The organism is Janthinobacterium sp. PAMC25594, from assembly GCF_019443505.1.
Classification (GTDB): domain Bacteria; phylum Pseudomonadota; class Gammaproteobacteria; order Burkholderiales; family Burkholderiaceae_D; genus Janthinobacterium.
In genome coordinates this window covers 2,066,833-2,292,588 of sequence record NZ_CP080377.1, presented here as the reverse complement: position 1 = coordinate 2,292,588, position 225,756 = coordinate 2,066,833, and the positions used below count along the sequence as shown (strand labels likewise).

218 protein-coding genes, 5 tRNA genes, 1 other RNA gene, 9 pseudogenes and 1 riboswitch (1 of these 234 only partly in view) are annotated in these 225,756 nt (G+C 60.1%); of the genes and pseudogenes, 99 read left to right on the top strand and 134 right to left on the bottom strand.

The features are described 5' to 3' along the window. The 3 genes in view from KY494_RS10315 to KY494_RS10305 are tightly spaced (at most 57 nt apart) and all read left to right on the top strand, a layout consistent with a single transcriptional unit that may run on beyond the window. Positions 1-1,497, top strand: the 3' portion of a protein-coding gene (locus KY494_RS10315) for an efflux transporter outer membrane subunit (RefSeq protein ID WP_219890869.1). 9 nt of this gene lie to the left of the window's left edge; the window shows 1,497 of its 1,506 coding nt (coding positions 10-1,506); its start codon lies beyond the left edge, outside the window; its stop codon occupies positions 1,495-1,497. A 57-nt stretch (positions 1,498-1,554) separates the two neighbouring features. Then, the gene (locus tag KY494_RS10310; protein ID WP_258194792.1) at positions 1,555-2,730 is read left to right on the top strand and encodes an efflux RND transporter periplasmic adaptor subunit; all 1,176 of its coding nucleotides are present in this window, start codon (positions 1,555-1,557) and stop codon (positions 2,728-2,730) included. Between the two features lie 14 nt (positions 2,731-2,744). Continuing rightward, entirely contained in the window at positions 2,745-5,804 is a 3,060-nt protein-coding gene (locus tag KY494_RS10305) for an efflux RND transporter permease subunit (RefSeq protein ID WP_219890867.1), read from the top strand. A 136-nt stretch (positions 5,805-5,940) separates the two neighbouring features. Here KY494_RS10305 and KY494_RS10300 read toward each other — a convergent pair whose 3' ends face one another. The 6 genes from KY494_RS10300 to KY494_RS10275 form a co-directional block, all read right to left on the bottom strand. After that, complete coding sequence (locus tag KY494_RS10300; RefSeq protein WP_219890866.1) at positions 5,941-6,276, bottom strand: hypothetical protein; 336 nt, start codon at positions 6,274-6,276, stop codon at positions 5,941-5,943. A 258-nt stretch (positions 6,277-6,534) separates the two neighbouring features. Continuing rightward, positions 6,535-7,458 carry an S-adenosyl-l-methionine hydroxide adenosyltransferase family protein gene (locus KY494_RS10295; protein ID WP_219890865.1) on the bottom strand — a complete coding sequence of 308 codons (924 nt, stop codon included), beginning with the start codon at positions 7,456-7,458 and terminating at the stop codon, positions 6,535-6,537. A gap of 18 nt (positions 7,459-7,476) precedes the next feature. Beyond that, a complete protein-coding gene (locus KY494_RS10290) occupies positions 7,477-9,984 on the bottom strand; it encodes a TonB-dependent siderophore receptor (RefSeq protein ID WP_258194791.1) in 2,508 nt (835 codons plus the stop codon). A gap of 147 nt (positions 9,985-10,131) precedes the next feature. Further along, positions 10,132-11,010 carry an NAD(P)H-hydrate dehydratase gene (locus KY494_RS10285; protein ID WP_219890864.1) on the bottom strand — a complete coding sequence of 293 codons (879 nt, stop codon included), beginning with the start codon at positions 11,008-11,010 and terminating at the stop codon, positions 10,132-10,134. A 17-nt stretch (positions 11,011-11,027) separates the two neighbouring features. Next, the gene (locus KY494_RS10280) at positions 11,028-11,792 is read right to left on the bottom strand and encodes a histidine phosphatase family protein (RefSeq protein WP_219890863.1); all 765 of its coding nucleotides are present in this window, start codon (positions 11,790-11,792) and stop codon (positions 11,028-11,030) included. A gap of 80 nt (positions 11,793-11,872) precedes the next feature. Next, positions 11,873-13,273, bottom strand: a complete 1,401-nt coding sequence (locus KY494_RS10275; protein WP_219890862.1) for an L-cystine transporter — start codon at positions 13,271-13,273, stop codon at positions 11,873-11,875. 262 nt (positions 13,274-13,535) lie between these two features. Here KY494_RS10275 and KY494_RS10270 point away from each other — a divergent pair, with 262 nt between their 5' ends. Continuing rightward, complete coding sequence (locus KY494_RS10270; RefSeq protein ID WP_219136436.1) at positions 13,536-13,913, top strand: nuclear transport factor 2 family protein; 378 nt, start codon at positions 13,536-13,538, stop codon at positions 13,911-13,913. A 10-nt stretch (positions 13,914-13,923) separates the two neighbouring features. Next, positions 13,924-14,313, top strand: a complete 390-nt coding sequence (locus KY494_RS10265) for a hypothetical protein (RefSeq protein ID WP_219890861.1) — start codon at positions 13,924-13,926, stop codon at positions 14,311-14,313. 3 nt (positions 14,314-14,316) lie between these two features. Here KY494_RS10265 and KY494_RS10260 read toward each other — a convergent pair whose 3' ends face one another. Both KY494_RS10260 and KY494_RS10255 read right to left on the bottom strand, forming a co-directional pair. Beyond that, positions 14,317-14,922: a YigZ family protein gene (locus tag KY494_RS10260; RefSeq protein WP_219890860.1), complete on the bottom strand. Its 606-nt coding sequence runs from the start codon at positions 14,920-14,922 to the stop codon at positions 14,317-14,319. 57 nt (positions 14,923-14,979) lie between these two features. Next, complete coding sequence (locus KY494_RS10255; protein ID WP_219890859.1) at positions 14,980-15,246, bottom strand: hypothetical protein; 267 nt, start codon at positions 15,244-15,246, stop codon at positions 14,980-14,982. Between the two features lie 66 nt (positions 15,247-15,312). Between KY494_RS10255 and KY494_RS10250 the strand changes: the two genes are divergently transcribed. Beyond that, positions 15,313-16,083 carry a helix-turn-helix domain-containing protein gene (locus KY494_RS10250; protein ID WP_219890858.1) on the top strand — a complete coding sequence of 257 codons (771 nt, stop codon included), beginning with the start codon at positions 15,313-15,315 and terminating at the stop codon, positions 16,081-16,083. A 63-nt stretch (positions 16,084-16,146) separates the two neighbouring features. On the opposite strand, the gene KY494_RS10245 is transcribed toward KY494_RS10250, so the two are convergent. Continuing rightward, positions 16,147-16,222 (bottom strand) — tRNA-Lys (locus tag KY494_RS10245). A gap of 303 nt (positions 16,223-16,525) precedes the next feature. Here KY494_RS10245 and KY494_RS10240 point away from each other — a divergent pair. Continuing rightward, the gene (locus tag KY494_RS10240; RefSeq protein WP_219890857.1) at positions 16,526-17,116 is read left to right on the top strand and encodes a hypothetical protein; all 591 of its coding nucleotides are present in this window, start codon (positions 16,526-16,528) and stop codon (positions 17,114-17,116) included. A 96-nt stretch (positions 17,117-17,212) separates the two neighbouring features. On the opposite strand, the gene KY494_RS10235 is transcribed toward KY494_RS10240, so the two are convergent. Next, positions 17,213-17,288, bottom strand: a tRNA-Lys gene (locus KY494_RS10235). A gap of 119 nt (positions 17,289-17,407) precedes the next feature. Between KY494_RS10235 and KY494_RS10230 the strand changes: the two genes are divergently transcribed. Together KY494_RS10230 and KY494_RS10225 are read left to right on the top strand one after the other, a co-directional pair. After that, positions 17,408-17,866, top strand: coding sequence for a MarR family winged helix-turn-helix transcriptional regulator (locus KY494_RS10230; protein ID WP_219890856.1), 459 nt, complete (start codon positions 17,408-17,410; stop codon positions 17,864-17,866). Then, entirely contained in the window at positions 17,863-19,362 is a 1,500-nt protein-coding gene (locus KY494_RS10225; RefSeq protein ID WP_258194788.1) for an MDR family MFS transporter, read from the top strand. Before KY494_RS10230 ends, KY494_RS10225 begins: the two co-directional genes overlap by 4 nt. On the opposite strand, the gene KY494_RS10220 is transcribed toward KY494_RS10225, so the two are convergent. Next, positions 19,356-20,444, bottom strand: coding sequence for an NADH:flavin oxidoreductase/NADH oxidase (locus tag KY494_RS10220; protein WP_219890855.1), 1,089 nt, complete (start codon positions 20,442-20,444; stop codon positions 19,356-19,358). The genes KY494_RS10225 and KY494_RS10220 overlap by 7 nt on opposite strands. A 106-nt stretch (positions 20,445-20,550) precedes the next feature. Here KY494_RS10220 and KY494_RS10215 point away from each other — a divergent pair, with 106 nt between their 5' ends. Together KY494_RS10215 and KY494_RS10210 are read left to right on the top strand one after the other, a co-directional pair. Further along, on the top strand, positions 20,551-20,892 hold the full coding sequence (locus KY494_RS10215) for a helix-turn-helix transcriptional regulator (RefSeq protein WP_219136427.1): 342 nt from the start codon (positions 20,551-20,553) through the stop codon (positions 20,890-20,892). A 122-nt stretch (positions 20,893-21,014) separates the two neighbouring features. Continuing rightward, on the top strand, positions 21,015-22,145 hold the full coding sequence (locus KY494_RS10210) for an acyltransferase (protein ID WP_219890854.1): 1,131 nt from the start codon (positions 21,015-21,017) through the stop codon (positions 22,143-22,145). Between the two features lie 29 nt (positions 22,146-22,174). On the opposite strand, the gene KY494_RS10205 is transcribed toward KY494_RS10210, so the two are convergent. The 11 genes from KY494_RS10205 to ybgC all read right to left on the bottom strand — a co-directional run bounded on the left by KY494_RS10205 (position 22,175) and on the right by ybgC (position 28,459). Further along, entirely contained in the window at positions 22,175-22,447 is a 273-nt protein-coding gene (locus KY494_RS10205; RefSeq protein WP_308836430.1) for a type II toxin-antitoxin system RelE/ParE family toxin, read from the bottom strand. Next, positions 22,416-22,619 carry a stability determinant gene (locus KY494_RS10200; RefSeq protein WP_219890853.1) on the bottom strand — a complete coding sequence of 68 codons (204 nt, stop codon included), beginning with the start codon at positions 22,617-22,619 and terminating at the stop codon, positions 22,416-22,418. The genes KY494_RS10205 and KY494_RS10200 overlap by 32 nt, the downstream gene beginning before the upstream one ends. 142 nt (positions 22,620-22,761) lie before the next feature. Further along, positions 22,762-22,837, bottom strand: a tRNA-Lys gene (locus KY494_RS10195). 89 nt (positions 22,838-22,926) lie between these two features. Beyond that, a tRNA-Lys gene (locus KY494_RS10190) sits at positions 22,927-23,002 on the bottom strand. Positions 23,003-23,069: 67 nt separating this feature from the next. Beyond that, complete coding sequence (gene ybgF, locus KY494_RS10185) at positions 23,070-23,828, bottom strand: tol-pal system protein YbgF (RefSeq protein WP_219136425.1); 759 nt, start codon at positions 23,826-23,828, stop codon at positions 23,070-23,072. 135 nt (positions 23,829-23,963) lie between these two features. Beyond that, the gene (pal, locus tag KY494_RS10180) at positions 23,964-24,485 is read right to left on the bottom strand and encodes a peptidoglycan-associated lipoprotein Pal (protein ID WP_071078728.1); all 522 of its coding nucleotides are present in this window, start codon (positions 24,483-24,485) and stop codon (positions 23,964-23,966) included. A 43-nt stretch (positions 24,486-24,528) separates the two neighbouring features. Then, complete coding sequence (gene tolB / locus KY494_RS10175) at positions 24,529-25,797, bottom strand: Tol-Pal system beta propeller repeat protein TolB (RefSeq protein ID WP_375143481.1); 1,269 nt, start codon at positions 25,795-25,797, stop codon at positions 24,529-24,531. A 5-nt stretch (positions 25,798-25,802) separates the two neighbouring features. Continuing rightward, complete coding sequence (gene tolA / locus KY494_RS10170; protein ID WP_258194786.1) at positions 25,803-26,816, bottom strand: cell envelope integrity protein TolA; 1,014 nt, start codon at positions 26,814-26,816, stop codon at positions 25,803-25,805. A gap of 48 nt (positions 26,817-26,864) precedes the next feature. Next, positions 26,865-27,305 (bottom strand): ExbD/TolR family protein, encoded by a 441-nt coding sequence (locus tag KY494_RS10165; RefSeq protein ID WP_242428498.1) that lies wholly within the window; start codon positions 27,303-27,305, stop codon positions 26,865-26,867. A 15-nt stretch (positions 27,306-27,320) separates the two neighbouring features. Continuing rightward, positions 27,321-28,010: a protein TolQ gene (gene tolQ, locus KY494_RS10160; RefSeq protein ID WP_071078726.1), complete on the bottom strand. Its 690-nt coding sequence runs from the start codon at positions 28,008-28,010 to the stop codon at positions 27,321-27,323. A 47-nt stretch (positions 28,011-28,057) separates the two neighbouring features. Further along, positions 28,058-28,459 (bottom strand): tol-pal system-associated acyl-CoA thioesterase, encoded by a 402-nt coding sequence (ybgC, locus tag KY494_RS10155; protein WP_219136423.1) that lies wholly within the window; start codon positions 28,457-28,459, stop codon positions 28,058-28,060. Positions 28,460-28,768: 309 nt separating this feature from the next. Next, positions 28,769-28,892: riboswitch (ZMP/ZTP riboswitch) on the top strand. A gap of 111 nt (positions 28,893-29,003) precedes the next feature. Between ybgC and glyA the strand changes: the two genes are divergently transcribed. The 11 genes from glyA to KY494_RS10100 all read left to right on the top strand — a co-directional run bounded on the left by glyA (position 29,004) and on the right by KY494_RS10100 (position 41,587). Next, positions 29,004-30,248 (top strand): serine hydroxymethyltransferase, encoded by a 1,245-nt coding sequence (gene glyA, locus KY494_RS10150; protein WP_219890851.1) that lies wholly within the window; start codon positions 29,004-29,006, stop codon positions 30,246-30,248. Positions 30,249-30,391: 143 nt separating this feature from the next. Further along, positions 30,392-30,856 (top strand): transcriptional regulator NrdR, encoded by a 465-nt coding sequence (gene nrdR / locus KY494_RS10145; protein WP_071078724.1) that lies wholly within the window; start codon positions 30,392-30,394, stop codon positions 30,854-30,856. Positions 30,857-31,098: 242 nt separating this feature from the next. Beyond that, complete coding sequence (gene pilV, locus KY494_RS10140) at positions 31,099-31,668, top strand: type IV pilus modification protein PilV (protein ID WP_219890850.1); 570 nt, start codon at positions 31,099-31,101, stop codon at positions 31,666-31,668. Next, a complete protein-coding gene (locus tag KY494_RS10135; RefSeq protein WP_219890849.1) occupies positions 31,665-32,633 on the top strand; it encodes a PilW family protein in 969 nt (322 codons plus the stop codon). Before pilV ends, KY494_RS10135 begins: the two co-directional genes overlap by 4 nt. 12 nt (positions 32,634-32,645) lie before the next feature. After that, positions 32,646-33,278 (top strand): PilX N-terminal domain-containing pilus assembly protein, encoded by a 633-nt coding sequence (locus KY494_RS10130; RefSeq protein WP_219890848.1) that lies wholly within the window; start codon positions 32,646-32,648, stop codon positions 33,276-33,278. Then, complete coding sequence (locus tag KY494_RS10125) at positions 33,275-37,129, top strand: pilus assembly protein (RefSeq protein ID WP_219890847.1); 3,855 nt, start codon at positions 33,275-33,277, stop codon at positions 37,127-37,129. Before KY494_RS10130 ends, KY494_RS10125 begins: the two co-directional genes overlap by 4 nt. Before the next feature lie 60 nt (positions 37,130-37,189). Then, complete coding sequence (locus KY494_RS10120) at positions 37,190-37,687, top strand: type IV pilin protein (RefSeq protein WP_219890846.1); 498 nt, start codon at positions 37,190-37,192, stop codon at positions 37,685-37,687. A gap of 163 nt (positions 37,688-37,850) precedes the next feature. Then, positions 37,851-38,420: a GspH/FimT family protein gene (locus KY494_RS10115; RefSeq protein WP_258194785.1), complete on the top strand. Its 570-nt coding sequence runs from the start codon at positions 37,851-37,853 to the stop codon at positions 38,418-38,420. A gap of 66 nt (positions 38,421-38,486) precedes the next feature. Then, a complete protein-coding gene (ribD, locus tag KY494_RS10110) occupies positions 38,487-39,560 on the top strand; it encodes a bifunctional diaminohydroxyphosphoribosylaminopyrimidine deaminase/5-amino-6-(5-phosphoribosylamino)uracil reductase RibD (RefSeq protein ID WP_219891553.1) in 1,074 nt (357 codons plus the stop codon). A 28-nt stretch (positions 39,561-39,588) separates the two neighbouring features. Continuing rightward, complete coding sequence (locus tag KY494_RS10105; RefSeq protein WP_219890845.1) at positions 39,589-40,224, top strand: riboflavin synthase; 636 nt, start codon at positions 39,589-39,591, stop codon at positions 40,222-40,224. 97 nt (positions 40,225-40,321) lie between these two features. Next, positions 40,322-41,587: a hypothetical protein gene (locus KY494_RS10100; protein WP_219890844.1), complete on the top strand. Its 1,266-nt coding sequence runs from the start codon at positions 40,322-40,324 to the stop codon at positions 41,585-41,587. On the opposite strand, the gene KY494_RS10095 is transcribed toward KY494_RS10100, so the two are convergent. Continuing rightward, a complete protein-coding gene (locus tag KY494_RS10095) occupies positions 41,584-42,009 on the bottom strand; it encodes an OsmC family protein (RefSeq protein ID WP_219136415.1) in 426 nt (141 codons plus the stop codon). The genes KY494_RS10100 and KY494_RS10095 overlap by 4 nt on opposite strands. A gap of 296 nt (positions 42,010-42,305) precedes the next feature. Between KY494_RS10095 and ribBA the strand changes: the two genes are divergently transcribed. From ribBA to nusB, 3 genes are all read left to right on the top strand, one after another. After that, entirely contained in the window at positions 42,306-43,427 is a 1,122-nt protein-coding gene (gene ribBA / locus KY494_RS10090; protein ID WP_219891552.1) for a bifunctional 3,4-dihydroxy-2-butanone-4-phosphate synthase/GTP cyclohydrolase II, read from the top strand. Positions 43,428-43,486: 59 nt separating this feature from the next. Beyond that, entirely contained in the window at positions 43,487-43,969 is a 483-nt protein-coding gene (gene ribH, locus KY494_RS10085) for a 6,7-dimethyl-8-ribityllumazine synthase (protein WP_071078714.1), read from the top strand. Between the two features lie 91 nt (positions 43,970-44,060). Beyond that, positions 44,061-44,531 carry a transcription antitermination factor NusB gene (nusB, locus tag KY494_RS10080; protein ID WP_071078713.1) on the top strand — a complete coding sequence of 157 codons (471 nt, stop codon included), beginning with the start codon at positions 44,061-44,063 and terminating at the stop codon, positions 44,529-44,531. A 121-nt stretch (positions 44,532-44,652) separates the two neighbouring features. Here nusB and KY494_RS10075 read toward each other — a convergent pair whose 3' ends face one another. Further along, positions 44,653-45,573, bottom strand: coding sequence for a lytic transglycosylase domain-containing protein (locus KY494_RS10075; protein WP_258194783.1), 921 nt, complete (start codon positions 45,571-45,573; stop codon positions 44,653-44,655). Positions 45,574-46,051: 478 nt separating this feature from the next. Between KY494_RS10075 and ubiD the strand changes: the two genes are divergently transcribed. Both ubiD and ffs read left to right on the top strand, forming a co-directional pair. Next, positions 46,052-47,536, top strand: coding sequence for a 4-hydroxy-3-polyprenylbenzoate decarboxylase (gene ubiD / locus KY494_RS10070; protein ID WP_071650179.1), 1,485 nt, complete (start codon positions 46,052-46,054; stop codon positions 47,534-47,536). A gap of 174 nt (positions 47,537-47,710) precedes the next feature. Next, an RNA gene (ffs, locus tag KY494_RS10065) (signal recognition particle sRNA small type) lies at positions 47,711-47,809 on the top strand. Here the strand turns inward: ffs and KY494_RS10060 are convergent. Next, complete coding sequence (locus KY494_RS10060) at positions 47,796-48,026, bottom strand: hypothetical protein (RefSeq protein WP_219890843.1); 231 nt, start codon at positions 48,024-48,026, stop codon at positions 47,796-47,798. The genes ffs and KY494_RS10060 overlap by 14 nt on opposite strands. Here KY494_RS10060 and dnaX point away from each other — a divergent pair. From dnaX to KY494_RS10035, 5 genes are all read left to right on the top strand, one after another. Next, complete coding sequence (gene dnaX, locus KY494_RS10055) at positions 48,025-50,325, top strand: DNA polymerase III subunit gamma/tau (RefSeq protein ID WP_219890842.1); 2,301 nt, start codon at positions 48,025-48,027, stop codon at positions 50,323-50,325. The two genes, KY494_RS10060 and dnaX, sit on opposite strands and share 2 nt — an antisense overlap. 41 nt (positions 50,326-50,366) lie before the next feature. Then, positions 50,367-50,693: a YbaB/EbfC family nucleoid-associated protein gene (locus KY494_RS10050; protein ID WP_096234483.1), complete on the top strand. Its 327-nt coding sequence runs from the start codon at positions 50,367-50,369 to the stop codon at positions 50,691-50,693. A gap of 47 nt (positions 50,694-50,740) precedes the next feature. Continuing rightward, positions 50,741-51,331, top strand: a complete 591-nt coding sequence (gene recR / locus KY494_RS10045; RefSeq protein WP_071078710.1) for a recombination mediator RecR — start codon at positions 50,741-50,743, stop codon at positions 51,329-51,331. 3 nt (positions 51,332-51,334) lie between these two features. Next, complete coding sequence (locus KY494_RS10040) at positions 51,335-52,552, top strand: CaiB/BaiF CoA-transferase family protein (protein WP_219890841.1); 1,218 nt, start codon at positions 51,335-51,337, stop codon at positions 52,550-52,552. 119 nt (positions 52,553-52,671) lie between these two features. Further along, positions 52,672-53,781: an esterase-like activity of phytase family protein gene (locus KY494_RS10035; protein WP_258194782.1), complete on the top strand. Its 1,110-nt coding sequence runs from the start codon at positions 52,672-52,674 to the stop codon at positions 53,779-53,781. Here KY494_RS10035 and KY494_RS10030 read toward each other — a convergent pair. From KY494_RS10030 to KY494_RS10015, 5 genes are all read right to left on the bottom strand, one after another. Beyond that, positions 53,750-55,909, bottom strand: a complete 2,160-nt coding sequence (locus KY494_RS10030) for a bifunctional diguanylate cyclase/phosphodiesterase (RefSeq protein WP_219890840.1) — start codon at positions 55,907-55,909, stop codon at positions 53,750-53,752. The genes KY494_RS10035 and KY494_RS10030 overlap by 32 nt on opposite strands. A gap of 1 nt (position 55,910) precedes the next feature. Beyond that, on the bottom strand, positions 55,911-56,144 hold the full coding sequence (locus tag KY494_RS29715; protein ID WP_258194781.1) for an Hpt domain-containing protein: 234 nt from the start codon (positions 56,142-56,144) through the stop codon (positions 55,911-55,913). A gap of 110 nt (positions 56,145-56,254) precedes the next feature. Further along, the gene (locus tag KY494_RS10025) at positions 56,255-58,780 is read right to left on the bottom strand and encodes a response regulator (protein WP_258194780.1); all 2,526 of its coding nucleotides are present in this window, start codon (positions 58,778-58,780) and stop codon (positions 56,255-56,257) included. Between the two features lie 192 nt (positions 58,781-58,972). Further along, positions 58,973-59,173 carry a YbdD/YjiX family protein gene (locus KY494_RS10020; RefSeq protein WP_010396213.1) on the bottom strand — a complete coding sequence of 67 codons (201 nt, stop codon included), beginning with the start codon at positions 59,171-59,173 and terminating at the stop codon, positions 58,973-58,975. Continuing rightward, entirely contained in the window at positions 59,173-61,233 is a 2,061-nt protein-coding gene (locus tag KY494_RS10015) for a carbon starvation CstA family protein (RefSeq protein ID WP_141172269.1), read from the bottom strand. Before KY494_RS10015 ends, KY494_RS10020 begins: the two co-directional genes overlap by 1 nt. Positions 61,234-61,476: 243 nt before the next feature. Here KY494_RS10015 and KY494_RS10010 point away from each other — a divergent pair, with 243 nt between their 5' ends. The 5 genes from KY494_RS10010 to KY494_RS09990 all read left to right on the top strand — a co-directional run bounded on the left by KY494_RS10010 (position 61,477) and on the right by KY494_RS09990 (position 67,187). Beyond that, positions 61,477-62,847: a cache domain-containing protein gene (locus tag KY494_RS10010; RefSeq protein ID WP_219890839.1), complete on the top strand. Its 1,371-nt coding sequence runs from the start codon at positions 61,477-61,479 to the stop codon at positions 62,845-62,847. Positions 62,848-62,875: 28 nt separating this feature from the next. Then, complete coding sequence (locus KY494_RS10005) at positions 62,876-63,505, top strand: response regulator transcription factor (protein WP_219136404.1); 630 nt, start codon at positions 62,876-62,878, stop codon at positions 63,503-63,505. 266 nt (positions 63,506-63,771) lie between these two features. Beyond that, positions 63,772-64,896, top strand: a complete 1,125-nt coding sequence (locus KY494_RS10000; RefSeq protein WP_308836429.1) for an HDOD domain-containing protein — start codon at positions 63,772-63,774, stop codon at positions 64,894-64,896. A 1-nt stretch (position 64,897) separates the two neighbouring features. Beyond that, positions 64,898-66,943, top strand: a complete 2,046-nt coding sequence (locus tag KY494_RS09995) for a bifunctional diguanylate cyclase/phosphodiesterase (RefSeq protein ID WP_219890837.1) — start codon at positions 64,898-64,900, stop codon at positions 66,941-66,943. A 154-nt stretch (positions 66,944-67,097) separates the two neighbouring features. Continuing rightward, a tRNA-Ser gene (locus KY494_RS09990) sits at positions 67,098-67,187 on the top strand. 129 nt (positions 67,188-67,316) lie between these two features. Here the strand turns inward: KY494_RS09990 and KY494_RS09985 are convergent. Next, positions 67,317-68,375, bottom strand: a complete 1,059-nt coding sequence (locus KY494_RS09985) for a tyrosine-type recombinase/integrase (RefSeq protein ID WP_219890836.1) — start codon at positions 68,373-68,375, stop codon at positions 67,317-67,319. Positions 68,376-68,388: 13 nt separating this feature from the next. After that, positions 68,389-68,640: a DUF4224 domain-containing protein gene (locus KY494_RS09980; protein ID WP_046682344.1), complete on the bottom strand. Its 252-nt coding sequence runs from the start codon at positions 68,638-68,640 to the stop codon at positions 68,389-68,391. 273 nt (positions 68,641-68,913) lie between these two features. On the opposite strand from KY494_RS09980, the gene KY494_RS09975 reads away from it, so the two are divergent. Beyond that, the gene (locus tag KY494_RS09975; protein ID WP_219136400.1) at positions 68,914-69,243 is read left to right on the top strand and encodes a hypothetical protein; all 330 of its coding nucleotides are present in this window, start codon (positions 68,914-68,916) and stop codon (positions 69,241-69,243) included. 11 nt (positions 69,244-69,254) lie between these two features. Here the strand turns inward: KY494_RS09975 and KY494_RS09970 are convergent, their stop codons facing one another. The 10 genes from KY494_RS09970 to KY494_RS09925 form a co-directional block, all read right to left on the bottom strand. Then, positions 69,255-69,458: a hypothetical protein gene (locus KY494_RS09970; protein ID WP_219136399.1), complete on the bottom strand. Its 204-nt coding sequence runs from the start codon at positions 69,456-69,458 to the stop codon at positions 69,255-69,257. A gap of 89 nt (positions 69,459-69,547) precedes the next feature. Continuing rightward, a complete protein-coding gene (locus tag KY494_RS09965) occupies positions 69,548-69,736 on the bottom strand; it encodes a hypothetical protein (RefSeq protein ID WP_219890835.1) in 189 nt (62 codons plus the stop codon). Between the two features lie 44 nt (positions 69,737-69,780). Continuing rightward, a complete protein-coding gene (locus KY494_RS09960; protein ID WP_162995787.1) occupies positions 69,781-69,933 on the bottom strand; it encodes a hypothetical protein in 153 nt (50 codons plus the stop codon). Beyond that, positions 69,930-71,768, bottom strand: a complete 1,839-nt coding sequence (locus KY494_RS09955; protein WP_219890834.1) for a replication endonuclease — start codon at positions 71,766-71,768, stop codon at positions 69,930-69,932. The genes KY494_RS09960 and KY494_RS09955 overlap by 4 nt, the downstream gene beginning before the upstream one ends. Continuing rightward, positions 71,758-72,111 (bottom strand): hypothetical protein, encoded by a 354-nt coding sequence (locus KY494_RS29710; protein WP_035820917.1) that lies wholly within the window; start codon positions 72,109-72,111, stop codon positions 71,758-71,760. The genes KY494_RS09955 and KY494_RS29710 overlap by 11 nt, the downstream gene beginning before the upstream one ends. Positions 72,112-72,212: 101 nt before the next feature. Beyond that, entirely contained in the window at positions 72,213-72,614 is a 402-nt protein-coding gene (locus KY494_RS09945) for a hypothetical protein (protein ID WP_219890833.1), read from the bottom strand. Between the two features lie 120 nt (positions 72,615-72,734). Beyond that, positions 72,735-72,998, bottom strand: coding sequence for an ogr/Delta-like zinc finger family protein (locus KY494_RS09940; RefSeq protein ID WP_219890832.1), 264 nt, complete (start codon positions 72,996-72,998; stop codon positions 72,735-72,737). After that, positions 72,995-73,183, bottom strand: a complete 189-nt coding sequence (locus tag KY494_RS09935; RefSeq protein ID WP_070292047.1) for a hypothetical protein — start codon at positions 73,181-73,183, stop codon at positions 72,995-72,997. The genes KY494_RS09940 and KY494_RS09935 overlap by 4 nt, the downstream gene beginning before the upstream one ends. 47 nt (positions 73,184-73,230) lie before the next feature. Continuing rightward, positions 73,231-73,434 (bottom strand): hypothetical protein, encoded by a 204-nt coding sequence (locus KY494_RS09930; RefSeq protein WP_070292043.1) that lies wholly within the window; start codon positions 73,432-73,434, stop codon positions 73,231-73,233. A gap of 10 nt (positions 73,435-73,444) precedes the next feature. After that, positions 73,445-73,648: a hypothetical protein gene (locus tag KY494_RS09925; protein ID WP_219890831.1), complete on the bottom strand. Its 204-nt coding sequence runs from the start codon at positions 73,646-73,648 to the stop codon at positions 73,445-73,447. Between the two features lie 80 nt (positions 73,649-73,728). Here KY494_RS09925 and KY494_RS09920 point away from each other — a divergent pair, with 80 nt between their 5' ends. The 3 genes from KY494_RS09920 to KY494_RS09910 are packed head-to-tail and all read left to right on the top strand — an operon-like array spanning position 73,729 to position 75,275. Next, positions 73,729-74,184: a helix-turn-helix domain-containing protein gene (locus KY494_RS09920; protein WP_219890830.1), complete on the top strand. Its 456-nt coding sequence runs from the start codon at positions 73,729-73,731 to the stop codon at positions 74,182-74,184. Continuing rightward, positions 74,181-74,540, top strand: a complete 360-nt coding sequence (locus tag KY494_RS09915) for a hypothetical protein (protein WP_219890829.1) — start codon at positions 74,181-74,183, stop codon at positions 74,538-74,540. The genes KY494_RS09920 and KY494_RS09915 overlap by 4 nt, the downstream gene beginning before the upstream one ends. A 51-nt stretch (positions 74,541-74,591) precedes the next feature. Continuing rightward, positions 74,592-75,275 carry a hypothetical protein gene (locus KY494_RS09910; protein WP_219890828.1) on the top strand — a complete coding sequence of 228 codons (684 nt, stop codon included), beginning with the start codon at positions 74,592-74,594 and terminating at the stop codon, positions 75,273-75,275. A gap of 2 nt (positions 75,276-75,277) precedes the next feature. Here the strand turns inward: KY494_RS09910 and KY494_RS09905 are convergent, their stop codons facing one another. The 24 genes from KY494_RS09905 to KY494_RS09790 form a co-directional block, all read right to left on the bottom strand. Continuing rightward, positions 75,278-75,520, bottom strand: coding sequence for a hypothetical protein (locus KY494_RS09905; RefSeq protein ID WP_219890827.1), 243 nt, complete (start codon positions 75,518-75,520; stop codon positions 75,278-75,280). 22 nt (positions 75,521-75,542) lie between these two features. Next, complete coding sequence (locus tag KY494_RS09900) at positions 75,543-76,823, bottom strand: phage late control D family protein (RefSeq protein WP_219890826.1); 1,281 nt, start codon at positions 76,821-76,823, stop codon at positions 75,543-75,545. Then, complete coding sequence (locus KY494_RS09895) at positions 76,820-77,428, bottom strand: phage tail protein (RefSeq protein ID WP_219890825.1); 609 nt, start codon at positions 77,426-77,428, stop codon at positions 76,820-76,822. The genes KY494_RS09900 and KY494_RS09895 overlap by 4 nt, the downstream gene beginning before the upstream one ends. A gap of 14 nt (positions 77,429-77,442) precedes the next feature. Further along, complete coding sequence (locus KY494_RS09890; RefSeq protein WP_219890824.1) at positions 77,443-80,496, bottom strand: phage tail tape measure protein; 3,054 nt, start codon at positions 80,494-80,496, stop codon at positions 77,443-77,445. A 30-nt stretch (positions 80,497-80,526) separates the two neighbouring features. Continuing rightward, a complete protein-coding gene (locus KY494_RS09885) occupies positions 80,527-80,640 on the bottom strand; it encodes a GpE family phage tail protein (protein ID WP_071650284.1) in 114 nt (37 codons plus the stop codon). Between the two features lie 8 nt (positions 80,641-80,648). Continuing rightward, entirely contained in the window at positions 80,649-80,957 is a 309-nt protein-coding gene (locus tag KY494_RS09880; protein ID WP_219890823.1) for a phage tail assembly protein, read from the bottom strand. Positions 80,958-80,997: 40 nt separating this feature from the next. Then, complete coding sequence (locus tag KY494_RS09875) at positions 80,998-81,507, bottom strand: phage major tail tube protein (protein WP_219890822.1); 510 nt, start codon at positions 81,505-81,507, stop codon at positions 80,998-81,000. A 58-nt stretch (positions 81,508-81,565) separates the two neighbouring features. After that, positions 81,566-82,741, bottom strand: coding sequence for a phage tail sheath protein (locus tag KY494_RS09870; RefSeq protein WP_219890821.1), 1,176 nt, complete (start codon positions 82,739-82,741; stop codon positions 81,566-81,568). A 34-nt stretch (positions 82,742-82,775) separates the two neighbouring features. Then, a complete protein-coding gene (locus KY494_RS09865; protein ID WP_219890820.1) occupies positions 82,776-83,258 on the bottom strand; it encodes a hypothetical protein in 483 nt (160 codons plus the stop codon). 8 nt (positions 83,259-83,266) lie between these two features. Then, complete coding sequence (locus KY494_RS09860; RefSeq protein WP_219890819.1) at positions 83,267-85,228, bottom strand: phage tail protein; 1,962 nt, start codon at positions 85,226-85,228, stop codon at positions 83,267-83,269. Then, positions 85,225-85,845, bottom strand: a complete 621-nt coding sequence (locus tag KY494_RS09855) for a phage tail protein I (RefSeq protein WP_219890818.1) — start codon at positions 85,843-85,845, stop codon at positions 85,225-85,227. Before KY494_RS09855 ends, KY494_RS09860 begins: the two co-directional genes overlap by 4 nt. Next, a complete protein-coding gene (locus tag KY494_RS09850; protein WP_219890817.1) occupies positions 85,838-86,749 on the bottom strand; it encodes a baseplate J/gp47 family protein in 912 nt (303 codons plus the stop codon). Before KY494_RS09850 ends, KY494_RS09855 begins: the two co-directional genes overlap by 8 nt. After that, positions 86,746-87,090 carry a GPW/gp25 family protein gene (locus KY494_RS09845; RefSeq protein ID WP_219890816.1) on the bottom strand — a complete coding sequence of 115 codons (345 nt, stop codon included), beginning with the start codon at positions 87,088-87,090 and terminating at the stop codon, positions 86,746-86,748. Before KY494_RS09845 ends, KY494_RS09850 begins: the two co-directional genes overlap by 4 nt. Then, positions 87,087-87,740, bottom strand: a complete 654-nt coding sequence (locus tag KY494_RS09840) for a phage baseplate assembly protein V (RefSeq protein WP_258194779.1) — start codon at positions 87,738-87,740, stop codon at positions 87,087-87,089. Before KY494_RS09840 ends, KY494_RS09845 begins: the two co-directional genes overlap by 4 nt. Positions 87,741-88,190: 450 nt before the next feature. Continuing rightward, positions 88,191-88,661, bottom strand: a complete 471-nt coding sequence (locus KY494_RS09835; protein ID WP_219890815.1) for a phage virion morphogenesis protein — start codon at positions 88,659-88,661, stop codon at positions 88,191-88,193. Beyond that, positions 88,658-89,146, bottom strand: coding sequence for a phage tail protein (locus KY494_RS09830; protein WP_219890814.1), 489 nt, complete (start codon positions 89,144-89,146; stop codon positions 88,658-88,660). The genes KY494_RS09835 and KY494_RS09830 overlap by 4 nt, the downstream gene beginning before the upstream one ends. Next, positions 89,130-89,636: a lysis system i-spanin subunit Rz gene (locus KY494_RS09825; RefSeq protein ID WP_219890812.1), complete on the bottom strand. Its 507-nt coding sequence runs from the start codon at positions 89,634-89,636 to the stop codon at positions 89,130-89,132. The genes KY494_RS09830 and KY494_RS09825 overlap by 17 nt, the downstream gene beginning before the upstream one ends. A 2-nt stretch (positions 89,637-89,638) precedes the next feature. Continuing rightward, positions 89,639-90,199: a glycoside hydrolase family 108 protein gene (locus KY494_RS09820; protein ID WP_219890811.1), complete on the bottom strand. Its 561-nt coding sequence runs from the start codon at positions 90,197-90,199 to the stop codon at positions 89,639-89,641. Continuing rightward, complete coding sequence (locus KY494_RS09815) at positions 90,199-90,570, bottom strand: hypothetical protein (RefSeq protein ID WP_070224671.1); 372 nt, start codon at positions 90,568-90,570, stop codon at positions 90,199-90,201. The genes KY494_RS09820 and KY494_RS09815 overlap by 1 nt, the downstream gene beginning before the upstream one ends. A gap of 64 nt (positions 90,571-90,634) precedes the next feature. After that, the gene (locus KY494_RS09810; RefSeq protein ID WP_219890810.1) at positions 90,635-90,850 is read right to left on the bottom strand and encodes a tail protein X; all 216 of its coding nucleotides are present in this window, start codon (positions 90,848-90,850) and stop codon (positions 90,635-90,637) included. Then, entirely contained in the window at positions 90,850-91,353 is a 504-nt protein-coding gene (locus tag KY494_RS09805; RefSeq protein ID WP_219890809.1) for a head completion/stabilization protein, read from the bottom strand. The genes KY494_RS09810 and KY494_RS09805 overlap by 1 nt, the downstream gene beginning before the upstream one ends. 107 nt (positions 91,354-91,460) lie before the next feature. Further along, the gene (gene gpM / locus KY494_RS09800; RefSeq protein ID WP_219890808.1) at positions 91,461-92,177 is read right to left on the bottom strand and encodes a phage terminase small subunit; all 717 of its coding nucleotides are present in this window, start codon (positions 92,175-92,177) and stop codon (positions 91,461-91,463) included. Continuing rightward, positions 92,177-93,196 (bottom strand): phage major capsid protein, P2 family, encoded by a 1,020-nt coding sequence (locus KY494_RS09795; RefSeq protein WP_219890807.1) that lies wholly within the window; start codon positions 93,194-93,196, stop codon positions 92,177-92,179. The genes gpM and KY494_RS09795 overlap by 1 nt, the downstream gene beginning before the upstream one ends. Before the next feature lie 49 nt (positions 93,197-93,245). Next, on the bottom strand, positions 93,246-94,034 hold the full coding sequence (locus tag KY494_RS09790; RefSeq protein WP_219890806.1) for a GPO family capsid scaffolding protein: 789 nt from the start codon (positions 94,032-94,034) through the stop codon (positions 93,246-93,248). Between the two features lie 136 nt (positions 94,035-94,170). On the opposite strand from KY494_RS09790, the gene KY494_RS09785 reads away from it, so the two are divergent. The 3 genes from KY494_RS09785 to KY494_RS09775 are packed head-to-tail and all read left to right on the top strand — an operon-like array spanning position 94,171 to position 97,255. Next, positions 94,171-95,982 (top strand): terminase ATPase subunit family protein, encoded by a 1,812-nt coding sequence (locus KY494_RS09785; RefSeq protein ID WP_219890805.1) that lies wholly within the window; start codon positions 94,171-94,173, stop codon positions 95,980-95,982. Further along, positions 95,979-97,043 carry a phage portal protein gene (locus KY494_RS09780; RefSeq protein WP_258194778.1) on the top strand — a complete coding sequence of 355 codons (1,065 nt, stop codon included), beginning with the start codon at positions 95,979-95,981 and terminating at the stop codon, positions 97,041-97,043. The genes KY494_RS09785 and KY494_RS09780 overlap by 4 nt, the downstream gene beginning before the upstream one ends. Next, positions 97,040-97,255, top strand: coding sequence for a hypothetical protein (locus KY494_RS09775; RefSeq protein ID WP_219890804.1), 216 nt, complete (start codon positions 97,040-97,042; stop codon positions 97,253-97,255). Before KY494_RS09780 ends, KY494_RS09775 begins: the two co-directional genes overlap by 4 nt. Positions 97,256-97,652: 397 nt before the next feature. Here KY494_RS09775 and KY494_RS09770 read toward each other — a convergent pair whose 3' ends face one another. From KY494_RS09770 to KY494_RS09760, 3 genes are all read right to left on the bottom strand, one after another. Continuing rightward, positions 97,653-98,804, bottom strand: a complete 1,152-nt coding sequence (locus KY494_RS09770; RefSeq protein WP_219890803.1) for a sensor histidine kinase KdpD — start codon at positions 98,802-98,804, stop codon at positions 97,653-97,655. After that, complete coding sequence (locus KY494_RS09765; protein ID WP_219890802.1) at positions 98,801-99,190, bottom strand: response regulator; 390 nt, start codon at positions 99,188-99,190, stop codon at positions 98,801-98,803. The genes KY494_RS09770 and KY494_RS09765 overlap by 4 nt, the downstream gene beginning before the upstream one ends. A 546-nt stretch (positions 99,191-99,736) precedes the next feature. Then, entirely contained in the window at positions 99,737-100,201 is a 465-nt protein-coding gene (locus tag KY494_RS09760; RefSeq protein ID WP_219890801.1) for a helix-turn-helix transcriptional regulator, read from the bottom strand. 554 nt (positions 100,202-100,755) lie between these two features. Here KY494_RS09760 and KY494_RS09755 point away from each other — a divergent pair. Both KY494_RS09755 and KY494_RS09750 read left to right on the top strand, forming a co-directional pair. Continuing rightward, on the top strand, positions 100,756-102,642 hold the full coding sequence (locus KY494_RS09755) for a DUF6538 domain-containing protein (protein WP_219890800.1): 1,887 nt from the start codon (positions 100,756-100,758) through the stop codon (positions 102,640-102,642). A gap of 782 nt (positions 102,643-103,424) precedes the next feature. Further along, complete coding sequence (locus tag KY494_RS09750) at positions 103,425-104,741, top strand: replication initiation protein (RefSeq protein ID WP_219890799.1); 1,317 nt, start codon at positions 103,425-103,427, stop codon at positions 104,739-104,741. A 181-nt stretch (positions 104,742-104,922) separates the two neighbouring features. Here KY494_RS09750 and KY494_RS09745 read toward each other — a convergent pair whose 3' ends face one another. The 3 genes from KY494_RS09745 to KY494_RS09735 form a co-directional block, all read right to left on the bottom strand. After that, on the bottom strand, positions 104,923-105,765 hold the full coding sequence (locus KY494_RS09745) for a hypothetical protein (RefSeq protein WP_219890798.1): 843 nt from the start codon (positions 105,763-105,765) through the stop codon (positions 104,923-104,925). Between the two features lie 327 nt (positions 105,766-106,092). Further along, a complete protein-coding gene (locus tag KY494_RS09740) occupies positions 106,093-106,389 on the bottom strand; it encodes a hypothetical protein (protein WP_219890797.1) in 297 nt (98 codons plus the stop codon). 46 nt (positions 106,390-106,435) lie between these two features. After that, on the bottom strand, positions 106,436-106,825 hold the full coding sequence (locus tag KY494_RS09735) for a hypothetical protein (RefSeq protein WP_219890796.1): 390 nt from the start codon (positions 106,823-106,825) through the stop codon (positions 106,436-106,438). A 151-nt stretch (positions 106,826-106,976) separates the two neighbouring features. Here KY494_RS09735 and KY494_RS09730 point away from each other — a divergent pair, with 151 nt between their 5' ends. Then, complete coding sequence (locus KY494_RS09730) at positions 106,977-107,219, top strand: helix-turn-helix domain-containing protein (RefSeq protein WP_219891548.1); 243 nt, start codon at positions 106,977-106,979, stop codon at positions 107,217-107,219. Positions 107,220-107,327: 108 nt separating this feature from the next. Here the strand turns inward: KY494_RS09730 and KY494_RS09725 are convergent, their stop codons facing one another. The 3 genes from KY494_RS09725 to KY494_RS09710 form a co-directional block, all read right to left on the bottom strand. Beyond that, complete coding sequence (locus KY494_RS09725) at positions 107,328-107,771, bottom strand: hypothetical protein (RefSeq protein ID WP_219890795.1); 444 nt, start codon at positions 107,769-107,771, stop codon at positions 107,328-107,330. A gap of 233 nt (positions 107,772-108,004) precedes the next feature. Further along, positions 108,005-108,814 (bottom strand): hypothetical protein, encoded by an 810-nt coding sequence (locus KY494_RS09720; RefSeq protein ID WP_219890794.1) that lies wholly within the window; start codon positions 108,812-108,814, stop codon positions 108,005-108,007. Between the two features lie 1,781 nt (positions 108,815-110,595). Continuing rightward, entirely contained in the window at positions 110,596-111,144 is a 549-nt protein-coding gene (locus tag KY494_RS09710) for a hypothetical protein (protein ID WP_219890793.1), read from the bottom strand. An 867-nt stretch (positions 111,145-112,011) separates the two neighbouring features. Here KY494_RS09710 and KY494_RS09705 point away from each other — a divergent pair. Genes KY494_RS09705 through KY494_RS09695 form a run of 3 tightly spaced genes read left to right on the top strand, consistent with a single transcriptional unit; the run spans position 112,012 to position 115,465 of the window. Further along, entirely contained in the window at positions 112,012-113,178 is a 1,167-nt protein-coding gene (locus KY494_RS09705) for a dsDNA nuclease domain-containing protein (protein ID WP_219890792.1), read from the top strand. Continuing rightward, positions 113,175-113,654, top strand: a complete 480-nt coding sequence (locus tag KY494_RS09700; protein WP_219890791.1) for a hypothetical protein — start codon at positions 113,175-113,177, stop codon at positions 113,652-113,654. Before KY494_RS09705 ends, KY494_RS09700 begins: the two co-directional genes overlap by 4 nt. Positions 113,655-113,656: 2 nt before the next feature. Continuing rightward, on the top strand, positions 113,657-115,465 hold the full coding sequence (locus tag KY494_RS09695; RefSeq protein ID WP_219890790.1) for a hypothetical protein: 1,809 nt from the start codon (positions 113,657-113,659) through the stop codon (positions 115,463-115,465). A gap of 515 nt (positions 115,466-115,980) precedes the next feature. On the opposite strand, the pseudogene KY494_RS09690 reads toward KY494_RS09695, so the two are convergent. Then, positions 115,981-116,785: pseudogene (locus tag KY494_RS09690) on the bottom strand (transposase); the annotation flags it as partial. A gap of 93 nt (positions 116,786-116,878) precedes the next feature. Here KY494_RS09690 and KY494_RS30145 point away from each other — a divergent pair. Genes KY494_RS30145 through KY494_RS09675 form a run of 3 tightly spaced genes read left to right on the top strand, consistent with a single transcriptional unit; the run spans position 116,879 to position 119,201 of the window. After that, positions 116,879-117,265: a transposase gene (locus KY494_RS30145; RefSeq protein WP_219890789.1), complete on the top strand. Its 387-nt coding sequence runs from the start codon at positions 116,879-116,881 to the stop codon at positions 117,263-117,265. Further along, positions 117,262-117,609 (top strand): IS66 family insertion sequence element accessory protein TnpB, encoded by a 348-nt coding sequence (gene tnpB / locus KY494_RS09680; protein ID WP_219890788.1) that lies wholly within the window; start codon positions 117,262-117,264, stop codon positions 117,607-117,609. The genes KY494_RS30145 and tnpB overlap by 4 nt, the downstream gene beginning before the upstream one ends. A gap of 29 nt (positions 117,610-117,638) precedes the next feature. After that, the gene (locus KY494_RS09675; RefSeq protein WP_219890787.1) at positions 117,639-119,201 is read left to right on the top strand and encodes an IS66 family transposase; all 1,563 of its coding nucleotides are present in this window, start codon (positions 117,639-117,641) and stop codon (positions 119,199-119,201) included. A gap of 73 nt (positions 119,202-119,274) precedes the next feature. Here KY494_RS09675 and KY494_RS09670 read toward each other — a convergent pair. Beyond that, positions 119,275-119,592, bottom strand: a pseudogene (locus tag KY494_RS09670) (transposase zinc-binding domain-containing protein); the annotation flags it as partial. Between the two features lie 218 nt (positions 119,593-119,810). On the opposite strand from KY494_RS09670, the gene KY494_RS09665 reads away from it, so the two are divergent. Next, positions 119,811-120,131, top strand: a complete 321-nt coding sequence (locus tag KY494_RS09665; RefSeq protein ID WP_219890786.1) for a hypothetical protein — start codon at positions 119,811-119,813, stop codon at positions 120,129-120,131. A 20-nt stretch (positions 120,132-120,151) separates the two neighbouring features. On the opposite strand, the gene KY494_RS09660 is transcribed toward KY494_RS09665, so the two are convergent. From KY494_RS09660 to KY494_RS29700, 3 genes are all read right to left on the bottom strand, one after another. After that, entirely contained in the window at positions 120,152-123,355 is a 3,204-nt protein-coding gene (locus tag KY494_RS09660; protein WP_219890785.1) for a PAS domain S-box protein, read from the bottom strand. Positions 123,356-123,608: 253 nt separating this feature from the next. Beyond that, positions 123,609-124,478 carry a transposase gene (locus KY494_RS09655; RefSeq protein WP_258194777.1) on the bottom strand — a complete coding sequence of 290 codons (870 nt, stop codon included), beginning with the start codon at positions 124,476-124,478 and terminating at the stop codon, positions 123,609-123,611. Between the two features lie 90 nt (positions 124,479-124,568). After that, positions 124,569-124,865, bottom strand: coding sequence for a hypothetical protein (locus KY494_RS29700; protein ID WP_258194776.1), 297 nt, complete (start codon positions 124,863-124,865; stop codon positions 124,569-124,571). A gap of 20 nt (positions 124,866-124,885) precedes the next feature. Here KY494_RS29700 and KY494_RS09650 point away from each other — a divergent pair, with 20 nt between their 5' ends. From KY494_RS09650 to KY494_RS30140, 5 genes and pseudogenes are all read left to right on the top strand, one after another. Beyond that, positions 124,886-125,074, top strand: coding sequence for a hypothetical protein (locus KY494_RS09650; RefSeq protein ID WP_219890784.1), 189 nt, complete (start codon positions 124,886-124,888; stop codon positions 125,072-125,074). Between the two features lie 219 nt (positions 125,075-125,293). Continuing rightward, positions 125,294-126,289 (top strand): IS481 family transposase, encoded by a 996-nt coding sequence (locus KY494_RS09645; RefSeq protein ID WP_219887543.1) that lies wholly within the window; start codon positions 125,294-125,296, stop codon positions 126,287-126,289. Between the two features lie 13 nt (positions 126,290-126,302). Further along, positions 126,303-126,563, top strand: coding sequence for a hypothetical protein (locus KY494_RS09640; protein WP_219890783.1), 261 nt, complete (start codon positions 126,303-126,305; stop codon positions 126,561-126,563). Positions 126,564-126,867: 304 nt separating this feature from the next. Next, positions 126,868-127,269, top strand: a pseudogene (locus KY494_RS09635) (transposase); the annotation flags it as partial. Next, positions 127,232-127,573: a DDE-type integrase/transposase/recombinase gene (locus tag KY494_RS30140; RefSeq protein WP_219890782.1), complete on the top strand. Its 342-nt coding sequence runs from the start codon at positions 127,232-127,234 to the stop codon at positions 127,571-127,573. The pseudogene KY494_RS09635 and the gene KY494_RS30140, both read left to right, overlap by 38 nt. Before the next feature lie 86 nt (positions 127,574-127,659). Here the strand turns inward: KY494_RS30140 and KY494_RS09625 are convergent, their stop codons facing one another. Continuing rightward, positions 127,660-129,384: a methyl-accepting chemotaxis protein gene (locus KY494_RS09625; RefSeq protein WP_375143470.1), complete on the bottom strand. Its 1,725-nt coding sequence runs from the start codon at positions 129,382-129,384 to the stop codon at positions 127,660-127,662. 1,006 nt (positions 129,385-130,390) lie between these two features. Between KY494_RS09625 and KY494_RS09620 the strand changes: the two genes are divergently transcribed. Next, positions 130,391-132,877, top strand: coding sequence for a hybrid sensor histidine kinase/response regulator (locus tag KY494_RS09620; RefSeq protein ID WP_219890781.1), 2,487 nt, complete (start codon positions 130,391-130,393; stop codon positions 132,875-132,877). 196 nt (positions 132,878-133,073) lie between these two features. Here the strand turns inward: KY494_RS09620 and KY494_RS09615 are convergent, their stop codons facing one another. The 7 genes and pseudogenes from KY494_RS09615 to KY494_RS09585 form a co-directional block, all read right to left on the bottom strand. Beyond that, positions 133,074-134,291, bottom strand: a complete 1,218-nt coding sequence (locus tag KY494_RS09615) for an HD-GYP domain-containing protein (protein ID WP_219890780.1) — start codon at positions 134,289-134,291, stop codon at positions 133,074-133,076. A 199-nt stretch (positions 134,292-134,490) separates the two neighbouring features. Then, entirely contained in the window at positions 134,491-134,871 is a 381-nt protein-coding gene (locus KY494_RS09610) for a response regulator (protein ID WP_219890779.1), read from the bottom strand. 288 nt (positions 134,872-135,159) lie between these two features. Continuing rightward, positions 135,160-135,486, bottom strand: coding sequence for a type II toxin-antitoxin system PemK/MazF family toxin (locus KY494_RS09605; protein ID WP_219890778.1), 327 nt, complete (start codon positions 135,484-135,486; stop codon positions 135,160-135,162). Beyond that, positions 135,483-135,737, bottom strand: coding sequence for an antitoxin (locus KY494_RS09600; RefSeq protein ID WP_219890777.1), 255 nt, complete (start codon positions 135,735-135,737; stop codon positions 135,483-135,485). The genes KY494_RS09605 and KY494_RS09600 overlap by 4 nt, the downstream gene beginning before the upstream one ends. A 160-nt stretch (positions 135,738-135,897) precedes the next feature. Next, positions 135,898-136,893: an IS481 family transposase gene (locus tag KY494_RS09595; protein WP_219890776.1), complete on the bottom strand. Its 996-nt coding sequence runs from the start codon at positions 136,891-136,893 to the stop codon at positions 135,898-135,900. A gap of 160 nt (positions 136,894-137,053) precedes the next feature. Further along, positions 137,054-137,332, bottom strand: a complete 279-nt coding sequence (locus KY494_RS09590; RefSeq protein ID WP_219890775.1) for a hypothetical protein — start codon at positions 137,330-137,332, stop codon at positions 137,054-137,056. Between the two features lie 201 nt (positions 137,333-137,533). Further along, positions 137,534-137,746 (bottom strand): annotated as a pseudogene (locus tag KY494_RS09585) (FGGY-family carbohydrate kinase); the annotation flags it as partial. A 998-nt stretch (positions 137,747-138,744) separates the two neighbouring features. On the opposite strand from KY494_RS09585, the gene KY494_RS09580 reads away from it, so the two are divergent. Beyond that, on the top strand, positions 138,745-139,458 hold the full coding sequence (locus KY494_RS09580; RefSeq protein WP_219890774.1) for a hypothetical protein: 714 nt from the start codon (positions 138,745-138,747) through the stop codon (positions 139,456-139,458). A gap of 276 nt (positions 139,459-139,734) precedes the next feature. On the opposite strand, the gene KY494_RS09575 is transcribed toward KY494_RS09580, so the two are convergent. The 3 genes and pseudogenes from KY494_RS09575 to KY494_RS29690 form a co-directional block, all read right to left on the bottom strand. Further along, a complete protein-coding gene (locus KY494_RS09575; RefSeq protein WP_219890773.1) occupies positions 139,735-140,064 on the bottom strand; it encodes a hypothetical protein in 330 nt (109 codons plus the stop codon). A gap of 104 nt (positions 140,065-140,168) precedes the next feature. Beyond that, positions 140,169-140,387 (bottom strand): LytTR family DNA-binding domain-containing protein, encoded by a 219-nt coding sequence (locus KY494_RS09570; protein WP_219890772.1) that lies wholly within the window; start codon positions 140,385-140,387, stop codon positions 140,169-140,171. A gap of 153 nt (positions 140,388-140,540) precedes the next feature. Further along, positions 140,541-140,699 (bottom strand): annotated as a pseudogene (locus KY494_RS29690) (IS3 family transposase); the annotation flags it as partial. Positions 140,700-140,956: 257 nt separating this feature from the next. Between KY494_RS29690 and KY494_RS09565 the strand changes: the two are divergent. From KY494_RS09565 to KY494_RS09550, 4 genes are all read left to right on the top strand, one after another. Continuing rightward, positions 140,957-141,205: a hypothetical protein gene (locus KY494_RS09565; RefSeq protein ID WP_219890771.1), complete on the top strand. Its 249-nt coding sequence runs from the start codon at positions 140,957-140,959 to the stop codon at positions 141,203-141,205. A gap of 66 nt (positions 141,206-141,271) precedes the next feature. Then, positions 141,272-141,685 (top strand): BLUF domain-containing protein, encoded by a 414-nt coding sequence (locus KY494_RS09560; protein WP_219890770.1) that lies wholly within the window; start codon positions 141,272-141,274, stop codon positions 141,683-141,685. A gap of 41 nt (positions 141,686-141,726) precedes the next feature. Next, on the top strand, positions 141,727-143,409 hold the full coding sequence (locus KY494_RS09555) for a methyl-accepting chemotaxis protein (RefSeq protein WP_219890769.1): 1,683 nt from the start codon (positions 141,727-141,729) through the stop codon (positions 143,407-143,409). A gap of 138 nt (positions 143,410-143,547) precedes the next feature. Continuing rightward, positions 143,548-143,925 carry a hypothetical protein gene (locus tag KY494_RS09550; protein ID WP_219890768.1) on the top strand — a complete coding sequence of 126 codons (378 nt, stop codon included), beginning with the start codon at positions 143,548-143,550 and terminating at the stop codon, positions 143,923-143,925. Positions 143,926-144,494: 569 nt separating this feature from the next. On the opposite strand, the gene KY494_RS09545 is transcribed toward KY494_RS09550, so the two are convergent. The 5 genes from KY494_RS09545 to KY494_RS09525 all read right to left on the bottom strand — a co-directional run bounded on the left by KY494_RS09545 (position 144,495) and on the right by KY494_RS09525 (position 149,961). After that, positions 144,495-146,243 carry a bifunctional diguanylate cyclase/phosphodiesterase gene (locus tag KY494_RS09545; protein WP_219890767.1) on the bottom strand — a complete coding sequence of 583 codons (1,749 nt, stop codon included), beginning with the start codon at positions 146,241-146,243 and terminating at the stop codon, positions 144,495-144,497. After that, positions 146,233-147,594, bottom strand: coding sequence for a sensor domain-containing diguanylate cyclase (locus KY494_RS09540; RefSeq protein WP_219890766.1), 1,362 nt, complete (start codon positions 147,592-147,594; stop codon positions 146,233-146,235). The genes KY494_RS09545 and KY494_RS09540 overlap by 11 nt, the downstream gene beginning before the upstream one ends. Further along, positions 147,591-147,980 carry a phosphonate transporter gene (locus KY494_RS09535; protein WP_219890765.1) on the bottom strand — a complete coding sequence of 130 codons (390 nt, stop codon included), beginning with the start codon at positions 147,978-147,980 and terminating at the stop codon, positions 147,591-147,593. Before KY494_RS09535 ends, KY494_RS09540 begins: the two co-directional genes overlap by 4 nt. 119 nt (positions 147,981-148,099) lie before the next feature. Further along, on the bottom strand, positions 148,100-149,359 hold the full coding sequence (locus KY494_RS09530; protein ID WP_219890764.1) for an AMP-binding protein: 1,260 nt from the start codon (positions 149,357-149,359) through the stop codon (positions 148,100-148,102). Then, positions 149,356-149,961: a TetR/AcrR family transcriptional regulator gene (locus KY494_RS09525; RefSeq protein WP_219890763.1), complete on the bottom strand. Its 606-nt coding sequence runs from the start codon at positions 149,959-149,961 to the stop codon at positions 149,356-149,358. Before KY494_RS09525 ends, KY494_RS09530 begins: the two co-directional genes overlap by 4 nt. A 95-nt stretch (positions 149,962-150,056) precedes the next feature. Here KY494_RS09525 and KY494_RS09520 point away from each other — a divergent pair, with 95 nt between their 5' ends. The 9 genes from KY494_RS09520 to KY494_RS09480 all read left to right on the top strand — a co-directional run bounded on the left by KY494_RS09520 (position 150,057) and on the right by KY494_RS09480 (position 157,933). Continuing rightward, positions 150,057-151,340 (top strand): NAD(P)/FAD-dependent oxidoreductase, encoded by a 1,284-nt coding sequence (locus KY494_RS09520; RefSeq protein WP_219890762.1) that lies wholly within the window; start codon positions 150,057-150,059, stop codon positions 151,338-151,340. Beyond that, complete coding sequence (locus tag KY494_RS09515; protein ID WP_219890761.1) at positions 151,337-152,113, top strand: DUF1365 domain-containing protein; 777 nt, start codon at positions 151,337-151,339, stop codon at positions 152,111-152,113. The genes KY494_RS09520 and KY494_RS09515 overlap by 4 nt, the downstream gene beginning before the upstream one ends. After that, positions 152,110-153,315 (top strand): cyclopropane-fatty-acyl-phospholipid synthase family protein, encoded by a 1,206-nt coding sequence (locus KY494_RS09510; RefSeq protein WP_219890760.1) that lies wholly within the window; start codon positions 152,110-152,112, stop codon positions 153,313-153,315. Before KY494_RS09515 ends, KY494_RS09510 begins: the two co-directional genes overlap by 4 nt. 109 nt (positions 153,316-153,424) lie before the next feature. Continuing rightward, positions 153,425-153,874 carry a nuclear transport factor 2 family protein gene (locus KY494_RS09505; RefSeq protein WP_219890759.1) on the top strand — a complete coding sequence of 150 codons (450 nt, stop codon included), beginning with the start codon at positions 153,425-153,427 and terminating at the stop codon, positions 153,872-153,874. Beyond that, a complete protein-coding gene (locus KY494_RS09500; protein ID WP_219890758.1) occupies positions 153,871-154,371 on the top strand; it encodes a TspO/MBR family protein in 501 nt (166 codons plus the stop codon). The genes KY494_RS09505 and KY494_RS09500 overlap by 4 nt, the downstream gene beginning before the upstream one ends. 35 nt (positions 154,372-154,406) lie before the next feature. Beyond that, positions 154,407-155,114: a GTP cyclohydrolase I gene (gene folE, locus KY494_RS09495; protein WP_116744653.1), complete on the top strand. Its 708-nt coding sequence runs from the start codon at positions 154,407-154,409 to the stop codon at positions 155,112-155,114. Positions 155,115-155,136: 22 nt separating this feature from the next. After that, on the top strand, positions 155,137-155,562 hold the full coding sequence (locus tag KY494_RS09490) for a BLUF domain-containing protein (protein WP_219890757.1): 426 nt from the start codon (positions 155,137-155,139) through the stop codon (positions 155,560-155,562). 318 nt (positions 155,563-155,880) lie between these two features. Continuing rightward, positions 155,881-156,780, top strand: a complete 900-nt coding sequence (locus KY494_RS09485; RefSeq protein WP_258194772.1) for a MerR family transcriptional regulator — start codon at positions 155,881-155,883, stop codon at positions 156,778-156,780. A gap of 169 nt (positions 156,781-156,949) precedes the next feature. Then, positions 156,950-157,933, top strand: coding sequence for an NAD(P)/FAD-dependent oxidoreductase (locus KY494_RS09480; protein ID WP_219890755.1), 984 nt, complete (start codon positions 156,950-156,952; stop codon positions 157,931-157,933). Positions 157,934-157,962: 29 nt separating this feature from the next. Here KY494_RS09480 and KY494_RS09475 read toward each other — a convergent pair whose 3' ends face one another. After that, positions 157,963-158,658 (bottom strand): SDR family NAD(P)-dependent oxidoreductase, encoded by a 696-nt coding sequence (locus tag KY494_RS09475; protein WP_219891546.1) that lies wholly within the window; start codon positions 158,656-158,658, stop codon positions 157,963-157,965. A 306-nt stretch (positions 158,659-158,964) separates the two neighbouring features. Next, a complete protein-coding gene (locus KY494_RS09470) occupies positions 158,965-159,363 on the bottom strand; it encodes a thiol-disulfide oxidoreductase DCC family protein (protein ID WP_219890754.1) in 399 nt (132 codons plus the stop codon). A 153-nt stretch (positions 159,364-159,516) separates the two neighbouring features. Between KY494_RS09470 and KY494_RS09465 the strand changes: the two genes are divergently transcribed. Then, complete coding sequence (locus KY494_RS09465) at positions 159,517-160,023, top strand: DUF3429 domain-containing protein (RefSeq protein ID WP_258194771.1); 507 nt, start codon at positions 159,517-159,519, stop codon at positions 160,021-160,023. 19 nt (positions 160,024-160,042) lie between these two features. Here KY494_RS09465 and KY494_RS09460 read toward each other — a convergent pair whose 3' ends face one another. Then, entirely contained in the window at positions 160,043-160,264 is a 222-nt protein-coding gene (locus tag KY494_RS09460) for a hypothetical protein (protein WP_219890753.1), read from the bottom strand. Between the two features lie 55 nt (positions 160,265-160,319). Here KY494_RS09460 and KY494_RS30015 point away from each other — a divergent pair, with 55 nt between their 5' ends. The 4 genes and pseudogenes from KY494_RS30015 to KY494_RS09440 all read left to right on the top strand — a co-directional run bounded on the left by KY494_RS30015 (position 160,320) and on the right by KY494_RS09440 (position 165,546). After that, positions 160,320-162,092, top strand: a complete 1,773-nt coding sequence (locus tag KY494_RS30015; RefSeq protein WP_219890752.1) for a methyl-accepting chemotaxis protein — start codon at positions 160,320-160,322, stop codon at positions 162,090-162,092. Further along, entirely contained in the window at positions 162,079-163,701 is a 1,623-nt protein-coding gene (locus KY494_RS09450; RefSeq protein ID WP_219890751.1) for a methyl-accepting chemotaxis protein, read from the top strand. The genes KY494_RS30015 and KY494_RS09450 overlap by 14 nt, the downstream gene beginning before the upstream one ends. A gap of 325 nt (positions 163,702-164,026) precedes the next feature. Further along, positions 164,027-165,114: pseudogene (locus KY494_RS09445) on the top strand (IS3 family transposase). Between the two features lie 39 nt (positions 165,115-165,153). After that, positions 165,154-165,546 (top strand): hypothetical protein, encoded by a 393-nt coding sequence (locus KY494_RS09440; protein ID WP_219890750.1) that lies wholly within the window; start codon positions 165,154-165,156, stop codon positions 165,544-165,546. A gap of 146 nt (positions 165,547-165,692) precedes the next feature. Here the strand turns inward: KY494_RS09440 and KY494_RS09435 are convergent. From KY494_RS09435 to KY494_RS09425, 3 genes and pseudogenes are all read right to left on the bottom strand, one after another. Then, positions 165,693-165,809, bottom strand: a pseudogene (locus KY494_RS09435) (IS3 family transposase); the annotation flags it as partial. Positions 165,810-165,994: 185 nt separating this feature from the next. After that, positions 165,995-166,543 (bottom strand): hypothetical protein, encoded by a 549-nt coding sequence (locus tag KY494_RS09430; protein ID WP_219890749.1) that lies wholly within the window; start codon positions 166,541-166,543, stop codon positions 165,995-165,997. A 379-nt stretch (positions 166,544-166,922) separates the two neighbouring features. Further along, on the bottom strand, positions 166,923-167,906 hold the full coding sequence (locus KY494_RS09425) for an IS5 family transposase (protein WP_219890748.1): 984 nt from the start codon (positions 167,904-167,906) through the stop codon (positions 166,923-166,925). A gap of 399 nt (positions 167,907-168,305) precedes the next feature. Between KY494_RS09425 and KY494_RS09420 the strand changes: the two genes are divergently transcribed. After that, positions 168,306-168,821 carry a hypothetical protein gene (locus KY494_RS09420; RefSeq protein ID WP_219890747.1) on the top strand — a complete coding sequence of 172 codons (516 nt, stop codon included), beginning with the start codon at positions 168,306-168,308 and terminating at the stop codon, positions 168,819-168,821. Here KY494_RS09420 and KY494_RS09415 read toward each other — a convergent pair. The 7 genes from KY494_RS09415 to KY494_RS09385 form a co-directional block, all read right to left on the bottom strand. Continuing rightward, on the bottom strand, positions 168,812-170,923 hold the full coding sequence (locus tag KY494_RS09415) for a Fic family protein (RefSeq protein ID WP_219890746.1): 2,112 nt from the start codon (positions 170,921-170,923) through the stop codon (positions 168,812-168,814). The two genes, KY494_RS09420 and KY494_RS09415, sit on opposite strands and share 10 nt — an antisense overlap. Before the next feature lie 19 nt (positions 170,924-170,942). After that, positions 170,943-172,784, bottom strand: coding sequence for a transglutaminase domain-containing protein (locus KY494_RS09410; protein ID WP_219890745.1), 1,842 nt, complete (start codon positions 172,782-172,784; stop codon positions 170,943-170,945). 133 nt (positions 172,785-172,917) lie between these two features. After that, a complete protein-coding gene (locus tag KY494_RS09405; protein WP_219890744.1) occupies positions 172,918-173,409 on the bottom strand; it encodes a hypothetical protein in 492 nt (163 codons plus the stop codon). Between the two features lie 104 nt (positions 173,410-173,513). Beyond that, the gene (locus tag KY494_RS09400; protein ID WP_219890743.1) at positions 173,514-174,956 is read right to left on the bottom strand and encodes an HlyD family type I secretion periplasmic adaptor subunit; all 1,443 of its coding nucleotides are present in this window, start codon (positions 174,954-174,956) and stop codon (positions 173,514-173,516) included. Next, entirely contained in the window at positions 174,956-177,040 is a 2,085-nt protein-coding gene (locus tag KY494_RS09395) for a peptidase domain-containing ABC transporter (RefSeq protein WP_258194768.1), read from the bottom strand. The genes KY494_RS09400 and KY494_RS09395 overlap by 1 nt, the downstream gene beginning before the upstream one ends. Before the next feature lie 198 nt (positions 177,041-177,238). Then, positions 177,239-177,559: a helix-turn-helix domain-containing protein gene (locus tag KY494_RS30135; RefSeq protein WP_375143469.1), complete on the bottom strand. Its 321-nt coding sequence runs from the start codon at positions 177,557-177,559 to the stop codon at positions 177,239-177,241. Between the two features lie 173 nt (positions 177,560-177,732). Beyond that, the gene (locus KY494_RS09385) at positions 177,733-177,987 is read right to left on the bottom strand and encodes a hypothetical protein (protein WP_219890742.1); all 255 of its coding nucleotides are present in this window, start codon (positions 177,985-177,987) and stop codon (positions 177,733-177,735) included. Positions 177,988-178,196: 209 nt separating this feature from the next. Here KY494_RS09385 and uxaC point away from each other — a divergent pair, with 209 nt between their 5' ends. From uxaC to KY494_RS30005, 13 genes and pseudogenes are all read left to right on the top strand, one after another. Next, on the top strand, positions 178,197-179,591 hold the full coding sequence (gene uxaC, locus KY494_RS09380) for a glucuronate isomerase (protein WP_219890741.1): 1,395 nt from the start codon (positions 178,197-178,199) through the stop codon (positions 179,589-179,591). Between the two features lie 19 nt (positions 179,592-179,610). After that, positions 179,611-181,209 (top strand): UxaA family hydrolase, encoded by a 1,599-nt coding sequence (locus KY494_RS09375; RefSeq protein ID WP_219890740.1) that lies wholly within the window; start codon positions 179,611-179,613, stop codon positions 181,207-181,209. An 11-nt stretch (positions 181,210-181,220) separates the two neighbouring features. Next, positions 181,221-182,648, top strand: coding sequence for a tagaturonate reductase (locus tag KY494_RS09370; protein ID WP_219890739.1), 1,428 nt, complete (start codon positions 181,221-181,223; stop codon positions 182,646-182,648). Positions 182,649-182,793: 145 nt separating this feature from the next. Then, positions 182,794-184,089 carry an MFS transporter gene (locus KY494_RS09365; RefSeq protein WP_219890738.1) on the top strand — a complete coding sequence of 432 codons (1,296 nt, stop codon included), beginning with the start codon at positions 182,794-182,796 and terminating at the stop codon, positions 184,087-184,089. Positions 184,090-184,207: 118 nt separating this feature from the next. Continuing rightward, complete coding sequence (locus KY494_RS09360) at positions 184,208-185,479, top strand: porin (protein WP_219890737.1); 1,272 nt, start codon at positions 184,208-184,210, stop codon at positions 185,477-185,479. 147 nt (positions 185,480-185,626) lie between these two features. Further along, on the top strand, positions 185,627-187,693 hold the full coding sequence (locus tag KY494_RS09355) for a glycoside hydrolase family 28 protein (protein WP_258194921.1): 2,067 nt from the start codon (positions 185,627-185,629) through the stop codon (positions 187,691-187,693). A 102-nt stretch (positions 187,694-187,795) separates the two neighbouring features. After that, positions 187,796-188,731, top strand: coding sequence for a sugar kinase (locus KY494_RS09350; RefSeq protein WP_219890735.1), 936 nt, complete (start codon positions 187,796-187,798; stop codon positions 188,729-188,731). A gap of 67 nt (positions 188,732-188,798) precedes the next feature. Then, the gene (locus tag KY494_RS09345; protein ID WP_219890734.1) at positions 188,799-189,521 is read left to right on the top strand and encodes a GntR family transcriptional regulator; all 723 of its coding nucleotides are present in this window, start codon (positions 188,799-188,801) and stop codon (positions 189,519-189,521) included. A gap of 104 nt (positions 189,522-189,625) precedes the next feature. Continuing rightward, complete coding sequence (locus KY494_RS09340; protein WP_219890733.1) at positions 189,626-191,155, top strand: methyl-accepting chemotaxis protein; 1,530 nt, start codon at positions 189,626-189,628, stop codon at positions 191,153-191,155. 14 nt (positions 191,156-191,169) lie between these two features. Beyond that, a pseudogene (locus KY494_RS09335) lies at positions 191,170-191,832 on the top strand (phage portal protein); the annotation flags it as partial. Continuing rightward, a complete protein-coding gene (locus tag KY494_RS09330; protein WP_219890731.1) occupies positions 191,829-192,044 on the top strand; it encodes a hypothetical protein in 216 nt (71 codons plus the stop codon). The pseudogene KY494_RS09335 and the gene KY494_RS09330, both read left to right, overlap by 4 nt. 508 nt (positions 192,045-192,552) lie before the next feature. Further along, positions 192,553-193,545: a cache domain-containing protein gene (locus KY494_RS30010; RefSeq protein WP_308836426.1), complete on the top strand. Its 993-nt coding sequence runs from the start codon at positions 192,553-192,555 to the stop codon at positions 193,543-193,545. Further along, complete coding sequence (locus tag KY494_RS30005) at positions 193,481-194,155, top strand: diguanylate cyclase (RefSeq protein WP_308836425.1); 675 nt, start codon at positions 193,481-193,483, stop codon at positions 194,153-194,155. The genes KY494_RS30010 and KY494_RS30005 overlap by 65 nt, the downstream gene beginning before the upstream one ends. 88 nt (positions 194,156-194,243) lie before the next feature. Here KY494_RS30005 and KY494_RS09320 read toward each other — a convergent pair whose 3' ends face one another. The 5 genes and pseudogenes from KY494_RS09320 to KY494_RS09305 all read right to left on the bottom strand — a co-directional run bounded on the left by KY494_RS09320 (position 194,244) and on the right by KY494_RS09305 (position 197,135). Next, positions 194,244-194,528 carry a hypothetical protein gene (locus tag KY494_RS09320; protein WP_219890730.1) on the bottom strand — a complete coding sequence of 95 codons (285 nt, stop codon included), beginning with the start codon at positions 194,526-194,528 and terminating at the stop codon, positions 194,244-194,246. A gap of 142 nt (positions 194,529-194,670) precedes the next feature. After that, a pseudogene (locus KY494_RS30130) lies at positions 194,671-195,010 on the bottom strand (IS21 family transposase); the annotation flags it as partial. Between the two features lie 130 nt (positions 195,011-195,140). Next, positions 195,141-196,136, bottom strand: coding sequence for an IS481 family transposase (locus KY494_RS09315; protein ID WP_219890729.1), 996 nt, complete (start codon positions 196,134-196,136; stop codon positions 195,141-195,143). A gap of 254 nt (positions 196,137-196,390) precedes the next feature. Further along, positions 196,391-196,624 carry a hypothetical protein gene (locus KY494_RS09310; RefSeq protein WP_219890728.1) on the bottom strand — a complete coding sequence of 78 codons (234 nt, stop codon included), beginning with the start codon at positions 196,622-196,624 and terminating at the stop codon, positions 196,391-196,393. Positions 196,625-196,778: 154 nt separating this feature from the next. Beyond that, on the bottom strand, positions 196,779-197,135 hold the full coding sequence (locus KY494_RS09305) for a hypothetical protein (protein ID WP_219890727.1): 357 nt from the start codon (positions 197,133-197,135) through the stop codon (positions 196,779-196,781). Positions 197,136-197,162: 27 nt separating this feature from the next. On the opposite strand from KY494_RS09305, the gene KY494_RS09300 reads away from it, so the two are divergent. Further along, positions 197,163-197,372 carry a hypothetical protein gene (locus KY494_RS09300; RefSeq protein WP_219890726.1) on the top strand — a complete coding sequence of 70 codons (210 nt, stop codon included), beginning with the start codon at positions 197,163-197,165 and terminating at the stop codon, positions 197,370-197,372. Between the two features lie 208 nt (positions 197,373-197,580). Here the strand turns inward: KY494_RS09300 and KY494_RS09295 are convergent, their stop codons facing one another. The 14 genes from KY494_RS09295 to KY494_RS09230 all read right to left on the bottom strand — a co-directional run bounded on the left by KY494_RS09295 (position 197,581) and on the right by KY494_RS09230 (position 212,735). Beyond that, the gene (locus tag KY494_RS09295; protein ID WP_219890725.1) at positions 197,581-199,740 is read right to left on the bottom strand and encodes a TonB-dependent siderophore receptor; all 2,160 of its coding nucleotides are present in this window, start codon (positions 199,738-199,740) and stop codon (positions 197,581-197,583) included. 429 nt (positions 199,741-200,169) lie between these two features. After that, positions 200,170-200,673, bottom strand: a complete 504-nt coding sequence (locus tag KY494_RS09290; RefSeq protein ID WP_219890724.1) for a DUF1851 domain-containing protein — start codon at positions 200,671-200,673, stop codon at positions 200,170-200,172. A gap of 351 nt (positions 200,674-201,024) precedes the next feature. Next, positions 201,025-204,099 (bottom strand): efflux RND transporter permease subunit, encoded by a 3,075-nt coding sequence (locus KY494_RS09285; protein WP_219890723.1) that lies wholly within the window; start codon positions 204,097-204,099, stop codon positions 201,025-201,027. Continuing rightward, positions 204,089-205,252, bottom strand: a complete 1,164-nt coding sequence (locus KY494_RS09280; protein ID WP_219890722.1) for an efflux RND transporter periplasmic adaptor subunit — start codon at positions 205,250-205,252, stop codon at positions 204,089-204,091. The genes KY494_RS09285 and KY494_RS09280 overlap by 11 nt, the downstream gene beginning before the upstream one ends. Next, entirely contained in the window at positions 205,249-206,544 is a 1,296-nt protein-coding gene (locus tag KY494_RS09275; protein ID WP_219890721.1) for a TolC family protein, read from the bottom strand. The genes KY494_RS09280 and KY494_RS09275 overlap by 4 nt, the downstream gene beginning before the upstream one ends. Before the next feature lie 14 nt (positions 206,545-206,558). Next, complete coding sequence (locus KY494_RS09270) at positions 206,559-206,918, bottom strand: hypothetical protein (RefSeq protein WP_219890720.1); 360 nt, start codon at positions 206,916-206,918, stop codon at positions 206,559-206,561. A 290-nt stretch (positions 206,919-207,208) separates the two neighbouring features. Further along, positions 207,209-207,541 carry a HAMP domain-containing sensor histidine kinase gene (locus KY494_RS09265; RefSeq protein WP_219890719.1) on the bottom strand — a complete coding sequence of 111 codons (333 nt, stop codon included), beginning with the start codon at positions 207,539-207,541 and terminating at the stop codon, positions 207,209-207,211. A gap of 76 nt (positions 207,542-207,617) precedes the next feature. Then, on the bottom strand, positions 207,618-208,958 hold the full coding sequence (locus tag KY494_RS09260) for an ATP-binding protein (RefSeq protein ID WP_219890718.1): 1,341 nt from the start codon (positions 208,956-208,958) through the stop codon (positions 207,618-207,620). Further along, on the bottom strand, positions 208,934-209,599 hold the full coding sequence (locus KY494_RS09255; RefSeq protein ID WP_219890717.1) for a response regulator transcription factor: 666 nt from the start codon (positions 209,597-209,599) through the stop codon (positions 208,934-208,936). Before KY494_RS09255 ends, KY494_RS09260 begins: the two co-directional genes overlap by 25 nt. Positions 209,600-209,631: 32 nt before the next feature. After that, positions 209,632-210,417 carry a hypothetical protein gene (locus KY494_RS09250; protein WP_219890716.1) on the bottom strand — a complete coding sequence of 262 codons (786 nt, stop codon included), beginning with the start codon at positions 210,415-210,417 and terminating at the stop codon, positions 209,632-209,634. A gap of 64 nt (positions 210,418-210,481) precedes the next feature. Further along, on the bottom strand, positions 210,482-211,078 hold the full coding sequence (locus tag KY494_RS09245; RefSeq protein WP_219890715.1) for an undecaprenyl-diphosphatase: 597 nt from the start codon (positions 211,076-211,078) through the stop codon (positions 210,482-210,484). Between the two features lie 53 nt (positions 211,079-211,131). Next, positions 211,132-211,473 (bottom strand): PepSY domain-containing protein, encoded by a 342-nt coding sequence (locus KY494_RS09240; protein ID WP_219890714.1) that lies wholly within the window; start codon positions 211,471-211,473, stop codon positions 211,132-211,134. A gap of 178 nt (positions 211,474-211,651) precedes the next feature. Further along, complete coding sequence (locus KY494_RS09235; protein WP_219890713.1) at positions 211,652-212,170, bottom strand: glycine zipper 2TM domain-containing protein; 519 nt, start codon at positions 212,168-212,170, stop codon at positions 211,652-211,654. Between the two features lie 37 nt (positions 212,171-212,207). Then, positions 212,208-212,735 carry a glycine zipper 2TM domain-containing protein gene (locus KY494_RS09230; RefSeq protein WP_219890712.1) on the bottom strand — a complete coding sequence of 176 codons (528 nt, stop codon included), beginning with the start codon at positions 212,733-212,735 and terminating at the stop codon, positions 212,208-212,210. Between the two features lie 197 nt (positions 212,736-212,932). Between KY494_RS09230 and KY494_RS09225 the strand changes: the two genes are divergently transcribed. Genes KY494_RS09225 through KY494_RS29660 form a run of 3 tightly spaced genes read left to right on the top strand, consistent with a single transcriptional unit; the run spans position 212,933 to position 214,023 of the window. Beyond that, the gene (locus KY494_RS09225; protein ID WP_258194764.1) at positions 212,933-213,514 is read left to right on the top strand and encodes a DUF4337 domain-containing protein; all 582 of its coding nucleotides are present in this window, start codon (positions 212,933-212,935) and stop codon (positions 213,512-213,514) included. A 48-nt stretch (positions 213,515-213,562) separates the two neighbouring features. Beyond that, entirely contained in the window at positions 213,563-213,811 is a 249-nt protein-coding gene (locus KY494_RS29665; protein WP_258194763.1) for a hypothetical protein, read from the top strand. Further along, positions 213,808-214,023 (top strand): hypothetical protein, encoded by a 216-nt coding sequence (locus tag KY494_RS29660; RefSeq protein WP_258194762.1) that lies wholly within the window; start codon positions 213,808-213,810, stop codon positions 214,021-214,023. The genes KY494_RS29665 and KY494_RS29660 overlap by 4 nt, the downstream gene beginning before the upstream one ends. Before the next feature lie 584 nt (positions 214,024-214,607). Here the strand turns inward: KY494_RS29660 and KY494_RS09215 are convergent. From KY494_RS09215 to KY494_RS09190, 6 genes are all read right to left on the bottom strand, one after another. Next, the gene (locus tag KY494_RS09215) at positions 214,608-215,327 is read right to left on the bottom strand and encodes a phosphatase PAP2 family protein (RefSeq protein WP_219890711.1); all 720 of its coding nucleotides are present in this window, start codon (positions 215,325-215,327) and stop codon (positions 214,608-214,610) included. 22 nt (positions 215,328-215,349) lie between these two features. Beyond that, positions 215,350-217,572, bottom strand: a complete 2,223-nt coding sequence (locus KY494_RS09210) for a TonB-dependent receptor (RefSeq protein ID WP_219890710.1) — start codon at positions 217,570-217,572, stop codon at positions 215,350-215,352. A 166-nt stretch (positions 217,573-217,738) separates the two neighbouring features. Beyond that, a complete protein-coding gene (locus tag KY494_RS09205; protein ID WP_219890709.1) occupies positions 217,739-219,199 on the bottom strand; it encodes a heavy metal sensor histidine kinase in 1,461 nt (486 codons plus the stop codon). A 3-nt stretch (positions 219,200-219,202) separates the two neighbouring features. Next, a complete protein-coding gene (locus KY494_RS09200) occupies positions 219,203-219,898 on the bottom strand; it encodes a heavy metal response regulator transcription factor (RefSeq protein ID WP_219890708.1) in 696 nt (231 codons plus the stop codon). Positions 219,899-219,953: 55 nt separating this feature from the next. Further along, the gene (locus KY494_RS09195; RefSeq protein WP_219890707.1) at positions 219,954-223,028 is read right to left on the bottom strand and encodes an efflux RND transporter permease subunit; all 3,075 of its coding nucleotides are present in this window, start codon (positions 223,026-223,028) and stop codon (positions 219,954-219,956) included. Further along, a complete protein-coding gene (locus KY494_RS09190) occupies positions 223,025-224,206 on the bottom strand; it encodes an efflux RND transporter periplasmic adaptor subunit (RefSeq protein WP_219890706.1) in 1,182 nt (393 codons plus the stop codon). The genes KY494_RS09195 and KY494_RS09190 overlap by 4 nt, the downstream gene beginning before the upstream one ends. Positions 224,207-224,504: 298 nt before the next feature. Here KY494_RS09190 and KY494_RS09185 point away from each other — a divergent pair, with 298 nt between their 5' ends. After that, positions 224,505-224,972 carry a hypothetical protein gene (locus tag KY494_RS09185; RefSeq protein WP_219890705.1) on the top strand — a complete coding sequence of 156 codons (468 nt, stop codon included), beginning with the start codon at positions 224,505-224,507 and terminating at the stop codon, positions 224,970-224,972. Between the two features lie 172 nt (positions 224,973-225,144). Further along, positions 225,145-225,501, top strand: coding sequence for a hypothetical protein (locus tag KY494_RS30125; protein ID WP_375143468.1), 357 nt, complete (start codon positions 225,145-225,147; stop codon positions 225,499-225,501). Positions 225,502-225,756: the final 255 nt, after the last annotated feature.

Here is a 225,756-nt window from a genome sequence, read left to right as displayed (position 1 = left end):
AGCATCCGGCAGCCCCTTCTCGGCATCCTCATGGCATGCCTGCTGGCCGCTTGCGCCGTCGGACCGGACTTCCGGCCTCCCGCCGCCCCCGGCGGTGGCGACCGCTATACGCCGGCACCGTTGCCGGCGCAAACGGCGGCGGCGCCCGGTCCCGCCGGCCAGGCGCAGCGTTTTGTACCGGGCCAGGATATTCCCGCGCAATGGTGGTCGCTATTCCAGTCACCGGCGCTGGACCGGCTGGTGCGCGGCGCCCTCGCGCGCAGTCCCGGCCTGGCATCGGCCCAGGCGGCGTTGCGCCAGGCCGATGAAAACTACCGCGCCTTGTCCGGCAGCCTGCTGTATCCCGAGGTGGGGGCGCAGCTGGGCGTGAGCCGTGAAAAAAACAGCAGTCTGGAGGGCAAGGGCGGCGTCCTCAATTTGTACAATGCCTCGGTGAATGTGTCGTATGCGCTGGATGTTTTTGGCGGCAACAAGCGCCAGCTGGAGGGGCTGCAAGCCCTGGTTGACTATCGGCAATACCAGCTGGAAGCGGCGTACCTGGCCCTGACGGCCAACCTGGTGACGGCGGCCATCCGCGAAGCATCGTTGCGCGCCCAGCTGCAGGCCACCGGCGAGATACTCGACGCGCAGCAGAAACAGCTGGACGTGATCGAACAGCAATTGCGCTTCGGTGCCATCGGCCGTGCCACGGTACTGCTCCAGCGCAACACGGTGGCGCAGACGCGGGCCAGCGTGCCACCGCTGGAAAAAGCCCTGGCCCTGACGCGCCACCAGCTATCCGTGTATGCGGGCAGGCTGCCCAGCGAGCCTGGCATGCCTGAATTCGACCTGGCGTCGCTGCACCTGCCGCAGGACTTGCCCGTTTCCCTGCCGTCTGCCCTCGTGCGCCAGCGCCCCGACATCCGCGCCAGCGAAGCGCTGCTGCAGCAGGCCAGCGCGCAGATCGGCGTCACCACGGCAGCCCTGTATCCCCAGTTCACCCTGACGGGCAATCTTGGCGCCCTGGCGACCAGCTTTCCCGCGCTGCTGCATGGCGGTTCTTCCGTGTGGGGCGTGGCGGCCGGGCTGGCCCAGCCTGTTTTCAATGGCGGCGCGCTGCGCGCCAGGCGGCGTGCCGCGATCGCCGCCTACGAGGGTGCGGCGGCCGATTACCGCGCCACCGTGCTGGCCGCTTTCCAGAATGTGGCCGACAGCTTGCGGGCCATCGAGGCTGATGCTGCCGCCTTGCAGCAGCAAGCCGAGGTGGAGGCGCTGGCCAGCGAATCGCTGGCGCTGAGTACGCAGCAATTCAAGCTTGGCGCCATCAGCTACCTGAGCCTGCTGGATGCCCAGCGCACCTATCAGCAGGCCAGGGTGGGCCTGGTGCAGGCGCAGGCGGCCCGGCATGCCGATAGCGCCGCGCTGTTCCAGGCGCTGGGCGGCGGCTGGTGGAACCGGCCCGCGCTGGACAACGTTCCCGCCACGACCACTTTGCCGGTGGCGGCAGGCAGGGACTGAGGGGCTTGCAATACAACACCGCAATGGCAGCCGGAAGCAATGACAAGGAGCGCATCCATGACGAAACGCAATAAGCGCATGCTCATCATGCTGGGGGCGGTGGTGCTGTTGATTGCCCTGCTGGCGCTGGGATTTTTTCTGCACATCCGCCAGCTCATGGCCAGTTCGCCCAAGCCCACCCCGCAGACGGTGTCGGCGACCATCATCCGCAAGGTCGAGTGGCAGCCGCACCTGGCGTCGGTGGGCACCCTGGTGGCCGTGCGCGGCGTCGACGTGACGAGCGAGATCGCCGGTCTCGTCAGGTCCATCCATTTCAAGTCCGGCCAGGATGTGGCGGCAGGGCAATTGTTGGTGCAACTCAATGCCGACGCCGATATCGCGCAGCTGCGCGCGCTGGAGGCGGCGGCCGAACTGGCTGCGTCCGTGCTGGCGCGCGACCGCCAGCAATTTGCCGTGCAAGCGATCAGCCAGGCGCAGATCGACAACGACGCGGCCGACCTGAAAAGCAAGCGGGCACTGGCGGCCCAGCAGGCGGCACTGGTGGCCAAGAAAACCATCCGCGCGCCGTTTGCCGGCAAACTCGGCATCACCACCGTCAATCCGGGCCAGTATGTGAATCCCGGCGACAAGATCGTTACCTTGCAAACCATCGATCCCATCTATATCGACTTCTATATTCCGCAAAAGCAGCTGAGCGGCCTGCAAGTGGGGCAAGCCCTGAACCTGTCCAGCGATGCGCATGCGAACACGGCCTTTGCGGGCAAGGTCAGCGCCATCAGTTCCAAGGTCGACCCCGCCACGCGCAATGTGCAGGTGGAGGCCACGGTGGCCAATCCGCAACGGCAGTTGCTGCCGGGTATGTTTGCCAACGTCAACGTGGAAGTGGGGGCCAAGAAACAGTATCTGACGTTGCCGCAGACGGCGATCACCTACAACCCGTATGGTTCCACCGTCTTCGTCGTGCATCCGGCGCAGGCGCCCAAGGTCACGGCCCCCGCGGCCAGCGCCGCCCCCGCTGCGCCACCGCCCAAGGCGGGTGAGCTGGTGGTGCGTCAAGTATTCGTGACGACGGGTGAAACACGCGGCGATCAGGTAGCCGTGCTGACGGGGCTCACCGAGGGGCAGCAAGTCGTCACCAGCGGGCAGATCAAGCTCAAGAATGGCAGCCCCGTGGTGATCAGCAACGTCGTCGAGCCGCGCAACAATCCGCAGCCCACACCGCAGGAACATTGAGTCGAGGCGCCGCCATGAACTTCACCGATCTCTTTATCCGCTGGCCCGTGCTGGCCATGGTGGTGAGCCTGCTGCTGGTGGTGCTGGGCTTGCGTTCCCTGTTCAGCCTGCCCATCAACCAGTATCCGAAGACGCAGAATGCCGTCGTGACGATCTCCACCACGTATTACGGCGCCGACGCGCAGACGGTGGCCGGGTTCATTACGCAACCGCTGGAATCGGCCATCGCCCAGGCGCAGGGCATCGATTACCTGTCCTCGTCGAGCAGCAGCGGCGTGTCGACCATCACGGCCACCTTGCGCCTCAATTACGACGCGAACCGGGCTTTGACGGAGATCAACACCCAGGTCAGTTCCGTGAAGAACCAGTTGCCCGCCCAGGCGCAAACGCCCGTGCTGACGGTGCAGATGGGGCAGACGACGGATGCCATGCACCTGGGTTTTTACAGTAATACCTTGCCGACGAATAATGTGACGGATTACCTGAGCCGCGTCGTCAAGCCCAAGCTCGATTCCGTCAGCGGCGTGCAGACGGCGGAACTGCTGGGCGCGCGACAGTTTGCCCTGCGCGCCTGGCTGGACGCGGACAAGATGGCCGCGTTCGGCGTGACGGCGGCCGAGGTGAGCACCGCCCTGGGCAATAATAATTACCTGGCCGCGCTGGGGTCCAGCAAGGGCCAGATGGTGACCGTTCCCCTGACGGCCGGCACGGACCTGCATTCGGTCGAGGAATTCAGGCAGCTCGTCGTCAAGCGCAGCGGCGACTCCATCGTGCGGCTGGAAGACCTGGCCACCGTCGTGCTGGGTTCTGAAAACTATGATTTCAACGTGGCCTTCAGCGGCGTGCGCTCCGTCTTCATCGGCATCAAGGTGGCGCCGGAAGCCAATATCCTCGACGTGGCCAAGCGCGTGCGCGCCGTCTTCCCCGATATCCAGTCTCAGCTGCCGGCCGGCCTGACGGGCGAAATCGTGTATGACTCGACCTTTTTCATCAATACCTCCATCCACGAAGTCATCAAGACCCTGGTCGAGGCGTTGCTGATCGTCACCATCGTCATCTATCTGTTCCTGGGCAGCCTGCGGGCCGTGATCGTGCCCGTGATCGCCATGCCGCTATCACTGATCGGTACGTTTACGGCCATGCTGGCGCTCGGCTATTCCATCAATCTGCTGACCCTGCTGGCGATCGTGCTGGCCATCGGCCTGGTGGTCGACGACGCCATCATCGTGGTGGAAAACGTGGACCGCCACATGAAGCAGGGCCAGCCGCCGCTGGAGGCCAGCCTGCTGGCGGCGCGCGAACTGGGCAGCCCGATTCTGGCCATGACGGTGGTGCTCATCGCCGTGTATGTGCCCATCGGTTTCCAGGGCGGCCTGACGGGCGCGCTGTTCACGGAATTCGCCTTTACCCTGGCCGGCGCCGTGGCCGTGTCGGGCGTGGTGGCCCTGACCCTGTCGCCCATGATGTGTTCGCGCTTCTTCCGCCCGGAGCAGGATAGCGGCCGCTTCGTGCAAGCGATCGACCGCGTCTTCGGCAAGGTGCACGCCACGTACCAGCGCCTGCTGCATGCGCTGCTCGATACCTGGGTGGTGCTCATCGTCATGGCGGCACTATTGATGGTGGTGCTGGGGCTGATGTTCAAGATGTCGCAGTCCGAGCTGGCGCCCGAGGAAGACCAGGGCGTCGTGCTGTCGCAGGTGGTGGGCGACCCGACGGCCACCTCGGACCAGATGCAAGTGTATGCCGAGCAAATCTACCAGGTGGCCAAGGCCATGCCCGAATACAGCCAGATGTTCCAGATCACGGGCGTACCGACTGTCAACTCGGGTTTTGGCGGCATGCTGATGACGCCGTGGAACGAGCGTGCGCGCAGCGCCCAGCAGGTGCAGCAGGACTTGCAGGCGGGCTGGAACCGGATCGCCGGCGCCCGCGTGGCCGCCTTCCAGTTCCCCGCCTTGCCCGGTTCCTCGGGTTTGCCGGTGCAATTCGTCATCGCCACCACGGAGCCGTTTGAAAACCTCGATACCATCGCGCAGCAGGTGCTGGAGAAGGCGCGCGCATCGGGCAAGTTCTATTTCATCGATACGGACTTGAAGATTGACAAACCGCAAGCCACCGTGGTGGTCGACCGCGACAGCGTCGCCGCGCTGGGCATGACGCAGCAGGATGTGGGGCAGGCGCTGGGGGCGGCCCTGGGCGGTGGCTACGTCAATTACTTTTCCATCGCCGGACGTTCCTACAAGGTGATCCCGCAGGTGTTGCAGGTCGATCGCCTGAATCCATCGGCCGTGCTGGACTTTCATATCAAGACGCCCAACGGCACGATGATACCGGCCAGTACCGTCGCGCATATCCAGTACGACGTCGTGCCCGAGTCGATCAACCGCTTCCAGCAACTCAACGCCGTCACGCTTTCCGGCGTGTCCGGCGCCTCGCAGGGCGAGGTGCTGGCCTTCATGCGCGATGCGCTGGCCCAGGTGGCGCCCAGCGGCTACACGGCCGATTATGCGGGCCAGTCGCGCCAGTTCGTGCAGGAGTCGGGTGGCTTCATCGTCACCATGCTGTTTGCCGTGGTGATCGTCTTCCTGGCGCTGGCGGCACAGTTCGAGAGTTTCCGCGACCCCGTCGTGATCCTCGTCTCCGTGCCGCTGGCCCTGTTTGGCGCCACCATGTTCATCTTCCTCGGCTTTGCGTCGATCAACATCTACACGGAGGTGGGCCTGGTGACCCTGATGGGACTGATCAGCAAGCACGGCATCCTGATCGTGGAAGTGGCGAATCAGCTGCAAAAGACGGGCAAGAGCAAGCGCGAGGCGGTGGAAGAAGCGGCCGCCGTGCGCCTGCGCCCCATCCTGATGACGACGGCGGCCATGGTGTTTGGCGTGCTGCCCCTGGTGATCGCTTCGGGCGCGGGGGCGGCCGGGCGCCACGCGATGGGGCTGGTGATTTTCACGGGCTTGTCCATCGGCACCTTGTTTACCTTGTTCGTGGTGCCGGCCATGTATCTGTTCCTGGCGGCGGACCACCAGGCGCTGAGCGCACGGGGGGCGGTGACGGTGGCGCCAGCCCATTGATGCGCTGCAGCGGGGGCAATTGCTGCGCCGTGCAAGACAAAGACAAAGAGCCTTCGTTGGAAGGCTCTTTGTTGCTGATTCCCGTGCTCGTTGCCGGGCTGCAGGGCCGACCGCTACAGTGGAGCGGGCGCAGCCTTTAGCTGCTGCGTGGCGGTGGCGTGGTGCTACCAGTCCCTGTGCCGGTGCCGGGCGTGGTGCCATTGCCAGGTGGGGTGGCCGGCGGCGTGGTCGTGCCGTCGGGGTTGGTAGTGGTGCCCGGTGCAACGGATGGTGTGGCGGGCGTGGTGGCGTCCGGCGTGGTGGTGCCGCTGGTGCCCGAGGTGCCGCTGCCGCCCGTGTCTGGCGTGGTGGCGGGCGTAGCTGGCGTGGCCGTGGTGGTGGACTCATTGTGCTTGTTGCAGCCGCCCAGCAGCGCGCACACGATGGCGGTGCCGAGGACAAGCTTGCTGGTGCTAGGGAGTGGAGCCGTCATGATTGTTCCTTTCTCGTTGGAAAGCTGTCGTGGTGATCCTAACTGCCAGACGGCCTGCCACAGCGCGGGCAGGCTGTCATAGCAAGGCTGGCATCGCTTGCAACATTTAGAGTAGGCAGGTGCGTGCAGGTTCACCGGATTTACAAATCAGCGGCCATCGGCGGGAGCAGAGGCGATCCGTTTTGACATGGCGCAAGCGCGCCACGTGAACGAGAAAGAAAGGGCCAGGACAGGACGTCCCGGCCGCGGGCGAGGGGTTTATTTGACGACAGGGGCCTTGCTCACTTCCACTTCCCAATCCACGCCCGAGGCGACATGGTGTTGGGCGGCAAAGTCACCCTGGCTGATGGCGACGGCCACGTCGAGCAGGCTGTTCAGGTAGACCAGGGGCTTGCCCTTGGCGACGCCGCCAAACGTGTGCTCGAATGGCGCCGTGACCTTGGCCACTTGCTTACCCTTGTGCAAGATGCGTACTTGCAGCGGGTCATGCAGTTTCACCTGCAATTCATCGAGCAGCGATTTCGGAATATTCGTCCACACATTGCCATATTTCACGTCCAGCACGGGCACGATGCCGCAGATGGTATTGCCGTCGCGTACAGGTTTTTGATACGCGATCTTCACCACGGATTCGCTCGGCAATGGCGGGCCCACCTGTTCATACGTGATGGCGCCCGAGGCCAGGCGGGCACCGACATATGCGTACACGTCGCGGCCATGGAAGGTGTACGACTCGCTCGATCCCGCCAGGCGGTTGACCTTTTCATCGATTTCGCGCAATTCGGCCACGCCGTCGCGCTCGGCGATCAGCGTGAACAGGCCGTTGTCCGGCCCTACGAAGTAGCGGCCACCTTTGGTTTTCAGCACCACCGACTTGCGATTGGTACCCACGCCAGGATCGATGACGGAGACGAACACCGTGCCTTGCGGCCAGTAATTGGCCGTCTGGTACAGGCGGTAGGCGCCCAGCCAGATGTCGTAATCGGGAATCTGGTGCGTCAGGTCCGAGATGGTCAGCTTGGGATCGACGCCATAGGCGACGCCATGCATGGCGGACACGGCGCCGTCGGCCGTGCCGAAGTCCGTCATCAGCACCAGCGGTGCGGCAGCCTGGGCGGGTGACAGCAGGAGGGCGCTCAGGCAGGCGCCGGCGACGAGGTGGGAGATGCGTTTGATGATCATGATTTATCCTTGTCCGTGTCAGAACGTGTAGCTTAATTTAGCGTAAAAGTAGGCGCCATTGACGCCGATGGGGTTGATGAAATTGTAGGGCAGGGCGCCGCCATACGTGGCGTTATTCGTTTCGCGCACGCGCTGCGGATAGCGGTCGAGGATATTGTTGCCGCCCACGCTCAGGGTCAGTTGCTTGCTCAGTTTTAACTGGCCTTCGAGGTCCAGCGACCAGACGGCGCCGAAGCGCTGTGCGGGAATGCCGTCGATCAGGGGCGCATCGCTGTCGTACGAAAAATCTTTCAGCTCGCCAAAGCGCGTGGCGCGCGCCTGCACGCCCCAGTCGGCCGCCTGCCAGTCGGCACCCAGGATCAATTTGCTGGTCGGTGACGCATGTTTGATGCGGAACAAACTCGTCTCCGTCAGCAGGCTCAGACTGGGATCGATGCTGCTCAATGCGGTGGAACTCTGGCGCACCTTGTCGAGACTGGTCTTGTTCAAGTTGAGGGCCGCGTTCAGGTTCAGCTTGCCTGACGTGAAGGCCAGGTCGTGATTCAGCACCACGTCCAGGCCTTTTGTGCGCGTGTCGAGCAGGTTGGCCAGGTAGGCCACGGACTGGATGTCGCTACGGCCATTCGCGGCCAGGTAGGCAGTGACGGCGTCGCTTTGCAAGTCGCTCGAACGCGTGATGCGGTCGCGGATGCGGATCACGTAGGCATCCACCGTCACGCTGGTGGCGGCCGCCGGTTTCCATGCCAGGCCCAGGGAGACGTTGGTCGACTTTTCCGGTTTCAGCTGTTGCGCGCCGAAGCTGCGCGCCAGCGGGTCGCTGGCCGGCAGCAGGGCCGCCGTTTGCAGGGCCGTGCCATCGGCATTGAAGTTCAAGGTTGCGAAGCGAAAGCCTGTCTGTACGAGGGCCGGCGCGCGGAAGCTGTTCGACAGCGAGCCGCGCACGAGGAAATTCTCCGTCACTTTGTAGCGTGTGGACAGCTTGCCCGTGCTGGCGCTGCCGAAGTCGCTGTAGCGGGAATAGCGGGCGGCGGCACCCACCAGCAGGCGCGGCGTGAGGTCGCTTTCCACGTCCGTATACACGGAGCGGATCTGCCGGCTGCCGTCATAGGCGTCGGACGGGCGCAAGCCCGGCCCCGCCTGTGCGCCCGGTGGCGCATCGGTAAAATTGCCGGCCGCATACGAAGCGGGGTCGCCGGCCGAGCTTTGGTACGTTTCGCGCATCCATTCGGCGCCCACCGCCAGGCTCAAGGGGGCGGGCAAACCGATGTCGAGGCTGCGCGTGGCATCGAGGTTCAGGGCATCCTGGCGGAAGTCGAAGCCGGCCAGGTGGAAACTGGTGGGGCTGGCCGCGCCCAGCGAAGCGTTGACGGAGTGGCTCACACCGTAGTCAAAGCGGTCGCTGCCGTGGCGCGCGCTGGCGTCCCAGTTCCACTCGCCCGCACTGCCGCGCACGCCGGCCACGATGCTGAGGTCGCGCTTGTCGCCGTTGGTGACGGGGCGGTAGCCGTGCGGATACAGGGCCGGCACATTCGACGGGTCGCCCGGGTAGCGGAAGTAGGCGCTGCCGTCCGATGTGCGTTCGTTGAGGGTGGCAAACGAGTACAGGTCGAGGCCATTCGCCAGGGTGAGCTGGGTGTTGTAGAACAAATAGCTGTTGCGCTGGCGCGAGTCGCCGGACTTGAACACCACCTTGCCGTCGAGCGCCTGGTCGGCCGGCGTGAAGTTGTAGGAAGTCCAGCCCGCGTCGCTGGGACCGGCCCGTTCCGTGGGCGAGCGGCGCCGCGTTTCCGCACCGAAGCGGAAGAACCCCGCTTCGCCCAGCGGCACGCCATAGTCGGCGTTGACGATGACGGTCTTGCCATCCGTCAGGGTTTGATCGGTCGGGTCGAAATGCGTGTGGTTGGCGCCATAGCTGACGGAAGCGGCGCCACCCGTGCGCGCCTTTTTCAGCACGATGTTGATGACGCCCGCCACGGCGTCGCTGCCGTACTGGGCGCCCGCGCCGTCGCGCAGGATTTCGATGTGGTCGATGGCGTTCGGGGGAATGGCGTTGATGTCGACCGGCACGGTGCCGGCAAAGCTGCTTTCCGTGTCGAGCACGGCGCTCGTGTGGCGGCGCTTGCCGTTGATCAGCACCAGCACCTGGTCGGGCGCGAGGCCCCGCAACTGGATGCCGCGCACGGAGTCCGACGCGCCGCTCGATTCGATGCGGGGGAAGTTGATCGACGGCGACAGGTTTTGCAGGGCCGCGCCCACGTCGCCCGAGGCCAGCGCGTTGCTCACTTCGCGGGCGCCGAAACGGTCGATGGGCACGCTGCTGTCGAACACCGTGCGGTTGCGCGCGCGCGAGCCGACGACGGTGACCTGGTCGATGCTGGCGCCGGCCGTTTCATTGGCGCTGCCGGTGGTGGCTTGCGCGTCCTGTGCCCACGCGGAGGCTGCGCCCAGCATGGCGCAGGCCAGCACGATGGCGCGCAGCGGCGTGGCGGGAAGGGAATGGGGGGCGTATGAGTGACGCAGGTGCACGGCGGTATCCTTTAAGCTTGTTCATCTGAAAACAATGGAATGAGCTTAAGGGAGGTTGTTGCCTGGGCGAACGATTCTTTATGGATATGCTTATGGCTGTTGTTTCCATGCCGCGCCGCTCAGGGTGGCAGCGCTCAGGGCGCCAGCTCAGGGTGCCAGATTACGCAGCAGGGCGGGAATCTCGGCCGGGATTTCGCGCGCCAGGTAGCCGAGGATGCCGAAGCGCAGGGCCAGCTGTTCGCCGGCCAGCGCATGCAGGGCGATGCCCCAGGCACACGCTTGCTCCAACGGTGCGCCGCGCGCGGCCAGGCCCGTGATGATGCCGGCCAGGGTGTCGCCGGAACCGGAAATGGCCAGGCCGATGTTGCCGCCCGCGTGCGTCCAGCTGCTGCCATCGGGCATGGCGATGACGGTCAGCGCGCCCTTCAGGGCGACGATGGCGTGCCAGCGCCGCGCCGCTTCCACGGCACAGGCGTGCGGGTCGGCCAGCACGGCGTCTTTCGACAGGCCCATGAGCTGGGCCAGCTCGCCCGCGTGCGGCGTCAGCAGCACGGGCTGCTCAAAATGGAAGTGTGCCGGCTGGCGCACGACCTGCATGGCGCGGGCGTCAAGAATCAGGCGGCTGTCGGAAAACAGGGGCAGCAGGTGGCGCATCAGTTCGCAACTGGCCGCCGTGTCGCACATGCCCGGCCCGACGAGGACGGCATCGACCTTGCCGGCCAGGGGCGCCAGCTGGTGCCGTGCCTCGTGGCGGAAGCCGCCCAGCGCCGTTTCGTCCAGGCCGATGACCCGCGCCTCGGGCATGGCGATGGCCACCTGCGCCGCCACCGACGCGCCCGTCGCCAGGGTCAGCTTGCCCGCGCCCGCGCGCAGGGCGGCCGTGGCCGCCAGCACGATGGCGCCCGGCATCTCTTCGGAGCCGGCGACGATCAGCAGGTGGCCGCGCACCTCTTTGTCGCCGTCTGGTTGGGGCATGGGCAGGGGCCAGGAGCGCAGCAGGGAAGGGGTGATGGCGGTGGCGTCCATGCATAGACTCCCAAGTGTCAGGATTTCGGCGCGGCCGGCATGTCGGGCTGGGCCGTGACGGGGGTGCCGGCCGCTTCCAGCGGCGCGACGAAGTTGCACAGGTCCAGCTGCAGCTTGCCGTGCCTGCCCAGGGCGGGATTGAAGGCGTATGAAGTGACGCCGCAGTTGGGCACGTCGGCCGCCTTGTCGATGGCCAGGATGGCGTGCTCGTCGCAGCGCTCCAGCAGGTAGCGGAAGCAGTTGACGATGACCTGGTGGCCGACGATCAGCACCCGTTCGCCCCGGTACTCGCGGGTGATGGTGTCGAGCACGCTGCGCAGGCGCAGGATGACGTCGCACCAGCTTTCGCCGCCCGGCGGACGGAAGTAAAACTTGCCCACGTGCTGGCGCTGCTCGTGCAATTCCGGGTACTTGCTGGCGATGCCGTGCACGGTCAGGCGGTCGAGGATGCCGAATTCCTTTTCGCGCAGGCGCTCGTCGGCCACCACGGAAGCGAGGCTGTCCGCATCGATGCACGCCAGCACGGCTTGCGCCGTTTGCTGCGCCCGCACGTACGGCGAATACAGCACGACGGTCGGTTGTTGTTCAGGGGGGAGGGTGGCGAACCAGTCGCCCAGGGCTTGCGCCTGGCGCGCCCCCAGATCGGACAGGGGGACGTCGACATCGCGTTCGGCGATGGCGATCAATAACTGTTTTTCCGCTTCGGCGGCATCGCGCGCCACGTTGCCGGCACTTTGGCCGTGACGCACGATCCAGATTTGCTGCGGCCATTTTTGTTCCATCGCCTTGCGCCTTCCTCCGTATTGATTGCGATTCAATATAGACGAAAGCGGCAAGGCGCGGCGCGCCGCTCGATAGCTTCCTAGGCGGCGTGTTCCGCCTCGTCCAGGTCGGGCGCATCGTCGCTGTTGTAGACGGCCAGGTCGGTTTGTCCCATGACCCGGCTGGTGACGGTGCCGGCCGTGATCGAGCCGCTCACGTTCAGGGCCGTGCGGCCCATGTCGATCAGCGGTTCGACGGAGATCAGCAAGCCGGCCAGCGCCACGGGCAAGTCCATGGCCGACAGCACGATCAGCGCGGCAAACGTGGCGCCGCCGCCCACGCCGGCCACGCCAACGGAACCGATGGTGATGATGGCCAGCAGCGGCAGCAGGAAGCTGACGGTGAACGGGTCGACGCCGACGGTGGGGGCGATCATCACGGCCAGCATGGCAGGATAGATGCCCGCGCAGCCGTTCTGGCCGATGGTCGAGCCGAACGAGGCGGCGAAGTTGGCGATGCCTTCCGGCGTGCCCAGGCGCTGGGTTTGCGTCTGCACGCTCATCGGGATCGAACCGGCGCTCGTGCGCGAGGTAAACGCGAAAGCCAGCACGGGGAAGACTTTTTTCACGAAGCGCAGCGGGTTCAGGCCCACGCCGGCGATGATGGCCAGGTGCACCAGGAACATCAATATCAGCGCGCTGTACGAGGCGACGACGAAGTTGATCAGCTTTAAAATGTCCGTGTAGCTCGACGAGGCCACCACCTCAAACATCAGCGCGAACACGCCGTACGGCGTCAGGCGCAGCACCAGGGTGACCATGCGCATGACGATGGCGTGCGCCACTTTCATGAAGCTTTCGAAGGCAGCGAAGATTTCCGGCTTCTTGGCGGCGATACCCGTGGCCGAGATGCCGATGAAGATGGAAAACACCACCACGGCGATGGTCGACGTCTTGCGCGCGCCCGTCATGTCGAGGAAGGGGTTGGTCGGTACGAAGCTGACCAGCAGTTTCGGCAAGGACAGGGCTTTCGCCGTTTCCAGCGAGCCTTGCAACTGCACGCCACGCGCCACTTCGGCCGCGCTCGACGTCAGGCCCACGGCCGTCAGGCCGAACAGCTTGGCCATCAGGATGCCCAGCGCGGCGGCGATCGTGGTGGTAATGAGCAAGGTGCCGATGGTCAGCGCGCTGATCTTGCCCAGCGAACTCGCGTCCTTGAGCTTCAGGATGGCGGAAATGATGGAGACCATGATCAGCGGCATGATGATCATCTGCAGCAGTTTTACGTAGCCGCTGCCGACGATGTCGATGTATTCATTGGTGCCCGCGATGATGGGCGAGCCGGCGCCATACAGCGCTTGCACGGCCGCACCGAGCAGCACGCCCAGGCCCAGGCCCGTGAAGACGCGCACGGTAAACGTCGCGTGTTTGCGTTGCTGGTGGAACATGAAGGCGAAGACGAGCAACGCAACGAGCAGGTTCAGAATGATGTTAATTGCCATGAAGGGGCCTTATCTTGGTTTTATTCGAGACTGCAGGGGGTAAATGCAACTTTGCCACAGTGAATATTTGCGACAGCCCGGTGCGGAAGGGCAAGCGCTGTACAGTACTATGGTGGCGTTTTGCGCAATACCGCTGCGAATATTACGCTATATGAATATGCTCCACAGGCATAAGTCTTCCGGCGGATTGTGAAAAACCCGATTTCATGCCAGCATGTTTTGCCTATTTATCAATGTCGTGCCAATTATTTGAAGGAAAAAGATGAATGCTTTAACGGAAGTACAGGTACTCGATGCGGAAGAGCGCTTGCGCCTGGCCATGATGGCCTCCGACGTGGCTGTACTGAATCAGTTGCTGGCCGATGACTTGTTGTTTACCAATCACCTGGGGCACTTGCTGAGCAAGCATGCGGACCTGGCCGCGCACGAGCAGCGCCTGCTGACTATCACGGACTTGCGCGCCTCCGAGCGCCATGTGCGCATCAACGGCAACGTGGCCGTGGTGTCCGTGCGCATGCAACTGACGGGCAGTTATCACGACGTGGAAACGCATGGCGACTTCCGTTTTACGCGCGTGTGGGCGCAGGACGCGGCCGGCGCGCTGCAAGTGACCGCCGCCCATTCGGGCGTCGTGGCATAGGGGAGAGGTAGTGGATCATCGTTCCAAAGGGCAACTGTTTGAAGCTGTCATCGCCGCCGGCCCGGCCACCCTGGCCATCACGGCCGGCTATCCCGTGCTGCTGTACAACCTGGTGCGCACCTGGGCCGACGCCCCTGGCGCCAATGCCCTGGCCGCGCTGCTGCTGACGGGCGGCCTGTGGGCCTTGCTGGAATTCTGGCGCATCGCGCTGGCGACGGTGGCGCGCAAGGCATATGCGTTCAACTGGCGCTTCTGGCTGGCCATCGCCGCTTTTCTTGCCTGCTTCGTGCGTTTCGTGCCGGATATGCCGGCCGGACTGATGCTGCTGTTGCTGGTGTTGCCGGCACTGGCGTGGACCCATTTCATTTTGCTGCAGGTCAAGCGGCCGCGAGACCTGTAGGTTTTACGCTTCCTCTTCGGACTCTACTTTCAGCCAGGCTATCCGCCCATTGCCCGCCTCATGCAGATGAGCGAGCAGGGCGGTGGCGGCCGTTTCAGGCAGGCTGAAGTCGAACAGCACATGCTCGCCGTGTTCCACGTTCAGCAAGGTGGCGCCTGCGCCATCGAGTTCGCGGCGCAGCATGCCTTCCATCGCATATGGCACCGTGCAGCGCAGGGTGCGCTGGCGCACGATGGCCGTCTTCTCCGCCTGCAACAACGCTTGCGCCACGCTATCCGTGTAGGCGCGCACCAGGCCGCCCGCGCCCAGCTTGATCCCGCCGAAATAACGCACGACGGTGGCCAGCACGCCTTCCAGATCCTGGTGGCGCAGCACGTCGAGCATGGGCCGCCCGGCCGTGCCGCTCGGTTCCCCATCATCGACGGCCGCCGACTGCCCGCCCGCCAGCAGGGCCCAGCACACATGGCAGGCACCCGGATGCTGCGCCTTCAAGGCATTGACCACCTGCTGCGCGCTGGCGCGGTCCGTCATCGGCTGCACGCAACCGATGAAACGGCTCTTCTTGATGATCAGTTCGCTGTGGACGGGGGTGGCAATGGTAAACGGCATGGCGGGTGCGAGGGCGGGCAAAGCAGCATGATAGAGGAAATGCGCGCCGGGGACGAGTCAGCCCGGGCAAGCGGTGGAAGCGGACACCAGTTCGCGCAGCGCAGAATCGCGCACTTGCACAATGTCGAACAGGCCCAGCGCGTGCAGGGCGGGCAGGGCGTCGAGGATGTCGCGCTCGGCGATGGCCTTGTCGTCGATGTCGCTGGACTCGTCCAGCCATAGCCGGGCATTGGCCAGGAAGGCGCCCACCGTGCCCTTGCGCACGGTGACACCGTTGAATTGGCCCTGGTTTTGTTGATCGGCTAATACGTCTTCTGCGCGCATGGTGAACTCCGTCAAAATGGAAAGACTCCACTGTATGATGGAGGAACTGTCTTGCCTGCGGTGTTTATGTCATTCGATACGTCAAATCCGCCAATTTTTGCAGCGTCGCCGCTGCGCGCCATGCGCATTGCCCAGCCGCAGGAACGGGTGACGCCGCCGCATCGCCATGCCAGCGGCCAGCTGTTCGGCGCGATGCGGGGCTTGCTCTCCGTTACCGCCGACAGCGGCCAGTGGGTGGTGCCGGCCAGCCACTGCGTGTGGATGCCGCCCCATCATATGCACGCGCTGCGTTCGCACGGCCCGTTTGCGGGCTGGAGCGTGTACGTGGACGAGGCCAGCTGCGCCGGCTTGCCCGCCGCGCCTTGCGTGATGCGCGTCTCGGGCTTGCTGCGCGAGGCGGTGGGCCGCGCCAGCGCCTGGGGCGACGGCGCGCCGGACGCGCGGCAGGCCAGGGTGGCGGGCGTGATCCTCGACGAAATCGCCGCCGCGCCGCACGAATCCTTCGGCTTGCCCCTGCCCACGGACCCGCGCCTGCTGCGCGTGGCGCGCGCCGTGCTCGATGACCTGGCCGATGAGCGGGGCGTGGAAGTGCTGGCCGCCTGGGCCGGTGTCTCGCCGCGCACCCTGGCGCGCCGTTTCACGGCCGAGACGGGATTTACGCCCTCTGCCTGGCGCCAGCGCGCCCGCATCCTGCGCGCCCTGGAACTGCTTGCGGCCGGCCAGCCCGTCACGACGATTGCGCTGGACCTGGGCTACGACAACGTCAGCGCCTTCATCGCCATGTTCAAGCGCGTGATGGGCGTGACGCCGGGAAGGTATGGGGAAGGGCTGGAATAGTTGGGTCACGCAAAACAAAAAAGCCGACCGCGAACGGTTGGCTTTTTGTTTGCTGCAAATTCTTGGTAGGCCGTGCGGGATTCGAACCTGCGACCAACGGATTAAAAGTCCGCTGCTCTACCAGCTGAGCTAACGACCCAAGGGCGGCTATTATGACCGCCAAACGATGATTTGGCAAGGTCTTGCCTGCGCTTGCCCCGCCCAAGCGGGGATCTTTTTCCGTAAAAAACGCATCGGAATACCGTACGAGCAAGTGAATAGATAAGTGCGAGGGGCAGTGGTGTCGCCTGAATTAATTTCACATCTCGCGTTTCCGGTGCTAATTTCGCGCGGACTTCAATTTTTGTTGATTAATTTATTTGCAGAGTATTTTGCGTTTCTTTGTGTGGTGAATTATTATGAGTAACGCTGTTTTTATTCCTATAAATCGCCCATTAAAATAATGAAAAATATTCAAAATCGTCGTGCCCGGATCATCGTTGGCCTGTTTGCTGCAGTTGCCTGTGGTAGTGTGTTTTCGGCACCTGCGAACCAGATTAAATATGAAAGGAAAATGTCAGGACGCACGCTCGTGGAGCTTGTCGGTGAGGGTGTGGATGTGGTTGGCGACGCGGCAAGCCTTGTCAATAAGGCTCAATCATGCGCGGTGAGGAATTTCCCCAGCGGTGCGATTTCTTCATCTGGTGCCTTGAATGCTTTTACTGGCAAGGCAAATACTGCAAACGCTTCCGGGAATCTGATTGAATTATCCGACCCAGCCGGAGGCCAGTTAATTCTGAATGTTCAAATTCCATTTTCTTATATGTTGACGGGACGTATTGTCAGGGCGAAAGTTGTAGTTGAGACGAAAACTGATAAGTTCAGAATGAGTGCGACTTCGCCTGCAATTTTATATAGTGGGAAATCTTCCGACGCTTCCGAGCTGGTTGTGGCGACTGGCACGGGAGGCGAACAAGCCATTGAGGCACTGCGCTTGGCCATGGGCAAGGTATCGGCTTGTATCGCGGCGGAGGAAAAAAAGAAAGATTGGTAATTGCAACCGGCGATACGCCAGCGTGCCCGGCATCTTCGGATGTGCGCCAGATGCAAAAAAGCCCGCGAACTTGCGTTCGCGGGCTTTTTAATATCTTGGTAGGCCGTGCGGGATTCGAACCTGCGACCAACGGATTAAAAGTCCGCTGCTCTACCAGCTGAGCTAACGACCCAAGGGCGGCTATTATGACGGCCAACGGCGGTTTTGGGAAGGGCGGGGATGGAAAAAACCTTGCATGACCCTCGTGCACGGTTTAATATGGATAGATAGCCTACCTATTTATATCATCCCATGCCCACTACCGAAGACCTTCCCATCCCCGAACGCGCGCTGGCGCTGTCCGATGACTTGCGCGTGGCGTTCAAACGCCTGCTGCGTTCCATGCAGCGCGAAGGGGGCGAGCTGGAAGGCAATGTATCGATGATGCAATACATGCTGCTGGCGCTGATCCACGAGCAGCCCGGCATCGGCGTGGCTGCGCTGGCGCGGCTGCAGAATGTGCGCGGGCCGACCGTCAGCGCCCAAGTCAAGTCGCTCGAAGAGGCGGGGCTGGTCGAGCGCGGCGCGCCCGATCCGCAAGATCGGCGCCGCTCGGGCCTGCAGGTCTCCGCGCAAGGCATGGCCATGCTCGAGACCGTGCGCGCGCGGCGCCGCGATGCGCTGGCGCGGCGCATCGCCCGCTTGTCGCCGCAGCAGGTCGATGCGCTGGCCGCCGCCATGCAGCCTCTGCTCGAGATTGGCCAGGCATGAGCGGCCACGATCACGCCGCAGGCGCTGAAAAAGACGCCGCGAAGCCCGTCACCGAGCGCGAAGTGCGCGCCATCTATCTGGGCCTGATGGCCGTGCTGGGCCTCGGCGCGCTGGACCAGAGCATCGTCGCCACGGCTTTGCCGCGCATCGTCGAGGACCTGGGCGGCATGGCGCATCTGTCGTGGGTGGTGACGGCGTATGTGCTGGCCTCGACGGCCACCATGCCCCTGTACGGCAAGCTGGCCGACCAGTACGGCCGCCGCCCGATGATCTTTACGGCCCTGCTGACCTTTTTGCTCGGTTCCGTGCTGTGCGGGCTGGCGCAGAACATGACGGAACTGATCATCTTCCGCGCCATCCAGGGCCTCGGTGCGGGCGGCTTCATGCCGCTGGCGCAAATCATCATCGGCGACATCGTGCCACCGGCCGAACGGGGCAAGCGGCAGGGCATGGTGCCCATCGTGTTTGCCGTCACCAGTGTGCTGGGCCCGGTGCTGGGCGGCGTCATCACGGATGCCCTGTCGTGGCACTGGATTTTCTATGTCAACCTGCCCATCGGCGCGGCCGCCTTTGTCATCATCGCGCGCGCCATGCGCAAGCCGGCGCGCACGCATGCGCACCAGATCGACTACCTGGGGTCGGCGCTGCTGACGGGCGCCATCACGGCGGCCTTGCTGGTGCTGGCGCTGGGCGGCACGGAGTGGCCGTGGGATTCCTTCGCCATCAAGGTGTGCGGCGGTGTCGCGCTGCTGCTGGGTATCTGGCTGGCCTTCCACGTGGGCAGGGTGGACGAGCCCGTGCTGCCGCCCGACTTGTTCGAAAACCGCACTTTCAATATCGCCAGCCTGGTGATGGCCATGACTTTCATGGGCTTGATGGGCGCCAGCGTCTTCTTCCCCCTGTTCTTCCAGCTGGTGATGGGCACCAGTCCGGCCGAATCGGGCGTGATGACGGTGGCGATGATGGTGGGGCTGGTGGCGTCGTCGATGTTCAACGGCCGCGTGCTGTCGCGCTCGGGCAAGTACAAGATGGTGCAGGTGGCGGGGCTGGGCGTGGCGGTCGTGTCGTTTGCCGTGCTGGCCTGGGCCATGGCAACGTCGCGCGGCTACTGGATCATCGAGCCGGCCATCTTCTTCCTCGGCACGGGGCTGGGACTGGTGATGCCGAACATGACGATCGCCGTGCAAAATGCCTTGCCCCTGGCGCGCCGGGGCGTGGGCACGGCCATGCTGGCCTTTTTCCGCTCGCTGGGCGGCTTGCTGGGCGTGACGGCGTCCGGCGCCATCCTGGCGCACCAGTTGCACAAACACGGCGTGGAAGCCGTGTCGGCGCTCGGTGCGCAGGCGGCGGCGCAGACGGTGGAAGTGTACCGCCATGCGATCGCCAGCGTGTTTGGCGCCGGCGCCGTGCTGCTGCTATTGGGGCTGGTCTTCCTGCTGTTCCTGCCGGAACTGCCCCTGGAGGGGCATCCGGCAACGGTCAAGGATGATCAATAGCGTTCGAGCCAGTGCGCGTACGGTGCCGGCAGGGTCCACGAGGCGCGCTCGACGCCGAGTTCCTTGGCGGCAAAATATGCCCAGTGCGGATTGGCCAGGTGCGCCTTGCCCACCATCACCACGTCCAGCTGTTCTTCCTTGACGACGCGCTCGGCGATGGCCGGCGTGCCGAAGCCCCAGGCGGACGAGACGGGCACGCCCGCTTCGCGGCGGACTCTTTCGGCAATCGGGCCCATGAAGGCCGGACCCCACGGAATCGACACGTCGGGAATGGTAAAGCCCATGCTGACGCTGAGCATATCCATGCCGGCATCCTTGAACTGGCGCACCAGGCCGATCGATTCGAGCAGGGTTTGCTCATCGCGGCCGTCGAATTCCAGCACGCCGAAGCGGATGGTCAGCGGCAGGTGTTCGGGCCACACGGCACGCACGGCTTTCAATGTTTCCAGCAGGAAGCGGCTGCGGTTTTCCACGCTGCCGCCATAGATATCGTCGCGCTGGTTCGCGTGGGACGAGAAAAAGCTTTGCGCCAGGTAACCGTGGGCGAAGTGCAGTTCCAGCCACTCGAAGCCCACTTCACGCGCGCGAATGGCCGCGTCGACGAAGTTCTGTTGCACGCGGGCGATATCGTCGAGGTCCATGGCACGCGGCACTTTCGGCAGGCCGCCGCCAAAGGCGATGGCGGACGGGGCGATGGTTTGCCAGCCGCGCGCGTCGCCTTCAGCGATATGGTCGTCGCCTTCCCATGGGCGGTTGGCGCTGGCCTTGCGGCCCGCGTGGGCGATCTGGATGCCGGGCACGGAGCCGGCCGCCTTGATGGCTTTCACGACGGGCACGAAGGCTTGCGCCAGATCATCGTTCCAGATGCCCGTGCAGCCGGGCGTGATGCGGCCTTCCGGTGCCACGGCCGTCGCTTCGACGATCACCAGGCCCGCGCCGCCACGCGCCATGCCCGCATAATGCGACAGATGCCAGTCGTTGGCCTGGCCATCGACGGCCATGTACTGGCACATGGGCGGCACGGCGATGCGGTTGCGCAGGGTGATGTCTTTAAGACTGAATGGTTGGAAGAGGGCGGACATGGTGGCCTTTGTGTGTGTTGATGGAAAAGTGGGGAGATGCTGATTCGGTAGTTCGTAAATATTCGAAGAATGGAATTAGTATAGCGCATGCTGTATGATTCTGCTCATGCGTCCACACAAACATCCTCCCGCCAGCGAATTCGTGCTCGAAAGAGTGCTGTATGCCCTGAGCGATTCCATCCGCCTCGACATCGTGCGCCACCTGGCCCGCGTGGAGGCGGCCGCGTGCGGCGACCTCGATGGCGGGCGGCCGAAGTCGACCGTCTCCCACCATTTCAAGGTCTTGCGCGAAGCGGGCCTCGTCTACACGGAAAACGCGGGCACGACGCACATGAACACCCTGCGCCGCGCCGATATCGAGAGCCGTTTTCCTGGCTTGCTCGACGCCATTCTGGCGCAGCAGCCCTTGGCCGCCGAGGCGCCGGAAGCGGAAAAGCCGGCGGCTTAGTCGCCTGCCGTACCCCGCCATTTGCCAGGCTCGGCTATCATGTCGGCCTTTCGGTAAATCCCCGGCCGCGCGCCAGTTGCGCGATGGGCTGGCGACACTACCTGGCATGGCAAGGGATGGGAATGACGGTAGTAGCAGCGGTATCACAGGCGGACCTGGCAAGTCGTCCGCAGTTTGGGTGGATCAATGGTTTAAAGGCGGGCGCGGCGCAGTTGATCGTGTTGCATCACCTGGCGTTTTACGGCCCGATGTCCGATTACGTGCGCCCCCTGTGGCCCGCGTTGCTGGACTGGCTGGGCGGCAGCGCGCGCATCGCCGTGCAAGTGTTTCTCGTCATCGGCGGCTTCCTGGTCGCCAAATCCCTCTCGCCCGCCGGTCGTCCCGGCATCGCTACCCCCTTGCGGTCCGTCTGGCGCCGCTATGCCAAGCTGGCGCCGCCTTTCCTGGCCGCCACCTTGCTCGCCGCCATCATCACGCCCGTGGCCGGTATATGGATGCAACACGATTCCATGTCGGCCGCCGTCACCCTGGGCCAGCTGAGCGCCCATGCCTTGCTGCTGCACGGCGTGCTGGGCTATGAGTCGCTGTCGGCCGGCGCCTGGTACGTGGCCATCGATTTCCAGTTGTACCTGCTGACGGTATCGCTGCTGTGGCTGGGCGGCCGCCTGGCGGGCCAGCGGCGCATGGGCTGGCTGATGCCGCTAGCCGTCACCGTGAGCATCACCTTTTCCTTGCTGTATTTCAATCTCGACGCGGGCTGGGACAACTGGGCGCCGTATTTCTTCGGCAGCTATGGCCTGGGACTCATGGCCTGGTGGGCCAGCGACCCCAGGCGCAAGCCCGGTGCCATGGTCGCGCTCATGGTCATGGCCGCCGTGCCCGTGCTGCTGGCCCTGGCCGTCGACTACCGCAGCCGCATCGCCCTGGCGCTGATCGTCGCCTGCGCGCTGTTCCTGTTCGGCCGTACCCGTACGCCCGCGCAGGGCGGCGCCTGGAACATCATCAACGCCCTGGGACGCATCTCGTATGCGGTGTTTCTCGTCCACTTTCCCGTCAGCCTGCTGGTGAATGCCTTGTTTACCTCTTATGTCCCATTGGAGCCGGCCTGGCAGGCGCTGGGTATGCTGACCGCCTGGGGCGCCAGCCTGGCGGCCGGTGCCGCATTTTACCGCTGGGTGGAGGTGCCGCTGGGACGGATGATGGGCGGTGTGGTGGCGCAGCTGGCCGGGAGGCCGGCGCTGGTGTCGCGTTAACGACCGGTTTCCGGTATGCCGGGAGGGGCTCAGGGATATAGTTGTCGTGTGTGCAGGACGGCAAGAATTTCTATCGCCGTTGCTGCAACCCGATATACGACGACATAGTTTGGATGGGCAGCCAGTTCGCGCGTGCCTGAAACTCTTCCAGGTCGGTATAAATGGGGAAGTTGGGAGATGGCGTTGTCGATGCCGTTGTAAAGCTGCAGCGCCGCCGGCTGGTTACGCTGCGCGATGTACGTGAGTATCGCGGTCAAATCTTCCTGGGCTTCAACCTTCCATTGAATCGGCAGCATGGTCATCAGGCCCGGCTGCGACGATTTTCTTGAGTTGCGCCATGACAGTGTCATGTGGGCGGGCAGGGCGGTCATCATTCAGTGACGCCAATACCTTGGCGCGAAACCAGTGGTCATAGGTTTCGGCGGCTTCCGTCGTCTCAAATGCGGACGTGGTCGAGGGCAGGATGGTGCTCATGATGGTCTGATTATACGACAGTCCGACAAAGCTGTATCGCGGGTGATAAAGCATTTGATTTGCGTCAGGAATGGCATCCGTGCAAGTGATGCTGCCCAAAACAAAAAAGCCAACCGCGAACGGTTGGCTTCTTCATAGTATTTGGTAGGCCGTGCGGGATTCGAACCTGCGACCAACGGATTAAAAGTCCGCTGCTCTACCAGCTGAGCTAACGACCCAAAAACTTTTTACAACAACTTCGGTAACACTGTGCCGTAAAAAAATGCTTGCCAGTACAACTCGCAAGCAGATCAGTACTGCGTATTCGTGGTAGGCCGTGCGGGATTCGAACCTGCGACCAACGGATTAAAAGTCCGCTGCTCTACCAGCTGAGCTAACGACCCGAAGAAGGAAGATTATAGGGGGTGCCCGGGATTCTGTCAAACCTAACGGGCAATTTTTTCCCCGGTTTTACTTTTTACCGGCCCGTTCCTTGGCCGCTTGCGCCGCGCTGGAGTCCGGGTAGCGCGAGATCAGGGCGTTCAGCGTCTTGGTCGCGTTCGGCTTGTCTTTCAGCTCCGTGTAGCAGCTGGCGATGTTGAGCATGGCGTCGGGCGCCTTCGGGCTGTCCGGGTAGTGTTTCAGCACTGCCTGCTGGGCCGTGATGGCGCTCTTGCAGTCGCGCTGGGCGTAATAGGCGTTGCCCAGCCAGTATTGCGCGTTGGCCGCGTAGGCCGATTCCGGATAGCGTTTCACGAAGGCGTCCAGTGCCGTGACGGCGCCCTTGTAGTCGCCCGACTTGAACAGGCCGAACGCGGATTCGTAGGTGCTTTGCTCGGAGACGCCCACGGCCGCTTCCTGGCCGTCGATGGTGACCTGGCGCGGTTCGAGCTTGCGCAGGCGCGCGTCGATGTCGGTGTAGAAATCCTTCTGGCGCTTTTGCGTGTTCGCCAGGTCGTTGCCCAGAACTTCGATCTGGCCGCGCAGGCGGGCGATCTCTTGCATGGTCTGGTCGTGCTGGTTGAGCAGGCTCAAGGTGCTCGTCTTGTCCGCCTTGGTGTCGATGCGGCTGTTCAGGTCGCGCGCCATGGCGTCCACCTTGGCGCGCAGCTCCAGGATGGCCTTGCGCGCTTCGTCGTCGTCGAACAGGGCGGCGTTGGCGTGCAGGGGCAGGTAGGCAAACGCGGCCATCAAGGCGGCGGCGACGCCGGCTTTCGAGAATGTCATCATGGGTCGGGCTTTCAAAGGTTACGCAAAACATGCAAACGGGGCGCCGGGCGGTGAATCACCGCGCTGCGCCCCATTATTATGCCTATGACTGGCCAGTTAGGTAAGCGTCAATGCTGCGGCGCTCACCCTTGAACATCAATAAACGATGTCAGCGCGGCGGTTTTCAGCCCATGCTGCTTCGTTGCTGCCTTGTGCTTTAGGCTTTTCTTTGCCCAGCGATACGGCTTCCATTTGGCCTTCTGGCACGCCCAGGGCAGCCATCGACTTGCGCACGGCTTCAGCACGTTTCTGGCCCAGGGCCAGGTTGTACTCAGCGCCACCGCGTTCATCGGTGTTACCTTGGATCAGGATCTTGCGTGCTGGGGTTTTCACCAGGTAAGCAGCGTGGTTTTGCACGACTGGGGTGTCCGCTTCGCGCACGACGTATTTGTCGAAGTCGAAGTAGATGCTGCGGTTAGCCAGCACGCCTTTTGGATCGTCCAGTGGATCGACCGATGCGGTCGTTACTGGCTGAACTTGACGGGTGTCAACTGGAGCGACGACTTTTTCAGGAGCGCGCTCAACCACTGGGGTTTCTGCGACTTTGACTGGGGTGCTGCAGGCGGACAGCAGGGCTGCGGTAGCGGCGATGAAAGCCAAACTTTTAAAGTTACTCATTTTTATTCTCCGGGTCATGGTTAAAGGTGAAACTGTACAGCATTTACTTCATGAAAGGACCCCAGGTGGGCTCCTTGATATTGCCAGCTTGCGTAGTCAAACGCTGTTTGACGCGGCCATCCACCGATACCACTGCCAGCGACTTGCGTCGTCCGGATTCGGTCGCGTACATGATATATTTCCCGTTGGGCGAAAAGCTCGGTGATTCGTCGTTGGCGGTGTCCGACAGGCGCAGTTCCTGGCCACTAGCCAGGTCGAGCGCGTAGAGCTGGAAATTGCCGTCGCGACGGGAAATATAAGCAAGAGTCTTCCCGTCGGACGAAATCCGCGGGCTGATGTTGTAGGAGCCGCCAAACGTCACGCGCTTGGCTTCGCCGCCGCTGACCGACATGCGGTAGATTTGTGGTCCGCCGCTGCGATCGCTGGTGAAGTAAATGCTTTGGCCATCGGCCGAGAATTGGGGTTCCGTATCGATGCCGCTGCTGTTGCCGACGCGGCGCAAGCCGCTGCCGTCGGCATTGACGGTGTAGACCTGGGTATGGCCATCGCGCGACAGGGCCACGGCCAGGCGCGCGCCGTCCGGGCTCCAGCTGGGTGCCGAATTGCTGCCTTTTTCATTCGATACGATGGTGCGCTGGCGCGTCACCAGGTTTTGCACGTAAACGATGGGTTTTTTCTTTTCGAACGAGACATACGCCACCTTGGTGCCATCCGGCGACCACGACGGTGAAATGATCGGCTCGTTCGAGCGCAGGGCGACCTGGATGCCTTCGCCATCGGCGTCGGCGATTTCCAGGCGGTATTCGCGGCCCGATTGCGTGACGTAGGCGATGCGCGTGGCGAACGCGCCTTTCGTGCCGGTCAGCTTCTCATAGATGTCATCGGCGATCTTGTGCGCCAGCAAGCGATTGAACTGCGGCGCCGCCGCATTGTTCATGCTGGAAATCTGCGCGCCCTTGATGGTGTCGAACAGCTTGTAGCGCACGTCCAGGCGGCCATCGGCCATGCTTTGTACGCTGCCGGCCGCCAGCGCGTCGGCGCCGCGCGACTTCCATTGGTCGTAGCTGACGGGCGCCGTTTCCGACACGGGCGCATCGGCGTCGATCAGCTTGAACACGCCGCTGCGCGCCAGATCGGCCTTGATGATGCCCGACAGCGATTGCGGCGCCGCCGATTCATTGACGAAGCTGGCGACAGCCACCGGGATCTGGTTGCTGCCGATCCCCGTAATCTCCACGCGCAGCTGCGCCTGGGCGCCGGAGGCTCCCAGTATCAGGCTGGCACAGAGTACGACATAGCTCATTTTTTTCATGGTCATCATTTAGGCAAATCCTTCATCTCGAATATGAGTTCAATCTCGCGTTCCACGGTGCCGTCTTTTTTCTTCGGCAGTGGCGACGATTTATTAATGGCGTTTTCCACCGAGCTGTCATACGCCGGCAGGCCGCTACTTTTAATCTTTCGGACCGAAATAATTTCCCCAGTTGGCAGTTGCTCGATCTTGAACACGGCGCGCGGGTTACCCGGCATGTCCGTGCTACCGCTGTACGCGATATTGCTCTTGATCTTGCTCGTCAGGGCAGCGACATAGCCGCTGTCCTTGCGTGGCGCGGTCGCTTTCGCGGCCGTGCCCGTTGTGCCATTGCCTGCCTGCGCCATCATCCGCTTCATGTCATCGGCATGCAATTTGTCGGCTGCCGCTTTTTCCGCCGCCGCTTTCTTCGCCTTGGCGGCCTTTTCCGCCGCGGCTTTTTTATCGGCCAGTTCTTTCTCGGCTTTTTCTTCCGCCGCTTTTTCTTTGGCTTCCTTGGCTTTCTCCAGCTTGTCGGCTTTTTCTTTTTCCAGCTTGTCAGCCTTGTCTTTTTCTTTCTGCTTCTGTTTTTCCAGTTCGCGCTTTTCTTCTTCGCGTTCCTTCAATTCCTGCTTGCGGCGTTCTTCCGCTGCCGCTTTCTCTTTTTCTTCCTTCAGCTTGGCCTTCTTGCGTTCCAGGGCGATCTCCGCCTCGCGCAGGTCAACCTTCGGCTCGGGCGCTGCCACCGGCGGCGGTGGCGGCGGGGCCGGCTGCTCCACTTGCGGTTGCGGCGGAGGAGTCGGTGTCGGCTCCGGTTCCGTCGTCACCTCGGGCGGCGGCGCGGCCGTCTGCACTTTCAGGTCCCACACTTCCGCTTCGACGGCGACAGGCTCCGTATTTTGCCAGTGTACGCCCACCCACAGGAAAAACAGCAGGCCAAGGTGCATCGCCAGCGCCAGGCCCAGTGAGGGCCAGCGGCTGCGTTCGCGCGGCACGCTGTAGGGCTTGCCGAGTACATGGTCGATTTGTTTGGTCTGCAAAGTCTAGTCTATCTAAAAACGGTCAAGTCTGGAAACAGGGTGCTGCGCTTACTTGGTGGCCAGGCCGACTCTGGTGATGCCCATCTTCTTCGCTTCCGAAATGAGCTGGATCACATCGTCGTACTTGCTTTCCTTGTCGCCCGCGATCATCACGGGATAGTCGGGATTGCTCTCGTGCAAGCCGCGCAGCTTGCGCAGCAGGGCGTCGCGGTTCGGTTCCGTTTCCGGCGACAACTGTTCCTTGCCGATGACGCCGATCGACAGCGAACCATTCGGTTTCAGCACAATCTGAATATAGTCATCGGGTGGTTTCGCCGACCTTTCCGCGTTGGGCAGGTTCACCACGCTGGGATTGTTCGACGATGGCATCACCATGAAAATGATCAGCAGCACCAGCATCACGTCGATATACGGCACGACGTTGATTTCGGACTTGAACTTGCGGCCACGGCCACCGCGCATGCCGCCGCTATTGAATGAGGAACCCATGGACCTTGCTCCCTTTTAGCGCGACTGGCGCTGCAAGATGTTGGAGAATTCCTCGACGAAGCTCTCGAAGCGGATCGCCAGGCGGTCGATGTCATGCGAAAAGCGGTTGTAGGCGACGACGGCGGGAATGGCCGCGAACAGGCCGATGGCGGTGGCGATGAGCGCTTCGGCAATGCCGGGCGCGACGGCTGCCAGGGTGGCTTGCTGCACGTTGGCCAGGCCGCGGAAGGCGTTCATGATGCCCCAGACGGTGCCGAGCAGACCGATGTAGGGCGAGACGGAGCCGACGGAGGCGAGGAAGGCCAGGTGCGATTCGAGCACGTCCATTTCACGCTGGAAGGCGGCGCGCATGGCGCGGCGTGCGCCGTCGAGCACGGCGCCCACGTCCAGCGCTTCGCGCGAACCGTACGATGCCTTGCCCTTGATGAATTCGCCCATGCCGGCATCGAAGATGCGGGCCAGCGCGCCGCTCTGGTCGCGGTTGCCGCTGGCGCTTTGATGCAGCGCATGCAGGTTGCCGCCGGCCCAGAAGCTGCGTTCAAATTCGATGGTCTGCTTGCGCGCTTGGCGCACGGCAAACATCTTGCGGAAAATGTAGGTCCAGCTGGTCAGGGAAATCAGCAGCAGCAGGGCCATGATCAGTTGCACGATCAAATGGGCATTGGAGATGAGCGCGAGGAAAGAAAGATCTTGTGTAACGTTCATTGGCTGGCAGTCTGTTGGGTGAATTGTCCGGGGGGTGGCGGTAGGGCTCAGGCGGCGCGCATGCGGGCCGCCACTGCATCAGGCACGGCGCGCGGGCGCAGTGTCGAGTCGACGCAGCCGATCTTGACGCGGGCCGTGTTCAGCAGGCGCTCGCCGCACCAGGCTTGTTGCAGGAAAACGATGGAGGCGCGCCCCATTTTTTCTATGCTTAAGGTTAATCTTACCGTGTCATCGAGCCTGGCTGGCGCATGATAGTCGGCGTTGACGCTTTTGACAACGAACATCGCGTCGTGCTGTTCCAGCAATTCCTGCTGGCCCACGTCGATGGCGCGCAGCCATTCGGTACGCGCGCGTTCGAAGAATTTCAGGTAATTTGCGTAATACACGATGCCGCCGGCGTCGGTGTCTTCATAGTAGACACGTACGTTCCAGGTAAAGACTGAAGGCATGTTTATTGCGCCAGTAGTGAGATTGAGCAACATTTTACGCGATTTTTCTTCTTGTGACTGTGGGCGCTTGCTGGAAAGCCATGCAAAAGCTGCATATAAGTTGCACCGCAGCATTGTAAATCCGGGGGGCGCAATGGCAAGCTTCGTAACATACGCTTACATGCCGCAGCCAGGTTTAAGTCCAGCTTAAGAGCCGCAGTCACGCTCCGGGGCGGCCTGTGGCCATGCCCGGGCTGCGCGCGGCGATTATAGCCGCACGGTTGCATTCCTTGCTCAATTTGGACACTTAACTTACAATTTGATTTCCATTACGTCTCACGTGACTGGCGAAAAGTCGGCGATCTGCCTGGATGGCGATCGGCAAACCGGCGAAAGGTGGGCACCCACCGGGAAACGTGAGATTTTTCATCAGCCGTTCGCCTGGGTAGCCACTATGGAAAAGCACGAAGAGGCTGCCTGTCCAATGTTGTTATTCACTTAACGCCGGCTCCCCTCATTCGATCCAACCTGCCAGTACAAGCACCCTCATACTTGGAGTTTTTACATGTTTGCAAAAGATCACACCCTCGCCAACGTCGATCCTGAATTGTTCGCCGTCATTCAAAAAGAGAACACGCGCCAGCACGACCACATCGAACTGATCGCGTCGGAGAACTACACGTCGCCAGCCGTAATGGAAGCGCAAGGCTCGCAGCTGACGAACAAGTACGCCGAAGGCTATCCGGGCAAGCGCTACTACGGCGGCTGCGAATACGTCGACGTGGCCGAGCAACTGGCCATCGACCGTGTGAAACAGCTGTTCGGCGCCGAATGCGCGAACGTGCAGCCGAACTCCGGCTCGCAGGCGAACCAGGGCGTGTTCTTTGCCATGTTGAAACCAGGCGACCTGATCATGGGCATGTCGCTGGCCGAAGGCGGCCACCTGACCCACGGCATGCCGCTGAACATGTCTGGCAAATGGTTTGACGTCGTGTCGTATGGCTTGACGGCGGAAGAAGACATCGACTACGAGGCGATGGAGCGTCTGGCCCGCGAACGCAAGCCAAAGCTGATCATCGCCGGCGCCTCGGCCTTCTCGAAAAAGATCGACTTCGAGCGTTTCGGCAAGATCGCCAAGGAAGTGGGCGCCTGGTTCATGGTCGACATGGCCCACTACGCCGGCCTGATCGCCGCCGGCCTGTACCCGAATCCGGTGCCGTTCGCCGACTTCGTCACCTCGACCACGCACAAATCGTTGCGCGGCCCCCGTGGCGGCATCATCCTGATGAAGGCCGAGCACGAAAAAGCCATCAACTCGGCCATCTTCCCCGGCATCCAGGGCGGCCCGCTGATGCACGTGATCGCCGGCAAGGCCGTTGCCTTCAAGGAAGCGCTGAGCCCGGAATTCGTCGAATACCAGAAGCAAGTGGTCAAGAACGCCGACGTGCTGGCGAAAACCCTGATCAAGCGCGGCCTGCGCATCGTTTCCGGCGGCACCGAATCGCACGTCATGCTGGTCGACCTGCGCGCCAAGAACCTGACGGGCAAGGAAGCCGAAGCCATCCTCGGTTCCGCGCACATCACCTGCAACAAGAACGGCATCCCGAACGACCCGCAAAAACCTTTCGTCACCTCGGGCATCCGCCTGGGCAGCCCGGCGATGACGACGCGCGGTTTCAAGGAAGCGCAAGCGGAAGAAGTGGGCAACCTGATCGCCGACGTGCTGGACAATCCGCATGACGCCGCCACCATCGAGCGCGTGAAAGCGGCCGTGAAAGTGCTGGCCGACGCGCACCCGGTGTACGCATAATTATTTGTCCAGAATGTGTCATACGGAGTAAGATTCTGTATGACACATTCCTTCGTGCCCCAGGGCGCCCGGAGTGATTCGGGCGCCCTTTGTACAAGGGCGGCGATTTCCCGTAATTATTACTATAAAGTTGTAGCCAGCCCATGAAATGTCCATTTTGCCAGCACGGCGACACCCAGGTTCTCGATACGCGCGTATCGGAGGAAGGGGATGCCATACGGCGCCGCCGCCGCTGCGGCAAATGCGACAAGCGGTTTACCACGTACGAGCGCATTGAACTTATCATGCCGGCCGTCGTCAAAAAGAATGGCAGCCGGACGGAGTTCGCTGCGGATAAGTTGCGCGGCAGTTTGATGCTGGCCTTGCGCAAGCGTCCCGTCGCGGCCGCCTCGGTGGATACGGCCATCGCCTCCATCCAGGAAAAGCTGCTGACCAGCGGCTTGCGCGAAGTCGATTCCGGCTATATCGGCGAACTCGTCATGCAGGAACTCAAGCGTCTGGACAAGATCGCCTACATCCGCTTCGCCTCCGTCTACAAGAATTTCGAAGACCTGGCCGAGTTCCAGGATGCGATCGCCGAAGTGGGACAGGCGCGCAGCAAGCCCTGACGTACACCTTCTTGTTCACCTTGTTGAAAACGGGGCCGCTCCTGCGCCCCGTGTTCACCACGCCAGCGTTCGCCTGGCAAGCGGTCTGATCAATCCCTACGCTGTTCTTCTCATCTTATCGCCGTGCTGTTTGCGCCAGCGCAGACCCGATTTTTTGCGCGCGCCTATCTTGTAGCTGGGCCGCCTGTTGTTGCGACTCTTTCTGCGGAAGGGAGTAGCGCATGCGCAATGGCGGTCGCACTATGTTTCCTGCCGGTGGCAGCAGCCTCGTCGAGGTGCTGGTGTCGTTGCTGCTGTTGGCGCTGGGCTTGCTGGGCGCCAGCATCCTGCAACTGCATTCCCTGCGCGCGCGCCACGAGTCGGCGCTATTGTCGGCGGGCGTGCAACTGGCCGCCGGCATGGCCGAGCGCATGCGCGCGAACAGCGTGCTCATGAATGGCCCCGATACGGGCAATCCCTACCTGAACGTGGCCTATGCGGCGGCGGACGACGCCGAGGCAGGCGGCGGCGCGCCCGACTGTTTTGGTACTGCCGCCTGCGGCGCGGCCGAACTGGCGCAATTCGACATCGCCGAATGGAAACAGCAACTGCATGCGGCCTTGCCCGGCGCGCGCCTGCATATCTGCCGTGATGCACCCGCCTGGGATGCCGCTGCGCAAGGCTTGCACTGGGCGTGCAGCGGCGGCAAGGGCGCGCCCATCGTCATCAAGCTGGGCTGGCGCGGCCGCTTGCCCGATGGCTCGCCCGCCGTGAATGGGGCAGGCGAGTCGCTGCCCAGGCTGGCATTCCAGTTGGGCGGAGGTGGCGCATGAACGGCGCCTTGTACCCGTATCGTGGCGTGAGCCTGGTCGAATTGCTGGTGGCCCTGTCGCTGGGCGCGCTATTGATGCTGGCCGCCAGTAGCGTGCTGCTGGCGGCCAGCGGCAGCTATGGCGACCAGTCCGCCAGCGCGCGCCTGGACGACAATGGCCGCTATGCGCTCGACACCATCGCCCGCGCCGTGCGCCAGACGGCGTATGTGAACTGGGACAGCAGCGCCGCGCCCGTCGCCCATGCCGCGCACGACAGCGCGAATATCGCGGGGCTCGACGCGCACAGCCTGGGCAAGAACAGCGAGGGCATCAGCGGCGCGTTGCCCGGCGCCCTGCATGGCAGCGACGTGCTGGCCCTGCGCTATTACGGCGCCGGCAAGGAGGAGGGAGGCGACGGTTCCGTGCTCAACTGCGCGGGCTTCGGCGTGGGCGCCGCGCAAACGGAGGCGCAGCGGGGCTGGAGCATTTTCTATGTGGCCCAGGGCGCCGATGGCGAAGGCGAACTGCGCTGCAAGTACCGTGGCGCGAACGGCTGGGGCGCGGACGCCGTCATCCGTGGCGTCGACGGTTTCCAGGTGCTGTATGGGCTCGACACGGATACGCCGCCCGACGGCGTGGCGAACCGCTATGTCAACGCCAGCGCGCTCGACGCCTACGACGCGGCGCTGGTGCTGGTGGGGGCCGACGCGGCCGCGCGCCAGCGCGATTTGCACAGCCGCACGCACTGGAAGCGCGTGGCCGGCGTGCGCGTGGCGCTGTTGCTGCATGGCGAGGCGGGCCAGGCGGACAAGATGGCGGAACTGGGACCGGCGCAGTTCGACCTGTTCGGCAAGGCGTATGCCGAGGCGCACGGCGCCGTCGACACGGGCGTGCGCATCGCGCGCGCGTCCCTGCCCGCCGCGACGCGCTCCCGGCTGCGGCAACTGCTGCAGACAAGCATCATGCTGCGCAACGGGCCGGCATAGGAGGGTGGCACGATGGCTGGCTTTTACTTGCCTCGTGCGCGCCACGGTGGCGCCACCCTCGTGTATGTGCTGTGCCTGCTGGTGATCATCTTGCTGCTGGGCGTATCGGCGGCGCAGATCGCCTTGCAGGGCGAAAAGGCGGCACGCGGCGAGCGCGACCGGCAGATCGCGTTTCAGGCGGCGGAGGAGGCATTGGTGGATGCGCAGAACGATATCGAAGGCTTGCCCGGCGCGCCGGGGCGTAGCAGCCTCTTCGCGCCAGGCAGCGCGGCCGGGTTCGCCGACGGCTGCGGTGAAGGAGGCGCACTGGGCCTGTGCCTGCCAGCAGCCCCGGACGTGCCGGCGCTCTGGCTCAGCACGGACCTCGATGGCGCCGAAGGTGGCAGCCGCGCCGTGCCATATGGCCAGTTTACGGGCGCCGTCATGCAGACGGGGCAGGGTTTCCTGCCCTCGCGCCGGCCCCGCTACCTGATCGAACTGCTGCCATTCCACCCGCCCGGCGCGCAGGCGGCGGCCGTGGCCGGTGGCCTGGCGACGGAAAGCTATGTGTACCGCATCACGGCCATCGGTTTTGGCGCGCAGGAAAGCACGCAAGTCGTGCTGCAAAGTTATTACCGCAAGCAGGCGGCCGGGGCGGCGCCATGAGGGCCTGGTCATTCGCTTGGTGGTTCGCCTGGCTGCTGGTGGCTGGCCTGGCTTGCGGCGGCGCCGTCGCGGCCCAGCCGACGGTGACGCTGGCGCGGGCCGACGCGGGCTTGCACGGCGCCAGGGTGCCGCCGAATCTGCTGCTCAACCTGTCCCTCACGCATGTGGCCGCCGCTGCGGCGCATGGCGGCGAGTATGCGCCGCAGCGCGAGTACGCCGGGTACTTCGATGCGCGCATGTGCTACAGCTATCCGTATCGCAGCAAGGATGGCGTCATGCAGCCGGACTTGCGCGTAGCGACCGCTTACTTCTCCGTGCTGAAGCGGGCTGATGCGCTGCACGGCTGCGGCGGCGATAGTTTCAGCGGCAACTTTCTGAACTGGGCCAGCGTCAGCATGCTTGACATCGTCCGCTATGCCCTCACGGGCGGCGACCGCGTCATCGACGAAGTGCGCAAGACGGTGCTGCAGCGCGCCTGGCTGCCCGATGCTGACAGCTCCATCGACTTCTTTGCCCACCCCGTCTTTTTCCCGCGCAAGGTCTTGCAGACAGGCGTCGTGGCGGCGACGCCGTTTGCGTTGGCGCAACTGGCCATCGTGTCCTGCCGCAATCGCCTGCTGTTCGGCGACGCCAGCTTGCCCCCGGGCGGCAGTTGTGACGCGCCCGGCGTCGCCGCCACGCACGGCGTGTTCCTCGCGCGCGTGCGCGTCTGCGACACGGAAGAAGGGCCGCTGCGTGACGATTTGTGTCTGGCGTATGGCAAGCACTACAAGCCGGTGGGCGCCGTGCAGCGCCTTGGCGGCAGGGTGCGCGCGGGCGTGTTTGGCCACTTGAACGGCGTGAGCGCCAGCGCCGGCCCCGTGTATGGCGGCGTGCTGCGCGCGCCGCTGGCCCACGTGGGCAGGCAGCGCTGGATGGCGCCCGACTATATGCCGCAAGACAATGCTGGCGCCGAATGGAATCCAGTCACTGGCGTCTATATGTCTCAAACTACGGGTCCTGGCGGCGGGGTGACCGCTTACATCAATGGCCTGGGGCGCGGCAACGCCGCGCATCCGGGCGTGTACGCGAGCGCGGCGCCACTGGCCGAATTGCTATACGAATCGCTGCGCTACCTGCAGGGGCGGCAAGCGAGCGCAGTGGTGCCAGCCGCCACGGCCCCGCCTGTCATCGACGACGGCTTGCCGGCCGTGACGCCATGGAGCGACCCGCAAACGGCCAGCTGCCAGCGCCACATCGTCGTCAGTCTCGGCGATGCGGGCATGGCGCTCGACCGCTACGTGCCCGGCAATGTCCCTGTGACTCCCGCATCGAACGGCGACCGTGCCCGCGCCGCCGATGGTTTTGCGCCGCCGCCCTTCGATGCCATGGCCTGGACGCATGCGGTGGGCAGCCTGGAAAGCGGCGGCGTGCAGTGCAATCCCGCGCCGCGGCCCGACCTGGCGGCGCTGGAATTGCTGGCCGACGGGACGGGCGGCGCCAGCTACCATGCGGCGGGCCTGGCCTATTGGTCGCACGTGCAGGCGCTGCGTCCTGGCGGCAAGAACGACGGCGTGGCCAAGGTCGAGCACTATGCGGGCGACTTGCGCCAGGGCGACCCGGGGGGCGTGCCCGGCTCTACGCCCGCTTCTACGCCTTTATTGTTGGCGGCCAAATATGGCGGTTTTCTCGATGCGAACGGCGACGCCAACCCATTCAAGAGCGCAACGGGCAGCGCGTTCGATGAATGGAGCCTGGATGGCCGCTGGCCCGCCCATTACTTGCCCGGCAGCGACCCGGCCGCCCTGATCGCGGGACTGCGCGCGGCCTTTGCCGCCGCCGACAAGGCTACCTTGCCGGCGACGCTCGCGGGGCCGGCCCTGATGGCGCTGGCCAGCGGCACGGACGAGGCATATTGGTTCCAGACGCAGCTGCGGCTGGCTTACGGCAGCATGACCTTGTCGCGCGCCGCGTTTGCCGTGGGGGCCGATGGCGCACTGCTTCCCGGCAAGCCATGGTGGCGCGCTGGCGGGCAGGACAAGCCCGTGCCGGATGGCACGCCCACGTCCTTGCGTCCCGTCTACACGCTCGATGCCAAGGGCGCCCTGATGCCGCTGGCCTGGACGCGGCTCGATGCGGAACAGCGCAGCGCGTTCGACGGCGGCGATGGACTAGGGGAAGCTCGGCTGGCGTATCAGCTGGGCCAGCGCACGCACGAGGTGGGCCAGCCGGGCGGCTTCCTGCGGCGCAGGTCAGGCAGCCTGGGCGCGGCGCCATACGGCAATCTGCTGTACGTGGGTGCGCCGGGGCTGGGCATGGCGGGGGCAGGCTATGGCACGCACCGCCAGGTGCTGCTGCAGCGGCGAAAAATGTTGTATGTGGGCGCCAACGACGGCTTGCTGCATGCCTTTGATGCGCGCACGGGCAGCGAATTGTTTGCCTATCTGCCGCAGGCGCTGCTGCGCGCTTCGGCAGCCGCTGCGAGTACTCACTACAGCCCCGGCCCGCTGCTTGATGGCGGAGCGGCCACGGCGGAAGTGCTGGCGCTGGGGCATTGGAGGACGGTGCTGGTGTCGGGCATGGGCGGCGGGGCGCAGGGCGTGTTTGCGCTCGACATCACCAATCCGGCGCGCTTCGCGCAGGACGGGGCGCTGTGGGAGTTTACCGACCGCGACGACAGGCTGATGGGCAACGTGCGCGCCCCGCCATCCTTTGCCCGCATCAACATGGGCGGCAAGCAGGGTGCGCCGGCCTACCGCGATTTTGCCATCGTCGCCAGCGGCTACAACAATCATGCCGACGATGGCAAGGATACGACGGCGCCCGCGGCGGCCGCCGCCATTTTCCTGCTGGCGCTGGACAAGGCGCCCAGTACACCTTGGCTGTCGGGAAGTAATTACTTCCGGCTCAAGGTGCCCGTGGCCAGCGGCGGCGGCCATGAAAGCGATGGCGACGCAGACGTGGACGCCATGTCCCACGCCCTGGGTCCGCCCGCCGTGGTGCCGGGCGGCGACGGTGCGCTGGCGTATATCTATGCGGGCGATTTGCAGGGCAATATCTGGCGTCTCGACATGGCCGGCGGGCCGCCGTGGAAGGAGGGCCAGGGGCGCAAGCTGGTCTTTGTCGCGCGCGACGCGCAGGGGCGGCGCCAGCCGGTGACGCAGCAGCTGAGCGTGGCGTATGCGCCCGGTGGCGGCTATCTGCTGCTGTTCGGCACGGGCAAGCTGGTCGAAGCGGCCGATACCTGGCCTGCCGCCTTTCTGTCGCAGTCGTTTTATGCCGTGCACGATGATTTGCGGGAAACATCCCCCACGCGCAGCCGGGCCGACCTGGAGCCGCGCGGCTTGGGCGAGGCGGTGGGCGGCGTGCGCGTCGACGGCGCCGAACTGCGCTACACGGGCAGCGAGGCCATGCGCGGCTGGTATCTCGATTTTATGGGCACCGCGCAGACGGGCGAACGCAGCATCAATAGTCCCGTACTGGCCGCCGGCAAGGTGCTGTTCAATACCGTCCTGCCCGGGCGCGACCCGTGCAGCAAGCCGGCCACGCGCCTGTACGTGCTCGATGTGCTGAGCGGCTTCGCCGCCGATGGCGCCGGCGTCGTGCAGGCGGGCGAGCAGACGGGGCGCTTGTTCGATGGCCTGGCGCGCGCGCCGCCGCTGGCGCTGGAACTCAATAGCACGGTGGGCGCCGCGACGGCGGCAGGACGGGCCGAAGGGCGCAAGGAACTGGCTGTGCTGCAACCTGGCTTGCCCGGCGCGGCCAGCGGGGCGGGGTTCAAGTTCGTCAGCGCGCCGCTGCCGGCGCGGCGCCTCAGTTGGCGCGAAGTGGCGAACTGGCGCGAATTGCACGAGGCGGCCAAGAAGAAATAGGCGTGAGCATGGCATGCGCATCGTATCGGCTGGCGCTTTTTTGGGAAGAGGGGAGGTCGCATGGAAGTGGCAAGCCGGAATTGGGTCGCCGCAAACGGTGGCGCTTCTGCTGCCAACGCGCCGGGCTTCAGCCTGATCGAACTGTTGTCCGCGCTGGCAATCATGAGTCTGCTGCTGGCGCTGGCCGTGCCCGCTTATCACGGCCATGTCGTGCGCGCCAAGCGGGTACAGGGGCAGGCGACCCTGCTGCGGCTGATGCAGCAACAGGAACGTTATTATTCGCAAAACAATCATTACCTGGCCTTTTCCTCGGCCTCGCCGGCGTCGCAGGCGCAGCAGTTTCCTTGGTGGTCCGGCGACGGGCCGGCTGCCAGCGCGTATGAAATCGAGGCGCTGGCCTGTCCCGGCCTGGCGATCGGGCAATGCGTGCTGTTGCGGGCCACGCCGGGCACGTCCAAGGTCGATGCGCAATTCCAGGATGCCGATTGCGGCGTGCTGTCCCTGAGCAGCACGGGCCAGCGCGGCAGCAGCGGCCCCGCCAGCCGTTGCTGGCGCTAAGTAACCCCCAATAAATTATTGTGATTTCTGACTTCCATAACCGGCCCTCTGCGGCGTTGCCCGCTGCTAGCAGTGCTCGCACTGCGTCGCAGCGGGCGCCTTGCATAGCATCCGGTTCTGTTCGTCATAAATTCACAATAATTTCCTGAGGATTACTTAGGCCATGGTCACGCACCAGCGGCCACGGTGGGCAGGGCATACCTTGCTCGAATTGCTGGCCGTGCTGGCGATTGCGGCGCTGCTGGCGGCCGCCGCCATGCCCGGCTTGCAGCAGGTGCTGGCGCGCCAGCAAGTGCGCGCGGCGGCCACGGACCTGTTTTCGGCCATCGAATTGACTCGGGCGCAGGCGATGGCGCGGGGCCAGCGCGTGCTGCTGATGCCGGCCGGGCCTGGTGGCACGGACTGGGGCACGGGCTGGCTGGTCTTTATCGACCGCAATGCCAGCCTGGCGTTCGATGACGGTGACGAATTGCTGTTCCGCCAGGGACCGCTGCCGGCGGGCATTACGGCCCAGTTTACATTTTCCTCGGCCACGGCGCCGTTTTATATCGCCTACAATGGCGCAGGGCGCAGTTGCAGCGCGACCAATAGCCTGGCGGCGCGCTGGGGCACCTTGTCCCTGACTTTGGGAAAGCAGGTGCGGCATATTAAAATCAATATGCTGGGCAGGGTGCGCGTGTGCGATCCGCAGCAGCAAGCGGCCAATTGCAGCGGCGTGGCCGACAGTTCGTAGCAAGACTGACCAATGACTCACCTTCAAGCAAAGAAGCCCGTGGAAATACTCAACGATATCGATGGCATGCGCCTGGCGCTGGAATGGGCGGCGCGCGGTTTATACACGACCTCGCCCAATCCCCGCATCGGCTGCGTGATCGTCCGGGATGGCCAGGTGATCGGCGCCGGCGTGACGCAGGCGGCGGGGCAGGATCATGCCGAGGTGCAAGCCTTGGCGAATGCGGCGGCGCGCGGCAACGACGTGCGCGGCGCCACGGCCTATGTCACGCTGGAGCCGTGCAACCACCATGGCCGCACGCCGCCCTGTTCCGATGCGCTCGTGCGCGCGGGGCTGGGGCGCGTCGTGGCCGCCATGACGGACCCGAACCCGCTGGTGGCGGGGCAGGGGCTGGCCAAGCTGGAAGCGGCCGGCATCGCCGTCACCACGGACGTGCTGGCCGACGAGGCGTATGAAATGAATATCGGCTTCTTTTCGCGCATGCAGCGCGGCAAGCCGTGGGTGCGCCTGAAAACGGCGGCCAGCCTGGATGGCATGACGGCCTTGCACAATGGACAAAGCCAGTGGATCACGGGGCCAGAGGCGCGTGCCGACGGCCATGCATGGCGCGCGCGCGCCTGCGCCATCCTGACGGGCATCGGCACAGTCAGGGCGGACGATCCGCAATTGAACGTGCGCGCCGTCGAGACGCCGCGCCAGCCGCGCCGCATCGTCGTCGACAGCCGGCTCGACATCAGCCTCGATGCGCGCATCTTGCAGGGCGGCGGCACGTGGATCGTGGCCGCCGTGGCCAACCCGGAAAAGGAGGCGCAGTTGCGCGCCCTGGGCGCGGAAGTCATCCTGTTGCCGAACGCGGCCGGCAAGGTCGATTTGGCCGCGCTGATGCTGGAACTGGGACGCCGGCAATGCAATGAAGTCCACGTCGAGGCCGGCTCCAAGCTGAACGGCTCGCTGATCCGCGAAGGCTGCGTCGACGAACTGCTGGTCTACCTGGCACCCACCTTGCTGGGCGATGCGCAAGGCATGTTTGCCTTGCCTGCCTTGACGGATCTCAAACAGCAGCGCACTTTGCAATTTCACCAGGTTCAGCAAGTGGGCGAAGATTTGCGTATCCTTGCAAGATTCGTCCAGCGCAATTAATACTTTAATACTTTTATAGGGTTAGTTCATGTTTACAGGAATTGTTGCCGCCATCGGCAAGATTGAAACCGTGCAAGCACTCGACGGCGGCCTCGATGCCGGCGTGCGCCTGACCATCCATGCGGGCGGCTTGCCGCTGACTGACGTGGCTCTCGGCGATTCGATCGCCATCAATGGCGCCTGCATGACGGTGGTGGAAAAGTCGGACACGGGTTTTGCCGTCGATGTCTCGCGTGAAAGCCTCAATTGCACCGTGGGCCTCGATACGACCACGGAAGTGAACCTGGAAAAAGCCCTGACCCTGGCCGAGCGCCTCGGTGGCCACCTGGTGTCCGGCCACGTCGACGGCTTGGGCATCGTGCGCAAGTTCGAAGCCGTGGGCGAATCGTGGGAGCTGGTCATCGAAGCGCCGCATGAACTGGCGAAATACCTGGCCTTCAAAGGTTCCGTCGTCGTCAACGGCGTGTCCCTGACCGTCAACCGCGTGGAAGACCTGGGCGCGGGTGCCGTCAATGGCTGCCGCTTCTCGATCAATTTGATTCCCCACACCATCGCCATGACGACCCTGAAACACCTGACGGTCGATGGCAAGGTCAACCTGGAAATCGACCTGATCGCCCGCTATGTCGAGCGCATGCTGTCGCTGGACAAGGCTGCCGCCTGATATAAAAACACTGCAGCACATCCTTCGCCTTGCCAAGTGTGTGTTGCTTTTCTTGCAGACGCGCATACTATGAAGCTTTCCGCAGTGGAGGCTAGCCATGGACCCGATTTCGCGCGCAACCGTGCCCAACACCATCCCGGCCATGTCCCGCGTGGGCGAGACGGCAGCGCTGGCGCCCGCGCTGCCCGTGCCGCCTTCCAGCGCGGCGGCGGCCCTTGCCGCTCTGTCATCGACCCAGGTCGACCTCTCTCCGCTGGGGCAGTTCCTGTCCGGCGTGGCCTTGTCGCGCCGGCAACTGCTGGCCTTGCAGGGCGCCACAGAGCAGGCCGGCGCGGCAAATACCCCCGTGAATGTCAATGACGACTTGCTGGCGCTGGCGCGGCAGCTGACGGAATCGTTCGCCCAGCTGCAAACGAGCGGCATCGATGCCGGCCAGCTGGCGACGGCCGGCGACACGCCGGGCAGCCTGGCGCAGCGCTACGATTTGCTGTCGGGCGACGGCACGACGGATGCGGCCACCGCGCTGGCGCAGGATGGCAGCCTGCTCACGCAAGCACAGCTGGCCCGCATCGGCATCGATTTGCGCAATGAAGATGTCAATCCAGTCACTTTACAGGCCGCGTATGCGGCCGACAGCAATGCCACCCTGGATGCCTTGCAACAGGGAACGGACGTGCTGGCACAGGTGGGCGCCGTGCTGGCCCGGCAGCAGGGCGCGCCGCTGGCGGCCGTGGTCGAAGCGGATTTGACGGGCGCAACAGTGCCGGCGAATGCCGCGCAGGCCGTGGTTCAAGGGGCGCCGGCGCAAACGGCGGCCATTGCACAACGGCAACTGGAACTGCAGCAGCAACTGGAAACGGAAGAGCTGAACCTGGACTTGCAGGAATTGCGGCCGCCGTCGCCGGCAGTCGTTACCATCGATGAGCAGGACTTGCTGCAGACGCAGCGGACAGACAGCCTGCGCGTGGATGCCCAGCGTATCGACAGCGAACGCATGAATGCCGATCAGCAGGCGCAGCAGAATGAGGCCGCGGGGGCGATACAGGCGGCGTCCGACCGGGCTCAGTCGCTGGCAGGCGAAGCACAAGTACAAGCCGATGCGGGCCTGGCGACGTCGCAAGCCCAGTTGGCACAGCAAAATGCGCAGGCGCAAGAGCTGGCCGCGCAAAATGCGGGCATGGCCGTGCCGCCGCCATCAGCGCAAGATCCGTCCGTGGCGGCAGCCATCGCCGCGTATAACCTGAACAATGCGGCGCTGAATCCGGGCTTGATGAACCGGCCATTGCCGGCCAGCGACTCGCGCCTGCCGCTGGTGGCGCCCGTCGCTGCCGTGGAGCCCGTCAAGCCCGTGACGAAAATCTAGGGCAGCAGGGTAGCGTCGAGGGTAATGTTGGCTTTAAGTAACTTCGATACGGGGCAGCCGGCCTTGGCCTTGCCCGTCAATTCCTCGAATGTTGCCTGGTCGGCGCCCGGGATCTTTGCTTTCAGGATCAGGTGGACGGCCGTGATGGCAAAACCGTCGTCCACCTTGTCGAGGGTCACTTCGGCCGTCGTTTCCATCTTTTCCGCCGTCAGGCCCGCTTCGCCGAGGATCAGCGACAGGGCCATGGTGAAGCAGCCCGCGTGGGCGGCACCGATCAATTCTTCGGGATTGGTGCCGGGCTTGCCTTCGAAGCGGCTGGCAAAGCCGTAGGGATATTCCTGCAAGGCGCCGCTGCGCGTGCTGATGGCGCCCTTGCCGTCCTTGATGCCGCCTGACCAGATGGCCGATCCGTTGGTTTTCATGTTGCCGCTCCTGTGTGGGGTGTCGCTGCGAGTGGGGTGTCAGCGCCGTGGCGGTGACTGGCTGATCTTATGCTCTTCGCACGGCAGGCGGCGCGCGTCTTGCCGCCCTCTTTGCGCTGGATCGGTGAATCGGCGCTTTGCGGGACAGGCTGCGGCGCGCATGCCGCAAAGCTGTCTTATTTCAGGTCTGCAAGCGCTAAATCCTTTAAAATAGCAGGTTATAAGAAAATTCCCGGAAATTCGCGGAATATTCGCACGCGATGTTTCAGTTTTTAGTCTCACTAAGAGGATCAATGATGTCTATATCCAGCACCGAAGAGATCGTCGCTGAATTGCGCGCCGGCCGCATGGTGATACTGGTCGATGAAGAAGACCGGGAAAATGAAGGCGATCTGGTGCTTGCCGCCGATTTCGTGACGCCTGAAGCCATCAATTTCATGATCACGCATGCGCGCGGCCTGGTCTGCCTGACCCTGACGGAAGAGCGTTGCGACGAGCTGAACCTGTCGATGATGACGTCGCGCAACGGCACCGCCTACGGCACCAACTTTACTGTTTCCATCGAAGCGGCCGAAGGCGTGACGACGGGCATTTCCGCCGCCGACCGCGCCAAGACCATCCAGGTGGCCGTGGCCAAGGGTACGCAGCCCAGCGATATCGTCCAGCCCGGCCATATCTTTCCCCTGAAAGCGCAAAAAGGCGGCGTGCTGATGCGCGCAGGCCATACGGAAGCTGGTTGCGACTTGACGGCCATGGCCGGCCTGACGCCCGCGTCCGTGATTTGCGAAATCATGAAGGACGACGGCACCATGGCGCGCCTGCCGGACTTGCTGGTGTTTGCCGAGCAACATGGCTTGAAAATCGGCACGATTGCCGATCTGATCCATTACCGCAGCCAGACGGAATCCCTGGTCGAGCGCGTTGCCGAGCGTACCCTGCACACGGCGCATGGCGAATTCCGCCTGATCGCGTTCCGCGACAAGCCCAGCGCGTCGGCCCATTTGGCCCTCGTGCATGGTGACCTGGCGCCCGGCCTGGAAGCGCTGGTGCGCGTGCACCAGCCCGTTTCCCTGCTGGACGTGCTGGAAAGCGAAGCGACCACCCACTCGTGGACGGTGGCGGCCTCGATGGCGGCCATCAAGCAGTCCGAACGGGGCGTGATGGTCTTGCTGAACTGTGGCGAGACGTCGGGCGAGCTGTTTGCCCAGTTCGCCGCGCTCGACACGCCGCAAGCCAAGCCGAAAGGCCGTGCCGCCAGCATGGACTTGCGCAGCTACGGCATCGGCGCGCAAATTCTGCGCGACCTGGGCGTGAGCAAGATGCAATTGCTGGCCAGCCCCCGCAAGATGCCGTCGATGGCCGGTTTCGACCTGGAAGTAACCGGTTTTCAGTGCCATCCTGGCCAGACGTCGATGTGAGAGTAAACGATGGCGGCATGTGTGTGTCGCCCTGAACCACCAGATTAAAGAGGCATATGATGAGCGTAGGAACCTATGAAACCAATTTTGCCGGCGAAGGTTTGCGCGTCGGTATCGTCCAGGCACGATTCAATGAAATCGTCGGTGGTGGCTTGCTGTCGGCATGCCTGGAAGAGTTGAGCAAGCTGGGCGTGGCCGATGAAGATATCCTGCACGTGACCGTGCCGGGCGCCCTGGAAATCCCACTGATTCTGCAAAAAATGGCAGAAACCGAGCAATTCGACGCCCTGATCGCACTGGGCGCCGTGATTCGCGGTGAAACCTACCACTTCGAGCTGGTATCGAACGAATCGGGCGCGGGCATCACGCGCATCGGTCTCGATTACGGCATCCCCATCGCCAACGCAGTGTTGACGACCGAAAACGACGAGCAGGCGGAAGTGCGCATGCTGGTCAAGGGAGCCGAAGCGGCACGCGTGGCAGTGGAAATGGCTAATTTAGCGCAAGCGCTGGAAGAGTTGCAAGACACAGACGAGGATTAATCGTGCTTGCGCCGCAGTGTGCTGCCTGGCAGCACGCCGCGGTATTCGTCACTATTTGCAGTAAATACGTATTTAAGAACAGGTAACAATCATGACTGAGAAAAATTTGCTCGCCAATCCCAGCAAAAACCGCACGCCGCGTCACCGCGCGCGCGAGTTTGCGCTGCAGGGCTTGTACCAGTGGCTGCTGAACAATGAAGACGCGACCACCGTCGTGAACAATATTCGCGCGGCCCACGGCTTCGACAAGGCCGATGGCGATCATTTCACGGTGCTGCTGTACGGCGCCATCAAGGATTCGCTGGCGCTGCGCGACAGCATGGCACCCTTGATCGACCGCAATATCGCGGAACTGTCGCCCATCGAACACGGCATCCTGCTGATCGGCGCGTTCGAGCTGAAGAACAACATGGAAATCCCGTACCGCGTCGTCATCAACGAAGCGGTCGAGCTGGCCAAGTCGTTTGGCGGTATCGACGGCCACAAGTATGTGAACGGCGTGCTGGACAAATTGGCAGTGAAATTCCGCGAGGAAGAAGTGGGCGCCAACAAGCGCAAGTAATATATAGCGTAGTTCCTGCGGCTGCTGCCGCAGGGCAACAAAAAAGCCACCGGCACTTGCGTGCGGTGGCTTTTTCTTTCGGTGCTGCTTTTTGGATGCCCCTGTGAGGGCTTTTAAAGGGTCACAGGCCGGCGATCTCGTTGTGCGGTGCAATCTTGATGCTAATGTTGCCGCTTTCTGGCGCAGGCGCCTTGGTTGGCGCTGGCGTGTTCGATGCCATCACCGGCGTGCTGGTCGGCACGCGCTGGCCCGCCGACACTTGCTTCAGGCGGCGGTATTCTGCCAGCACGCGCGAGCCGTAGCCCGAGTCGGTGGCGAAGTTGGCGGCGCCCACATAGGTTTTCAAGCCCGCTTCGACGGAACCGCCACGCGTGACGTAGTCTTTCAGGATCAGCGAGCCGACACGGATGTTGGCGACGGGGTTCAGGGCTGCCTGCACGCCGCCCATTTCCTGGAAGCGCTCATGGTGCACTTTCGACATGACTTGCATCAAGCCTTGTGCGCCGACCGGGCTTTCCGCGAACGGGTTCAAGCCCGATTCGATGGCCATCACGGCCAGGATCAGCAGCGGGTCCAGCTTGATTTCGCGCGCCGTCAGGTACGCCGTCGAGACGAGCATATTGGTGGCATCGTTGGCCACGCGGTAGCGCTTGGAGAGCCAGTTGGTGACCCATTGCTGCTGCTTTTGCGTGCCCAGCAAGGCTTTTTCTTCCTTGGTCAAAGGCGCCTCGTTGGCGGCGGCCATTTGCACGGATGCAGGCGCTTCCATCAGTGCCGACAGGGCCGGCGCTTCAACGGCTTGCGCTTCCGTCATGGGCAGCGGGAACAGGCTGTGCGTCAGTTGCTTGCCCAGGTCCGGGCGGAACATCAGCAGGGCGATCAGTGCCAGGGCGGAAATGCCGAAGACTGTCAGTGTGTGTTGCGCCGTGGTCAATACGCCACGTGCCGAAACGGCTTGTGCGCGGGCACGCAAACGCGCCAACGCTGGCTGGCCAGCCACGGTTGAAGCAGGCAATGCTGCTTCAGTGCTACGATGAGTCATAGAGTTCCCCGAAATGTCGCGTCAACAGGCAGTCCCTCCGCGGTCTCGCGGTGTTGTGGGTACTGCCAATGCCGTGCATCAGAAATATCATCGTTTCCGCCGCGTATGGATGCGTGCGAGAAACGCCGTCATTGCTTGCTTGAGCTGATCGGTCCCATGCTGGTATTGGATCAGTCGCAATACAACTTTTACCGGGGGTAAGGCAGACGCCTTTTGAAAACACTCCTTAAAATGTCATGTGGAGCCCCGACTCCGTGAATGAAAGAGAAACGCTAAAATCAAGCTCTGGGCCGGCGTGCTCTTTCAAGTTGGGCGAATTGTAGAAGCCGTTTTATATCAAGTCAATACTAACGAATCGATTCCTTATTACTTTTATGTCTTACTTTTTGTCTTGCATTGTGCCAAAAGCCAATAAAATCAATTACTTGGCATAGATCCTTCAGCAACGGCGTCCGACGTCAAAAAAAATTAAAAACACATGAAATATTCAGATTTGCGAGATTTTATTTCTCAACTGCAACAAATGGGTGAACTTAAGCCTATTTCGACCCCCATTTCGCCGATTTTGGAGATGACGGAGGTGTGCGACCGCACCTTGCGCGCAGGCGGACCGGCCTTGCTGTTCAATAATCCGACGGGATACGACATGCCGGTGCTGGGTAATCTGTTCGGCACCACGCGCCGCGTGGCGCTGGGCATGGGCGCGGAAGATGTCAGCGAGTTGCGCAAGATCGGCCATGTGCTGGCGCGCCTGAAGGAGCCGGAACCGCCGAAGGATTTCAAGGATCTGCTGGGCCTCGGTTCGCTGGTGAAATCCGTGTGGGACATGTCGCCGAAAGAGTTGCGCGGCGCGAAGTGCCAGGAAATCGTCTGGGAAGGCAATGACGTCGACCTGGCGCGCCTGCCCATCCAGCATTGCTGGCCCGGCGACGTCGCGCCCCTGATCACCTGGGGCCTGGTGATCACCAAGGGCCCGAACAAGAAGCGGCAAAACCTCGGTATCTATCGCCAGCAGGTATTGGGGCGCAACAAGGTCATCATGCGCTGGCTGGCGCACCGGGGCGGGGCGCTGGACTTCCGCGAGCATGCGATTCAGAGCAAGGGCAAGCCGTATCCGATCGCCGTGGCGCTGGGCGCCGATCCCGCTACTATATTAGGCGCCGTCACGCCGGTGCCGGACAGCTTGTCCGAATACCAGTTCGCCGGCTTGCTGCGCGGCAGCCGCACGGAGCTGGTGAAAGCCATCGGCAGCGAGCTGCGCGTGCCCGCCTCGGCCGAAATCGTGCTCGAAGGCCATATCTACCCGGACGAAAATCATCCGAGCGGCTATGAACACGCGCTGGAAGGGCCGTATGGCGACCACACGGGCTACTATAATGAGCAGGACAGTTTCCCCGTGTTTACCATCGACCGCATCACCATGCGCCGCGACCCGATTTACCACTCCACCTACACGGGCAAGCCGCCGGACGAGCCGGCCGTGCTGGGCCTGGCGCTGAACGAAGTGTTCGTACCGTTGCTGCAAAAGCAGTTCAGCGAAATCACGGACTTCTATCTGCCGCCCGAAGGCTGCAGCTACCGCATGGCCGTGGTGCAGATCAAGAAACAGTACGCGGGCCACGCCAAGCGCGTGATGTTCGGCGTGTGGAGCTTCCTGCGCCAGTTCATGTATACCAAGTTCATCGTGGTGGTGGACGAGGACGTGAATATCCGCGACTGGAAAGAGGTCATCTGGGCCATCACGACGCGGGTCGACCCCATCCGCGATACCACCCTGGTCGACAACACGCCCATCGATTACCTGGACTTCGCTTCGCCCGTCAGCGGCCTGGGCAGCAAGATGGGCATCGATGCGACGAATAAATGGCCGGGCGAAACGACGCGCGAGTGGGGCACGACGATCGCCATGACGCCGGAAGTGAAGGCCAAGGTGGATGGGATCTGGCAGGAGCTGGGGCTGTAGGTCGGGTTAGCGCTTGCGCGTAACCCGACGTTGCGGCTCAGCAGTGTCGGCTTACGGCCTGCGGCCTAAGCCGACCTACGCCGACCTACGCCGACCTACGCCGACCTGCGCCGACGCACACAGCATTGACACGGCAATTTCCCAATCTTGCGCAGACCGGTTATAATTGTCCCCGGCGGGCCCCTGCGCATCGTGGCATGGCTAACCTGGTCAGGTCGGGAACGAAGCAGCCACGGCTATTAACCATGAGTGCCGCAGATCAGGCTCGCCTCCTTCGGGAAACAAACAGTAAAGCTGCCGTTGGCGGCTTTTTTGTTTTGCGGCGCTGTGTTTTGCCAGTCCGCATGCTTGCCTGATTTTCCAGAATGCCACTCTCCATGTTATACAATTGCTGCTTTGCCGCGTTTGCCAGGATTGACCTGGCCCGGCCATGAGGCTTGCGCCCGCCGCGCAGGATCACCCGCAAAATCGCATGGTAAAATCTCAGCATGTCCTATCAAGTCCTCGCCCGTAAATACCGCCCCAAGAATTTCGAGACGCTCGTCGGCCAGGAGCACGTCGTGCGCGCGCTCACGCATGCCTTGCACAGCGGCCGATTGCATCACGCCTATTTGTTCACGGGCACGCGCGGCGTCGGCAAGACGACCCTGTCGCGCATCCTGGCCAAGTCGCTCAATTGCATCGGCCCCGATGGCACGGGCGGCATCACGGCCCAGCCTTGCGGCGTATGCGAAGCGTGCACGGCGATCGATGCGGGACGCTTTGTCGACTATATAGAGATGGATGCGGCGTCGAACCGCGGCGTCGATGAAATGGCGCAGCTGCTGGAACAGGCGGTCTACGCGCCCAGCAATGCGCGCTTCAAGGTCTATATGATCGATGAGGTGCACATGCTGACGAACCACGCGTTCAATTCCATGCTGAAAACCCTGGAAGAGCCGCCCGAGCACGTCAAGTTCATTCTGGCCACGACGGACCCGCAAAAGATTCCCGTCACCGTGCTGTCGCGCTGCCTGCAGTTCAACCTCAAGCAGATGCCGCCCGGTCACATCATCAGTCACCTGGACAATATCCTGGGGCAGGAGGGCATCGCCTTCGAACAGCCGGCCTTGCGCCTGCTGGCCCAGGGCGCCCACGGTTCCATGCGCGATGCGCTGTCGCTGACGGACCAGGCCATCGCCTACGCGGCCGGCGAAGTCACGCTCGATGCCGTGCAAGGCATGCTGGGCGCACTCGACCAATCCTATCTGGTGCGCCTGCTCGACGCGCTGGCGCAGCAGGACGGCGCCGATCTGCTGGCCGTGGCCGACGAGATGGCCTCGCGCAGCCTGTCGTATAACGGCGCCCTGCAGGACCTGGGCACCTTGCTGCACCGCATTGCGCTGGCGCAAACCGTGCCGACCGCCTTGCCGCAGGATTTGCCTGAATACGCGGACATCGTGCGGCTGGCCGGCGCGTTTGACGCGGAAGAAGTGCAGCTGTTTTACCAGATCGCCGTGCATGGCCGCAATGAACTGGGCCTGGCGCCCGATGAATATGCGGGCTTTACCATGACCCTGCTGCGCATGCTGGCCTTTCGGCCCGGCATAGGCGGCGCCGATGGCGTGCCGGCGGCAGCACCTGCGGCTGCCCCGGGCAACCGTCCCGCCGCCGTGGCCGCCGCGCGCGCCGCAGCCGGCGCATCCGCCCCGGCCGCCCGCGCCGCCAGCAACAGCGTGGCCAGCCATGCGGCCGTGACACCGCCCGCCGTGGTGGCCGCTGCCGCCGCCAGCATGGCGCGCAGCGAAGCGCCGCCGCCACGCGCGGCTGCACCGGCGCCAGCACCAGTAGCAGCTCCGGCACCGGCAGCGCCGCCGGCTGCGGCTGCCCCGGCAGCCTCGGGCGCGCCGATCAGTTCCGCCCGCGCCGCCATCAATGCGGCGCTGGAAGCGGCCCGCGCCGCCTCGAAAGGCCGTCCGGGCAGCGCGCCGTCGGCGCCAACATCGGCGCCCAAGCCGGCTGCGCCGGCACCAGCAGCGGAACCTGTCGCCGCTGCGCCAGCTCCGGCCGCACAGGTCCAGGCAGCGCCGCCACCACGGCCCGCCGCCGCGAAAGCGCCGGCGCCGTGGGACGATGCGCCACCCGTGGCCGTGATGGAAGCTCCTGTGGCCGCTGCGGCACCTGTGCAGCCGGCGCGCCAGGCACCGCCACAGCAGGCGCCCGCCGATGACGACTTGCCGCCGTGGGTCACCGAATTTTCCGACGACAGCGCGTCCATCGCCGTGTCCGCGTCCGCCGCGCAAAGCAGCGAGCAGCCGGCCGTCGTCATGCCGCAGCGTGCCGCCAAGCAAGCCGCGCCCAGCGGGCCGTATGTGATCACGCCCGTGCCGGGCCTGGACTGGGACGGCAACTGGCCGGCCGTCGCCGCCGTGCTGCCCCTGCGCGGCGTGGCCCAGCAGCTGGCCGTGCAAGCCGAGCTGATCGAATGCCTGCACGACGGCCACAGCACCACGTTCCGCCTGCGCGTGCCGATCGATACGTGGCGCAGCCCGGCCAACGTGGAAAAACTGGCGGCCGCGCTGACCGAGCGCTTCGGCCGCAAGGTCGCGGTCGATACGGAACTGGGCGCCGTCTGGTACACGGCCAGCGCGGAAGCGCAGGCGCACCGCGAGGCGTGCCAGCTGCAAGCGGAAGCAACCATCGCCAGCGATCCCTTCGTGCTCGACATGAAGCGTGCATTCGACGCTTTTGTTGTGCCGGGAACGATTACCCCTGCACCGGCCGGCTCCGCCGCGCCGACCCTGCATTGATGATTAACACACTCACAAACTGAATTGAACGGAGCATTCTCATGATGAAAAATCAACTGGCTGGCCTGATGAAGCAGGCGCAAACAATGCAAGACAACATGAAAAAGGCCCAGGAACAACTGGCGCTGGTGGAAGTGGAAGGCCAGTCCGGCGCCGGTCTGGTGAAGATCGTCATGACGTGCAAGAACGACGTCAAGCGCGTCTCCATCGACCCATCGCTGCTGGCCGACGACAAGGACATGCTGGAAGACCTGGTGGCTGCCGCCTTCAACGACGCCGTGCGCAAGGCGGAAGCGACGTCCGCGGAAAAAATGGCAGGCTTGACCGGCGGCATGAACTTGCCAGCCGGCTTCAAAATGCCATTCTGATGCAATCCCGCATGCGCTCGATCTGTGGCACGGGGCAGGGTTGATCCATGTCCAAGTCGCTTGAATTTTTGACCGAGGCGCTGCGGCGCCTGCCCGGCGTCGGCCCCAAGTCGGCGCAGCGGATGGCATTTCATTTGTTGCAGCACGATAGGGAAGGCGCGGCCATGCTGTCGCGCGCCCTGTTCCAGGCCGTCGATGCCGTGCATCACTGCGGCCTGTGCAATACCTTTACCGAACATGAAGTGTGCGAGACCTGTCTCGACGAAGAGCGCGACAAGCGCTTGCTGTGCGTGGTGGAAACGCCCGCCGACCAGCTGATGATCGAGCAGACGCTCACCTACAAGGGCCTGTATTTCGTGCTCATGGGCAGATTGTCTCCGCTCGATGGCATCGGCCCGAAAGATATCCACCTCGAAAAATTACTGGGCCGCGCCAACGATGGCGTGGTCGGTGAAGTGGTGCTGGCCACCAATTTCACAAATGAAGGCGAAGCGACCGCCCATTACATCAGCGAAATGCTGAAGGCGCGGGGCTTGCGCGTGAGCCGCCTGGCCCGCGGCGTGCCCGTGGGCGGCGAACTGGAATACGTCGACGCGGGCACGATTGCCCGCGCGATGCTCGACCGCAGGGCAACCTAAATCATGCAAGAAAAAACGTCGGCTGGTCCTTTGACGGGCATCAAAGTCCTGGAACTGGGCACCCTGATCGCGGGGCCGTTCTGTGCCCGCATGCTGGCCGAATTCGGCGCCGACGTGATCAAGATCGAGTCGCCCGATGGCGGCGACCCCATCCGTACCTGGCGCGTGCTGAAAGACGGCACTTCGCTGTGGTGGTCGGTGCAGGCGCGCAACAAGAAAAGTCTGACCTTGAACCTGAAGTCGCCCGAGGGCCGCGCCATCGCGCGCCAGCTGGCCCTGGAAGCGGACATCATCATCGAGAACTACCGCCCCGGCGTGCTGGAAAAGTGGGACCTGGGCTACGAGCAGCTCAAGCAGATCAAGCCGTCCCTCATCATGGTGCGCCTGTCCGGCTTTGGCCAGACGAGACCGATGAAGGACTTGCCCGGTTTCGGCGCCATCGGCGAGTCGATGGGCGGCTTGCGCTATGTGTCCGGCTTTGCCGACCGCCCGCCCGTGCGGGTCGGCGTGTCGATCGGCGACTCGGTGGCGGCCCTGCACGGCGTGATCGGCGCCATGATGGCCCTGCGCCACCGCGACGTGACGGGTGGGCGCGAGCACGGGGAAGGGCAGATGGTCGACGTGGCCCTGTACGAATCCGTGTTCAACCTGATGGAGTCGCTGGTGCCCGAATACGACCAGGCGGGCGTGGTGCGCGAACGCACGGGCGGTTCCTTGCCCGGCATCGTCCCCTCGAATACCTACACGACGGGCGACGGCGAAAACATCGTGATTGCGGGTAATGGCGACGCCATCTTCAAGCGCTTGATGCTGGCCATGGGCCGCATCGACATGGCGGGCGACCCGCAACTGGCGCGCAACGATGGCCGAGTGGCGCGCACGCAGGAAATCGACGACGCCATCGGCGCCTGGTGCGCCACCCACACGATAGCCAGCGCGCTGGCCGTGCTCAAAGCTGCCGATGTGCCATCCGGAAAAATTTACTCCGTGCGCGATATGATGAGCGACCCGCAATTTCTCGCCCGCGAGATGTTCGAACAACACCATTTCGCCGACGGCACGCCCGTCAAATTGCCCGCCATCAGCCCGAAACTGTCCGCCACGCCGGGCAAGACGCAGTGGCTGGGGCCGACCCTGGGCCAGCACAACGACGAGGTGCTGGCGTCGCTGGGCTATGATGCGGCCGCCATTGCGCGGCTGAAGGCCGATGGGGTGGTGTGATCCGACGCTACCGGCCGGGCCAACAATGTTGTCGGATTACGCTACGCTAATCCGACCTACGCAACTGACTTATTTGATACCGATCATGCCTCCATTGTTCCACCGCGCGCGCACCGCGCTTGCCCTGGCGTCCGCCGCCATCGTCCTCTCCGCCTGCGCCAGCTTCCCCCCACGACGCGCCGATTGCCGGCCTGCGCCTGATCGGCGAACAGCGCATCGCCTTGAAACAGGCATTCGAGGGCACCACGGTGGGCGGCTTGTCCGGCATCGACTATGATGCGGCCAACAATAGCTGGGTGATGGAAAGCGATGACCGCTCGGAAATCAATCCGGCCCGCTTCTACCGCGCTGCCTTGACCTACGACAGCAAGGCATTTACGGGTGTGACCTTGAGCAGCGTGCATTTCTTCACGCAGCCCGACGGCAGCCGCTACCCGAACCTGGCGCACGCAAAACTGGACCAGGGCGACCAGGTGCCCGACATCGAGACCATCCGCGTCGATCCGCAGGACGGCAGCCTGTGGTACGGCAGCGAAGGCAACCGCAAGGTGGGCCTGCACCCGTTCGTGCGCCACGCGGACCGCGACGGCCACTACCTGGCCACCTTGCCCACGCCCGCCATGTTCAATGTCTCGCAGGAAGAAATCGGCTCGCGCAACAACATGAGCTTCGAGGCACTGTCTTTCTCGTCGGACGGCAAGAGCCTGTGGCTGGGCATGGAAGCGGCGCTGTACCAGGATGGCCCGCTGGCCACGCCCGACAACGGCTCCGTGGTGCGCATCACGCGCCTGGACCGCGCCGGCACCGTGCTGGGCCAGTATGCGTATGCGATTGAACCGGTGGCGTCGCGGCCCGCGCCGGGGCGCGAGGCGGACAATGGCGTGTCGGAAATTCTTGCCGTGAACGACCACCAGGTGCTGGTGGTGGAGCGGGCCGGCGTGGAACACGCCGACGGCGTGTATTCGAACCATGTGCGCATCTACGCGATGGACACGGCTGGCGCCACCGACATCCAGGCCATCCCCGCGCTGGCGGGCGCAGCCTATGTGCCGGCGCGCAAGCGATTGCTGCTGGATCTGGAAAAGGTCGGCCTGGCAAGAATCGACAATATCGAAGGCATCAGCTGGGGTCCGCGCCTGGAAAACGGCCGCCGCAGCCTGGTGATGATTTCCGACGATAATTTTAATCCGCAGCAAGTCACGCAAATCCTTGCCTTCGAAGTGCTCTAGTTTCCAGGCTGGCCAACTGGCCCGCCTGCCTGGCCAGCATGGCCGTGATCGTGTCGTGCGGCGACGGATGGCCTAAAAAGTATCCCTGCGCCATGTCGCAGCCGTATTCTTCCAGCATCAGCAGTTGCTCGTCCGTCTCCACGCCTTCGGCCACCACCACCATTTTCAAGCCATGCGCCATGGCGATGATGGCGCGCGTGATAGCCGCGTTTTCCGTGTCCTGCGGCAAGCCGGCGATAAAGCTCTTGTCGATCTTCAAGGCCCGCACGTCGAAGCGCTTCAAATAATTCATCGATGAATATCCCGTGCCGAAGTCGTCTATGGACAGATACACGCCGATGCCGCGCAATTGCTCCAAGGTCACCATGGTGGCGCGCGCATCGTCCATCAACGTTCCCTCCGTCAATTCCAGTTCCAGCAGGCGCGCATCGAGGCCCGTGTCGGCCAGGGCCGAGAGCACGATCTGCATCAGGTTTTCATCCTTGAATTGCTTGGCCGACAGGTTCACGGCCATGCGGATGGCCCGTCCGCCATCGCTTTGCCACGCCTTGGCCTGGTTGCACGCCGTGCGCAGCACCCATTCGCCGATGGGCACGATCAGCCCCGTTTCTTCGGCCAGCGGGATGAATTCCGTGGGCGAAATGATGCCCCGCTCGGGATGGCGCCAGCGAATCAGCGCTTCCACGCCGACGATCTGCGTGCTGGGAACGTCGATCTGCGGCTGGTACAGCAAGTACAGCTCGTTGTTCTGCAAGGCTTTGCGCAGCCCCACTTCCATTTTGACGTGGCTCATGATTTCCATCGTCAGCGATGAACTGTACAGCTTGGCATTGTTCTTGCCGCAGTTCTTCGCGTGGTACATGGCCGTGTCCGCATATTTCAACAGCGAGTTGCAGTCCTCGCCATCTTCCGGATACAGCGAAATGCCGATGCTGGCCGTGACGAAAATCTCGTGCGCCTCGATCATGAAGGGCCGGCGCATGGCTTCCTTGACCCGGTGCGCCACGTTCAGCGCGTCTTCCACCCGCTCCAGGTCGGGAATCAAAATCGTGAATTCGTCGCCGCCCAGGCGCGCCAGGTTGCTGCCGCCGAAGCTGGCCTCAAACTCGTGTTCGGCGCGCAGCACCAGGTCGCTGGGGCGGATGGTTTCGCGCAGGCGCTCCGACACCACCTTGAGCAAATGGTCGCCCACGTCGTGGCCCAGGGTGTCGTTGATGCGCTTGAAGGCGTCGAGGTCCATGAACAGCACGGCGAATTTCTTGTCGTGCTCCTTCGAGCGCAGCAGTTCGCGCTCCAGCGTTTCCAGGAAGGCCTGGCGGTTGGGGATGCCCGTCAGGCTGTCGCAATACGCGAGGCGGCGGATCTGCTCTTCCGTGCGCTTGCGTTCGCTGATGTCGCGCACCAGGCCCAGCACTTCGTCGGCGCCCGTCGCCACCAGGCGCGCCTCGAAATGGCGCGTGCTGTCCTCGTGCGTGAGCGTGTAGTCGACCGAGCCGATATGCTGCGTGGCCAGCACGGCGTGCGCCTTGTCGAGCAGGCGCGCGGCGATTTCGGGCGGCAGCACGTCGCGGATATGGCTGCCCACGCAGTCGCTGAGGGAAAAGCCCGCGCTGGCGTCGTGGCCCTGTTCGTAGTCGAGATAAAAGCCTTCGCGGTTCAGGCGAAAGAAGGTGTCGGGGATGGCGGCCAGCACGGCGCGGTTGTGCGCATCGGCGATGCGCAGGCGGGCGATGGCGTCGCTGGCGCGCAGCACGTACAGCACGCGGTGGCCCAGGATGGGCCAGTTGATGGGCTTGGAAATGAAATCCGTGGCGCCCACCTCGTAGGCGCGCGTGACGGCTTCCAGTTCGTCGCCGCCCGTGACCATGATGATGGGCACGGTGCCGCCCACTTCCTGGCGGCGGATTTCGCGGCACACGGCAAAGCCGTCCAGGGCCGGCATGTCGACGTCGAGCATGACCAGGTCCGGCCCGCTGTGCTTGTAGCTGGCCAGCGCCTGCACGCCGTCCTCGGCCTCGATCACGTCCAGGCCTACCTGGGTGAGCATTTGCCGCATCAGCAGGCGCATCACGGGATCGTCGTCGGCCACCAGCACCAGGCCGCGGGGAGGGGAGAGGGGCGCTGTCATGTCAGTGTTCCTTCACGAGGATGGCGCTCAGCGATTCGCGTACGGCCAGGAAGGCTTGCTGCATCTGCTGCAGCAGGGCAGCCGCGCCCTCGGTACTGCCGGCGCGGCCCAGTTTTTCCATCTCCTTGCACAGCTGCGCCAGGCCATCGGCGCCCACGTTGGCGCTGCCCGACTTGAGGCTGTGCGCCACCTTGCGCAGCGCTTCCGCATCCGCGCCGGCAATCGCTGCGCGCATGGCGCTCAACTGGCGCGGCGTCTCGCTGGTAAAAGCGAGGATGACCCGTTCCAGCAGCGCATCGCCATCGGCCTGCGACAGGGCGCGGATGTTTTCCAGCGCTTGCCGGTTCAGCGGCTGGCCCGCCGGCGGGGGGCGGAAACGGGTAGCGACACCTCGGGCGGCGCTTCCTGCAGCGTTTGCGGTGTTTGCGCCTGCGGCGCCTCGCTGTGGTGCACGGTGGCCGCGCGCGGCAGGGTGATCCAGCGCGCAATCGTGTGGCCCAGGTCCTGCTGCGTAAAAGGTTTACTCAGGTAATCGTCCATGCCGGCCGCCAGGCATGCCTCGCGGTCGCCCTGCAGCGCATTGGCCGTGATGGCGACGATGGGCAGCACGCGCGCGTGGCCGCACTGCTGTTCGTGGCGGCGGATTTCCGCCGTGGCGGCAAAGCCGTCCATCACGGGCATCTGGCAGTCCATCAGGATCAGATCGAAATCCTCGGCCTGCGCCGCCTGCAAGGCTTCGTCGCCGTTGCGCGCGCAGACCACGTCCAGGCCCAGGCTGTCGAGCATGGCCAGCGCCACTTCCACGTTGACGGGATTGTCCTCGGCCAGCAGCACGCGGCGGCGCTGGCGCCGGCCCACTTGACGGGCCGCATGCGGCGGATGGATGCGCATGCCCTCGCTGGCGCGCGGCGGCGTGACGATGCAGTCGAACAAGTCGCATTCGCGGGCCGGCTTGATCAGCTGGAAGGCCACGCCCGCCTCGCGCCGCTGCACGGGGTCGGCCGCCGCCTGTTCCGTGCTCAGCAGCAGTAACTTGAGGTCGGCCAGCAGCGGGTCGCTCTTGATGGTGGCGGCCAGGGCCAGGCCGCTGGTGCGCGGCAATTCCATGTCGAGCAGGGCCACGGCATACGGCGTGCCCGCCTGCGCGGCCGCGCGCAGCTTGCCCAGGCAGTCGCTGGCCGTGCCGGCGCTGTCGCTGACGATGTGCCAGCTGGCCAGCTGCCGCTCCAGCACGGCGCGCGTGGCGGGTGTGTGGTCGACGATCAAGGCGCGTAATCCCCGTGTGGTTTTCAGGTTGAAGGACGGGTCATCGCTGTCGACCCGCCGCTTATCGAAATTTACTTCGAACCAGAAGATCGAGCCTTGCGTTAAAGCATTATCAACGCCGATAGTGCCGCCCATCAGCTCCACCAGCTGTTTCGAGATCGTCAATCCCAGGCCCGTGCCGCCGTGCTTGCGCGTGGTCGAACCGTCCGCCTGCGAGAACGATTCGAAGATGCGCGTCTGCGCTTCGTTTGATACGCCGATGCCCGTGTCGTGCACCTCGAAGCGCAAGCCCACGCTGGGCGCGTCTTCGCTGCACACTTCCACTTTCACGGTGACCTTGCCCGTTTCCGTGAACTTGATGGCGTTGCCCAGCAAGTTGACGATGATCTGGCGCAATCGGTTCGGGTCGCCGCAGATGGCGACGGGAATGTCAAACGCGATATCGAATTCCAGGCTGATGTTTTTCGCTTCCGCCTGCGGCGCGAACACGTGCTCTATGTCGTCGAGCAATTCGCGGAAATTGAAGCGGATGTATTCCACGCTCAGCTTGCCTGCCTCGATCTTGGAAAAGTCGAGGATGTCGTTGATGATCACCAGCAAATTCTGCCCCGAACGCTGCACCATGCTCGTGTAGTGGCGCTGCTGCGGGCTCAACGGGCTGGCCAGCAGCAGTTCCGTCATGCCCAGCACGCCATTCATCGGTGTGCGGATTTCATGGCTCATGGTGGCGAGGAACGCGCTCTTCGCCTGGCTGGCCGCCTCGGCCGCATCCTTGGCCTTTTCCAGCTGCGCCGTGCGCACGCCCACCTGGCGTTCGAGCTGGTCGCGGTAATTGGCCAGGGTGCTGTCGCGGCTATCGATCTGCGCCAGCATGTCGTTGAAACTGTCGATCAGCACGCCCAGTTCGTCGCTGCGCTGGTGCGCGATGCGGTGGCTGTAGGTCTGGCTGCTCGACACTTTTTGCGCCGTATCGATCAGCTTGGTGATCGGTTCGGCAATCACGCTTTTGAAACGCCGTGCCAGGAAGACGGCGATCAGGAAGGACAGCACGGTGGCGCCGCCGATGGCGCCCACGTGGCGGCCGATGTCGCGCCACATGTGGTTCAGGTCTGCCTCGATCAGCACGGCGCCGATGATCTGTTGCGGCTCGCCCGGCCGGTAGACGGGACGGTACAAACGCATGGCGGGCGCCAGCGTCGTGCCCGCGCCTTGCGTGACGGGCTGCACGGCCATGTCGGCCAGCAGGGCCGGGTCCATGTCTTCCGGCGCCGCCAGGCCATCGGCATGCTGCGGCGCGCGGTACAGGGCGAACAGCCGGCCGCCCCGGTCGAACAGGGCCGCCTGGGCCACCTCGTCGCGCGCGGCCAGCGATGCCAGCACCTGTTCCGCCTGCGCCTGCGCAGGTTTGCCCGCCAGCAACGGCACCGCGCTGGCCGCACCGATCACGCCCGCCAGCGACAACAGTTGCTTGCCTTCATCGTTCTTGTGGCTGAGTACGGACGTCAGCGCAAACGCCACGAACACCAGCAGCAGCGCGCAGCCCGATGACAGTACCGAGATCATGGTCAGCTTCTGGCTGATGCTGGAGCGTTGGAAATTGAACATGGTGGCGGCGCTTCTCCGATCGATCCGTTGACTGTTTTTTAATTCCTATTGGAAAAATATAGACGCGAAGACACACCCTGATGTTGATGTGGGTCTAAGGGAAGAGAGGGGAGGGGAACTTATACGAGATGAAACAAATAGGGCGGTCTCGCAGAACCGCCCTCAAATTATTGCTGAGCAACAACACAGGACTTAACAACACCCTCCGCGTTTTCCTGCGCCGCCATAACGGGCTTCCTGCCGTTCGCGGAAGAACTCTTCATACGTCATCATCGGCTCGCCGGGATGGGTGACTTCCCGGTGCGCCACATAGGTGTCGTACTCGGGCAAGCCGCACATGAGCCGCATGCTTTGCCCCAGATACCGTCCAGCCTTGATGATTTCGTCGATCATCATTGCACCGTGGGCATGGCCTGGAACGGCGTTTCCTTGGTGCTCGGCTGGCTGTCGGCGCGCGCCTTCATGATGGTGCGGATGCCGAAGAACAGCACGCTGATCACGACGATGACGAAGAAGGCGGCCAGGCCGGCGTCCAGGTAATCGTTGAAGATGATCTGCTGCATCTGCGCCACCGACTTGGCCGGCGCCAGCAGGGTGCCTTCATCGAGCGCCGCCGAGTATTTCTTCGCATGCGCGAGGAAACCCACGCGCGGATTGGCGTCGAAGATCTTTTGCCAGCCCGCCGTCAGGGTGCACAGCAGCAGCCAGATGGTCGGCGTGATGGTGACCCACGCATACCGGCCTTTTTTCATCTTGAACAGCACGCAAGTGCCGAGGATCAGCGCGATGGCTGCCAGCATCTGGTTGGCGATGCCGAACAGCGGCCACAGGGTGTTGATGCCGCCCAATGGATCGACCACGCCCTGGTACAGGAAGTAGCCCCAGGCCGCCACGCACAGGCCCGTGGCCAGCAGGTTGGCGATGACGTTTTCCGTCTGTTTCAGCGCTGGCACGAAGCTGCCCAGCAAGTCTTGCAGCATGAAGCGGCCCGCACGCGTGCCCGCATCGACGGCCGTCAGGATGAACAGCGCCTCGAACAGGATGGCGAAGTGATACCAGAAGGCCATCATGGCCTTGCCGCCGATGGCGCCGGAAAGAATCTGCGCCATGCCGACCGCCAGGGTCGGTGCGCCGCCCGCGCGCGAGATGATGCTGTGCTCGCCAACGTCCTTGGCCGTCTGCGTCAGCATTTCCGGCGTCACATAGAAGCCCCATTGCGAGATCGCCTGTGCGGCGGACTCGGCTGTCGTGCCGATCAGGGCGGCCGGGCTGTTCATGGCGAAATAGATGCCCGGCTCGATGGTCGAGGCGGCCACCAGGGCCATGATGGCAACGAACGATTCCATCAGCATGGCGCCATAGCCGATGAAGCGGGCGTGGCTTTCGTTTTCAATCATCTTCGGCGTGGTGCCCGAGGAAATCAGCGCGTGGAAGCCGGAGACGGCGCCGCAGGCAATCGTGATGAACAGGAAGGGGAACAGATTGCCCGACCAGACAGGGCCGGAACCGTCGATGAACTTGGTCATGGCCGGCATTTTCAGGTAAGGCGCGACGACGATGATGCCGATGGCCAGGCCCAGAATCGTGCCGATTTTCAGGAACGTCGACAGGTAGTCGCGCGGCGCCAGCAGCAGCCACACGGGCAGGACGGAAGCGATGAAGCCGTAGCCGATCAGCATCCACGTCAGTTCCGTGCCGGTAAACGTGAACATGGGGCCGAGCACGGCGGATTCCTGCACGTACTGGCCGCCGATGATGGCCAGCATCAGCAGCACAAAGCCGATGATGGAAATTTCGCCGATGCGGCCCACGCGGATGAAGCGCGAGTACACGCCCATGAACAGGGCGATGGGTATCGTCGCCATCACGGTAAAGCTGCCCCATGGGGAACCGGTCAGCGCCTTGACGACGATCAAGGCCAACACGGCCAAAATGATGACCATGATCATGAAGCAGCCGAGCAAGGCGATCATGCCGGGAATTTCGCCCAGTTCAGCCTTGATCAGGTCGCCCAGCGAGCGGCCGTCGCGGCGCATGGAAATGAACAGCACGATGAAATCCTGCACGGCGCCCGCAAACACCACGCCCGCCAAAATCCACAGCATGCCGGGCAAATAGCCCATCTGCGCGGCCAGCACGGGGCCGACCAGGGGACCGGCGCCGGCAATCGCCGCGAAATGGTGGCCGAACAGCACATATTTATTCGTCGGCACGTGGTCGAGGCCATCGTTGTGCTTGAAGGCCGGCGTCATGCGGCGTGCATCGAGGCCCAGCACCTTGTCGGCGATGAACAGGCTGTAGAAACGGTAGGCGATCAGGTAGACGCAGACGGCGGCGATGACGATCCAGATTGCGCTGATCGGTTCGCCACGTTGCAGGGCGACGACGCCCAGGGAGCCGGCGCCGGCAAGCGCAAGCGCTGCCCAGCCGAGCTGTTTGAAAATGCGGTTCATGCTTCCTCCAGAGATTGACGGGCGCTGTGCCGTGCGATGATGTGTGCTGCGGGTCCTGGTCGTCGCCAGTTTGATGTGACTTTTGGTGTATTTGCAGCTTATGGCAAGTATTCAGGAATCGTATAATTGCCGCAAGCGCACGACTACGCAGTAACGCTCAGTATTACTACGCAGACCGATCGCCGCGCCGCGACGTAAAATCACGCATTCCCACCAGCATCGACGCCGCCAGAGCGCCAGGCCATGAAACTCAGACAGAAAGTCATCTTCCTGGCCATCACGCCGCTCATACTCGCCCTGTGCGCCATCGCGTTTGCCGTGCGGCACCAGGCGATCACCCTGGCCGAGCAGCAGCGCGCCACCATCCAGCAAGCCTATCTGGCCAGCAAGGAAGCCGAACTCAAGCATTACGTGACCCTGGCCAGCCATTCCATCGCCTCCTTATATGGATCGGGCCGCAAGGATGCCGCCACGCAAGAGGAAGCCAAGCGCATCCTGTCCGCCCTCAGCTATGGCGATGATGGCTACTTCTTCATCTATGATTTGCAGGGCAAGTCGCTGATGCATCCGCGCCAGCCCGAACTGGTGGGGCAGAATCTGTGGGAGTTGCGCGACGCGGACGGCAACCTGACCATCCAGCGCCTGATGCAGCGGGCGAAGAGCGGCGGCGGCTTCGAGCGCTACAACTGGATCAAGCCCTCGACCAACAAGTCCGCGCCCAAGCTCGGCTATGTGATATTGATGCCGGAATGGGGCTGGATGATGGGTACCGGTATTTATATGGATGACGTGGACCAGGCGCTGGCAAAGGTCGACGCCCAGCAGTCGCGCAATATCCGCTCGACCATGGAGCTGATCGCCGCCATCGCCATCCTCGGTTCGCTGCTGGTGGCCGCCTGCGGCCTGGTGCTGAACCTGCGCGAATTGCGCGTGGCCGACGCCAAGCTGAAAGTGCTGGCGCAGCGCGTGGTCGAATCGCAGGAGGAGGAGCGGGCGCGGCTGTCGCGCGACTTGCATGACGGCATCAGCCAGTGGCTCGTTTCCATCAAGCTGCAGATCGAGGCGGGCATCGCGCGCCTGGCCGGCAATGCCGAGCAGAAAGAAAAGGCGCCTGCCACGTTCGAGCGGGCCGCCGAGCAGCTGAACAAGGTGCTGGGCGAGGTGCGGCGCATTTCGCACAACCTGCGCCCGGCCATCCTCGACGACCTGGGCCTGGCCGCCGCGCTCGACCACCTGGTGCATGAATTTAACGACAGCAGCAGCGCGCAAGCCAGTTTCACGGCCAGCCCGGCGGCGGCGGGCGAGGGCTTGCCCGACATGGTCAATACCGTGCTGTTCCGCATCGCCCAGGAAGCGCTGACCAATTGCGAGCGCCATGCCCACGCCCGCGGCGTGGAAGTGAGCCTGCGCGAGGCGGGCAAGGCGGTGGAATTGCGCATCGAGGATAATGGCGGCGGCTTCGATTTCGACGGCATCGCCCTGCACCCGCAGCGCGGCATCGGCCTGCGCAACATGACGGAACGCATGGAAGCCATCGGCGGCAGCCTGCTCATCACCTCGTCCCCGGCCGGCACCGTGGTGCTGGCGCGGCTCGCCCTTCCACCGACACACTGATGAATAGATACCGAGAAGATACCGAGACATGAGCGAGAAAATCAACATCCTGCTGGTGGACGACCATCCCCTCGTGCGCGACGGCTTGCGCGCGCGCCTGGAAGCGGTGGCGCATTTCGACGTGGTGGCCGAGGCGGGCGGCGCCGACGAAGCCCTGGCCCAGGCGCGTGCGCACCAGGTGGATCTCGTGTTGATGGATATCAATATGCGCGGCATCAACGGCATCGAAGCGACGGCGCTGTTCAAGCAGGCCTTTCCGCAGATTGCCGTGCTGATCCTGTCCATGCACGACAAGCTCGAATACGTGTCGCAAGCCATCGCCGCCGGCGCGCGCGGCTATGTGCTAAAAGATGCCCCAGGGAAAGATATCGTCTTCGCCATCGAGACGGTGATGTCCGGCGGCATTTATTACAGCGCGGCCCTGGCGCGGCAACTGTCGCGCCCGCAAGTGCACGATTCCTTCCTCACCACGCGCGAGCAGCAAGTGCTGCAACACATCGCGGCGGGACAGTCGAACAAGCAGATCGCCCGCGACCTGGACTTGAGCGTGCGCACGGTGGAGACGCACCGCCTGAACATCAAGCGCAAGCTGGGTATCGAAGGACAGGCCGAATTGATCAAATATGCGGTCGAACATGCGCATGGCGGCGGCGCCTGAACGGCGCTGGCGTCACGGTGTTTTTTTCAAACCCGCATGACAGGCGGGTCTCCCGGGGGGGATGTTTTTTTTGAATATTTATTGCCAAAATTAAACTGTTTCGCGGGTGAGATTCGGATAGAATGATTCTCGCTGTCGAAATGGCATCCCTGTCGGGCCAGGGTTGCCAATGCTGGTCAGTTTATTTACTATGGCGCCCTACCCACACTGAGATACCGATGTCAGCGTCTGAATCAAACCTGTTTCCGTTGGTGGGATTACAAGCAGTGGCCAATGCTCATAACGAGTGGGTCGCTGTCACCTTGCATGTACCGCAGGCCTCGACGGCGCCGCTGCTGGCGGCGCTGGCCGCTGCCGACGCGTATGCCTTCCTGGCGCCGCTCGACTGCATCATTCCCCTGGCCGACCCGCATGGCGTGGACGAGGCCGTGCTGGCGCAACTGGTGCCGCAACGCACCATTTTCCGTTTGCCGGCGCAGCTTGCCGGCGACAAGCAGATCCAGAAAAAATGCCGGCAATGGCGCGACGCCGGCTATCGCATCCTGCTCGATGGCGCCGATGCCGGTCCCGTGGTGGCAGCGCAGGTCGACGCGCGCGCGCTGAGTTTTGACGCGGCGGGCACACGCCCGGCCCTGCATCAGCTGCTGCCCTTGCCGGGGCCGCACCTGGCCTACAACATCGGCGACGCGGGCCAGCTTGCCGCATTGCAAGAAATCGGCGTGAGCTGGTTTGCCGGCGACTACGCCTTGCAGCATGCGCGCCAGCAAAGCGAGCCGGAAGATGCCACCTCGCGCCGGCGCTTGCTGGCCCTGCTGGGCTTGCTGGCCCGCGATGCCGACGCACACGAGCTGGAAGTGCCGCTCAAGCAAGATCCATCGCTCAGCTATCATCTATTAAAACTGGTCAATTCGGCCGCCTTCGGTTTCACGGCGCCGATTACCAGCTTCAGCCAGGCCATTACCTTGCTGGGCCGGCGCCAGCTGCAGCGCTGGCTGCAACTGCTGCTGTATGCGCGGCAACAGGACGACGGCAAGATTCATGCGCTGCTGCCGCTGGCGGCCGTGCGCGCGGCGCAGATGGAAGCGCTGTGCCAACTGCGCGGCGGCGACCGCGATGCGCAAGACCTGGCCTTCATGACGGGCGTGTTTTCCCTGCTCGACGTCCTGCTGGGCATGCCGATGGAAGCGATCATCGCCACCCTGAACCTGGCGCCCGAAGTCAATGACGCCTTGCTTGAACGCAATGGCGAGCTGGGCACCTTGCTGGCGCTGGTCGAAAGCGCCACGCCGCCGCCCGAAGGCTTGCGCCGTGCCGGCATCGATGGAGAAACCTATTGGCGCAGCCTGCTACAGGCCTACCAATGGGCCATCCAGGTCAGCCGGAACCTCTAGCATGACCTTGCTGCCGGTGTCGGATTACCTCGGTGACAGCGCCGCCCTGTGCGATGCCGTCGTGCGTTTGCGCGGTCCCGCGCTGGTGGCTGAGCTGGGCCGTATCGCCAGCGCCGTGATGACCAGCCCGCATGGCCAGTTTTTGCCTGCGGGCGGCATGGGCGCCGCTGTGCCAGCCGTGCCGTTTCCCCGCGATACGCCCGCCTTGCTGCAGGAAATCAGTTTCGACGGTCATTGTTTCGGCCATTACAGCGTGGCGGGACGCAGCCTGTACAACGACGCCGACCGCCGCCACCTGGCCAGCCTGGCCTCGCTGACGGCCGGCGTGCTGCAGGTGCATTCGCTGGCGCAACGCTCGACCCATGCGTTTGCGCAAGTCGAAGCCTTGCTGGCGCAGCAGACGCAAATCCTCGACCAGTTGCACGAATCCGTGCTGACGATGGACTTGACGGGCTACATCACCAGCTGGAACAAGGGCGCCGAGCGCCTGTTCGGCTACACCTCGGTGGAAGCCGTGGGGCGCAACATCCTGTTCCTGTACGACGACGAAGACACGGCTTTCCACGACGCCTTCCTGGAACAGGGAGGGCGCCTGATGGAGGTGCGTCGCCGAAAGAAGTCAGGCGAGATCTTCTGGGCCAGCCTGTCCCTGTCGCCGCTGCAAGACCTGGACGACAAGCCCATCGGACTCATCGCCTACCTGACGGACATTACGGAACGCAAGCTGGCCGAAGAGCGCTTGCACCACCTGGCCTACTACGATTCGCTGACCAGCCTGCCCAACCGCACCTTGCTGGCCAAGCTGGTCGACCAGGCCCTCAGCGTGGCGCAGCGCAGCAAGATGCTCGGCTGCGTGCTGTTCATCGACCTGAACCGTTTCAAGCTGATCAACGACACCCTGGGCCGGCGCATCGGCGATGAGCTGCTGCGCCAGGTCTCTTTGCGTTTCCGCAAGGTATTGCGCGACCAGGACCTGGTGGCGCGCCTGGGTGGCGACGAGTTCGCCGTGGGCCTGTTCGACATCGGCCAGCACTTCGAAGCCAGCATGGTGGCGCAAAAGCTGCTCGCTTCCCTGGTGCAACCGTTCCTGATCGAAGGCCACGACTTGCGCGTGGGCGCCAGCATCGGCATCAGCGTGTATCCGCAAGACGGGCAGGACGCGGAAACCCTGCTGCGCCTGGCCGACATCGCCATGTACCGCGCCAAGCAGGACAGCGGCGGCGAAGCGGAAAGCGTGGCCTTCTACAGCCAGGACATGAACCTGGGCATGCAGGCGCGCATGCGCCTGGAAACAGGCTTGCGCCAGGCATTATCGGAACAGCAACTACTGCTGCACTACCAGCCGAAATACGCGCTGGGCAGCGGCCGCATCATCGGCGCCGAAGCGCTGGTGCGCTGGCACCACCCGCAGCACGGCATGATCCCGCCCGCCGAGTTCATCCCCCTGGCCGAATCGACGGGCCTGGTGGTGCAAGTGGGCGAATGGGTGCTGGAAGCGGCCTGCGCCCAGGCGCAGGCGTGGAAACTGGCGGGCCTGCCGCCGATCCGCCTGGCCGTCAACGTCTCCGCGCGCGAATTCACCTCGGCCCTGCCCGCCAGGGTGGCGGCGACCCTGGCCCGCTACGGCCTGGAAGCGGCCTGGCTGGAACTGGAAATCACGGAAAGCACGCTGATGCACAACATCGAGCGCGTGATCGGCATCATGGACCGCATCACGGCGCTGGGCGTGGCCCTGTCGCTGGACGACTTCGGCACCGGTTATTCAAGCTTGTCCTACCTCAAACGTTTCCCCATCGATACGCTAAAAATCGACAGGTCTTTTACCACCGGCATCCCTACGGACGCCAGCGACTGCGCCATCGCCAGCACCATCATCAGCATCGCCCAGCAGCTGCACCATAAAGTGATCGCGGAAGGCGTGGAAACGGCCGAGCAGCTGGCCTTCCTGAAGAGTTCAGGCTGCGACGAAGTGCAAGGCTATCTGTTCTCGCGCCCGTTGCCGGCGGGGGAGTTTGAAAGAGTGCTGAGGGAGAATTGGGGCGTGTAAGGCATGTGTGCTGGCATGATTGTTTATGCCACAAGCAAAGAGCCGGGGTCGTACCCGCCAGGCACGGCCCCGGTCCTTGTCGTGGGGGTAAATAAGGCCATGGGAGAGCTAGCCATTGGTAAGCCACTGACCTTTATGTATAATGCTGCCATCTGGAAGCGTGGCCGAGTGGTTGAAGGCACTAGTCTTGAAAACTAGCGACGGGTTACACTGTTCGTGAGTTCGAATCTCACCGCTTCCGCCAGAAATATGAAAATAAGCCCTTGATTATCAAGGGCTTATTTTTTTTGTGCTGTCGCCTGCAAAATCCCTGATGTAAAACCTCAGTTTCAACTTAGCGCTAATTTGCGGAAATGGTTTCCGCAACTCGCCGCTAGCGAGTAGGGCGGACAGCCTGGCCAATGCGCCGATAGACCTTTTCCGTGATGACTTTTTCACTATGCCCCAGCAGGGAGCTGGCGGCGCCCAGGTCGGCAATGTCGCTGGCAGAGCGCGCGCGGATATCGCGGAACTGGAAGGCCTTGATGCGGCTGGCCAGCTCTTCGTCTCCAGCCTTTAGCGCCAGTTCCGCTGCCGCTTTCCGGGCGCTATCGAAGCGCAGGCGCAAATGCCACTTCTTGACCTGGCAACCATTCGGCAGCGCGACGATGAAGGTGGTGCGCGGCCGGTGCGGGCGCGCGTGGATGCGCTCGATGACCATCGCCAGTTCGGACTTGATGCCATCGTGTTCGAGTACGATGCGCAGCAGCTTGTTGCTCTTGCCCTGGCGCACCTGCAATGCCCCATCCTTCAAATCGCCGTCGCGCATCTTGAGCACGTCCGCAGGCCGCTGGCCGGTCAGGTAGTTCAGGTCCATGGCGTCCTGCAGTTCTTCACAGCCTGCGTTGCGCACCGCATCCCACACGGCTTTGTCGGCATAGAAGTCACGCGGCACTTCTTTATTCTTGCGCACGCCCCTGCATGGGTTCTCGCGCTTGGTGTAGCCCCATTCCCTTGCCATATTGAACACATGCGACAGCAACGCGATTTCGCGGTTGGCGCGTACCTTGGCGCTGCGCGCGTCGCGGTAGCGGGCAATGTCCTGCGGCGTGATGGCGTCGATGGGCGCGCTGTCGAAGACCGGGCGCAGCTGGCTCAACGAGCTGGAGTTCTCGCGTTGCGTGCTTGGCGCCTTGCCCGGCAGGATGTCACGGACGTACTGCGCAAACACGTATTCCATCAGCGTGGCGTCGGTTGGCACGGGCTTGCATTCGTATTCTGCCCACAGGCGCTTTGCCTCGACCAGATCCGTACCCAGCGGGTATTCCTTCCGGTTCCCGGCGTCGTCCCGGCCATTGTAGTAATAGCCGGTCCATGTTTCGCCCGATTTCAGCTTGCGCACGCGCCGCAGCATGCGCGGTGGAAGTTTGTAGCCAGTGCTCTTAGGTCGCATTGTTTTCTTTCTATTAACGTACTTTGGACAGGTCTGGCGCCCAGGCAGGCGTGCTCACCAGGCTGGCGGGATTGATGCCGCTCAAGCGCAACCTGGCGTACAGGCGCCCGATGATGGGCGCGCCGGCCCGGTTTTTGATGAAGGTCCAGCCGTTTTGCTGCAGCCATTTGATCTGATCCACTTTCCGGCAGCAGCCAGAAATGGTTTCCAGTTCTTCCGCAGTCAGGGTTTCGGACTGGATCGAATTGTCAAAAAGGTTATTCATTGGGTGCCGCTTTCTTTGTGGCCGGGCTGCATGCTTGGCATTTGTTCGTGGCCAAGGTGAACGCTTCGGCCTCCGTGTACTGCGGTACTTCTGCGCCTGGCTTGCGGTAGTCGCGCAGCCGGCAGAATTCTTTGTATTGGTCCATTTTTAATAGTCCTGCTTGGCTTTGCAAACGCAGTCGGGTAGACGACCGCGCCGCCTTTGCCGCCCAGGTGGTTTATGCGGCAATCCTGCTAAACTAGCAACTCCTACAACCGCAATAGAATTAAGCATATGAAAACAATCGTGAATAGCACCTACTCTGCTCCTGAATTTGACGCCCAGATCGCGGACTGGCTGGCTACCTACGAAACCAGCGAGTACGATTTTCCCGACGCCCCCCGTCGCGTCGGCATCCTGTTTCGTCGCGACGACGTTAGTACCGTGTACAGGGCTATAGATGGCGCAGGTGTCAGCGAAATTGGCAAGGCATATGATTTTCTTGAGTCCATCGGACTGCGTGACCTGGCGATCTACGATCATCCGAGATTCAACTGCATCTACGGCTTGCCCGAACATCGTCCGCAGGCTGGCGAAAAGCTTGCCGTCATTCTTTGGGAGTAGTTGTGCCGGCTTCATGCCGTAAACTCCCTTTGGGCCAGCAGCAGATTATTCAGCTGCTGGACCTCGTAATTGCGACCTGCAGCGTTGTCCTCGTCCAACGGCATGTATTTCAGGCGCTCTTTCGATTGCGCAATGGCGACGCGCAATGCCATGTCGATACCGACGTAGGCGCACGTGGAAAGTTTGATTGTTTTGTAATAAATTGCGTTTGACATGATGCTTCCTCAGGCTATGGGCATGGTCTTGACGATGGAATTGGCGCGCACGAACAAGGTCGCCACGGCATGCGTAGGGTGTTCCGCTGTCATGCTGGGCACCCGAAAGGCGCGACAGCTTTCTTGACCGCCTCGATGGCCGCCAGCGGCACCGCCCGGAACAAGCCCGGCCACTGGTGGTCCAGCTCCACCCACGCATGCAGCTCCCCATTGCCCACGTCGCGGCGCAGGTCGTTGACGGTGCCGGCCTGGTAGCCTTCATCGGTGTCGAATGTCACGCGGTCGCCCAAGGCGATTTGCCGCGGTGAATCGGTCGAGGTGGTCAGCATTGCGGTGCTCCTTTCAGTTTGGCAGTAACGCCGCACACGCCGAAGTGGTCGAGGGCGGCCTGGATCGCGTCGCCGCTGGAAGCGGCAATCGCGGCATATTCAAAGCGTTCGGTTTGCGTGCGAACGATCACGGCATAGGTGCTCATGTGCCATTTCCTTCTTGGTGTGGGGTGTCGGGGAGGATCAGCCGGGGCCACGGGCAGGCGTTGACTGCCGCCCAGGCGGCAATTACGGCTGTTTTTGCCTCGTCTGGCAGGTCAGGCGCAGGCGCCGCCGGCGACGTGGCCGGGGTAGGGCGGCCGGGGTGCGTACAGTTATTTACACGAGTCCGAGGAACGGCAACCCCAACAGCCACCCCGCGCCCGCCTGTGGCCTGTACCGGCGTCCAAGTATGGCGCACGGACTTGAAGACCACGCCGATGAGGTCGCTGCAGCGCACCCCGTAGGGCGTGGTGCGCAGCGTTTCGCCATAGCGGCCAATGACGGTCTTTTCGTCCTTGGCCAGCGTGACAACCAGTTCCTTGCGCGGCACCAGGGCGCCGCCCTGGGCGCGCAGGTATTCGGCCCAGCAGGCGCGCTTTTCGCCGTCGATCTTTTGCACGGCATTCCAGGCGCGGCGCATGGCGGCCGGCGCTTCATTGACCATGCTTTCCTCGATGCGGCGCAGTTCGCGCCATACCGTGACTGGCGCGCCGCCCCATTGCTGGAATTGACGAATGCCCCAGCACGCGGCCCAGGACTCGACGCGTGCCGATGGCGTCAGTTCGACATCGCCTTCGGTGTCGGCCGTGACGACATAGCCTTCTTTCGTCTTGTGGTCGGCCACGCCGTCGATGTTCTTGGCCACGTACTTGGCGATGTAGCCGGCGGCGCTGCCCTTGGCCCAATCGATACGTTTCACGTCGAGGCGGCGCGCGAAGGCGCCCGGTTCGCCACGATCCACGCGCCAGGCGTAGCGCTTCATGATGCGGATGGCGCGGCCCGCCACGTCCTGCAGGTGGGCCGTCTTGTATTTCGCGGTTGGGCGCACGAACAGCAGCAGATGCCAATGCGGACAGCCATCATGGTGCGGCTCGGCGATACGGAAGCCGTACAGGCCGATGCCACGGCGCGCCAGCGCGGAGCGGCACAGCGATGTCATCTTGCCCAGGTAAGCGTTTGCCTCGCGCGGCGTGGAACCGTCGAACTTGTCGTTTGGCTTGCCGCTGTGCTGCATGGCGTGGAAGCGCGATGGGCACGTCCAGGTGATGAAAATGCCCTGGTCGCCGCACTCGCGGGCGATCTGCTCGAAGCCGTTGATGCGCAACATCAGCTCGCCGCGCCGGATGGCCTTGTTGGCTGTGGTCTTCTCGGCCAGTTCGGCAATACTGAATTGCTGGCCGTTCTCGTTCTGCACGAGGGTGGCGGCCAGTGCTGCCGCGTTGCGGCGGTTCTGCGCCAGGCGCGACAGTACGGCATCGTTGCTGGCGTAGGGTTCGCCGCGATAGTTGACATAGCCCAGGCGGATATTGCCGGCCTCGAAGGCACGCTTGACCCGCTTGCGCAGCTGGCGGCGCCACCAGCGGGCGTCCACCAGGCGGGCGATGGTGTCGGTCAGCGCGTCGAACTCGGGCAGCTCGATGCCATACGAGGCGCATTCGTCTTCCATGATCTGCAGGGCATGCGTGTCGGATACAGCCATCCACAGCATTTTGGTCACGCCGGCCGCCGCGCGTTCAGCGGTGGCCACAATGTCGGCGTCGCTTTGCGACAGGTCAACGCCGGCCGGCACGTACTGCTCGGCGAACTCGCGCACAAAGCTGGTGGCGATGGACTCATAGATTTTGTACCAGGACGACCAGGCCATCTTGGCCAGGGTGGCCGTGATGACGCGGTTGCGCCATTTGTACGGGATGCGGGCCAGCTCGGGCGCGAACTGGGCGGATCGCAAAAAGGCTTCGTGACGCTGCGGAGCAGGCAGCAGGATTTGTTTAGATTGCATTCAACAGTCTTTCGTACACACGGATAGCGGCAGAGGTGGCGGCGCGTAGTTCGATGCGCTCTTCCTCAGTAAATGAATGGATGGGCGACTCCCAGCGGTCGGCGTCCAGGCCGGCGGCGATCAACACGGAACGGCGCGCGCCACGCGGCGACAATCCCCAGGCCTGGGCCATGAAGGGCGCCAGGTTGCGCGGCTTGATGCTGCGAAGCTGGGCCTTGGCTTCGGCGATGGCTGCCAGCGCATGCCCGGCGCCCGGTGGCGTCGGCATATCCTTGTCGCGCGCGGCCAGAATCTCCGCAGCAGGCTGAAAGGACAGGTGATTGTCGATAAGGGACGCCGGCATGGTTCAGTCCTTGATGAAGCCAATGGCCCGCAGCACGCCGGGGGCAATGACGATTAGGAGCGACAGCAGCCAGATGCCGCAGGTTTTGGCCAGGCGCAGCATCAGCGTGCCCCTGCCTTGGCAAAATACTTGGCCCAGTAAGTCAGCGTGCGCGACGAGCTGGTGCATTGCACGACGCCCGATTCGCTGGCGAACAGGTAGCACAGCTCGATGGGCAAGCTATCAGCCATTGCGCGCTGGTTGGCCGGTGAGAAAAAGCCGAAAACCTGCAACGGTTGCGCATTGCTGATGATGAAGGTCAGATTGGCTGCGCCGTAGGCGTGATAAGTCCTGGCAATCTCGCGGATATAGGCGCACAGGTCGGCGATGTTGGCGCCAGCGCTAACGTCCAGAAGGAAGCAGGTCGGCGCCACCGGCACGACGCATTTTTGCAGGGCCGGGCGGGGCGTGGTTGGCGCCGGGGAATTATCGGCATGACTGGCGGCGTGCAGCGTGTTTTCCATCGGTTTTCCTTATTTCAGGTTGAACGAATCCCGCACGCTCAAAAGGGAGCGCAGCAGGGCACAGCAAAAGAGGGAAATTACGGCGGCCGGGCTACGGCGGCGCGAGGATCGGAATAGTCATCAGCAGCCCGCAGTCAGGTCCAAGGCCAGCTGGCTGGTGGCTGCCGCGCGCGCATGCTGGGACATCGGGATGCGGATATCGGCCTTGGGCATGGCGGACAGCGAGAGGGTGCGCAGCACTTCCAGGCCCGCCACGAAGGAGTGCCCGCAGTCAGGGTTCTGGCACATGTAGGTGATTTCCTTGAACATGGCGGACATCATGCGGCTTTTGACGGCGCGGACGGTGTAGCTGCAGTGCGGGCAGGGCAGGCCGATGACTCTCATTTCAGCTTTCTTTCCACTTGGTACAGGGCGCGACCGCGACCTGTCATGTTTTTTGCCTGCTTGCGTAAGCGCGACTTGACGAGCCATTCAGCCGCCTGATCGATACTTGCCAGCCCCTGGCGTTGGCGCACGATTTCTAGCAGCGCGCGCTCGTCGTCATTGAGATTAATTTGGTGATCTGGCATGTGGGTAGCTTTGCAGTTGCTTAAAAGTTACTATTCAGTGTCTCGGATTAAGCACTGCGAAGCTGTACGCTGTCGATGTTGGCTTCGTCACCTGCAATAACTGCTAAGGCTTCACGCATGACGATCTGACGCACCAGCACAGCAAGCGCTTCGCCCTGGTAATCGGCGAGCGAGGAAACAAGCTGGTGTTCGTAATCGTCCAGGCGCAACATGACGCGGTGGTTTCGGATACGTTTTGCATCTGGGTACATGGCGTCGTCCTTAGTGGGGGATTAGGGAAGCGATTTCGCGCTTGTAGTCGGCGAGGCCGCGCAAGATCAGGAAGCGCAATAACCAGGCACGGGATCGTTCTTGCTTGGCGGCAATGGCTTCGACCTCCAGCACTTCATCAGGCGCCAAGCGGACGCCCAAAGGCTGCGAAGTGGCGCCCTTGGCAGTGCGCCCGATTTTGGATACGTTTTTCATAATGTTATGATGTGTAATCGCTACAGGATGGCGTAACTATAGTGGACGAATGTCCACATGTCAAATAAAAAAGTGGTCATATGTCGTATTTCAAAGATCGTCTTCGCGCTGAACGAAAGCGTTTGGGCTTGAGCCAAGAGAAGTTTGCGGCCCTGGCTGGCGTAACAAAAGACACACAGTTAAATTATGAGAGTGGTTCTAGGAAGCCCGATTCGGACTACCTGATAGCTATTTGCGGGGCCGGGGTGGATTCCCACTTTTTATTGCATGGCACGCCATCTTCGGACGAGCTACCGGCAGAGGAAAGCGAGTTGCTGCTAGGCTTTCGAAAGCTAGACCTTCGGGGAAAGTTGCGTCTGCTCGGGCTGGTTGAGGGGATGATAGAAGGAACTGCGCCAACTCTAGCTGCAGCGGTAGCTCCGCAGACTCAGCGTAAGCAAAAAATCACCATCAAAGGCGCGGTCGGACACCAGGTTAATGGTGACGTTGCTGGACCCTTGACCGTGAATGTCGCCAATAAGAAGACTATTAAATGATGAAAAAAATATTGCTGGTCGTTACGACCGTCACTTTAGGCTTTGGCGTGTCAAGTGTTTTTGCAGCTTCGTCAAAATTTAAGGCGGAGGATATTGTCGAACCGATAGCACCTACTATAGCTTGCATATCTGCTGAAGATTTGATTACCGGATTCAAATACGCAAGCGCTGGGGAGCAGACCCGACTGCAAGCACTGTTTGATTCCAAGAGGTGTTTGCTCACCGGGCCAGGAGAAAAGTTAAAAGTGATAACCGTTGAGAATTCTCCTCTTATCGAAGCCGTTCCGGTTTCAGTAAAAGGAGCTGCAAATGGTATTCATATCGCCGAACCTAACTACCGGAAAGTAAAGAAGTAGAACTGGAATAACGAAAGTAGCTGCAGCATGCAAAGATTGATCGGGTAAAAGATGGTGGACAAAGTAGAGTTTAAACGGGACGTTAATAGTGCTGTAATGGGAAATATGAACGAGGCGCCACGGCTTAGCAATGTTGTGACGCTTCACGTTGGCGATAAAGAAAAAGAGATAGAGCTGATTACCTCTTATCAGCGCTCCAATATAAAATCGCTTGTGGACAGACTTGCCGCTCTAGTTGGCGATGAAGAGATTAAGATTTACAGAGGACTCATCACTGACTATGGCTTGCAAAAGTTCAAGGAACTACCGCGAAGCAAATATCAGGAGGTTAAAGCGATTTTAGAGGGACGCATCGACGAGGCAACTACCCCGCTACCCCTTCCATTGGCCCCTCCCTCAGTTGCTGAACCTAACCCGGTGACAATCCATCATTCCCACACGGCATTACCCTGCTTGGCATGCGCTGAAAAATCGTTGAGTTTTTCGCGCCTACAACGCACCGCACGCTTCCAACTTGCCGCATTGATCACCTGCTTGATCGCTTGTGGTTGGCTACTCTACAAGGAACAACCACCGTTCGCAGATCATGATGCCAGCACGGCAAAAGAAGAAAAATGCTACATCGCCGGAAAGGCTTACTCTATCGGCCACATTGAGCGATCACGCGGGAGAGGTATGGAATGTGTCGGACCGGCAGGCGAGTTACCCTCAATGTGGCTTCCTGAAAATCGTTAGCATTAGCAACAGCGGTTGCATTTTTTTCGGCTCGGCACTTCCTGATAGTTGAAATGCGTTAGTTGCGTACTCAGCGCGTTTGCAATGGCCCTTGGATCAGCTTGCTCTAGAATTCTTTGCCAGATTTCTTTGGAATGAACTTGGTCTGACTCCCCTAGTATTTGGCGGTGGATGTGATTACGGATTTCCTTTTCTTCACGTTCCGCCGCATTCGCGTGATTAGTGCATTGCTGGTTATCGCTCATAGTTATCTCCGTGTATTGGAATTCATACTGCATCTGTGATGTGATTGGAAGTTTCCTTACCTGGTGGCTTCCAGGCTACCTCACTGTTTTCCTTGATGATGTCCCGCACTTCCTCAATATGCCTCCACGCATTCAGGACCGCCCGCTTGGCGGCCTGCTTGCTATGGTAAAGATGCTCAAGCGCCTTGAGCGTACCCTTGGCGCCGGCCATTTCCTGCCCCGCCTTTTTCTTCTTCGCCGCCACGTCCTTCCAGTTCGCCACCACGCCCGTGACGCCTTCATCCGGGTCTTTCTCGTCCTCGCGCTCGGCCTCGACCGCTTCCGTCTTCGTTTCAAACTCCACCCGCGTGGTAAAGCCGTTGCCGCCCAGGCTGTGCGTGACCTTGACCGATAACCACTCGGTGGCGTCGATCTCGGGCTTGAAACCTTTCACGGTCACGGGCGATTGCGGGAACACGGCCGGGTTGCCCAGGGCCAGGCTCATTTCAAAGGTGGCCAGGCCGCGCAGGATGCGCTGCCATTCGGCCACGGCCGCCGCGCGCGCGTCGGTTTCGCTGGCGAAGGTGGTGCGCAGGCGCTTGCTGTTGCCGGGCACGCCGGCCACCACGCTGCGGCGGCGCGCGTAGCGCTCGTCATGCCAGAAGGCGCGCACGCCCGTGTAGGCGTCGCTCTCGGCGCTGTGGTAGCGGTGGCCGTCGCCCAGGGCGCGCGTGATGGGAATGACGGGCAGCGCCTTGCCGCTGGCGGTGCGGCTCTGGTTGATGGGGATGAAGAGCAAGGTGTCGTTCTTGACGGTGGCCACGGCGTCGTACTTCCTGCCCAGCCGGCGCAGGAAGGCCGCATCGCTTTCGTGGGTCTGGTCGATGTGCTCGATGGCGGTATCGCGCAGGCGCGCGGATACGCCCGACGCCAGCTCGTTGCGGAAGGCGATGGCCTCGATGATGGCGCCCAGGGTGGTCTTGTGAAAGCTGTGTTCCTGCTGCTGTTTGAAGGTGTCGATCAGGTTGGCCGACCTGGCGCGCAGGGTGATGGTGTCGGGCGCGCCGCTGTGCTCCACCTCGTCCACGGTGAACTTGCCCATATCCACCAGGCCGGACGCTTGCCAGCCCAGCGCCAGGGCGATCTGCGCGCCGCGCGGCGGCAAGGCCAGTTTGCCGTCGCTGTCATCGAGCGAGATATCGAGCTGGTCGCTCTCGTCGCCACGGCACAGGGTCAAGGTGAGATTGATTAGCCGCGGTGAAACGATGGCCGTCAAATCCTTGTCCTCGATGCTGACCTTGAAGGCGGGGATATGCTCGCTCATTTGAACTTGTCCGCCGCGCTACCGATGGCGCCGCTGATGCTGCCGCCGATCTTGTCTTTTATTTCGCTGACCACCCCGCCGTATTTCGAGGTGATGCCGCCGACCACATTGCCCACCACGCTGCCCACGGCGCTCTTGGCCGCGCCCGCGATGCTGTTGGTCATGCCGTCGATGCTGAGCATGTTTTTCAGGTCGCCGATGTCGCCCAGGCCGACCATGGCCAGCACGCCGTCGTCGTCGCGCTTGAGCGCAATCGAGAACTCGACGCGGCGCGCGCCGCCGCTGCCATCGAGGATGCTGCGGCCCTCCGTCATGCTGGTGATGCGGTAGGAGCCGAGAATGCGGCCAGTCCCCAGGATCAAAATCCACGATTTTCCCGTGTCGGCCATCATGCGCAGCGCATCGAGGGAATAGAGGGAGCCGGTCAGTTCCGGCGCCACCCAGCCCGACAGGGTGATGGTGTCGTCGCCTGGTCCCACATACTGGTGCGCGTCGCGCAGGCCCACGCGGGCCGTGCTGGCGTGCTTCCATTCCGTTTGCCGCTGCAGCTCGTGATAGGCCAGCGTGGGCAGGCTGAACACGAACATTCCTAAAATCATCATCATGGTGGTTGTTCCTTTTAATCGTGGTCGCGCATGGACGAGCGGATGCGCGCCGCCTTTTCGCGGTCGCGCTGATCGAGCGCCACGCTGACAGCGCGGGCGATGGCCTGGGGATCGGTGCCGGCCTGCACATGAAAGGTGATTTCGATCTTGTCGCCCTGAATTGTCATGCCAGCGCCAAACCCGCCTTGGGACAGCGGTGCGCGCATGTCAAAGGCGCTGGCGGGCAGGGCGGTTGCCGTGCCGATGGCGATGCCGGCGCCCAGTTGCGTCAGGCGCTGCGCCAGGGTAGACACCTTGGCAATCGGCGCGGCCTCGCTGCGGTCCAGGCCAACGGCCAGGCCCTGCATGGTGTAGTCGCCGAGCTGGGCAAACACACGGCTTGGGCTGTGGATGCCCAGTTTTTCCTTGAACCAGGCAATGGTGCTGGACCCGGCATTGCTGATGGCGTCCTTGACGGCGCCCATGGACCCGGTGATGCCGTTGACCAGGCCGCGCAGGATGTTGGCGCCGAACTCAGTAAATTTGGCCGGCAGCTCGATGCCGAACCAGCTCATGACGCCCGCGAACGCCTGGTAAAACACGCCGACCGGCGACCAGTTGATAATCAGGGCCGTGATGTTGCTCATGCCGCCCGTGCAAACGGTGCGCAGGCGCGCCCAGATATCCGCAAAGAAGGCGGAAATTGGCGCCCAGGATGCGGTAATGCGTTGCAGGATGCTGGCGCCGAAGTCGGTGAACTTGGCCGGCAGCGTGATGCCGAACCAGCCCAGCACGCCCGCGAAGGCGCGATAGAACAGGCCCAGCGGTGACCAGTTGGCGACCAAGGCGCTGACGCCGCCAATGCCGCCGGAAAACGCGGTCTTGATCTGCGACCAAACGCCAGTAAAAAAGTCAGCCAGCGGCGCCAGTCCTTTGGCGAGGCGGCCCCGGATGCTGGCAGCAAAGTCGGTGAACCTGGCCAGCAGCGTGATGCCGAACCAGCCCAGCACGCCCGCGAAGGCGCGATAGAACAGGCCCAGCGGTGACCAGTTGGCGATCAGGCTATTGATGCCGGTAAAGCCGCCGGCAAACGCTTCCTTGACGCTGGACCACAGGCCAGCAAAGAAAGTCTTGATCGGTTCCCAGTATTTGTAGATCAGGAAGGCAGCGCCGGCAATGACCGTGATGGCGATGCCAATCGGGTTCATCAGAAGGGCACGGCCCAGCCATAGCACGGCCCGGCCAGCCCACATGAAGGCGCCGCCCAAGCCGCGCAGGATGGGCGTGAGCACGCCGCCCATCACGCCCATCTTGGCGAACATGACGTGCAGCATGGCATACGGGCCGATCAGGGCGGCAATGCCCAGCATCAGCGGGCCGAGCACCAGCAGCACGCCGGCCAGCACGGCAAAGGCGGTAATCATGACCTTGGCCATGGTGGGGTTGCGCTCCATGAAGCCGTTCAGGCGCGTCATGGCGGCAATCGCCATTTCCAGCCCCTGCGTGTACATAGGCAGGATTTTTTCACCCATGACCAGTTTCAGGTCGGAGACCTTGGCAAGCGCTTCCCGTTCCGCGCCGGCCCCGAGGCCACGTGCGCGGACGTGCAAGCTGTCCATCCCCTCCGAATTCTGGTTCAGGCGTTCGCTTTTGCGGATCTGTGCGCGCTGGTCGACCATGCGCATCAGGAAGGCGGCGCCGTTGCTGTTCGAAACTAAGGCGCCGATTTTGCTGTTGATCTCGTCCTTGTCGGTGATGCCCTTGGCCGCCAGCTTGGGCAAGAACACCTTTTCAATCCAGTCGAGCGGGCTTTTCTGGAACAGCTCTCCTTCCAGCAGCGCACCGGCTTGGATGTATTTGATCTGCCCCACCTTGTCATACTTGATGTGCTTGCCGCTCAACAGGCCCAAGCTTTGCATTTCCCTGGCCGCGCGCTGCGTGCCCTTGCCCTGGTAAATATTGTTGTACAGGGAACGCCAGCCCACGCCCGCAGTCGAGCCGCCCAGTTCCTGCAGCATGGGTTCCATCTGGTTGAAGAAGGCATTGTCGTTCAGGCCTTTGCCGGCCACGCCGCTGCGGATCGTAAATTGCCGCCAGTCTTCGCCGCCGACCCGGCCACCCGTGGCCGCGATCACCTTTTGCACGCGGTCCGCGTCGCTCTTGAAGGCTTCGACCGAACCGGCGTTGCCGCGCAGCTCGATGACCTTTTGCATGGCGAACAGTTGCGCGTTGCGCTCGCCGGCCGATTCAGGATAGAGCGTATCGTTGATGAATTTCATCTTCGACATAGTGGGCAGGGCCATTTCGGCGTGGTGGCCATCGGCGAAGATCGAAATGGAATCGCGGATCATTTCCGTTTTTTCCAGCTGGCTGACGCCATACGTCTTGAGCTGCTTGGCAAACTCGATGGCGTGTTCTTTTTCCTGGCCCGTGCGCGTCCCCAGCGCACGGATGCGCGCTGTTTCGATTTCGTAGTGTTTCGCTTCGTGCAATCCCTTGACGACAGGCGCAGCGACTACGGCGCCGGTGGCGGTTGCGCCGGCGCCCGCCATGGCAATGCTGCCCGCCTTGCTGCGCAGTTTTTCCGCATGCTGGGTGGCGTTGGTCACGCGCTGCTGTTTGGCGGCGGAGGCGGCCAGACGCTTTTGTTGCGAGGCAAGCTCAACGTTCGTCAGCTGGATGCTGTTTTTGAGCCATTCCTGTGCCTTGCCTAGCTGCCGCGTGTCGATGCCGGCGTCTTTCAGGCTGGTGCGCAGGATGCGGAATTGCTGGCTCTGCTCTCGGCCTTTCAGCGTCAAGTCCTGCGTCACCTTGGTCGCAGCTTTCAACTCACGCGCCATGGCACGCGTAGGCGCCTCGGTCTGCTTCATTTTCGCAGCAAGGTCGTTGAGTTTGTCTTGCGCTTCTTTCAGCTTGGTGCGTGTCGCATTGATCCCGCTATGCAGTTCGCGGAATTTGCCCAGGTTTCGTTGCTGGGTGTTCAGTTCGCGCAAGCGGTCGCTGGTCGCCCTCAAAGCCTTGGCCGTGTCGCTGGAACCGCCCATGATCTTTTTCAGCGGGCCGGTGATTTTGTCCAGCGCTGCAAACACTACCTGTAACTTCAAATCCCGACCAGCCATCTATTCCGCTCCGCTTCTCTGCCTGGCACGTTCGCGCCAGGCCATCAGTTCATCAATCGTAAAACCGTCCATCGCTGCCGGCGTCCAGTGAAAGACGCCGGCAATGTCGGCCATGGCGTCTTCTACTTCGTCGGGGATACCGAAAGGCGATCGGCTTTGCTCGCCAAAAAACCGGCAACCTCGGCGCCCACGGCCAACAGGTCGGCCGGGTCCATGTTGGCGATGTCGTGCGCGGTCAAGGTCGGCTCGGTGATGCGCGGCAGTACGATCTGCAGGGCCGACACGTTCAGGTTGGCCAGCTCGATCAGGGAAATGCCGCGCAAGGCGCCGGCCTTGGGCTTGCGCACGGTCAGCGCGGTGATGAAGCTGTCGCCGCGCTTGATCGGTTCGTCCAGCTCGATGACAGCTTGGTTTTGGGTATCGTTGTGCATGATGTTGTCCTGGTAAGTGGTGGTGAAAAGTAAAAGGGGATTACAGGCCGATGGCCTTGCGGATGGCGGCGTTGGTGTCGCCGCCGCCAAAGTTTTCGGTGCCGCTCATGAAGTCCAGTTCGATGACGGTCGCGCCGTCGATCAGCAGCTTGTAATAGCTGCAAGCCATGGTGTATTTGTGCGTGGTGTCGTCGCCCATCTTGGCGCCGCCCATGTCGATTTCCTTGTAACGGCCGCGCACGACGACCTCGACGGCGGCGACCGTGCCGTCATCGTCTTCCTGGTAGGCGCCGGCAAAGCGCAGCTGCACGGCGCCATGCGAGTGCGCGCCGTACTGTTTCAGGGCTTCGGCGATCAGGCCGCCGCCGCTCCATTCCAGCGACAGCGCCTCGTTGCCGAAGTCGACGGACACGGGGCCGCTCATGCCGCCGGCGCGGTACTCTTCCATCTTGCGGCTGAGTTTCGGCAAGGTGACTTCGGGCACCATGCCCACGAAGGAAACGCCGTTCTGGAACAAGTTAAAATTTTTCAGTTTGCGGGGCAGGCCCATAATTTCTCCAGTAGCTCAATGCACCCGCGCAGGCGCGGGCAGGGTGGTGATTGAATGCTTACGCGGCGATGCGCGAGGCGAAGTCGGCCAGGTAGCGGTCGGTGATGCGCTGCTGGAATTTCAGGTTTTCCAGCGGCGGCACAGGCGTGTAGTCGTAATCGATGGCCAGCTTGCCGTCTTTCAGCGCCGTCTTGTCGTTGTACTGCTCGTCATACCAGGCATGGCCATCGATGATGTAGCCCTGCAATTTCAGGTCGCGGAACTTGGCGTTGATGCTTTCCAGCAGGTCGCGCACCAGGGACGGATGCAAGGGCAGGTCGACAAAGGCGAAATGCGCTTCGGCGATGGTGTCGGCCAACACCTGGGCCGTGCGCGTGTAGCTTTCAAAATAGAAGAAGCCGCCCGGCGCCTCGCAGGTGCGCGAACCCCAGAAGCGGTATCCGCCCATGTTAATCAGGGTGGTCACTTCCTTGGCATTGAGCACGCCGGCATCGGTGGCCGGGTCTTGCAGATCGAAAAACACATCCTTGCTGATGCCGGTGGGGCCGTTGACGACGACATTCGACAAAGTCTTGTGCCAGCCCGTTTCCTCGTCGATCTTGGCGCGCAGGCCCATGGCGTAAGCGACGGCGGACATACTGGCCTCGGCATCGATGGCGGTATCCCAGTTCACGAAATCGGGCCAGATGACCATCACTTCGCGCTGACCGAACTGGCCGCGATAGGTGGTGGCCGCCGTGACGGTGGCGCAGCCATAGGCGGACGCATACACGAAGGCGCGCAGGCGCTGCGCCACGCTGGCCAGCGCGTTAGTCACTGCCTGGGTGTCCAGGCCCGGTGCGCCCAGGATGCGCGGTTTGACGCCCAGCTTGCTTTGTGCGGCCAGCAGCGCCTGGGCGCCCAGGTACTTGCCATCGGGCGAGACGCCGCCCACGGCATTGGTCGTGGTTTCCGCTTCCGTTTCGCCCTCGGCCACGCGCACCACGACCGTCAGGGGTTTGGTCTGCGCGGCGATGGCCGCCAAGGTGCGGTACAAGGTGCCGGTCTTGCCGGCCTTGCCCATGGCGGCCAGCACGTTGGTGACGAGCACGGGCGTGTCAAGCGGGAAGGCGGCCGGGTCGGCATCGTCGGCCGTGGCGATCAGGCCCAGCACGGCGGTGGACACGGTGCGAATCGGGCGCGAACCCTCGTTGATTTCAATGACGCGCACGCCATGGTGGTAGTCGGTGGCCATGTTGCTCTCCTGGTAGGTGATAAATGTCGGGGTGTTACTGGGTGTTGCCTGCATCATCGAAGGCGCGCCGGGCCTCATTCGGCAAGGTGTCGGCAATGCGCTGGAATTCAGCGCTGACGGCCGCTTGCAGCGCCTCGATGTCCTGCGCGGCGGCAACCGTCGGGCAGGTGGTGATGTCGAGCAGCCAGGTGCGTGCTGTCGCGATGGCTTGCACGGTATCGGCGTCGCCATCGGCCATGGCGGCAAAGCCGATGCCGGCCAGACGGTTCAGGATGGCGTCGCGCGTCGTCCGGGTCGCATCAAGGTGTGCGCTGGCGATATCGCGGAACGCGATGGCGGGCGCCTTGGTAATCTTCAGCTTGCCTTTGACAAAATCAAAGGTGGCGCCCACGGGGCGCGCCATCGCGGCGTGGAAATTGCTCAACGGGACTTCCATCACATCGTCGGGCACGCCGTTCGGGTAGTCGATATCGAATGGATAAAACGTTTTTGCGGAAGGGGAGTAGCGGGTGGTCATAGGTTTCCTTAGCGTCCGATGGCGATCCATGGGGTGGCTGTACTTGGGCTGCTGGATGCCCCCACAAAGCCGATGGGCGATTGGCTCTTCCACCAGGCCGAGACAGGCGATGTGCCGGGACTGGAAGCACCGACGAGCACCATGTGCAGCGTCGTAAAGGCGATGGTGAAGCTGACCGCGACATCCGCGCCAGGCGTGGCCGGGGAAATGAACGTTCCCCATTGCAAAATGAGGCCACTCGGCAGTTTCTGATAGCCCGACGTGCCAGTGCTGGCGCCAAATGACGCGGAGGCCGAGAGGGTGCCCGTGCCGATGGCCGCCCATTCATTGGCGCCGATGACAACAAATGTCAACGAGTCGCCTCCAGCTACTTTGACGTTGGCTGTGACGCCGCCGTTGATCTGAATGGTATTGCCGCCTTGCGCGGCGCATGTCACCGGCATGGACGCGATCCCGCCCTGGTTGGAATAGGTGATGCTGGACCCCGTGGGCAGGCCGGCGACGGACGGGAGGTTTAATGTAAAGCCGCCCGTGCCAAAGGTATAGACGAAGCCGCCCACCTGTTCGGCGGTGAGCGTCGCGGCTGCGGAAAAGCCGAACGATGCCGAATGCGTGATGCCGCTGCGTTTAAGCGCTTCGGTTGTGGCAATTCTGGTGCTGACGTCAAAGCGCGCAGGTGTCGGCGCAACGTTATTGAAATAATTGGCAAAGTCGGCATTGCGCCACAGCTCGGCGGTCGAGTCGATGACTTGCCACACGTTTGTCGCGGTCGCCATGAGGGTCAGGAATTGCCCAGGCTTGATCGTGATGGTCGGTACATTGCCGACATCAAATCCAATGATCACGCCTGGCGCGGCAAGAATGGTGCCGGTATTGAAAAGCCCGAAGAACTTGACGCACTTGCCGGAATTGTTGGGAATGCCCAGCGATACCGGGTCGGGAATGGTGATGGCCTTGTCCGCATAAGGGAAGTACAGGGCGCAACCGATATCCTCGGCGGTGAGCGTGCGGCTTTCAATGACGTCGTTATACCGCACCATGTTTCCTTGCGCGCGCTGCACATAATCGGTGTTGGCCAGCTTGTTTGACGCGTCAAACTTCGGCGGTGTCACGATCTCCTTCATGCTGTATTGCGAGTGCGGGTCGGCAGCAGCCAAGTGCTTGGCCAGTTGCTGGTCGCCATAGGCGCGCGCGCTGGTGTCTTGCTGATCGACATAGGCGACCTTGGCCAGCAGCGGGTGCGGGTCTGCAGCAGTCTGGTGCTTGGCCAGTTGCTGATCGCCATAGGTGCGTGCGCTGGTGTCCTGCTGATCGACATAGGCGACCTTGGCCAGGAGCGGGTGCGGATCAAGAGCCGCCTGATGCCTGGCCAGCTGCTGGTCGCCATAGGTGCGTGCATTGGTGTCCTGCTGATCGACATAGGCGAGCTTGGCCAGCAGCGGGTGCGGATCAACAGCGGCCAGGTGCTTGGCCAGTTGCTCGTCGCTGTAGGCACGGACGACGATGTCCTGGTCATCGACATATTTGCGCGTGGCCAGAATGATGGACGGGTCGATTTTCAGCTCGATGGCGGCAGTGCTGGCGACGATCAGCACGATGCGCACCACTTGCGTGCGCCCGCTGCCTTCCATCATCAGGGGCTTGTAGCTGGGCGGGCAGTTGGCCACCGCGCACAGGTCGCCGGCCTCGTCAAAGATACCGATTTCGCGTATCCACCAGCCGCCCACGTCCTCGGGCAAGACTTGCTCGACGATGATCTGGCTGGTGTTGGCCGGGTCGATGCTCAGCTGGTTCAGGCCCGCGCGGCGTACTTCGCGCACCAGCGCCTTTTGCGTGCGCACAGGCATGGGCAAATTGCCATTGCCGTCGCCCACGGCCAGGTTTTTCAGTTTCAGGGTTTGGCCCAGGGCGATGGCGTTGGCCAGCTTGGCCTCGCCCACTTCGGTCAGGATGGCAAAGTATGTGCTCATGGATAGATGGTCAGGGTGTCGATGGTATGGGATGCGCCGGCCTGCAACAGCGTGCCGCGCACTTCGATGGTTTCCGCGATCCAGGGATACACGGTCATGGCGTCGCCGTGGTAGGCGCAAGCGCCCGCATAAATGCTGCCGCGACTTTCCAGATAAATGGCCAGGCCCGTCATGTGGCGGCTGACGGGCTTGGCGTCGGCGATCAGGCGCTCCATTTCCTGAAACATGGCATCGGTGATGCCGGTATCGAGCACGCCGACGTCGAGGCGGAACGTGCCCGGTACGCCCGGCGGCGTGGTTTGCCACCACTCGGTAATGCGGATCAAATAGCCCAGGGACTCGACCACGCGGCGCACGGCGGCAATCGTGCCCTTGTGCTTGTGGATGAAATAGGCCGCCTTGATGGCGCCGCGCTTGATCGATTCGGGCCAGGCGTCGTCCCAGCGGTCGACGGAACAGGCCCAGGCCAGGAACGGCAGCAAGGCGACCGGGCAGCGGTCGGCATTCCACAGCTCGCGCAGCGGCACGGGCACGTTGACCAGCTCGGCGCAGGCCACGGCAATGGCGCGCTCCAGCGCCGTGGTATTGGGCGGCAGGGTGGGCACGCGCTTATTCATCGCGCACCACGACATTCAATTTGATGGCCGTGCAGCGCGCGGCCTGCGTGGCGTTCAGCTCGATGTCCGCCGCCGGGCTGGTCAAGACGACCTTGCGCACGCCTTCGACGTGGACGGCGGCGCTGCAGGCGGATCGATAGATGCTGTGCCCCAGCGGGCGGCGCGGCTGCGACACGCGCACGGCATTGGCGCGCGCGGCGTCCAGCAGGATCGGTACTTCCGGGCCGACGCCAATAAACAAGGTGGCCTCGATCTGGTAGTCGAGGACTTGGGCGGCTTGCACCGTCAGGCGGTCGCCCAGGGGGCGCACTTCCTCGGCATTGAGCGCGCGCGCCACGGTGGCCAGCAGCGCGGCGTCGGCGATGCCGGTGTCGTTGTTGGCCAGCACCGTGACGGTGACACTGGCCGGCGCCGGGCTGGTGGCGCTCGCGTCCTTGACGCGGCCGTCGCTGCTGCGGGCGTGGAATTCGTAGGACGCTTTCGGGCCGGCCACGGACAGGCCGTCCGGCGCTTCCTGGATGCGCAGGCGGTAGGCGTCGTTGTCTTCCATGACGGCGGCCACGGGCGGCAGGGCGTTGGGATTGGCCGGCGTGATGACCAGGCGCGCCACGTTGACGTTGGCGCCCAGCTGGTCCAGGTCGCCGTCCAGGGCAAACGCCAGCATGACGGCCTTGCCCGCCTCGTTGACGCGGTTGCGCAGGATGGTTTCCTGATACGCGTTTTCTTCCAGCAGCTTGGTGGCCGGTTCCGATTCCAGCTCCAACAGGGCCGTCACGGCCGCGCGCTCGGCTTCCGGCAGCAGGCTCACCAGATGGGCTTTGCGTGTGGCGAGGATGGCTTCGAAGTCCAGCACCTCGACCACGCTGGGCGCCGGCAACTGGGTCAGGTCGATGGGCGTGCTCATACGGCGCCCCCTTGCTTGACGGGCACGGCCATCGTGATGCCCTGGCCATTCGCCGTGCCATCGAGCAGCAGCGCGATGTCGCCGTCCGTGTCGCACGTCAGCTGCACGCTGGCGAGCTGCAGGCGCGGCTCCCAGCGGCGCAGGGCAAAGGCGGTGGCGGCATAGATGCGCAACTGCGTGGCGCTGTTCAGGGGCTGGTCGATCAATTCGGGCACTTCGGAACCATAGCGGCGGCGTCGGATGCGCGAGCCGATGGGTGTCGTGAGGATGTCGGTCACCGACTGGCGCAGGTGGTCCAGGCCCGTCAGGCTGCGCCCGGTGGCGGCGTGCATGCCCATCATGCTTGCGGCCCGCCCGACTGGTCGCCGCCGGCCTTGACGCCGCCGTGCGCATGTTTGGCCAGGCTGATGGCGCCGGCCAGCACGTCCTCGCTGGCCTTGACCGTCCCTTGCACGGCCATGGCCACGCCGCCAGCGGCGCCGGCCTTGGCGTTCACGCCGCCATTCAGTGCGGTGGCGCCGTTGACGATCAGGTTTTGCATGACGGTCAGGTTGCCCGTGCAAATGGTGCTGGGCGCGTTCGACGTCACCTTGTCGGCGGTGATGGTGGCCGTGCCGCCGGGTAAATTGGCCGTCAGGGCGTGGGTCGCGTGGTCGTACTGCACCACGGCGCCATCGGGGTAGTGCGTGGTGTGGATGGTGTCGCTGGTTTCGGGCGCATCAAATTCCTGCGAGTACAGCGCCGGCAGGATGACGCCGCGCGTCAGGTCACCGCCTGGCGAAAAGACGAGTACCTGTTCGCCGACGGTGGGCGCCGACCAGGTGCGCGTGCTGCCGGCGCGCCGGGTGGCCCATTTCAGCCATTCGGTGGTGAGCGTCGGCCCGAGCCGCACGCGCGCCTTGGCTCCTTTGACCTCGGCAATGGTGCCCAGGCGGATCAGGTTTTGCAGCAAGCGGAGGAGGTCGGACAGGTCGGCGTTCATGCAGTGCATGTTGCCGAAGTCCGCGTGCGGATGCACGCGGGGGCGGGTTGATAAGCAGCATAGCGGCTTGCTGTTGGCTTTTTAATTAAGTTTAGAACGTAGTAGTTTCGGCTAGATCAAGGAAAAACGTTATTACGCTAAACCTATGGGAATTCACAGTGTCTTATTGAAATACCATCTTTTATCGCCTAATATGAATTTTTGAGTTAATGTATAAATGAAACTTATCTGTTTTTCGATGCAGGGAGGAAATGTGAATAATGAAGATATATTGGTTTTGGAGAAATATAGGCGTTATAGCTATTCGTTGACAAGAATGCGGACCGCTGTCAATCGAATGACTAGAGCCGAATCACTAGAAGAGCATGCCCAAGCATTCAAGTGGGCGAATGCTTGGCTGGTAGAAATGAGAGCTTGCTTAAATACATTTGCCCAGTCAAATGCGAGTAATTCTCGGTACTAGTAGAGTTTATCGATGTTGGCCAAGAGCGATTCGCGTATCAAATTTCTATCCATTTCATTTATTCCCAACAACGGCCGTTCCGGGTATTTGTAGATCGGCCCTTTCTTCGATACCTGTCCCTGTCGTCCAAACTGATGCACATGCGCCACGCGCGCCACCCAGCCAAAGAACCCGACCTCGATCTGGTCTCCGGTCGCCTTTACCTTCAGGTGTTTGGCAGTGCGAATCTTGGCAAACATCGCTGCCTTCTGCCGCTTGATTCGTCCATTCTTTCCCTTGAATTCTTTGCGCCGCTTGCGCGCCGGATAAGCCGCACCATCCGGCCCCTGCTGCGCTTTGATGCGCTGTGCCTGGCTGCGGCGCAGGTCGATGGCCACCTTGTGATTGATGGCGCGGCGCTGGGCCGGCTGCAGCTTGGCCAGCAGGGCGCCGGCCCAGGTTGCCAAAGCGTGCAGGTCGTCGCTCATGGCGTCGCCTCGGGCGTGCGCCATTCGGCCAGCAGGGTCTCGCCGTCGTACAGTTTCCAGAACTCGTCCGCGTAGGCCGGCATGTGCTGTATCTCGGCTAGGTGCTTGATGTCGAGGCGGCCCGCTTCGCCAGTCTTGACGGCCACGCGCTCGGTGAGGTCGAGCTTGATGGAAATATCGACTGTTTCATGGTTATTAAAATCGACCTCGAAGGCGATGCCGTGCTTGCGCCGCTCTTCATTGGCCAACAGGTCGAGCTGGTGGACTTTCAGCCAGGCGATCAGGGCCACCATGATGGCGTCCGCGTCGCCCGCGTAATCGGTGACGATCAGGTTGAGCTTGAAGCGGTATTCGAAGGACAGGGAGGCGGTGGCCGACGCCACCACGTTGCCCTCGTCGGCGAAGACCAGCAAGCGGTCGGGGTCGCGCTGCAGCTGGGGAATCGCGGCGGCCAGGTGCTGGCGCAGGCTATTCGGTTTGTACATGGTAGGTGTCTCGCACGGTGTTGTAAGCGTCGATGCAGGCGTTTAGCTGGCGGGTAGCGTCGTCGCCGTCGCCGGCAATGGCGTCAAGAGCTGCCGCAGTCGCTGGGTCAATTTCGGCGCGCGTTTCGTGCCGATGGCCTGCGGTAGCGGTGGGATCTGCAGTTGCGGCGCACTGGCTGCTGGCGACGGGGATTGACAGGCGCACAGCGCCGCTGCGCACGTCATCGTTAAAACGGTCACGTTCAGTTCTCGCATGGGTTTGCTCCTGGGTGAGGTGGTCGGCGCGCAGCATTAGGGCGGCGCCGGCGGCGCGCTCCAGGGTGAGCACGCGGGCGGTGGCCTGGGCCAGTGCGGTGGCGGCGGCGGTCTTGCTGGTGGCCACCTGCCGCTGCAGCTCGGCGATGGCGGCGTCTTTGCGCCAGCCCTGCGTCGTCCAGCCCGCCAGGGCGCCGCACAGCAGGCAGGCGGCCAGCGGGCGCCAGGTGGTCATGGTCACATGGCCACCCGTTCCTTGATCCAGCCGAACAGAAAACGGCGCTGGCTCTTGTTGGCCTCGGTGATGTCCAGGTAGCGCGCCGCCTGCAAGCCGTTCAAGGCGCGCAGCAGTACGGTGGCGCCGTCCTGGCCGCGCCATTTGAGGAAAGCTGCCAGCGCGCCCAGCGACTGCGCGCCCAGGCGGCCGTCGACAAACAGGGCAGGATAGCGGGCGCCCGTGTCATTGAAACCGTTCAGCCAGCGCTGCAGGAATTCGGCCGCGCGGTGCGGGCCCATGTTCACGCCCGTGTCGATCACTTCGGCGCCGATGCCGGCATGGATGGCCAGCACCTGGTCGAACTTCGGTTCCGTGATGTAGCGGGCCGTGTAGATGGCGCGCGCCACCGCCACGGGCAGATTGCGCATCGGCCCTGTGTAGCCGTTGGCGCGCGCCACGGCGACAGTGATGCCGTAATTGGTTTCGCCGCCCTTGTCTTGCGGGTCGTTCACATAGCCGCCTTCGGCGTGCAGGATGGCGTCGATGACGCGCGCGATCAGTGGATTGTCGGTGGTGGCCATCAATGCTCCTTCGCGTCTTTGACCAGCTCGGCGATGTCCTTGTCGCTGCGGCGCTGGAACCACAGAGCGACGGCGCGCGATACCCACCAGCCGGGGGCGCCGACGATTAGATCGATGGCGGAAGCGTTGACCATGGCACCGATGGCGGGGAGCTGGGCGCACAGCAGTTGATACACGGTGCCGCCCAGCAGGCACGAGAACACGCCGGCGCAGGCCAGGCGGGCGACGAATTCGCCCTTGTTGAAGGTGCCGTCGGCATTCAGCGGCGGCAGCACGATGTACAGCATGGCCGCGCCGACCATGCCCAGCGCCGCCTTGAAGCCGTACAGTTTGACCAGGGTGGCGAAACCACCAAACGATTCTGCGGACATTGCTTGAGTCTCCGGGGTGAAGTTAGATAGATTTTTCATGATGGATAAAGGGTAAATGCCAGGATCAATCCCATAGCTGCACAAGATCGGCTGGGGCCACCTGGCCCGTGCTGGTCGTCGGCTCGGGCAGGGTGACGACCAGGCCGGCAGGCAGCACGGCGCCGTGGCGCGCCAGCGCGGGATTCATTTCCAGGGTTTGCTCGACGTATCCCGCACCGTCGCCCAGGTAGCGCCACACCAGGGCGTCTACCGTGTCGTGCTGCTGCGTGCGCACCTGCATCAGATCAGTTCCACGGTGAGGTGCGTGCGGCCGACGATATCGGCGATGGCCCATTGCGCATTGCGCCGCTGCGCGCCGGGCGCCTCGTCCAGCCACTCCATGCTTTTCTTGTCGCTGACGGAGGTGGCCGTGCTGTCGTAATCGCGGTAACGCTCGATCAGATCCGCTTTCGCCGTGCTGTAGACGGCGCGCCGGTACTGCGCCAGCAAGCGGGATTCGCGGTTGATGCGCGTGGCCGGCACGTCCACCAGGGCAGGGACTCCGGCAGCGGCCTGCTTGCCCTGCCAGTCGGCCAGCTCGCGGTTGACGTGCAAGATGGCATCGACCACGGCTTGCACCAGGCGCGCGTCGGTGACGGTGCCGTCCAGGCGCATGGCGTCGCGCATATCGGTGAGAAGGATGTCGGGAAACCAGCCGTCGTTCTCTATGACGCCAGGGGTAGCCGCTGGCGGCGCCGGGGTGGTGCCGGGCGGGATTGACGGGGGCAGGGCCATGAAGGACATACGGGGCGCTTTCAAAATGGGGCGGTGGACGGGGTTCATCAGGCCGAGATTGTTGCCAATGCGTTGGCCAGAATCCCCCCGTGCCGCCGTGCTGCGGGGGATGCTCTTTACGTGGAACCGGCCGCGCGCTTGATGCGCCGTTCCAGCCGTTCCATATCTTTCTTGACGCCGCACGATTCGGACAGGGCGCGGGCGCGTTTCAGCTGGCTCATGGCCGTTTCCGCCTGCGCCACCAGCGCCGGAGCGATGTCGGTATCGTCGGCCTGATCGAGCACGGCGATCATGGCCAGGCCGATGGCCTTGTGCAGCTTGGCGCGCGCCTGGTCGGGCGTGTCGCTGGCGGCCGTCAGTTGCTCGACGGTGCCCAGCACCTGGGCCGCGTGCTGCGGATCGGCGGCCAGCTTGCCGTGCAAGTAGCCTTCGGCGAACTCGTCCAGCATCAAGGTGGCGATGTCGCGGCTGTAGGTGTCGGGCAGGGTGAATTTATGCGCCAGCGCGTATTCGGCCATGACCAGGGCGCGCGCATACTCGCCCGTATCGATGTGCCACACCAGCAGGGTGGCGAAGACGTCATCCTGCGCACCCTTGCCGCCGGCCAGCACGCCGTCGATCCACTGCGCGTAATCCGGCAGCAAGGTGGCCTTGACCTCGATCTTGCGTTCGACGGACTGGATGGATTTCAGGCGCCGGCGGTCATCGGACAGCTTGTAGAGCATCAGCTCGTAGGCCGTGCCGGTGGTCACGCCTTGCGGCGCGGCGGCGCCGGCCGTGCGCTCGGCCAGCATGCGCGCGCGGTGGCGCAGGGCAGGGGAAAGATTGCCCATCACTTGTCTTTCAGCTCGATGTTTTCCACCAGCGCGGCCAGGCCAAAGTCTTCGATCACGTAGGCGTCATTCGACGACTCGTAATTCTCGATGCGGTCGCGCTTGGGCTCGTCCACCACGCGGCGGCGGCGCGCGCCTTCCTGGAAGTAGATCGACAGATTGTCGAAACGCGTGATGAGGATGGCGTTATCGGGGAAGAACGGCACGCGCGCGGCCGGCAAGCCGCCGATGCGTTTCTGGCTGATGATGATGTCGGCTGCCAGGGTTTCCGTGGGCGCCTGCTTGGTGTTGACCAATGGAAAATACTTGTCGTTCAACAGCTTGCGCCCGACGATGGCCACCAGATTGGTGTCTTCCTGATACCACGGGTCCAGCAGGTTGACGGCATCCGTGACGGCCGCGTCGAGGTTGGCATAGTCGGCGCCGTCCACGTCGCCGATGATGATCTTGCCAGGCATGCCGTTGGCGACCAGGCCCAGCACGCGCTCGGGCGCCAGCTCGCGCAGGTGCTGCAGCCAGCCTTTATTCACGTCCTGCAGCAGCGGATTGGCGTCCAGATCGGTGTCAGCCATGGCTTTCACGCCGTTAAAACCGATGACGATGCGGTCGAGCGCCTGGCGCGTCAAAATGGCACTGGCCACGCGCGACTGAAAGTCGGGGAACTTGGCCCAGGCGTCCAGCTTGGCATAGTTCAGGTGCGTGTCGAAGTTGGTCTGTTCGCAGCGGTATTTGGTGCCGTCCAGGGTGGATAGGTCGCGCGTCTTGCGTTCCTTGTCCTTGGTGTTGGTGCGGCCGGCAATCGGGCCGGACACGCCCAGGCCCAGCTTTTCGCCTTCCTGCTCGGTCACGCCGATGATGTTCACTTTCGTCAGGAACTCGCTCGATTCCTGCATCTTCGTTTCCAGCTTCTGCTGCACGCTGGGCGTGACGCTGAAGGTCTTGGCCACGTTGTCCGTGTCGTTCAGTTGGCCCAGGCGGGTTTCATATTGGCCAAATACCTGGCGCGTTTGCTTTTTCATAATTCAGTGCTCCGTTGTTGAATGGGGTGTCGTGGAATGGCGCGGGCGCTTAAAACTCGGTCTGCACGGCGCCGTCGTTGCCGGTGGCGGCCGGGCGGCGCGGGCCGTTGCCGGGCGCTTCGTCCATCTGCGCCTTGAAGGCGGCCAGCTCGTCCTGCGTGGCCTTCAATGCCGTTTCGGTTTTCTCCAGGCGCGCCAGGGTGCCCGTGTAGTTGTCGTTGGCGGTGACGACGTGGCCGGCCAGCGCTTGCACGGCTTCGCTGATGTCGGCGAACTGCGCGGCGTCGGTGCCGGATTTATTCGAAAAGCGCGACAGCAGGTTTTTCACGGCGTCGGCCAGCTTGGTGCCCTGCGGCTCGTCAAATTCCAGCGTCACCTCGACGGCGGACGTGAACAGGTTGGCGCTTTGCTGTTTGCGGCCGGCGGAAAATTTCAGCGCCTCGGTGCCCAGGCTGGCGGGGCTGTCGGTGACGCCCAGGCCGACCAGGTAGGGCTGCGACGAGTCGGCAAAGTCGGGCTGGATTTCCAGGCTGGTGTACAGCTTCTGTTTCGCCTTGTTGATGGCCACCAGTTCCGGCGTGGGTTCGATCTGCGCGAACAGGGCCAGTTTCTTGCCGCTGTCGGTGTCCACCTCTTCGGCTTTCACCGCGATCACGTCGCCGTAGGCCTTGAACTGGCTGTCGGGCAGGATGCCCCGGATGTGTTCCAGCCAGATGCGCGCGCCGTAGGTCTTCGGGTTGTAGCTGGCGGCGATCTGCTCGATGGTGGCGCGGTCGATGTTGCGGCCGTCCGTGGTGGCGCCTTCGGTGGCGACGCGGAAGAATTGGGATTTAGGCATGGTGGCGTGTCTCGGTTGATCGGATAACGCCATGGTCAACGTCTTGGCGCCGCGATTCAATGCGGTGCGGGTTGCTATGGGCCATAGCGACTTTTGTCTTCCCCCGCTCCGCGCGCGCGCGGCCTACGCTGGCGGCATGCTGACAATCGAGAAAACAAGCGAACAAACGGCGGACGAAAAAATCGCCGAACTGGCCGTGCCCGAGTCCGAACCGCGCCGTGCCGCGCGCGCCCTGTACTGGAAGGGCTGGCGCATTTCGTCCATCGCCCGCCACCTGGGAATCAAGCGCAGCACCATCAACAGCTGGAAGGCGCGCGACGAGTGGGACAAGGCCCAGGCCATCGAGCACGTCGAGGCAGCGGCCGAGTTGCGCCTGGTAAAACTGATCGAAAAAGAGGTCAAGAGCGGCAGCGATTACAAGGAAATCGATCTGCTGATGCGCGCTATCGTGCAGGCGGCGCGCGTGCGCCGCTACGAGCAACCGGGCGGCAACGAGGTCGATCTCAACCCCAATCTGGCGAACCGCAATGCCGGGCCGAAGAAGAAGCCGACGCGCAACGATTTCAGCGAAGAGCAGAAAATCCAGCTGCTCGACGCCTTCCAGGACTCGCTGTTCGATTACCAGAAAGTTTGGTATCGCAACGGCGACCAGCGCACGCGCGCCATCCTCAAGAGCCGCCAGATCGGCGCCACCTGGTATTTTGCCCGCGAGGCGCTGGCCGACGCCATGCAGACGGGCCGCAATCAAATTTTCCTGTCCGCTTCCAAGAGCCAGGCGCACGTCTTCAAGCAATACATCGTGCAATTCGCGCGCGAGGCGGCCGGCATCGAGCTGACGGGCGATCCCATCGTGCTGCCGAACGGCGCGCATCTGTATTTCCTGGGCACGAACGCGCGCACGGCGCAGGGCTATCACGGCAATTTTTATTTTGACGAATTTTTCTGGACGCAGAATTTCCAGGAGTTGAATAAGGTGGCCTCGGGCATGGCCATCCACAAGAAATGGCGCAAGACGTATTTCTCGACGCCATCCTCGACCACGCACCAGGCCTATCCATTCTGGACGGGCGAGCTGTTCAACAAGCGCCGTGCCAAGGCGGACCAGGTCAACATCGACGTGAGCCATGGCCGCCTATCGTCGGGCTTCACGGGCGAGGACAAGATCTGGCGCCAGATCGTCACCATCCTGGACGCGGAGCGCGGCGGCTGCAACCTGTTCGACATCGACGAGCTGCGCAACTTCGAATACAGCCCGGACCAGTTCGACAACCTGCTGATGTGCAATTTTATCGACGACTCGGCCTCGGTCTTCCCGCTGGCCGAGCTGCAGCGCTGCATGGTCGATTCCTGGGTCGAGTGGGACGACTACAAACCGTTGCTGGGCCTGCGCCCGTTTGGCAACCGGCCCGTGTGGATTGGTTACGACCCGGCCTTGAACGGCGACAGCGCCGGCTGCGTCGTGCTGGCGCCGCCCATGACGGCCGGCGGCAAGTTCCGCATCCTGGAGCGCCACCAGTGGCGCGGGCAGAGCTTCGAAGACCACGCCGACGCCATCCGCCAGATGACCCAGCGCTACAACGTCGAGTACATCGGCATCGATACCACGGGCATGGGCATCGGCGTGCTGCCCATCGTGCGCGGCTTCTTCCCGGCTGTGACGGCCCTGAACTACTCGCCTGAAGTCAAAACCCGCATGGTGCTAAAAGCCAAAAACATCATCAGCAAGGGCCGGCTGGAATTCGATGCCGGCTGGACCGACATCGCGCAGTCCTTCATGGCCATCCACAAGACCCTGACTCCCAGCGGGCGGCACGTGACCTATGTCGCCGGCCGCAGCGACGAAACCGGCCACGCCGATCTGGCATGGGCCTGCATGCACGCCCTTGATCACGAGCCCTTCGAAGGCACCACCGACAACCACCACTCTTTCATGGAGATTTATTCTTGAGAAAAGCACGACACTTGCGCGCGCGCGGCCAGCAGGCCCAGGGCGCGCCATCAACAGCGGCCACGGCGCCGGCCGCCGCCGGCATCGAGGCGTTTTCCTTCGGCGACCCGACGCCCGTGCTCGAGCACGCCGATATCCTCGATTGCTTCGAATGCTGGAAGAACGGCCACTGGTATGAGCCGCCCGTCAACCTGGCCGGCCTGGCCAAGTCGTTCAATGCCGGCGTGCACCACAGCAGCGCCATCCACTTCAAGGCCAACGTGCTGACGTCCACCTTGATGCCGACGAAATATCTGTCGCGCGATGGCTTCAAGCGCATGGCCCTGGACTATCTGACCTTTGGCAATGCCTACCTGGAAGACCGCCCCAGCCGTAGCGGCAAGGCGCTGGCGTACCAGCATGCGCTGGCCAAGTACATGCGGCGCGGCGTCGATCTGGACACGTATTTCTTCGTGAACGGCTACCAGGCCGTGCACCAGTTCGACAAGGGCCGGGTGTTTCACCTGATGGAACCGGACGTGAACCAGGAGTTGTACGGCGTGCCGCAGTACCTGAGCGCGCTGCAATCGGCCTGGCTCAACGAGGCGGCCACCTTGTTCCGCCGCAAGTACTACAAGAACGGCTCACACGCCGGTTTCGTGTTCTACATGACGGACGCCGCCGCGAACACGCAGGACGTGGACAACCTGCGCCAGGCCATGCGCGACAGCAAGGGGCCGGGCAACTTCCGCAACCTGTTCATGTACGCGCCGAATGGCAAGAAGGACGGCATCCAGATTCTGCCGGTGTCGGACGTGGCCGCCAAGGACGAGTTTTTCAACATCAAGAGCGTCACGCGCGACGACCAGTTGGCCGCGCACCGCGTGCCGCCGCAACTGATGGGTATCCTGCCGAACAATGCCGGCGGCTTCGGCGCCGTCGAGCCTGCCGCGCGCGTCTTCGCCCGCAATGAACTGGTGCCGCTGCAGGCGCAGTTCGAAGCGATCAACGAGTGGGCCGGCGTGGAAGTGGTGCGTTTCGCCCCGTATGACCTGGCCACAGGCGGGGAGGGTGCGGCATGAGCGATCACATCGATAACACCGACAAGATCATCTTCGCCGAGGTGGCGCGCGGCCTGGCCGCTGTGCGGCGCCGGCTCGCCCTGGTGGCGCATGGCTGCTGCCATTACTGCGACGAGGCGCTGGCACCCGAGCTGTTGTTCTGCAATGCGGACTGCCGCGACGACTACGACAAGGAGCAGGCGGCCAAGGCGCGCGCCGGCCGCCCAGGATGAGCGCCACGCCGCGATAGCCGGCAGGGCAGGGCCGCGACAGCTCAGTCACGCCAGCGCGCCCCAGTCACCGCACAAGCCGCCCACGAGGCGGCTTTTTCACGTCCAGACGAATGATGTTGCCTCGGAGGCAAGAAAAAGGTCAGTTTCGGCCCGGCGCGCGCAGTTGTCCCCCCTCCACACCTGCCCGCTATATAGGGGTCTTTTGACTCAAATTTGCGCCATGGCCGAAGGCGCATGAGGACTGGCGCGGCAGGGCGAAGAGGGGGGCATGCGATTTGACGCATTTTGACGCACTTTGAGCAGTTTTTCGTGCGGGTGGTGCGATGGCGTTAGAAGGGCGGTTTTCATACGCTAGCGGGATGAGACCCACGACGCGTAGCGGGTTCGTTAGGCTTTCTTAATCATCATACCTTCGGTGAGGAATCTGTCGTGGCAGGCGTACTGTAAAAGTAACCCCATCATTAACACTTGAGGTAACAGATATGTCTCCATCGTGTGCTGTGACAATTTCCTTCACTACATACAACCCCAAGCCTAAATTCTGCATGCGCGGTCCCACACGCTCGCTGGCGGGGCGTATGGCGAAGCGCTTGATGGGGTCGAACAGCGTTCGTAGTACTGTAGGGGAAATTGCCTCTGCGTCGTTATGGACTGTGTAGGTGATTTCTTGTGGCGAGCCAATGATTGAAATTGTGATGGCGCTGTTAGCGGAGCTATGTTGGATTGCATTAGATATTAGATTTGAAAATGCTTGGCCCATGCGCTGGCCATCCCAGGCGCCGGTCAAGTTCCCCTCGGCTACCAGTTCAAACCTGCGGTCAGGATGAAAGGCCTTTGCTTCATCGAGGGTATGCTGGCATATTTCTAACAGGTCAACCGTGCGTGGATCAATCGGTATCCCATTGCCAAGGTGGGTGGTTGAGAAGTCTAGGAGGTCGCGTATGATCGCATCCATGCGTTTTGAACTATTCAGAATGCGTAGCCCCACCTTCAGCGCTTTGGAAGGCAAGGTTTGATCCATCAGCAGTATTTGAGCGCCCATGCTGACCGCCCCGAGTGGGGTACGCACATCGTGCCCAAGAATTGCGAGAAATAGGTTTTGCGCCTCACGCAGCATTTGCGTGTAACGAGCCATGGATTCGGTTTGAGCCTGATCAATTGCCTCGTTGAAGCGTATGATGTCCTGGATATCCTCCCGCGAGGTCAGTTCCGTACTCTTTGCCCATAATCTCAAAACGCTGGACCTTAGCGCCCTGTATTCCGCCATCACCTGTTCGCCGGAAAAACCAGCCGCGACCCGTTCTTCAGCATGTAGTTCTGCTGCAGTATCGGTGTCTGAGGAAACCGCTTTGCCCTGCGACTTCGCAATGCTTTCATGTTCTGTTTGTGGTGTATCAAGATCTCTCGCAACGACCCGGAGTACTGCCGCCGCATGGTCACGTAGCTCGACTTTGGTTGCATCCTCAAGGGGAGCCAGCGATCCGGCGAAGTCTTCCCATTCCACTAGTATTACTTCAAGATTTGAGACGATGAAAGTCGATAATTTCATTGGCTACCTTGCATAAGTTTAATCGGTGCGGCAGCGTATTCATTCAGCAACTTCTTCACTTCCAGTAACAGGGACTCTGCCAGAAAGGGTTTACTGATAAACGCCTCATAGCTATCCCCCGGAGCCACCTGGCGACGCGGCGAGCCACTCATCAGTAAAATTGGCAGGGTGCTGCTACTGTATTGAGTGCGCAATTGTTGACTGAGTTCCAAGCCTGATTGGCCAGGCATGGCGCAATCCGAGATGAGCATATCCGGCTTGCGAGCCAGTATTTTCGTAAGTGCCTCCTCGGCACTGTGCGCTAGTTGCACTTCGTATCCGCTGGCCTCCAAGACCATCGAACAGGTTTCCGCCAAGTCGACATCATCTTCTACAATTAAAATCATCTATTTCTCCGGTTTTCGCCTTTGGAACCGAAGGTAAGGCTCGGCTTGGGGAAAAGCTAACCCCTACGCAGGGTCGTACATTTCCACAAGGAAATCCGTACGCTACCGCACGTTACCAAATGTAACTGCGTACATCCGGGTAAACCTAGACTTTTTTGTACCTATGTTCATGTGTAGGTAAATTAGTAGGTATGGCTGTTGCATGGCGCGTGAAAGCAGCATGAAACCTAGCTATTCGCATTACACCGCTTCCGCCAGGAAATAAAGAAACCGCCTTCGGGCGGTTTCTTTATTTCCTGGCGGAAGCGAGCAGGGCGCCTTTGTGCCCTGCGTGTGAGATTCGAAGGGCTGGGCCTACCGGCCAAGCCCGCCCCGAATCCTCCCGATGCTGCCGCTAGGCGGCAGCATCGCGCGCCCACGGCGCGCGTTCGTGGCCCTAATCAGGTCTTCAACTGAGCCAGCTTTCACAGCACCCAACACATCAGTTCGTGTCCGAATGGCGGACCTGCCCCTGGCGCCAGCGTTGATTTTTCGGCATCACTTTGGTCAAATGTGCTTGACAAGCAAGTGACGAAATGTTGGTTCGATGTTTTTGCTATGCAGGAACGTAACGATTTCCTCCAGTGTGGCATCTGCCAAATATACCCCGCTTGCACGTGGCAACGCTGTTGAATCGTTTTCGACAGGTAGTGTATTAGGTGCCCATTGTTCTTCGTCCGGGGCGGTCAATGGTCCGCTTCCCAACAACCCATCGTTCAGCATGTCCAAAACCTCGGCGAAGTCGCGCTCAAGGTCGGTGGGAATTTCGTAACCAAGGGCGCGGTTCAGTGCTAGCCATGTGGTCTCAGGTCGTGGGCGGGCAAACTCGCCGCAGTCCGGTTCTTCGTAACGGCGCGGCATCACGCCATGAATGTTGGCGGCTCGCGCCAAAGCCGCGCGGCTCATGCCAAGCAGTTCGCGACGCGCCCTCAACGCGGCAGGAAACTCGAGTGAATATGGATGGGGCAGCATGTTTTTCGAGGATGGGTGTGGAATAGGTTGCGACATTTTTACCTAAAGTTGTATTGGGTTGTATTTCTGGCGTTTTTCGATGTTAAATATAACCTCTCCACCAAGATAATGCAATAAAAAGTCGTATTGAGTTGTTCTTGTTGGAAAAAGGGCGACTTTTTTATCTTGAGTGCCAGATTCGTATGGAAAAGTTGCTATTGAGGTACGCCGCATCCGAGTCAGCAGTGCAATACCACCTTTCCGACAAAGGCAGTTCGCACAAAAAAACGTTTCCGCATCGACCGTGTGGAATGGTGAAAACAGTACGTAACAAGGTGATGCAAAAACATTGCCTACGGAACGAAATCCCGCGTAAGTATTTGAAATATATGAAGTATTTTGAAGACTTGAAAACTAGCGACGGGTTACACTGTTCGTGAGTTCGAATCTCACCGCTTCCGCCAGTTCACCATAAGTGATTGATTTCGCTTATTATTAAGGGGTTTTACTACCCTTTGGTACAAATGACTGGTACAAACCACAAGCAGAGAGCGACGTCGACAGAAGAGGTCGATATGCTCCCAAATCTACGTAAGACCCAATCCGGGTATGTCTATCTGAAGACGGTACCTGCTGACCTTCGGGCGGCGATAGGCAAGACCGTCATCAAGAAAGCGCTAGGGCGCCAATTTAGTGTGGCGAAAGCAATGTGGGCTGAGTTAGAGTCCCAAAGCACCAAGCTCTTTCAAACAACTAGGCAGCAATTAGCACTCGGTCAGCGCACCGAGGGTGCCGTCGATGCATATTTGAAAAAAGACTCTGCAAAAAGGCTGAAGGCATTGGATGCTAATCGTCCCGGCCTCGGTGAACAGTTATCCGCTTTGTATCTCGCAGGACTTTCAGCTGACTACACGGCACGCAGCCGCCAGGAACGCTGGATGCACAGTGACGAGCCAGACGAACTGACGGCCGACGTAGCTGCTGTGCTTGCGAGTATCAAAAATGCGGTCGTTTTGGGAGATGTATCGGCTTTTATACCGATCGTGGAACAATTGACGCTATTCCGTGGCTACCGATTAGTCGATCCTACAGGCGAAGACCTCCAAGCGCTGACATACGAATTCCTGAGGGCTGCACAAGAAGGCTGTCAAATTCTGGCTGCACGGCAGCGCGGGGAGTTTGCGCAGCCGGTACTTCCTGACGCGGAGCCACTTCCAGCTGCATGGGAAATTGGTGCCACGTCCTCAGTTATCGCAAAGGGTAAGGCTAGGCTCTCTGACGTCACGCCTCTTTATGTCAGGAGGCTCTCTACACATGGACGCAAGACGCAGACAACAAATTTCTCGTGGTGGAAACGCCTCATCGAATTTTGCGGAGACAAGGTCTTAGAGGATGTGTCCTCTCTGGATATCTATAAGTTCTTCGAAAGTCGCCTTCATGCAAGTGAAGCTGCATGGAGTATGAAATATTGCATGAAAGTTCGAGCCGGATTGGCAGAAGCCTTTGGTGAGGCAAAAACGCAGGAGATGTGTCCTCGCAATCCGGTCGTAGAGTTGGACAATATGCCCAGAATAACGGCGGCGGAGGAGAAGACACGAAAGCGGCCACGATACCCATACTCGACCTCGCAATTAAATACTTTGTTGTCCTCTGCTTGGTATGACCCTGGAGCTCCAAACTGGAGAGGGCGGATGAAGTGGGACCTTGGTGCACGATATTGGATTCCCTTAATCTGCCTTTATCAAGGATTTAGGGTGCGTGAGCCGTTGCAGCTTCTTGCCAGCGACATCATTGTTGAAGCTGGATTCGTATTGGTGAGAATTCAGGTGACGGACGAAGCTGAGTCGGAGGCTCAGGGTTTGCCAAAACGAAGTGTGAAAAACGAAGCTACGCGCCGGATCGTGCCGATTCATCCGATCCTGCTGGAGTTGGGTTTTATGGATTTTGTGGCATCAGCAAAAAAACGCGGTGCAATGTCGCCGCTATTCCCCTCCGCCATCCCTGAACGCTCCAGTGAGCAGCCAATATGGGGTAGAGCATATGAGCAACGATTCGTACCCTTTGTACGTGATGTGCTCGGCTTTGGTGCTGGGTACGGTAATCATAGTTTCAGGCATACACTTGAGGATTGTTTGCGCAACGCGCAGTTTGACATGAGTTGGCCCGCCGGTTTGGGACAGTTCTACAGCGGCCGCACGTTGCCGAGTGATGCAGATAGAAATTTCTTCTTGAAGTTGGGAAGTGAACGAAAATATGGAAAAGGTTACGATCCGACTTTAATGATGCCTTTTGTCAAAAATCTCCAATACAAAGGGCTTAGTTTACCCAAGCCGTTTTCCAGTTGGTTGGATGGAAGGCCAGCTGTCGATAGCCATCTCATTTCCGTGTTGGATGGGGAATGGGGAGGTGACTGGCGAGGAACAGGGAGGGCCGTTCCAAATCATGAAGCGATTCAGTCATAAGACTTAACGGGCTTTGCTCCCTGTTTGCGTTTGATAGGGAGTTGAGGAAGCTCCAGGTGATTCATACTGAGAGCAGCGATTTGCTTCATTCTGACAGAACTGTGGTATGTCGCTGTTATCGATTACGATGAAGCGCTATCCGGCCACACTGTTATATAGCGTTGCGAGGCGCGCTAATCGGGCATCTTGAGCTAGTCGTACAGCTTTTGTGTCGAGTCATCGTGTTGATAGACGCCGAATCGGGATTAGGGGGCGCTGGGTTGTACATGGAGATACAGGCATCTCGATCTAATCGAGGTAGACTATTTGCAAAATAAAAAAGTGCCTGTCACTAAGCTAGTTTTTGTAATAAATCCTGAAATTCGCGCGTGGGGCGCCAGCGATGCGGATTAAAGTTGAGTATACGGGATACCTCAACAATCTTAAACCGCAATGACCGATATTCCGCTTTGCACGCAAGAGCTTCTCATTCCTAGCGCAACCGCGCAGGCATCTGTCCCTTCCATCGGCCTGAGCGCCGACCAACTTTTCAACCAAGCATTCAATACGCCGCGTGACAAGCGTAGGCCATACCTTTGTGTAGAGCGCTGCTCAGCCGCGTGAAGGCCCGCTCAAAGAGCGGGCATACCATCCATCACTGCTCAAAAGCGGGCAGTTACCCTATCTAACCCGCCGCACAGCGGAGGAAAAATTTTATAGTGCGATTCCGCTCTCGGCGGCACGTCGCCAACTCGAGGCCAGCTAATAGTTAGCTGATGCGGCACACCTAACAGAGGTGTGCCTTGTTCACCAAAGAGCAAATTCTCGCGCGTCTTAACGACCGCCACGAGCAATTCTTGGCTTCGCCATTCGGAAAGCCAGGTAAGGCTCATCAAGACGCCATTCGGCGTACGATTGATGCGTTAGATCAGTCCTTCAGTCACTATGTGGTACTTTCGGATGACGAACGTGCCAAAGTGAGAGGTCAGTGGCTAGGGCTCGCTGCCAAGCTGGGTGTATCGGTCACTACGCAGAGCTATAGGGCAGTTCGAACGCACACCAGTTTGCCGCCTCAGGTGCTCGCTTTTTTTGGTGATGACGTGAGCTGCCTACCTCATCGGCCTCAAGCCACTGATGACTATTCGCTGGGTATGTCGCACTCCAGCTGGGAGAGGGCGAAGGATCTAAGGTCAGTGGAGCTAAATCCGCCTGCGCATGTGCATTGGCTGATATTTGATTGCGACCATTCCGATTACGAACGCTGGAGGACCGCGGGCTTGCCTGAGCCATCGTTCATCACGATCAACCCGGACAGCGGCAATCACCATCTGGTTTACCGTCTTAGCTCCCCAGTATGTCGCTCAGAGCGAGGCCGTTACCGACCGCTTGCTTATTTACGCGTAGTCAAGGAAGCGCTACGTCTGGCTGTGGGGGGGGATCTAAGTTACAACAGTCTACTAACGCAGAATCCCATGCACCCAGCTTGGTTGACGGTTCGATCAGCGAAGATGCCTGCGTATACGTTGGCAGAACTCGCAAAGAACGTTGTTATTAAGGCATTTAGGAGGGGTAGCAATAAGAACTGGCAGCGTGCTTCGTTAGAGAGTACCCATTTGGTGGAAGTTGAAGTTGGTGGCCGCAATCGAGCCCTTTTCGATGCTGTGCGACATTGGGCCTATAACAATGCCCAGTCCATGGATGGTCTCCAGGACTACGCTGAGCGTTGTAACGGCTTTTTCCAGCACCCATTGGGACACTCGGAGGTCATCGGTATTGTTCGCATTATCGAACGTTATATTGGTAGTCGTCGTTATTCAAGACGGTCAGGGTTCGATTTCTCCGAGAAGCAGGCAGCGCGTGGCCGGCTTGGCGGAAGACCGCAGACGACGGCAGTTAGTCAGCCGTGGGTTGTCGCACAAGTCTCCAGGTCAACTTGGTATCGGCATAAGCGTGCAGTTTCTGCGCAGACACATCCTGGCGACTTGCAACATCGGAAGACGCAGCTTGTCGGAAGACCAGCAACGACAATGGGCACCCACCCGTGGATTCAACAAGGTGTATCAAGAGCGACCTGGTATCGCCACCGCAAAGCCGAAGGTGATTCTGGTGAATCACTGTGAGACGAAATCCCATCGGACAAAAGCCATATCAGATAACCCAAGAGCGACACCGCGCGGCAAGCCTGCTAACGTGTATGCCGCCCCAGGCCGCACGCATGTTACGCGAGCTGGTTTCCAATGCGGCCGCCCTTGTGTGTTTCTCTGGAGGGCGCGGTCGATTCGATAACGCTCATAGCATTAATCATTCATTTTCGAAGCCGCCAAGGCCAGGCTCGAACCCGGTGAGGTGAGATTCGAAGCCACCATAGAAGTTCACATCAACGGAGTTGATGTTGCTCATGTCATTGAGCATGTCATCGACGTTAGTAAGACCGAACGTATTGCCGTGAAGGTCGATCACATCATTGAGCATCGGCAAGCCGGTTGCTGGGTTGAGTAACAACGGCATAGCGTCGACTTCGTCAGTGGCGGTTAATGCGTCCGCAGCTATAGCACCAATTCCGGCGGCACGATGCAGATTAAATTCATGCTCCGTTAGTGCCATATCTGCGACAGCTTTTTTTTTCGATTGCGTGGTAGGCCCCTTGTATGCAGCAGCTTCATCACGTAGACGCAAACGAGTCGCTGTTTCCAGCCATGTGCTGAAGTCAGCGCTCATTTTTAGCACCAAGCCGATTGTCACGTCTTCAGGGGGCAGGTCGAATTCCTGGCACATGAACTCCGTGAAAGCGTAGCGGCCGCTATCTCGTTCGCGCGATTCAATGCCCTTGCGAACGATGGCGCGGGCCAGGCTTTTATGCAGGTATATCATCAGCGGTAGAGCTACGATGAAGGCGAGCAGGGCGCCAGTAAAACCGAATTTGACAAAAGCAAGGGTAACAAGGAACAGCGGAAGAAAGACCGTGAGCTGGCGGAGTTCTTCGAAAGCGACCCGGTTGGTTGGGCGCGAAGGAATAGGAACTGTGTTCCAGTATTCCAAGTTGTGGTGTGCTGTCACCAGCAGGTCGACAGCGAGGCGGAGATATGTGACGGGCACCATCTCTGTGCGAGGGTCGCGGTGTCCGATAGGAAGTGTGGCATTCATAGCGATACTTTCGATTTTTCTAGGATGCTTTGAGCGGCTGCATAAAAATGAATACAAAAACATTAATGCTGAGTTAGCGAGAAGGCATTGATGAGCACGTCGTTCGCTGCTCACGGCAGCGTGGCCGACCTGAACACCAGGAGACGTACTAAACTTCAGCCGGTACCTGGGTTGACATCCATATCGGTGGCAAGATCGGATGCCATGGGAGTACTGACTGTCTCCTCGCAGTGGCAGGGACTGTGTATTCAGCAAAGCCTTAGATTCAACCGGCCGACCTCACTGCAACGGCGGACCTTGCATTTGCTAATGCTTTCGCTTAGCTGCTTAGCCCCGCCACATACGCTCTAGCAAGGTAAGGGCGACGAGCAGGGCTGTGATACCCGCGCCGACCATAAAGGCGATGACCGCAAGTCCCAGTGCCACGTGAGCGGTCAGACTGCTTGTGAAGTACATGAAGGCCACTAATACAGTCCATCCGATTAAAGCCAGCATGAACCCTAGGCGCGCGAGTCCAGCGCACTCAACGATGACAGTCACACACACATCGATGGGCGCCCAGAAAAATGCATACATGCGCCGGCTCAACGGTGTCTTAAATTTCACTACAGGCAAATCTTTCATTCTCACTTCGACTCTCCCTGCCTCTTTTTCTTACGAGTCACGTTGCTTAGTTATTGAAGAGCCCCGTTTTCTTTGACACATCTGACTCACTCATCGAATAACGCTTGACGACATTGCTTCCGTCGAACATCACAACAAGTTGCTTCTTCTTCCCGCTCGCGCTACTGCCAAACAAGTTCACCACGGGGATATAGTTGATAGCGTCCGCAGACATCTTGGCGAACTCATAGTTCCAAACCTCCAAACCTCCATCCGTAAACGTGGTTTTTTCCGGTGACCCAAACATTTCCCTCACTTCTTGTTTGGTTGTTTTCCCCTCAACAATCTTTGTCGATACCGATGTCTCGGTTTCAGTGCGAAGCTTTTCATTGCCGACCGCGGCACATCCAGCCAATGTTATTGAAATTACAAAAATAGCAACTGCACTCCCTTTCATACTTTCTCCTATGTTGTTCGAATGACTGCAGAGCCCTAAAAGACCTCTATGAGTGACATTTTTAAATATATCACTTCCTTTTGAAAATGTCACTCATATCGTGTCGCCTCATATAGGTCTGCTCCCTAATATCCTTGTATTTGGGCTTTGTATGAGGACAGAAGAAGAAGCACAGATTTGCGCTACTTTTGGTAAGCACCTTGCGCAACTGCGCAAAGGAATGGGCTGGTCACAAGAAAAGCTGGCGCTTGAAAGTGGAATCGCTCGGAGCTATATCGGAGACGTAGAGCGGGGACTCCGAAATATAGCCCTAGTAAACATTTGTAGGATTGCCGATACTTTGAAGATTGAACCGGCAGAGTTGATGAAGTTCAGAGAGGCCGCAAGCAGGTAACCGTGTGGCGTGTGCAGCTCCAGAGCCGGCTCACCCCGACAGCCGGAAAATGGCAGTGCAATGACTTGCGGCACTGGTACCGCCGCCGATATCGCAGGCGTATGCTATTTAGCCAAGCTCCAAACTTTGGTGTGATAGCGGGTGCAAAGGCTTTAGCTCAGGATATTCGCTAAGCAAACGCGAAGGCCAGGCTAGTAATAGATACCCTTCCCGAACTAAATTCATCTCCAGACGTGCGAGGCAGAAGCGTAATCCAATCGCCTCGAGCTGATCTTTGATGAAGGCGGCCCTTGCGAAGTCGGCGTCCTCCGCCGAATTTATTTTGTCGCTGATTTCTTGCAAAATTTGCTCGACGCTCATACCGACCTCTTCAACAACAAGGTTCAGGATCGCAAATCGCAAGCGATTTTCCTCCTGTGCGCATGGCGTGGAGCCTCGAGATTCGAAATAGTTAAGACTTGGGGATGCCGTTCCCCCCACTTTCACTGACAGCCCACCTTCTATTACGCGAAGATGCGCGCGACTTTTCGCCTTCTGTATTGGTTTGCTCATTTGCTCATATTAGCACGCGCTACGGTTCTGGAAGGTACCGGCGGCATGGGGACTGCTCTGTAGAATCGCCTCTGGTATCGCACGAAGCTATTCAGGTAACAGTACCGAAGGTGGTGAGAGCAACGCATAGCTGACGTGGTTGAGGAGGCTCGCGATGTGGTGCACAGCATTGGAGAAAGCAGCGATGTGAGGGGCGTAGCCCAACACCGGTATATTCCGGTCCTAGCTGTTTGTCAACTTAGGGGTTCTTTATTCGAAAACGCTACTGGCGATAATTCCAACGTATCGCTGTTCAGCAGGAAAACCTTTAAGTACTGTGAGAGGATTCGCGCGTCACTTTCTTTCACTTGACGGGGCCATCCCGATTCCGGCCCATGCGTCAACGCCTTACGCAGGCGGTCAGCAATTGTTTTGGCTCCGGGGGCTGTGATGATGAAGTGTACCTGTGTGATGCGCTTATCGTTGGTCATGGCTCTCATGCTTGCGATGACCTTCGTGAGGTCCTTGTTGCTGCGAAAGCCGTTTTCTACTTCAACCCAAACTAGGCCGTCCGGTCGGTCGAGCACAACGTCCGGAATCTTGTTCAAGATTTCTCCTTCATAGCTGGTGTACGCAAGCTGTCCCATCGGGGACAGACCCGCGCGAATTTCCAGTTCAGACCATGCGCAGCCATCCGGAAAAAGGCCTACCGTCGCCGCGTACACCGAGTTGCACGCTGTGCGGTGGCTGTGTGCATGCCGCAGCCAATCGCGCGCGTGCGCCTTTCCGTAGGGCAGGGGATCTCCGTTCTCGGCGAGCCATGCCGCACCAGCCGCAGTGACTGCTGCGAGTTGTTCGCCGTTGACGCTGTCGCCATCTCGCCTGGTAACAATATAGCCGCGCTTGAGGAGCCAGCGCAGTGTCCGACCTGCCATCTTCCTGGTGCTATCGTCGCAACGCCACCAGACCATCTTTGCAAGCTGGCGTGTTGTTGCATAGCCGAGGCGTGCCAGCGCCCTAAGTACCAGCACTCGATACTGCATCCCTTGTTCCCGTTTATTCATATTGCGCTCCAGAGTGTATGTATCTCCGTATAGCGCCACCAGCGGGAACATGAGCGAAACAGCTTTTCGGTGAGTTCTCCGACCTCACCCTACGCCCACTGACGTGGGCTGCGCGGGGGGATAAATTCCCCCTTGCGGCGGGACGAATTCGGCTTCACGGGCTGGACGCCCTACCGAATTCTTGGACCTAGGGGTCCACCACGCCTGCGGCCCCTCGCGCGCTCGGGCAACCACCTACAGCCGGCGCTCCACCTGTGGGTGTCGCGGTCCTGGCGGACTCACCTCCTTCCCCATTTGCCGTCAAGCCGGCAACGGGGGCCCTGGTCGGTTCCCTTCTGTAGGTGGTTGCCCGACCGCGGTCGGGGCCGGGGCTATACGCCCCCGAACTCGAGGTCGGCGCTGGGGCGCCTAGCGGCCGAGGGCCGCTCCCTGTCGTCGGCTCCCCCAGAGAGCATGCCTTGGCCGTGGGCGGCCAGGCACCACTCCGCGCGCGAGCGCTGCGTGGCCCTTTCGGGTGCTGCTTCGGCGCATTGCGCCTGCGCGCGCCTGGCCTTCGGCCCGGCACTTACGGTCCTCGCGTCTTGCAACTGTGACCAGCTAGATTCTCTAAGGTGCGGGGTTATTCCTGCAGCCTTGACTCGTGGAGTCATTCCGGGATACCGTCGGTACGGAGCGCCTGTTTGGCGTGACGTATGTCTGCTTCGTTGCCACCATTTACCGAAACTGCTGCCTGCTTGCAGTGCGATTGTCTAAGCGAATTGAGAGTGTGCTGTTTTTGCTCTGCAAATCCCACCCGTAACTACATTAGGCGGCGACCGACAAACATCCGCCATGGTTGTTTCAGTCGTGTTAGCACAAAGACCGCTATGCGTTTGGCCTCTGTAATATTGCTAGTATTTCGCCATGAATTTCACCAGCGACATACCCGTTTGAAACTGAATCCTGCTTATCGCCATCATCGCTCCCTCTGTGGGTTTGCCTCTGAATTATTGGAACGGCAGAGATCTTTCAGATTGAGACATAATCAGGCAGCGCTTTGTGCAGCGGACCGGGCGGCATTTCTGCCGCCCGGTGTATCTGTGGCCGGCGTGGATACGACCGACTTCCTCAACTATTTTGGCCTCGTCAATGCGGCCTGTAGATGCGCTGTGTGCATACAATTCGTATTGGAGAGTGTGGGTATGAGAACCGCATGGTGCGGATTTAAGAGTTGACCCATGGTTGCCCTGTGACTGATTTCAGGCCTCTATAAACATATAGCTTCTTTCACACCGCATGCTTGTCATCTATTTGCGGCGAAGGCGGCATGCACTAGACCCCCGAACTGGTCGAGATTCTTAAGGGGGCTACCCTACGTCGTGACCACTGCAAAAACTCCCATCTCAATGATGCAAGCCTCTAGGCTTTGCATCGCGTCAGCGAGCTCAGCACTACCGTCATCGTTGATCCGTTCCATTCCGTTGCCTGAATCGCCACGAGTTCACCAGACGCTCGCGAGCCGCATAAAATACTGCTTTTCGTAATTGACGGGGGCAGCTTGTTGTTGAATCCATGACGGTGCTTCGGATTGTAGAGCATCTCGATGTAGTCGAAGATATCCCTTGGTGTGTAAGTAGACGTGGTGAGAGGTTTGCCTGAATGCGGCCGAATAGCTCGGCCAGCCTTTTGGGGTGTCCGCCTTTCCATCAATAGCCACAGTGGCTTCCATCAAAAAGTGACGGGAACTACTGTGGCTTATCGCCAACTTTAAATACAGGCGGTTCCGGGAAGGCGCTTACTTTTCAACCGAATTTGGGGTTAGCGAGCGCCAAGACTTTTCTCCAACTGTTCTCCGACACTGTCCCCATAGCCGCAGGATCGAATACGAGCGCCGTCGTACTCCAAAAATGCAAGCAGTCCTCGAATTCATCATGACTTAAAATACTTGGATCCCAGGGTTCTTTTTTTGCCAAGCTCCCAATCCAAGCAGTAATCAACTCGTACTGCCCCTCAGCAAAGGATGGTTTGGCAATAATAACAATGGTCGAGGATTCGGTCCCGACTTGGCCTGATGGAGCAACACGTGATGGGAATTTACGATTAGTCCGCGATGCAAACAAAGCGAGATCATCGATTTTCAATGCATTTGTCTTTACTACCCCTCCTCGACCGACGATACAACCCATCTCAACCTCGTATTCTATTTTTTTTCGGTCGCTCGGAAGATGGATTTTGCTGATCGCATTGCTCAGATGCACAATTACGTCAGGATGAGCCTGCAAGTGATGCTGGACTCGTGTGGGGATGCCAATAAAGCCGCCGCATGCAGTACGATGTTTTTCCATGTTCATAACAATTTCTCCAAATAGGGGATATAAGCTTTCTGCTGAAAGCCTGAGCTATGAATAATGGAAGCACATCCGTAGGTGTTCATCCTGCGATATCGAACCCTCGTTTGTTGCAGCTATCTGTATTTATTCTGATGATGAATAGCCATATATATTATTTCAATAATACACTATTTAGTGTTAATTGGCAATTAGTTAGAATTAAGACCGAGAAATGCCAACCAGAGGTGCTGGAAAGAATGGACGGGCCCGGCGCTGAACAGCGCTAAGTTAAGTTACCACAGTTTGCCCTGACAGAAGCCAGTGTCTTCGCTCGCCTGAGCGAGCTGGCTAACGCAAATTGAGGAGCGGCAAGATGAGGAGGCTGTATCTGAGTCGTAGCATCGTCTGCCTCACTGCCACCCTTCCCGGGCATGCCGTCCTCATGCCCCCCAAGCATGGTTTTGGCTGGCGCTGGGCAACTGGATCGCGGCGAATGCGACCCGCCTGAGGATGCGATGCGTGACGAGAAAGGCGGGCGGTTTGCTGGCGCTGGTTATCGATTGTCAAGTGATGAGTGAGGGTTCCGGTAAGGTTGAGCGCCACCACTTGTGCCATGCGCCGCATTTACTTAGGCTTGTGAGATTTCGCGTATTTTTCAGGTTGGCAAGATGTTATGCTTCGTGTGCACCGGACAAGCCCCGCCAGGAGTTGCAGGTCATATAGCCGCGATTCGGATGTCTTCCCGATGCGAAATATTCGCAAAGCAGTTGCTCGCGCCATCATCTGTGCTGCATGCCAATTGAATGAACAGAACCCCATCGTTAGCAAGCGCACGCGAATATGAGACAAAACGTACAACTAAAATCTGATGGGTGCACGACGAAAGCCATGGGGATCATCCATGAGAAAACGCCGCGCGAAGTTGTTGGTCGGAATACCCTTGCGAGATTCCGCATGCAGTTCCAGGCAGCCGCATATGCCGCGCTTGAGATTCTGAGTGGTAAGGAGGTCGACCGCGTCTACTGTGACTATCACGACGATTTTGTCGTGCGCAGAACCATGGCAGGCGTGGTCGAGTACCACTTCTTCCAAGTCAAGACCAAGGGCAAGGCAAATCAACAATGGGATGTTGACGAGGTCTTCGCCTTGAAAAAAAAGGGGGCGCTCGACACGCCTGAAAAGTTAGAGGCCATCCGAAATAGCATCGCAGGTAAGCTGTTCCTACACACCGTAGAGTTTGGTGATCAGTGCCGCGAGGTTACGGTTCTAAGCAATGTGCACTTCAAAGACGAGGTGCATGACGTCGTCGCAGACCTCTCTGCCGGCACCTCAAGTAAGAAATATACACGTCAATTAATTGAGAAGTTCGCGGACATTGTTTCACCCGATAGCCCGCTTTCACCAGTGCAAGTCGAAGCGGCTAGAAGGAAGCTATCCTTGCTGGCCAACGTTCAGCACATCGGCGACACACTCGAGGCCTTTGGTATTGCCGCGCACAACGCCATCTGGAGGCATTCAGAGATTGAGTTGCATCAAGAGGAGGTCGAGCGCATCGCGAGAAGCTTAGTGACGCTTGTTGAGGAGAAGTCCTGCGCTCCGATTAAGGGACTGTCCAAGGCTGACATCGACTTAGCAACGGGTGTTGGACTAGAGGACCTGCTACAGGTGCTCAGCATCTCCACTCAGGTTTACCAAGTGCTGTTACTGGGAGGAGACCCCGCAGCAGTCAAGGCTGCGTCTATCCTTCAAAGGAAGCTCAAGGAAGCTGGCGCCACGGAACCCATGATCGAGGCAGCGTCGCGAGCGAAAGTCTCTTGGGATGTTTGGGTTAGAACCGCGAGGCACACGTTCCCAGATTTGACCTTCAACATTTTGCTGGACGAAATCGACAAGACCTGCAAAGCCTGGCTCCTCGTCGGTGGCGTCTTAGCAGACCTCGAGAACTTCGTTCAAGGGGTTTTGGACTCTGTCATCGGCAAGAAGTTTGCGTCGCTTGACACGGACTTGGTGTTTGGCGCCTTTTGTGCCGCAATCGTTCGGAGGGCTACGCGATGAGTTCGACCGAGTTCTTTCACGAAGCGAGGCGGCTCGGACTCAAACTGAAACTCTCCGGCGAAGAGAATTCGCCGGTACACACGCTCGACAACGAGGCTCTGTTCCAGTTGCCCCTGCTAGCCATGACTATCTTGGCAATATCGAAAGGCCGGTCAAAGCCTAGGCTACCCGAGATTGGGCAGTTAGTTGGCGAGTGTCTGGAGCGGACCGTTGCCGGGTTCAAATGGTCCTCCCAGGACATTGGTTGGTCAGGTAACCTGCGAATCAGGACAGTAAAAGCACTGACGTTCCTCGAGTCGACCGGACAGGTTTCCATCGACAAGGTTACGCGCGAAATATCTGCCACCGACTTAGGCAAAAAAGTCTACACAGGTGCCGTTGAGGGAGAGAGTCTGTTGGCTCTATCCATGAAAACCATCGAGATTAGCTACCAATACATCAGGGATGAGGATCGAGCTAGAGGAGATGTGAATTGAGGTTGAAGTCACTGCAGATTGAACCGTTGGGAGATGGCGGTTGGGCAAGTCCGCTTCTAGAGTTTGGACACAGAACAACGATGCTTTTCGCGCCGAACGGCAGCGGAAAATCGCCACTCCTCCGTGCGCTCGCGTCCGCAATGGGATTCCCCAACAACTTTCGGAACGACATTTTAGAAAAGTGCAAGGAAGTTGTGCTGCACGCTGAGTCGGAAGGGAAGCCGCTTGTTATCCGCCGTACCATCGACGCGACGAACCTGGGGTTCTACGCCACAATTGACTTCGATGGTGAACAGACTGAGCACCATTCAGAGGGCACCTTTTCTCTTTCTCTTTTCCAAACGCTTGGGCTGAAACCACCAAAGCTCATATCGACCAAGGGCGAAGTGGCCCAGCCCTATATCGCAACTTTGTTGCCGGTCTTCTACCTGATACAGGGCTTCGGATATTCGGCGGCCTATCGCGCACCGAGCTCGTTCATCACGGACCAGTTTGTAGAGATGGTGCGGTTCGCTTTCGGGTTGAACCCGAAGCATTCGTACGAGGTTAAGAAGACCCTGATCGAAGAGAAGATCGCACTCGAGGCCCAGACACGCAAGATCGTCGCTGCACAGCGTGTGCTTGAATACCAGAGTCGCGGCGTGGACGACAGCGACGCAAACCAAGCTGCGCTTCAGCGGATGACAGAAAATTTGACGCAGCAGCTCGACGGCCTTCGCGCATCAGTGGACTCGAAGGGGACTGCGAGCTCGACGCTTATGGAGCTCGTACGTCAAAAGAACGGCCAAATTCGGTCTCGGCAGTTGGAGCTCTACGAATTGCGGAACCGTGTCGCGGGCATCGAAACCATCCGTGCGGAGATCGACGGCGAGATCAAGACCCTAGGGTTGAACGAGGAGGCTCGTCGTGTCTTCACGTCGTTCCAAGAAATTTGCCGTGTGCCGAACTGCGGATTGTTTATAGGCAGCACGGAATCGTACGGGAAGAATTTGCTGTATCTGAAGGACCAAATCAAGGACCTTGAGCGGAACAGTCAGCGCGCCGAAATTCGGGCTGAGCAGTTGGAAGAGCGGCTAGAGGAGCTTGTTGCAGAGCGCCAGACGCTCGTTGATAACATCGACTCGCCCAGTATATCGGACGTTGATCAACTTGTGACCGCAGTACAGGCTTTGACTAAGCAACTGGTCGGCGTGCAGGGCGAGTTAGGCCGAATCTCTGGACTGAAGGACGAGCGTTCGAAGCTGTTCAAGCTGGAGCGAGAGCGGGACCGTATTCAGGATCGTATTGACGAGCTGACCAACTCCGGTAGAGCCGACCATGACTTCAACAAGCTTCGGCTAAACCTACGTGAGCTTACTGTGAAGTGGATGCAGACTCTTGCGACGGAGAACGTGTCCACGAACGTCGATATTGACTTAAACCTCCGCTTTACGTTCGCGGGCGAAACGATTGAGACCATCGGCAGCGGAGGTAGCAGTAGCACGACGATCCGACTGGTCCTCGCAATACACGCGGCTCTGCTTGAGGCGTACCTGTCCGATAAGTCTCGTCCCTTCCGATTCCTGATCCTCGATACCCCGAAACAGGAGGAGCTCCATACCGCCGACCTGGCTCGATACCTCACGGAGCTTGAGAAGATGTGTGAGGCGAACGATGCCCAGCTTCTCTTTTCGTCCACGGAGTATGACCACCCTACCGGGCCAAAGGACCGGCGTTGGCTTCCGAGTTACCGAGGACCGGACAAGCCAATGTTCCTTGGCAAGCGAAGCGATCTCCTAGCAGATTCTGAACTCACACTGCCGAACAAATGAATTCTATTATATGACGACAAGAAGTACACGCAAGATGGTGGATGTCGAGCGGGCGAAATCAGTCCTCGGTTTTGTTTCTCAGAGCAGATTAGATGACTAGCTCAGACTGACCTGACACGAGCTGTCAGATGAGTTAGAGTTCTGAGAGGCCGTTACCGTTAAGGGTTGTCCGATGCGGGCCGCCGTCACAGGCCCGAACTGATGCACGCAAGCGTCTCCGGCCGGCGTTGGGCAAGCCGCGAAGCAGGAAACCGCGGGCCATATCGTTGTCGTCAGCATGTGCCACCGGCTATGGCGATTTGAATGGTGCGGTTGCCTTGGTAGGTGCTGATTGAGGCGTCCGGTCTGGTGTCGATAGCACCCAAGTGGCTTTTAACAATCGTGAGATGAACGCCGGGCCACGATCACGCGCTTGCAATCGAACCTTCTTGATGCGGTGGCAACGCGTCCCCGCATCGGCCATGGCCGACGTTATGGGCGCAGCTCGTATGAACAAATTGTGGATGCGAAGTTGTTCATGGCGGAGCACCTTGGTATCGTTGCGGCGCGTGAATCGGGTGGATCGGCAAGAAGATGGCGGTGATCGCCACCGGCGCACCACAATGCCGGCAGGTGAACGTTGGCGCAATCTGTCCGGTAGCTTGTGCCTTGATGGGGGGGGGCGGTACATGCAGCAGTGCGCGCGCCAGCGCCAGGTTGGCCTTGCGTCCGGCGTTGGCAAAGATCCCGTAGTGCCAGATCCGGTGGAAACCTGTGGGCAGGACATGCAGCAGGAAGCGGCGCATGAACTCGCCAACGTCGAGCGTCATCGTCTTGTGCATCGCGTCCCGCGGTAGTCTTTCCAGCGAAACGTCACGCCACGTTCGTCCATGGCCACCAGACGCCGGTTCGAGATGGCGACCCGGTGCGTGTAGCGCGACAGGTACGCTAGCACAGCCTCGGGTCCAGCGAACGGGCGCTTGGCGTAGACCACCCACTCGTAGTGCCGCAGCGAAGCTACCCAACGAGTGAAGGCGCTGGGTTGCGCCAGCGCCGCAAACTCCCCGAACAAGCGCGAGAGCGCCCGCACCGGCAGGAAGAATCCGTGTTTGCAGGCGATCCAGCGCGCACCAGTCGGGCGACTGGCCGCCGCCAGGGACGATCCCGTGCACATGCGGATGGTGGGTCAATGCCGCCCCCCATGTGTGCAACACCAGCGTGGCGCCGATGCGGGCACCCAGGTGCTTCGGATCGGCACAGCGTCTGCGCCGCCGTCTTGAATAGCAGGCGGTAAATGAGCACCTAGTTGTACCAGGCGAGCGCGGCGCCCGGTGCCGGCAGGGGTAAGCGTCTTGCTAGTGCCGTCTGGACTGTCTGAGCAGTGTCCCTCATGATCGAATTTCGGCACAATATTTGTGCCCACTAATTTCGATTATGGACACAAATTTTCAACCGATCATTTCCACGAATGCGCGTGGCCACTACCGGCAGCACCCGTTGGAGTTCAAGCGCGCATTGGTGGCGCTGTCGCTGGAACCGGGAGCCTCGGTCGCCCGCATCGCCCGCGAGCACGGCGTCAACTCCAATCAGGTGTTCAGCTGGCGCCGTCTGTATGAGCAAGGCCGCCTCGGCGTGCCTGCGTTGATGCGTGACGACGGATTGTTGCCGGTGGTGCTGGCGCCGACGGCGCCGGCACCGAGTAACGAAGCCTCCAACGCCAACGGCATTATCGTCCTTGAGCTGGGCGAGGTCCGCGTGCGGATCGAAGGGCAGCCGAATGCGGCCACGCTGGCGCAAGTGTTGGATCGGGTGCTGCGATGATCGGCCTGCCCGCCGGCACCAAAGTCTGGCTCGCCGCCGGCACCACCGACATGCGCTCCGGCTTCAATGGCCTGGCAGCCAAAGTACAGACGGCGCTGGAGGAAGATCCGTTCAGTGGCCATGTGTTTGTGTTCCGAGGCCGGCGAGGCGACCTCATCAAACTACTATGGTGGACCGGCGATGGCCTGTGCCTGTTGGCCAAGCGGCTTGAGCGGGGCCGCTTCATCTGGCCGCAAGCGGCCAACGGCTCGGTGGCGCTGACGCAGGCGCAACTGTCGATGCTGCTCGAAGGCATAGATTGGCGGCGACCGCAACGGACCTGGAAGCCAACGTCGGCCTTGTAAACGTCATAAGCGTCGCGTAAACTTGGCGCATGCTCAGCCTTGCCGACCTCCCCAACGATATCGATGCCTTGAAGGCATTGCTGTTGGCCAGCGAGCGTCTGCTACAAGAGCGTGACGAGCAATTAGCCGGAATGGCCGAGCAACTGAATACGCGGGCCGTCGAGATCGAGCACCTCAAGCTGAAGATCGCGAAATTGCGGCGCATGCAATTTGGCCGCCAGTCGGAAAAATTGGATCATCAAATCGAGCAGCTGGAACTGCAACTGGAAGACCTGCAAGCCGACGAGGCCGAGGCGGCGCGCGAGATGCCGGCGGCCGACCAGGCGCCGCGTAACAAGTCGGTGCGCCGGCCCTTGCCCGAGCATCTGCCGCGCGACGAGAAGGTGTATGCACCGACTGCCGATGCCTGCCCGGCCTGCGGTGGCGGCCTGCGGCCGTTGGGCGAAGACGTCGCCGAGCAACTGGAATTCGTGCCGGCCAGCTTCCGCGTGATCCGCCATGTGCGTCCCAAGCTGGCGTGCTCGTGCTGTGACGCCATCGTCCAAGCCCCGGCGCCGAGCCGGCCGATCGCGCGCGGCATCGCCGGGCCCGGCCTATTGGCGCATATTTTGGTGGCGAAGTTCGCCGATCATCTGCCGCTGTATCGCCAGTCCGTCATCTACGCCCGCGAAGGCGTCGACCTGGATCGCGCGCTGCTGGCGAGCTGGGTCGGCGCCGCCAGCGCGCTGCTGCGACCATTGGTCGACGCTGTGCGACGCCATGTACTGGCCGCATCGAAGCTGCATGCCGACGACACGCCGATTCCGGTGCTGGCGCCTGGTAACGGCAAGACCAAAACCGCGCGCCTGTGGACCTACGTTCGCGACGACCGGTCCTCCGGCGACACCACGCCGCCGGCGGTCTGGTTTGCCTACACGCCCGACCGCAAGGGCATCCATCCGCAAACGCATCTGGCCAAGTTCGAAGGCGTGTTGCAAGCCGACGCATACGCCGGCTTCAACGCCTTGTTCGAAGGCGGTACGATCCACGAAGCGGCCTGCTGGGCGCACGCGCGGCGCAAATTCCATGATCTGCACGCGGCACGAGCGACGCCGCTGACCACCGAGGCGCTGCGCCGGATCGCCGAACTCTATGTGATCGAGGCCGAGATCCGGGGCAAGCCGCCCGACGAACGAAGGCTGGTTCGACAAGCCCGTGCGCGCCCACTGCTCGATGACCTGGAGCGCTGGTTGCGCACCACGCTCGATACGCTATCGCGCAAGTCCGACACGGCGGCGGCGATCCTGTACGCGCTCAAACTCTGGCCGGCGCTGCTGCGCTACTGCGACGACGGCGTCGTCGAGATTGATAACTCGGCGGCAGAACGCGCTCTGCGCGGCGTGGCCATAGGTCGACGCAACTATCTGTTTGCCGGCGCCGACAGCGGCGGCGAGCGCGCAGCGGCGATCTACTCGCTGATCGGCTCTGCCAAGCTGAACGGTGTCGACCCCGAAGCCTGGTTGCGTCATGTGCTGACGCATATCTCCGATCATCCCGTCAACCGGGTTGATGAATTCTTGCCTTGGAACTGCAACTTACCAGCAGCTCTCTGAGATTACGCCGCTTCCCAGCGGTGTGATGCCATCATCGATCAAATTGCCATTGCGCTCAAGACGTCCTTGAGCGGACGCTTACCGGCAGGGTGAAAACCACGTGGTAGTACTCGACCGGCAGCAACTCGTTCTGGCGGGCTGCGAGCCAGCGGCGAGCAGCGTTGGCCTAGCACTTTGGGCAGTGCCGGTTTCGGTAGGAGTTGTAGGCGATGTCGACGTGTTCGCAGGCCTCGCAGCGCAGCGCGTGTCCTCCCAGCGCCGCGCTGCGGCACTGCTCGATGGCCGACATGACCTTGAGCTGGCCCAGGCTTATGTGGCCACGCGGTGCGTGCCGCCAAGCCGGGCCGTGGACGCGGAGGATGTCCGCGACTTCCAGGCTGAAGCGCTCTATGGCACCCCCTACACGCGCTATATCTGATAATCTCAGCCACCACGGCCAAACGCGATCGCTCAAGATACAAACAGCAATCTTCGCACACGATTAGATATCCATATTGCATATATTGAAAATATGTACATATTGCAAAAAAGCTATAATTGCCACGGCACGGTTTTCTATGGCGTGTGCCTATTCTGAAACTTCTGAACCCATGGAGAATGAGGATGAAGATGAACAAGAAGAAGACATCGGCTTTTGCACCGGCATATGTCTTTTGTTACACTGAACGAACCAAGATTGCTTTCCGCAATGCACAGTCGGTGGAGGGCAAAAAATTTGCGATTGATGCACAAAATTCAGCGCCGCCTTTTGATGCACTGGTCACTTCGGCATGGTTGACAAAGGATGGCGAAAAATTGCAGTTTGAAAACGGTAGCCCTACAGCCGTTATCAGTATTTGCTATGTGACCCTAATGCACCATATCGACGTTTGTTTAGCTGCAGCACCTGCGGAGAGTGGTCACCGTGTCGCTAAAACCGTAGTCACCTAAACCGACAGAAAATTCGCCTCTCAAACCGATAACGCAGCGACCAAAGCTGTCACTTCATACGGCTTGCGAAGAAGAATGGCGCCTGGCACAGTTTCATCCTGAGGGCGGCCGGAAGCGAATACGACTTTCAATTTTGGCAGCAATGCTTTTGCATATAGCGCGAGGGCTTCACCAGACATCCCTGGCAAAGATAGATCGGTCATGAGGATATCGCATGAATGCATGCGCAATTCGACAATGGCCTGCTCCGCATTCTCGACATGCGTCACCACATGCCCCAGCTCTTGGAGTATTTCCACAGTGTTCTGGCGTATCAGTTCATTATCTTCTACAAGCAAAATTCTCAAGCCCGACATAGCCATCGGTGGCTCCGTTTGCAATCGACTCGGTTCCAAGGATGCATCTGATGGCTCAGCGTCCTGCTTCTTTTTTGATAACGCAAAACGAATCTTCTTGGCCAGGGCTTCCCGCGTATATGGCTTGCCCAGTAGATCAACACCCGCATCAAGGCGCCCGCCATGCACAATCGCATTTTCAGTATAGCCAGAAGTAAACAGCACAGCGAGGCCCGGCAAACGTTTACGCGCTTGGTGTGCAAGTTCGGGGCTGCGCAGCGGCCCAGGCATGACGACATCCGTAAACAACAGATCAATAGGCAAGCCGCTGTCGATAATATTCAACGCGCTCGCCGCATCGTTCGCCTTAAGAACGCGATAGCCTAGTTCGCGCAGCATTTCAACGACTGTCGTGCGCACGCCTTCATCGTCCTCAGCGACCAAAATCGTTTCAGTGCCCCCGGCTATCGGATCTATGTCGACTAGGCTTGGAACATTTTCGGTTTCCATCGAACGCGGCAGGTATAGTTTGACAGTCGTACCATATCCTTGTTCGCTATAAATTTTGATATGGCCACCCGACTGTTTCACAAAACCATAAACCATGGAAAGCCCTAATCCAGTGCCCTTACCCTCTGGTTTAGTGGAAAAAAAAGGATCGAACGCTTGAGCTAGCACTTCCGCAGACATGCCAATACCAGTGTCACTGACTGCGATCATGACATATTGCCCAGGGTCAACTTCAGCATGTGCGCGTGCATACTCGTCATCAAGCAGTGCGTTGCCGACCTCGATTGTCAATTTTCCGGCGCCGTCCATTGCATCACGTGCATTGATACAAAGGTTGAGTACCGTGTTTTCGACTTGAGCAGTATCTACAAGGGTATTCCATAGGCTGCCGGACACAATAATTTCCAATTCGATTTCTTCACCTAGACTGCGCTCCAACATATCTTCCATCGCAACAACGAAGCCCCCAATCCTGACCACTTTAGGTTCAAGTGCCTGTCGCCGGCCAAACGCCAACAGATAACTAGCCAGCTTGGCACCACGCGCTACGCCTCCCATGGCACCGGCGACACGCTTCTCAGCGCGCGCGTTGCCAGCCGTATCGACCGCTAGTAACTGCAAGTTGCCAGAGATAACCTGCAGCAAATTATTAAAATCGTGGGCGACACCGCCGGTTAGCTTACCAATGGTTTCCATTTTTTGTGCCTGTTGCAATGCTTGCTCGGTGTGTTTCAAGGCATCAGCCGCAGCACGCTCAACAGTCATGTCACGTCCGATCGCGTGAATGAATTTTTTATCTGTCGCACCACTCCAGCTCAAGATGCTGTACCCGCCATCCTTACGTCGAATCCGGTTTTCCAGATTGAACGTACTATCGCCTAGTTTCAGCCGGAGTGCCTCGCCCTCAATGACGTCGCGATCCAGGGAGTGCGCCAAAGATATAAAAGAAGTCCCAATTACCTCAGCTTCACTCCAACCAAGTTGATGCGTAAAAGCGGGATTAACAGCGACAATGCGTGCCTCGATATCTGCTACTAGCATAATATCGGTAGCCATCTGCCACATGCGATCGCGTTCAGCCGTGCGTAATTCTACTTGCTGTGCCAAGGAATCACTCGTTGCTCGCTGCTCTTCGATATCAGTGTTAGTGCCAATCCAGCGTGTAACCACGCCTTGGTCATCACATATCGGTAAGGCACGCGCCAAATGCCAGCGATATACACCGTCGGCACGGCGCACGCGCATTTCGATCTCATAAGGCAGACCCAGCGTCACAGACTGGCGCCAAAGTTGGGTGCTAGCGGCGAGATCATCCGGATGAACGATCGCGGCCCATCTATCGCCGTCGAGCATGCCTGGTTCAGCACCGCTATAGTTATAAACCTGGTCGTTAAACCAATCCAAACTGCCGCTTGCGGGCGCAGCCCAAATTTGGTTGGGCATCGCTTGGGCTAAGGTACGAAACATGGCTTCATTCCCTTTTACGGCTTGCTCAGCGAGGATGCGCTGTGTAACGTCAACACCTTGGACAAAAATACCGGAAACGACACCATTATCGTCGCGCATCGGCTGATAGACGAAATCCATAAAACTGTTCTTTGCGAAGCCTTGTCCGTTCGCTTGGACTGAGAAAGGTACTGCGGTGCCAGTATGTGTTTCGCCAGTAGCATAGAGGTGGTCAAGCAATGCCACAAAACCCTGCTCTGCAGCCTCTGGCAGGGCAGTACGAACAGTTTTGCCAAGTACCTGCCGTTGACCAACAACATCGAGATAAGCTTGGTTAACCAGCGTAATGACATGCTCTGGACCGTCAAGCAATGCCATGAAACCAGGTGCCTGCGCGAACATTTTGTGCAAGCGTTCGTGCTCGCTACTTAAACGACGTTCGGCGCGCACTTTGGCACTGGTCTCGACCACGAACGCAATGACACCGACCACGCTACCCTTCTCGTCCATAATCGGAGAGTAATCAAGGTTCATCCACACTTGCTCGGGCATACCTGAGCGAAATAACGTCAATTCCTGATCTACGTAGGTCAGCGTACCGCCAGCTAAGCAAACCCGCATCACGTTATCGTTGAACGCTGCGACTTCGTCCCACGCATCGCGTACATTTGATCCAAGTAGTTGCGGATGGCGTCCTCCGGCAAAGCGTGAGTATGCATCGTTGTAAATCATCACCCCAGCCTCACCCCACAGAGTCACGATAGCGACAGGCGAGCGCAGCATCAGTGCAACTGTCGTCTTCACATGTTGCGGCCAGTGCGAAATGGCGCCAAGTGACGTTGTAGACCAATCGAATTTAGAGATGATAGATGCAAGCTCACCCCCGGCTTGTAGAAAAGCGTATTGATCAGTACTGGACTGAGAGGAGTTCATAAAGTCCGTAAGTTGGGAGGTTAGCGCTGCGAATTTAAGAAACAAATACCACTGTCGTGTGTCATCGATATGTACTAATCAATTATAACGAATTTACTTCTGCCTGAATCTCAACGAACGTTCGTTAGAGTAGTGGAAATGCCATCGCCCACTATACAATCACAGGCATTTCAAGAGCTTCGGCACCAATGCCACCGTCATTTCTACCAGTGGATCGCAGCCCAATCCACCCAAGTTAAGCAAAAGGCTGCCATCAAGCAGCCTTGTAGGCCATGTATTTATGGGGCTTGTAGGCGTTGGTTTGCCGTGACCTTGATTGTCCTGGGCGATGTAGAAACGTTCGCTTGGCGATCAGAGTCAGCGCGTCGGCAAGCAAGTGGGCTGCCGCCAGCCCAAGCAGCAACGATGGCAAGAGCGGCTTGAGCACCGAATGGACATAGGCGCGGTTGATGCGTCTGTCCGTCGGCAATGCATCTTGCTGGCCGGCGGCACAGCTCGCCAACGCCTGCAGGTTATCGCATAGTACCTTGGCGGCCAGATCCTGCATCAGGGCCTGCTGTGACAGTCCCGTCACGTGCTCCAGATGGAGGCGGTGTTTGAGGCGCTTGAAGGCTTCCTCGATGCGCCAGCGTTGGTGGTAGAGGTCTCCGAACAATGCGGCAGGGAATTGTTCAACGTCCAGTAAATTGGTCATCAGAACACGCACCTTGCTGGTCGAGGCAACGTGGCGTATCAGGCGCACGGTCTGCGGCGCAATGGGACATTCATAGTCAAGCGCATCGCGTCGATCCGGCGCCCGCAGCATGACGATCTGCCCCTGCAGCCCCGACTTCAGAAACTGATTGACGCAGGGAAAGCCGCCACCGCGCGCCTGTTCGACACGCATGCAGAAGGCAATGCGGCGCTGGTTCAATACGGCAGGCATCCAATAGCACGGGTAGCCTCGGTCGAGCAACAGCAGATCATCCTTGCCAAGCCGGTCGAGCTGTTCGAACAGCATCTGGCGTTCACCGACGTCGGTGCTGTATAGCGAGGCCGAGAGCATCAATTCGGCACCGGGCAGAAACAAGCCAAACACCAGCTGATCGGCCACGGCGGCACGTTTGACATGGCTGGCGCGCAAGCCAAAGCGAACGGTCGAGGCGTCAGCGGCGACCAGCCTGAAACCGTGCCAGCGCGGCAGGTAGCCATGCTGCTGTGCTTGCGCAATGAGTCAGTCGTTAAGCTCTGGCATGGCCGTGGTAGCAAGTTTTGAGCGTGCCTGAGCGAAAGCCTGGGCGCTCACCTGGTGCGTCAGTTGCGCCTGCTGTTGCAGATGGCCAAAGAATTCATCAAGTTCGGTTTGCACGCTCTTGCGCATGCCGGTAAGCATGAGCGCCACCAAGGACGGTAGTGGCAGTTTGCGGCGCCGTTGAAACGCTGTCGGATGATCAGGATGGCGGGCGGTAAGACGGCACTGGTCGGATTGAAAATGGTCGGAGAAATCGGACAGCAAGGAAGCGAGCGACATGAAAGGCCAATGAAAATCAAATGACCTTCATTGGCCGCCGCCTTGCCGCTGTCGAAAAAAAAGAGGTCAGCAAGGCGGCGGCCGCGCAAAGCCAGTGCCACGTCAAGCACTATTTCATTGATTTGCCAGCAATTGCGCGGGCTTGCTCCTTAACTTGGGTGGATAGGATCGCAGCCCTCCCCAGCACTGTCGGGGCAGTAACGCAATAGCGCCGGTAGCAACGACCTGCTCATCAAACGCAAGCCCCCCCATGGGACGCAGAAACTTTTTGAACGAGCCCCTGTCAATCTATAAACTGAGATTCCTGTATACTTGTCCCCTAACTGTTTAGAATTGGGTGATCATATTCCTATTCGCAGCTTGCCCTACTTCAAAGCCAGGCGCCTGTTGAGTACACTGTTGATTCCTGTCACCTCACCGCCAGCGCCATGACCCAAGCCCTTCACAGCCGAGCCCGCACCACCCACCTGATCCGGGAAGAAATCCGCAACTCGACACTGCCCCAACGGGAGCTTGCCGAGCGCTATAACGTGAGCCGCCTGACGATCCGTAAATGGCAGAACCGCGACAGCGCCGAGGACCGTTCGCACCGGCCCCACACCATGCATACGACGCTGACGCCAGCGCAGGAACTGGTCGTCATCGCGCTACGCACCACCTTGCTTTTGCCCACCGACGACTTGCTGGCGGTGGCGCGTGAGTTCGTCAACCCGGCGCTTTCGCGTGGCGCCCTGGGCCGCTGCTTGCGGCGCCATGGTGTCTCCAGTTTGCTTAAAATGGCCGCACTCGAAGACGACAAACCGGTTACCAAAAAGTCGTTCAAGGACTACGAGCCGGGCTTTTTACATATGGATATCAAGTACTTACCGCAGATGCTCGATGAAACCGAACGCCGTTACCTGTTCGTCGCCATTGACCGCGCCACACGCTGGGTCTTCATGGAAATCTATGCCAACCAGTCCGACAGCAGCAGTACCGACTTCCTGCTCAAACTGAAAAATGCTTGCCCGATCACCATCGTCAAACTACTCACTGACAACGGCAGCCAGTTCACCGACCGTTTTACCAGCAAGAAAAAAGACCCTGTCAGCGGCGACCGTATCCCGAGCGGCAAGCATGTCTTTGACGTGCTGTGCAAGCAATTGGTGATCGAACATCGATTGATTCCGCCGCGTCACCCGCAAACCAACGGCATGGTCGAACGCTTCAATGGCCGTATCAGCGAGGTCGTCAACCAGACTCGTTTCGGCTCCCGGGCCGAACTGGAATCGACGCTGCGCAATTACCTGAAAATCTACAACCACAACATTCCCCAGCGCGCCTTGGATAACGCAACACCGATTCAGGCGATGAAGAAATGGCAGGAGAAAAAGCCGGAATTATTCGTTAAACGCGTATATAACCAGGCCGGTCTTGACACCTAACTAGGAGGAGCGCATGGACGTAATCAACAAACACAATATGGGTGATTATGAGTACCAGATTTGTGCTTACCTAAATTCATCAGGCGCTTATCAGGGGATGATCTTCGTTACCGCTTATGCGGGCAAACCCTATACTCCAATTGTGGAAATCCGCACACCCACATGTTTTCAGGCTCAAAGGGCAGCTCGTATCGAAGCAGAGGCCTTGGCGGTTGAGCTTATTTATACAGGTACCCTATTCAGGTTACTTCCAACATGCAAGGTTAGTTCGTAGCATTTGGAATGATAAGAATTGCTCAGATCTGATCAGACGCCGCCTGCTGAGGGGGCTGAAATTCGTCGCGGAGGTTTGGCCTTCTCCCAGCATCACATACACCTCTTTTAGCTGCCTTTGAGATTGGCATGGAGCAGTTCCAAGGCAGCAATTCGATAACTCGGCTGGCAGGGTGAACGTAAGGGTTAACCCTGCACCGTCTTGAATGACACTAGTGAATCGCTGATGATGTCACAGCGCTGGGAAGCGTAGTGGCTTTAGGGCCAGCGGTAGGCGCAACGCCAGGGCAGGACTCTTCTACTAGGGATTCCTGCCGAGCAGCCCCTTTCTCGGAGCGCTGACGTATATCCGTGAGCGCCGGGTCGGGCTGTCCTTCTATCTGGATGACCCTGAGGTGTCGATCGACACGAACCACCTCGAACGCGCCCTGCGGGTGATCCCAATGGGCAAAAAGAACTGGCTGTTCAGCTGGGCTGAGTTGGGCGCCAAGCACATCGGCATTGTGCAAAGCCTGTTGGCCACCTGCCGGCTGCACGACATCAACCCGTACGATTACTTCGTGGACGTGCTGCAGCGTGTCGGCCAGCACCGAGCATCCCTGGTGCATCAGCTCACGCCAAGGATCTGGAAGGATATGTTTGCCGAGAATCCGCTACGATCGGACCTGCATGACCCTGGCGGCCGACGTACTTACGCTGTTGCGTGATCGCTTACAGCTGAAGAGCTATGCCGCAGCGAAGACGCAAATCATGCCCCGTGTGGAGCATCGCCAGCACAAAGGTCTGAATAACCGCGCTGAACTCTCGCATCAACCGGCGCGGCAACTAGAACGACAGATGCGCCGTTTCAAGTCATCCGGCCACGCTCAGCGTTTTTCGTCGGCTCATGGACCGATCGACAATGCCTTCCGGTGTCAGCGTAGCCGTTTGATAGCGGAGCAGCATCGGCATGTCCGTCCGCAGGCATTGTCTATATGTAATGAGGTAACCGACGTAGCAAAAAACGCCTAATCCGTAACACCGTGTTACCCGACCAGATGCAAGTTCGCCTGGAATTCTACAATTCGCCGTCTCGGTTCAGCAAGTTGACAATACCCTTAGAATTCTTCCCAGCCTTCGCCGTTGGCGGACGCCGCCGTCACTCGCTTTGTCGGCTGGGCCGGTCCGCTCACGGCGGGACGCGGCGCCGCCGGCTTGAGCGGCTTAGCCCCCGCCGGCGGACGCGCCGCCGGCCTGTCGATGACCAGTGCTGCGGTCGGCGACACGCGCCGCTGCGTGTCGTCGAGCCGGAACACGCTGACCACCTGCTCCAGATTGGCGGCCTGCTGCTGCATGGCCTCGGCGGCGGCTGCCGCCTCTTCCACCAGCGCCGCGTTCTGCTGCGTGACCGTGTCCATTTCGCTGACGGCCTGGTTGATCTGCTCGATCCCGGCGCCCTGCTCGTCGCTGGCGGTGGAAATCTCGGCCATGATGTCGGTCACGCGCCGCACGCTGTTCACCACTTCCTCCTTGGTTTGGCCGGCCTGCTCCACCAGCTTGCTGCCGATTCCCACCTTCTCGACCGAATTGCCGATCAGCTCCTTGATTTCCTTGGCCGCCGCCGTCGAGCGTTGCGCCAGGTTGCGCACCTCGGAAGCCACCACCGCGAAGCCACGCCCCTGCTCGCCGGCCCTGGCCGCCTCGACCGCAGCGTTCAGCGCCAGGATGTTGGTCTGGAAGGCGATGCCGTCGATTACGGCAATGATGTCGACGATCTTGCGCGACGAATCATTGATCGCGCCCATGGTGTCGACCACCTGCGCCACCACCGAGCCGCCCTGCTGCGCCACCGGCGAGGCCGACTTCGCCAGCTGGTTGGCCTGGCGCGCGTTGTCATTATTGGCGCGAACCGCGCTGGTCAGCTCCTCCATCGATGAGGCGGTTTCCTCCAGCGAACTGGCTTGCTGCTCGGTGCGCGCCGACAGGTCCTGGTTGCCGCTGGCGATCTGGGCCGAGGCCGAAGCGATGGTCTCCGTGCCAGCTCGCACCTCGGCCACGATCTTGGCCAGTGCGTCGCGCATCATCTTCATCGCGTGCAGCACGCTGTGGGTGTCGTCGCGTCTGGTGTTGACCATGACCGACAGGTCGCCGGCGGCGATGCGGCCGGCGACCTCCGCCGCGTAATGCGGTTCGCCCCCCAACTGGCGCAGTAGGCTGCGGGCAATGAGCGTGGCGGCCACCGCCCCGAGCACCATCGCGAAGGCGCTCAGCGACAGCATCAGCAAGCGGGCGCGCTGGTAGGCGGCGCCAGCTTCGGCATTATTGTTCTGCTTTTGCAGTTCGATATATTCGTCCATCGCGTCCTGCCAGCTCTGGATTGCCGGGCCGGCCTGTTTCATCAGCACGTTGGTCGCCTCGGCGTCGTTGTCGGCCAGCGCTAGTTCGAATATCTTGTCGTTGAGGGGGCGGGCTACCTTTTGCAAATCAACGATGCGCGCGCGTATTTCCAGTCCCTTTTGCGTGGCTGGCAACTTGCCCAGCTGCTCGATCGCGTCGCTGTAGGCGGCACGCTGCTTGGTAACTTTCTCCATCTCGGCGCGAATCGCGGCCTCGTCGGAAAGCAGCACCACCGAGCGCAATACCCGCGCCACGATATGCACCGACTTGGCCATATTGTTGACCAACTCGGTCTTGACCACGGTTTCGTTGACGATCCGTTCCAACTTGGCATGGATCGTGCTCATGTTGAACAGGCCCAGCGATGCGACTAGCAACAGCAGTACCAGAACCAGGCCGAAGCCCAGCCCAAGACGGGTGCCAACTTTCATGTTTGCGATAGCCATGCGACGCCTCCCGGTTAAGTAGCGAAAGAAATTGTACGTCGGCAAGTTAACCTGGTTTACTTTAATTTTCAAAAATAAGAACAATTGACAACACTCTTATCGTTGCTTGGGTAAGAACGTTTCTGCCGCGTTACGTGATAAGGCCGAAATTTTTCGCCGTCGGGCATCAGCTCTGTGGCTTGGACGGACTTGTCCCTCCAGCGCATAAAACTGATCTGCGAACGACATGAAAGGGGTGACCGGATCGAATCGGATCTCACCGTGCAGGCGTTGAAAGATGCGCGAAGCAGAGCTGATCCGATAGATACAACGCCGCTCAGTAACCGGTTACGTGCAGTGTGCTGGACGGTAAGGATTTCAGGTTTCTCACTTGCAGTGCCTGAGCAGCACGCTCCAAGTGCACGGTTTCCATATTCTAATCATTGCACTCGTCACAGATCATGCATTTTGGTAAATTAATTTCCTGCAAGGTACTTATTGGCGTCAAATTAGTGCGCGAAAATTGCGCAACCTCCGCATTTTCGCCATCAAATTCTCATCATTTACGCCACTCTTGCCTTTTTTATCCAAAATTCAGCATAGAAGTGTGCGCGGCCGAAAATGAGGCATCCAAACAGGAAAAATAGACGTTATTATGAGATGCTGACGAGTTATATTCCATACGATCCGCAGCAGCAGATGTTTCTGGCCAAGCGCTGCCAGACTGGCAGCTGGAGGGCCACCTTGACTACTTCATCAGTGATAAGGCCCACTCGTGCGACCTGTTCCTTGGACTGAGCAAGGGCCAAGCCGAGGGGAAGCTCGTCTGCAGGGGTTAACTTGCAAAGAATGGCGAAAATTCTGTATGTGTAAGCACATCAAAGCAGTAAAAGAATTCGATTTTGCTCCGGATGATCCGATTCCTTTTGACTTTCGCGCGAAACATTAGAGTCGCTGTCAGATCCGGCCAAAATGCATGGACATCAGCGGTTCAAATTCTGGCTACCGTGTACACTTCTAACCAATTATGCCTGCCAAAAACCTCTCAAGCTACATTGCAAGTTTTCTGGCGGTTTTCCTTGTGCTAACGGTGCTGATTGCGCTCGGTTCGTCCATCTGGTTTGCGCGCGCGCGATCAATCGAAGAATGGCGCGCGCACCTTGACAACCTGTCGCTGGTGTTGGCTGAGCAGACGTCGCAGGAGATCAGTTCGGCTTTCCTGGTGCTCGACAGCGTCGCCGAGAGCGTGCAGGCGAATAATGTCACCAACGCTTCTGAGCTGCGCGAGAAAATGGCTTCGCTGGCGCACTTTAACAGCATGCGCGACAAGACGCGCGGCCTGCCACAGGTCGACGTGGTCACCATCGTGGCCGCTAATGGCGACGTCATCAACTTCACCCGCTCCCACCCGGCGCCGGCGATCAATCTGGCCGACCGCGATTATTTCCAGGCCCATCTCAAGCAGCCGAAACTTGGTGTGTACATCAGCAGGCCGGTGCGCAACAAGGGCAATGGCCAGTGGACGTTTTACCTCAGCCAGCGCCTGAACGGCCCGAAGGGCGAATTCATCGGCCTGGCGCTGGTCGGCTTTTCGAGCACGTTCCTGAGCAATTTCTACAGCAAGATCAATCTGGGCAGCGGTGCCACGGTCAGTCTGTACCGGCGCGACTTCATCCTGCTGGCACGCTGGCCGCACACCGACTTATTGATGGGCAAACCTAACATGAGCGGGTCGTCGTATCAGGTAATCGAGCAGATGAAGAAGTCGCACGACGTGGTGCAGACCGCCTCGCCGCGGTTTACGGCCGATGGCAACAAAGTCGGGCGGCTGGGCGCGGTGCGCCTGATCGACAATTATCCGCTGATCATTAACGTCACAGTCACCGACGAACTATACTTGGCCCAGTGGCGCCATTTCGCCATAGTCCTGTCAGTGGTCGGCGGCTTTGCCGCGTTAGCGATGGCGACCGCATTCATCCTGCTGATCCGTTTGCTCATGCGGCGCGAGCGCAGCATGGAAGAGACGCGGGCGCTAAAAACAGTGGCCGAAGCGGCAAATCGCGCTAAGTCGGAATTTCTGGCCATGATGAGCCACGAAATCCGCACCCCGTTGACGGCCATCATCGGCTTCGCCGAAATGATGGTCAAGCCACAGACGGCGGGCGCGAGCAGCGACGCCGGCGCGGTAATCTTGCGCAACGGGCAGGACCTGCTGCACATAATAAACGACATCCTCGACATTTCCAAGATCGAGGCAGGGCGCCTTAGTATCGAGCACCTCGCGTTCTCGCCGCTCGAACTGGGGCAGGGAGTGCATGCGATGATGGGAGCGCGGGCGGCCAGCAAGGGCATCGGCTTCGGCATCAAGATCGAATACCCATTCCCGGCGCTGGTGATGGGTGATCCGACGCGCTGGAAGCAAATCTTGTTCAATTTGTGCAGTAACGCTATCAAATTTACCGACCTCGGTCACGTCGAGCTGACGCTATGGTATGACCCGCTGTCCTACAAGCTTATCTGCAATGTCGTCGATACCGGTATCGGCATCTCCGATGTCCACCGTGAGAAGCTGTTCCAGCCGTTTTCTCAGGCCGATAGCACAGTGGCGCGCAAGTATGGTGGCACCGGCTTGGGTCTGCACATAGTCAGCCAGCTGGCCGCCAAGATGGGCGGCAGTGTGGTCGCTTCCAGCGAACTCGGGCATGGCTCGATGTTTGAAGTAACCATTTACGCCCAGCTCGCCACGGCCAGTACGTGGCTCAACGAGGCGCCACCTGTGCTCGACACTGCGCGCCAAGCCGATGCATCCGATCTGCGCTTGCAAGGCCATGTCCTGGTGGCCGAAGACGGACCCGACAACCGTATGCTGATCGGCGCGTATCTGGACTGTATTGGCGTCAGCTATGAGGTGGCCGAAAACGGTGCCCAGGCGACCGAACTGGCCCTCGTCGGCGGTTTCGACCTGATCTTAATGGACATGCAGATGCCGGTGATGGACGGCATCCAGGCTACCGAAGTGCTGCGCGTGGCCGGGTTTTGTCGACCGATCATCGCCCTGACCGCGAACGTGATGGCGGACGACATCGAGCGCTACCGCGCAGCCGGCTGCAGCGAGTGTCTCGGCAAGCCGATCGACTTCCGCGCGCTGGGTCAATTGCTGGTGCGCTTGCTCGGGCAGGATGTCTCACCCAAGGCTGCCGCCAGTCAGTTCGAACTGATCGACGGATACGATGCCATACGTGCAACGTTTGAGGCGAGACTGGCGCCGCAGCTGACCCAACTGGCGCGGGATGTCGGCACGCACGCCTGGAGCGAGGTCACCGACTTGGCACACCAGTTGAAAGGATCCGCCGGCTCTTTCGGCTACCCCGGTTTGACATTGTGCGCCGGCGAGCTCGAGCGGGCCGCGCGGCGCGGCGACGCACAGGAGGCGGATGTCGCGCTGGCGCAACTGGTCGGGCTTGACGAACTGAAATCGCTGAACGAAAGGGACTCCCACAATGTCCAGCAATAAGTGTAGCGTCTCTCATTTCAAACCGACCGTGCTTGCAACGCTGCGTGAATGCGCGCTTCACTTCCACAATCGATAGTTAGGTCCAGTTATAGAACGTTGTCTCCCATGCCATCGCATGAGCACTGTTTGCTGTCGAGAACCAGGTGTCGGCTGAATGGATGAATCATTTCGACAGCGCGTCGGCTATCAAAAAATTTCACAATGCGGCAGGGTGCTTGATCCAATATCTTCTGGTATCGCCGACGCCCCATTTTGCTGCATCTTCACGTCCGATTATCTTGTCTTTGACGGCTGGCTCAGCAAGATTGACTAGTTCCGGCGCCAATAAGGTTTTGGAATTGGTGCAGAAAAATACACACACAGTCGGGGCGAGCAGGGACTTTCCCAAGCCTTGGTCGGCGATCACCGCAAGGCGACCAGACTGCAACTTGACTACTGTACCTACCGGGTAAATCCCCATGCATTTAATGAAAGCGCCTAAGATGTCGGGGTCGAAATGCCCGTTACACCATTCCATCATTTTGCTCAAGGAAGAAGCTGGACACCAGCCGGACTTGTATGGGCGATCGGAAGTAATCGCATCGTAGACATCGCAAATGGCGCCCATGCGCGCGGCCACGCTGATCGCGTCGCCTGTTAGGCCCAATGGGTAGCCGGTGCCGTTCATCTTCTCGTGATGGTGCAGGCAGACGTCAAGCACTACCTCGCTCACGCCGTTGCCCGCTAATAACAGCCGGTACCCTGCTTCCGGATGAACCTTGATGGCCGTGAATTCGTCTGGGGTCAAGTCACCCGGTTTGTTCAGGATGTCTTGCGGAACCAGCATCTTACCGATATCGTGCATGAGTCCGGCCAGCCCGAGCTCGCGGACCTGCGCGTCGGGCATCTTCAACTGGCGAGCCAGCGCAATCATCAGCGCGCATACCGCTACCGAATGCATATAGGTATATTCGTTAGCATGCTTAAGCCGAACCAAACTGACCAAGGCATCCGGGTTGCGCATGACCGACATGGCGATTTCGTCAACGAGCGGCTGCACTTGTTCGGCGGTGATCGCATTTCCCATGCGCGCTTCATGAAACATTGAGCTGACCGCAGTTTTTGATTCGGTCAAGAGCTGCGCGGCGCGATCGAGTTCGGTCGCCATCGACGTCGGTTCAACCGACGGATAACGAAACGGAGCCGCTTTGGCTAGTATTGCCTTTGCCACGCCGGCTGACGGCGCGAGCGCGATGTCGACGCCCCGGCTCGGGTCGATCACCAATTCGACAATGTTACTTGCTATGATCCTGGCCAGTTTATCTGGCGTGTCCACCAGCAAAGAAAGGGACCAGAAGGGATTCTTTAGCCAAGGCACGCAGAAATCCTCAATGTACATGCCAATTCTCAATTCGGATATATCGATCTTTTTCATATGTTTCCATGCTACAAATCGCCGCTATCGCACACGTGGTGGAACAGCGCCGCCATACGCGCTAACTTATATTGCTCATCTGGCACTTCAGCCAAAGTTTTATTCTGCGCAATCTTTCATGCGAATGACGACTCTTCATCGGCCAGCAGTATGCGGCGCGGGTGGTCAACCGCTGGGTTGCCGGTAACCTCCTTCATTGCTAGCTCCTGTTATCGAATTTGTCCAGAATATCGAAGACCTTTACCATACTGTACGGTTTAACAATAAAGCCGTGTGCACCCGCACTAATGGCCGACAGCACGTTGGGCAGTCCGCTATGTCCGCTGACTATGACCCACATGCAATGCGGTAGTAAGGCGCGACAGGCGCTAAGCACTTCGAGGCCGCTCATGCCAGGCATCTCCAGGTCCAGCAGCGCCAAGTCGAACGGCTCCTTCGCGTCCGCCAATAATGCATAGGCCTGCGTGCCACTACTGGCATGAACGATATCGCGATAGCCACGCTGGTGCAATATCGAGACAAGTAACTCGCGCATCTGCGCATCATCGTCTGCGATCATAATGCGTGGTTGCGCGTTCATCTGCACCCCACGCCGCTCGCGGCTACGCTGTGCTGGCCAGCCATCAGCGCCCTTACCACGTGGCGCGCCGTCAAAGTACCGCCCTCGCGCACGGTCGCTCCAATAAGGTCGTTTTTGGTCATGAGATCACCACAGGTTCGAACTAAAATTTCATGTATGTCGGATATGTATCTCATCGTGTATTTGCGCATGGTATAGACATCAGGGACTCATTAAACAGAAATCTGATGCATGTGCTGATCCAACTTCGCCGCCAGCTGGACCGGTGCATTCATGCTCATTCTTTGCTTATTCGAAAAGCGTTGCGACTTTTGCCAGTACTTCGTTCAACGTCGATTTCGGCAAAGTATCAATCTTGCGGGCGTGGCGCGCCACCAAGTCGATCACGCGCGGCTGATCGCAGCGCACGATGCCAGTGGTTTTGATTCCGGTCACGATCACCGAGAAGCCCAAGCGGGAAGAAAATTCGCTGGCGTTGGTAATTGGCAGAATCACCGGCAGCTTGGTAGCTGCATTGAATTCGGCAGGAGATACGACTAAGACGGGAAGGCTGCTGCTTTTCTCACGCCCTGCTATCGGATCGAGCGACACGATGTAAATGTCGCCTTGCTTCATAGCTCACCACCTATCGCCGGGGCATCGATCCAATCGCGCTCATCGGCTGGCTGATGCTGCGAATAGTCAGACGCGGCCAGCAACTCCGTGAGTGTGTAGCGTGGCCGTGGTTTGGAATCGACCACGAGGCAACCGTGATCAACGGCCACGCTGACTGTTGCGCCGGCCTGCAAGTCCAGTTGTTCGAGAAAGGCGGGCGGGATGGCCAACATAATTGAACCACCGACCTTGCGCAGCCTTGTTGTGTGCATTTCGCAGCTCTTAGAAAATAAATTATATCAAAGTATAACTTGATTTTCTCTAAACCCTTAATTTGTGTCTGTCATAAAATACATGTTCTACGACAGGCTTTCAAGTGCCATCAAAAACGTTCGCTCATGATCCTCAAAAATATGCGGAAAACCTTGTCGCCTATTTGTCAAGACCGGCCTGGTTATATACGCGTTTAACGAATAATTCCGGCTTTTTCTCCTGCCATTTCTTCATCGCCTGAATCGGTGTTGCGTTATCCAAGGCGCGCTGGGGAATGTTGTGGTTGTAGATTTTCAGGTAATTGCGCAGCGTCGATTCCAGTTCGGCCCGGGAGCCGAAACGAGTCTGGTTGACGACCTCGCTGATACGGCCATTGAAGCGTTCGACCATGCCGTTGGTTTGCGGGTGACGCGGCGGAATCAATCGATGTTCGATCACCAATTGCTTGCACAGCACGTCAAAGACATGCTTGCCGCTCGGGATACGGTCGCCGCTGACAGGGTCTTTTTTCTTGCTGGTAAAACGGTCGGTGAACTGGCTGCCGTTGTCAGTGAGTAGTTTGACGATGGTGATCGGGCAAGCATTTTTCAGTTTGAGCAGGAAGTCGGTACTGCTGCTGTCGGACTGGTTGGCATAGATTTCCATGAAGACCCAGCGTGTGGCGCGGTCAATGGCGACGAACAGGTAACGGCGTTCGGTTTCATCGAGCATCTGCGGTAAGTACTTGATATCCATATGTAAAAAGCCCGGCTCGTAGTCCTTGAACGACTTTTTGGTAACCGGTTTGTCGTCTTCGAGTGCGGCCATTTTAAGCAAACTGGAGACACCATGGCGCCGCAAGCAGCGGCCCAGGGCGCCACGCGAAAGCGCCGGGTTGACGAACTCACGCGCCACCGCCAGCAAGTCGTCGGTGGGCAAAAGCAAGGTGGTGCGTAGCGCGATGACGACCAGTTCCTGCGCTGGCGTCAGCGTCGTATGCATGGTGTGGGGCCGGTGCGAACGGTCCTCGGCGCTGTCGCGGTTCTGCCATTTACGGATCGTCAGGCGGCTCACGTTATAGCGCTCGGCAAGCTCCCGTTGGGGCAGTGTCGAGTTGCGGATTTCTTCCCGGATCAGGTGGGTGGTGCGGGCTCGGCTGTGAAGGGCTTGGGTCATGGCGCTGGCGGTGAGGTGACAGGAATCAACAGTGTACTCAACAGGCGCCTGGCTTTGAAGTAGGGCAAGCTGCGAATAGGAATATGATCACCCAATTCTAAACACTTAGGCCCTCACTATCTCCTGGTGAGTAGTGAAAAGGTAGCCATTACAAATATAGTCAAAAACGATTGGCATAAAAGTTGGTTCCTGATTGTAAGGTTGAAAATAGCCTGAAATTAACATCAGTTTTTTCAATATATTTTTTGAGAGACCAATTTTTAAGTATGGTGTTCGATTTTGGACGGATGGGAGGCAACCCAAAAAGTCGCTTGGTTGCATTTCTTTGGCGGATACCAAACAGCGACTTGGGAAAGCCCACTTCAGGCTGCAAACGCAACGATCCCGGCGAACTGAACATGTAAGGATGGATATCCCCATGCAAGAACGGTTCCGCCATGCTGGGGTGCCTGGTAGTACGACCCATCGAGCGGCTGGCCATCCGTTCCGTGATGACCATAGCCACGTTGTGTGAAATCAGGTCGTTGCAATTCGTGCACATACTGCGCAACAAAGTGAGTTAGGACTTGTACCGTATCTTGCACAGTCATACATGGCATGAACAGGTCGCATGGATCGGCGACAGTGCCACGGCACGGGATGCCGCGCCTAGTGCCGTCGTTTCAATCACTTGCGGGCGTACAACGTGGACAACCTGCAAGTCGGCTTGAAATTACAGCAGTAGGTTGTTGGCGCAGGTGCCGCCGTCCCCGCGCAGTTTTGCATCATGCGTCATCGCCTGCAGCAGGGCCGCGCTCTGGAAGGCAATCAGGCCCACCGTGCTGCCGCAGGGGAGGCCTAGGATGGTATTCGAGTAGGTTCGATACCTCATCCACCTACTGCAACCTGGCCTGCGGTTCCACCGCCAGGGAGGACGCTGTTGCGTCCTCGTCGTCTCCAAGCAGCCCTTTCCAAGCAAAGGCAAGGCAATCAAACGCATGAAATATCCCCTGGCGTAAGCAGCGAGCGGATCATCAGCAGGCCAGACGTCCCTGCCTGGACTTGGCCGCCTGACGCCTCAAGCACGAGGACGAAACGTGGAAGTTGGTGCCTCGACGAACCGAACCATCACAAAGTATCCACCGGCTCATAACAACCCGGTATGTGTACGTTACCGTGACTGTTGATGGACTCCGTGCTGCCGGCCAGAGGCCGGCGAGGACGCGACAGCGTCCTCCCTGGTTGGGTGCCGGCCGCAGGCGAAAACGATCAACGCCGCAAACATAGCGCACGTTGCCGAAACACACCGAACCCAGAACAAACCATTCCAGCTCATGCATGCCCGTCCACAGTCATTGCGATGCTTTCCACACGATCACAATGTGATCAAAAAAACAACCATAAAACCGCGTATCGAAATGGAACATCCTCGCGCGCACGTGCATTACTCATTGCTTGAGCATCTCAATTATCTTTCTTTATCTTTATGCTTCGAAGGTCCTTCGAAGATCCATCAGGCGATACTGCATTACTTCAAGTTGAAACGCATCCATTTGGCAGCCGTCTCCATGACCCGGGTAGCCGCAGAATCCGAAATTTCGTGATTACGGCCACCTTCACGTTGCAGCACTTCGCCCGCCACTCGCGATCTCCCGACCGAATGAGTATCCCAAACTCCGAGACTGCCTGGTTTCAGATGAATCGCATCTAAACCGATCACGCGCAAATCTAGGCCTATTTCATACCACTTTCTTCACTCCCCGCTAGCTGCCCTATACGGAAGTAGGAAGGACACTGTCTCACAGTCACGGACCGTCAGGTAGCACCGCCCAACAACCCGAGTTAATCTCATCAAAGTAAAGGATTTTTACCATGCGTTTCTTCAAGTTGCCCAACACTTACTGGTCTGATCGTCGTAGCCGTCTCATCGCCAAAACCGGTCCTCAAGGCCACTTGGTAGACCTCTACCTCAACTCCTGTTCGATGGGGAACTATATCGGCATCTTTTACCTGAACCGCGACCAGGCTTGCCTGGACCTGTCTATGGCGGAATCCGATCTGATGGATTACGTCCAGAAGTTCATCGACTTGGGCATTGTCAAGTATGACGAGGAAAATGAAATCATCTGGATTCTCGACGCTGCGCAGCATATGGGGCAGATGCTGGCAGCCGACAAGCGTGCTATTGGTGTCCGTGCCGACTACGCATGCGTGTCGAAAAATTCCCCGCTGCGCAAAGAGTTCTACATCAAGTATGCCAAAGCCCTGACATTGCCGAATGAAGAGCTCGGTTCGGACGAAACAACCGGGACAGAATCCAGTTTTAACAAGGCCATGGTACGCGAGGCAAGGCTGCGCTTTGACGGGGCTCTAGAAATGTTGATGGCACTTCGATCGGACAACCGTCAGCAATTCAGCGTAAACGCCGATGAACACGTTCTGGCGGATGCTGTAGGCATCTGGAAAGAAAAAGGCCATGCAGAAGCTACCCGACTCATTCTAGCGGCAATGCTTTCCAACGATCTTGACTTACGCGTGGCCATGGGGCGCAAACCGATGGCAAGTACCCCGATGCGCGATATTTAGTCTTAACTATTCACAACAGTTCGGGCGCGCGGGAGTATGGCGATCCGACGGACGTCAAACTCCCGAACAAGCAGGAAAACCTTCAGGCTTATAAGTTCATGCACAGTAACAATGTACAGGATTTTTCTTAAATGAAAAGCAAACAACAGATTGATCAAGAGTATCGCATTAAGACGCTTAAGTTTTTGGCTTGCGTAGGCTACGCTACCACACGTCATATCTCGATGGGTGTGCTCGGCGCATGCGACGTAAGCAGCCGCAAGATGGCTGGCAGAATCATTCGCAGGCTGCGGATTCTTGGATACCTGGCGGAGACGCGGGATGGGAACTCGGTAGCGGGGGAGCTAGCTGTTTGGCGAGTTGTTGACCGTCCGTGACCCTATTGTACTTGCCCTCGCGCTGATGCTGGCGCAAGACAACTTCGACTTGTTTGGCTTTGTCTGGAAAAACGTAGTGGGCATTGAGCTTGGCAATCAGCGTATCGATGACCTCCACCCGGACTGCCTGATTGACCTCAACTGTCGGCGCCACCGGGGGTGTGGCTGCGAATGCTCCTGTCACGGTCAGCAATAACGAGGCCAGGGAGACTCTCCATATATTTTTCATTCTTTTCCTTTTTTAATATGTCTAAATGATTAACCACGAACTGAACCAACAATCCGCCGTCGTCACGAAGGCGGGCAATCGGCAGGGAGGCTTTAACATCCCTGCTACATCTGGCGGAACTGCTTGGTAAATCCCTCGCTAACGGCCAGGCGCTCGGTCCGGCCTTTCAGGATGACCTCCAGCCCGGAGCCGCTGCGTGCCCCGTATTCACTGCGTTCTATCCGGTCAATGGCCTGCAGATTGACAACGGCACTGCGGTGGATTTGCGTGAACAACTGCGGGTCCAGTTGCTCGAGCAGCGACTTGAGAGGCAACCGAATCAACGAATCACCTCAGGGTCTTCCAAAAGATAGAGCCACGTTGATCACTCCGATCTCCTGCCGATAAGACAGGTGGAATTGTGCTAATAACGTGGGTCAGATTCCGTTGCAAATTCGTGGGAAAAGTGGGTCAATTTTCAGTGCAACTTAACAGCGCCAGGCAATGATTTCGCGGTCACAGCAATCCTTCACGAACACACCGGTTACCACTTCGCCATTGTCGCAGGCGATCTCAAAGCCGTCCGAGCACCACCGCTGATTTGGTTCGTCCACCGCCACCACGCCATTGTGCACGCGGCTGCTTACTGGCGTTTGTCGGGTGGACGATGTCTAGCAGACTCGTGGCGATTCACATCGATTAAATTGCCGCTCCAGTCAAGACGTCGCTGAGCAGATGCTTACGCTTGCTCCGCGTTTCGCCCGGCTTATCTCGCGACGTTTCTCTAAAAGAAAAAATGATGCATATTTTCACTAAATAAATCTTTTTGGAAATAAATTGTTGCCTCGTGAAAGCCAGTAAACGATAATTTGTCTAGGACAAACTGATATTAATTAGGTTGGGCAAGATAATCGTGGAGGAAATTACAACAATCTCAACCGTGTCCCTTGAAACCGGCATTTCCAAGGAAGTGCTGCGCAAATGTGAAGAACGCTACGGCTTGGTCCCTACCGCAGTGGAAATCTGGGTCGGCGGTGCTGGCGTCATTGCGCTGGGCCGTTCGCCAAGAGGCGTCAATATCATGTTGACGTTGCAGCACTTGAAGGAGGTGCTCGGCAAGTATCGTCGTTCCCGTAGTTCGATGTTGGCACGGCAGCAGTAGCCGGTGTCAGAAAACCACCCGCGCCGCCAGGCGGATGCGGCATTTAACTCTATCTAGGTAATTACCATGTCAATTAACCAACTCGTCTACATTAGCCAGGCAACCCGCAAAATGTCGAGCACTGAACTGAACCAGATTCTTAACACCGCCAAGAACAACAATAACGGCATTGACGTCACGGGCAGCCTGTTCTACAACGGCGGTTGGTTTCTGCAGGTGCTGGAAGGGCCTTTGGCGACGCTCAATGCGCTCTACAACAAGATCGAAAAAGATCCGCGCCACAAGAACTCCCGCATCCTCTACAACGAGCCCGCCAAATTCCGCACCTTCACGCGCTGGAGCATGAACATGACCAACCTGGACGATCGCCAGGCGGATAAATACGACCAGTTGGTCGAGGTTATCGACGCCGCCAAGAGCGACCGCAAGATTGGCGCGGCATCGCCGGCGGTCACGCTGCTCAAGATCTTCAAGGAATAAATCCAGGTACTGTCTTCCATTAACTTTTTTACCAAGCAACCATGTCCTTCTCCAAGCTAAAAATAGGCGCACGCCTCTACCTCGCCTTCGCCGTCATTGTCTCCATGCTCATCGGGCTGGTGGCGCTGGCCGAGACCAACTTCGGCCGCCTTGGCGCCGCGAACGCCTTGAATGTGCATACCTACGAGGTGCTCGGTGAAGCGGGCTCGGTGCTGGAAGGCTTGATTAACACCGAAACCGGTCAGCGCGGCTACGCGTTGACCGGGAAGGATGCGTCTCTCGACCCTTACCACGAGGGGAAAAAAAATTTCAGCCTCCACCTTGGCAAGCTGCGTGAGCTGACGTCTGATAATCCGACCCAGCAACAGCGCTTGAAGGCTCTGGCAGACGCCCAGCAAAAATGGCTGACCGACGCGATCGAGCCCGCGATCGCGCTGCGCCGCCAAAGTGGTGACGCCGCCGACGTCATGGCATCGGTCGTCGAGCTGGAGCAATTGAGCAAAGGCAAGGCCGCCATGGACAGCATGCGCGTAGTGCTGCGCCAGATCATCCAGACCGAGCAGGAATTGCTGCAACAGCGGGTGCAGAACGCTGCAGATCAGCGTGCGCGCACCGACATCATCATGATCGGCGGCGGCCTCGTTGCTGCACTGTCGGCCGCGTTGCTGGCGGTGCTGCTGACCAAAAACATTACCCGTCCGCTGCATAAGGCAGTTGCCGTCGCGCAGCGTGTGGCGCAAGGCGACCTGACCGGCACGATCGAAGTCACCACCGAGGATGAGACCGGGGACTTGATGCGCGCGCTCAGCAAGATGAACACGGCTCTGACGAGCATCGTGCGAGAGGTCAGGAACGGTACCGATACGATTGCTACCGCCTCTGCCGAAATTTCGGCCGGCAATATGGATCTGTCGTCACGCACCGAACAGCAAGCCAGTTCGCTGGAGGAAACCGCATCATCTATGGAAGAACTGACATCGGCCGTCAAGCAGAACGCCGACAGCGCACGCGAGGCGCGCGATCAGGCGGAGTCGGCTTCCGACGTCGCCGTACGCGGCGGCGTGATGGTGTCCGAAGTGGTGGAAATGATGGCGTCCATCAATGGGTCGGCGCGCAAGATTGTCGACATCATCGGCGTTATCGACGGCATCGCGTTCCAGACCAATATTCTGGCGCTCAACGCCGCCGTGGAGGCCGCCCGTGCCGGCGAACAAGGGCGCGGCTTTGCTGTCGTCGCCACCGAGGTCCGCAATTTGGCGCAGCGCTCGGCCAGCGCGGCGAAGGAAATTAAGACGCTGATCGACGATTCTGTGACCAAGGCCGACATGGGCAGCAAGCTGGTGGACCGCGCCGGTGCGACAATGCAGGAAGTGGTGCAAAGCGTCCAGCGGGTCAACAGCATCATCAGCGACATGGCGGCCGCCAGCGAGGAGCAACGCAGCGGCATTGAACAAGTCAACGATGCGATTGCCCAGATGGATCAGGTCACGCAACAAAATGCCGCCCTTGTCGAAGAAGCGGCCGCAGCGTCGAGCGCGATGCGGGATCAGGCCGAGAGCTTGTCGCAAGCGGTCAGCGTGTTTCGGCTCAATGCCGTCGCCACTGCGCCAGCGGCGACGGCGCGGGTGGCCGCGCTTCCCGCTGCTACCCGCCCGCCGCTGAAAAAGTTGGCGGCACCCAAGGCGGCCGTTGCTGCCGATAGCGAGGAGTGGGCGGAGTTCTAAAGACCAGCGCCTGACGATCGGCCTGCGCTTTAATATTGATGGGACGTGTAAAATTCGCTCGCGATTTTCCAGCCCTGCGCTGTCTTGAGACGTTGCAGCGTTTTCCAACCCCACGTTTCACGCTGTGCTCGCGTGTTGATGAACACTAGCGTAACGCTGGTGAGATTGCCATCGACAAGCATTTGGGCAGCGCGTGCGCTGCGCCGACGCCTGGTTGGCGTCAACCCGGAGGTTACGGTGTCGCGCGCAATGACGCAATCAGATGTGCAGCGTGTTACGGACATCATGGTGGAGATCAGCCGGGCCAGCATGCAACAGCAGCGCTGCATCATGCAGATTGGCCACGCCATTGTCGACATCGACAAGGTGACCCAGCACAACGCGGCCCTGGTCGAAGAAGCGGCCGGCGTTGCCGCCAGTCTCACGGAGCTGGCCCAGAGACTGGCCCGGTTGGCTACGCAGTTCAGGACCGGCGCGGCTAGCGCGGGTGATCGACGTGTTCAACACACCTCGTAGACAGCGCCGACGTAAATGCCATGGTCGAACGTGGCTGGCGCGTTTGACCTGCGGATCACACCGCGTCGGGCTGATTTTCCGGCGTTGCGCGTTGAAAGGCCTCTTGTACGACGCAACGGTTGTCGATGGCCGTGATCGTCAATTAAGCCGACAGGTCCCAATCGAAGCGGCGTGCGTTGTATAGCTGCGGAACGAGGCAGCAGTCGGCCATGGTAGGCGTGTTGCCATGGCAAACAGGCCTGAAGCCGGACTGCCAGCCAGCTGGCGCTCGATCGCTTCTAGGCCGAGGGCCACTCAGTGGCGGTGCCATGCGTTCTTCTGTTGGGTGTCGACTTTCAGCACATCGCTCATGTAGTGCAGTGCGCGCAGGTTGTTCACTGGGTGAATAATACCGCGTAGCTCTCCATGAGACTGTTAGCAATCTTGAGGCTGCCACTTTATATGCGCTTGGTGAATCAAACGTAAATTTTGTTCCAATTGCAGACACCCCGAATCTCAGCATTGATGAGCTGAATCCCAGGCGCAAGCAAATCTCTGGAATATCGCTGTTATACGCTGTACTTTTCAATCTAAGCCATTTCACTTAACCATTCCTCAACTGCCTCTCCGCTAATAGGTCGACTATATAGATACCCCTGGCCCTTGTTGCATCCCTGGGCGTAAACCACGGCTGCTTGCTCTTCAGTCTCTATTCCTTCCGCTACTGTATTCATGCCTAAGCTACGTGCGACTTTCACAGTTGCTTCTATTAAGACTTCATGATGGCGACTGGAGCCGGCTAAGGTAACAAATGAACGATCAATCTTGACAGTATCGACGGGCAATAGGTGCAGGCTCGATAGCGAGGAATAGCCGGTTCCAAAATCATCCAGGGCGAGCTTGACCCCAAGCGCTTTCAGGCGAAGTAACTGTTCTTGGATGTCTTTTCCCTGAGCCGCCAAACTCTCGGTAATCTCCAACTGCAATTTATCTGGCTCCATTCCGCAGGCTGCAAGAATGGCTTTCACCTTGTCGCACAAATCTTCCTGGCTTAGCTGTGCACGTGATAAATTTACTGCAAGCAGCCGCGGTGCTCGCGTTCCCAATCGTTGCTTCCAGCCTACAAAATCGCGGCATGCCATTTCCAACACTTTTTCACCGATTGCACCGATCAGGCCACAGTCCTCGGCGATGCCGATGAACTCCAAAGGCCCGACTATCCCTCGTACTGGATGTTTCCACCTCACCAAGGCTTCGACACCTGCTGCCGGATCAAATTTCCCGCCCGCCAACAGTCCGACCACAGGTTGATACAAGTTATATAACTCACCCCGCTCTATTGCATATCGGAGATCGGTTTCCAAGCCTCTGCGCAACAGCGCATCATCACGCATCTGCTGGCAAAATACCTCAAAACGGTCTCCGCCTCCAGCCTTGGCGATGGCCATGGCAATCGCAGCGTCGCGAAGCAGATCATCCGCATCATAAGCGTCAGAGTTCAGCGCCACTACACCGGCGCTGAACGTACATGTGAGGTCATGATTCCCAATGATGTACGGTTTGCTCAGGCGGTCAAGCAAGCGCGCAGCAATTCGTGATGCGACGTCTCGATCAGCCAGCCCATCCAATAGTACTGCGAACTCGTCACCTCCTACTCTCGCTGCCAGTTCAGCCGAGGAGCGCTTTCCAGGTGGCCGGCTACTCGATCTCAGAGTCGCGCGTAGGCGTTCCGCCACAAGAACAATGACCTGATCTCCGACCTCGTTGCCTAAAGTGTCATTAATTTGCTTAAAACGATCAAAGTTGATGAACAGCACAGCGCAATAATCGCCACTGGGGGCACGCGCGCGCTGTGTCATGGCATGTAACAATTCGAGTGCGCCCGCGCGATTGGGCAACTGTGTCAACGCATCCAGCTTTGCTGCACTCGCGAGACGACTAGCCAGTATGCTTTGCTCCCGGACTACCTCATGGGTCGCGTCCAGCAATATTGCCATTAAGCGATTGCCATCCACTTTAAGCAGGCCTAGTGATAATACTGCGGGGCTTTCAGGATGATCTCGTCGATTCTTATTTATTGCAACCCTCATACCTTCACAGATCAGTCCTTGCTCATGTTTGAAGTTAGTGCACAGGCGTATCAGACCCGGTGCATACGGCTGTAGTACCTGAAAGAAATTGACAAGATCCCCATCCTGAGAGAGCGGCATTAATAATTGTGAAGCCATAGGGTTGAGCATCTCTATACTGCCGTCTTTTTGCAGCTGTATGAGCGCAACAGGCGCACGATACAAAAACTGTATTAAAGACTCATAGGCACTGTCGTTTTCACCGCTCATGGCCTACTCCTATATGTTGTGTAGGAAAATCAGCTGCATCGGTGTCAAAGAATGCGACCTGGTTTCGGCCTCGGCGTTTCGCTGCATACAGGGCTTGATCGGCGCGTTTCATCAGTCCGTCGAATCCCGTCAGGTTATCGTCCATTGCCGCAACGCCTATGCTAATAGTGTAGGCGATGACATGCTGTTCATATATGGCGGGAATGAGTTCTACTTGGGCCCTTAAGCGCTCCGCCACTGTCATTGCATCGGCCAGATCCACAGAGGGCAAAATGACCGCAAATTCTTCGCCTCCGATGCGCGCCAGTACATCAACCTGTCGACATACGCTCTTCATCGTGGCAGCCAGATGGCACAGTACTGCATCGCCTGCCGGATGACCGTATTGGTCGTTGATCGCCTTGAAATGGTCTGCATCGAGCATGATCAGCGACACTGGCCGCAAGGCGTTTTTGCGGCGCAGTATCTCCAGATCGGCAGCCTCAAAAAAAGCACGCCGGTTTGACAGGCCTGTGAGGTGGTCGCAATAAGCTGCCTTGCGAAGATTTTCGCTGGCATCACGCTTATCTGAAATGTCCCGAATGATCATGCAATAGGCAGCTTCTTCATCGTTGAACTGAATGGGCTGAGAGTTCTCATCGATACGGATGGGCAGTGGCGAAGTCATTGAGCTGCCCCAGAATTCGCTGCCGTCGGCGCGCAGCCTCGCCCCCTCATCCAACGCCCAGCCGTTTTCGTCTGCCTCCCGCAAACGGTCCAGCTGTTGTTCTGGGGTGGTAGCCTCGGAGGGGTAAAAAATTGCATATGGCTGCCCTTTGATGCCCGGTGTATGTCCAGTTACCCTGCCAATGCTTTCATTCCAGGACTCGATTCGCCCTCGCTTGTCCAAGCTCACCAACGCGTAGTCGGCAATATTCGTCATGATCGCGTTAAGCCAAGCGTCGGTCTTGCGCAGCTGTCTTTCGCGCCTGTCTTGCATGGTGATATCGTTTAGTACCGCCATCAGCCGCTCCGCATCCAGCTTCAGCATACTCAACGATAGCACCTGCGGGCCGCTGGCCGCGCCGTCCGCGTGCAGGTACAGCCGAGTTGCGTCACAGATTTGGCCATAGTCTGCACAAAATTGACTGCATTGCAGCTGCAGGTCTGGTGCAACCGGTGCGAGCGCTTCGAACAGGTTGGTCAGTTCGCCGTCTCGGCTCAGCGGCATCAGCAGTTGGGCCGAAAGCGGATTGAGCATGACAATTGTACCGTCCGACGAGATTTGAACCAGGCCTACCGGCGCCATGTACAGAAACTGAAGCAATGCTTCGTATTCCTGAGACTCCTCAGAATGGATGAGGCTGCTCATAAGCGATACACCAAGACATAGGATAGATCGGCCAGCGGGTCCGACAGTAGCCGCAGCTTAACCTTGGTAGGCCGCATGCGCAATGTCAGCACATAGTTGATCGTGTCGTCCAGGGTTTGCCCGCTTTCATGCGCGTCCACGAACCGTTGTGCGACGAGGAAATTGTTCATGCACGGCGCGATTACCATGAACAGGTCCTGCTGCAGCACGCGCTCCACGCTGAGTCCGGCCGCCTTCGATTCAAAGGTGTTATAGCGCTGAACCCGACCGTCCTTTCCGAAGCCGATGACGCCGAAGCCGAGCGCATTCAGCGCAACTTCATCCATCGTTTCCAGCAGCATGGTGATGCCAGGCTGGTCAAACTGTGTTTCTGCAAGCATTTTCATTGTTGCCAACTCCTGTACGGATCGCAAGAGGATCTCTGTTATCGTGTTAATCAAGCTGTATAGTGTCTCCAAGCCTCACCCAGCAGCGGGTCCATACAAGCGTGGCTTGTCCATCCATATTACGGTCCATCTGCACCTGGACCATCGCTGATGATCCAATCGGTAAGCTTACCCTGCAGGTTCACTGGCAGAGCGGCACCGACCGTGAACGACACTGGGCGCGCTGCAGGCGGCAAACGGTCCCTGACCCAGGACGCCAACTGATCCGGCAGGCGGTCGGCTCCGTCGAATTGTGCGGCCACCACGAACGCCTTCAGCCGCTGCCCTTCGTCCGCACGCATCAGCCGCACGTGGGCTTCGCTTACGCCAGGATGGCGCTTGAGCATCTCTGCCACCTGCGCCGGATAAACGTTCGTACCACCGACTTGCACTGCCTGGTCGCGCCGGCCCACTGGTACGAAACTATTCTCGCCCTGCCAGTCGATCTGATCCTGGCATTCGCAGTGGAGCTCGGCGCCGTCGGGTGCCTGGCGCACCAAAGCGTCGGCGGACGCGGAGCGCCGCCAGTGCGGCAGCAAGACATAGGGCCTGCGCGCATCGGTGCGCCAGCCCACACCTGCGGTTTCGCTGCTACCGTATACTTCTATCATAGACAAGCCGGACGCCGTCAGTTGCAGCGCCAGGTCGGGCGGGCATGGCGCGGTCGACGTCACGCCCGTAACACCACTAGGCCAAATGGGGGCGTGTCGGGCAACGGCGGACCAAAGTTCCGGGTAACCGATGATCACGTCCCCGTCCGTGGTCTGCACGATCAACTCCATCGGAAGCATATTTCTCGCATCGACCAGCGAGGCGCGCACCGGGCCGCATGCCAGTGGGAGTAGCACGCTGAACAGGAAGCCATAAATGTGATGCGCAGGAACGGTATAAATGACGCGCCGCGCATGCGCCAGTTGTGCTGCGAAAAAGCACGCCTCTTGCCATAGCATGTCGAGTTTTTGGGGGCAGGACTTGGGCACGCCGCTGCTGCCGGAGCTTGTAAAGCTCAGCTCGGCGCTGTACTGGTCCAGACCGTTACTGGCGCAGGCGATCCACTGCTCGAGCGTCGTGCACCCCAGCAACGCCTGGTCGGCGCCACTCTCGTGCAGATGCAGGCAAGCGGACAGCGCCGTCGCAAGGGTGTAGCGCTCCAGTGAATCGATACCCAAGTCAGCTTCCAGCTGCAGGCCATCGGTCCACGGCAACGACGGCAAGCCGGCGCTCCCACGCCGCATCATGAGCAATTCAGCATGCATGAGGTCCGACACAAAACGGCGCAGCAGCGCCCCGTCGTGCCACCAGTTGGCGCAGTGCGGGTAGGGTGCTTGAGTCTGTTTCACTTCAAGCCTTCAAACGATACTTTGAGCATATGGCGCACGATATCCTCAGTCACCATCTTGCTGTATTTTTGCAAATACTCGACCGCAGGGTCACAGGTTCGAGAGTAATAGCTGAACAGTACAACGTCTGTGGGCAGTTCGCGGTTCAATTGCCCCTGCTGCTGCGCCAGCTTCACCAAGGCCTCCAGCTGCCGGTTCAGTTTCATTACTCGCAGCATGTACTTCACATTGCGGATCAACATGTCGCGCACGTGCGGGCTGGTCGATGGCAGGAACGGCAGTCCGCCGTCCAGGCGCACCCGCAGCGCCCACTCGAGCAGGGCTGACAATTTCTGCAGCGGACTGAGTGCGGTGTCTAGCGCGGCGACATACTCGAGCGCGCCGTCGAGCAGTCGTATTAGCGCCTCACCGATTAGCTCCTCCTTTGATTTGAAGTGCTTGTAAAGGCTGGGTTTGGAGATGCCGACCGTACCGGCGACGTCATCCATGGTCATCAAGTCATAGCCTTTTTGGCTCAGTACTGCCGTCGCGGCATCGAGGATGGCGTTCTCGCGCAGCTTAAATGCTTGATTTTTAAAGCTTAGTCTTGGAAGGATACTCATTGGTAATTTTCGATACTAATCAGTAGCTTTTATTATTTGAAGGTAGTAATATTAGCACGCCAGTAAAAAATGCTCAGAATAATCAACAAAACTACATGAACCCGCCACGCAAACGCATCGCTATCATCGGCTCAGGCATTTCAGGTCTGGTCAGCGCCTATTTCCTCAACCGCAAGCACGACGTCGTGCTGTTCGAGGCCGCCGGCTATCTTGGCGGCCACACCAACACCGTGGACGTGACGCTGGAAGGGCGCTGCCACGGCGTCGATACGGGCTTTCTGGTCTATAACGAGCGCACCTATCCCAACCTTGTGGCGCTGTTCGACGAGCTGGGTGTCGACAGCATCGCCAGCGACATGTCGTTCGGCGTGTCCATGGACGGCGGAGCGCTGGAATGGGCAGGCTCCAGCCTCGATACCGTGTTTGCGCAGCGGCTCAACGCCGGCTCACCTTCCTTCCTGCGCATGCTGTGGGACATCCTGCATTTCAACCGCAACGCGGAGCGCTTTCTGCAATGCTCGAACCAGACAGTGCTGACGCTGGGACAGCTTCTGCAGCAGCAGGGCTATGGCGCGCGCTTCCGCGACGCCTACCTGCTGCCGATGGCGGCGGCAATATGGTCCAGTTCGCCAAGCGATATATTGCAATTTCCTGCGGCGACCTTCTTGCGTTTCTGTCTGAACCACGGTCTGTTGCAGGTCAACGACCGTCCGCAGTGGCGCACGGTCGCAGGCGGAGCCCGCCACTATGTCCACAAGATCGCCGCCACGCTGCCTGACATTCGTCTGAACATGCCGGTGTTTTCCGTGCGGCGCAGCGCAGGCCGGATGCAGGTGTGGAGCAATAGCGCGGGCGCCGACGAGTTCGACGCCGTCGTGTTCGCTACCCACGCGCCGACCACGCTGGCCATGTTGCACGACGCCAGCCAGACAGAGCGCGCTATCCTCGGCGGCGTGCGCTACCAGCCCAACACGGCCTACCTGCACACGGACACGAATCTTATGCCACGGCGGCGCAAGGTCTGGTCGGCCTGGAACTACCTGGCGGGCGCGCAGTCGGACGGACAGCGTCCCGTGTGCGTGAGTTACTGGTTGAACCAGCTGCAGGCATTGCCGTTCGAGGCACCGGTGATCGTGACGCTCAATCCACACACCCTGCCGGCCGAGAGTAAACTGATTGCCAAGTTCGACTACGCCCACCCGGTAATGGACATGGCTACCGTGCGCGCACAGCAGCAGCTGGCGCAAATCCAGGGCAAGGGCGGTACGTGGTTCGCCGGCGCCTGGACCGGCTACGGCTTCCACGAAGACGGCCTGAAATCGGCACTGCGCATCGCCGCAGCATTCGACACGGCGCCAGCATGGAGTGTGCTGCCATGAAGCAGCCTGCCGCCCAATTTTTGCACGGCCAGGTGACGCATGTGCGCCTGCGTCCGGCGCCACACCGTTTCGTCTATCCACTATTTTATGTGCGCTTGAACCTGGCCCGGCTGGACGAATGTCATTCGCGCTGGTTCGGCGTGGACCGCTGGCGGCCGCTGTCGATATGGCGGCGTGATTTTGGCCCGCGCGATGGTTCGAGTCTGGAGCAATGGATGCGCGCTCTGCTGCGCGACCACCACATCGACGCCGACGGCGAAATCTGGCTGCAAACCTTTCCCCGCGTCGCTGGCTATGTGTTCAATCCCGTCAGTTTCTGGCATTGCCACGACGCTGCTGGCCAGCTGCGCGCCGTGCTGGCCGAGGTCAACAACACCTTCGGCGAAAGTCACCGCTACCTGATGCGTATCGCCCATACGGCCGGTGGCTCGGCCACTGCTATTGCCGACAAGCAGATGCACGTGTCGCCGTTCTGCGAGGTCAAGGGACACTACCGCTTTCGTTTCCGCCTGGACGGTGCCAGCCACTGCACCGGGCTGGACTATCACGACGGCGACGGCATGCTACTGCGCACTGCGCTGAGCGGGCGTCCCGTGGCGATGACCGACAGCGCATTGGCTGGTGCCCTGCTGCGCTATCCGCTGCTGGGGCTGGGCATCGTGTTCCGCATTCACTGGCAGGCGTTCAGGCTCTGGCTGAAACACGTTCCGTTTTTCAGCAAGCCGCCTGCCCCCTCTCATCAAACCACCGTGCACCAGGAGCCTGCCCGATGAATCGTACCTTGTCTACCGTCACGCTGTCCGCCCCCATCGGCGCGCGGTTATTCCTCAGGCTACTGAACAATATCCGTCACGGACACCTGGAACTGATCACCCCCTGCGATACGCGCATGGTGTTCGGCGACGCCCATGCGGCTTCCGGCGCGACGCTCAAGCTGCACGACTGGCGCGCCTGCCAGCGCATCCTGCGCGCGGGTGACATCGGTTTTGCCGAGGCCTACGCGGCTGGCTGGGCCAGCACGCCGGACCTGACCGCGCTGCTGCGCCTGGCGCTGCGCAACGAAGCGTCGCTGAACCAGCTGGTGTTCGGCGGTGCGCTGGCGCGCTGCTGGTACCGGCTGCGGCACTGGCTGCGCCCCAACACGCGCAAGGGGAGCATGCGCAACATCCACGCGCATTACGACATCGGCAACAACTTCTACCAGCTCTGGCTCGATCCCAGCTGGACGTATTCCAGCGCGCTGTTCGACGGCGACTACCAGCTGACGCTGCAGGACGCGCAGCGGCGCAAGTACCAGCGTATCATCGACACGCTACAGCTACGGCCCGGCCAGCGCGTGCTCGAAATCGGCTGCGGCTGGGGTGGCTTTGCTGAGCAGGCCGCGCAGCAAGGTATCCACGTGCATGGCGTGACGATTTCGCCGTCGCAGCTGGAGGTGGCGCAGCGCCGCGTGCAGGCGCTGGGGCTGAACGACCGCGTGCAGCTGGAGCTGTGCGATTACCGTGACCTGCGTGGCGAGTACGACGCCGTGGTGTCGATTGAAATGTTCGAGGCCGTGGGCGAGCAGTATTGGCCGCAGTATTTCCGCACCGTCGCGGCGCGGCTAAAGCCCGGTGCACAGGCGCTGGTACAGTCGATCACCATCGGCGAACAGCATTTTGCGCGCTACCGCAGCAGCACCGATTTCATCCAGCAGTACATTTTCCCCGGCGGAATGCTGCCCAGCGTCGAACGTTTCGAACGCCAGGCGGCCCGCAGCGGCCTGCGCCCAGTCGAACGTCACGCTTTCGGCCGCGACTACGCCGAAACGCTGCGCCGCTGGGATGCTCGCTGCCGCCTACACCATCCGCAGATCGCGGGCCTGGGTTTCGACGAACCCTTCATGCGGATCTGGCATATGTACTTCGCCTATTGCGAAGCTGCCTTTGACGAGGGACGAACCGATGTTGTGCAATTCCTGCTCCAGAAGGCCTAGTCGGCCATGACGTCGCTGTGGCGCCTGGGCCAGGTCACGCTGATGTTCGGCAGGCGCGCATGCGCCCCTTGAACCGGCCCATCGCCATCACTTACTTTTTGCTGGAAAAATGAACGATACTCAACCACTGCTGGCATGGTATGCCACGCTGACACCGGACACCGTTGGACGGGCGGGCCAATTCTACGCGGCGGACGCGCAGTTTCGCGATCCGTTCAACGATGTATATGGCGTTGCAGCGATAGAGGCTATCTTGCGCCACATGTTTGTCCACACCGAGCAGCCGCGCTTCATCATCGACGAGCGCGTGGTGCAGGGCGACCAGGCCTTCGTTACCTGGCAATTCGTGTTCCACTTGCGCGGCGTGCCGTATGAGATATCCGGCGGCAGCCATTTGCGCTTCAATGCGGACGGCCTGGTCTTCATGCACCGCGACTACTGGGATGCCGCCGAAGAGCTGCTGGAAAAGCTGCCACTGATCGACGCCCCGATCCGATGGCTGCGCAGCCGCTTCCGCGTGCCGCTGCCCGATGCAGCAACAAAGGGGAGGAAGGCATGAACGGAGCCAAGTCCATGAAGCCGGGCGCATTGCTTCAGTTGGCCGGCTGGATCGCGCTGACCGCCGCTTTTGCAGCCCTGGGCGCGTTCGCCTCCGTCCACGCGGCCGTGTTTTATGCGCAACTGGACCGCCCCGGCTGGGCACCGCCCGCCTGGCTGTTCGGTCCCGTGTGGAGCTTGCTGTATCTGATGATGGCCATCGCCGCCTGGCGCGTCGGCCGTACCGCTGCAAGCCGCGCCTACCCGGCGCTGCTGCTTTATCTGGCGCAGCTGGCTGTCAACGCACTGTGGAGCTGGCTATTCTTTGCCTGGCATCTGGGCGCGGCGGCGTTTGCGTGCATCGTTGTGTTGTGGCTGATGATCGCGGCAACCATCGTACTCTTCGGCTGCCGCGAACGCCTCGCCGCCATGCTGCTATGGCCCTATCTGGCATGGGTCAGCTTCGCCGGGGGGCTGTGCTTCAGCATCTGGCAGCGCAACCCGTCCCTGCTCGGCTAAACGCTACAACGCACTACTAACAACAAGGAATTCCCATGACGAATGAAAAGCAGCTTGACTACCGGGTCGCCGGCACACCTGCCTCCGAACGCATACGCGCCCGCTTGATGGCAAGCGGTGTCCGTTTCCACGCCAACGACAATATCGCCGACTACATCGAAAGCGGCGAAATGGATGAACTGCTGGACGAGGTCAGCCTGCGCATGCAGGGCGTGCTCGAGAGTCTGGTGATCGACACCGCCAACGACCACAACTCGCAGGACACGGCGCGCCGCGTGGCCAAGATGTATTTGCTGGAAGTGTTCGGTGGGCGTTACATCCCCCCGCCGCCCGTGACAGAATTTCCCAACGCCGCCAACCTGAACGAGCTGATGATCATCGGTCCGATCACCGTGCGCAGCGCCTGTTCGCACCACTTGTGCCCCGTCATGGGCAAAGTATGGATAGGTGTGATGCCCAACCAGCACTCCAACCTGATTGGCCTGTCCAAGTATGCGCGGCTGGCGGGATGGATCATGAGCCGTCCGCAGATCCAGGAAGAAGCCGTGGTCCAGTTGGCCGAACTGCTGCAGGAAAAGGTCAAGCCGGACGGTTTGGCCGTGATCATGGAGGCCGATCACTTCTGCATGCAGTGGCGTGGCGTTAAAGACAATGACGCGCGTATGATCAATAGCGTCATGCACGGTTCTTTCCTCAAGGACCCCGCGCTGCGGCGGGAGTTCCTCTCATTGATCAAACGCTGATACACCATCCCAAGGAGTTCCCATGCTCGTCCGTTTACTCTATGCCAGCCGCGCTGCGGGCACTATCGATGTCGCTACCATCGGCGCCATACTCCAGCAGTCCCGCCGCCACAATCCATCCAGCGGCATAACCGGCGTCCTGTGCCACAGCGAACGGTTTTACCTGCAGCTGATCGAAGGAGGACGCGAACAGGTCAATATCCTGTATGCCCGCATACTCGCCGATACACGACACACAGGCGTAACACTGCTGCACTACGAAGAAATGAGCGAGCGTCGCTACGCTGGCTGGACGATGGGACAGACCAACCTCGACAAGCTCAATCCGGGCACGCTGCTGCGGTACTCGATGCTGCCCGAGTTCGATCCGTTCGCGCTTGGCGGAGCCAGTTCGCTCTCGCTGGTCGACGAGTTGATGGCTGGCGCTGCGGTCCTTGGTCGGGCATAAGGGCGACGCGCCATCGCATCTGCACCGAAGCCGTCGAGGCATCAGCCGCTTGCGGCGGGTTCATGTTGAATGTTGTTGCATTTAACTCGCAAAACAGTCGAGTCTGTTCCCGGCTCACTGAGAGTTGGCGTCGCGATGAACTGGATTTGTAGCGGTGTCTTCGGCGATTTTCATCTGTTATCTGCCGATTGCGCGATATAATCAGGAATTATAGGTTCATTATCGGTTCGAGTTATGGTGCTATCTTTACTTCCTCCTCAGTCCGACAACAGTCAGCCTGTTCAATATCGCAGCGGGGTCGCTGCCAGACTTGCTGGCTTGCCGGTTGAAACGTTGCGCGTGTGGGAGCGTCGTTACGGCATCTCCGATACCGGGCGTAGCGCGCATGGCCAGCGTTTGTATTCCGAGGATCAGGTTCGTCGGCTGCGGCTGATGAAGCAACTGGTCGACCAGGGCCATCCAATTGGCGCGCTGGCGAAGCTGCAGTTGGAACAATTAGGCCAGTTTGCGTTGGTACCCGAGCCTGGTGTGCCTTTGCAGCCTTTGCAACCTATGCGCCTGGCACTGATGGGCACGGCACTGGCGCGACGCCTGGCCGTCGGCGGGCGAGAGTTACTGGCGCTCGATATCGTCGCCCACTTTCAGAATCTGGACGAGGCGGCAGCGACATGGCCTGGCACTGGCGCGCAACTGCTGTTGATGGAAATATCGGAACTCGATGAGGGCGTGGTGCCGGCGATTGGCGCGCTGCGTCAAAAACTGGGGATGGCGGTGGTGGTGTTGTACCGTTTCGGCGCCAGCGCGACCATACGCCAGTTGCGCGCTCAGGGCTGCCTGCTTGCGCGCGTACCCAACGATGTTGCAGAAATAGTGTTGCTGTGCCAGGCGGCGCTGGCTGCGTTGCCCTTGGCGCAAGCTCAGCTTGCGCGGCAGCGGCCGGCGGCGCCGGCCCCGCGCCGCTTCGACGACCGGGCGTTGGCGGAGCTGGCGGCGGCCAGCAGTACGGTCCACTGTGAATGCCCGCGCCATCTGACGGAGATCCTGTTGATGATCAACAGCTTCGAGCGTTACAGCGAACAATGCTCGTCGCGCAATGTGGCCGACGCGCTGTTGCATGAGCAGTTGGGGCACGCCGCCGCGACCGCCCGCATGGTCCTGGAGGAAGCGCTGTTGCGGCTTGCTCGGGCGGAGGCGCTGCCTTTGCCTGCGGGCCTGTAAGCGGAAAGTCATCACTTATCAGGAGCACTATGCCGTATTACACCATCACGAAAGCCCAGTCCTGCCCGCACATTTCATGGTACTCGCCAGCCTGGCGCATGTCTGGCCAGGCGGGAATGGTACTGCGCTTGCAGCCGGGCAAGTTGCTGCACAGAAGACTGAGCATCTCATGATGAACTCTTCTCGCATCGCCATCATTGGCGCCGGCATCGCCGGTTTGGCCTGTGCCACGGCCTTGAATCAGGCTGGCTTCCAGGTCACTCTGTTTGACAAGAGCCGCGGCGCGGGAGGGCGCATGAGCACACGGCGCGGCGCCGACTGGCAATGCGACCATGGCGCACAGTATTTTACTGCGCGCAACCCTGAATTCCGGGCCGAGGTAGGCCGCTGGGAGCAGGCCGGCGTGGCTGCGCATTGGCAGCTGCAGCTGCGCAGCTTCGATGCTGACGGATGCAGCGGCGGTGCACCGGTCGAGCGTTTTGTCGGCGTTCCGCGCATGTCAGCTATCGGCGCGTGGCTGGCCGCAGATCTGGCATTGCAGACAGGGATGGCGATCAGTGCGTTGCAACGTGAAGACAACGCTTGGCGCTTGCATGTGCAGGATGAGGGGCCTCTTGCGCAGCGTTATGACATGCTAGTGCTTGCGGTGCCGGCGCCGCAGGCGGTGCCACTGCTGGACCAGGTGGCGCCATTGCAGGCCGCGCTGGCGGCCGGGACAAATATGGCAGGCTGCTGGGCAATGATGCTGGAGTATGCGCAGCCGTTGGCATTGGACTTCAATGCCGCTTTCCTCAACTCCGGTTCGCTGCGCTGGGTGGCACGCGACAGCGCCAAGCCTGGCCGTAGCGGTCGCGAAAGCTGGCTGTTGCATGCCAGTGCCGAATGGAGCGAGGCGCACATTGAGCTCGATGCCGATAGCGTTGCCGCGCAGCTGCTCGCAGCCTTTATCAGTTTGGGCGGGCAGGTGCCGCAACGCTGGAGCGTACACCGTTGGCGCTATGCCAGTACGCCGCAGGCGCGTAACGACGTCTGCATATGGGAGGCAGGGCAGGGTCTGGGTATCTGCGGCGATTGGCTGAACGGTGGCACAGTGGAGGCTGCCTGGCTTAGCGGTCATGCACTGGCACAACGCATCATTGCCGGCGCCGCTTAAGCGTGGCGCGCGTGCCGGCGTGGTGCGTACTACCAGGGCAGGCGCGTCCCGTCGTATGCCAGGAATGTGCCGCTGTCAGACGGCCTCAGGGTATCTAGTACTGCGAGCATGTCGCTGGCGGCGTCATGCGCCGGACGTCCGATAAGCTCACCGCGAAATGGCTGCGACAAGCGAGAGTTGACGGTGCCCGGATGCAGCGCGACCAGCACGCTGTGCTTTTGCGTACGCGCCAATTCAATGGCTGCCGTCTTGACCAGCATGTTGAGTGCGGCCTTCGAGGCGCGGTAGCTGTACCAGCCGCCTAGCTGATTGTCGCCTATGCTGCCCACTTTCGCCGATAACATCGCCATGATGGCGCGTTCACCATCGAGTAGCGGCAAGAAATGGCGCATGAGCAGCGCCGGCCCCATGGTGTTGGTCTGGAAAATTGCCTGCATCTGCTGATAATTCAGGTCAGCCAGGCGTTTCTCAGGCATGAAATTGCCGTCGTGCAGCATGCCTGCGGCGTTGATGATCAGGTGATAGGGCGGCTTGGTGGCAAGTTCTCGTGCGGCCTCGGCAATGCTGTTTTCGTCGGCAAAGTCGAGTTGTGGTGTCGAATGGCGATGCAGACCGCACACGGATGCGCAGCGTGGCATGGCACCCAACAGGTCGACGAATGCGGCGCCGACCGCGCCCGACGCGCCAAGCACTAGCGCGTGAAACTGATCAGGAAGACTGGACATCATGGCATGCTGCTCCATTCAAGGGTGGGGGTGTACCTATCTGTTCCTCTAGTGCCTGCGGGCGTTGCCCGACTTTTCGATGCCGACGCCGCAGTCTGTACGCGCCCGGCGCGACCTGTGCGCCAGAGGATATCGAGTTTCAGCTTATCGACCGGTGTTGTGTGTGTCCAGCGTATTTTGCTCTTCCTTGTGTCTAATGCGGTTCATTTTCGGTTCATTGCATCGAATTGTTGAAGTGCAAGGATTACCTTTTGCCGTGCTGCTGCCTGTTTCGCCAGAGTTGTGTCATGCCCGACCATGCTTGCACTACTGCCGCTGGGCAGTGCCGCATTGTCTGACCAGCCACTGTATGCGCGGACGCAGGCGCAAGAAGCCACGATACAGCAACTCCAGCAGCGTTTGCATGCCGGGCAATGAGCCCAATTTTCCCAGCCAGCGCCAGGCCGGGTATAGCAGCCATAGTGCAACGAACGCCGCTGCGCCGCTCAGCATGGTGCCGTCCTTCGTTTGCACATGAAATCTCGCCATCAACTCCTGGCAACTGCAACCCTCCATTGCGCTCAGCTTGGAATCGCTGACATCGACCCATTCGATGGGGGTCGTCGGCACAGCACCTTGATAGAGGCTGATTTCCCAACGGCACAAAGGGCAGGAGCCATCAAAAAAAACAGTTGTCGTAATGCCGTTTTCGGCAGGTTGGGGCATGACTTGACCTCTTTCGGTAGTGAGTATTTGTTGCGATGAACCTACATTGAACCTATATATATTAGACTATGCGGTTCATTATAGCTACAATCGTGCAATGGCTGCTCAGGTAGCGATCAACGCTGTACAACATTGACAAACAAAGAGGGTTGCATGAACAAGCTAGCATTGAAGGCGGCTGTGGCCGACGAGCTGGAACGGGCGCGTCAAATGAGCCGGGACCGTACCCCGCGCATCGTTGCCTGCCTCGCTTACGCTGGCCTGATACCGTTCCTTGCGTTATTGGCGGCGAGCTGGCTCGATACGCAGCGTAGCGGTGTCTGGCAGCAATTATCACTGCAATACGGCGCTGTGATCCTCAGTTTTGTAGGCGCTCTGCATTGGGGTTTCGCCATGAGCGTGCAATTCGTCAGTGATCGTAAGCGCAACGTCTGCTTTGCCTGGAGTGTGATTCCCGCCTTGCTGGCCTGGTTGGCCTTGGCGCTTGACCCGCTTGCGGGCAGTGCCTTGCTGGCCACCGGCTTTGGCGTCCATTACTTCCAGGACTGGCGGCTATTCAGGCATGCCGGGTTGCCCATCTGGTATTTACCGCTGAGGTTGCAATTGTCTGTCGTCGCTGCTGCGAGCCTGCTCGCCACCAGCTTCGCCAGCCACGTATGAGGCAAGGTACGGTGAGCCATCAGGCCGCTGGTCGCCCAGCTTTCATCTTCGAAAACAAGAAACGCTGCTCCACCATCGGTTGGCAAACAGAGAGGCAGTTGCCATCCTGCATCAATTGACACTTTTTAGAAAAATCCTGTCTTTCCGCGCTGCGTATCCATTGCAAGAAATTAAATGTTGCAAATTTAAAATTTGCAACGCCTATCTGCTCGCCAAAGAGGTTGCCGCAAAGAATCATCATTTATCGGACAATGGCTTACTTATCGCTCTGTCCTGCAAACTATATAAAGACTTGAATGAACAATTCCACTCAAACCGTCGGCACCCGCCTGGCAATAGGTTTCGGCATCACTTTCGCGCTGACAATCGTACTCACCGGCCTGGCCATGAATCGAGTCGGCAGTATCGATCAGACGCTTAGCCGCGTCAACGATGTCAATAACGTTAAACAGCGCCACGCGATCAACTTCCGCGGCAGCGTCCACGACCGTGCGATTGCCGTGCGCGACGTGGTGTTGGCCACTGACGCCGCCGCCTTGCAGGCGCAGGTGAACAAAATCAAGGCGCTTGATGACAAATACCAGCAATCGGCGGTCCCCCTCGATGCCTTATTTACCAGTGCCGTGACTGCCGACGAAAAAGCAGCCTTGAGCAGCATCAAGGACACCGAGCGCTGCGTGCAACCGTTGATCGCCAAGGTGATCGAGTTGCGTAGTGCCGAGCAATTTGCGCAGGCTTCCAGCCTGCTGGCGCAACAGGTCGGCCCGGCCTTCGTAGACTGGTTGGCATCGGTGAATAAACTGATCGACCTGGAAGAAAAGATGAGCCAGGACGCTACCGCCGGCGCCCGCGCGCTGAGCAGCAGCTTCTTCACCTGGATGCTACTGCTGTGTTCGGTTGCCATTGCCGCCGGCGTTAGCAGTGCTTGGTATATCGGTCGCGGGCTGCTGCAGCAGCTCGGAGGACAACCGGATTATGCAGTCAGTATCGTTACCCGCATCGCTGCTGGCGACCTGTCCGTCGCGATTCACACAGCGAAAGACGACCACAGCAGCCTGCTGTTCGCCATGAAAAAAATGCGCGACAATTTGGTCGAGATCGTTGCACAGGTGCGGACTGGCACCGAAACAATTTTCAATGCTTCGACCGAGATCGCAGCCGGAAACTTTGATCTCTCATCGCGCACCGAACGCCAGGCAGGAACGCTTGAAGAGACCGCATCGTCTCTGGAAGAATTAACCAGCACCGTGCGTCAGAATGCCGACAATGCGCGGCAGGCCAATGTACTGGCCGAGTCCGCATCCGAAGTTGCGGTACGTGGCGGGGCCGTGGTGGCGCAAGTGGTCGAGACTATGGCGGCAATCAATGAATCGTCCAAGAAAATTGTCGACATCATCGGCGTGATTGACTCGATTGCATTTCAGACCAATATCCTGGCGCTGAATGCCGCCGTGGAAGCGGCTCGCGCCGGGGAGCAGGGCCGCGGCTTTGCTGTCGTGGCAACCGAGGTGCGTAACCTGGCTCAGCGTTCGGCCTCGGCCGCCAGCGAAATCAAGGCCTTGATCGGCAGTTCGGTGCAGCGGGTTGACATCGGCGCGCGCCTGGTTGACGACGCCGGCACTACGATGGAAGAGATTGTGCGTAGCGTAAAACGCGTAACCGACATCATGTCAGAGATCAGCCTGGCCAGTCAGGAACAAAGCACCGGCATCGAATCGGTCAACCAGGCCGTAGGCGAGATGGATGAAGCGACCCAACAGAACGCCGCCATGGTCGAACAAGCCAGCAGCGCAGCCGCATCGCTGCATAAAGAAGCGCAGATGCTAGCCGAAGTTGTCGGCGTTTTCCAGCTCACCGTCGATCCCGAAGGTAGGCGCATGATTAGTTGTGTCTCCAACAAGACGTCTCGTACGCAGGCCGCCGTCAAGCCGGCAGCTAGCCGTTTGACTATGCCGACATTGGTGCGTGTACCTACCAAGGCCGTGTCAACAAAGGTCGTGCGATCAAAGCAGGATGCCCCAGCTGAGTCCTCAATCTATTTTCGGAAGAATGAACATGCACACCTTTAAAAATCTTAAAATTGGGACGCAACTTTCCCTCGCATTCGGACTGCTGACCGCGCTTATACTTGTAATGGCAGCAATCACCTTGACGGGAATATCGTCGATCGGGCGGGCGGTGAATCAAATTGACAAAATCTCTGTCGAACGCCTCGGTCCGCTATATCAGGCACGTGAAGCCCTTGCCCAAACCGGTCTGGCGGCACGCAATGCATATATATTTACTGATGAGATACAAGCGAATAAAGAGCTAGCCCTTGTTGATGAGCAAAAAGCGATCTACCTTACAGCACTAGAAAAGCTCATGCCAGTCTATGGCGATGACCCTGAGTTTGCCAAAGTACGCACTGGTCTACTTGCAATGAGCGAATCGCTCAAGCGCCCTCGCCAACTGCGAGAAACTGGAAACATGAAGGAGTTCGGCAACTTCTTAGTTAATGAGTGTAGCCCTTTGCGGCGCCAGATAGTGTCGGACATGGCTGTTGTTGTTAAAAAAACTCAGCAACAAATGGATGACGCCACATTGCTATCGGCATCTCGCGCAGACACTTCACGACAGCTAAGCATAATCGTAGCAATAGTAGCCTTTTTCATCAGCTTATTGATCGCGGGTTTTATCAAGCGCATACTTTTGAAGCAACTAGGCGGAGAACCCGCTTACGCTACCGAAATAGCTAACAAGATTGCGCGTGGCGACCTGGGGATTAGTGTGGACATAAAGCAAGATGACAAGTCGAGCCTGCTATTCGCGATTAAGACCATGCGCGACAGCCTATTATCCATTGTTGGACAGGTGCGCGAGGGTACTGACTCTATCCGCAGCGCATCGAGTGAAATCGCCAGCGGCAATGAAGATCTCGCGTCGCGTACAACGCTTCAATCCTCATCCCTCGAAAAGATTGCTACCGCTATGGAAGAGCTGACATCGACAGTAAAACAAAATGCGAACAACGCTCACCAGGCCAATGCGCTTGCGAAATTGGCTTCGTCAGTGTCCCAACAAGGCGGTGAGGTGATGGTACAGGTAACTGAGACGATGGAATCGATCAACGATTCGTCGAAGAAGATCGTGGATATCATTTCCGTGATCGATGGCATCGCTTTCCAGACCAATATCTTGGCCTTGAATGCGGCTGTGGAAGCTGCGCGTGCAGGCGAACAGGGGCGCGGCTTTGCTTTAGTAGCCACCGAGGTGCGCAATTTGGCACAGCGCTCTGCCGCAGCTGCAAAGGAAATCAAAACACTGATTAACGACTCAGTCAACAAAGTCGGTAGTGGCTCCGCGTTGGTGCAAAAGGCCGGCACAACGATGCAAGAAGTCGTTGTCAGCGTGCAGCGCGTCAGGGAAATAATGGGTGAAATCAGCGTTGCTAGCGCGGAACAGAGTAGCGGCATCGAAGAGGTTAACGGAGCTATCGGTCAGATGGACAGCATGACCCAACAAAACACGGCACTCGTTGAAGAAGCTTCGTCAGCGGCGCTTGAACTACGAGAGCAGGCAAGTTCACTGGCCGATGTGGTCGGACTCTTCAAGCTTGAGCGCCGTGAAAGTGCAACGCGCCAATCTGGTCATACCCAAGCCACGAAACTGGTACCAATGAGGCTAGCCCATGACTAAGCTGGGTTTGCCCATACGATCCAGTCTGACTGCTGCCGATTCTGTCGTATTAGTGCTCATCGGCAGGCAGATCAGGTAAACCGTAGTTTTTGAACGCTGGACCAATCGACATGCTCGGCATCAAATGCATGCGTTTTCTGATTTACGTGATCCTGGTGTGCATTCGATGGTACCTAGATTATCCGCTGACCTACCGATACTTGGAAGAGATGATAGAGGAGCGCGTCGTGTCGGTCGACCATTTGTCGATTATCGGTAATCCCCCCACCAAATGATCGCGTTTAAAAGTAGAATTTTCCAAACTCAGATTTTTTGAAAGTTCTGCATGAAGACGTCCCGTTTTACCGATAGCCAGATCATCGCCATCCTCAAGTAAGCCGAGGGCGGCTCACCAGTCCCTGAGCTGTGCCGCGAGCACGGCATCAGCAACGCCACGTTCTACAAATGGCGTTCCAAGTTTGGCGGCATGGACGCCTCGCTGATGGCCCGCATGAAGGAACTGGAGGAAGAAAACCGGCGCCTGAAGAAGATGTATGCCGAGGAACGCTTGAAAGCCGAGATCGTCGCGGAGGCCCTGACAAAAAAGTGGTAATGCCATCTCAGCGGCGGGAGATGGCGCAATGGGCCGTGGCCCAGCGTTCAGCCACCATTGGAATAGCCTGCCAGGCATTTGGCATTAGCCAGACCTGCTATCGCTATCGCGCCAAGCTCGATGTGGAAAACGCTGTCGTGGCTGACTGGCTGGTACGCCTGACCAACAATCAGCGCAACTGGGGCTTCGGCCTGTGCTTCCTGTATTTGCGCAACGTGAAGGGGTTTAAATGGAACCACAAGCGCGTCTACAGGATCTATCGCGAACTGGAACTGAACCTGCGGATCAAGCCACGCCAGCGGCTGGTGCGGGAGAAGCCGCTGCCGCTGGCCGTGCCTGCACAAATCAACGAGACCTGGTCGATGGACTTCATGCACGACCAACTGGCTGATGGCCGTAGCATCCGCTTGTTCAACGTGATTGACGATTACAACCGTGAGGGTCTCGGCATCGAGGTTGATTTCTCATTGCCGTCCGAACGCGTCATCCGGTCCCTCGACAGGATCATCGAATGGCGTGGCAAACCCTAGGTCATTCGCTGCGATAACGGCCCGGAGTACATCAGCGCTGTGACGTTGGCCTGGGCCACCAACCGCGGCATTCGCATCGACTTCATCCAGCCTGGCCAGCCGCAGCAGAATGCTTATGTCGAGCGCTATAACCGCACGGTGCGCTACGACTGGTTGGCACATCACCTGTTCGAAACACTCGATGAGATCCAGGATTTTGCAACTCGCTGGCTGTGGACTTACAATCACGACCGGCCCAACATGGCACTTGGCGGCATCACACCAAAACAGAAGCTTGCCTTGGCCGCTTAACCTCTACTTTTAGCGCGCTCTAAAAATGGGGGGATTACCGTGTCTGCAGCAGGCCTGATCTGGCTTAATTGGTTGCCTGTTCATCCATTGCAGGTCAGCGAATTTCTGCTACCTACATTGCTGGTCGGCGCTGGCAACGGGTTGGTGATGATGAGTGCCACGCAAGCAGTTCTTGCAGGAGTTCCGCGGAAAGACTCGGGTCTTGCAGCAGGACTACAGAACACTGCACGCCAACTAGGTGGAGCAGTGGGCATAGCAGTACTGGGTGCAGTCGCCCATGCAGTAATGGCGGCGCGATTGGCCGCCGGGCAACTACCCCAGGCGGCCGAACTTGCGGGTTACCGGTTTGCATTCTTGATGGCAGGCATCGTCAGCGTTGTCTCGGCAGTCGCGTCGCTAATGCTGAAGCACGCGCCCGCATCAAAAGAGTAGCGAGGAATTGCTTGGCTCCAGATACGGCATTGCTCGGCCTGGCGACACGCTGGGCAATGCGTGATAGCCAGTGCAGCTCGCTCATTCAGCATCAATCCTTGGAGAAAAATCGTGTCCTTCGATCTACAGTCTGAATCGCCACAAGTTCACCAGACGCTCGCGAGCCGCTTAAAATACTGCTTTTCGTAATTGACCGGGGACAGCTTGTTGTTGAATCCATGACGGCGCTTCGGATTGTAGAACATCTCGATGTAGTCGAAGATAGCCCCGGGTGTGTAAGTAGACGTGGTGAGAGGTTTGCCTGAATGCGGCCAAATAGCTCGGCCAGCCTTTTGGGGTGTCCGCCTTTCCATCAATATCCACAGTGGTTTCCATCAAAAAGTGACGGGAACTACTGTGGCTTATCGCCAACTTTAAATACAGGCGGTTCCGGGAAGGCGCTTACTTTTCAACCAAATTTGGGGTTAGCGAGCGCCAAGACTTTTCTCCAACTGTTCTCCGACACTGTCCCCATAGTCGCAGGATCGAATACGAGCGCCGTTGTACTCCAAAAATGCAAGCAGTCCTCGAATTCATCTTGACTTAAAATACTTGGATCCCAGGGTTCTTTTTTTGCCAAGCTCCCAATCCAAGCAGTAATCAACTCGTACTGCCCCTCAGCAAAGGATGGTTTGGCAATAATAACAATGGTCGAGGATTCGGTCCCGACTTGGCCTGATGGAGCAACACGTGATGGGAATTTACGATTAGTCCGCAATGCAAACAAAGCGAGATCATCGATTTTCAATGCATTTGTCTTTACTACCCCTCCTCGACCGACGATACAACCCATCTCAACCTCGCATTCTATTTTTTTTCGGTCGCTCGGAAGATGGATTTTGCTGATCGCATTGCTCAGATGCACAATTACGTCAGGATGAGCCTGCAAGTGATGCAGGACTCGTGTGGGGATGCCAATAAAGCCGCCGCAAACAGTACGATGTTTTTCCATGTTCATAACAATTTCTCCAAATAGGGGATTTAAGCTTTCTGCTGAAAGCCTGAGTTATGAATAATGGAAGCACATCCGTAGGTGTTCATCCTGCGAGATCGAACCCTCGTTTGTTGCAGCTATCTGTATTCATTCTGAGGATGAAGAGCCAGATATATTATTTTCACAATACACTATTTAGTGTCAATTGGCAATTCGTAAGAATGAAGACCGAGGAATGCCAAACAGAGGTCCTGGAAAGAATGGACTGGCCCGGCGCTGGACAGCGCTAAGGAGGCACTGATCAATTCGCTCCTAGCGAAATTGACGCGCCAAATGGTCAAACGATGAGGCGATCACGCGTATTTCCGGTCGATTTGACGCGATGCTTCGCGTCTTTCGGTAATCAGGACGGACTACGGGATTCGGTGATCGTAAAGCGCCTGCCAGCCAGCAGCAGATTGGCGAAGGCGAACAACGTGAACAGCTGTGCTGTATTCTTGGCCAGGCCGCGATAGCGCGTTTTACGATGACGGAACAGGTTCTTGATGACATGGAACGGGTGCTCGACTTTCGCCCGCACGCTCGCTTTCAGATGTTCCAGCTTTTCCGTCAGGCGCCCCAGTTTGTTGTTGGGCAGCGCCTTGCGTTTGGAGCGCTTCATGGCCACATGCCACGTGACCGGTTTGTCGATGTTTTCAGGCCGCTTTTCCACGCCCTGATAGCCAGCATCACCCAACGCGGCGACTTCATCGCCATGCAGCAGCGCGTGCGCCTGGGTCACGTCGGCGACATTGCCAGCCGTGCCGACAAGCGTGTGAACCAGACCCGACGCGGCGTCCACGCCGATATGCGCTTTCATGCCGAAGTGCCAGTCGTTGCCCTTCTTCGACTGGTGCATTTCAGGATCGGGCTTGCCATCCTTGTTCTTGGTGGATGGTGGCGCGGCGATCAACGTCGCATCCACGATGGTGCCTTCACACATCACCAAGCCTTTCTCGGCCAAATGTCCGTTGATCGTATCGAAGATCTGCCGCGTCAGCGCGTTTGCTTCCAGCAGGTGGCGGAAATTCAGCAACGTCGTCGCGTCCGGCGCCGACTCGCGGCCCAGGTCAATGCCAACGAAAGCGCGGATGGACTGGCTGTCGTAGACCGCGTCCTCGATGCCTTCGTCCGACAGCCCAAAGCACTGCTGGGCAACGTACATGCGCAGCATGCGCGCCAGTCCGATCGGCGGGCGCCCGGCGCCTTCGACCTTGGGATAGAACGGCTCGATCAGCTTGTGCAGCTTGCCCCACGGCGTCACGCTGTCGATTTCGGCCAGGAAGCGGTCGCGCCGCGTGAGTTTCTTCTTGGCGGCGTATTCGAGGTCGGAGAAGCTCTTTTGCATGGTCGGCGGTGGGGCAATGAACGTGTCGCTATTGTCTCAGTTCGGCGCGCTGCCGTGAACGGCAGCCGAAGAATAAATCAGCGTTTCCTTAGCGGTCACCATGCTTCTCTTAGATAAATGTAGAGATAGGAAACCACTTCTTGCGCGAAAAGCTTATTCAAAGGCTGCCTTAACTTCAAGCTAAGTACGCTAGGGAGCTGCTGATTAATTCGTGTTTCCGCTTGAGCATCACCCGTAAGTTTTTGATTTTTAAAGCAGTGAATTGCCAGAAATCGAATTGATCAGCGCTCCCTAGAGCCAGCTCAAAATGGTTCAAGCAAGACGCTACCCCGAACATGCGATAATTGCCAGCGCGCATACTTTCTTGCGTCCAGAGGCCGATAAAGGAGACGTGGTTCAATGCAAAAAAACGATCTTATTCTGCAAATAGCGTCGCCGGCGCCGTTCCGGCTCCAAGGAATCTTGCTGTGCACGATCGCGCTCGCAATCCTCGCTTTCACGGTGAAAAAGAATGCAAATGTCCTGATGACATTGACAATGGACGCGGTGGGAACAGGGGCGGTTATTCTTATATTCGTGTTTGTAGCGGGCGCCGTACTGTTCAAGAATGTTTGCGGAAAGGAAGAAATATTGTTCGTCAAGGACGGCGCGCCCGCTGGAACAGCGGCTGCCTCCGCGATTGTGTGCGGCGATCTGATCGCAATTGAACGCAAGCCACTTCCTCTTCCCATGACCGCGGATGGCAAGATGGCCATGCTCGGCCTGGGCGGTGAAAGGCTGATGTTATTCACCAAGACGAGCGCCTTCCCATTCGGGATTGGCCTCTCCGACGAGGCGGCGATGGCGGCAATTAAACAGATCGAGGAGTTTTGCGGCAGGCCGTTGCTGCGTCACGGTAAGGCCGGTCAGCAATAGCCAGCCAGACGACGCGCGTCAAGCAAGCGCCAGGCATCTCCGCAACCGTGATGCCTGCGTAGTTCCTCCTCCCCGCTGCCGGCACGTTCGATTTGCGGTTGTAACGCCAGTATGTGACGCGTTCTCGGCGCACTTTCTAGCAGGAACTTGAGCGGTCCGGTTTGGCAGTCTATAAGCTCGTCCACAGCCAGTAGCCAACCTAGCTCCGATCCGAATTTTTCGCGATAAGCGCTGTGCTTGGCATGTAAATCTGCCCACAACAGAGCGGCCAAAAAGTACGCGGTGGGTACCGTCACGCCTTGCGACAGAGCGCGATCGCCCAGTGTGAGCGCGGTGTGAAGAAAATACTTGGCGCGTTGATCGAACATCTGGCGATGAACGGCAGGAAATAGGGGTTCCAGCAAATGGGTGACAAACATGATATTCAGTGCGTCCACCATGTTGCCGCTCTTAAGTAATTTACCCAATTCGCGCGCTAGGCGCCCAGAGGCGGTCTGCATGATCGCAGTCTTCACGTTGCATAGCGCTTCCATGGTGGCGGAATCGATCGCCAGGCACAAGCGCACCGCGTGACGAATTCCGCGTAACGCACGCAGTGGATCGGCGGTGAAGCTGACGACGGGGTCGCCGATGGCGCGCAAGGTGTGTGCCGCAAGGTCGTCCATGCCGTTGGAGGGGGCCAGCAGCGCGTTGTCGATGGGGTCGTAATACAGCGCGTTAACCGTAAAGTCGCGCAGGGCGGCATCGGCTCCGATGAGAGAGACGTCCGGGTAGGTATTCGCACTTAACAAGCCGCGCGATGGCGCACTGCCGTCGCGTAGCGTCGAAACCTCTACCGAACCGCCGGGCAACATCACCACGACGACCTGAAAGCGGCCACCGACAATATGCGCGGTGTCGAACAATCCAAATATATCGGCCGAGCCGGCGTTGGTGACGATATCGAAGTCAGCCGGCGCCACGCCGGCAAGAAGGTCGCGGACCGCACCGCCTACCAGCCATGCCGAAAACCCATGGTGGCGCAAGCTCTGTAACACCTGCAGAACACGGGGGGGAAGCGGCCGATGGGCCAGCGACTTTACTATAAGTTGCTCTGCGGAGTGACTTATGATCGTGCAAACGCGGCGCAGTCGCGCTACCATGTCCCGCAAATGCCCCCGGGCCGCGCAGCGTACCATGTAGTAGCACTCCGTCAGGGTGATGGCATCCCAGTCCAACCGATAGCCGTCCCGCGCCAGCACGGCCGATACCAGCGCCATACCTAGGCGGCGGTTGCCGTTGAGGACGGGATGGATGGTCAGGTAGTCGGAGAAGACCTTGGCTGCCAAGACCAGGGGATCATGCGTGCGATCAGCCTGGTGGTGCGCGATTCGCTCCAGCAACTGCCGCATCAGCGCCGGAACGTGGCGCGCGTCCACGAAGCCAGCTTCGGGCCGCAGATTAATGTTCCGGAACCGGCCGAAATATTGCGGGTGGTCGGGCGATATTGAGGCGTGCGATCGCAGCAGCGCTGCGACGCTGAGTTCCGCGAGTGCCGCTGGTTCAGCTTCCGGCGGTGCGTCGGCCAAATAAGTGTCTACCAGCCGCCGCAGAGTCGCCCGATCAAACATCGGAACCTCCGCATAGTCGTCAAGTAACCAGAACCGCGCGGCGCGCGGCCGGCGGTTCAGCAGCATGCCCGTACCTGTGCTTTCTATCGCCCAGGCGGTCGCGCCCGCCGCCGCGCTGTCGGGTAGGCGCGTCAGCATTTCAGGCTGCACCGGCAACCAGGCGGTGTAAGCACCGGGGGTTACGCCGAGAAGCAAGGCCGCGCCGCCATCGGCCAACATCAATAGCACCGACCGGCTGGTCAAGGCCTCACCGATCCATTCGGAGGCCAGTGGCCGCAACGCTAGGCCCAGGCGGCGCGCCAGGAACTGCGGCGTGCGCGCGTCGGCGCCCGATACCGGCAATGGCGCGGCCGGCAGCACCCTGGCAAGTTCGCCCCGGTAACCATACAGTTTCATATAGGCGAGCAAACAACATGGCAGGTGGGTATCTCTGCCGCGCGGCCTGAGATCGCCGATACGGGCTAGGAGTTCTGATTCTGTCACGACGGGCATGCAACCACTTCCTCACTTTTCATTGATGGGTATAACGTATGCCGGCCCCCATGTCCCGGGCTACGACAGCGGCCAGGCGATGAAAGTCAGCATAGTCGGTGGCTGTGCACACGGCGGTGGGCGTGTCGTCCAGCAAGCGTCGTGTTACATGCACGCGGTCGCCGGAAGACAGCCGCTCCAGTACATAGTTGGAGGTGTATTCCCTTCGCGCATCGGCGTAGCTGGCCGGCGACGGCAGCGTGCTGACATTCACGCCCGGAGGAAATTCGAGCACGAAGTTCTCTTCGACATGACGCGCACCGCACAGGAATGCGCCGTGGTCCTGTTCCGGTGCGAACAGCTTGGCCAGCCTGTCCAGCGCATAGCTGTTCCGTAAATAGGACACCGGTATCAGCTCGCCGGCGCCGTGCGTTTTGAGCGCTCCGTCGCCGCGAAACAGCATATGCGTGCGGCTAACGCTGGCGATCTCGTCATCGGAAAATCGCAGTGTGCCTTCCGGCGTAGCCAGTCCCTTGGCCAGGAGCGCATTGCGCACCGCACCGGCGTCGCGTGGCGGTGCCAGCTCGCGGGCGATGTTGCGTATCTCGCCGACCAGTGTGCCGCGCACTTCCGCCTTCACCTCGCCGCGAACGGCGCCGTCGGCGGCCAGCGTCAAGGTCGTTTCCGTGATGCTGGCATCCTGCCGTGTGCGTTGCGGGGTACGGCTGATCCGGGCGTCTGCAGCCAGGCTCACCAACGGTTTTCCCGTTTCATAAGGTGGCAAGACACCGAACGGCAACGCGCCATGCGTCGCTTCGGCATACACGTGCAGCGAGGGAATGTGGAGAATCACGTGGTTGAATATTTGCGCGACCGCGACGGGGGGCAGCGTGAAGTTGTTTTCCGTGCTGATCAGCATTGGCGTGCTGTCGATGCCGGCCGCGCGCAACAACGCCATCAGCAGCACAACATGGTCTTTGCAATCGCCTTTGCGACGCCCCAGGATTTCCCCAGCTGGACGCGGCGACACGCCGTCGGCGTAGATGTCGCTGTCGTCGTAGACGATGTGGGCATTCACCCAGTAATACAGAGCCGCGGCCTTGTCACGTGGAGTGTGGCGCTCGGAGACAAGTCGCTGAGCGAATGCGCGGATATCCGACGTGACCTGCGCAGCCTGTGTGAACCGGCGGCCCATGGCCTGGCCCAGACTCGGATAGCCGGCGAAGGAGGATATCAGCAAATGTGGCGAGTTCAGCAACTCATCGATGCGGTCCGGATTGCGCGGGCCCGGCCGCGTGCGTTGGTAACGCAGGGTAATCACACGCTGGTCACCCTCGATGCTCTCTTGGCGGGTATCAAAGCCGTCGGCGGCCACTTTCAGCGATAGGGCGGCCGGTATGCGCACCCGCAAGGTTGTTTGGGGGTGGGGAACGTAAGTCTGCAGGTTGTAACCGATTGAAAACCGACCGTCCAGCAAGCGTACCTTGTGGTTGATTTTGACCTGGTAAGACAGCACATCACCGATTTGCAGTGACGGGATCTTGAACTGTAACGCAGCCCCGGTGGCAGCCGGCGACGCGTTGCGCAGCACGGGCAGCGTTTGCTTGCGGCCATCAGGCTTTTGCACCTCGACGCGCGTCACCGTCATGTCCAGCGCATCAGGACGGAAACGAATCTGCAGGTCGCGCCAGCGTTCCAGTACTGCCTGGTCCGCCACTAGGCCGGTGCGGTCTATGATCTCTTCATATGTGCCGTCCTCTCGCAGCCTCAGTTCGATACGAACGTCTTGATTTTCCAGATTGCCGTCCGGGGTGGTCTGCGCGGTAGCGCCGGTTGACGCCATCACGGCCAAAAAGGTGCAGCAGGTCAGCAGGAAATTCATAAATTCATAATTGTGGATGGTATGCCAGAAAAAATTACCAGGTGCGGCTCGTTGGGAGAGCGTCCCCTCCCAACGTACTGGCTTCGTCGCAGCGCGCTGGCGAAACTCAGGTTAGGCTAGGCGATGCGGTTTTTCAATGCGCTGGCACGCCCATGGCGTTGTTGCCATAGTTGACCGCTTGATTGACAATGTTGGTCACGCCGTTGATCACGCTATTAACAAACGAGTTATAAACCTGGGTTGGCTGTACCGTATAGCTAACGCCCGCGCCGGCCGTGCCGTAGGTCGGCTGCGCGGTCGACGCATTGGTCGGAATACCGATCGTGGCGCCGACGCCGTTGGGCAGATTGCCGCTGACGGCGCCGCCCGTCAGGTAATCGGCGGGTGCAACTCCGGCGGGCGTCGTACCCGCCACGGCGATCGGTCCGGCCGTGCTGACCACGCCGCTGACCAAGACGTCCCCTCTCGATGTGACGGTGACGGACGCGCCAACACCTACCGGGCCGAGGACCGGTTCCACATAGCCCACCGTCACATAACTGCCGCTACCGCCGGTGGAATTGTCTGGCGCCGTGATGTAGCTTCTGTCATCGTAATCGTCACAACCATCATTATAAAAGCCCATTTAGTTCTCACTTGTAAAAAACGGTCGAATTGCCGGTCGACCTATCCGGTCGGCACGGCGCCGTACGGCGCTGTGCAGATTCCTGTGGACCTCCTGGAGCGCGGCTAGCGGGAGGTGATGCTATTCTTTAGATATTTCTTCATTGGTTCGAGGAAGAATTCGATAATCCGGCGTCGATCAGTCTTGATGTCGACTTGCACCGTCATGCCGGACCGCGTCTTGAGAATCTCGTCGCTGGACGCGGGGCCCTTGCCGGTGATTTGCACCCTGAGCTTGTACATAAGGCCGGCCTTGGTCGGCAGCTCGTTCTCGCCGCGGGTTTGGGCGGCCATCTCCGCCCCGCTCAATTGTCTTTCCTCGGCGTCGGGGCTTACGTCCAGCACCAGGCCGCTCAGTGAACCGTAGTGCTGGAAGGGGAAGGCGTCGACCTTGATGTCGGCGGCCTGCCCGGCATGTACAAACGCGGCCTCTTCGTTGGACAGATAAGCTTCGATCACCTGGGCCTGCCCCAGAGCCACCAGGGTGGCTACAGTCTGCCCCGGCGCCACGACCTGTCCAACTGAGGTCACCGATAGTAGCTGCACCTTGCCATCCACCGTGGCCACGATGCGCTTTTGACCGACCAGCGTGCCCGCCTTCTCAACGTCGCCACCCAAGGCCGCCAGTCGCGTGTTGCAATCGCTCAACTCAGTAAGCAACTGGCCGCTGTGCTCGTGCCGGGTCTGCCGGACCAGCTCCGCCGCGGCCCGGGCGTCCTGCATCGCGCTTTTCAGCGCGTTGCGTTGAGAGGCGACGTTATTCTCCAGCTGGTTCAGATCGTCTTTAAGCTTGAGGTAGTCGAAGCGTGTCATCACGCTACCGATGTAAGGTCGCACCCGCTCTTCTTTTTCCTGACCGATCTTGAGACTGGCCTCGAGCTTGTTGAGTCCATCGCGCAGCGCCGACAGGTTCGACTCCTTCGCGTTTTGCGCATTGCTTGCCTCCGCCAGCTTGGCCTCGAAGGCGCTGTTGCGGGCCAGCCGCAGCGATTCCTGCAAAATGGCCACCTCGGGTGCGATGCCACCCGTTTCGTAGTTCGGCCTGGCGCCATCGAGTTCGGCGGTTAGGCGTATTTTTTCTGCCCGCAGAAACTGCAGACGCTGGGACGAGCTGCGCAAGTCGCTATTGTCCAGTCCAGCCTCAAGTTCGACCAGCACGTCGCCTTTCCTGACCAGTTGCCCTTCCTGCGCCAGGATGGCGCGGACCCGGCCGCCATCGACCGATTGGACGATTTTTAATTTGCCGCTGGGGATGATCTTGCCCACCGAGGTGGACACCACGTCGACTTGGCCGTAGCACGACCACAAGGTGCCGATCAAGCAAAATCCGACGATGATCCACACCACGGCGCGCCCGACGGACGAGGGCGGTGTGTGCTCCAACTCCAGCGCATCGGGCAGGAAGGCCAGCTCCAGCCGTGACAGCCGCTCGTCGTTCCGCGCGGGGAGGCGCCGGAATTGCCGGACCAACTTAGTCAACACCGTGCCCTGAACCATCTTCGGCGCCATCAAGCGAACTCCTCTTGCTGCGAAAACAGATGGGCGTACAAGCCGCCTTGCTCCAGCAGTGCCCTATGGCTACCCTGCTCCACCATCGCGCCGCGGTCGAGAACCAGGATGGTATCGGCGTGTGCCACCGTTGATAGCCGATGGGCAATGATAAACACCGTACGGCCTTGGCAGATCTGCCCCAAATTGTTTTGTATAATGCGTTCCGACTCGTAGTCCAGGGCGCTAGTCGCTTCGTCGAAGATCAGGATGCGGGGGTTGCCCATCAAGGCCCGCGCAATGGCCACCCGTTGGCGCTGGCCGCCCGACAAACTGACGCCGCGTTCGCCAACCAGTGTGTCGTAACCGTTCGGCAGCCCACTGATGAACTCGTGCGCGCCGGCGATTGTCGCCGCGTGGACGATCTTGTCCAGCGCGGCGCGTGGTTGGTTGATCGCGATGTTGCTGCCGATCGTGCCGTTGAACAGGAAGTTCTCTTGGAGGACGATACCGATCTGACTGCGCAAATAGGCGGGGTCAATGAAGCGGATATCGGTGCCGTCGATGGAAATTTTGCCGGACTCGGGGAAATAGAGTCGTTGCAATAACTTCGTCAGCGTGCTCTTGCCTGAGCCGCTACGGCCCACGATCCCCACCGTTTGGCCGGCGCACACGGAGAGCGACAGATGGTTCAATGTCAGCGGTCCGCGCTCATCGTAGCGGAAGCAAAGCTCGTCAAGCCGCACGTCTCCGCGCAGCTGCCCCAGGCCAGACAGTCCGGCGGCTTGGCGCGGTTCCTGCTCCTGATTCATGATGTCGCCGATGCGGGCAACCGACAGCGCCACCTGCTGGAACTCTTGCCACAGTTGTGCGATTCGCACGATGGGCTGGATGATCCGGGTCGATAGCATTTGAAAGGCAATGAGCTGGCCCACGCTGAGATCGCCCGCCAGCACCGCTTCAGCGCCGCTCCACAGGATCGCCAGCGCCGCGCATTTTTGGATGAACTGGCCCAGTGCGCCGCCGATGCCACCCAACAACGAGGCCCGGTAGGACGCTGTCACGTACTGCGATAGGATGTGATTCCAGCGCCGCTCCATGATCGGTTCGATCGCCAGAGCTTTGATCGTGTGGATGCCGCTGACACCCTCGACCAGGAACGACTGGTTCTCGGCGCCGAGCCGGAATTTGACGTCAAGGCGGCGGCGCATCATGGGCACGATGGCCAATGAGCTGGCCACAAACAATGGCAGCGTCGCCAACACGAGCCAAGCGAGCCGGCTACTATAGAAAAACATCAGCGGGACGAGGATGATGATCGAGAGCAGGTCAAGCATGGAGCCGATCGAGCTGCCGGTGATGAATTGACGCACCGTCTCGAGTTCGCGCACGTGGGCGACGATGGTGCCGATGCGGCGGTTCTCGAAGAAGCGCAGCGGCAGACGCAGCAGGTGCCGCACCACTCGGCTTCCCAGCACCACGTCGATCCGGCTGGCGGTGTGCGTCATTAGATAGTTCTGCAGCACCGTCAAGATCGCCTCGAAGAGGATCAGGATCAGCATGCCAATACCCAGCACATGCAGGGTGGACAAATTTCGGTGAACCACCACCTTGTCGATGATGATTTGACTGAACAGCGGTGCGGCCAGTCCGAATATTTGAATCGCGAACGCAGCGATGAAGATCTCGCGCAATATGGCTTGATATTTCTTTATTTCAGGGATAAACCATCTGAAACCGAAAATCTGAGCGTCCTTGCCGCCGCTGGCCGCGCCCTTTATTAATATGATTTTTCCGTCCCATACGCTCAGAAAATCGTCGCGGGTACACGCCAGCGACGATTGCGGACGCATGGGATCGAAGATGATGATTTTTTCGCTGTCGGCGCGCATTACCACGACAAATTGTCCGTTATTCAATTCGGCTATGGAGGGCCAGGAGATCTTGGATAGTCTCGGCCAGACCATGTTCGCCTGCCGGCCCTTGAGGCCGAGGAACTTGATGGCCCTCATAAGCTCATGGGTACCATCCAGGACTTCGTCCAGCCCCAAGGCGTGGAGCAACTGCTCGGGTGTGGAATTGACTTCGCAATGCTTGGCCACCATGCAAAGACTGGCGAGTCCGGTTCTTAACCTATCCATTTCAGGCAAGCACTGTTGAGTTGAAGATTTCAAACTGATCCCATTTGGCTATTTAGCAGGACACGACGCGACCGAATATCCTTTTCATCGCCCAATGTATTATTTGCAAATATTATTGCAGTGGCAAACACGGAAAATTCTTACACTTTGTAACAATTCAACTTACCTTTCCAAAATGTAATATCGAGGGCAGGAGATTCGCCGGACTATACGGGTGGGAGTTTGCCGAACGGCCGTGGTGGTAGGGGAAGTCAGTCGTCGCTGGGGATACATCTGGAGCACTGGATCTACTTGACCGAGTAGCTGCACCGAGTATTTGTCTAATCCGCTAACTGATCGCCGCTCCGCATAGGAGGGCTCAGTGGTTTCCGAGCGCAGATAGCGCCGGACGGTATTGCGTGAAATATCCAGTCGCCTGGCGATTTCTCGTATTGGGATCTGGTCACGAAGGTGCCAGCGTCGAATGATACCGAGTAGAGCCACGTTGATTACTCCGATCTCCTGCCGATAAGACAGGTGGAATTGTGCTACTAACGTGGGTCAGATTCCGTTGCAAATTCGTGGGGAAAGTGGGTTAATTTTCAGTGCAACTTAACAAGAGTGGGTCAATTCTGCGAGCAAACGAACAGGAAGACGCTTACAGAACAAATGGACGCTTATTCTCGATGCGCTACCAGCACTGTGACGTATTTTTTTTTGAATTGGCCCGGGTCTTGATTGGCGGCAGCGGACTGCACACCTTCCTGATTTCGCAAACACTCAAATTCGATTCTGGCCAACTGCCCTGAGGAGTGGAGCGTTCTCGCTTCCTCGTGCTGCGCATCAGCGATGTGCGAGATGCTGCCATGGTGCGGGAAGTCAACTCTATGGCGTTTCGTCCCCTGACGGTCGTTATCAGTAAGAATTTCCATCTACATGACGTGCCACTCATCGAACTCCTCGACGATTCCCACAAATTCCAACCTGTTGTTTCCTGCCCTTCCACTTGTGCTTCTTGATATTTACGCTTGCGTTTACTGATATATTACATTTACTATTCTGATATATCAGAGTGCGCCAGTTTGGTGCCACGACAAAACATAGCGCGAGACCCATCGCGCGCAGCAAGGAGATAGCTACGATGACCGAGTTCATGAATCAGGATTTTCTTCTCACCACTCAAACAGCGCGCAAGCTTTACCACGAAGTGGCGGCCGACCTGCCCATCATCGATTACCACTCGCATTTGCAGCAGGGCGAGATCGCCAGCCGCAAAACATTCCGCAACATCGCCGAGCTGTGGCTGGCTGGCGACCACTACAAATGGCGCTTGATGCGCACGGCCGGCGTAGCCGAGGAATTCATCACGGGAGAGCGCTCGGACCAGGAAAAATTCCGTGCTTTTTGCAAGGTGCTGCCACTGGCCATCGGCAATCCAATCCACCACTGGAGCCACCTGGAACTGCGCCGCATCTTCAATATCGACTTGCTGATCAACGAAGCCAATGCGGACGCGATCTGGGAACAGGCCAACGATATGCTAGCAACGATGGATACCTGGTCGCTGCTGGAACAGGCGGGCGTGGAAATCGCCTGCACCACCGACGATCCGGCCGACGACCTGCTGCAGCATGCTGAAATCGCCGCCTCCGGCCTGAAGACGCGCGTCCTGCCCGCCTACCGTCCGGACAAGGCCATGCGCATCAACCAGCCGCGCTTCCCCGAGTACCTGCAGCGCCTGAGCGCAGTGGCCGATGTTCCCGTCACCTCGTTTGCCTCGCTGATCGCCGCGCTGGCCGTGCGCGTGGAATTCTTCCACTCGCGCGGTGCGCGCATCTCGGACCACGCCGTCGACGTGACCTTGCCCGTGCAGGCGGCCAGCGCCGAGGAACTCGAAGCGCTGTTCGCCAAGCGTCTGCAAGGCACCTTGCTCAGCGACGTGGAAAACGGCCTGTACCTGCGCGGTCTGTTAGAGGCGATCGGCCGCGTGTATGCGAACTATGGCTGGACCATGTGCCTGCACATCGGCGCGCAGCGCAACAACAACGACCGCATGCGCGGCTTGCTGGGACCGGACACGGGTTACGACTCGATCTCCGACATGAGCTGCAGCGCGGGTCTGGCATCGCTGCTCAACGCGCTGGACCTGGACGACCGCCTGCCGAAGACCATGCTGTTCTGCCTGAACCCGAACATGAATGAAGTGTTGTCGACCATGGTGGGTAACTTCCAGGACGGCACGGTGGCAGGCAAGCTGCAGTTCGGCCCGGCCTGGTGGTTCAACGACCACAAGGAAGGCAATCTGCAGCAACTGGTCGGCTTCGGCAATCACAGCGTGCTGGGCGTGTTCGTCGGCATGGTGACCGATTCGCGCAGTTTCGCGTCCTATCCGCGCCACGACTACTTCCGCCGGCTGGTATGCCGCCAGATCGGCGAATGGGTGCACGGCGGGGAATACCCGAATGATTTCGAGGCGCTGGCCACCATCGTGCGTGGCATCTGCTACGAAAACGCCCAGAAGTATTTCCAACTCTAAGCCGCCGCCAGGAGCTGTCATGCAAAAAGTATTGTGCATCCATCCCGACGACGACATGCTGGTCGCCTTGTCAGACCTCGCCGCTGGGGAAGTGGTGAACTGGGAAGGCGAGTCCATCCTCATCAGCAGCGCCGTAAAAACCAAGCACAAGCTGGCCCGCCGCGCCTTCGCTACCGGCGATATCCTGCGCCTGTACGGCGTCCCCGTCGGCAAGGCCACGGTGGATATCCGCCGCGGCGAAGCCGTCACCACGGAAAACCTGCACCATTACGCGGCCGAAGTGGAGCTGGAACCGCAAGCGCCCTACACCTGGACGCCGCCCGACGTAGCGCGTCTCGAAGGCGCCACCTTTTCTGGCGTGGTACGCGCCGACGGCAGGGTTGGGACGGCCAATTACTGGCTGATCTTCCCTCTGGTCTTCTGCGAAAACCGCAACGTCGAACACCTGCGCAATGCGCTCGAAGCGCCACTCGGCTATACGCGCAACGACCTGGCTTCATTCACCCTGTCCTTGCTGGGCGAAGACATGGAGGCGCCGAAACCTGTCGTGCGTCCCTTCCCGAACCTGGACGGCGTGCGCATCATCACGCACAACGGCGGCTGCGGTGGCACGCGTGCCGATGCACGCTCGCTGTGCAAGATTTTATCGGCTTACGCCGACCATCCGAACGTGGCGGGTATTACGGTCTTCAGCCTGGGCTGCCAGAACGCGCAGATCGCCATGTTCCAGGAAGCGCTGGCCAAACAGAACCCGCATTTCGACAAGCCCTGCCTGATCTACGAGCAGCAGAAATGGGATAGCGAAGACGCCATGATGAAGGCCGTGCTGACGGATACCCTGGCGCAATTGAGGGAAGCGAACAAGGTGCGGCGCCAGCCGGTGCCGCTGTCGCACCTGAAAATCGGCGTCAAGTGCGGCGGTTCGGACGGTTTTTCTGGCATTTCCGCCAACCCTGCCATGGGTTTGGTGTCGGACATGGTAGTGGCCGTGGGCGGTTCGTCCATCCTGGCCGAATTCCCTGAACTGTGCGGCGTCGAGGCCAACCTGATCGAGCGTTGCGAAAACGACGACGACAAGCGCCGTTTCCTCGGCCTGATGCGCGACTTCGAGGCGCGTGCCGAAGCGGTCGGCACGCATTTCGCCGATAACCCCAGCCCCGGCAACATCCGTGACGGCTTGATCACGGACGCGATGAAATCGGCTGGCGCGGCAAAGAAAGGTGGTACCTCGCCCATCGTCTCTGTACTCGACTACGGCGAGCAAAGTCCGAAACCAGGTTTGTCTCTGCTGTGCACGCCGGGTGGCGATGTCGAATCGGTGACGGGCATCGTGGCCTCAGGCGCCAATGTAGTGCTGTTTTCCACGGGTCTGGGCACGCCGACGGGCAATCCGATCGTGCCGGTGCTGAAGATTTCCAGCAATACGCGGGTGGCGAAAAAGCTGTCGGACCTGATCGACTACGACTGCGGCCCCGTCATCGACGGCACGCCATTGCCGGACGTAGCCAACGGCCTATTCGACATGGTGGTGGCGACCGCCGGCGGCCAGTACCAGGCCAAGGCCGACCGCCTGCAGCAATACGACTTCATCTTCTGGAAACGCGACATTTCACTGTGAACGACATTCCCATGCAAGCATTGCGCCGCAGTACACCGTTCGACCTGCCGATTAAGATCCTGCAATTCGGCCAGGGCAATTTCATGCGCGGGTTTTTTGACTGGCAGGTCGACCTGCTCAACGAACGCAGCGGCTTGAACGCGGGCGTGGTGGTGGTGCGTCCGCGTGGCGGCAGCGGCTCGCCCCTGCTCGACGTGCAGGATGGCTTGTTTACCACCGTCGTGCGCGGCCTCGATGAAGCGGGCCAGCCCGTCAGCACCTGCCGCACCATCTCTTGCGTGCAGCGCGAAATCAACCCGGCCAGCATGTATGGCGACTACCTGGTGCTGGCCAGCCTGCCCGAACTGCGCTTTATCGTTTCGAACACTACCGAGGCGGGCATCGTCACCAACGACAGCGATGCGTTTGACGCCGCGCCGCCATCGAGTTTTCCCGCCAAGCTGGCACGCCTGCTGTTCGACCGCTACGCGTATTTTGAGGGCGACCGTACAAAAGGCGTGGTGCTGTTGCCGTGCGAACTGATCGAACAGAATGGCCCGGCTTTGAAGGCGGCCGTGCTGCACTTCGCCCGCCTGTGGCAGCTCGACGCGGGCTTTGCCGACTGGCTCGACAACGCCTGCGTCTTTTGCTCGACCCTGGTCGACCGTATCGTCACCGGCTATCCGCAGGACGCCGCCGCCATCGAGGCGGAACTCGGCTATCGCGACCAGTTCATGGTGGCCGCCGAATACTACTACCTGTTCGTCATCGAAGGCCCCGCATCGCTGGCCGATGAATTGAAGCTGGCGGGCGCGAACCTGAATATCTTGCTGGTCGACGACATCACTCCCTACAAGAAGCGCAAGGTGGGCATCCTCAACGGCGGCCATACGGCGCTGGTGCCCGTGGCCCTGTTAGCTGGCCTGGAAACCGTGGGCGAGGCCGTCAACGACGCGCAAGTGGGCGGCTATCTGGCTGACACCCTGGCGCAGGAAATTATTCCGGCCTTGCCACTTCCGCAGGATGAATTGCAGCAGTTTGCGCGCGACGTGCTGCTGCGCTTCCGCAACCCTTACATACAGCACCGCTTGGCGTCCATCGCCCTCAACAGCTGGAGCAAGTTCGCCGCTCGCATCGCGCCGCAGTTGCTGCGCTACGTGGAGTTGCATGGACGACTGCCGCAACGCCTGGTGCTGGCGCTGGCCGCCACCATGCTGCTGTACCGCGGCGACGTCGTCGCCTTGTCCGACGATGCAGCCAGCCTGACGTGGTTCAGGCAGAACTGGGCCAATGTCGATGCCGGCCGCCTGAGCTTGCAGCAACTGGCGCAGGACTGGCTGGCGCAGGAAAACGTGTGGAGCCGTGACTTGAACGCGGTGCCGGGCCTGGCGAAAGCCGTGGCCACGGCCTTGCAAGATATCGCGTCGCAGGGTATGCGCGGCGCCTTGCAGGCACTGTAAAACAGAAAAACTGGACCGCAACAGCAATACCGCAACACAGCAGCACCCATAAAAACCGAGGCCGAAGGCACTTCCCCAGGAGGGCTGAACGGCCCAAAAAGTGGCGGCGCAACGGCGCCGCCTTGGATGGATAGAGGGAGACAACATGACTAAAATACGCGGCATGCGCTGGTGGATGGTCGGTCTGGTCACGGCCGGACTGATCGTCAATTACCTGGCACGCAATACCTTGTCGGTGGCGGCGCCAACGATGATGAGTGAACTCAATATCACCACGCAGGAGTATTCGTACATCGTGGTGGCGTGGCAGGTCTGCTATGCGCTGATGCAGCCCATCGCCGGCTATGTGATCGACGCCATCGGCACCAAGCTTGGCTTCGCAGTCTTTGCGCTGGCCTGGTCGGTGGCCTGCGCCTGTGCGGCGATGGCCACGGGCTGGCAAAGCATGGCGCTGTTCCGCGGCATGCTGGGCCTGACCGAGGCGGCTGGCATTCCCGCTGGCGTGAAGGCTACCACCGAGTGGTTCCCGGCCAAGGAGCGCTCGATCGCCATTGGCTGGTTCAATATCGGGTCCTCGATCGGCGCCCTCTGCGCACCGCCGCTGGTGGTGTGGACCATCCTGCACGGCAGCTGGCAGATGTCCTTCGTTATCGTCGGCGCCATCGGCATCGTCTGGACGGGACTGTGGCTGGCCTTCTACAAGCATCCGCGCGACCAGAAGCTGTTGACCGACAAGGAGCGCGACTTCATCCTGGAAGGCCAGGAGCAGAGCGACGCGTCTGGCAACGGGGTGGCGCCGAAGGCGCGCTGGCACCAGATCGTGCGCAGCCGTAATTTCTGGGCCATCGCCATCCCACGCTTCCTGTCGGAGCCGGCCTGGCAAACTTTCAATGCCTGGATCCCTTTGTACATGGCCACCGAGCGCCACATGAACATCAAGGAAATCGCCATGTTCGCCTGGCTGCCGTTCTTGGCCGCCGACATCGGCTGCGTGTTGGGCGGCTACCTGAGCCCGTGGTTCCACAAATACTGGAAGGTATCGCTGTTCACCTCGCGCAAGCTAGTGGTCATCGTCGGTGCCGTCTGCATGATCGGCCCAGCCTGTATCGGCCTGGTGGCCAGTCCGTATGCGGCCATCGCCCTGCTGTGCGTGGGTGGCTTCGCTCACCAGACTTTATCGGGCGCGCTGTACTCGATCACCTCCGACGTTTTCGGCAAGAACGAAGTGGCCACCGCTACAGGACTGGCCGGCATGTCCGGCTACCTGGGCGCCACCATTTTCACGCTGGTGTTCGGCGTGCTGGTGACCCTGGTCGGCTACAGCCCCCTGTTCATGCTGCTGGCCATATTCGATCTGGTGGCCGCCGTCGTGGTGTGCATGCTGATACGCGAAAAGATGGCGCCAGCCGTATCGCTGGGTAAACCAGCCTTCAGCACCTGACGACCGGCACTCCCTGTTTCCCCCCGCTGTTTTCTGCACCACGCGGTGCGGCGGGGAGCTGTTTTTTTTTGATGTTTATACATATGCGCCAATCAAGGCGCGAGAAGAGGAGAAGCACATGACACCACTGAACAACCGTTGCACCCGCCGAGTCCTGGCGGCGGCGATCCTGGCGGCCTTGTCCGGCAGCGCGCTGGCTGAGGGCATCCTGGAAAATCGCCATGTCGAAACCCGCATCTACGGTTTCCTGAACGGCGAGATCGAATCGGTGAAAGCCGAAGGCGGCCCCACTCCCTACGGCAGCCGTGGCCGCGTCTCGGACGGCAATTCGCGCATCGGCTTTGCCGGCTCGATCGGCATCAAGGGCGACGTGCGCGGCCTGTGGCAGATCGAAGGCAGCCTGAACAACTTTGACGAAGGCGGCATCAATGGCCAGGGTAAATCGTCGACCATCGAATCGCGCAATACCTTCGTCGGTATCGAGAGCAAGCGCTTCGGCCGCTTCGTGATCGGCAATAACGATTCCGTCTACCGCAGCCTGGTCGGTTCGGGCGGCGCGCTGGGCGGCAACCTGGGTCTGACGGTGCAGGGTCTGGACGTGTGGAACAACACCTCGGCTCAGCTGAGCGGCAATGCCGACAGCCTGTTCGGCCGCGGCGAAGCGCGTTACAAGAATTCGGCGCACTACCTGACGCCGCAATGGAACGGTTTCCAGGCCGGTGCTTCCTACGGCTTCGATGAAGTACGCGATACCGGCGACGACCGCGCGCGCTATTCGCTGGCCGCCAAATATAGCATCGGCGCGTTCTCGATTGGCGCCGGCTACGACCGCCAGCAAAACACGGGCGTGGACGTGGAAAACCTGTCGAAGGGTTTCGGCATGCGCAATACCTCGGTGAGCGGCGTGAGCACCTCGTTCTACAAGGTGCTGGCGACCTACAAATTCCCGACCAAAACCTCGGTCGGCCTGGGCTTTGAGTCGGGCAGCTACGGCTACGCGCTGCAGTCGCTGCCGACGCCGGGCAATATCTACACGGCCCTGCAAACGGGCAGCATGAAGCAGCGCTCGGTAATGGCGTCGCTCACGCAGGAAGTGGGCTACGACACCACGGTGATGCTGGCCGCCGGCAAGCTGGGCAAGCTCGACAACACCACCTTTGGCCGCCCCGACGACTTCGGCGCCACGCAAGTATCGCTGGGCGCGACCTACAAGATCGACGAACAGTTCATGCCCTATGTGTACTTCACGCGCATCAACAACAAGTCGCAGCAAAACGTCAACTTGGGCCAGTCGCCGCTGCACAGCAACAAGGCGGGTACGGACGATGCCTTCCTGGCGCCCGGGAATTCGCCACGCGCCTTCGGCATCGGCCTGATCGCCCGCTTTTAAACCTTGTTTTCAAAAAGAAGCCGGCGCAAGCCGGCATACAGCGCGCCTCAGAGCGCGCTTCCATCAGGAGATACATTCATGAAGTCAGGTATCAAACAACTCAACACAGGCTGGACGCAGGCATGCGTCGCCCTGCCGCTGGCCGTCATGCTGGCCGCTTGTGGCGGCGGTGGCGACACCAAAGGCGAAAACGCTACCAGCTATAGCCCGGGCAGCGTGTTCCAGGTCGGCACCACGGCGTTCGATCCGGACCTGCCGGCCGAACCGACCCTGCCGAAAGACACGCAAGTGTGCGCCACGCTCGAAGCATCGCCGAACCTGGTGCGCCGTCCGGACGGCTCGCTGCCGCCGGAGGCCGATCCGTCGAAAGCGGGTGTGGGCGTCGCCGTCACCACGGCCACCGCCAATCCCGATCAGGCCCGCATTCAGGCTGCACTGGATGCTTGTGGTGCCGCGGTCGATGCCGAGGTGGGCGCGAAGATCGCCGCCGCGGACGCCGCCGCCACGGCCGCGCAAAAGACCGCCAACGTCAAGAACGTGAATATCGCCGGCGTCACGGGTGAGGAACTGGCCAAACCGGAATACCGCGGCAGCAAGTTCGCCGTGCGCCTGGTTGTCAACGGCTCGGGCGTGGGTGATGGCTTCATCAGCGGTCCGTTAACCCTGCCATCGGGCGTGACCCTGTGGATCGACAAGGGAGTGACCCTGTACGCCTCGCGCGACGTGACCACGTATTCGCCGAATCCGGCCGGTCCGTACTGTGGCAACACGGCTGTCAGCTCGACCAAGGCCGGCAGCTCGGGCAACTGCTCGGCGCTGATCAACGGTAACAATCTGGTCAACTCGGCAGTCATGGGCGATGGCTCGATCGACAGCCGCGCGTATGCGGAAATCATCACCACCAACAAGTTGTATCCGTTGATGAAGGTCGACATGACCTGCTCGAACACTTACGCCATGTATGCCACGGGAAAGCAGGCTCTTGACGGCGTGTCGTGCGATAACGGCGGCACCGTCGTGGACTCGAAATCGTCGGCACGCAACATGAGCTGGTGGGACCTGGCCTTCCTGGGCAACATGGTGCAGAACGGCGTGACTGGCACGGGTTCGCAGTCGAACTTCCGCATGATGGTGTTCAACTACGCGAAAAACCTGACCCTGTACCGCATCTCGCTCAATAACAGCGCCAACTTCCACGTCGTGCCGAGCGGCGTCGATGGCTTGACGGTGTGGGGCGTAAAAGTGCAAACGCCGACCCTTGCGGCCTTCGCCAATCCGGCCGGCAACGGCAACCCGCTGTACAACGGCGATACCTATAACGCGGACAACGTTAAAAATACCGATGCGTTCGATCCGGGCGCTGCCGGCAAGGCCATCTCGGGTAAGCTGGCCACGGGCAGCAAGACCACGTCGACGGGCGCCATGTCGTTTGACGGCTACCTGAAGAACTTCGTCTTTGCCTACAATTTTGTCAGCACAGGTGACGATGACGTGGCCCTGAAAGGTAGTGCAAATCCATCGCCGCCCGGATCTGGCCTTTTCGCCATCGACGGCAAGCGCGATGTGCGTTCGGACCGCAAGCACGGTATCGTGATCGCGCATAACCACATTTATTGGGGGCATGGCATTTCGGTCGGCAGTGAAACGAATGCGGGCGTGACCAACGTCGAGGTGTACGACAATTCGTTCACGCACTCGGAAGAAGGCTTGCGCATCAAGTCGGACTACGCACGCGGCGGCGAAGTGAGCAATGTCCACTACCGCAATATCTGTATCCGCGATGCCTTGAACGCGCTGCTGTTTACCACCTACTACAGCACCAAGGCGCTGCCGACGGCTGGTCCGCAATATCCGAACTTCCATGACATTACCCTCGATAATGTGCGGATCCTGGGCAATACGGCCATCAAGCTGCAGGGCTTCAAGGCCAATACGGGCGGTTTCGACAATCCGCAGTATCCTCTAGTGATGTCGTTGAATAACGTGGTGACGGATTCGCCGAACGGCACGACGATGACGTCGTCGGATGCAAACCTGACGATCAAGGGCACCAACCTGCCAATCTTCGCCAATGCCGCTGAACGCGTGACGGTCAGCGGCACGGCCACGCAGGCAGTGGACGTCGATAAAGTGGTCGATTGCAGTAAGGCATTCGTTGATTTCCCTGCCATCGGCCAGTCGAACTTGTTTGGCTCGACCTGGGACAAGAAATAAGCCTGCAGCACCTGCTCGAGTAGCACCGCGCCGCGCTGGCATCCAGAAAGATGGCTGGCGCGGCGCCGCTTTGAATTGATGAAAAATTGGGAGATTATCGCAATGCAAGCACAACAAACCGTTTTCGTCATCGGCGAATGCATGATCGAGTTGCAGCGCGCGGCCGGGGTGCAGGCCATGGCCTACCGCTTTGGCGGCGATACGCTGAATGCTGCGTTGTATCTGGCGCGCCTGGCTGATCCGCGCCGGCATGCGGTGGCGTACGTGACGGCGCTTGGCGTCGATGGCCTGTCCGACGACATGTGCGCCAGCTGGCAGGAAGAGGGCATCGATACGCGCTACGTACAGCGGCTGGGCGACAAGCTGCCCGGAATGTATCTGATCGAGACGGATGCGCACGGCGAACGGAAGTTTCATTACTGGCGCAGCGATTCGGCCGCGCGTCATTGGATGCGCGGGCCGAAGGCGTCTGCCATCTTGCAGCAGCTTGCCAATGCCCGCCACGTTTATCTGTCCGGCATCAGCCTGGCCATCCTGGCGCCGGCAGACCGCGAACTACTGCTGGCCACCCTGGCGCAGTGTCATGCACAAGGCGGCCAGATCATCTTCGATAATAACTATCGCCCGCGTCTGTGGGAAAGCGCCGATGCCGCCGCTTCCCTCTACCATCGCGTGCTGAGCTTGTCCTCCCTAGCGCTGCTGACGCTCGAGGATGAAGACGCCCTGTATGGGCCGGCCGATGTGGCCCAGGTCCTGGCGCGCACGCGCGCGCTGGGGGTGGCTGAAATCGTACTCAAGCAGGGAGCCCAGCCGTGCATCGTCAGCTACCAGGATACGGTGCAGGAAGTGGCTGCCGAGTCGGTAGCGCAGGTGGTCGACACCACGGCGGCCGGCGACTCGTTCGGCGCGGCCTATGTGGCGGCACGCCTGGCGGGCCAGCCGCCGGTAGCGGCGGCGCGTGCTGGACACCGCCTGGCCGCCCGAGTCATTGGCCAGCGCGGCGCCATCATCGCACGCACGGAAATGCCTGCCGGATGAACGCAGACGCGGTATCATCGAATACACTGTTTTTCCTGCCTAACTTTGCCGTATCTACACTCAGTCTATGAATTCGACGTCTCCTTTTACGCTCGCCGATGGCGAAACCGGTGTCAGTGCCGCCCGCCGCATCTATGGACTGCTGCGCCAGCGTATCGTCGACATGAGCATGCTGCCCGGCACCCGCATTGTCGAGAAGGATCTGGCCGATGAACTGGGCACCAGCCGCACGCCCGTCCATGAGGCAGTACAACGCCTGGCCGAAGAGGGCCTGATCGAAGTGCTGCCACGCGTGGGTACGTTTGTCGCGCGCATTCCGCTCGACTCGCTGGAGGAAGCCATGCTTGTGCGCTGTGCCCTGGAAACGGCCATCATCGAAAAGGCCACCGAAAGGGCGACGCCGGAAGGCATCGCCTGTCTGCGCGCGATCCTGGCGGCCCAGGCCGAGTGTATCGAACGCAACGACATCCGGGGATTTCACCGTACCGATGAGAATTTTCACGCGGCCCTGGCCGAGCTATCCGGCTATCCCGGCGTCTGGCCCATGATCCTGCAGGCGAAAACGCAGATGGACCGCTATCGCCAGCTGACTTTGCCATTGGAAGGGCGCATGAGCGACGTCATGGCCGAACACGCGGGCGTGGTCGAGGCTGTGGCCTCGGGCAATCCGCAGCATGCCGTCGCCGCCATGCGCAGCCATCTCGATCATGTGCTGCCGATGCTGGAAATTACCCGCAAACTGCGGCCTGAGTATTTCATTCCGCATCTCGCCGTCAAACCCAAGCGCTAGAACGCCGCTGCTCCGCCCTGCGCCCGCCCCTCACAACGGCGGGCAGGGACAGGCACGCCTGTCGTAGGCGATTGCCCGCGTTTGCGCACAACAAGGAACGCCCAATGAAAGTCTCGCAACGCCTGCTGTTACTCGTTGGCGCCGCACTGCTGGCCATGGCCATGCTAGGTGGCTCCAGCTTGCGTACGCTGCACAATGCCATGCTGCATGACCGCGAAGCCCAGATCATCAATATGCTCAAGATGGGAGAGCACCTGGCCGCGCACTACCATGCGCAGGAGCTGGCCGGCCGCCTGACGCGGGAGCAAGCCCAGGCAGCCGCAAAAGAAGCGCTGACCCAGCTCAATAACGACGGCAAGAGCTATTACTGGGCACGGCTGCCCAATGGTTTGAACCTGGTGCATCCGAATCCCAGGAATATCGGGGTGATCGCCGAGGGGGAGACGATGGATGGCCAACCCGATTCGCAGGCCTATGTGGAGGCACTTGCCCGCGATGAGGTCGGCCTGGTGTCCGTGAAAAGCAAGCGCGAGGGTCAGCTGGTGGCAAAGCTCAACGGCATCATCGCCTTCAAGCCATGGGGCTGGTGGATCGGCACAGGCTTCTTTAGTGACGATATCGACAATGCGTTCTGGCAGGCGGCACTGCAATCGCTGTGGTTTTTCCTGGCCGCGCTGGCAGTGATTTCGGCGCTGGGCTGGCAGGTGATTCGCAGCGTGCTCGGCGCCCTCGGCGGCGAACCGGCCTATGCGGGCGAAGTGACGCGGCGCATCGCAGGACGCGACCTGTCCACGCCGGTGGCGCTGCGCGTTGGCGATAGCAGCAGCTTGTTGCACAGCATCGCGCGCATGCAGCAGGATCTCGCCGGCACGGTACACCAGCTTCACGGCAATGCCTCGACGATCGCCACGGCGTCACAGGAAATCGCCAGGGGCAACCTGGACCTGTCGGCGCGCACGGAAGCGCAGGCGAGTTCACTGGAGCAGACGGCCGCCTCGATGGAGGAATTGACGGGCACCGTCAGCCAGAATGCTGGCAATGCCCAGCTGGCCAGCACACTGGCGGAAGAAGCCTGCAAATTGGCTCGGCAGGGCGGCACGGTGGTTGCGCGCATGGTCGATACCATGGATGCCATTCGCCTGTCGTCGGCGAAGATCGCGGAGATCACTGGCGTCATCGATGCCATCGCATTCCAGACGAATATCCTAGCCCTGAACGCAGCCGTCGAAGCGGCGCGCGCGGGTGAGCAGGGGCGCGGCTTTGCCGTGGTGGCCGGTGAGGTGCGCAGCCTGGCACAGCGGTCGGCCAGTGCAGCCAGGGAAATCAAGGATCTGATCGGCGCCTCGGGCACCCAGGTGCGGTATGGAGGCGAACTGGCAGGAGACGCGGGGGAGGCTATGCGCCACGTGGTCGACAGCATCGGCAGGGTGACCACATTGATGCTGGAAATCAGTACCGCCACGAAGGAACAGAGCCAGGGCATTGCGCAGGTTAACCAGGCCATCATTAGCATGGATGACGTGACACAACAGAATGCGGCGTTGGTGGAGCAGGCCGCCGCCGCCGCGCAGGCCATGCGGGACCAGGCACAGCAACTGCAGCAACTGGTGAGCCTGTTTAAGCTGGCAGGATAGCCATCACGTACCAGCATGCGCTGGCCAAGTACATGCGGCGCGGCGTCGACCTGGATACCTATTATTTTGTGAACGGCTACCAGGCCGTGCACCAGTTCGACAAGGACCGCGTGTTCCACCTGATGGAACCGGACGTCAACCAAGAGCTGTATGGCGTGCCGCAGTACCTGAACGCCTTGCAATCGGCCTGGCTTAACGAGGCGGCGACCTTGTTTCGCCGCAAGTATTACAAGAACGGCTCGCACGCCGGCTTCGTGTTTTACATGACGGATGCTGACGCCAACACCCAGGGCGTGGACAACTTGCACCAGGCCATGCGCGACAGCAAGGGGCCGGGCAACTTCCGCAACCTGTTCATGTACGCGCCGAACGGCAAGAAGGACGGCATCCAGATTCTGCCGGTGTCGGACGTGGCCGCTAAGGACGAGTTTTTCAACATCAAGAGCGTCACGTGCGATGACCAGCTGGCCGCGCACCGCGTGCCGCCCCAGCTGATGAGCATCCTGCCGAACAATGCCGGCGGTTTCGGCGCCGTCGAACCGGCCGCGTGCGTCTTCGCGCGCAATGAGCTGGTGCCGCTGCAGGTACAGTTTGAAGCGATCAACGAGTGGGCTGGTGTGGACGTGGTGAGGTTCGCCCCGTATGACTTGGGCCTGGGCAAGGAGAGCGCGCAATGAGCGATCACATCGACAACACCGACAAGATCATCTTTGCCGAGGTGGCGTGCGGCTTGGCCGCCGTGCGTGGCCGGCCCGCCTTGGTGGCGCATGGCCGTTGCCATTACTGCGACGAGGCGCTGGCGCCCGCGCTGCTGTTTTGCGATGTGGACTTCTGCGACGACTACGACAAGGAACAGGCGGCGATGATCCGCGCCGGCCGCCCAGGATGACCGCCACGCTGCGATAACCGGCATGGCGGGGCCGCAAACAGCCCAGCCGCGCCAGAGCGCCCCAGCCACCGCACAAGCCGCCCATGAGGCGGCTTTTTCACGTCCCGACGAATGATGTTGCTCTTGGAGCAAGAAAAAAGCCTATTTCGGCCCGGCGCGCGCAGGTGCCCCCCCTCCACACCTGCCCGCTATATTGGACTCTTTTGACTCAAATTTGCGCCATGGCCGAAGGCGCATGAGGACTGGCGCGGCGGGGCGAAGAGGGGGCGTGCGATTTGACGCACTTTTTTGCCATATTGGACTGGTGCGCCGAATGCCCATCTCTTTTGTTGCCGAACCGCCTCTGTAGCTCAAGTTACGCAGAAATGTGCACCGTTCGACATCTGCTTATGCTTGCGACGTGGTAGTGTTGTTTTTAACTTTTATACATCTTATTTGTTACGATGCGTGAGTATTTGGAGCGCTATTTGGCGCACACTCTTACCCACGTAAAACTGGGAGTTGTTCCATGGCTGATTCAAATAGCCTGCCAGCTCGTCTGATGGGCTCGGGCTTCACACGCTTTTCCTTGCTGCCGCTGGCGATCACATTTGTTGTCGTGGTTTGCATGTCACTTCTTGCAACGCAGGTATGGATGGCATGGCGTGCAAGAGAAGTGCAGCTACGCGAGGCCGCTCAGGCAAGTGCCAATTTGGCGCAGTCGGTAGCCCAGCATGCCTATGACACGATCAAAGAGACTGATACTGCATTGGTTGGCTTGGTGGAGCGTATAGAAAAAGATGGAGTTTCAGACCTTGAACTGTCCCGTATTCATAACCTGTTGGTTTTGCGTGTAGGTGAATTACCCCAGTTGCAAGGTGTTTTCGTCTATGCACAAGATGGTAGCTGGCTGGTCAATTCTCAGAAAGTGTTGCTGAAGAATTTGAATAATTCCGATAGAGAGTATTTTAAGTACCACAAAAATAACAGCGACCGTGCCCCTTTCGTTGGCCCTCCAGTGCGAAGTAAATCGACAGGTGACTGGATTATTACTGTGTCGCGTCGTATCAACTTCCCCGATGGACGTTTTGCAGGGATTGTTCTTGCGACCATTAATATGGATTACTTTAGATTATTTTATGACCGATTTTCTATAGGGAAGCAGGGGGCAATTTTCATTGCAAATGGGAATGGAATACTTTTATTAAGAAGGCCATTTGATGAAAAAATGCTTGGGCAGGACATATCGCAGTTTCCATTATTTAAGGATTATTTTTCAAAGGGGCCGGTAGGTACGGCATCGATAAAGTCAAAATTGGATGGCGTTACACGTATTAATAGCTACAGAAGGGTGGAGGAATATCCTTTGGCCGTCTCTGCTGCATTATCAGAAGATGAAGTATTGGAGAGTTGGCGCAGTGATGTTTACATTCAGTTTTTAGTTGGGGGGGGGGCTGGTGTTGCTCATCTCCTACCTTGGTTATCGTATAGCGAAACAAATAAATCTGCGATCAAGAATTGAACAAAAACTAGTGCTGGCTGGCATTGAGCTAGAACTGATTAATGAAACGTTGTCCCGGCTTGCTAACCAGGATGGACTGACCGGACTGGCGAATCGACGTCATTTTGACGAATCGTTAATGGATGAGTTTAATCGTGCGCAGCGTGGGGAAAACCCGCTAGGGTTAATTATGATCGACGTTGATTTTTTTAAGCAATACAACGATATTTATGGTCATGTGGCCGGAGACGAGTGCTTGAGAAAAATTGGCAAGGTGGTAGCCTATTCGATGCGTAGACCAGGAGATTTGGCGGCCCGCTATGGCGGTGAGGAAATGGTCGTTTTACTGCCAGAAACCGATCTCGCCGGTGCATTGGCAGTTGCCGAGAGCATCCGTGGTGCTGTTCAATCGATGGGGATTGCACATACTGGAAATCCACTTGGAGTTGTGACGGTAAGTATCGGTGTGGAGGCGTTTTCTCCGATTCATTTAGAAAATCAGCCTATTGAGCTGGTCGAGGCCGCTGACAAAGCATTGTACAAGGCAAAAGAATCAGGGAGAAATCAGGTTTGTTATGCGCACTCTTGCCAGGGGCGCGTGACGACGGAAAGTCTCCCGGCCTTTCTTTGACAACTTTTCTTTCCAAATTTGACAGGGGTGCGGGAGCGCTCGCGGATCATGATAGGTGATAGCAATCCTTGCATCTGGATTTGGTTGCTCAGTACGAATAGTGTTTGGCAGTGTCTTCCATCAGCGCATCCAGGAATGTACCAAGTGCGCGGCTCTGTATCAGCTCTTGAGCATAGGCTGAAGCCTCGATTTTTGTCGCCTGAATTGATTTTAGCGCCCCTGGTGTCTCGATAAATACTGCTGGCTCAAGGACAACTCCGTTGTCACCTCGCTGCGAAACCCAAATCCGTCCTCGATAGCGCCCATCCACTAGGCGGGCGGTGGTGATGAAAAAAGTATAACCGTTTAGTAGGTGCATATTGTTCTCGTGCATGGCATGGACTCCATCTATCAAATGCAGTCTCTCACCTAGATGCTGATCTTGGTCTAAGATTAACAAGAATTTGACTTAAATCAATAGGTTGTCTTCTCAAATGGCAAGATGGATGTTCTTTTGTGTGCCGAATTGCCCCACGCTGTTTGTGACCCTCCCTCCATTGCCAGGCGAACGCCGCCACTCGGTCGTAAGACCCCTTGATCTCAATTCCGTTAGGTCCTCGTGAAGCTGTTTTAGGCTGCGTCGTTGCTTGGGTGATTTGGCCGCCTCGGTCTTGAGCCAGCCTGCGAGGTGAAAAGCGTATAGCCGATGGCGCTGGCCGATTGGCGCTCCGGATAGGCGGGCTCGGTTATCTCCGAGCGTAGGTAGCGCCGGACGGTGTTGCGCAAAATGCCGAGGCGCTTGGCGATTTCCCTCAATGAGACTTGGTCGCGAAGATGCCAGCGCCTAATAATTCCTAGTAACGCCACGTCAATCACTCCGATCCCCTACTCATTCAGATAAGTAGGATTGTGTGCTAAACGTGGGTCAATTTTCGATGCAAATTATGCGGCTAAGTGGGTCAGTTTTTGGTGCAAATCAACAGACTAGCTCAGACTTGATCTGTGCCTAGCTGTCAAGACCGGCCTGGTTATATACGCGTTTAACGAATAATTCCGGCTTTTTCTCCTGCCATTTCTTCATCGCCTGAATCGGTGTTGCGTTATCCAAGGCGCGCTGGGGAATGTTGTGGTTGTAGATTTTCAGGTAATTGCGCAGCGTCGATTCCAGTTCGGCCCGGGAGCCGAAACGAGTCTGGTTGACGACCTCGCTGATACGGCCATTGAAGCGTTCGACCATGCCGTTGGTTTGCGGGTGACGCGGCGGAATCAATCGATGTTCGATCACCAATTGCTTGCACAGCACGTCAAAGACATGCTTGCCGCTCGGGATACGGTCGCCGCTGACAGGGTCTTTTTTCTTGCTGGTAAAACGGTCGGTGAACTGGCTGCCGTTGTCAGTGAGTAGTTTGACGATGGTGATCGGGCAAGCATTTTTCAGTTTGAGCAGGAAGTCGGTACTGCTGCTGTCGGACTGGTTGGCATAGATTTCCATGAAGACCCAGCGTGTGGCGCGGTCAATGGCGACGAACAGGTAACGGCGTTCGGTTTCATCGAGCATCTGCGGTAAGTACTTGATATCCATATGTAAAAAGCCCGGCTCGTAGTCCTTGAACGACTTTTTGGTAACCGGTTTGTCGTCTTCGAGTGCGGCCATTTTAAGCAAACTGGAGACACCATGGCGCCGCAAGCAGCGGCCCAGGGCGCCACGCGAAAGCGCCGGGTTGACGAACTCACGCGCCACCGCCAGCAAGTCGTCGGTGGGCAAAAGCAAGGTGGTGCGTAGCGCGATGACGACCAGTTCCTGCGCTGGCGTCAGCGTCGTATGCATGGTGTGGGGCCGGTGCGAACGGTCCTCGGCGCTGTCGCGGTTCTGCCATTTACGGATCGTCAGGCGGCTCACGTTATAGCGCTCGGCAAGCTCCCGTTGGGGCAGTGTCGAGTTGCGGATTTCTTCCCGGATCAGGTGGGTGGTGCGGGCTCGGCTGTGAAGGGCTTGGGTCATGGCGCTGGCGGTGAGGTGACAGGAATCAACAGTGTACTCAACAGGCGCCTGGCTTTGAAGTAGGGCAAGCTGCGAATAGGAATATGATCACCCAATTCTAAACACCTAGCAGACTCGTGGCGATTCAGGCATCCGTTTACACAAAACTGCGTTTTTACACAGCATGGGCCATTCGCGGTCACTGCCATCCGTCTCCGATTAAGCCTGGGTAGCGCGGCTTATTTAGCGAAGGCGATTGCCGAAAATGTACTTGCTCAGATTGCGCGCTGCCACTCTCCAAGTTCTTCGGGTATCCCTAGTGCTGAAAGATCGATGCCTGATGAGTGGCTGAGCGTATGGCCGCCAGCAAGATCCTCTGCGGCCTGTTCAGGGGCGTGGTAGCTACCAAGGCTTTCGTCACCAAAGACCGCATGAAACCTGTGGTTTCCCGAGTCGTAGATGATTCGTGCCGTCCCACTCTGCGTTCTAAAGCTATAGATAGTTCGCATATGCACTCCTTATTTTGGTGATCGAATGTGGTATGTCACTGCCAACAATGCGAAGGTTTCACGCTCATGCATTTTAGCTAAATTGCAGTGTGGAAATCTCACCAAAAATTACCATTGGAGCAAGTCTTGCCGCACTTGATATTTCTATTCGCAGCTATGTGTGTGAGATCGAACGGAAGTTGGGAACATTACCCGCCTGATCGACCCGACGCTGCTCAGGCGGCGCGTCAGCCTGGTGTTGCAATAGTCGCGCCTGATGAATTGCAGCGTTGCGGAAAACATTGCGCTCAAAGCCCCATGAGCAATGATGGATCAGACTCGGGAGGCGGCGACGTGCGTTGGCGCGCCGGAATTTGTGAAAAACTTGCCGCAAGGCTATCAGACGCTGATCAGCGAGGGTGGCATCAACCTGTCGAGTTGCCAGCGTTAACGCATTGCCCAGGCCCGTGCCATCCTGGATGAGCTTGAGGTCCTGATCCTGGACGAAGCGACCAGCGCGCTTGATGTTCATGGCGAACGCGATATTTTTGAGAACCTGATGACGAAGTTCCGATCACGCAAGCTGATTATCATCACGCACCACCTAGCATCCATCGTGAACTTCGATCGTATTTACATGTTGAAATCTGGACAGTTGATCGGCAGTGGCATCCATGGGGAGCAGCTGGCATCTTGCCCATCTGACGTACAACTGCAAAACATCGTCGGTTTTGAGCGGCAGGTGCCCAAACTGGAGGCCGTGTATTAATAAGTTTGTCTCTATCGTCTCAGCAAGAGAGAGCGCTGGGGGAATTTTCCGCAGCGTTCACGGAGTTTCCGCCATCCGAGGTGCAGGATAGCGTCAAATCGCTGCTCAGGAAAAATATCGCCTCCCCGGTGTAACGCTCCCCCCAGTCCATGAAGCGCATGGTGCGGGCCCATTGCCGGCGCCATTGCCCATCGCGCCAAGCGTGTAATTAGAAATCAACCGCCGCAGAAAGCTGCACCGTGCGGGGCGCCGATTGCGAGATCGTGCCATACGAGGCCACGCCGGCCCAGTAGTGGCGATTGAAGGCGTTCATCAGGCCGCCGCGCAGGGTCGTCGCTTTGCCGGCGATGGCCGTGCGGTAGCGCAGGCCCAGGTCGACCTTGGTCCACGACGGCACCGATTGCAGGTTCGTCTGGTCAACATACTGCTTGCTGGTGTAGCTGACGGCGCCCGTGGCCGTCAGGCCCGGCCAGTACGGTAAATCCCATTCTCCGCCCAGGTTGGCCATGGACGTGGGCACGCCCACGGGGCGTTTGCCCATGGTGGCGGCGCTGTTGGTTTTGATGAGGCGCCCGTCTAGCAGGGTCACGCCGGCGAGCAGGCGCACGGCCTTGCTGGCAGCGCCGGACAGGTTCAGCTCCAGGCCCCGGTTGCGCTGTTCGCTATCCATGCTGTACACCTTGCCATACAGCTGGCCGCTGGGTTTGCTCACCTGGAATACGGCCAGGGTCGCCAGCACCACGCCGAAATCGGCCTTCGTGCCCACTTCATACTGCTTGCTCTTGTAGGGCGCGAAGACCTGGCCCGCGTTGTTGGCGATGTTCGGCGCGATATCGCCCTTGCTCAAGCCTTCGATATAGTTCGCGTACAGCGACACGTGGCGCAGCGGCTTGACCACGATGCCGGCCAGCGGCGTCAGCGCGCCTTGCTTGTAACGCGTGGTGAGGGCGCCGCTGGCGGCGTGGTAGTTCTTCGATTCGACCAGCTGGCGGCGCACGCCCAGGGTCAGCTGGACGCGCCGGTCCAGCATGTCCAGCGTGTCGGCCAGGGCCAGGCTGGAGAGGGTCGAGGCGGACAGCTTAGGCGCGCGGGCCGGAGCGGGAATGCCGGGGTCTGGCACGGCCTCGGGATGGTAGATGTTCGAGGTGATGAGCTTGCCGGTATTACTCACGCTGCCAAACTCGTCGCGGTAGACATTGCCCATCACGACCAGCGCATGCTCGACGCCGCCCGTGCGAAAGCGCGTGCGCACGCCCGCGTCGCCGCTAGCGCGCCGCACGCGGAATTTCCAGTTCATGGGCGTGACTGCGATGTCGCCCGCCGCGCTGGTAATGGTTGGCGTCTGGTCCGAATAGCGCGATACATCGGAGCGCGTGCCGCCCACGTCGGCGAAGACGGTAAGGTTATCGTTCACATCGTATTCGACCTTGCCCAAGGTGGCCATGTCATTGGATTTCCACCAGCCCCAGGACTGGGCGATATTGCGCCCCCCGTCGGGCGCTTCCGGCACCGGCAGGCGCGCGGCGACGAGGAAGGGGCGCGTGGGTGCGTCGATCCACTGGTATTGCTCGATCACATCGAGCGAGGCGCGCAGCCGCTCTCCCCGGTAATCGAGGGCGATGGCCGCCACTTCCGCGCGCGAGCTCTGATGGTCGAGCGGCGTCTTGCCTTGGCGGTGTAAGCCATTGAAGCGGATGCCGAAACGCCGCTCTTCGCCGAAACGGCGGCTGACGTCGATGGCCGCACCCAGCTGTGCGCTTGAGCCGTAATCGACAGTCATGCGCGTCAGGTCGCGCGGCAGCGAGCGTTTCGGCACGGCATTGACGACGCCGCCCACGCCGCCATTTGGCGACATGCCATACAGCAAGGCGGCGGGCCCCTTGAGCACCTCGACGCTCTGCAGGTATTCCGTAAACAGGTGGTAATTTGGCGAGACGCCATACACGCCGTCAAACGCCACTTCGCTCAAATTGCCCTCGTTGAGAGGAAAGCCGCGAATGAAAAAGGAATCCGTGACGCCGCCGATCTGGCCCGTGAAGCGGGTGGACGGGTCGCCGCCCAGCACCTCGGCCAGGGTCAACGCCTGCTGGTCCAGCATGCGCTGGTTGGTGTAGCTGTTGACGCTGAAGGGCGTATCGAGCAAGTCTTTTTCGCCCAGCATTCCGGCCCGCGCACTCTTGGCGATCTGTCCGCCCGCATCAGCTTCGGCCTGGCCGGTGACGACCACGGTGGCGAGCGGATTCTGCGTGCTGGCAAGCGTTTGCGCCAATGCGCACGGTGAAACGCTGGCAAGGAGCAGGCCAGCAAGAATCAGGCGAGCGGCGAGGGGACGGTGGGCTGGGACTGGAGTGGGGTGTAAGGTTGGCATCGATGAAATAGGCGCAAGGTTACAAGAAGAAAACTGCACGCACTATACTATAAATGAGAATCATTACTATTTATATTTTTCAAAAAGCATATGCCTTAGTGCCTATGGCATATCCTGCCAGGGTGCTTGTCCCGGTGGTCGGACCGGTATTGTAAGAGAGGAAAAATGATGCGGCGATGAAAGGGGATACAGAGCTTTAAACAATGGCCTAAAAATCGGCTTCCGGCAGATTGAACTCGACCCCTATCGAATCGAACTGGGCCAGCGTGAGCAGCCGCGCAGCCACGCTGGTTTGCGCCAGGCTGCCAGGATGGACGGCCAGCGCGCCGGACTTGGCGGAGATCGGCGAGCTGATGCGGGTACCCGACGACGCAGGTGTAGAGTGTTACGACCAGCGATTGAATCCGCACCCCAAAGTAGGCCTTCACGCTAGCCCTTTCCGAGCTTCCACCACGGCCGTTTAGGAGTAATTTCGGGCATCGCCGCCCCTTTCAATAGGGGAGTAACATCTAACATTTGCGCGCAGATTGAGTGCCACACGACAGCATCCAGCGACTTTACTCTTGACCAGTCAGTTTTGCCTGTAAATGACGGGTGAGGGGCAAAGCCAAAGAATTGGCTTGGGGCCCGTGAGACCCCCTTTTCTTTGAGCAATGCTACGCTCTGACTTAGAAGATGCTCCTCCTGCCATTCTGGAGAATTCATCACTTCAGCAAACTGCTGGAAGCTTATAGCAATCAAGTGCATCCCACCCTTCAGCACGTCTAACTTAGTTACCTCACCTGACCTGCGCTCGAAGAATAGATCGCCGAATACGGAAGCTCCTATTGGGCGGATCTCGCCAAGTACCAGACCCGGCCATTCCAGAAGCAGTGAGTTGAAGTCGAGCAGCGATGCATCAACAAATAGATCGTTCCGCGTCAGTGAGTTCATAAGCAAAGTTTGGGAGCTAAACAGATGGAGGAAGACTTGCTTCCGGCCGAACCCAGTCGACGGCACCTAGAATAGCATCTCGTTCACGTGAGCAATTCAAAAATTGTCGCTCCGGGGCGAAGTCTTCTCACCACGAACCTCATATAGTTGGAGACTTACGAACAAAGGCGGGGTCTGGGTTGACGGCAAACCAAACCAGTAATCCGATGTCGGAGAAAGTATCGCTGCCAGTGCCTGTGCCAGCCCGGGCGTTGCTGAGGGCCGGAGGGCAGGTAGGCACCTCTGCCTGCGTTGGGAACAACGACACTTTTTGGTGCCAACGGACCAGTAGTGTCAACCACGGTGCATAGCTTACGCTTTCTTTTCCGCAAAATAAGGGTAGGCCAGAGGCAACAGCAGCAAGGTAAAGAAGGTAGCCGACACGATGCCGCCCACGATCACCACGGCGAACGGGCGCTGGGTTTCCGAGCCGATACCGTGCGACAGTGCCGCCGGCAGCAAGCCCAGGCCCGCCATCAATGCCGTCATCAGGATCGGCCGCAAGCGCGCCACGGCGCCGGCGATGGCACTATCGACGGCACTCGCGTTGTGCCGGGCTATCTCGACGATCTGCTCGACCATGATGACGCCGTTCTGCACCGAGATACCGGCCACGGCGATGAAGCCAACGGCCGCCGAGACGGAAAAATGCAGGCCGACCAGCGCCAGGCCCAGGATGCCGCCGATCATGGTAAATGGCACGATGGACAGGATCAGCATGGCCTTGCGCACGGACCGGAAGGCCCAGAACAGCAGCGAAAATATCATCAGCGCGGTGATCGGCACGATCACTTCCAGGCGCTTCACGGCGCGCTGCTGGTTTTCGAACTGCCCGCCCCAGGTGATCTGGTAGCCCGGCGGCAGGTGCACGAGGCGCGCCACTTTTTCTTGAGCCTCCGCAACGAAACTGCCCTGGTCGCGGCCCAGCAGGTTGGCCTTGACGGACGCATTGCGCCCGCCCGCTTCGCGGCTGATGCGGGCCGCGCCCTGGCGCACCTCGATGTGCGCCAGCTCGGCCAGCGCCACCGTACCGGCGGCGCCCGGCAAATTGACCGGCAGAGCGCCGACGGCATCGACGGAATCGCGCGCCGCTTCCTTCAGGCGCACGGTAATGTCGAAACGCCGGTCACCCTCGAAATACGCGTTGACGACGTTGCCCGCCAGCGCCGTCTGGATCGCCGTGTTGACATCGGCCACGTTGACGCCCAGGCGGGCGATGCGCTCGCGGTCGATAACGATGTCGAGTTCGCTCTGTCCGCCGATTTTTACGGCGCCCACGTCGGCCGCACCCGCAATGCCGCTCAGGATGCCGGCGATCTGCTCGCTCTTTTGCGTCAGCACGTCCAGGTCGGGACCGTAAATCTTCACGGCAATCTCGCCCTTCACGCCGGACAGCGCCTCTTCTACATTGTCCTCGATGACTTGCGAAAAGTTCGTCGGCACGCCGGGCAAGGTGCGTATCTTCGCCGACATGTCGGCCACCAGCGCCTCCTTGTCCGCAAAGCGCCAGCTGCCGCGCGGTTTCAGGTCAGCCAGGATTTCCATATTGTTGCTGCCCTTGGGATCGGTGCCGTCGTCGGGCCGGCCCACGTGCGAGATGACATTGCCCACCTCCGGATAGGACAGGATGATGGCGCGTACCTGCTGCTCGACGGCGCGCGTCTTTTCCAGCGAACTGGACGTCGGCAGGCTGACCGTCAGCCACAAGTTGCCCTCGTCGAGCTTGGGCAGGAATTCGCTGCCCAGCAGGGGCGCCAGCGCCAGGGTCACCACCAGCGCCAGCACCGAGGCGAGCATGACGAAGATGCGCTGGCGCTGCGCCGCCGCCAGCAGGCGGCCATAGCCGTCCTGGATGCGCTGCAGCCAGGCGCTGTGCTTTTCCGCCATCGGATGGCGGCGCATGGTCCAGGCCAGCAAGGTCGGGATCAGGGTCATGGTGAGGATGATGGCGCCCAGCATGGCAAAGCTCAGCGTAAACGCCACGGGCGAGAAAATCTTGCCTTCCACGCGCTGGAAGGTGTAGATGGGAATGAAGGCGACAATAATGATGGCCTTGGCAAACAGGATGGGGTGGCCCAGGTCGACCACCGTCTGCTTCAGGGTGCGCTCGCGCAGGGAGGCATCATGCCGCCCCTGCTCGCCCAGCAGCGCCAGCCGTACCAGCAAGGCCTCGACCAGCACCACGGCGCTGTCGATGATGATGCCGAAATCGACCGCCCCCAGCGAAATCAGGTTGGCGGGAATGCCGCGCGCATCGAGCATGATGAAGGCGAACAGCAGCGACAGGGGAATTACGGCCGCGACGATCAGGGCGGCGCGCCAGTTACCCAGGAAAATCACCAGGATGGCGATCATCAGCGCCGCGCCCAGGAGCAGGTTTTCCGCCACCGTGTGCACCGTGTGGCCGATCAGTTCCGTGCGGTCGTAGATCGTGCGCAAATGCATGCCTTTCGGCAGGCGCGCATCGAGGCCGGCGATGGCTAGTTTGACGTCGGCCACCACCTTGGCCGCATTGCTGCCCTTGCTCATCTGCACAATGCCTTCCACCACGCTGTTTTCGCGGTTGAAGGCCACCACGCCGGAACGGGGACGATTGCCCACAGTCACTTCGGCCAGATCCGACACGAGCACCGTGCGCCCGCCCTTGGCGCTGACGATGACGCGGCCGATATCGTCGATGCTGCCGAAGATGCCGATGCCGCGCACCACCAGCGCCTCGTCGCCGCGCCGCACCAGGCCACCGCCCACATTGGCGCTGTTGTTGTTCAAGGCTGCGCTGAGCTGGTCGATGGTGACGCCATAGCGCTGCAGGGCGGCCGGATCGACCTGCACCTGGTATTCCTTGACAGTGCCACCGAAGCTGACGACATCGGCCACGCCGGGCACGATGCGCAGCGCAGGCCGCACGACCCAGTCCTGTAAGGCCCGCACTTCGTTCGCATCCATGCCCGGCGGTGCCTCGATCACATAGCGGAAGATTTCACCGACCGCCGTCGACAAGGGCGCCAGGCTCGCCTGCACGCCCGTGGGCAGCGTGACGTTCTGCAATTTTTCCAGCACTTGCTGGCGCGCAAAATAATCGTCCGTACCATCGGCAAAGGTCAGGGTCACGACGGACAGGCCGGTAATCGTCACGGAACGCAGCTGCGTCTGCTGCGGCACGCCGCTCATTTCGCGTTCGATGGGCAAGGTGACGTTGCGTTCGACCTCCTCCGGCGCCTGGCCCGGATACTGCGTGACGATCTGCACCTGCACGTCCTGCACGTCGGGAAAGGCCTCGATGGGCAAGTTGCTCAGCGCGCGGTAGCCGAAGACGGCCAGCGCCGCCGTCAGGATCAGCACGAAAACGCGCTGCGCCAGGACAAAATCGATCAGCTTAGCGAGCATTGCTGGCTACCTCGGCGTTGAGCAGGAAGGCGCCTTCCGTGACGACCCGTTCGCCGGCGCTCACGCCCGCATCGACAAAGCTGCTGTCGCGTCCCTTGACGCGCACGTTCACGCGGCGTTTTTCAAACGTGCCTGGCTGTTTTTCCACGAAAACATAGCTGTACACGCCTTCTGCAAACAGGCTGGTGTTGGGCAAGGCCACGGCCAGCACGCTGCCATCGCCGGCCAGGAAGGAGGCGCGCGCGAACATTTCCGGTTTCAGGGCGCCATCGGCGTTGTCGAGCGTGCAACGCACCTGGATGCGCCGCGTCAGCGGGTCCAGCACCGGCGCCACGTGCGCCACCGTGGCGCTGAAGCGGCGCCCCGGGTAGGCATCCGTCTCGACGCTGACGGCCTGTCCCTGGCGCACGCTGGCGAGGGCGCTTTCCGGCACGTCGACCAGCAGCCACAGGCGGCGCAAGTCGCTGATGACGAACAGGGGCGCGGGCGCGTCGGGACGCACTTCCTGGCCCGGGTTGATCTGGCGGTCGGCGATGGTGCCGGCCAGCGGCGCGCGCAGCGTGTAGCGGCCATTGTCGCTGCCGACCGCGTTCAGGCTATGCATGCGCAAGGCCGCACGCCGCGTTTCCGCGCGTGCCTGCTGGAAATCGGCATCGGCCGACTCATAATCCCTGCGCGCCAGCACCTCTCCCCGAAACAGTGTGTCGGCGCGCTGATAGGCCAGTTGCTTGCGCACTTCGTCGGCCTGGGCTTTGCGCCAGTCGGCCTCGGCACTGGCCAGGTCGGGCGAATCGAGGTCGGCCAGCAAGGCGCCGCGCGCCACGCGCTCGCCACTATCGGCATGTAACGCCAGCACGCGGCCCAGCACGGGCGAACTGACGCGCGTGGTGACGTTTTCATCGTAGGCAATGCGTCCGTTCAGGGCGGCGCTGGCCGGCAGCGGCACGGCACTCACTGCGGCGATTTTCAGCGTCGCCATCTGCGGCGCATTCGCGGAAAAATGCAACACGCCGGGCGCGGTAACGCTGGTGGCCACAGCGGCGGCCGGCAAGGCGGCGGCGTGCGCCCGTTGCAGATACTGCACGCCCGCAGCGGACCCGCCGCACAGTAGGACGAACAGGGCGCCATAGGTCAAAGTACTGCGCGATATCATGGTGTCGTACTTTCAAGAGATGCGGTGGGAAAGGATGCCTGCCAGGCGGCCAACGCCTTGGCGTAGTCGCTTCGGGCGGCCAGTGCTTCGAGCTGCACGGCGCGGTAGCTGCGCCGCACATCGAGTACATCGGCGATCGGCAGGGCGCCATGCTGGTAAGCGAATTCCGCCGCCTGGGCAGACTTTTGCGCGGCCGGCAGCAGGCTGTCGTCAATGCGTAGCAAGCGCTCGCCATTGCTGCGCACATCGAGTGCAGAACGGCTCAGCTCCGCCCTGGCCAAGATGCGCGCCTGCTCCAGATTTTCCTGCGCCAGGTCCAACGCCACCTGGGCGCTGCGTATCTCGCCGTCATACTGGTAGCGCAGGAAGAGCGGCACTTGCAGCGAAATACCGAAGCTGTTGCCGCTGCCTTGTGGATTGCTGGCGCTGGCCGGGTAATGTTCGGCCTGTACGCCGATGGAAACGTCGCGCGTGCGCGCGGCGAGCGCCAGCTTGTGTGCAGACAGGGCCGCCGCCACCCTCGCCTGCGCCGCCATCACATCGGGGCGACGCGCGATGGCTGCCTCGGCCGAATCGGCCTGCGCCAGGGTGGTGGCTGCGACTGCAGGCCAGCCATCGGCAAGCGGCAACTGCGCCAAGCGGTTGTCGATACCGGTCAGCAAGGCCAGCGCCAGGCGCGCACGCGCGACATCGCCGCGCGCCTGCGCCGTATCGTTGCTGGCGCGCAGCGCTTCAACTTGCAGCCGCGCCACGTCAGCCGGCGACACATCGCCCGCATGCCGCTTTTTCTGCGCCACCTCGACGGTGCGCTGATACAACTGCGCCGTATCATTGAGGATGGTCAGGCGCTCGCCCGCCGCCAGCGCATCGTAATAAGCCTGGCTGACAGCGAGACGCAGCTGGCGCCGCGCTTCGCGCACGTCCTCGCGCGCGCCCTCTTCCTGATGCAGTGCACCGTCGCGGCGCAGGCCGCGCTTGTCGCCCCGCTCCAGCAACTGGTCGATGCGAACGCTGCTGTCGACGGTCTTGCTGCGCAAGCTGCCTGCGCCCACGCCAAGGCCGGGGTTGATGTTCATCGTCTGCACCGTCAACATGGGATTGGGCGCGGCGGCGGCGCTGGTCACGGCAGCGGCGGCACTGTCAAGCGCCAGTGCCGACACGCGTACGTCGTGGTTGCGTTCGAGCGCAATGCGCTGCAGCTGCACCAATGTCAGGTTCTCTTGCGCGTGCAGGGACAATGCCAGACAAAGCGGCAAGAAAGCTGCGGGCCAGTAGATAAATTTCATAGACATGGATATGGTTTCATTCAATCGCTGCTAGCGGGCAACAACCGGGAAATGCGCGACAAATGTCCCTGTCCGCAGTCTGCAGGCCACAACTCCACCTGGGTGCCGGACGTGACCGCAAGATCTGGTGGCACTTCGGCTACAGCCCTGTACATGATGCGCACATGGCGGTAGCGCAGCTCGACAAAATGCCGGTTAGCCAGATCCGCATCGGATAATTGCTCCAGACAGGCGGGTAGATCCTGCCTATGCCCTGCTTCGTACAAGGCGACAACCCAGGCGCGCTTGGCGCCAGCTTTCCAATCCACCTTGGGCGCCTCGACGCAGGCGCACAACAGTAACAGGCTCAGCGCCGCAGCGCTCCTCTCCCTGAATTTCATGGTGCGTATTCCCGATGTGAAAAGTAGATGCGCACAGGCGCGCTATCGCAAACAAGCGGATCATAAGCGCGCGGCGCGCCAAACTGCGTTACAACTTGGCAATGTCAAATGCTTGCCATTGAGCGCAAGCTGGGAATATTAAAATGGGCATCTTGCGAGTCTTTACCTGCACGTCGGCGCGGGTGGCGTAGCATTGATGGGGGATGCGCAAGCTTTTGCGCTACGCAAAGGTCAGGTGAAATAGTATATCGACTTGCAACCCTGAGCCAGCTTCGGGGAGGGGTTCGACGTCATTGCGCCTGTAGCGCTTCGCATATTTCCTTGATAATGGCAAGACCCAAAGCTGAGCAGTTCGGTTTGCCGCTATTAAACCGGTAGAATCGTTCAAACACCTTGCTCCGCTCGGCCTCAGGAATGTCGGGTCCTGTATCGCAAAGGCACAGCAAGACGGAGTTCGGCAACTGCAGCAAGGATATGGTGACGGTTCCAGGCTGCCTCATGTGCTGTATGGAATTGTCCGGCAGGTTGGAGATCACTTCCCGCAGGAGGCAGGAGGGGGCTTCAATGTAGATGCTGTCGTCGATACTATCGATATCCAGTTCGACATTTTTTTGCTGTGCCAACAAGCTATGGTGGCGGTCACGTCACGTCACGTCACGTCACGTCACGTCTAGTCTAGTCTAGTCTAGTCTAGTCTAGCTACGGTGCGGCAGCAAGCAGCTGCACTTCCACGCGCAACCCCGCACCACGGGCGGCATCGGTGTAGGCCAGGTTGACGGTACCGCCGATGCGCGTACAGATGGCATGCACGATGGCCAGGCCGAGGCCTGAGCCTTCCTGTCCACTGCCCAGCACCCGGTAGAATGGATCAAAAACCCTGCTTCGCTCTGCCTCGGCGATGCCGGGACCGCTGTCTTCGACGGCGAGAATAGCGCTTACGCCTTGCAGGCGTACCGATAGGTCGATGCGGCCGCCTTGCGGCGTATAGCGGATGGCATTGTCGGCCAGGTTTTTCACCAGGGTGGCCAGGTCGATGGCGCTGGCAAGGACCTGCACGTCGCTGCCGTCAATCACGCCGATGTCGATGTGCTTCGCTTCGGCCAGCGGCAGCAAGTCTTCCAGCACCTGCCGGTAGATTTGCCGTACCGACACCGCTTGCGTTTGCGCCGCATCGGACGGTTCCTGCACCCGCGCCAGCGACAGCAACTGATCCAGCAGGCCGCGGCCCCGCTCGATACCCTGGCGCAGGGTGGTCAGGCGCGATTGCGCTTCCGCCGGCAGGGAGGTGGTCGCCAGGCGTTCGGCTTGCAGCGACAGGGCCGTCAGTGGTGTGCGCAATTCATGGGCCGCGTCGGCGATGAAGCGGCGCTGCTCTTCCATCGCCAGGCGCACGCGCGCCAGCAGGCGGTTGATGGCATCGGCAAACGGCCTGACTTCGGAAGGCAGGGCGGCACTACCGATGGGCTGCAAGTCCTGCTCGGTGCGCGCGTCGACCGCTGCAGCGGCATCCAGCACCGGTCTGAAGACCTTGCGCACCAGGTCGGCCACTACCAGCAGGAGAGCGGGCACCAGGATCAGGAAGGGAATGAGCGTCAGCAGGGCGCTGTCGCGCGCCGTTTCATCGCGCACGGAGGTTTCCTGCGCGACGGCCAGGCGCTGGCCATGCCCGCCCAGCACCATCACGCGGTAGGTTTCGCCATCCGCGCGCACGGTCTGCAGGCCATCCGGCAAATCGGCAGGCAGGGCCAGTTCCCCGGCCGCATGCGTGCCCAGCGGCTGGACGAAGACCTTGTTGTCGTTATCCGCATGTTCGTCTGCGCCACTCTTCGCAGGGGCGGCCAACTGGTGACGGCTCGCCAACGCGGCAACTTGGCGCAGCATGTTGTCCTGCAGCTCGTGCGCCTGCTGGAAAGCGGAGTAAAAGGCAAAGGCGCCCGCCAGCACGGCCATGCAGGAAATCGCCAGGGCCAGCCACAGGGACAGGCGCAGCCGCAGCGAGGTGCTTATGTGACTGCTTATGCGCCTTTTGAAGTCATCCATCCCACGCCCCTGACATTTTTGATCGTGGCGGCGCCGAGTTTTTTGCGCAGCGCATGGATGAGAAACTCCACGGCATTGCTTTCCACTTCTTCCCCCCAGCCATAGATGCGTTCCTCCAGTTCGCTGCGCGACAGGATGGCGCCGGGGCGCAGCAGCAAGGCTTGCAGCAGTGCGAATTCGCGGTTCGACAGTTGCACAGGCGCCGCGGCGGCAACCGTGGCTTCGCGCGTGGCGGGATCGAGCGAGACGATGCCGTTACCCAGCATGGGAGCCGCCGAGCCGCCCTTGCGGCGCAATACGGCGCGCATGCGCGCCAGCAACTCGGCCATCTCGAATGGCTTGAGTACATAGTCGTCCGCGCCTCCATCGAGTCCCTGCAGGCGCTGTTCGAGGGCGTCCCGGGCCGTGATAATCAGCAGAGGGACCGCATTGTTCCTGGCGCGGAGCGCGCGCAGCACGTCCTGCCCATCCTTGCCGGGCAAACCCAGGTCCAGCAGGACCAGGTCATAGTGCTGGCAGGTAGCCGTATCGAGCGCCGTCTGGCCATTGCGCACCCAGTCGGTCGCATACGAGGCGTCGCGCAGGGCAGCCTGCACGGCGGCTCCTATCATGGCATCGTCTTCCACCAGCAATACGCGCATGCTCTTCCTTCGTCAGTGTCTTGCTGCGATTTTCACACATCCGCCTTCAGCGGCGCGATATTTTTCTGCATGGCCGACAGATAAGCCACCAGGGCGACAATGGTGGCCAGGAACAGGATGCTGGTGTTTATCGTGCCGTAACCGAGGCCGCCATTGGCGGCAGGTTGCGACAGCAAGTCGCCGCATGCGGCGCCGAACGGGCGCGTGAGCACATAGGCGATCCAGAAGCAGGCCACGGTATTGAGCTTGAACAGGTAGTGTGCGGCGGCCGTGGCGGCGATCAGCGCGCCGAACAGTCGGGCTGCATAGGCATAGCCCAGCTGCATGCCCTCGGCCACCCAGTCGCCGGCCGCCGTCCCCAGGGCAAACGTGAACAGGATCGCGCTCCAGTAAAACCATTCACGGCGGGGCGTCACGATGCTGTCGATGGACAGGGTGCGCTCGCGCCGGTACCAGGCGATAAAGGTGAGGGCCAGCGCGGCGCTGAAGGCGCACGTGGAGACGGCCAGCGGTACGCCCAGCTGGTCGCTCAGGTTATCGGTGAGCAAGGTGCCGAAGACGCTGATGCAGACGACCACCAGCCAGTACAGCACGGGAATATAGCGGCTGGCCCGCATTTGCACCCACAGGCACAGGGCCAGCAGCAAGCCCACGACAGCCGTGGTGCCGCCCAGGCCAAAATGCAGATCGGCGTTCAGGTAATCGGCGCCCGTCTCGCCCACCGTGGTCGACATCATCTTGATGATCCAGAACAGCACGGTGGCATGGGGTACCTTGTTCAGCCATTCACGGCGGGTCGTGGGGAACTGGAATGGCATGGCGAACTCCTGCAAGTGGGAAAGTCTCCAGTGTGCGGTGCAAGACTTAGGCCAGGCATAGCGCTCAGTCGTGCACCCAGCCGCGCTCGATGAAGGGGGCGAACACCGCGCGGTGCAGGCGTGTGGTGCAGTGCAGCGTGGCCAAGGTGGCGCGCGTAGGCAGGTGCGACACGATTGCCGCGCTGTACATGGCCACCAAAGCCGCGCCCAGCATGTCCAGCGGAAAGTGCACGCCCAGGTAGATGCGACCCCAGGCGGCGGCAATGCCGAGGACTGCAATGACAGTGCCGGCCACGCGCGTGGGCCGCTGCAGCAGAAGGCTGCAGGCGGCGCACCAGATGACGGTCAGGTGATCGCTGGGAAAGGAGGAATCGGCCACGTGGGAGATGAAGGTATGGCCAAGATGCAGCATGAACGGGCGGGGATGCTGCCATCCGAGGCCAATCAACTGATTGAGGCACAAGCCCGTCAGCACCGCCGCTGTGGCAGCCAGCAGCGGGCCCCGCGTCGCCTCGCCGCTGCGCAGCCAGGCGATGACGGCGGCGGCTGGCAGTAGCCAGATCAGCCACTCGCCAAACAGCAGCGCGGCGCTGAGGACAAACGGAGAAGGAGCGGCGGGGCCGTTGAGTAAGGAGAAAAGGGCGAAGTTCAGTGGTTCCATGATGTACCTGTTGCAAAGGCCCGCACAAGGCGGGCCGGAATCGTGGCGGTGGATCAGTCGTCGTGCTCGTGATGGTGGTGGTCGGCCTTGTCTTCTTTTGAGGACAGGGCGGTGCCCTTGTCGGCATCGATGCGGACGTCGAAAACCTTGCCGCCCTTGACGACTTCCACGTCGAAGACCCAGCTGCCCTTCTCATGTTCGAGCGCGGCGCGGGAGGCTTTGCCGCCCGTTTGCTGTTCGGCCGTTGCGATGGCCTGAGTCAGTGAAACTTTTGCCTTGCCGATGGCCAGGGCATCGTTCTCCATGTCGGCCTGCTGGCTGGTCACGGCATAGGCCATGCCGCCGCCCGTGGCTAAGGCAACGACCAGCAACGCTAGTTTGGTGTAGTGGTACATATCTCCTCCAATGGTAGTGCGCGTGGGGTGCGCCATGGAGAGCATAGGGAGCAAGACTTAGCTGTCACTGAGCGTGGAAAAAAAATGAAAATGACTACGATAACCGTCTCACCTCAGGGTCTTCCAAAAGATATGTGAGGTGCGCGCCGGCGGGCAGAGAGTCGGCGGACCATTTTGATTAATCGTCATCCTCATGGTGGTGGTGGCGGTGCTCATCTCGGTCATGGCGTCGCTCATGCCAACCGTCGTGCTCCCAGTGCTCCCGACGTTCGCGTTCGCCAGGCCGAACGTAGTAGTACTCCGCGCGCGGTATGTACACAGGCTGCTGCTCAACCCATACCTGGGCTGGTTCGCGATAGACTGGTACTTGAACACGCTCGATGACGGTACGGCAGCGTTGCACACTCTGGGTGGAGTAGCTCGGCTGGGACGACATACGCTCACCGACCATTGCGCCTGTTATCGCGCCAACGGCGGTGGCTGCGGTGCGACCGTTGCCATGGCCGACCTGGTTGCCGAGCAAACCTCCGGCAATGCCTCCAATGATTGTGCCGCCGGCGTCGTAGCCACGCTGCTGTACTTGAACTTGTTCGTTCCAGCACTCTTGGCGAGGGCGTTCAATTGTCTGATATTCGGTTGCAAAGGCTGCTGCTGGGAGGGCGAGGGCTAAAAGTGCCAAGCTGATTTTGCTTTTCATGATGGTTCCTTACGTTCTTTCTGACGCCGGTCCGATATTATTGCTGGCCGGCGAACTGGTTACGCTTGGCGATTTCGTTGCCCGCGTAGCCGCCACCAACGGCGCCCGCGATTGCTGCCAAGGTGCGGCCGTTGCCGCCACCAACGTGACTACCTATCAAGCCGCCGACTAAGGCGCCAATGCCTATGCCAAGTGGGCTATTCTGGGCGACCGGAGCGGGCTGCTGATATGCCGGCGCCTGTCGATAATCCCGGGGTTGGTCAGCTTGAGCCAGTTGGGCCCGGTCCTTGTCGTAGGCGGTCTCGTGACGACGGGGGTATTCATGGTGCACGACGGTTTTGTATCGCACAATCTCTCGCACGACTGGGGCCGGTGCAGACTGCTGTGCCAGCGGGGCACTACCGCTGCTCGTCCTATCTACTGTCGAACTGCTTACGGCTGCACCATGAGAGTTTGGCAGAAGCCCAGCAATCGCGGCGGCGCCAACCAGGCTCACCAAGGTAAGTGAGACAGCGGCGGCGGCCATCAGTGGATGGATGGGATTCGATGCGGCGGTGGTTTCCATTTTCGTTCTCCGGTATGGCGCTGACGTCGCGCTGATAGACCATTAACGGATGAAGCCGCTAACGGGATGTATGGAAGATGTTTCCGGGGTAAGCATACGTAACAAAAACAACGTGAAGTTAAGGTCAAGTGCGCAGCGAACGCATGGGAGCTGAACGCTGAGACCCAGGTTCGCGGCATGTGCAGCACGTCTGGCCCATGTCGACGCTGCCGTCTACAATGCTGGCTTTTTCAATGAAGAGGCAAGCGATGGCGGAAGAAATCAAGGAACCCTGGCTCAACAAGATGGCGCTTGCGACGGTAATCCTTGCGGTGTGCGCGACCTTGTCTACCTTTAAAGGTGGCGGGTACTCTACCCAAAGCGTGATAAGCCAAGCTCTGGCCTCGGACCAGTGGTCGTTCTACCAGGCGAAAAGCACCAAGCAGCATCTGTATGAATTGCAAGCCGAGCAACTGAAATTGCAGGCCATGGCACTGTCAAAGGGAAATCCTGCGAGTGCCGCCTATGCGGAAAAAGAGCAGGAGTACCGCGCTGCCATCGGTCGCTATGCAAGTGAGAAACAGGGTATTCAAACGCGCGCCCACGAACTTGAACAACAACGCGATGCCGCCAAGCAACACGGCAAACCATTTGGTATTGCCGTAATTTTCCTTCAGGTATCGATTCTGCTTAACTCCATAGCGGGGCTGATGAAAGCTCGGCGTATTTGGTGGGTCTCCATCCCGGTAGGTATTGCAGGCGTAGCGTGTTTTGCTGACGGTTTCCTGATGTTTGTATAGCGTAAGGAGGTCGAAATAGGCGGCTCGGTCCGCGACCTTCTTGCCGGCGTGGCGCCGGCTGACTTCGATATCGGCACCAACGTCGGCTCGGCCGAAATATTTGGCTTGTTCGACACCGTGCATATTGTCGGCGGCCGCTTTCAGGTCGTCGTGGTGATGTTGCCCGGCGGTTCGGTAGAGGTTTCGACGGTACGCGATGGCAGCGCGCAAGCGCGCGCGAACACGGCGTTAACGCCAACCAGGTTTTCAGCTGGCGCCGCCTCTATCAACAAGGACGCCTTGGCGTGCCTGCGTTGATGCGCGACGACGGCCTGTTGCCGGTCGTGCTCACACCGACGGTGCCGGCGCCGGCCAACGCCACCGCAGATACGAACGCTCGACTATTCCGCGAACCCTACATTCCGCCGCTCGTGCGCGATCAACCACTACTGGCGAACGAGACCGCCACCGTAGCCGGTCAGCTCACCTTCGTGACCAGATCCCAATATGAGGAATCGCCAGGCGACTGAATATCTCACGCAATACCGTCCGACGCTATCTGCGATCGAAACCACTGAGCCCTCCGATGTGGAGCGACGCTTAGTTAGCGGATTAAACAAATACTCGGTGCAGCTATCCGGGTGGGACAGGCCGAGATGACTAAACCGCGTAGGCAGCGGCGCAATTTGAAGCAGATCCATGAGGACCTGAAAGAGCTCGGCTATGCAGGGTCATACGAGCGCGTGGCAGCGTTTGCCAGGCAGTGGAGGTCGGGTCAAACAGAGTGGGTCAATTCTGCGAGCAACCGAACAACTGGCAAGAGTAAAGCTTCATGTGCTCGGTTTGCCCGTGCGCCGCATGGGTATTTTTAATCAAAGTAATCCTCATGTCTCATATTTTATATTGTGCTTATTTAAATTTCCCTAAAGTAACAACCTGCACCCTCTGAGTTACATCCGGCAGCACGGCGCGAAGATGAACAATAGCGAAAGGTCCAAGCTAGCGCAATCTTACACATAATAAAATAGCATGCAATTATTTCTTAATGGCAACAATTGCATGCTCGCCGTGCTCTGAATCGTCTCAGAGTAACGTCAAACCTCTTGTCACGAAATTAATTGACGCTCATCGGGGGCAAGCCCAATGCCTTGCGCAATTCGCTCCGGGCCGCATCCATTTCCTTTTGATATTGCGGATTGTTGGCCATCACTGCGTGCACCGAATAGGCTAGCAGTTTGCTGGCCTGCACGTCGCTCGGATAATGTACGCCGCACACCAGGCGATTATTGCCATAGCTGGCGGCGCGGGCCAGGATGGCATCGCGTTTTTCCGGTACCAGTTCGATCAATGCCAGCGCCTGCAGGTAACCGGCGGTGGTGTGGCCGCTCGGATATGAGTCGTCCTTGGTTTTGGTCTTGCAGATCGGTTGCAACGTCTTGTCCAGGTTGTAGGGACGTACGCGGTGGTAGCCCTGCTTGGCCGGCAGCGTATTGATCTCCTCATCGTTCTTGACGCGCGCCGAAAACGCTGCTGTCACGGGCAACAGCGCCGCGTTGAACTTATCGCCCAGCACGTCGCGGTAAATGAAGATGCTTTCATCGCGGTCGTCGGCCACCGCCTGTGCCGCTTGCTGCGCGGTGCGGCCATCTTGCAGGCGGTGTAGCAGGGCCAGCTCGTCGCGCGTAACGGCCGAATCGGCGGCCGGTGGCTCGGGTAGAATTTGCATGATGCGGGTTTGTTCGGCGGCGACGAACGATGGCGTGGCGGCGTTGGCGTACAACGGGCTGGCAGCCCATGTGGCTAGGGCAAACAAGGGCAAAGTCAGTTTTTTCATGGATGGCTTTCTATTTACTCAATTAGAAATCGGCGCTCAGCGACACAGTCGCGCTGCGTTCCGGGATAAAGGTGTACTGGTCGAATGCGGCGCCCTTGCTGTTGACTGAGATCGACGTCGCATCCTGCTTGTTCAGCAGGTTGTTGATGCCGCCTTGCAGCTTGATGGCCTTGACCATGCTGCCCGGCGTTTTCCAGCGATAGCCCAACGACAGGTCAGTGGTGATGTAGGCCCCCAATTTGTACGCGGCCGGCTGCCCGTCCTTGGCATACTGGCTGCCGTTGCGCTTGGCGATCAGCGAGCCGAATAGGCCATTGGCCTTGTACAGCAGACCAAGCGCGGTCGTTGATTGCGGTACCTTGGCGATGCTCAGGCCAGTCTCCTTGCTTTTTGCGCTATTCAGCGAACCGTTGGCATGCAGCGAAAACCCGCTGCCGACGTAATACGTCGCCGCCCCCTCGATACCCTTGTAGACTACGCCGCCCTGGTTGTAATACACCAGGTCGTTACCCATGCCGGTCGAGGCGATCTTGTTGTTGAAGTCGATGTAATAGATATCGCCGTCAAGCGACAGGTTGCTCGACTGGTGCACCGCGCCGAGCTGATAGTTGGTCGACGTCTGCGGCTGCGGTTTGCTGCGGCTCGGGTTGTTCACGTAAAACATCGACAGGTCTGGCACCAGGAAGCCGCGCGCGGTTTGGGCATAGGCCGACCACTCAGGCGTGAAACTGTAGTTGGCGCTCAGAAACGGCAAGGTGCTGGTGTAGGTCTGCTCAGCATCCGTGGGGATGCGCGTGCCCTGGTTGACGCCGGCGTTCAGCGCGCGCTTGAAATGCACGTATTTGAGGCCGGGCGTGACAGTCAGCGACGGCGCGGCGGCCCATTCGAATTCGATGAAGGGCTGGTATTGCTTCCATGAGGATTGCTGGTCATAGGAAACGCTCTTTGGAGTGGTCGCTTCCTTTGGATTAGGCAGGCCGAGCGTGAAATCGATGTCATACAGATGGCGGTCGGAATGTGCATTTTCCAGCCAGACGCCGGTGCGCAGCACGCCCGCTTCCAGGTGGTTGCTCAGCTTGACGATGTCGCCGTTGACCCGGTAGGAATTCAACTTGTTGTACCCTGGCACGTTTTTGTTACCGGAGACGCCTGCCTTGGTGCCGTTGGCCGTGGCGCCGCTGGCGTCCTGGCCGGAAAAGGTATTGTTGTCGTAGGCGTAGGTGTACAGCGTGTTTTCCAGTACCCAGCCGCCGCCCAGTCTGGCATCCAGGCGGGCGTAGTCGAAATCGGTGCGCTTGTCGTTGTAGTTATAGCCAAAATAATTCTGGCTGGTGGGATCGTTGTTGAGCGAATAATTCTTACCGAACCGAGCTACCTGGCTCAGCGTCGCGCCGCTCTTGTCGGGAATGAAGCTGTGGATCTTGTTATAGGTGGAAAATACCGTCAGCTTGGCTGCCGCCGTCAGTGGAACCTCGAACTTGAACTGGAAGTTGTCTTCTTTGACGCCGCTGTAGCTCAGGTAACCGTCGCTGCTCAGGTGCGAGGCGTTGAACATCAGCCGGGCGTTTCCGAAGTTGTCCAGCACGCCGCTGTCGACCTGGCCGCCGAACATCCTGGTGTTCCACGAACCGACAGTGGCGTAGGGCGTGAAGTGCCTGTCTTGCGACAGCTCCTTGGAAAACAGGTTGATTGAGCCACCGAAGGTCGCCTGTCCCAGGTTGCTGGCATTGCCCGGACCGCGTTCGATGACCATGCCGCCGATAATGCGCGCCGGGAAATACGAGGTCGAATGGTGGGTCGGGTTATTCGTGTCGCCGAATGGGATCCCGTCGTACGTCATATTGTACTCGCCGTCCTGGAAGCCGCGCAGCGTGACTTTGGTTTCGGCCAGGCCCGGACCGTTCGGCGAGACGCCGGCGCCAATGCTCGGCGCGATGCGCGCCACCGCGTTAAAGTCGTCGAGCGGCGTGACGGCCTGTTCAATGAAGGTGGCGGTGATGATCGATTGCGGCTGGGTGGCTTTCAGCGACACCAGCACCGGCGCGCGGTTGGCCACGTTCGAACCACTGATTACCACCCGTTGCTTGATCGCCTCGGCGTCCAGCGCCGTGGACGATTCCGGCACGCTGTCGGCGCTGGCGTCGCGGCTCTGAGCATGCGCCTGGCCTGTCATGAGAGCCAGGGCCAGCAGCACTTGGGTCGATATCGTTGAGCGTGCGAAATACTGCAGTTTTCGATCCATCATATTGTTTCCAGTACTTGTCGAGAGGTGTAGAAATCAACAAGTCTAGAAATACAATGTGACCGTATGGTGAATCGAAAATTACATTTCTGTTATCTGGAAGTGGCATCGCCCGGTGGGCGATTTTTTCGGGAATATGGGGCATGGGAAAATGCTTTGCTCCCAGGGTTCAAGGCTCGGACGGACGGATACGCTGTACGGGCGCCAGTTTCGGAAACGACAGCGTAAAACAGCTTCCCTGACCAGTTACACTGTGGGCAGCCACCCCTCCGCCATGCAATTCGACGATGGAACGCACTATGGCCAGGCCCAGGCCTGTGCTTTCGCCGGAACTGCGCGCCGCATCGGCGCGGTAGAAACGCTCGAACAGGAACGGCAGATGCTGCGCCGCAATGCCACTACCGTTGTCTGCGACGCTCAGTGTGATCGCGTCGCCGCAGTCGCGCGCCATCAAGCCGATGGCGCCGCCGCGCGGCGTATAGCGCAAGGCGTTGGCAATCAGGTTGGACAAGGCACGGCGTAGCAACAAGGGATCGGCAAGGATAGGGAAGTCGCCAGTCGCGGTAATGGACACGCCGCTGTCCTCGGCCACCGCCTCGAAAAAGTCGAGCAGCTTGTCGAATTCTTGGGCGGTCGACAACGGCTCAGGATCAACCCATTGCTTGGCGTTGTCGGCGCGCGCCAGGAACAGCATGCTTGACACCATGCGCGAGAGCCGGCTGCCTTCTTCGATGACCACTTCCAGCGTTTCCTGGTATTCGTCGGCGTTGCGCGCCCGCGTCAGCGTGACGCTGGCGGCGGCGACCAGGTTGTTGATCGGTGAGCGGAATTCGTGTGCCAGATCGGACGAAAAGCGCGACAACTGTTCGAACGACGCCTCCAGGCGCGCGAGCATGCCGTCGAAACTGACCGCCAGCGCCCGCAAGTCGGCCGGCCAGACTTCGCTGCCGATGCGCGCATGAAGTTTTTCGGCGCTGACCCGCCCAATCGCCGAGCTCATCGCGCGCACCGGCGCTAGGCCCTGGCGCGCCAACAGCCAGCCGACCAGGCCGGACAGCACGATCGCGACAGCCAGCGCACTCGACAGTTTGTACAGGTAGCGTTCGACCACCTGCTCGTCTTCCGATACATCAAGCGCACCGTGCATGATCCAGACGGCGCCGTCGCGTTCGTCACTGCGCTGCGCGATGAGCAGCAGATGGCGCAGCTGGCCATCTGCCATGACGTTGCGGCGCGAGAATTTTCCACGCCGGTTGGGCGTGGCGTAGCCGTCCGGCGGTGCCGCCATGAGGCTCGACTCGGCCAGCATGAGGCCGGTGCCGGACCACAGGCGCCACGAAAAACGCTTGCCTTCCTCGACCTGCTCGCCCCATTCGTGCTGCCATAAATCGGGCACGCTCTTGCGCGCTTGTTTTTCCAGCACTTCGTGCTCAATGCGCAACGCATCGCGGATCTCGATTTCCTGCTTTTCATGCAGCTGATGTACCAGTTCGTGGTACATCATGGCCGACACGGCGATCAGGATCAGCGCAATGGCGAGCGCGAAGAACAAGGTCATACGCAGCATCAGCGACCAGCGGCGCGGATCGCAGGCTGGCCGGCGCAACAGCCACGCATCGAGCTTGTTCACAAATCAGTTCCGTAGTTCAAGGACATAACCCGCTCCGCGCACCGTGTGCAACAACTTGATCGGATACGGGTCATCGAGCTTGGTGCGCAGGCGGCGCACCGCAACCTCGACCACGTTGGTGTCGGAGTCGAAATTCATGTCCCACACCTTGTCGGCCAGCACGGTGCGCGACAGGACTTCACCGGCGCGCCGTATCAGCAGGCTCAGTAAGGCGAATTCCTTCGGCGTCAGGTCGATCCGGTCGGCGCCACGCGTGGCGCGGTGGCGTAGTAGGTCGAGCTTCAGGTCGGCCAGCACGAAAGCGGTCGGTTCGCTGCCGGCGGGGGGAGCTGCGGCGTCGTGACGGCGCAGGATCACGCGTACCCGGGCCAGCAGTTCGCTGAAGGCGAACGGTTTTACCAGGTAATCGTCGGCGCCCAGCTCCAGGCCGCGCACCCTGTCCTCGATATCGTCGCGCGCAGTCAGGAACAACACCGGCGTGCGGTTGCCGGCCTTGCGCGCCAGCTCGAGGATGGCCCAGCCGTCCAGACCCGGCAACATCACGTCGAGGATCGCCAGTTCATAACTTTCGGTCAGCAACAGATGCAGTCCGTCCGGGCCATTGCGTGCAACATCAACCAGCAGGCCGGCCTCGCCCAGCCCCTTGGACAGGTAGGCGGCGGCGGTCTGTTGGTCTTCCACCAGCAAGATCTTGCTCATCGGGCGCCAGCCTTGGTCTGGTGGCGGGCTGGGGTTGGATGCATGGCTCATACCTTCAGGACAGGGAAACGGCAGATGGCAGTGCCGGCGTGCGATCGCCGAGACGGTCGAAAAACAAATACAGCACCGGTGTGATCAGCAATGTCATCAGTTGCGACAGCAGCAAGCCGCCGACGATGGCGACGCCAAGCGGTTGGCGCAATTCGGCGCCGCTGCCCAGGCCCAGGGCCAACGGCAACGCGCCCATGATAGCGCAAAGTGTGGTCATCATGATGGGCCGGAAGCGCTGCAGACATGCCCGGCGCACAGCCTCTTGTGGCGCCATACCTTGGCCGCGCTGCGCCGCAAGTGCAAAATCGATGATCATGATGGCGTTTTTCTTGACGATGCCGACCAGCAGCAGGATGCCGATGATGGCGATGAAACTCAGCTCCAGCCCCGTCAGGCGCAGCGCCAGCAGCGCGCCGACCGCCGCCGACGGGACGCCGAGCAGTATTGTCACCGGATGGATCCAGCTTTCATACAGCATGCCGAGGATGACATAAATCACCGCCACCGCAGTGCCGATCAGCCACAGCTGAGCACTTTGCGACTGCTGGAACAGCGCAGCCTGGCCAGCCCAGGCGCCAAAGATCGCGTCCGGCAAGCCGATGTTTTGCCGCGCGATTTTGAGCGCGGCGTCGGCGTCGGACAGCGCGGCGCCCGGCGCCAAGTCGAACGACAAGGTCACCGCTGGCAACTGGCCCTGATGGTTGACCGCCATCGTGCCTTTGCCGCGGTCGACGCTGGTGAAGGCGGCCAGCGGCACCAGAGCGCCGCCGTCGCCGCGCACCTGTATCTTGGCCAGCGCCGCTTCGTCGCGGCGGAATTCATCGCCCAGTTCCATGATCACCTGGTAGCTGTCTTCCGGCGCGTAGATGGTCGACACCTGGCGCGTGCCGTAGGCGGCGTACAAGGTGTTGCGCATGCTGGCCATGTCGATCCCGAGCAGCGCGGCACGGTCGCGGTCGACCGCCAGCCGCGCATCGAGGCCGTTGCGCTGCGAGTCGGAGTTCACGCCGACGAACAACGGCGACTTTTTCAGCTCGACCAGCAGCTTTTCCGACCACATATCCAGGTCGCCCGGGCTGACCGACTGCAAGGTATATTGATAAGTGCTCTTGGAACTGCGCCCACCGACCTTCAGGCTTTGCACTGGGCTGAAAAACACCTGGATATTCGGTAGGAAGGCCGTTTCGGCGCGTAGTTTAGCCAGCACCGCGGGCATCGCCGGGCGCACACTGGCCGCCTTCAGCGTGATGTAGAACGAAGTGGTGTCGTGATCGACCTTGGACGCCACGTCGCTGACATACGGGTCTTGCAGCAGCACCGCTTCGAGCTGCTTGAGCACGGCCAACCGGCCAAGATAAGACATGTCTTGCGGGGTATCGACGTTGGCCGAAATCTGGCCGGTGTCTTCCTGCGGGAAAAATCCCTTCGGCGCAGTTACGTACAGCGCGGCGGTCAGGGCCAGCGTGGCCAGCGCCGCGCCGAGTACCAGCGGCCGGTGGCCGATTGCCCAGTCCAGCGCGCTTGCATAGCGTTGTAGCGTCCATTCAAAAGCGCTTTCAAACCAGCGGCTCCAGGCTGGCGTGACGGCGCCGGCCTGGCGGTCCGGCTTGACCAGCATGGGCACGAGCACCGGGATCAGGGTCAGCGCGGCGGCGGCCGACACCAGGATAGCCAGCGTGACGACGATGGCAAATTCATGGAACAGCAGGCCGAGCGTGCCCGGCATGAAGAAAATTGGAATGAACACGGCGACCAGCGAGACCGAGATCGATACCACCGTGAACGCCACTTCGGCCGTGCCGCGCAGCGCCGCCTGGTACGGTGTCAGGCCTTCCTCAATGTAGCGCATGATATTTTCCAGCACCACAATGGCGTCATCGACCATCAGGCCGACCGCGATCGTCAGCCCCATTAGCGAAATATTATTCAGACTCATGCCGCAGGCGGCCATCAGCGCGAAAGTGCCGAGCAGCGAGACCGGTAGGCTGATCGACGGAATCACGGTGGCGGCGGCGTGGCGCAGGAACAGCATGATCACCATCACTACCAGGGCGATGGTCAGCAGCATGGTCAGGTTGACGTCGTGGATCGCCTGGCGGATCGAGATCGAGCGGTCGTTCAGCAGGCGGATCTGAACCGACGCTGGCATCTGCGCAGCCAGCTTGGGCAGCATCGCGCGGATCGCTTCGACAGTGGCGACCGTGTTGGCGCCCGGTTGGCGCATCACTTGCAGCAGGATCGCGCTGGCGCCGTTGACCGAACTGGTGTCCTGGGTGTTTTCTATGCTGTCAAGCACCGTTGCAAAGTCCGACAGGCGCACCTGCTGTCCGTTGCGCGAGGCGATCACCAGCTTGCTGAAATCATCGGCCTTCATCAGGCCGGGCGGCAGTTGCAAGGTCATCATCTGGCGTCGGCTGTCGAACTGCCCCAGCGGCGCGTTCGAATTGGCCGCCTTCAAGGCTATGCTGACTTCGGCCAGCGTCAGGTCGAGCGCGGCCAGCCGGTCCGGGTCGACCTCAATGCGCACCGCGTAACGCTTGCGCCCGGAAATATTCACCTGCGCCACCCCGCTCAGCGTCGACAGCGCCGGAACGATCAGCTTATCCGAAAAGCCATTCAGGTCGGTCAATTTGAGCGACGGCGAACTGAGTCCGATCAGCAGCACCGGCATATCGGATGGATTGACCTTACGGTAGGACGGCGGGGTTGTCATTTCGGCAGGCAGCGAGCGGGTGGCGCGGTACAGCGCCGCCTGCACGTCGCCGGCCGCGGCGTCGATGTTGCGGCCCGGGTCGAACTCCAGTGTGATCTTCGATTCGCCCTGGATGCTGGTGGAAGTGGTCGTCAGTAAGTCGGGAATCGCGGTGAACTGTTTTTCCAGCGGCGTGGCGACCGATGTCGACATCGTTTCCGGGCTGGCGCCGGACAGGCTGGCGCCGACCTGAATGGTCGGCGTGTCGTAGGTGGGCAGCGCCGATAATGGCAGTTGCAGCCAGCATGCCAGGCCGGCGGCGATCACGCTGATCCAGAACAGCAGTACCGCGATGGGACGCCGCAGGCAGAATTCAACCATCTTCATTGCGCTGCCTTTCCATTGCTGCCCGCGTTAGCGGCAACTGGCACCGCCGCAGCGGCGTGAGTCTCGGGGGCGATGCGCACCGCCATGCCCTGCTTCAGGTTCTGGCCGCCTTCGAGCACCACGCGTTGCCCGGACGCAAGCCCGTCGACCACCGCCAGCGTATCTTGCACACGCAGCAAGGTCACCGGCCTGGCCACAACCTTGTCACCGGCACCCAGCAGATATACAAAGCGGCCGGCCGGTCCTTCCATGACCGCTTGCGGCGGTAATACCACGGCAGCCGGATTGCGCCCAGCGTGCACGGTCACGCGCACGAACGCGCCCGGCCACAAGGCCAGCGCCGGATTGGCGAAATCAGCCTTCAGCGCGATGGTGCCCGTACTGGTGTTGACGGTATTGTTGATGAAGCTGAGTTTTCCGGCGACAGGCTGGCCGGCCAAGCCATCGATCGACACCGACACCGGCCCGTTGGCTGCGCCGCGCGCCGCCAGGATCGCCTGTAGATTGGCTTCCGGCAGATTGAACTCGACCCCGATCGGATCGAACTGGGCCAGCGTGACCAGCGGCGCAGCCGCGCTGGTTTGCGCCAGGCTGCCAGGATGCACGGCCAGTGCGCCGGACTTGGCGGAGATGGGCGAGCTGATGCGGGTATGCGCCAGCGCTACGCGAGCGCTGTCGACTTCGGCGCTGGCGGCGTCGAGCTGGGCTTGCAGCGCGTCGGCCTTGCTTGTGGCGGTATCGATCGCGCTCGGCGCGATAAACCTGGATGCAACCAGTTCTCTTGAACGCTGCAGGTCGCGCCTGGCGTCGGCCAGTTGCGCCTTGATCTGGGCAGCGAGCGCTTCGCTGCGCCGCAGCAGGGCCAGCGTATCGCTATCGTCCAGCGTGAACAGCAATTGACCGGCGCGCACCTGTTCGCCTTCCTTGAAGTGGACGCTGCGGATGATCCCCGTCATTTGCGGGCGCACCTCGATCAGGTTCAGCGCCACCAGATGGCCTTGCGCCGACAATTCTATGGGCACGTCCATCGTGCGGCTTATCGTGATACTGACCAGCGGGGCCGTTTTCGGCGCCGGCGGGGCCTTCTGTCCGGCCGTCGACCAGGCCTCGCCCAGCACCGCGCCGATGGCGAACAGGCTTGCCAGCAGCGCCAGGTTTCCTTTTGTTGTTTTTCTCATGGTCGCTTCTGCATTGGAATGGAGGAATGGCTGATTCTGCCGGGGCGGTGCTTACCAAAGCCGGAGTGCCAGATTACTTTTTTGTGATGTGCCAGCTCTGCGTTCGTTAATTCTGGCACTGTAGGCTCCAACTTACGCAATTCTCTGCTTTTGATCTGGAGACGGGCCATGTGCCGTGACAGTAAACTCGTTCATGTTTCTACGTATTCGCCATATGATTTCGCGGCTAGGTCAACGGTAAATGTCTAGCCGCGTTACTGTAATAGGCACGATATTTCGTGTACACCGGAGACTCTAAATGAATAAATTTCTAGTAATGCTCGCAATAGGCTCTGCCTTCGCATCGCAGGCATTTGCGCAAACCGCGACAAGCGCAACTGCGCCTAAGCCATCGGTCTCGACGATGGGGAGTCCGACGACGCCCGCAGCAGCTCCAATGGCCCTGTGTAAAGATGGCTCGGCGCCAGTGGCCAAAACTACCCACGCTTGCCGGGGGCATGGCGGTATGGCGACCGGAGCATCATCGCCAGCGATGGCAGCTGGCGCGGCTTCCGCGTCGGGAACTACGGGAAAGGCAGCGCCCGTTCAGGTGGCCCCGATGGCAGGCGGTGGTGCCGGCAAGGTTTGGGTTAACCCCTCAAGCAAGGTTTATCATTGCGAAGGTGATAAGTATTATGGAAAGACCAAGAAAGGTGAATACATGACCGAAGCAGATGCTAAAACCAAAGGCTTCCATGGCGACCATGGAAAGGTGTGTAACAAATAAAATATTTTGATGTCTGCCTGGATTGCCACCTGTGCGCCGACGGACAGGTGGCGTGGCGTTGATGGCCATCCCTTCATTTGCGCAGGGGGGGCACCGAACCAGGTAGCTCAAGACAGAGGCGGCCAAATCACGCAAGCAGCGGCGTAGCCTGAAGCCGCTCCACGAGGACCTATTGGAACTGGGATTTAAAGGGTCTTACGACTTTGTCGCGGCGTTCGCCAGACAATGGAGGGAGGGGGAAACGGAGTGGGGCAATTCGGCGCGCAAACGAAAAAACGCATCTTGGAAGGCACTGAACAGCTATGCACAAGGCGCTTTACATCCGCTGTCGAGAATGACAATGGGGTACCCATTACAACTCATTGCTGATGTCGTACACAACTCCAACGCCATCGTAGCGCTTGCTGGACAACTAGCGTCAATTCTCACTGGCGATCCTCGTAATTTGGAGGAGGTGAGAGTTTTCCACGTAAATTATGCTGACTGTACTCCCATCAAAAACGTTGTCGTAACACAGCCATCTGCTTAAACTGCCAAGTTCGCTTTGGGACGGAAGCAGTCTTTCGCCATCCCCTTCGGTAACGGCCGCGGCTGTCTTAGCCGGACTTGGCATTGCGCCTACGATGACGAACTAAGTTAGGCGGTCTGATACGTTATATCCAATCATTTCGAAATCCCAGTGCAACCTACTTGCAGCGAGCCTGGTTCATCAGTTATGATTTACATCGTCGGTACAGATTTTGGTACAAATGAGTGGTACAAAGCGTTTTTTCAAAGTCGCTTA

Excerpts from the sequence above, each read along its gene's own strand:
- KY494_RS09870 (WP_219890821.1), bottom strand. The coding sequence starts at position 82,741 with ATGGCCACCGACTACCACCATGGCGTGCGCGTCATTGAAATCAACGAG.
- KY494_RS09330 (WP_219890731.1), top strand. The coding sequence starts at position 191,829 with ATGAGCGATCACATCGACAACACCGACAAGATCATCTTTGCCGAGGTG.
- KY494_RS09320 (WP_219890730.1), bottom strand. The coding sequence starts at position 194,528 with ATGCACGAGAACAATATGCACCTACTAAACGGTTATACTTTTTTCATC.
- KY494_RS09840 (WP_258194779.1), bottom strand. The coding sequence starts at position 87,740 with ATGCACTGCATGAACGCCGACCTGTCCGACCTCCTCCGCTTGCTGCAA.
- KY494_RS09345 (WP_219890734.1), top strand. The coding sequence starts at position 188,799 with ATGAATTCGACGTCTCCTTTTACGCTCGCCGATGGCGAAACCGGTGTC.
- KY494_RS09740 (WP_219890797.1), bottom strand. The coding sequence starts at position 106,389 with ATGAAAGATTTGCCTGTAGTGAAATTTAAGACACCGTTGAGCCGGCGC.
- KY494_RS09970 (WP_219136399.1), bottom strand. The coding sequence starts at position 69,458 with ATGTCAAACGCAATTTATTACAAAACAATCAAACTTTCCACGTGCGCC.
- KY494_RS10095 (WP_219136415.1), bottom strand. The coding sequence starts at position 42,009 with ATGAAAACCAACGGATCGGCCATCTGGTCAGGCGGCATCAAGGACGGC.
- KY494_RS09420 (WP_219890747.1), top strand. The coding sequence starts at position 168,306 with ATGCAAAAAAACGATCTTATTCTGCAAATAGCGTCGCCGGCGCCGTTC.
- KY494_RS29710 (WP_035820917.1), bottom strand. The coding sequence starts at position 72,111 with ATGCCGGCGTCCCTTATCGACAATCACCTGTCCTTTCAGCCTGCTGCG.
- KY494_RS09310 (WP_219890728.1), bottom strand. The coding sequence starts at position 196,624 with ATGCGAACTATCTATAGCTTTAGAACGCAGAGTGGGACGGCACGAATC.
- KY494_RS10215 (WP_219136427.1), top strand. The coding sequence starts at position 20,551 with ATGCGTCCACACAAACATCCTCCCGCCAGCGAATTCGTGCTCGAAAGA.
- KY494_RS09405 (WP_219890744.1), bottom strand. The coding sequence starts at position 173,409 with ATGGGCTTTTATAATGATGGTTGTGACGATTACGATGACAGAAGCTAC.
- KY494_RS09200 (WP_219890708.1), bottom strand. The coding sequence starts at position 219,898 with ATGAGCAAGATCTTGCTGGTGGAAGACCAACAGACCGCCGCCGCCTAC.
- KY494_RS10060 (WP_219890843.1), bottom strand. The coding sequence starts at position 48,026 with ATGCTGAGATTTTACCATGCGATTTTGCGGGTGATCCTGCGCGGCGGG.
- KY494_RS09875 (WP_219890822.1), bottom strand. The coding sequence starts at position 81,507 with ATGGGCCTGCCCCGCAAACTGAAAAATTTTAACTTGTTCCAGAACGGC.
- KY494_RS10075 (WP_258194783.1), bottom strand. The coding sequence starts at position 45,573 with ATGACTCATCGTAGCACTGAAGCAGCATTGCCTGCTTCAACCGTGGCT.
- KY494_RS09525 (WP_219890763.1), bottom strand. The coding sequence starts at position 149,961 with ATGAGTATCCTTCCAAGACTAAGCTTTAAAAATCAAGCATTTAAGCTG.
- KY494_RS09490 (WP_219890757.1), top strand. The coding sequence starts at position 155,137 with ATGCTCGTCCGTTTACTCTATGCCAGCCGCGCTGCGGGCACTATCGAT.
- KY494_RS09270 (WP_219890720.1), bottom strand. The coding sequence starts at position 206,918 with ATGAAATTCAGGGAGAGGAGCGCTGCGGCGCTGAGCCTGTTACTGTTG.
- KY494_RS09850 (WP_219890817.1), bottom strand. The coding sequence starts at position 86,749 with ATGAGCACGCCCATCGACCTGACCCAGTTGCCGGCGCCCAGCGTGGTC.
- KY494_RS09660 (WP_219890785.1), bottom strand. The coding sequence starts at position 123,355 with ATGAACTCCTCTCAGTCCAGTACTGATCAATACGCTTTTCTACAAGCC.
- KY494_RS09450 (WP_219890751.1), top strand. The coding sequence starts at position 162,079 with ATGCACACCTTTAAAAATCTTAAAATTGGGACGCAACTTTCCCTCGCA.
- KY494_RS09895 (WP_219890825.1), bottom strand. The coding sequence starts at position 77,428 with ATGATGATGATTTTAGGAATGTTCGTGTTCAGCCTGCCCACGCTGGCC.
- KY494_RS09370 (WP_219890739.1), top strand. The coding sequence starts at position 181,221 with ATGCAAGCATTGCGCCGCAGTACACCGTTCGACCTGCCGATTAAGATC.
- KY494_RS09475 (WP_219891546.1), bottom strand. The coding sequence starts at position 158,658 with ATGTCCAGTCTTCCTGATCAGTTTCACGCGCTAGTGCTTGGCGCGTCG.
- KY494_RS09625 (WP_375143470.1), bottom strand. The coding sequence starts at position 129,384 with ATGGCTATCGCAAACATGAAAGTTGGCACCCGTCTTGGGCTGGGCTTC.
- nrdR (WP_071078724.1), top strand. The coding sequence starts at position 30,392 with ATGAAATGTCCATTTTGCCAGCACGGCGACACCCAGGTTCTCGATACG.
- KY494_RS09925 (WP_219890831.1), bottom strand. The coding sequence starts at position 73,648 with ATGAAAAACGTATCCAAAATCGGGCGCACTGCCAAGGGCGCCACTTCG.
- tolQ (WP_071078726.1), bottom strand. The coding sequence starts at position 28,010 with ATGAACGTTACACAAGATCTTTCTTTCCTCGCGCTCATCTCCAATGCC.
- KY494_RS09225 (WP_258194764.1), top strand. The coding sequence starts at position 212,933 with ATGTCGACGCTGCCGTCTACAATGCTGGCTTTTTCAATGAAGAGGCAA.
- KY494_RS09350 (WP_219890735.1), top strand. The coding sequence starts at position 187,796 with ATGCAAGCACAACAAACCGTTTTCGTCATCGGCGAATGCATGATCGAG.
- KY494_RS09790 (WP_219890806.1), bottom strand. The coding sequence starts at position 94,034 with ATGCCTAAATCCCAATTCTTCCGCGTCGCCACCGAAGGCGCCACCACG.
- KY494_RS09510 (WP_219890760.1), top strand. The coding sequence starts at position 152,110 with ATGAATCGTACCTTGTCTACCGTCACGCTGTCCGCCCCCATCGGCGCG.
- KY494_RS10275 (WP_219890862.1), bottom strand. The coding sequence starts at position 13,273 with ATGGCAATTAACATCATTCTGAACCTGCTCGTTGCGTTGCTCGTCTTC.
- KY494_RS09845 (WP_219890816.1), bottom strand. The coding sequence starts at position 87,090 with ATGATGGGCATGCACGCCGCCACCGGGCGCAGCCTGACGGGCCTGGAC.
- KY494_RS09865 (WP_219890820.1), bottom strand. The coding sequence starts at position 83,258 with ATGACCACCCGCTACTCCCCTTCCGCAAAAACGTTTTATCCATTCGAT.
- gpM (WP_219890808.1), bottom strand. The coding sequence starts at position 92,177 with ATGGGCAATCTTTCCCCTGCCCTGCGCCACCGCGCGCGCATGCTGGCC.
- KY494_RS09610 (WP_219890779.1), bottom strand. The coding sequence starts at position 134,871 with ATGAACGCGCAACCACGCATTATGATCGCAGACGATGATGCGCAGATG.
- tnpB (WP_219890788.1), top strand. The coding sequence starts at position 117,262 with ATGATCGGCCTGCCCGCCGGCACCAAAGTCTGGCTCGCCGCCGGCACC.
- KY494_RS09480 (WP_219890755.1), top strand. The coding sequence starts at position 156,950 with ATGATGAACTCTTCTCGCATCGCCATCATTGGCGCCGGCATCGCCGGT.
- KY494_RS09760 (WP_219890801.1), bottom strand. The coding sequence starts at position 100,201 with ATGCTGCCCCATCCATATTCACTCGAGTTTCCTGCCGCGTTGAGGGCG.
- KY494_RS09675 (WP_219890787.1), top strand. The coding sequence starts at position 117,639 with ATGCTCAGCCTTGCCGACCTCCCCAACGATATCGATGCCTTGAAGGCA.
- KY494_RS09920 (WP_219890830.1), top strand. The coding sequence starts at position 73,729 with ATGTCGTATTTCAAAGATCGTCTTCGCGCTGAACGAAAGCGTTTGGGC.
- KY494_RS09210 (WP_219890710.1), bottom strand. The coding sequence starts at position 217,572 with ATGATGGATCGAAAACTGCAGTATTTCGCACGCTCAACGATATCGACC.
- KY494_RS09215 (WP_219890711.1), bottom strand. The coding sequence starts at position 215,327 with ATGAAAAAACTGACTTTGCCCTTGTTTGCCCTAGCCACATGGGCTGCC.
- KY494_RS09385 (WP_219890742.1), bottom strand. The coding sequence starts at position 177,987 with ATGGAAATTCTTACTGATAACGACCGTCAGGGGACGAAACGCCATAGA.
- KY494_RS09650 (WP_219890784.1), top strand. The coding sequence starts at position 124,886 with ATGACCTTCATTGGCCGCCGCCTTGCCGCTGTCGAAAAAAAAGAGGTC.
- KY494_RS09240 (WP_219890714.1), bottom strand. The coding sequence starts at position 211,473 with ATGTACCACTACACCAAACTAGCGTTGCTGGTCGTTGCCTTAGCCACG.
- KY494_RS09595 (WP_219890776.1), bottom strand. The coding sequence starts at position 136,893 with ATGACCCAAGCCCTTCACAGCCGAGCCCGCACCACCCACCTGATCCGG.
- KY494_RS09805 (WP_219890809.1), bottom strand. The coding sequence starts at position 91,353 with ATGTCCTTCATGGCCCTGCCCCCGTCAATCCCGCCCGGCACCACCCCG.
- KY494_RS09235 (WP_219890713.1), bottom strand. The coding sequence starts at position 212,170 with ATGAAAAGCAAAATCAGCTTGGCACTTTTAGCCCTCGCCCTCCCAGCA.
- KY494_RS09555 (WP_219890769.1), top strand. The coding sequence starts at position 141,727 with ATGTCCTTCTCCAAGCTAAAAATAGGCGCACGCCTCTACCTCGCCTTC.
- KY494_RS09470 (WP_219890754.1), bottom strand. The coding sequence starts at position 159,363 with ATGCCCCAACCTGCCGAAAACGGCATTACGACAACTGTTTTTTTTGAT.
- KY494_RS10250 (WP_219890858.1), top strand. The coding sequence starts at position 15,313 with ATGTCATTCGATACGTCAAATCCGCCAATTTTTGCAGCGTCGCCGCTG.
- KY494_RS09995 (WP_219890837.1), top strand. The coding sequence starts at position 64,898 with ATGACCTTGCTGCCGGTGTCGGATTACCTCGGTGACAGCGCCGCCCTG.
- ubiD (WP_071650179.1), top strand. The coding sequence starts at position 46,052 with ATGAAATATTCAGATTTGCGAGATTTTATTTCTCAACTGCAACAAATG.
- KY494_RS09430 (WP_219890749.1), bottom strand. The coding sequence starts at position 166,543 with ATGAACATGGAAAAACATCGTACTGTTTGCGGCGGCTTTATTGGCATC.
- KY494_RS09355 (WP_258194921.1), top strand. The coding sequence starts at position 185,627 with ATGCTGGCCGCTTGTGGCGGCGGTGGCGACACCAAAGGCGAAAACGCT.
- KY494_RS09230 (WP_219890712.1), bottom strand. The coding sequence starts at position 212,735 with ATGGAAACCACCGCCGCATCGAATCCCATCCATCCACTGATGGCCGCC.
- KY494_RS09755 (WP_219890800.1), top strand. The coding sequence starts at position 100,756 with ATGCTCCCAAATCTACGTAAGACCCAATCCGGGTATGTCTATCTGAAG.
- KY494_RS09465 (WP_258194771.1), top strand. The coding sequence starts at position 159,517 with ATGAACAAGCTAGCATTGAAGGCGGCTGTGGCCGACGAGCTGGAACGG.
- KY494_RS10210 (WP_219890854.1), top strand. The coding sequence starts at position 21,015 with ATGACGGTAGTAGCAGCGGTATCACAGGCGGACCTGGCAAGTCGTCCG.
- KY494_RS09945 (WP_219890833.1), bottom strand. The coding sequence starts at position 72,614 with ATGGAAAACACGCTGCACGCCGCCAGTCATGCCGATAATTCCCCGGCG.
- KY494_RS09765 (WP_219890802.1), bottom strand. The coding sequence starts at position 99,190 with ATGATTTTAATTGTAGAAGATGATGTCGACTTGGCGGAAACCTGTTCG.
- KY494_RS10105 (WP_219890845.1), top strand. The coding sequence starts at position 39,589 with ATGTTTACAGGAATTGTTGCCGCCATCGGCAAGATTGAAACCGTGCAA.
- KY494_RS09705 (WP_219890792.1), top strand. The coding sequence starts at position 112,012 with ATGGGGATCATCCATGAGAAAACGCCGCGCGAAGTTGTTGGTCGGAAT.
- ribH (WP_071078714.1), top strand. The coding sequence starts at position 43,487 with ATGAGCGTAGGAACCTATGAAACCAATTTTGCCGGCGAAGGTTTGCGC.
- KY494_RS09940 (WP_219890832.1), bottom strand. The coding sequence starts at position 72,998 with ATGAGAGTCATCGGCCTGCCCTGCCCGCACTGCAGCTACACCGTCCGC.
- glyA (WP_219890851.1), top strand. The coding sequence starts at position 29,004 with ATGTTTGCAAAAGATCACACCCTCGCCAACGTCGATCCTGAATTGTTC.
- KY494_RS10120 (WP_219890846.1), top strand. The coding sequence starts at position 37,190 with ATGGAAGTGGCAAGCCGGAATTGGGTCGCCGCAAACGGTGGCGCTTCT.
- KY494_RS09710 (WP_219890793.1), bottom strand. The coding sequence starts at position 111,144 with ATGAACATGGAAAAACATCGTACTGCATGCGGCGGCTTTATTGGCATC.
- KY494_RS09340 (WP_219890733.1), top strand. The coding sequence starts at position 189,626 with ATGAAAGTCTCGCAACGCCTGCTGTTACTCGTTGGCGCCGCACTGCTG.
- KY494_RS09305 (WP_219890727.1), bottom strand. The coding sequence starts at position 197,135 with ATGAACATCAAGCGCGCTGGTCGCTTCGTCCAGGATCAGGACCTCAAG.
- KY494_RS10030 (WP_219890840.1), bottom strand. The coding sequence starts at position 55,909 with ATGACAGCGCCCCTCTCCCCTCCCCGCGGCCTGGTGCTGGTGGCCGAC.
- KY494_RS09500 (WP_219890758.1), top strand. The coding sequence starts at position 153,871 with ATGAACGGAGCCAAGTCCATGAAGCCGGGCGCATTGCTTCAGTTGGCC.
- KY494_RS09815 (WP_070224671.1), bottom strand. The coding sequence starts at position 90,570 with ATGTCCGCAGAATCGTTTGGTGGTTTCGCCACCCTGGTCAAACTGTAC.
- KY494_RS30010 (WP_308836426.1), top strand. The coding sequence starts at position 192,553 with ATGGCTGATTCAAATAGCCTGCCAGCTCGTCTGATGGGCTCGGGCTTC.
- KY494_RS09295 (WP_219890725.1), bottom strand. The coding sequence starts at position 199,740 with ATGCCAACCTTACACCCCACTCCAGTCCCAGCCCACCGTCCCCTCGCC.
- KY494_RS10010 (WP_219890839.1), top strand. The coding sequence starts at position 61,477 with ATGAAACTCAGACAGAAAGTCATCTTCCTGGCCATCACGCCGCTCATA.
- ybgC (WP_219136423.1), bottom strand. The coding sequence starts at position 28,459 with ATGCCTTCAGTCTTTACCTGGAACGTACGTGTCTACTATGAAGACACC.
- KY494_RS09255 (WP_219890717.1), bottom strand. The coding sequence starts at position 209,599 with ATGCGCGTATTGCTGGTGGAAGACGATGCCATGATAGGAGCCGCCGTG.
- ybgF (WP_219136425.1), bottom strand. The coding sequence starts at position 23,828 with ATGATGACATTCTCGAAAGCCGGCGTCGCCGCCGCCTTGATGGCCGCG.
- KY494_RS09855 (WP_219890818.1), bottom strand. The coding sequence starts at position 85,845 with ATGAATAAGCGCGTGCCCACCCTGCCGCCCAATACCACGGCGCTGGAG.
- KY494_RS10220 (WP_219890855.1), bottom strand. The coding sequence starts at position 20,444 with ATGTCCGCCCTCTTCCAACCATTCAGTCTTAAAGACATCACCCTGCGC.
- KY494_RS09900 (WP_219890826.1), bottom strand. The coding sequence starts at position 76,823 with ATGAGCGAGCATATCCCCGCCTTCAAGGTCAGCATCGAGGACAAGGAT.
- KY494_RS29700 (WP_258194776.1), bottom strand. The coding sequence starts at position 124,865 with ATGTCGCTCGCTTCCTTGCTGTCCGATTTCTCCGACCATTTTCAATCC.
- KY494_RS10165 (WP_242428498.1), bottom strand. The coding sequence starts at position 27,305 with ATGGGTTCCTCATTCAATAGCGGCGGCATGCGCGGTGGCCGTGGCCGC.
- KY494_RS09915 (WP_219890829.1), top strand. The coding sequence starts at position 74,181 with ATGATGAAAAAAATATTGCTGGTCGTTACGACCGTCACTTTAGGCTTT.
- KY494_RS09910 (WP_219890828.1), top strand. The coding sequence starts at position 74,592 with ATGGTGGACAAAGTAGAGTTTAAACGGGACGTTAATAGTGCTGTAATG.
- KY494_RS09190 (WP_219890706.1), bottom strand. The coding sequence starts at position 224,206 with ATGAGAAAAACAACAAAAGGAAACCTGGCGCTGCTGGCAAGCCTGTTC.
- KY494_RS10280 (WP_219890863.1), bottom strand. The coding sequence starts at position 11,792 with ATGGAACAAAAATGGCCGCAGCAAATCTGGATCGTGCGTCACGGCCAA.
- KY494_RS10050 (WP_096234483.1), top strand. The coding sequence starts at position 50,367 with ATGATGAAAAATCAACTGGCTGGCCTGATGAAGCAGGCGCAAACAATG.
- KY494_RS10135 (WP_219890849.1), top strand. The coding sequence starts at position 31,665 with ATGAACGGCGCCTTGTACCCGTATCGTGGCGTGAGCCTGGTCGAATTG.
- KY494_RS09425 (WP_219890748.1), bottom strand. The coding sequence starts at position 167,906 with ATGCAAAAGAGCTTCTCCGACCTCGAATACGCCGCCAAGAAGAAACTC.
- KY494_RS09360 (WP_219890737.1), top strand. The coding sequence starts at position 184,208 with ATGACACCACTGAACAACCGTTGCACCCGCCGAGTCCTGGCGGCGGCG.
- KY494_RS30015 (WP_219890752.1), top strand. The coding sequence starts at position 160,320 with ATGAACAATTCCACTCAAACCGTCGGCACCCGCCTGGCAATAGGTTTC.
- KY494_RS30145 (WP_219890789.1), top strand. The coding sequence starts at position 116,879 with ATGGACACAAATTTTCAACCGATCATTTCCACGAATGCGCGTGGCCAC.
- folE (WP_116744653.1), top strand. The coding sequence starts at position 154,407 with ATGACGAATGAAAAGCAGCTTGACTACCGGGTCGCCGGCACACCTGCC.
- KY494_RS09725 (WP_219890795.1), bottom strand. The coding sequence starts at position 107,771 with ATGAGCAAACCAATACAGAAGGCGAAAAGTCGCGCGCATCTTCGCGTA.
- KY494_RS09575 (WP_219890773.1), bottom strand. The coding sequence starts at position 140,064 with ATGAAAAATATATGGAGAGTCTCCCTGGCCTCGTTATTGCTGACCGTG.
- KY494_RS09275 (WP_219890721.1), bottom strand. The coding sequence starts at position 206,544 with ATGTCTATGAAATTTATCTACTGGCCCGCAGCTTTCTTGCCGCTTTGT.
- KY494_RS09775 (WP_219890804.1), top strand. The coding sequence starts at position 97,040 with ATGAGCGATCACATCGATAACACCGACAAGATCATCTTCGCCGAGGTG.
- KY494_RS10100 (WP_219890844.1), top strand. The coding sequence starts at position 40,322 with ATGGACCCGATTTCGCGCGCAACCGTGCCCAACACCATCCCGGCCATG.
- pal (WP_071078728.1), bottom strand. The coding sequence starts at position 24,485 with ATGAGTAACTTTAAAAGTTTGGCTTTCATCGCCGCTACCGCAGCCCTG.
- KY494_RS10020 (WP_010396213.1), bottom strand. The coding sequence starts at position 59,173 with ATGATCGACGAAATCATCAAGGCTGGACGGTATCTGGGGCAAAGCATG.
- KY494_RS09540 (WP_219890766.1), bottom strand. The coding sequence starts at position 147,594 with ATGAGCAGCCTCATCCATTCTGAGGAGTCTCAGGAATACGAAGCATTG.
- KY494_RS09700 (WP_219890791.1), top strand. The coding sequence starts at position 113,175 with ATGAGTTCGACCGAGTTCTTTCACGAAGCGAGGCGGCTCGGACTCAAA.
- KY494_RS09285 (WP_219890723.1), bottom strand. The coding sequence starts at position 204,099 with ATGCTCGCTAAGCTGATCGATTTTGTCCTGGCGCAGCGCGTTTTCGTG.
- KY494_RS09315 (WP_219890729.1), bottom strand. The coding sequence starts at position 196,136 with ATGACCCAAGCCCTTCACAGCCGAGCCCGCACCACCCACCTGATCCGG.
- KY494_RS10295 (WP_219890865.1), bottom strand. The coding sequence starts at position 7,458 with ATGATCATCAAACGCATCTCCCACCTCGTCGCCGGCGCCTGCCTGAGC.
- KY494_RS09955 (WP_219890834.1), bottom strand. The coding sequence starts at position 71,768 with ATGCAATCTAAACAAATCCTGCTGCCTGCTCCGCAGCGTCACGAAGCC.
- KY494_RS09825 (WP_219890812.1), bottom strand. The coding sequence starts at position 89,636 with ATGACCACCTGGCGCCCGCTGGCCGCCTGCCTGCTGTGCGGCGCCCTG.
- KY494_RS10025 (WP_258194780.1), bottom strand. The coding sequence starts at position 58,780 with ATGTTCAATTTCCAACGCTCCAGCATCAGCCAGAAGCTGACCATGATC.
- KY494_RS10130 (WP_219890848.1), top strand. The coding sequence starts at position 32,646 with ATGGCTGGCTTTTACTTGCCTCGTGCGCGCCACGGTGGCGCCACCCTC.
- uxaC (WP_219890741.1), top strand. The coding sequence starts at position 178,197 with ATGACCGAGTTCATGAATCAGGATTTTCTTCTCACCACTCAAACAGCG.
- KY494_RS09645 (WP_219887543.1), top strand. The coding sequence starts at position 125,294 with ATGACCCAAGCCCTTCACAGCCGAGCCCGCACCACCCACCTGATCCGG.
- KY494_RS09980 (WP_046682344.1), bottom strand. The coding sequence starts at position 68,640 with ATGAATAACCTTTTTGACAATTCGATCCAGTCCGAAACCCTGACTGCG.
- KY494_RS09375 (WP_219890740.1), top strand. The coding sequence starts at position 179,611 with ATGCAAAAAGTATTGTGCATCCATCCCGACGACGACATGCTGGTCGCC.
- KY494_RS09985 (WP_219890836.1), bottom strand. The coding sequence starts at position 68,375 with ATGCGACCTAAGAGCACTGGCTACAAACTTCCACCGCGCATGCTGCGG.
- KY494_RS09795 (WP_219890807.1), bottom strand. The coding sequence starts at position 93,196 with ATGAAAAAGCAAACGCGCCAGGTATTTGGCCAATATGAAACCCGCCTG.
- pilV (WP_219890850.1), top strand. The coding sequence starts at position 31,099 with ATGTTTCCTGCCGGTGGCAGCAGCCTCGTCGAGGTGCTGGTGTCGTTG.
- KY494_RS09975 (WP_219136400.1), top strand. The coding sequence starts at position 68,914 with ATGAAAACAATCGTGAATAGCACCTACTCTGCTCCTGAATTTGACGCC.
- KY494_RS10205 (WP_308836430.1), bottom strand. The coding sequence starts at position 22,447 with ATGACCATGCTGCCGATTCAATGGAAGGTTGAAGCCCAGGAAGATTTG.
- KY494_RS09250 (WP_219890716.1), bottom strand. The coding sequence starts at position 210,417 with ATGCCATTCCAGTTCCCCACGACCCGCCGTGAATGGCTGAACAAGGTA.
- KY494_RS09290 (WP_219890724.1), bottom strand. The coding sequence starts at position 200,673 with ATGAACTCACTGACGCGGAACGATCTATTTGTTGATGCATCGCTGCTC.
- KY494_RS09935 (WP_070292047.1), bottom strand. The coding sequence starts at position 73,183 with ATGCCAGATCACCAAATTAATCTCAATGACGACGAGCGCGCGCTGCTA.
- KY494_RS09460 (WP_219890753.1), bottom strand. The coding sequence starts at position 160,264 with ATGATGATTCTTTGCGGCAACCTCTTTGGCGAGCAGATAGGCGTTGCA.
- KY494_RS10005 (WP_219136404.1), top strand. The coding sequence starts at position 62,876 with ATGAGCGAGAAAATCAACATCCTGCTGGTGGACGACCATCCCCTCGTG.
- KY494_RS09545 (WP_219890767.1), bottom strand. The coding sequence starts at position 146,243 with ATGAGCGGTGAAAACGACAGTGCCTATGAGTCTTTAATACAGTTTTTG.
- KY494_RS09770 (WP_219890803.1), bottom strand. The coding sequence starts at position 98,804 with ATGAAATTATCGACTTTCATCGTCTCAAATCTTGAAGTAATACTAGTG.
- KY494_RS10230 (WP_219890856.1), top strand. The coding sequence starts at position 17,408 with ATGCCCACTACCGAAGACCTTCCCATCCCCGAACGCGCGCTGGCGCTG.
- KY494_RS09560 (WP_219890770.1), top strand. The coding sequence starts at position 141,272 with ATGTCAATTAACCAACTCGTCTACATTAGCCAGGCAACCCGCAAAATG.
- KY494_RS09930 (WP_070292043.1), bottom strand. The coding sequence starts at position 73,434 with ATGTACCCAGATGCAAAACGTATCCGAAACCACCGCGTCATGTTGCGC.
- KY494_RS09415 (WP_219890746.1), bottom strand. The coding sequence starts at position 170,923 with ATGCCCGTCGTGACAGAATCAGAACTCCTAGCCCGTATCGGCGATCTC.
- KY494_RS09520 (WP_219890762.1), top strand. The coding sequence starts at position 150,057 with ATGAACCCGCCACGCAAACGCATCGCTATCATCGGCTCAGGCATTTCA.
- KY494_RS09615 (WP_219890780.1), bottom strand. The coding sequence starts at position 134,291 with ATGAAAAAGATCGATATATCCGAATTGAGAATTGGCATGTACATTGAG.
- KY494_RS09400 (WP_219890743.1), bottom strand. The coding sequence starts at position 174,956 with ATGGCGCCGAAGATGGTTCAGGGCACGGTGTTGACTAAGTTGGTCCGG.
- KY494_RS09640 (WP_219890783.1), top strand. The coding sequence starts at position 126,303 with ATGGACGTAATCAACAAACACAATATGGGTGATTATGAGTACCAGATT.
- KY494_RS09280 (WP_219890722.1), bottom strand. The coding sequence starts at position 205,252 with ATGATATCGCGCAGTACTTTGACCTATGGCGCCCTGTTCGTCCTACTG.
- KY494_RS09720 (WP_219890794.1), bottom strand. The coding sequence starts at position 108,814 with ATGAATAAACGGGAACAAGGGATGCAGTATCGAGTGCTGGTACTTAGG.
- KY494_RS09730 (WP_219891548.1), top strand. The coding sequence starts at position 106,977 with ATGAGGACAGAAGAAGAAGCACAGATTTGCGCTACTTTTGGTAAGCAC.
- KY494_RS10310 (WP_258194792.1), top strand. The coding sequence starts at position 1,555 with ATGACGAAACGCAATAAGCGCATGCTCATCATGCTGGGGGCGGTGGTG.
- KY494_RS09185 (WP_219890705.1), top strand. The coding sequence starts at position 224,505 with ATGAATAAATTTCTAGTAATGCTCGCAATAGGCTCTGCCTTCGCATCG.
- KY494_RS30140 (WP_219890782.1), top strand. The coding sequence starts at position 127,232 with ATGACCCTGGCGGCCGACGTACTTACGCTGTTGCGTGATCGCTTACAG.
- recR (WP_071078710.1), top strand. The coding sequence starts at position 50,741 with ATGTCCAAGTCGCTTGAATTTTTGACCGAGGCGCTGCGGCGCCTGCCC.
- KY494_RS10270 (WP_219136436.1), top strand. The coding sequence starts at position 13,536 with ATGAATGCTTTAACGGAAGTACAGGTACTCGATGCGGAAGAGCGCTTG.
- KY494_RS10255 (WP_219890859.1), bottom strand. The coding sequence starts at position 15,246 with ATGCGCGCAGAAGACGTATTAGCCGATCAACAAAACCAGGGCCAATTC.
- KY494_RS10040 (WP_219890841.1), top strand. The coding sequence starts at position 51,335 with ATGCAAGAAAAAACGTCGGCTGGTCCTTTGACGGGCATCAAAGTCCTG.
- KY494_RS09195 (WP_219890707.1), bottom strand. The coding sequence starts at position 223,028 with ATGAAGATGGTTGAATTCTGCCTGCGGCGTCCCATCGCGGTACTGCTG.
- KY494_RS09365 (WP_219890738.1), top strand. The coding sequence starts at position 182,794 with ATGACTAAAATACGCGGCATGCGCTGGTGGATGGTCGGTCTGGTCACG.
- ribD (WP_219891553.1), top strand. The coding sequence starts at position 38,487 with ATGCGCCTGGCGCTGGAATGGGCGGCGCGCGGTTTATACACGACCTCG.
- KY494_RS10260 (WP_219890860.1), bottom strand. The coding sequence starts at position 14,922 with ATGCCGTTTACCATTGCCACCCCCGTCCACAGCGAACTGATCATCAAG.
- KY494_RS09515 (WP_219890761.1), top strand. The coding sequence starts at position 151,337 with ATGAAGCAGCCTGCCGCCCAATTTTTGCACGGCCAGGTGACGCATGTG.
- KY494_RS10305 (WP_219890867.1), top strand. The coding sequence starts at position 2,745 with ATGAACTTCACCGATCTCTTTATCCGCTGGCCCGTGCTGGCCATGGTG.
- KY494_RS09835 (WP_219890815.1), bottom strand. The coding sequence starts at position 88,661 with ATGAGCGACGACCTGCACGCTTTGGCAACCTGGGCCGGCGCCCTGCTG.
- tolB (WP_375143481.1), bottom strand. The coding sequence starts at position 25,797 with ATGAAAAAAATGAGCTATGTCGTACTCTGTGCCAGCCTGATACTGGGA.
- KY494_RS09245 (WP_219890715.1), bottom strand. The coding sequence starts at position 211,078 with ATGGAACCACTGAACTTCGCCCTTTTCTCCTTACTCAACGGCCCCGCC.
- KY494_RS09880 (WP_219890823.1), bottom strand. The coding sequence starts at position 80,957 with ATGCACAACGATACCCAAAACCAAGCTGTCATCGAGCTGGACGAACCG.
- KY494_RS09905 (WP_219890827.1), bottom strand. The coding sequence starts at position 75,520 with ATGAGCGATAACCAGCAATGCACTAATCACGCGAATGCGGCGGAACGT.
- KY494_RS09810 (WP_219890810.1), bottom strand. The coding sequence starts at position 90,850 with ATGCAGGTGCGCACGCAGCAGCACGACACGGTAGACGCCCTGGTGTGG.
- KY494_RS09745 (WP_219890798.1), bottom strand. The coding sequence starts at position 105,765 with ATGAATGCCACACTTCCTATCGGACACCGCGACCCTCGCACAGAGATG.
- KY494_RS09665 (WP_219890786.1), top strand. The coding sequence starts at position 119,811 with ATGAACAAGAAGAAGACATCGGCTTTTGCACCGGCATATGTCTTTTGT.
- KY494_RS09620 (WP_219890781.1), top strand. The coding sequence starts at position 130,391 with ATGCCTGCCAAAAACCTCTCAAGCTACATTGCAAGTTTTCTGGCGGTT.
- KY494_RS09395 (WP_258194768.1), bottom strand. The coding sequence starts at position 177,040 with ATGGTGGCCAAGCATTGCGAAGTCAATTCCACACCCGAGCAGTTGCTC.
- KY494_RS09300 (WP_219890726.1), top strand. The coding sequence starts at position 197,163 with ATGACGAAGTTCCGATCACGCAAGCTGATTATCATCACGCACCACCTA.
- KY494_RS09260 (WP_219890718.1), bottom strand. The coding sequence starts at position 208,958 with ATGGATGACTTCAAAAGGCGCATAAGCAGTCACATAAGCACCTCGCTG.
- KY494_RS10285 (WP_219890864.1), bottom strand. The coding sequence starts at position 11,010 with ATGGACGCCACCGCCATCACCCCTTCCCTGCTGCGCTCCTGGCCCCTG.
- KY494_RS10125 (WP_219890847.1), top strand. The coding sequence starts at position 33,275 with ATGAGGGCCTGGTCATTCGCTTGGTGGTTCGCCTGGCTGCTGGTGGCT.
- KY494_RS10115 (WP_258194785.1), top strand. The coding sequence starts at position 37,851 with ATGGTCACGCACCAGCGGCCACGGTGGGCAGGGCATACCTTGCTCGAA.
- KY494_RS09820 (WP_219890811.1), bottom strand. The coding sequence starts at position 90,199 with ATGGCCACCACCGACAATCCACTGATCGCGCGCGTCATCGACGCCATC.
- KY494_RS10225 (WP_258194788.1), top strand. The coding sequence starts at position 17,863 with ATGAGCGGCCACGATCACGCCGCAGGCGCTGAAAAAGACGCCGCGAAG.
- KY494_RS09605 (WP_219890778.1), bottom strand. The coding sequence starts at position 135,486 with ATGAAGCAAGGCGACATTTACATCGTGTCGCTCGATCCGATAGCAGGG.
- KY494_RS09600 (WP_219890777.1), bottom strand. The coding sequence starts at position 135,737 with ATGCACACAACAAGGCTGCGCAAGGTCGGTGGTTCAATTATGTTGGCC.
- KY494_RS10240 (WP_219890857.1), top strand. The coding sequence starts at position 16,526 with ATGAAAAATATTCAAAATCGTCGTGCCCGGATCATCGTTGGCCTGTTT.
- KY494_RS10200 (WP_219890853.1), bottom strand. The coding sequence starts at position 22,619 with ATGAGCACCATCCTGCCCTCGACCACGTCCGCATTTGAGACGACGGAA.
- KY494_RS10300 (WP_219890866.1), bottom strand. The coding sequence starts at position 6,276 with ATGACGGCTCCACTCCCTAGCACCAGCAAGCTTGTCCTCGGCACCGCC.
- KY494_RS09960 (WP_162995787.1), bottom strand. The coding sequence starts at position 69,933 with ATGAGCACCTATGCCGTGATCGTTCGCACGCAAACCGAACGCTTTGAA.
- KY494_RS09860 (WP_219890819.1), bottom strand. The coding sequence starts at position 85,228 with ATGAGCACATACTTTGCCATCCTGACCGAAGTGGGCGAGGCCAAGCTG.
- KY494_RS09735 (WP_219890796.1), bottom strand. The coding sequence starts at position 106,825 with ATGAAAGGGAGTGCAGTTGCTATTTTTGTAATTTCAATAACATTGGCT.
- KY494_RS09830 (WP_219890814.1), bottom strand. The coding sequence starts at position 89,146 with ATGTACAAACCGAATAGCCTGCGCCAGCACCTGGCCGCCGCGATTCCC.
- KY494_RS09550 (WP_219890768.1), top strand. The coding sequence starts at position 143,548 with ATGAACACTAGCGTAACGCTGGTGAGATTGCCATCGACAAGCATTTGG.
- KY494_RS09590 (WP_219890775.1), bottom strand. The coding sequence starts at position 137,332 with ATGGCGGAACCGTTCTTGCATGGGGATATCCATCCTTACATGTTCAGT.
- KY494_RS09885 (WP_071650284.1), bottom strand. The coding sequence starts at position 80,640 with ATGGCCGACATTGCCGGCGTCTTTCACTGGACGCCGGCAGCGATGGAC.
- nusB (WP_071078713.1), top strand. The coding sequence starts at position 44,061 with ATGACTGAGAAAAATTTGCTCGCCAATCCCAGCAAAAACCGCACGCCG.
- dnaX (WP_219890842.1), top strand. The coding sequence starts at position 48,025 with ATGTCCTATCAAGTCCTCGCCCGTAAATACCGCCCCAAGAATTTCGAG.
- KY494_RS09785 (WP_219890805.1), top strand. The coding sequence starts at position 94,171 with ATGCTGACAATCGAGAAAACAAGCGAACAAACGGCGGACGAAAAAATC.
- KY494_RS09505 (WP_219890759.1), top strand. The coding sequence starts at position 153,425 with ATGAACGATACTCAACCACTGCTGGCATGGTATGCCACGCTGACACCG.
- KY494_RS09410 (WP_219890745.1), bottom strand. The coding sequence starts at position 172,784 with ATGAATTTCCTGCTGACCTGCTGCACCTTTTTGGCCGTGATGGCGTCA.
- KY494_RS10015 (WP_141172269.1), bottom strand. The coding sequence starts at position 61,233 with ATGAACCGCATTTTCAAACAGCTCGGCTGGGCAGCGCTTGCGCTTGCC.
- KY494_RS29715 (WP_258194781.1), bottom strand. The coding sequence starts at position 56,144 with ATGCGCGCAGCGATTGCCGGCGCGGATGCGGAAGCGCTGCGCAAGGTG.
- KY494_RS09535 (WP_219890765.1), bottom strand. The coding sequence starts at position 147,980 with ATGAAAATGCTTGCAGAAACACAGTTTGACCAGCCTGGCATCACCATG.
- ribBA (WP_219891552.1), top strand. The coding sequence starts at position 42,306 with ATGTCTATATCCAGCACCGAAGAGATCGTCGCTGAATTGCGCGCCGGC.
- KY494_RS09580 (WP_219890774.1), top strand. The coding sequence starts at position 138,745 with ATGCGTTTCTTCAAGTTGCCCAACACTTACTGGTCTGATCGTCGTAGC.